185 protein-coding genes, 1 tRNA gene, 2 rRNA genes, 3 pseudogenes and 1 riboswitch (1 of these 192 only partly in view) are annotated in these 194,750 nt (G+C 72.6%); of the genes and pseudogenes, 84 read left to right on the forward strand and 107 right to left on the reverse strand.

What is annotated here, in order from left to right; all coding sequences use genetic code 11:
• Both OOK31_RS32915 and OOK31_RS32920 read right to left on the reverse strand, forming a co-directional pair.
• On the reverse strand, positions 1-624 hold the 5' portion of the coding sequence (locus tag OOK31_RS32915) for an alpha/beta fold hydrolase (protein ID WP_267091059.1). It extends 249 nt beyond the left edge of the window; only the first 624 of its 873 coding nucleotides appear in the window; its start codon is at positions 622-624; its stop codon lies off the left edge, out of view.
• Between the two features lie 329 nt (positions 625-953).
• Positions 954-1,646 carry a metal-dependent transcriptional regulator gene (locus tag OOK31_RS32920; protein WP_267091060.1) on the reverse strand — a complete coding sequence of 231 codons (693 nt, stop codon included), beginning with the start codon at positions 1,644-1,646 and terminating at the stop codon, positions 954-956.
• Between the two features lie 269 nt (positions 1,647-1,915).
• Between OOK31_RS32920 and OOK31_RS32925 the strand changes: the two genes are divergently transcribed.
• A complete protein-coding gene (locus OOK31_RS32925) occupies positions 1,916-2,671 on the forward strand; it encodes an SIS domain-containing protein (RefSeq protein WP_267091061.1) in 756 nt (251 codons plus the stop codon).
• Between the two features lie 62 nt (positions 2,672-2,733).
• Here the strand turns inward: OOK31_RS32925 and OOK31_RS32930 are convergent, their stop codons facing one another.
• The 3 genes from OOK31_RS32930 to pdxH form a co-directional block, all read right to left on the reverse strand.
• Positions 2,734-4,053 (reverse strand): PAS domain-containing protein, encoded by a 1,320-nt coding sequence (locus tag OOK31_RS32930; protein ID WP_267091062.1) that lies wholly within the window; start codon positions 4,051-4,053, stop codon positions 2,734-2,736.
• A 136-nt stretch (positions 4,054-4,189) separates the two neighbouring features.
• Entirely contained in the window at positions 4,190-4,798 is a 609-nt protein-coding gene (locus tag OOK31_RS32935; RefSeq protein WP_267091063.1) for a PH domain-containing protein, read from the reverse strand.
• 458 nt (positions 4,799-5,256) lie between these two features.
• The gene (pdxH, locus tag OOK31_RS32940; RefSeq protein WP_267091232.1) at positions 5,257-5,880 is read right to left on the reverse strand and encodes a pyridoxamine 5'-phosphate oxidase; all 624 of its coding nucleotides are present in this window, start codon (positions 5,878-5,880) and stop codon (positions 5,257-5,259) included.
• A 238-nt stretch (positions 5,881-6,118) separates the two neighbouring features.
• Here pdxH and OOK31_RS32945 point away from each other — a divergent pair, with 238 nt between their 5' ends.
• Entirely contained in the window at positions 6,119-7,225 is a 1,107-nt protein-coding gene (locus OOK31_RS32945; protein ID WP_267091064.1) for a citrate synthase 2, read from the forward strand.
• 115 nt (positions 7,226-7,340) lie between these two features.
• Here OOK31_RS32945 and OOK31_RS32950 read toward each other — a convergent pair whose 3' ends face one another.
• The 7 genes from OOK31_RS32950 to OOK31_RS32980 form a co-directional block, all read right to left on the reverse strand.
• Positions 7,341-7,946: a TetR/AcrR family transcriptional regulator gene (locus OOK31_RS32950; protein WP_267091065.1), complete on the reverse strand. Its 606-nt coding sequence runs from the start codon at positions 7,944-7,946 to the stop codon at positions 7,341-7,343.
• Positions 7,934-8,674, reverse strand: coding sequence for an enoyl-CoA hydratase family protein (locus OOK31_RS32955; protein ID WP_267091066.1), 741 nt, complete (start codon positions 8,672-8,674; stop codon positions 7,934-7,936). Before OOK31_RS32955 ends, OOK31_RS32950 begins: the two co-directional genes overlap by 13 nt.
• Before the next feature lie 313 nt (positions 8,675-8,987).
• A complete protein-coding gene (locus OOK31_RS32960; RefSeq protein ID WP_267091067.1) occupies positions 8,988-10,145 on the reverse strand; it encodes an acyl-CoA dehydrogenase family protein in 1,158 nt (385 codons plus the stop codon).
• On the reverse strand, positions 10,142-12,055 hold the full coding sequence (locus OOK31_RS32965; protein ID WP_267091068.1) for a biotin carboxylase N-terminal domain-containing protein: 1,914 nt from the start codon (positions 12,053-12,055) through the stop codon (positions 10,142-10,144). Before OOK31_RS32965 ends, OOK31_RS32960 begins: the two co-directional genes overlap by 4 nt.
• An 8-nt stretch (positions 12,056-12,063) precedes the next feature.
• On the reverse strand, positions 12,064-13,662 hold the full coding sequence (locus OOK31_RS32970; RefSeq protein ID WP_267091069.1) for an acyl-CoA carboxylase subunit beta: 1,599 nt from the start codon (positions 13,660-13,662) through the stop codon (positions 12,064-12,066).
• On the reverse strand, positions 13,659-15,479 hold the full coding sequence (locus OOK31_RS32975) for an acyclic terpene utilization AtuA family protein (RefSeq protein ID WP_267091070.1): 1,821 nt from the start codon (positions 15,477-15,479) through the stop codon (positions 13,659-13,661). The genes OOK31_RS32970 and OOK31_RS32975 overlap by 4 nt, the downstream gene beginning before the upstream one ends.
• On the reverse strand, positions 15,476-16,291 hold the full coding sequence (locus OOK31_RS32980) for a TIGR03084 family metal-binding protein (RefSeq protein ID WP_267091071.1): 816 nt from the start codon (positions 16,289-16,291) through the stop codon (positions 15,476-15,478). Before OOK31_RS32980 ends, OOK31_RS32975 begins: the two co-directional genes overlap by 4 nt.
• Before the next feature lie 334 nt (positions 16,292-16,625).
• On the opposite strand from OOK31_RS32980, the gene OOK31_RS32985 reads away from it, so the two are divergent.
• Positions 16,626-18,248, forward strand: coding sequence for a CocE/NonD family hydrolase (locus tag OOK31_RS32985; RefSeq protein ID WP_267091072.1), 1,623 nt, complete (start codon positions 16,626-16,628; stop codon positions 18,246-18,248).
• A 17-nt stretch (positions 18,249-18,265) separates the two neighbouring features.
• Here the strand turns inward: OOK31_RS32985 and OOK31_RS32990 are convergent, their stop codons facing one another.
• The gene (locus OOK31_RS32990) at positions 18,266-19,210 is read right to left on the reverse strand and encodes a DMT family transporter (protein WP_267091073.1); all 945 of its coding nucleotides are present in this window, start codon (positions 19,208-19,210) and stop codon (positions 18,266-18,268) included.
• A gap of 30 nt (positions 19,211-19,240) precedes the next feature.
• Entirely contained in the window at positions 19,241-22,051 is a 2,811-nt protein-coding gene (locus OOK31_RS32995; protein ID WP_267091233.1) for an FAD-binding and (Fe-S)-binding domain-containing protein, read from the reverse strand.
• Between the two features lie 185 nt (positions 22,052-22,236).
• On the opposite strand from OOK31_RS32995, the gene serC reads away from it, so the two are divergent.
• From serC to OOK31_RS33015, 4 genes are all read left to right on the forward strand, one after another.
• On the forward strand, positions 22,237-23,355 hold the full coding sequence (serC, locus tag OOK31_RS33000; RefSeq protein ID WP_267091074.1) for a phosphoserine transaminase: 1,119 nt from the start codon (positions 22,237-22,239) through the stop codon (positions 23,353-23,355).
• 317 nt (positions 23,356-23,672) lie between these two features.
• Positions 23,673-24,485, forward strand: a complete 813-nt coding sequence (locus OOK31_RS33005) for a hypothetical protein (protein WP_267091075.1) — start codon at positions 23,673-23,675, stop codon at positions 24,483-24,485.
• Positions 24,478-25,137, forward strand: coding sequence for a class F sortase (locus tag OOK31_RS33010; protein WP_267091076.1), 660 nt, complete (start codon positions 24,478-24,480; stop codon positions 25,135-25,137). Before OOK31_RS33005 ends, OOK31_RS33010 begins: the two co-directional genes overlap by 8 nt.
• A gap of 93 nt (positions 25,138-25,230) precedes the next feature.
• On the forward strand, positions 25,231-28,353 hold the full coding sequence (locus OOK31_RS33015; RefSeq protein ID WP_267091077.1) for a sacsin N-terminal ATP-binding-like domain-containing protein: 3,123 nt from the start codon (positions 25,231-25,233) through the stop codon (positions 28,351-28,353).
• Between the two features lie 27 nt (positions 28,354-28,380).
• On the opposite strand, the gene OOK31_RS33020 is transcribed toward OOK31_RS33015, so the two are convergent.
• Together OOK31_RS33020 and OOK31_RS33025 are read right to left on the reverse strand one after the other, a co-directional pair.
• Positions 28,381-30,837, reverse strand: a complete 2,457-nt coding sequence (locus OOK31_RS33020) for an HAD-IC family P-type ATPase (RefSeq protein ID WP_267091078.1) — start codon at positions 30,835-30,837, stop codon at positions 28,381-28,383.
• Positions 30,838-30,935: 98 nt separating this feature from the next.
• The gene (locus tag OOK31_RS33025; RefSeq protein WP_267091079.1) at positions 30,936-31,256 is read right to left on the reverse strand and encodes a DUF2530 domain-containing protein; all 321 of its coding nucleotides are present in this window, start codon (positions 31,254-31,256) and stop codon (positions 30,936-30,938) included.
• 139 nt (positions 31,257-31,395) lie between these two features.
• Between OOK31_RS33025 and OOK31_RS33030 the strand changes: the two genes are divergently transcribed.
• Positions 31,396-32,823, forward strand: coding sequence for an NCS2 family permease (locus OOK31_RS33030; protein WP_267091080.1), 1,428 nt, complete (start codon positions 31,396-31,398; stop codon positions 32,821-32,823).
• 13 nt (positions 32,824-32,836) lie between these two features.
• On the opposite strand, the gene OOK31_RS33035 is transcribed toward OOK31_RS33030, so the two are convergent.
• A complete protein-coding gene (locus OOK31_RS33035; protein ID WP_267091081.1) occupies positions 32,837-33,019 on the reverse strand; it encodes a ribbon-helix-helix protein, CopG family in 183 nt (60 codons plus the stop codon).
• A gap of 119 nt (positions 33,020-33,138) precedes the next feature.
• Between OOK31_RS33035 and OOK31_RS33040 the strand changes: the two genes are divergently transcribed.
• The 3 genes from OOK31_RS33040 to thpR all read left to right on the forward strand — a co-directional run bounded on the left by OOK31_RS33040 (position 33,139) and on the right by thpR (position 35,742).
• The gene (locus tag OOK31_RS33040) at positions 33,139-33,576 is read left to right on the forward strand and encodes a MarR family winged helix-turn-helix transcriptional regulator (protein ID WP_053681049.1); all 438 of its coding nucleotides are present in this window, start codon (positions 33,139-33,141) and stop codon (positions 33,574-33,576) included.
• Positions 33,577-33,601: 25 nt separating this feature from the next.
• The gene (locus OOK31_RS33045; protein ID WP_267091082.1) at positions 33,602-34,945 is read left to right on the forward strand and encodes an MFS transporter; all 1,344 of its coding nucleotides are present in this window, start codon (positions 33,602-33,604) and stop codon (positions 34,943-34,945) included.
• A gap of 242 nt (positions 34,946-35,187) precedes the next feature.
• The gene (thpR, locus tag OOK31_RS33050) at positions 35,188-35,742 is read left to right on the forward strand and encodes an RNA 2',3'-cyclic phosphodiesterase (RefSeq protein WP_267091083.1); all 555 of its coding nucleotides are present in this window, start codon (positions 35,188-35,190) and stop codon (positions 35,740-35,742) included.
• A 102-nt stretch (positions 35,743-35,844) separates the two neighbouring features.
• Here thpR and OOK31_RS33055 read toward each other — a convergent pair whose 3' ends face one another.
• Positions 35,845-37,107: a transposase gene (locus OOK31_RS33055; protein ID WP_267091234.1), complete on the reverse strand. Its 1,263-nt coding sequence runs from the start codon at positions 37,105-37,107 to the stop codon at positions 35,845-35,847.
• A gap of 337 nt (positions 37,108-37,444) precedes the next feature.
• Between OOK31_RS33055 and ddaH the strand changes: the two genes are divergently transcribed.
• Together ddaH and OOK31_RS33065 are read left to right on the forward strand one after the other, a co-directional pair.
• The gene (gene ddaH, locus OOK31_RS33060) at positions 37,445-38,299 is read left to right on the forward strand and encodes a dimethylargininase (protein WP_353962697.1); all 855 of its coding nucleotides are present in this window, start codon (positions 37,445-37,447) and stop codon (positions 38,297-38,299) included.
• A gap of 34 nt (positions 38,300-38,333) precedes the next feature.
• Complete coding sequence (locus OOK31_RS33065; protein ID WP_267091084.1) at positions 38,334-38,858, forward strand: YbaK/EbsC family protein; 525 nt, start codon at positions 38,334-38,336, stop codon at positions 38,856-38,858.
• 217 nt (positions 38,859-39,075) lie between these two features.
• Here the strand turns inward: OOK31_RS33065 and OOK31_RS33070 are convergent, their stop codons facing one another.
• Both OOK31_RS33070 and OOK31_RS33075 read right to left on the reverse strand, forming a co-directional pair.
• The gene (locus tag OOK31_RS33070; RefSeq protein ID WP_267091085.1) at positions 39,076-40,065 is read right to left on the reverse strand and encodes an aldo/keto reductase; all 990 of its coding nucleotides are present in this window, start codon (positions 40,063-40,065) and stop codon (positions 39,076-39,078) included.
• A 59-nt stretch (positions 40,066-40,124) separates the two neighbouring features.
• Positions 40,125-40,835, reverse strand: a complete 711-nt coding sequence (locus OOK31_RS33075) for a GDSL-type esterase/lipase family protein (RefSeq protein ID WP_267091086.1) — start codon at positions 40,833-40,835, stop codon at positions 40,125-40,127.
• A gap of 76 nt (positions 40,836-40,911) precedes the next feature.
• Here OOK31_RS33075 and OOK31_RS33080 point away from each other — a divergent pair, with 76 nt between their 5' ends.
• Together OOK31_RS33080 and OOK31_RS33085 are read left to right on the forward strand one after the other, a co-directional pair.
• The gene (locus tag OOK31_RS33080) at positions 40,912-41,928 is read left to right on the forward strand and encodes a WD40 repeat domain-containing protein (RefSeq protein ID WP_267091087.1); all 1,017 of its coding nucleotides are present in this window, start codon (positions 40,912-40,914) and stop codon (positions 41,926-41,928) included.
• A gap of 74 nt (positions 41,929-42,002) precedes the next feature.
• Positions 42,003-43,106: a helix-turn-helix domain-containing protein gene (locus tag OOK31_RS33085; RefSeq protein WP_267091088.1), complete on the forward strand. Its 1,104-nt coding sequence runs from the start codon at positions 42,003-42,005 to the stop codon at positions 43,104-43,106.
• Between the two features lie 234 nt (positions 43,107-43,340).
• Here the strand turns inward: OOK31_RS33085 and OOK31_RS33090 are convergent, their stop codons facing one another.
• The 4 genes from OOK31_RS33090 to OOK31_RS33105 form a co-directional block, all read right to left on the reverse strand.
• Entirely contained in the window at positions 43,341-44,849 is a 1,509-nt protein-coding gene (locus tag OOK31_RS33090) for a flotillin family protein (protein ID WP_267091089.1), read from the reverse strand.
• A 147-nt stretch (positions 44,850-44,996) separates the two neighbouring features.
• Positions 44,997-45,380 (reverse strand): hypothetical protein, encoded by a 384-nt coding sequence (locus OOK31_RS33095; RefSeq protein ID WP_267091090.1) that lies wholly within the window; start codon positions 45,378-45,380, stop codon positions 44,997-44,999.
• An 11-nt stretch (positions 45,381-45,391) separates the two neighbouring features.
• A complete protein-coding gene (locus OOK31_RS33100) occupies positions 45,392-45,616 on the reverse strand; it encodes a hypothetical protein (protein WP_267091091.1) in 225 nt (74 codons plus the stop codon).
• Positions 45,617-45,649: 33 nt separating this feature from the next.
• Positions 45,650-46,573 (reverse strand): DUF3027 domain-containing protein, encoded by a 924-nt coding sequence (locus OOK31_RS33105; protein WP_267091092.1) that lies wholly within the window; start codon positions 46,571-46,573, stop codon positions 45,650-45,652.
• 344 nt (positions 46,574-46,917) lie between these two features.
• Between OOK31_RS33105 and OOK31_RS33110 the strand changes: the two genes are divergently transcribed.
• The 4 genes from OOK31_RS33110 to OOK31_RS33125 all read left to right on the forward strand — a co-directional run bounded on the left by OOK31_RS33110 (position 46,918) and on the right by OOK31_RS33125 (position 50,691).
• A complete protein-coding gene (locus tag OOK31_RS33110) occupies positions 46,918-48,276 on the forward strand; it encodes an MFS transporter (protein WP_323188280.1) in 1,359 nt (452 codons plus the stop codon).
• Positions 48,277-48,607: 331 nt separating this feature from the next.
• Positions 48,608-49,099: a DUF2771 domain-containing protein gene (locus OOK31_RS33115; protein ID WP_267091094.1), complete on the forward strand. Its 492-nt coding sequence runs from the start codon at positions 48,608-48,610 to the stop codon at positions 49,097-49,099.
• Between the two features lie 10 nt (positions 49,100-49,109).
• On the forward strand, positions 49,110-49,835 hold the full coding sequence (locus OOK31_RS33120) for a futalosine hydrolase (protein WP_267091095.1): 726 nt from the start codon (positions 49,110-49,112) through the stop codon (positions 49,833-49,835).
• Complete coding sequence (locus OOK31_RS33125) at positions 49,822-50,691, forward strand: 1,4-dihydroxy-6-naphthoate synthase (protein ID WP_267091096.1); 870 nt, start codon at positions 49,822-49,824, stop codon at positions 50,689-50,691. The genes OOK31_RS33120 and OOK31_RS33125 overlap by 14 nt, the downstream gene beginning before the upstream one ends.
• Positions 50,692-50,771: 80 nt before the next feature.
• Here OOK31_RS33125 and OOK31_RS39480 read toward each other — a convergent pair whose 3' ends face one another.
• Entirely contained in the window at positions 50,772-51,155 is a 384-nt protein-coding gene (locus OOK31_RS39480) for a cold-shock protein (protein WP_030239227.1), read from the reverse strand.
• Between the two features lie 201 nt (positions 51,156-51,356).
• On the opposite strand from OOK31_RS39480, the gene OOK31_RS33135 reads away from it, so the two are divergent.
• On the forward strand, positions 51,357-51,611 hold the full coding sequence (locus OOK31_RS33135; RefSeq protein WP_267091097.1) for a hypothetical protein: 255 nt from the start codon (positions 51,357-51,359) through the stop codon (positions 51,609-51,611).
• A gap of 5 nt (positions 51,612-51,616) precedes the next feature.
• Here OOK31_RS33135 and OOK31_RS33140 read toward each other — a convergent pair whose 3' ends face one another.
• Both OOK31_RS33140 and OOK31_RS33145 read right to left on the reverse strand, forming a co-directional pair.
• Positions 51,617-52,258 carry an HAD family hydrolase gene (locus tag OOK31_RS33140; protein WP_267091098.1) on the reverse strand — a complete coding sequence of 214 codons (642 nt, stop codon included), beginning with the start codon at positions 52,256-52,258 and terminating at the stop codon, positions 51,617-51,619.
• Positions 52,259-52,644: 386 nt separating this feature from the next.
• Positions 52,645-53,529 carry a hypothetical protein gene (locus OOK31_RS33145; protein WP_267091099.1) on the reverse strand — a complete coding sequence of 295 codons (885 nt, stop codon included), beginning with the start codon at positions 53,527-53,529 and terminating at the stop codon, positions 52,645-52,647.
• An 86-nt stretch (positions 53,530-53,615) separates the two neighbouring features.
• On the opposite strand from OOK31_RS33145, the gene OOK31_RS33150 reads away from it, so the two are divergent.
• On the forward strand, positions 53,616-56,102 hold the full coding sequence (locus OOK31_RS33150) for a helicase C-terminal domain-containing protein (protein ID WP_267091100.1): 2,487 nt from the start codon (positions 53,616-53,618) through the stop codon (positions 56,100-56,102).
• Positions 56,103-56,232: 130 nt separating this feature from the next.
• On the forward strand, positions 56,233-56,823 hold the full coding sequence (locus tag OOK31_RS33155; protein WP_267091101.1) for a DUF4291 domain-containing protein: 591 nt from the start codon (positions 56,233-56,235) through the stop codon (positions 56,821-56,823).
• Between the two features lie 34 nt (positions 56,824-56,857).
• On the opposite strand, the gene OOK31_RS33160 is transcribed toward OOK31_RS33155, so the two are convergent.
• Complete coding sequence (locus OOK31_RS33160; RefSeq protein ID WP_267091102.1) at positions 56,858-57,007, reverse strand: hypothetical protein; 150 nt, start codon at positions 57,005-57,007, stop codon at positions 56,858-56,860.
• 273 nt (positions 57,008-57,280) lie between these two features.
• Positions 57,281-57,748, reverse strand: a complete 468-nt coding sequence (locus tag OOK31_RS33165; RefSeq protein ID WP_267091103.1) for an N-acetyltransferase — start codon at positions 57,746-57,748, stop codon at positions 57,281-57,283.
• A 175-nt stretch (positions 57,749-57,923) separates the two neighbouring features.
• Here OOK31_RS33165 and OOK31_RS33170 point away from each other — a divergent pair, with 175 nt between their 5' ends.
• Positions 57,924-59,567, forward strand: coding sequence for a DNA repair helicase XPB (locus OOK31_RS33170; protein WP_267091104.1), 1,644 nt, complete (start codon positions 57,924-57,926; stop codon positions 59,565-59,567).
• 67 nt (positions 59,568-59,634) lie between these two features.
• Here the strand turns inward: OOK31_RS33170 and OOK31_RS33175 are convergent, their stop codons facing one another.
• Positions 59,635-59,820, reverse strand: coding sequence for a hypothetical protein (locus tag OOK31_RS33175; RefSeq protein WP_267091105.1), 186 nt, complete (start codon positions 59,818-59,820; stop codon positions 59,635-59,637).
• A gap of 315 nt (positions 59,821-60,135) precedes the next feature.
• Between OOK31_RS33175 and OOK31_RS33180 the strand changes: the two genes are divergently transcribed.
• On the forward strand, positions 60,136-62,208 hold the full coding sequence (locus OOK31_RS33180) for an AAA family ATPase (protein ID WP_267091106.1): 2,073 nt from the start codon (positions 60,136-60,138) through the stop codon (positions 62,206-62,208).
• Positions 62,209-62,613: 405 nt separating this feature from the next.
• Here OOK31_RS33180 and OOK31_RS33185 read toward each other — a convergent pair whose 3' ends face one another.
• Complete coding sequence (locus OOK31_RS33185; protein WP_267091107.1) at positions 62,614-63,309, reverse strand: copper homeostasis protein CutC; 696 nt, start codon at positions 63,307-63,309, stop codon at positions 62,614-62,616.
• 104 nt (positions 63,310-63,413) lie between these two features.
• Here OOK31_RS33185 and OOK31_RS33190 point away from each other — a divergent pair, with 104 nt between their 5' ends.
• Positions 63,414-64,100 (forward strand): hypothetical protein, encoded by a 687-nt coding sequence (locus OOK31_RS33190; RefSeq protein ID WP_267091108.1) that lies wholly within the window; start codon positions 63,414-63,416, stop codon positions 64,098-64,100.
• Between the two features lie 81 nt (positions 64,101-64,181).
• Entirely contained in the window at positions 64,182-65,396 is a 1,215-nt protein-coding gene (locus OOK31_RS33195; RefSeq protein WP_267091109.1) for a Cmx/CmrA family chloramphenicol efflux MFS transporter, read from the forward strand.
• Between the two features lie 26 nt (positions 65,397-65,422).
• Here the strand turns inward: OOK31_RS33195 and OOK31_RS33200 are convergent, their stop codons facing one another.
• Positions 65,423-65,692: a DUF4031 domain-containing protein gene (locus tag OOK31_RS33200; RefSeq protein ID WP_267091110.1), complete on the reverse strand. Its 270-nt coding sequence runs from the start codon at positions 65,690-65,692 to the stop codon at positions 65,423-65,425.
• Between the two features lie 7 nt (positions 65,693-65,699).
• Entirely contained in the window at positions 65,700-66,083 is a 384-nt protein-coding gene (locus OOK31_RS33205; protein ID WP_267091111.1) for a hypothetical protein, read from the reverse strand.
• Positions 66,084-66,193: 110 nt separating this feature from the next.
• Here OOK31_RS33205 and OOK31_RS33210 point away from each other — a divergent pair.
• The 5 genes and pseudogenes from OOK31_RS33210 (at position 66,194) to OOK31_RS33230 (ending at position 70,153) form a co-directional block, all read left to right on the forward strand.
• Positions 66,194-66,811: pseudogene (locus OOK31_RS33210) on the forward strand (MurR/RpiR family transcriptional regulator).
• Positions 66,808-67,731 carry an N-acetylmuramic acid 6-phosphate etherase gene (murQ, locus tag OOK31_RS33215; protein WP_267091112.1) on the forward strand — a complete coding sequence of 308 codons (924 nt, stop codon included), beginning with the start codon at positions 66,808-66,810 and terminating at the stop codon, positions 67,729-67,731. The pseudogene OOK31_RS33210 and the gene murQ overlap by 4 nt, the downstream one beginning before the upstream one ends.
• Positions 67,732-67,821: 90 nt before the next feature.
• Positions 67,822-69,291, forward strand: a complete 1,470-nt coding sequence (locus OOK31_RS33220) for a PTS transporter subunit EIIC (RefSeq protein ID WP_267091113.1) — start codon at positions 67,822-67,824, stop codon at positions 69,289-69,291.
• A 179-nt stretch (positions 69,292-69,470) separates the two neighbouring features.
• On the forward strand, positions 69,471-69,743 hold the full coding sequence (locus OOK31_RS33225; protein ID WP_267091114.1) for a CopG family transcriptional regulator: 273 nt from the start codon (positions 69,471-69,473) through the stop codon (positions 69,741-69,743).
• On the forward strand, positions 69,740-70,153 hold the full coding sequence (locus OOK31_RS33230; RefSeq protein ID WP_267091115.1) for a DNA-binding protein: 414 nt from the start codon (positions 69,740-69,742) through the stop codon (positions 70,151-70,153). The genes OOK31_RS33225 and OOK31_RS33230 overlap by 4 nt, the downstream gene beginning before the upstream one ends.
• A gap of 28 nt (positions 70,154-70,181) precedes the next feature.
• Here the strand turns inward: OOK31_RS33230 and OOK31_RS33235 are convergent, their stop codons facing one another.
• Together OOK31_RS33235 and OOK31_RS33240 are read right to left on the reverse strand one after the other, a co-directional pair.
• Complete coding sequence (locus OOK31_RS33235; RefSeq protein ID WP_267091116.1) at positions 70,182-70,694, reverse strand: amidase; 513 nt, start codon at positions 70,692-70,694, stop codon at positions 70,182-70,184.
• Entirely contained in the window at positions 70,691-70,915 is a 225-nt protein-coding gene (locus OOK31_RS33240) for a hypothetical protein (RefSeq protein WP_267091117.1), read from the reverse strand. The genes OOK31_RS33235 and OOK31_RS33240 overlap by 4 nt, the downstream gene beginning before the upstream one ends.
• Before the next feature lie 115 nt (positions 70,916-71,030).
• Between OOK31_RS33240 and OOK31_RS33245 the strand changes: the two genes are divergently transcribed.
• From OOK31_RS33245 to OOK31_RS33260, 4 genes are all read left to right on the forward strand, one after another.
• A complete protein-coding gene (locus OOK31_RS33245; RefSeq protein WP_267091118.1) occupies positions 71,031-71,870 on the forward strand; it encodes a helix-turn-helix transcriptional regulator in 840 nt (279 codons plus the stop codon).
• Entirely contained in the window at positions 71,854-72,108 is a 255-nt protein-coding gene (locus OOK31_RS33250) for a DUF397 domain-containing protein (RefSeq protein ID WP_267091119.1), read from the forward strand. The genes OOK31_RS33245 and OOK31_RS33250 overlap by 17 nt, the downstream gene beginning before the upstream one ends.
• A gap of 212 nt (positions 72,109-72,320) precedes the next feature.
• Positions 72,321-73,577 carry a DUF11 domain-containing protein gene (locus OOK31_RS33255; protein WP_267091120.1) on the forward strand — a complete coding sequence of 419 codons (1,257 nt, stop codon included), beginning with the start codon at positions 72,321-72,323 and terminating at the stop codon, positions 73,575-73,577.
• 148 nt (positions 73,578-73,725) lie between these two features.
• Positions 73,726-75,321 (forward strand): serine/threonine-protein kinase, encoded by a 1,596-nt coding sequence (locus tag OOK31_RS33260; protein WP_267091121.1) that lies wholly within the window; start codon positions 73,726-73,728, stop codon positions 75,319-75,321.
• A gap of 9 nt (positions 75,322-75,330) precedes the next feature.
• Here OOK31_RS33260 and OOK31_RS33265 read toward each other — a convergent pair whose 3' ends face one another.
• The 8 genes from OOK31_RS33265 to thrC all read right to left on the reverse strand — a co-directional run bounded on the left by OOK31_RS33265 (position 75,331) and on the right by thrC (position 84,522).
• The gene (locus OOK31_RS33265) at positions 75,331-76,794 is read right to left on the reverse strand and encodes a PQQ-binding-like beta-propeller repeat protein (RefSeq protein WP_267091122.1); all 1,464 of its coding nucleotides are present in this window, start codon (positions 76,792-76,794) and stop codon (positions 75,331-75,333) included.
• 47 nt (positions 76,795-76,841) lie between these two features.
• Positions 76,842-78,299, reverse strand: coding sequence for a sodium:alanine symporter family protein (locus OOK31_RS33270; RefSeq protein ID WP_267091123.1), 1,458 nt, complete (start codon positions 78,297-78,299; stop codon positions 76,842-76,844).
• A gap of 86 nt (positions 78,300-78,385) precedes the next feature.
• Positions 78,386-79,126 carry an SDR family oxidoreductase gene (locus tag OOK31_RS33275; RefSeq protein WP_267091124.1) on the reverse strand — a complete coding sequence of 247 codons (741 nt, stop codon included), beginning with the start codon at positions 79,124-79,126 and terminating at the stop codon, positions 78,386-78,388.
• An 85-nt stretch (positions 79,127-79,211) separates the two neighbouring features.
• A complete protein-coding gene (locus OOK31_RS33280; RefSeq protein ID WP_267091125.1) occupies positions 79,212-79,820 on the reverse strand; it encodes a phosphoribosylanthranilate isomerase in 609 nt (202 codons plus the stop codon).
• Positions 79,821-80,335: 515 nt separating this feature from the next.
• The gene (gene groL, locus OOK31_RS33290) at positions 80,336-81,958 is read right to left on the reverse strand and encodes a chaperonin GroEL (RefSeq protein WP_267091126.1); all 1,623 of its coding nucleotides are present in this window, start codon (positions 81,956-81,958) and stop codon (positions 80,336-80,338) included.
• A 353-nt stretch (positions 81,959-82,311) separates the two neighbouring features.
• Positions 82,312-82,518 (reverse strand): cold-shock protein, encoded by a 207-nt coding sequence (locus tag OOK31_RS33295; protein WP_008743607.1) that lies wholly within the window; start codon positions 82,516-82,518, stop codon positions 82,312-82,314.
• Positions 82,519-82,934: 416 nt separating this feature from the next.
• Entirely contained in the window at positions 82,935-83,213 is a 279-nt protein-coding gene (locus tag OOK31_RS33300) for a MoaD/ThiS family protein (RefSeq protein ID WP_267091127.1), read from the reverse strand.
• A gap of 34 nt (positions 83,214-83,247) precedes the next feature.
• Complete coding sequence (gene thrC, locus OOK31_RS33305) at positions 83,248-84,522, reverse strand: threonine synthase (RefSeq protein ID WP_267091128.1); 1,275 nt, start codon at positions 84,520-84,522, stop codon at positions 83,248-83,250.
• Between the two features lie 17 nt (positions 84,523-84,539).
• Positions 84,540-84,697: riboswitch (SAM riboswitch) on the reverse strand.
• A gap of 186 nt (positions 84,698-84,883) precedes the next feature.
• Between thrC and OOK31_RS33310 the strand changes: the two genes are divergently transcribed.
• Together OOK31_RS33310 and OOK31_RS33315 are read left to right on the forward strand one after the other, a co-directional pair.
• Positions 84,884-85,837 (forward strand): glucosyl-3-phosphoglycerate synthase, encoded by a 954-nt coding sequence (locus OOK31_RS33310; protein ID WP_267091129.1) that lies wholly within the window; start codon positions 84,884-84,886, stop codon positions 85,835-85,837.
• An 83-nt stretch (positions 85,838-85,920) separates the two neighbouring features.
• Positions 85,921-87,312: a trehalose-6-phosphate synthase gene (locus tag OOK31_RS33315; RefSeq protein ID WP_267091130.1), complete on the forward strand. Its 1,392-nt coding sequence runs from the start codon at positions 85,921-85,923 to the stop codon at positions 87,310-87,312.
• 563 nt (positions 87,313-87,875) lie between these two features.
• On the opposite strand, the pseudogene OOK31_RS33320 reads toward OOK31_RS33315, so the two are convergent.
• The 4 genes and pseudogenes from OOK31_RS33320 to OOK31_RS33335 form a co-directional block, all read right to left on the reverse strand.
• Positions 87,876-88,160, reverse strand: a pseudogene (locus tag OOK31_RS33320) (UTRA domain-containing protein); the annotation flags it as partial.
• Positions 88,161-88,275: 115 nt separating this feature from the next.
• Positions 88,276-89,130: a trehalose-phosphatase gene (gene otsB / locus OOK31_RS33325; protein ID WP_267091131.1), complete on the reverse strand. Its 855-nt coding sequence runs from the start codon at positions 89,128-89,130 to the stop codon at positions 88,276-88,278.
• Between the two features lie 77 nt (positions 89,131-89,207).
• Entirely contained in the window at positions 89,208-89,489 is a 282-nt protein-coding gene (locus OOK31_RS33330) for a DUF3263 domain-containing protein (protein WP_267091132.1), read from the reverse strand.
• 53 nt (positions 89,490-89,542) lie between these two features.
• The gene (locus OOK31_RS33335; protein ID WP_267091133.1) at positions 89,543-90,847 is read right to left on the reverse strand and encodes an extracellular solute-binding protein; all 1,305 of its coding nucleotides are present in this window, start codon (positions 90,845-90,847) and stop codon (positions 89,543-89,545) included.
• A gap of 210 nt (positions 90,848-91,057) precedes the next feature.
• Here OOK31_RS33335 and OOK31_RS33340 point away from each other — a divergent pair, with 210 nt between their 5' ends.
• The 3 genes from OOK31_RS33340 to OOK31_RS33350 all read left to right on the forward strand — a co-directional run bounded on the left by OOK31_RS33340 (position 91,058) and on the right by OOK31_RS33350 (position 94,173).
• Entirely contained in the window at positions 91,058-91,990 is a 933-nt protein-coding gene (locus OOK31_RS33340) for an ROK family protein (RefSeq protein ID WP_267091236.1), read from the forward strand.
• Entirely contained in the window at positions 91,990-93,141 is a 1,152-nt protein-coding gene (gene nagA, locus OOK31_RS33345) for an N-acetylglucosamine-6-phosphate deacetylase (protein WP_267091134.1), read from the forward strand. Before OOK31_RS33340 ends, nagA begins: the two co-directional genes overlap by 1 nt.
• Before the next feature lie 102 nt (positions 93,142-93,243).
• Positions 93,244-94,173: a 1-phosphofructokinase family hexose kinase gene (locus OOK31_RS33350; protein WP_267091135.1), complete on the forward strand. Its 930-nt coding sequence runs from the start codon at positions 93,244-93,246 to the stop codon at positions 94,171-94,173.
• A 57-nt stretch (positions 94,174-94,230) separates the two neighbouring features.
• On the opposite strand, the gene OOK31_RS33355 is transcribed toward OOK31_RS33350, so the two are convergent.
• Both OOK31_RS33355 and cdgB read right to left on the reverse strand, forming a co-directional pair.
• Positions 94,231-95,268, reverse strand: a complete 1,038-nt coding sequence (locus tag OOK31_RS33355; protein ID WP_267091136.1) for a carbohydrate-binding protein — start codon at positions 95,266-95,268, stop codon at positions 94,231-94,233.
• A gap of 68 nt (positions 95,269-95,336) precedes the next feature.
• Positions 95,337-97,124: a diguanylate cyclase CdgB gene (gene cdgB, locus OOK31_RS33360; RefSeq protein WP_267091137.1), complete on the reverse strand. Its 1,788-nt coding sequence runs from the start codon at positions 97,122-97,124 to the stop codon at positions 95,337-95,339.
• A gap of 259 nt (positions 97,125-97,383) precedes the next feature.
• On the opposite strand from cdgB, the gene OOK31_RS33365 reads away from it, so the two are divergent.
• Positions 97,384-97,998 carry a flavin reductase family protein gene (locus tag OOK31_RS33365; protein ID WP_267091138.1) on the forward strand — a complete coding sequence of 205 codons (615 nt, stop codon included), beginning with the start codon at positions 97,384-97,386 and terminating at the stop codon, positions 97,996-97,998.
• A gap of 670 nt (positions 97,999-98,668) precedes the next feature.
• On the opposite strand, the gene arfB is transcribed toward OOK31_RS33365, so the two are convergent.
• Positions 98,669-99,094, reverse strand: a complete 426-nt coding sequence (gene arfB / locus OOK31_RS33370) for an alternative ribosome rescue aminoacyl-tRNA hydrolase ArfB (protein ID WP_267091139.1) — start codon at positions 99,092-99,094, stop codon at positions 98,669-98,671.
• 156 nt (positions 99,095-99,250) lie between these two features.
• On the opposite strand from arfB, the gene OOK31_RS33375 reads away from it, so the two are divergent.
• Both OOK31_RS33375 and OOK31_RS33380 read left to right on the forward strand, forming a co-directional pair.
• Positions 99,251-99,826, forward strand: a complete 576-nt coding sequence (locus tag OOK31_RS33375) for a TerD family protein (protein WP_267091140.1) — start codon at positions 99,251-99,253, stop codon at positions 99,824-99,826.
• A 67-nt stretch (positions 99,827-99,893) separates the two neighbouring features.
• Entirely contained in the window at positions 99,894-100,409 is a 516-nt protein-coding gene (locus OOK31_RS33380; RefSeq protein WP_267091141.1) for a GNAT family N-acetyltransferase, read from the forward strand.
• On the opposite strand, the gene OOK31_RS33385 is transcribed toward OOK31_RS33380, so the two are convergent.
• Together OOK31_RS33385 and OOK31_RS33390 are read right to left on the reverse strand one after the other, a co-directional pair.
• The gene (locus OOK31_RS33385) at positions 100,406-101,848 is read right to left on the reverse strand and encodes a M1 family metallopeptidase (RefSeq protein ID WP_267091142.1); all 1,443 of its coding nucleotides are present in this window, start codon (positions 101,846-101,848) and stop codon (positions 100,406-100,408) included. The genes OOK31_RS33380 and OOK31_RS33385 overlap by 4 nt on opposite strands.
• A 47-nt stretch (positions 101,849-101,895) precedes the next feature.
• Positions 101,896-102,435, reverse strand: a complete 540-nt coding sequence (locus OOK31_RS33390) for a heme-binding protein (RefSeq protein ID WP_267091143.1) — start codon at positions 102,433-102,435, stop codon at positions 101,896-101,898.
• A 390-nt stretch (positions 102,436-102,825) separates the two neighbouring features.
• On the opposite strand from OOK31_RS33390, the gene OOK31_RS33395 reads away from it, so the two are divergent.
• From OOK31_RS33395 to OOK31_RS33415, 5 genes are all read left to right on the forward strand, one after another.
• Positions 102,826-103,947: a sensor histidine kinase gene (locus OOK31_RS33395; protein WP_267091237.1), complete on the forward strand. Its 1,122-nt coding sequence runs from the start codon at positions 102,826-102,828 to the stop codon at positions 103,945-103,947.
• Entirely contained in the window at positions 103,944-104,567 is a 624-nt protein-coding gene (locus OOK31_RS33400) for a response regulator transcription factor (protein WP_267091144.1), read from the forward strand. Before OOK31_RS33395 ends, OOK31_RS33400 begins: the two co-directional genes overlap by 4 nt.
• 364 nt (positions 104,568-104,931) lie before the next feature.
• Positions 104,932-106,026, forward strand: coding sequence for a M4 family metallopeptidase (locus tag OOK31_RS33405; protein ID WP_323188281.1), 1,095 nt, complete (start codon positions 104,932-104,934; stop codon positions 106,024-106,026).
• A 48-nt stretch (positions 106,027-106,074) separates the two neighbouring features.
• Entirely contained in the window at positions 106,075-106,578 is a 504-nt protein-coding gene (locus OOK31_RS33410; RefSeq protein WP_267091145.1) for a hypothetical protein, read from the forward strand.
• 112 nt (positions 106,579-106,690) lie between these two features.
• Entirely contained in the window at positions 106,691-107,230 is a 540-nt protein-coding gene (locus OOK31_RS33415; protein ID WP_267091146.1) for a hypothetical protein, read from the forward strand.
• A gap of 15 nt (positions 107,231-107,245) precedes the next feature.
• Here the strand turns inward: OOK31_RS33415 and OOK31_RS33420 are convergent, their stop codons facing one another.
• On the reverse strand, positions 107,246-107,968 hold the full coding sequence (locus tag OOK31_RS33420; protein ID WP_267091147.1) for a pentapeptide repeat-containing protein: 723 nt from the start codon (positions 107,966-107,968) through the stop codon (positions 107,246-107,248).
• 203 nt (positions 107,969-108,171) lie between these two features.
• Here OOK31_RS33420 and OOK31_RS33425 point away from each other — a divergent pair, with 203 nt between their 5' ends.
• Positions 108,172-109,164 (forward strand): zinc-binding dehydrogenase, encoded by a 993-nt coding sequence (locus OOK31_RS33425; protein WP_267091238.1) that lies wholly within the window; start codon positions 108,172-108,174, stop codon positions 109,162-109,164.
• A gap of 12 nt (positions 109,165-109,176) precedes the next feature.
• On the opposite strand, the gene OOK31_RS33430 is transcribed toward OOK31_RS33425, so the two are convergent.
• The 3 genes from OOK31_RS33430 to OOK31_RS33440 form a co-directional block, all read right to left on the reverse strand.
• Positions 109,177-109,647 (reverse strand): GNAT family N-acetyltransferase, encoded by a 471-nt coding sequence (locus OOK31_RS33430; RefSeq protein ID WP_267091148.1) that lies wholly within the window; start codon positions 109,645-109,647, stop codon positions 109,177-109,179.
• Positions 109,648-109,678: 31 nt separating this feature from the next.
• A complete protein-coding gene (locus OOK31_RS33435) occupies positions 109,679-110,569 on the reverse strand; it encodes an aminoglycoside phosphotransferase family protein (protein WP_267091149.1) in 891 nt (296 codons plus the stop codon).
• Positions 110,570-110,648: 79 nt separating this feature from the next.
• Positions 110,649-111,365 (reverse strand): thioredoxin domain-containing protein, encoded by a 717-nt coding sequence (locus tag OOK31_RS33440; RefSeq protein WP_267091150.1) that lies wholly within the window; start codon positions 111,363-111,365, stop codon positions 110,649-110,651.
• Positions 111,366-111,520: 155 nt separating this feature from the next.
• On the opposite strand from OOK31_RS33440, the gene OOK31_RS33445 reads away from it, so the two are divergent.
• Positions 111,521-112,900 carry an FAD-binding oxidoreductase gene (locus tag OOK31_RS33445; protein WP_267091151.1) on the forward strand — a complete coding sequence of 460 codons (1,380 nt, stop codon included), beginning with the start codon at positions 111,521-111,523 and terminating at the stop codon, positions 112,898-112,900.
• A gap of 84 nt (positions 112,901-112,984) precedes the next feature.
• Here OOK31_RS33445 and OOK31_RS33450 read toward each other — a convergent pair.
• Positions 112,985-113,062 (reverse strand) — tRNA-Thr (locus OOK31_RS33450).
• 204 nt (positions 113,063-113,266) lie between these two features.
• On the opposite strand from OOK31_RS33450, the gene OOK31_RS33455 reads away from it, so the two are divergent.
• The 3 genes from OOK31_RS33455 to OOK31_RS33465 all read left to right on the forward strand — a co-directional run bounded on the left by OOK31_RS33455 (position 113,267) and on the right by OOK31_RS33465 (position 115,821).
• Positions 113,267-114,358, forward strand: coding sequence for an ABC transporter ATP-binding protein (locus OOK31_RS33455; RefSeq protein ID WP_267091152.1), 1,092 nt, complete (start codon positions 113,267-113,269; stop codon positions 114,356-114,358).
• A gap of 225 nt (positions 114,359-114,583) precedes the next feature.
• The gene (locus OOK31_RS33460; RefSeq protein ID WP_267091153.1) at positions 114,584-114,997 is read left to right on the forward strand and encodes a hypothetical protein; all 414 of its coding nucleotides are present in this window, start codon (positions 114,584-114,586) and stop codon (positions 114,995-114,997) included.
• A gap of 53 nt (positions 114,998-115,050) precedes the next feature.
• Entirely contained in the window at positions 115,051-115,821 is a 771-nt protein-coding gene (locus tag OOK31_RS33465) for a nucleotidyltransferase family protein (RefSeq protein ID WP_267091154.1), read from the forward strand.
• Between the two features lie 99 nt (positions 115,822-115,920).
• Here OOK31_RS33465 and OOK31_RS33470 read toward each other — a convergent pair whose 3' ends face one another.
• The 6 genes from OOK31_RS33470 to OOK31_RS33495 form a co-directional block, all read right to left on the reverse strand.
• Positions 115,921-117,465, reverse strand: a complete 1,545-nt coding sequence (locus OOK31_RS33470) for a DoxX family protein (RefSeq protein ID WP_267091155.1) — start codon at positions 117,463-117,465, stop codon at positions 115,921-115,923.
• A gap of 172 nt (positions 117,466-117,637) precedes the next feature.
• Positions 117,638-118,609 carry a 23S rRNA (guanosine(2251)-2'-O)-methyltransferase RlmB gene (gene rlmB / locus OOK31_RS33475; RefSeq protein WP_267091156.1) on the reverse strand — a complete coding sequence of 324 codons (972 nt, stop codon included), beginning with the start codon at positions 118,607-118,609 and terminating at the stop codon, positions 117,638-117,640.
• Positions 118,610-118,703: 94 nt separating this feature from the next.
• The gene (gene cysS / locus OOK31_RS33480) at positions 118,704-120,104 is read right to left on the reverse strand and encodes a cysteine--tRNA ligase (RefSeq protein WP_267091157.1); all 1,401 of its coding nucleotides are present in this window, start codon (positions 120,102-120,104) and stop codon (positions 118,704-118,706) included.
• A 94-nt stretch (positions 120,105-120,198) separates the two neighbouring features.
• Entirely contained in the window at positions 120,199-120,795 is a 597-nt protein-coding gene (gene ispF / locus OOK31_RS33485) for a 2-C-methyl-D-erythritol 2,4-cyclodiphosphate synthase (protein WP_267091158.1), read from the reverse strand.
• Positions 120,785-121,531, reverse strand: coding sequence for a 2-C-methyl-D-erythritol 4-phosphate cytidylyltransferase (gene ispD / locus OOK31_RS33490; RefSeq protein WP_267091159.1), 747 nt, complete (start codon positions 121,529-121,531; stop codon positions 120,785-120,787). Before ispD ends, ispF begins: the two co-directional genes overlap by 11 nt.
• A 337-nt stretch (positions 121,532-121,868) precedes the next feature.
• Positions 121,869-122,351, reverse strand: a complete 483-nt coding sequence (locus OOK31_RS33495; protein WP_003953493.1) for a CarD family transcriptional regulator — start codon at positions 122,349-122,351, stop codon at positions 121,869-121,871.
• Between the two features lie 599 nt (positions 122,352-122,950).
• On the opposite strand from OOK31_RS33495, the gene OOK31_RS33500 reads away from it, so the two are divergent.
• Entirely contained in the window at positions 122,951-123,628 is a 678-nt protein-coding gene (locus OOK31_RS33500; RefSeq protein WP_267091160.1) for a DUF461 domain-containing protein, read from the forward strand.
• Between the two features lie 89 nt (positions 123,629-123,717).
• Here the strand turns inward: OOK31_RS33500 and OOK31_RS33505 are convergent, their stop codons facing one another.
• Together OOK31_RS33505 and OOK31_RS33510 are read right to left on the reverse strand one after the other, a co-directional pair.
• Positions 123,718-124,398: a response regulator transcription factor gene (locus tag OOK31_RS33505; RefSeq protein WP_007265514.1), complete on the reverse strand. Its 681-nt coding sequence runs from the start codon at positions 124,396-124,398 to the stop codon at positions 123,718-123,720.
• Positions 124,395-125,639 carry a cell wall metabolism sensor histidine kinase WalK gene (locus tag OOK31_RS33510; protein ID WP_267091161.1) on the reverse strand — a complete coding sequence of 415 codons (1,245 nt, stop codon included), beginning with the start codon at positions 125,637-125,639 and terminating at the stop codon, positions 124,395-124,397. Before OOK31_RS33510 ends, OOK31_RS33505 begins: the two co-directional genes overlap by 4 nt.
• Before the next feature lie 206 nt (positions 125,640-125,845).
• Here OOK31_RS33510 and phoU point away from each other — a divergent pair, with 206 nt between their 5' ends.
• Positions 125,846-126,523 carry a phosphate signaling complex protein PhoU gene (gene phoU, locus OOK31_RS33515; RefSeq protein WP_267091162.1) on the forward strand — a complete coding sequence of 226 codons (678 nt, stop codon included), beginning with the start codon at positions 125,846-125,848 and terminating at the stop codon, positions 126,521-126,523.
• Between the two features lie 128 nt (positions 126,524-126,651).
• Positions 126,652-126,807 (forward strand): hypothetical protein, encoded by a 156-nt coding sequence (locus OOK31_RS33520; protein ID WP_266840676.1) that lies wholly within the window; start codon positions 126,652-126,654, stop codon positions 126,805-126,807.
• A 71-nt stretch (positions 126,808-126,878) separates the two neighbouring features.
• Here OOK31_RS33520 and OOK31_RS33525 read toward each other — a convergent pair whose 3' ends face one another.
• Positions 126,879-127,124 (reverse strand): hypothetical protein, encoded by a 246-nt coding sequence (locus OOK31_RS33525; protein WP_267091163.1) that lies wholly within the window; start codon positions 127,122-127,124, stop codon positions 126,879-126,881.
• A gap of 678 nt (positions 127,125-127,802) precedes the next feature.
• Positions 127,803-128,564 (reverse strand): phosphoglyceromutase, encoded by a 762-nt coding sequence (locus OOK31_RS33530; RefSeq protein ID WP_267091164.1) that lies wholly within the window; start codon positions 128,562-128,564, stop codon positions 127,803-127,805.
• Positions 128,565-128,726: 162 nt separating this feature from the next.
• Between OOK31_RS33530 and OOK31_RS33535 the strand changes: the two genes are divergently transcribed.
• The gene (locus OOK31_RS33535) at positions 128,727-130,073 is read left to right on the forward strand and encodes an MFS transporter (protein WP_267091165.1); all 1,347 of its coding nucleotides are present in this window, start codon (positions 128,727-128,729) and stop codon (positions 130,071-130,073) included.
• Positions 130,074-130,079: 6 nt separating this feature from the next.
• On the opposite strand, the gene OOK31_RS33540 is transcribed toward OOK31_RS33535, so the two are convergent.
• Both OOK31_RS33540 and mshA read right to left on the reverse strand, forming a co-directional pair.
• Positions 130,080-130,583 (reverse strand): YbjN domain-containing protein, encoded by a 504-nt coding sequence (locus OOK31_RS33540; RefSeq protein WP_267091166.1) that lies wholly within the window; start codon positions 130,581-130,583, stop codon positions 130,080-130,082.
• On the reverse strand, positions 130,576-131,874 hold the full coding sequence (gene mshA, locus OOK31_RS33545; protein WP_267091239.1) for a D-inositol-3-phosphate glycosyltransferase: 1,299 nt from the start codon (positions 131,872-131,874) through the stop codon (positions 130,576-130,578). The genes OOK31_RS33540 and mshA overlap by 8 nt, the downstream gene beginning before the upstream one ends.
• 321 nt (positions 131,875-132,195) lie before the next feature.
• Here mshA and OOK31_RS33550 point away from each other — a divergent pair, with 321 nt between their 5' ends.
• The 3 genes from OOK31_RS33550 to OOK31_RS33560 all read left to right on the forward strand — a co-directional run bounded on the left by OOK31_RS33550 (position 132,196) and on the right by OOK31_RS33560 (position 135,879).
• Positions 132,196-133,008 (forward strand): class I SAM-dependent methyltransferase, encoded by an 813-nt coding sequence (locus OOK31_RS33550; protein WP_267091167.1) that lies wholly within the window; start codon positions 132,196-132,198, stop codon positions 133,006-133,008.
• Between the two features lie 210 nt (positions 133,009-133,218).
• On the forward strand, positions 133,219-134,346 hold the full coding sequence (locus OOK31_RS33555; protein ID WP_267091168.1) for an NlpC/P60 family protein: 1,128 nt from the start codon (positions 133,219-133,221) through the stop codon (positions 134,344-134,346).
• 228 nt (positions 134,347-134,574) lie between these two features.
• A complete protein-coding gene (locus OOK31_RS33560) occupies positions 134,575-135,879 on the forward strand; it encodes a PP2C family protein-serine/threonine phosphatase (protein WP_267091169.1) in 1,305 nt (434 codons plus the stop codon).
• Between the two features lie 20 nt (positions 135,880-135,899).
• On the opposite strand, the gene OOK31_RS33565 is transcribed toward OOK31_RS33560, so the two are convergent.
• The 8 genes and pseudogenes from OOK31_RS33565 to OOK31_RS33600 all read right to left on the reverse strand — a co-directional run bounded on the left by OOK31_RS33565 (position 135,900) and on the right by OOK31_RS33600 (position 141,749).
• Entirely contained in the window at positions 135,900-136,247 is a 348-nt protein-coding gene (locus OOK31_RS33565; protein ID WP_267091170.1) for a DUF2516 family protein, read from the reverse strand.
• Positions 136,248-136,390: 143 nt separating this feature from the next.
• Positions 136,391-136,954 carry a hypothetical protein gene (locus OOK31_RS33570; protein ID WP_267091171.1) on the reverse strand — a complete coding sequence of 188 codons (564 nt, stop codon included), beginning with the start codon at positions 136,952-136,954 and terminating at the stop codon, positions 136,391-136,393.
• A 23-nt stretch (positions 136,955-136,977) separates the two neighbouring features.
• Positions 136,978-137,397, reverse strand: coding sequence for a helix-turn-helix domain-containing protein (locus OOK31_RS33575; protein WP_267091172.1), 420 nt, complete (start codon positions 137,395-137,397; stop codon positions 136,978-136,980).
• 141 nt (positions 137,398-137,538) lie between these two features.
• A pseudogene (locus OOK31_RS33580) lies at positions 137,539-137,907 on the reverse strand (VOC family protein); the annotation flags it as partial.
• 65 nt (positions 137,908-137,972) lie between these two features.
• Positions 137,973-138,872 carry a sigma-70 family RNA polymerase sigma factor gene (locus OOK31_RS33585; protein WP_267091173.1) on the reverse strand — a complete coding sequence of 300 codons (900 nt, stop codon included), beginning with the start codon at positions 138,870-138,872 and terminating at the stop codon, positions 137,973-137,975.
• Entirely contained in the window at positions 138,869-139,669 is an 801-nt protein-coding gene (locus OOK31_RS33590; protein WP_267091174.1) for a putative protein N(5)-glutamine methyltransferase, read from the reverse strand. Before OOK31_RS33590 ends, OOK31_RS33585 begins: the two co-directional genes overlap by 4 nt.
• Positions 139,670-139,787: 118 nt before the next feature.
• On the reverse strand, positions 139,788-141,035 hold the full coding sequence (locus OOK31_RS33595) for a GNAT family N-acetyltransferase (protein WP_267091175.1): 1,248 nt from the start codon (positions 141,033-141,035) through the stop codon (positions 139,788-139,790).
• Between the two features lie 81 nt (positions 141,036-141,116).
• Complete coding sequence (locus OOK31_RS33600) at positions 141,117-141,749, reverse strand: AmfC protein (RefSeq protein WP_267091176.1); 633 nt, start codon at positions 141,747-141,749, stop codon at positions 141,117-141,119.
• 132 nt (positions 141,750-141,881) lie between these two features.
• On the opposite strand from OOK31_RS33600, the gene dtd reads away from it, so the two are divergent.
• On the forward strand, positions 141,882-142,307 hold the full coding sequence (dtd, locus tag OOK31_RS33605) for a D-aminoacyl-tRNA deacylase (RefSeq protein ID WP_030232309.1): 426 nt from the start codon (positions 141,882-141,884) through the stop codon (positions 142,305-142,307).
• A gap of 12 nt (positions 142,308-142,319) precedes the next feature.
• Here dtd and OOK31_RS33610 read toward each other — a convergent pair whose 3' ends face one another.
• From OOK31_RS33610 to OOK31_RS33665, 13 genes are all read right to left on the reverse strand, one after another.
• Complete coding sequence (locus OOK31_RS33610; RefSeq protein WP_267091177.1) at positions 142,320-143,288, reverse strand: folate-binding protein YgfZ; 969 nt, start codon at positions 143,286-143,288, stop codon at positions 142,320-142,322.
• 70 nt (positions 143,289-143,358) lie between these two features.
• Positions 143,359-143,796, reverse strand: coding sequence for a Fur family transcriptional regulator (locus tag OOK31_RS33615; protein WP_267091178.1), 438 nt, complete (start codon positions 143,794-143,796; stop codon positions 143,359-143,361).
• Positions 143,797-143,885: 89 nt separating this feature from the next.
• Positions 143,886-144,458, reverse strand: coding sequence for an FABP family protein (locus OOK31_RS33620; RefSeq protein ID WP_267091179.1), 573 nt, complete (start codon positions 144,456-144,458; stop codon positions 143,886-143,888).
• A gap of 266 nt (positions 144,459-144,724) precedes the next feature.
• On the reverse strand, positions 144,725-145,558 hold the full coding sequence (locus tag OOK31_RS33625; RefSeq protein ID WP_267091180.1) for a hypothetical protein: 834 nt from the start codon (positions 145,556-145,558) through the stop codon (positions 144,725-144,727).
• Complete coding sequence (locus tag OOK31_RS33630; RefSeq protein ID WP_267091181.1) at positions 145,555-146,370, reverse strand: hypothetical protein; 816 nt, start codon at positions 146,368-146,370, stop codon at positions 145,555-145,557. Before OOK31_RS33630 ends, OOK31_RS33625 begins: the two co-directional genes overlap by 4 nt.
• Positions 146,367-147,200 (reverse strand): hypothetical protein, encoded by an 834-nt coding sequence (locus OOK31_RS33635; protein ID WP_267091182.1) that lies wholly within the window; start codon positions 147,198-147,200, stop codon positions 146,367-146,369. Before OOK31_RS33635 ends, OOK31_RS33630 begins: the two co-directional genes overlap by 4 nt.
• A gap of 145 nt (positions 147,201-147,345) precedes the next feature.
• Positions 147,346-147,609, reverse strand: a complete 264-nt coding sequence (locus OOK31_RS33640; RefSeq protein WP_266575166.1) for a DUF3099 domain-containing protein — start codon at positions 147,607-147,609, stop codon at positions 147,346-147,348.
• Between the two features lie 126 nt (positions 147,610-147,735).
• Complete coding sequence (locus tag OOK31_RS33645) at positions 147,736-148,026, reverse strand: DUF1416 domain-containing protein (protein ID WP_267091183.1); 291 nt, start codon at positions 148,024-148,026, stop codon at positions 147,736-147,738.
• A 54-nt stretch (positions 148,027-148,080) separates the two neighbouring features.
• A complete protein-coding gene (locus tag OOK31_RS33650; protein WP_267091184.1) occupies positions 148,081-148,926 on the reverse strand; it encodes a sulfurtransferase in 846 nt (281 codons plus the stop codon).
• 176 nt (positions 148,927-149,102) lie between these two features.
• Entirely contained in the window at positions 149,103-149,192 is a 90-nt protein-coding gene (locus tag OOK31_RS39585) for an Ms5788A family Cys-rich leader peptide (protein ID WP_353962230.1), read from the reverse strand.
• A gap of 156 nt (positions 149,193-149,348) precedes the next feature.
• Positions 149,349-150,059, reverse strand: a complete 711-nt coding sequence (locus tag OOK31_RS33655) for a DUF2993 domain-containing protein (RefSeq protein WP_267091185.1) — start codon at positions 150,057-150,059, stop codon at positions 149,349-149,351.
• A 65-nt stretch (positions 150,060-150,124) separates the two neighbouring features.
• Positions 150,125-151,747: a hypothetical protein gene (locus tag OOK31_RS33660; RefSeq protein ID WP_267091186.1), complete on the reverse strand. Its 1,623-nt coding sequence runs from the start codon at positions 151,745-151,747 to the stop codon at positions 150,125-150,127.
• 10 nt (positions 151,748-151,757) lie between these two features.
• Positions 151,758-152,012, reverse strand: coding sequence for a MoaD/ThiS family protein (locus OOK31_RS33665; RefSeq protein ID WP_267091187.1), 255 nt, complete (start codon positions 152,010-152,012; stop codon positions 151,758-151,760).
• Between the two features lie 463 nt (positions 152,013-152,475).
• On the opposite strand from OOK31_RS33665, the gene OOK31_RS33670 reads away from it, so the two are divergent.
• The 5 genes from OOK31_RS33670 to OOK31_RS33690 all read left to right on the forward strand — a co-directional run bounded on the left by OOK31_RS33670 (position 152,476) and on the right by OOK31_RS33690 (position 158,065).
• Positions 152,476-153,303, forward strand: a complete 828-nt coding sequence (locus OOK31_RS33670; RefSeq protein ID WP_267091188.1) for a response regulator transcription factor — start codon at positions 152,476-152,478, stop codon at positions 153,301-153,303.
• A gap of 24 nt (positions 153,304-153,327) precedes the next feature.
• The gene (locus OOK31_RS33675; RefSeq protein ID WP_267091189.1) at positions 153,328-154,350 is read left to right on the forward strand and encodes a LacI family DNA-binding transcriptional regulator; all 1,023 of its coding nucleotides are present in this window, start codon (positions 153,328-153,330) and stop codon (positions 154,348-154,350) included.
• A gap of 237 nt (positions 154,351-154,587) precedes the next feature.
• Entirely contained in the window at positions 154,588-155,826 is a 1,239-nt protein-coding gene (locus OOK31_RS33680) for a S1C family serine protease (RefSeq protein ID WP_267091190.1), read from the forward strand.
• A 50-nt stretch (positions 155,827-155,876) separates the two neighbouring features.
• Positions 155,877-156,614, forward strand: coding sequence for a response regulator transcription factor (locus OOK31_RS33685; RefSeq protein ID WP_267091191.1), 738 nt, complete (start codon positions 155,877-155,879; stop codon positions 156,612-156,614).
• Entirely contained in the window at positions 156,611-158,065 is a 1,455-nt protein-coding gene (locus OOK31_RS33690) for a cell wall metabolism sensor histidine kinase WalK (protein WP_267091192.1), read from the forward strand. Before OOK31_RS33685 ends, OOK31_RS33690 begins: the two co-directional genes overlap by 4 nt.
• Here OOK31_RS33690 and OOK31_RS33695 read toward each other — a convergent pair.
• On the reverse strand, positions 158,045-158,929 hold the full coding sequence (locus tag OOK31_RS33695) for a phosphatidylinositol-specific phospholipase C (protein ID WP_267091193.1): 885 nt from the start codon (positions 158,927-158,929) through the stop codon (positions 158,045-158,047). The two genes, OOK31_RS33690 and OOK31_RS33695, sit on opposite strands and share 21 nt — an antisense overlap.
• 67 nt (positions 158,930-158,996) lie before the next feature.
• Complete coding sequence (locus OOK31_RS33700) at positions 158,997-159,584, reverse strand: TetR/AcrR family transcriptional regulator (RefSeq protein ID WP_267091194.1); 588 nt, start codon at positions 159,582-159,584, stop codon at positions 158,997-158,999.
• 121 nt (positions 159,585-159,705) lie between these two features.
• Between OOK31_RS33700 and OOK31_RS33705 the strand changes: the two genes are divergently transcribed.
• Entirely contained in the window at positions 159,706-160,497 is a 792-nt protein-coding gene (locus OOK31_RS33705) for an alpha/beta fold hydrolase (protein WP_267091195.1), read from the forward strand.
• Positions 160,498-160,560: 63 nt separating this feature from the next.
• Here OOK31_RS33705 and OOK31_RS33710 read toward each other — a convergent pair whose 3' ends face one another.
• On the reverse strand, positions 160,561-162,375 hold the full coding sequence (locus tag OOK31_RS33710; RefSeq protein WP_267091196.1) for a bifunctional UDP-sugar hydrolase/5'-nucleotidase: 1,815 nt from the start codon (positions 162,373-162,375) through the stop codon (positions 160,561-160,563).
• 148 nt (positions 162,376-162,523) lie between these two features.
• Between OOK31_RS33710 and mshD the strand changes: the two genes are divergently transcribed.
• The 7 genes from mshD to pstB all read left to right on the forward strand — a co-directional run bounded on the left by mshD (position 162,524) and on the right by pstB (position 172,636).
• Positions 162,524-163,453: a mycothiol synthase gene (gene mshD, locus OOK31_RS33715; RefSeq protein WP_267091197.1), complete on the forward strand. Its 930-nt coding sequence runs from the start codon at positions 162,524-162,526 to the stop codon at positions 163,451-163,453.
• 825 nt (positions 163,454-164,278) lie between these two features.
• Positions 164,279-166,591 (forward strand): RNA degradosome polyphosphate kinase, encoded by a 2,313-nt coding sequence (locus OOK31_RS33720; protein WP_267091198.1) that lies wholly within the window; start codon positions 164,279-164,281, stop codon positions 166,589-166,591.
• Positions 166,572-167,522 carry a CHAD domain-containing protein gene (locus tag OOK31_RS33725; protein ID WP_267091199.1) on the forward strand — a complete coding sequence of 317 codons (951 nt, stop codon included), beginning with the start codon at positions 166,572-166,574 and terminating at the stop codon, positions 167,520-167,522. Before OOK31_RS33720 ends, OOK31_RS33725 begins: the two co-directional genes overlap by 20 nt.
• A 963-nt stretch (positions 167,523-168,485) precedes the next feature.
• Positions 168,486-169,628: a phosphate ABC transporter substrate-binding protein PstS gene (pstS, locus tag OOK31_RS33730; protein ID WP_267091200.1), complete on the forward strand. Its 1,143-nt coding sequence runs from the start codon at positions 168,486-168,488 to the stop codon at positions 169,626-169,628.
• A 132-nt stretch (positions 169,629-169,760) separates the two neighbouring features.
• Positions 169,761-170,747 (forward strand): phosphate ABC transporter permease subunit PstC, encoded by a 987-nt coding sequence (gene pstC, locus OOK31_RS33735; RefSeq protein WP_267091201.1) that lies wholly within the window; start codon positions 169,761-169,763, stop codon positions 170,745-170,747.
• Complete coding sequence (gene pstA, locus OOK31_RS33740) at positions 170,747-171,829, forward strand: phosphate ABC transporter permease PstA (protein WP_267091202.1); 1,083 nt, start codon at positions 170,747-170,749, stop codon at positions 171,827-171,829. Before pstC ends, pstA begins: the two co-directional genes overlap by 1 nt.
• Before the next feature lie 30 nt (positions 171,830-171,859).
• Positions 171,860-172,636 (forward strand): phosphate ABC transporter ATP-binding protein PstB, encoded by a 777-nt coding sequence (gene pstB, locus OOK31_RS33745; RefSeq protein ID WP_053675397.1) that lies wholly within the window; start codon positions 171,860-171,862, stop codon positions 172,634-172,636.
• Between the two features lie 142 nt (positions 172,637-172,778).
• On the opposite strand, the gene OOK31_RS33750 is transcribed toward pstB, so the two are convergent.
• Together OOK31_RS33750 and OOK31_RS33755 are read right to left on the reverse strand one after the other, a co-directional pair.
• Positions 172,779-173,780, reverse strand: a complete 1,002-nt coding sequence (locus OOK31_RS33750) for an inorganic phosphate transporter (RefSeq protein WP_267091203.1) — start codon at positions 173,778-173,780, stop codon at positions 172,779-172,781.
• Between the two features lie 5 nt (positions 173,781-173,785).
• Positions 173,786-174,406, reverse strand: a complete 621-nt coding sequence (locus OOK31_RS33755) for a DUF47 domain-containing protein (protein WP_267091204.1) — start codon at positions 174,404-174,406, stop codon at positions 173,786-173,788.
• A 195-nt stretch (positions 174,407-174,601) separates the two neighbouring features.
• Here OOK31_RS33755 and OOK31_RS33760 point away from each other — a divergent pair, with 195 nt between their 5' ends.
• Positions 174,602-174,934 carry a metal-sensitive transcriptional regulator gene (locus OOK31_RS33760; protein ID WP_267091205.1) on the forward strand — a complete coding sequence of 111 codons (333 nt, stop codon included), beginning with the start codon at positions 174,602-174,604 and terminating at the stop codon, positions 174,932-174,934.
• Between the two features lie 35 nt (positions 174,935-174,969).
• On the opposite strand, the gene OOK31_RS33765 is transcribed toward OOK31_RS33760, so the two are convergent.
• Both OOK31_RS33765 and OOK31_RS33770 read right to left on the reverse strand, forming a co-directional pair.
• Entirely contained in the window at positions 174,970-175,122 is a 153-nt protein-coding gene (locus OOK31_RS33765; RefSeq protein ID WP_267091241.1) for a hypothetical protein, read from the reverse strand.
• A 147-nt stretch (positions 175,123-175,269) separates the two neighbouring features.
• Positions 175,270-176,154 (reverse strand): hypothetical protein, encoded by an 885-nt coding sequence (locus OOK31_RS33770; protein WP_267091206.1) that lies wholly within the window; start codon positions 176,152-176,154, stop codon positions 175,270-175,272.
• 450 nt (positions 176,155-176,604) lie between these two features.
• Here OOK31_RS33770 and OOK31_RS33775 point away from each other — a divergent pair, with 450 nt between their 5' ends.
• Positions 176,605-176,841, forward strand: coding sequence for a hypothetical protein (locus OOK31_RS33775; protein WP_267091207.1), 237 nt, complete (start codon positions 176,605-176,607; stop codon positions 176,839-176,841).
• A 125-nt stretch (positions 176,842-176,966) separates the two neighbouring features.
• Here OOK31_RS33775 and OOK31_RS33780 read toward each other — a convergent pair whose 3' ends face one another.
• From OOK31_RS33780 to OOK31_RS33795, 4 genes are all read right to left on the reverse strand, one after another.
• The gene (locus OOK31_RS33780; RefSeq protein WP_267091208.1) at positions 176,967-177,662 is read right to left on the reverse strand and encodes a phosphatase PAP2 family protein; all 696 of its coding nucleotides are present in this window, start codon (positions 177,660-177,662) and stop codon (positions 176,967-176,969) included.
• A gap of 201 nt (positions 177,663-177,863) precedes the next feature.
• Positions 177,864-178,883 carry a bifunctional lytic transglycosylase/C40 family peptidase gene (locus OOK31_RS33785; protein ID WP_267091209.1) on the reverse strand — a complete coding sequence of 340 codons (1,020 nt, stop codon included), beginning with the start codon at positions 178,881-178,883 and terminating at the stop codon, positions 177,864-177,866.
• Positions 178,884-178,998: 115 nt separating this feature from the next.
• The gene (locus OOK31_RS33790; protein ID WP_267091210.1) at positions 178,999-179,793 is read right to left on the reverse strand and encodes a thioesterase family protein; all 795 of its coding nucleotides are present in this window, start codon (positions 179,791-179,793) and stop codon (positions 178,999-179,001) included.
• A 40-nt stretch (positions 179,794-179,833) separates the two neighbouring features.
• Positions 179,834-180,442, reverse strand: a complete 609-nt coding sequence (locus OOK31_RS33795) for a LysE family translocator (protein WP_267091211.1) — start codon at positions 180,440-180,442, stop codon at positions 179,834-179,836.
• A 51-nt stretch (positions 180,443-180,493) separates the two neighbouring features.
• Between OOK31_RS33795 and OOK31_RS33800 the strand changes: the two genes are divergently transcribed.
• Positions 180,494-181,339 (forward strand): pentapeptide repeat-containing protein, encoded by an 846-nt coding sequence (locus OOK31_RS33800; protein ID WP_267091212.1) that lies wholly within the window; start codon positions 180,494-180,496, stop codon positions 181,337-181,339.
• 349 nt (positions 181,340-181,688) lie between these two features.
• Here the strand turns inward: OOK31_RS33800 and OOK31_RS33805 are convergent, their stop codons facing one another.
• The 3 genes from OOK31_RS33805 to OOK31_RS33820 form a co-directional block, all read right to left on the reverse strand.
• A complete protein-coding gene (locus OOK31_RS33805) occupies positions 181,689-182,849 on the reverse strand; it encodes an alpha/beta hydrolase (RefSeq protein ID WP_323188282.1) in 1,161 nt (386 codons plus the stop codon).
• 82 nt (positions 182,850-182,931) lie between these two features.
• Positions 182,932-184,029, reverse strand: a complete 1,098-nt coding sequence (locus tag OOK31_RS33815; RefSeq protein ID WP_267091213.1) for a GNAT family N-acetyltransferase — start codon at positions 184,027-184,029, stop codon at positions 182,932-182,934.
• A 181-nt stretch (positions 184,030-184,210) separates the two neighbouring features.
• Complete coding sequence (locus tag OOK31_RS33820) at positions 184,211-184,342, reverse strand: hypothetical protein (RefSeq protein WP_267091214.1); 132 nt, start codon at positions 184,340-184,342, stop codon at positions 184,211-184,213.
• Between the two features lie 361 nt (positions 184,343-184,703).
• On the opposite strand from OOK31_RS33820, the gene OOK31_RS33825 reads away from it, so the two are divergent.
• The 6 genes from OOK31_RS33825 to OOK31_RS33850 all read left to right on the forward strand — a co-directional run bounded on the left by OOK31_RS33825 (position 184,704) and on the right by OOK31_RS33850 (position 191,787).
• Positions 184,704-185,012, forward strand: coding sequence for a hypothetical protein (locus OOK31_RS33825; RefSeq protein ID WP_008742356.1), 309 nt, complete (start codon positions 184,704-184,706; stop codon positions 185,010-185,012).
• Positions 185,013-185,114: 102 nt separating this feature from the next.
• On the forward strand, positions 185,115-185,948 hold the full coding sequence (locus OOK31_RS33830; RefSeq protein WP_267091215.1) for a hypothetical protein: 834 nt from the start codon (positions 185,115-185,117) through the stop codon (positions 185,946-185,948).
• The gene (locus OOK31_RS33835) at positions 185,938-187,266 is read left to right on the forward strand and encodes a hypothetical protein (protein ID WP_267091216.1); all 1,329 of its coding nucleotides are present in this window, start codon (positions 185,938-185,940) and stop codon (positions 187,264-187,266) included. The genes OOK31_RS33830 and OOK31_RS33835 overlap by 11 nt, the downstream gene beginning before the upstream one ends.
• Complete coding sequence (locus tag OOK31_RS33840; RefSeq protein WP_267091217.1) at positions 187,263-188,825, forward strand: SCO6880 family protein; 1,563 nt, start codon at positions 187,263-187,265, stop codon at positions 188,823-188,825. The genes OOK31_RS33835 and OOK31_RS33840 overlap by 4 nt, the downstream gene beginning before the upstream one ends.
• A 20-nt stretch (positions 188,826-188,845) precedes the next feature.
• Positions 188,846-190,258, forward strand: coding sequence for an ATP-binding protein (locus tag OOK31_RS33845; protein ID WP_267091218.1), 1,413 nt, complete (start codon positions 188,846-188,848; stop codon positions 190,256-190,258).
• A 2-nt stretch (positions 190,259-190,260) separates the two neighbouring features.
• Complete coding sequence (locus OOK31_RS33850; protein ID WP_267091219.1) at positions 190,261-191,787, forward strand: type VI secretion protein; 1,527 nt, start codon at positions 190,261-190,263, stop codon at positions 191,785-191,787.
• Here OOK31_RS33850 and OOK31_RS33855 read toward each other — a convergent pair.
• A complete protein-coding gene (locus tag OOK31_RS33855) occupies positions 191,784-192,344 on the reverse strand; it encodes a GNAT family N-acetyltransferase (RefSeq protein WP_267091220.1) in 561 nt (186 codons plus the stop codon). The two genes, OOK31_RS33850 and OOK31_RS33855, sit on opposite strands and share 4 nt — an antisense overlap.
• 41 nt (positions 192,345-192,385) lie before the next feature.
• On the opposite strand from OOK31_RS33855, the gene OOK31_RS33860 reads away from it, so the two are divergent.
• On the forward strand, positions 192,386-193,216 hold the full coding sequence (locus tag OOK31_RS33860) for a DUF3626 domain-containing protein (RefSeq protein WP_267091221.1): 831 nt from the start codon (positions 192,386-192,388) through the stop codon (positions 193,214-193,216).
• A 66-nt stretch (positions 193,217-193,282) separates the two neighbouring features.
• Here OOK31_RS33860 and rrf read toward each other — a convergent pair.
• A 5S ribosomal RNA gene (gene rrf, locus OOK31_RS33865) occupies positions 193,283-193,400 on the reverse strand.
• A 74-nt stretch (positions 193,401-193,474) separates the two neighbouring features.
• A 23S ribosomal RNA gene (locus OOK31_RS33870) occupies positions 193,475-194,750 on the reverse strand; the annotation flags it as partial.

The raw sequence follows: 194,750 nt of genomic DNA on the forward strand, positions 1-194,750 counted from the left end.
CGTCAGCATCTGGCGGCGGGAGAAGAGGGGGCGCCAGCCGTCCGGCGCCCGGTGCATGACATCGGCGAAGAAGGCACCCCGGCCGGGATCGGGGCGCTCCACCCGGGGGTCGTCCTCGCCGAACCAGCGGCGGGCGGCGTCCTGGGTGGGGAAGGGCAGCGGCCAGCGCCGGAACCATTCCTCCCACTCCTGCTGCGAGGTCTCGCCGAGGGCCGAGGCCCGCATGTCGCAGATGACGAGGGCCTGGACCAGCTCGGGGCGGCGCGCGGCGAGCTGCCATGCGGTGAGGGCGCCCATGGAGTGGCCGATGAGGGTCACGGGGGCGAGGCCGAGCTGCTCCACGGCGGCTTCCGCATCGGCGACGAAGGCCTCGCGCCCGTACGGGTGGGTGCTGCCGGGGGCGGCGGCCGGGCGGTCGCTGTGGCCGTGGCCGCGCTGGTCGAGCGCCACGACGCGGCGGTGCTCGCCGAGCCAGCGCGCGGTGCCGGCCCAGTGGAGGGCGCGGCCCATCAGGCCGTGGAGTAACAGGACGCCTGGAGCCCGCTGCTCCGCGGGCGGTTCGCGGAACTCCCAGGCGGCAAGGCGGAGGCCGTCGGCCCCCGTCACATCGATGCGCTGTACCACCGCAGATGCACCCCCTTCACTCCCGGCCAGACTATCGAACCCGCATTCGAAAACGGGTGTCTCGCCGACAACACCGCTCTTTCGAGTGACCTTGCTCAAGGATTGGCCGCCGCTGCCGATGGAGATCCTTTCAGCAGGGAGGCGGGCCGCTCGGGGAAGACGGTCCGAAGGGGATGACCTTGAGAGCTCGGGGCTCCAGGTCAGCTAGGGGAGGACCGGTCCCGGCGCCGCAAGGCGCCGGGACCTTCCACATCCCGCAGTCCGCTTGTTCCGGTTCCGCTTGTTCCGGTACCGCTCTCGCTATCGCTTTCGCTTTCGCTTTCGACGGCTCAGCGCTTGGCGACGAACACGTGCGAGGCGATGTCCGCGTCCAGCTCGGCCGCCTCGCCGCCGCTGCCCACGAGCACCCCGCCCGGGGACTCCGTCACGCTGACCACCGAACCGGGCTGCACGCCCGCCCGCCGCAGCGTGTACATCAGCTGGGCGTCCGTCTGGATCGGCTCCCCGATCCGGCGGACGACCACCGTCTTGCCCTCCGTGCCCGGGTCCAGCTCGGACAGGCTGACCATGCCGTCCTCCAGGAACGGGTCCGCCTCGGCCTTCTCCCCCAGCTCCTCCAGGCCCGGGATCGGGTTGCCGTACGGCGACTCGGTCGGGTGGCGCAGCAGCTCCAGCACGCGCCGCTCCACCGCCTCGCTCATCACGTGCTCCCAGCGGCAGGCCTCCGCGTGCACCTGCTCCCACTCCAGGCCGATGACGTCGACGAGCAGGCACTCCGCGAGGCGGTGCTTGCGCATCACGCGGGTGGCGAGCTTGCGGCCCTCGTCCGTCAGCTCCAGATGGCGGTCGCTGGCGACCGCCACCAGACCGTCGCGCTCCATGCGCGCCACGGTCTGGCTCACCGTGGGGCCGCTCTGGTCCAGCCGCTCGGCGATCCGGGCGCGCATGGGGACCACACCTTCCTCTTCCAGCTCCAGGATGGTGCGGAGATACATCTCCGTGGTGTCGATCAGTCCGGACATTCTTGCCCCTCGGATTGCGTGCGCTGGCCCTGCCCCCAATTCTGACGCATCGGGCCGACAACCGTCCCGCGCCGAGCGTCAAGGCATGTACGGGACATCTCCCCCCTGCGGGCCCGGCCGACCCCCGGTCCGGCCCCCGGGCCCACCGCCAGGGCTTTGGGCCCGGGATTGACGTTCGTATTGACACGCCCTTGGTCCAGACCGCACGGTGAGCGGCGGACAACGACGACTCACCCAACCTCACCCCACCCTGGAAGGGCCTTCGGCGTATGAGCGAGAGCAAGCTGGCCGGGCAGTTCTTCGACGCCGCCATCGGCCTGCTGGAGCGGGTGCGGGACGAGGAGGCGGCGCGGATCGGCGAGGCCGGGGCGGTCATCGCCGAGGCCGTCGCGTCCGGGAACCGGCTGTTCGCCTTCGGTGCCGGGCATTCCTCGCTGCCCGCCCAGGACGTGGTCTACCGGGCCGGCGGACTCGCGCTGATGAACTTCCTCGCCGTCCCCGGCACCACCGGCATCGACATCATGCCCGCCACCCTGGGCAGCGCCCTGGAGCGGGTCGACGGGCTCGCCGGAGCCGTCCTCGACAGCAGCCCGGCCTCCGACGGAGACGTGCTGGTGATCATCTCGCTGTCGGGCCGCAACGCGCTGCCGGTGGAGATGGCCATGAACGCCCGAGCGATCGGCCTCAAGGTGATCGGCGTGACCTCGGTGGCGTACGCGACGGAGACCAAGTCGCGGCACGTCTCGGGCACCTACCTCAAGGACCACTGCGACATCGTCCTCGACAGCAAGATCTCCGTCGGCGACGCCGAGCTGACCGCCGACGGCATCGAAGCCCCCTTCGCCCCCGCCTCCACCGTGGTCACCAGCGCGATCATGCAGGCCGTCATGGCGGCCGCGGCCGGCGAGCTCGCCGCCCGGGGCCTGGAGCCCCCGATGCTGCGCTCGGGCAACGTGGACGGCGGCCACGAGTGGAACGGCCGCGTGATGCAGGAGTACGGGGACCGGATCTTCTTCCGCCACTGACCCCGGCACCGGCCCCGGCACTGACCCCGGCACCGGCCCCCGGCGGGCGCGGTGGCCGGGGCTCAGCCCGGCCGGGTCGCCAGGTCCAGGTCGGCGGCCACGCGGGCCGCGACCTCCTCCGCGTACAAGGCGTCCGCGCGTTCGAAGGGCGGGCGCGAAGGGCCGCGTACGAAGGTCAGGGCGCCCAGGGTCCTGCCCCGGCTGCGGAGCACCGTGCACAGGGCGTGCGCGGCGCCCGGGGGCCAGCGGCGGGCGCGGGCCCAGGCCTCGGCCGCCTCGCCGCCGGGGGTGCCCGGCGCGCTGGCGCGGACCGGGCCGATCCGGTCCAGGGCCTGGAGCGCCGGGTGCGCGGCCTCGTAGCGCACCGGGATCGCACCCGGCTCCGGCAGCAGCAGCGTCAGCCCGGACGGGGACACGGCCGAGCGGACGAGCCGCCGCCCCGGGCCCGGTTCCAGTACGTCGACCAGCGCGTGTTCCGCGAAACCGGCCAGGGCGAAGTCCAGGCGGACGGCGGCCGCCTCCGCCGGGTCCTCGCACTCGGCGGCGGCCCGGCCCGCCCGGTGCAGCTGGTTGGCCCGGAAACGCAGCTGCCCGGTGTCCAGCTCGGCCTGCCGGGCCTCGGTGACGTCCTGGAACAGCCAGCCCACCCCGAGCGGCACCGGCTCCTCCGCGAGCGGCGACGCCAGCCGCAGGAACCCGCACCGCCAGCACCGGCGCCGCACCCCCTCCGGGGTCCGCACCGACACCCACAGCTCCAGCGGGGCGCGCGGCGCACCCTCGGCCAGGACGTGCTGGAGGGCCCCCTCCAGCTCCTCGACGCCCTGCTCCAGCAGGTCCCCGAGCGGCCGCCCGAGGAGGGCGCCGCGCCCGGCCCCGAAGGCACGGGCGGCATGGGTGTTGACCACCGCCGGGCGCAGGTCGACGTCGACGAGGACGACGCCCCAGGAGGCGTCGTCCATCAGGGCCTCGCTGAGGGCGATGGAGCGTTCCAGGTCGATCTGGGCGTGCACCTCGCTGAAGGCGCAGTAGACCCCGGCCGGTTTCCCGTCGGCGCCGGGCACCCCCGCGGACTGGGTCCGTACGAGGATCCGGCCGCCCTCCTTGGTCAGCAGGGCGAACTCGTGCACCTGCCGTCCGGGGGCGTCCTGCGCGGACATGAGCTGTTCGCGGATCTCGTCGGCGTCGGCGGCACGGACCGCCCAGCCGGCGAACCCGCGGCGCCCGACGGCCTCGGCGGCCGACCAGCCGAGGATCCGCTCGGCCTCGCGGTTCCAGTGGGTGATCACGCCGTCGGAGTCGAACGCGCACAGGGCGGCGTCCATCCCGTCGAGCAGCGCTGCGAGCAGATCGTCGGTGGTCTCGCCACGTCCGGAAGCACTCACCTGGCACCCCCTGCAGGTGTTCGCGTGTGCGGCACGTCAGATCATTGAACTGGAACGTGACGCAGGCCACACCCGGTTCCTGGAATCCTCCCGGAATGTCCCGCCGGCGGGCGGGGGTGCGGCCCCGGTCGCGGACTCAGTCGCTCGTGATCAGCACGACCATCACCACGAGGGCGATCACGACGAAGGTCCCGCAGCCCCAGTACATCCCGGTCAGCATCCGCCCCTCGCGCACCGCCTGCCGCTCGATGCGCTCCAGCGCCTCGGGTTCCGGCTCCCAGTCGGGGCCGCGCAGCTCCTCCCAGGCGGCCCGCAGCACGGCGATCTCGCGCGGGACGTCCACGTGGTTGTCGTCCACGTACATGAGCTGGACCCGGCGCCCCGCGTAGTCGTAGGCGTACGAGATGACGTTCGGCTGGTTCTTCGCCGCGGCCGCCCCCGGATTGGGCACGGCCCGGATGTCCTGGACGTCCGCCCAGGCCAGGCGGCGGCTCCCGGTGAAGCGGCGGACCCGGATGCCCTCGAGGTCGGCGGAGGTGGCGCAGCGTTTGGAGGCCCACACCAGCCAGCCGAAGAGGGCCAGGACCAGGGCCATGACCAGCAGTTTCACCCCGCCGGGCACATCGTCGAGGTTCAGCACGGACAGGGCGATGCCGGGCGTTCCCAGCCCGACGGCGATGTAGACGGCGGTCATCTGCTGGGCCCGGACCCGGTAGTCGCGTGGCAGCCGCTGCTGTGCGCTCATGACACCCCTCCCCCGAAGCGGGAGGCCAGTGTAGGGAGCAACTCCTGTGTGAGATAGGTGAGTTGCTCGGCTTTGTGCGAGCCCGATAAATAAGTTGAGGCCCCCGGGAGGCGGGTCTAGGCTCTGCATTACACGAGAAGGGAGGTGGTTCCCGAAATGTACGGAAACCGGACGCGTGAGGTGGCTGCGGGCTAACGGCCCGTCGTCAGCAACGCACCCAGTGCGGTGCCCGGCGGAGTCGCCAGGTGCCAAACCCAAGCAGTCACCCGACCCGCGGGCTCGCCGGTACGTCCGGCCGGCCTCTCCCACTGCAGGGGAGAGACCCGAGCCCGCGGGTCGCCTGCGTTTGCGGGCGACCCGGCGCCGTGTGGCGTGTGGCGTGTGCCGCTGAGGGACGCGGCCCGCGCCCAGGGGCACCGCCCGGGTCCAGCAGCGTCGTCCACTCCAGCGGCGCGGCCTCAGGGACAGAGCCGCTCGACGCGCCACTTGTCGCCGTCCAGGACGTACCGCAGCCGGTCGTGGAGCCGGTTCTCGTGGCCCTGCCAGAACTCCACCGCGTCGGGCACGACCCGGACGCCGCCCCACTCCGGCGGCACCGGCACCTGCTCCCCCTCCGGGTAGCGCTCCGCGAGCTCCGCGTACCGGCGGTCCAGCTCGTCGCGCGAGCCGATCACCCGGGACTGCTCGCTCGCCCACGCACCCAGCTGGGAGCCGTGCGGCCGGGCCCGGAAGTAGGCGGCCGTCTCGTCCCGGCCGATCTTCGCGGCGGTCCCGGTGACCACGACCTGGCGGGCGATCGGATGCCAGGGGAAGAGCAGCGAGACGTACGGGTTCTCGTCGATCTCCCGGCCCTTGCGCGAGCCGTAATTCGTGAAGAAGACGAAACCGCGCCCGTCGAACTGCTTCAGCAGCACCGTGCGGGAACTGGGCCGGCCGTCCGCGGAGGCGGTCGAGACGACCATGGCGTTGGGTTCGAAGACGTGCGCGTCGGCGGCCTGCCGGAACCAGCGGGCGAACTGCGCCATCGGGTCGTCGGCCAGGCTCTCCTCACGGACGATCTCGGAGCGGTACTGCTTGCGCATGACAGCGGGGTCAAGGTCCTGATCGGTCACGCCGACATCCTGCCCCAGGACTCAGGCCGGGGGTGTGCCGTATGTCACGCTTCCGAACGCCAAGCGGAACGGACAAAATCTTGGGGCCGGTCCGAGGGGCCCTGTGGGGGTGACCATCGGCCGTGCCGGGCATCAACGGGGATGACCGCGCCGGACCGCGAATCACGCCGGGAGCCGCGCGTGTTCGCACTATCTGAGGAGCCGCCTGATGTCCGATTTCGTACCCGGACTCGAAGGGGTCGTCGCGTTCGAGACGGAGATCGCCGAGCCTGACAAGGAAGGCGGATCGCTCCGCTACCGCGGGGTCGACATCGAAGACCTGGTCGGCCACGTCTCCTTCGGGAACGTCTGGGGCCTGCTGGTCGACGGTGCGTTCAACCCCGGCCTGCCGGCCGCCGAACCCTTCCCGATCCCCGTCCACTCCGGCGACATCCGCGTCGACGTGCAGTCCGCGCTCGCCATGCTCGCCCCCGTGTGGGGCCTGAAACCCCTGCTCGACATCGACGCCGAGACCGCGCGTGACGACCTCGCGCGGGCCGCCGTCATGGCCCTGTCCTACGTCGCCCAGTCCGCCCGCGGCCAGGGCCTGCCGATGGTGCCGCAGCGCGAGATCGACAAGGCCGAGTCCGTCGTCGAACGGTTCATGATCCGCTGGCGGGGCGAGCCCGACCCGAAGCACGTCAAGGCCGTCGACGCGTACTGGACCTCCGCCGCCGAGCACGGCATGAACGCCTCCACGTTCACCGCGCGGGTCATCGCCTCCACCGGCGCGGACGTCGCGGCCGCGCTGTCCGGCGCGGTCGGCGCGATGTCCGGGCCGCTGCACGGCGGGGCGCCGTCCCGGGTGCTCGGCATGATCGAGGAGATCGAGCGCACCGGCGACGCCGTGGCGTACGTGAAGAAGGCCCTCGACAAGGGCGAGCGGCTCATGGGCTTCGGCCACCGCGTGTACCGCGCCGAAGACCCGCGCGCGCGGGTGCTGCGGCGCACCGCCAAGGAGCTGGACGCCCCGCGCTACGAGGTGGCCGCCGCGCTGGAGAAGGCCGCGCTCGAGGAACTGCACGCGCGCCGGCCCGACCGGGTGCTGGCCACCAACGTGGAGTTCTGGGCCGCGATCATGCTGGACTTCGCGGAGGTCCCGGCGCACATGTTCACGTCCATGTTCAGCTGCGCCCGGACCGCCGGCTGGTCGGCGCACATCCTGGAGCAGAAGCGCACGGGCCGCCTGGTGCGGCCGTCGGCGCGCTACACCGGGCCGGGGAAGCGCGACCCGCGCGACATCGAGGGGTACGCGGACATGGCGGAGACCGCCTGATCGTTTTGAGTACCGGGCGCCGTGCTCCTTCGGGGGGTGCGGCGCCTTGTGCGTGCCGCGCCTTGTGTGGGTGCGGGCCTTGTGTGGGTGCGGGCCTTGTGTGGGTGCCGCCCGGTCAGGCGAGCGTCGCCTCGATGATGCGGGACCACTGGGCCACCACGCGGGCGCGGCGGGCCGCGTCGTCGGTGAGGACGTTGGCCAGGCCGAGGCCGCGGGCCATGTCCAGGAGGCCCTGCACGGTCTCCCGTACGCCGGGGACCGACTCGTCCGCGCCGAGCAGCTCGACGGCGATGCGGTGGGTCTCGCGGCCCACGCGGGCCTCCAGCTCGGTGACGCGGGGGCGGAGCTGCTCCTCGTTGGAGGCGGCGACCCACAGCTGGAGGGCGGCGCGGAACAGGGTGCCGGTGTACAGCTCCACCAGGGCTTCGACGACCGCGGGGCGGGCGGCCGGGCCGGCGTGGAAGAGCTCGCGCAGGGCGGTGGAGCGTTCCTCCGAGACGTACTCGACGGCGGCCGTGAAGAGGTCCTCGCGGGTCGGGAAGTGGTGCTGGGCGGCGCCGCGCGAGACCCCGGCGCGTTCGGCGACGACGGCGACGGTGGAGCCTGCCCAGCCGTGCTCTGCGAGGCAGGAGACGGCTGCCTCCAGGAGGTGGCGGCGGGTGACGCGGCTGCGGGCCTGCTTGGGGGTCGTGGGGGTGGTCGCGTTTGTCAGCGTGCCCATGTGGGGTCCCGGCGTTCGAAGCGGGCGGTGATGCCTTCGCGGGCCTCGTCGGAGGCGAAGAGGCGGGCGGAGAGTTCCGTCAGGCGGGCGCCGTCGCGGGCCAGGGCCTCGCGGACCTCGGCGGTGACCATCTTCTTGGTCTCGGCCAGGGCCTGCGGGGAGGCCTTGCGCAGGCCGGCCAGGACCGGGGCCAGGGCCGCGTCGACGTCGTCCTCGGTGTGGAGGGTCAGGAGGCCGATGCGGGCCGCCTCGGCGGCGTCGAAGGCCTCGGCGGTCAGGAAGTAGCGGGAGGCGGCGCGGGGGTCGAGGCGGGGCAGCAGGGGCATCGAGATGACGGCGGGGGCCAGGCCGAGGTGGGTCTCGGTGAAGGCGTACGAGGAGGCGGGGCCGGCGGCGGCGATGTCGCAGGCGCCGAGGAGGCCGAGGCCGCCGGCGCGGACGTGGCCGGTGACGCGGGCGACGACCGGCTTGGCGAGCTCGGTGAGCTCGCGGAGCAGGGCGAGGAAGTCGGCGGGGTCGCAGGGGGACTTCAGGTCGGCGCCCGCGCAGAAGGTGGTGCCGGTGTGGGTGAGGACGACGGCCCGGGTCGCGGGGTCCGCGGCGGCCGCCGCGAGGGCTTCGCGGAGCTCGGCGACCAGCTGGGCGGAGAGGGCGTTGCGGTTCGCCGGGGAGTCGAGGGTGAGCGTGGTGATGCCGGTCGCCTGGGCGGCGTGCACTCGTGGGGCCATGTCTCCTCCGGAGGGGGTGCGTGGTGGGTGGTGGGTGGGCCGGGGCCGGGGTCGGGGACGGGGTGGGGTGCCGTCCGGGATAGGCATGATTTATGGCGCCCGCTCCGGGGTGAGTGTGCGGGGCGGCACCGCGCGCCAACAAATCACGTTTTACATCCCGGACGACACCCCACCCCGTCCCCGACCCCTCACGTCTGTGATCCCGTCCCGGCAGCATCTTTTCCGCTGGCGCAGCCAAATCCAGCTCCGCCGGCCCAATCCAGCCTCGCCGGCGATTGAGGCGCCGGGGTTCGGGGGCTGGGGCCCGGGTGCCCTAGTAGGACTTGGGGAGGCCCAGGGTTTGGTGGGAGATGAAGTTCAGGATCATTTCGCGGCTGACCGGCGCGATGCGGGAGACGCGGGCCGCCGTGATGAGGGAGGCGAGGCCGTACTCACGGGTGAGGCCATTGCCGCCGAGGGTGTGGACCGCCTGGTCCACGGCCTTGACGCAGGCCTCGCCGGCGGCGTACTTCGCCATGTTGGCCGCCTCGCCCGCCGCCATGTCGTCCCCCGCGTCGTACAGGTGGGCGGCCTCCCGCATCATCAGGCGGGCCAGTTCCAGGTCGATGTGGGCGGCAGCCAGGGGGTGGGCGATGGCCTGGTGGCTGCCGATCGGCTCCTTCCAGACCTGGCGGGTCTTCGCGTAGTCGACGGCCCTGGCGAGGGCGTAGCGGCCCATGCCGATGGCGAAGGCGGCCGTCATGATGCGTTCGGGGTTGAGGCCGGCGAAGAGTTGGAGGAGGCCCGCGTCCTCGTCCCCGATGAGGGCTGAGGAGGGGAGTACTACGTCTTCGAGGAGCAGCTCGAATTGTTTTTCCGCTGCTTGGAGTTCCATGTCGATGGGGGTGTACGTGAAGCCGGGGGTGTCGCGGGGGACGATGAACAGGCAGGGCTTCAGGCGGCCCGTGCGGGCGTCTTCGGTGCGGCCGACGATGAGGGTGGCGTCGGCGATGTCGACGCCGGAGATGAAGACCTTGCGGCCGGTGAGGATCCAGTCGTCGCCGTCGCGGCGGGCGGTGGTGGTGATGCGGTGGGAGTTGGATCCGGCGTCGGGTTCGGTGATGCCGAAGGCCATGGTGAGGGTGCCGTCGGCGAGGCCGGGGAGCCAGGTCTGCTTCTGTTCGTCGGTGCCGAAGCGGGCGATGACCGTGCCGCAGATGGCGGGTGAGACGACCATCATGAGGAGCGGGCAGCCGGCGGCGCCGAGTTCTTCGAGGACGAGGGAGAGTTCGGTGATGCCGCCGCCTCCGCCGCCGTACTCCTCGGGGAGGTTGACGCCGAGGTAGCCGAGCTTGGCGGCGTCCGCCCACAGTTCGTCGGGGTGGCGGCCCTCGCGGGCGACGCGGGCGAGGTAGTCGCGGCCGTAGCGGCGGCCCAGGGCGGCTACCGCCGTGCGCAGGGCCTTGTGGTCTTCGGATTCGGTGGGGCTCATGGCTGTTCCTCCTGGACTACGGCGAGCAGGGCGCCGAACTCGACCTGTCGGCCGGTGGTGGCGTGGAGCGCGGTGAGCGTGCCGGAGGTGGGAGCGAGGATGCGGTGCTCCATCTTCATGGCCTCCAGCCAGAGCAGGGGCTGCCCGGCGGTGACGGGGCTGCCGGGGGCGAGGCCCTCGGCGACGCGGACGACGGTGCCGGGCATCGGGGCGAGCAGGGAACCCGGTTCGGTCCGGTCCTGGGGATCGGGGAAACGGGGGACGGGGAGGAGGGTGTGGGAGCCGAGGGGGGAGTCCACGTAGACGGTGTTCGATTTTTGTTTCACGTGGAACGTGTGGCGGATCCCCGCTACTTCGAGGGTGACGAGGGTGGGCGTGGCGGCCAGGACGCGGATTCCGGGGTGGTCCAGGGGGTGGTAGCGGGCTTCGTGTTCCTCGCCGTTCACCGTGTAGCGGCGGGTCTGCGGCTGGGAGCGGAGGTTGCGCCAGCCGCCGAGGCGGGCCGCGAGGGGGGCGTCGGGGGTGGGGGCCGCCTGGGCGAGGGCGGCGGCCAGGACGGCCGGGCCGGGGTGCGGGGTGTCGGCGGTGAGGGCGGTGAGGTGGCGGTCGTAGAAGCCGGTGTCGGGCGCGCCGGCGGTGAACTCCGGGTGGCGCAGGGAGCGTACGAGGAGGTCCCGGTTGGTCCGCAGGCCGTGGATCCGGGCACCGGACAGGGCGTGGGCGAGGATGCGGACGGCTTCCGCGCGGGTGGGGGCGTGGGCGACGACCTTGGCCAGCATCGGGTCGTAGTGGACGCCGACGGTGTCCCCGGCGGTGAAGCCGGTGTCCACGCGGACCGTGCCGGGGACGTCGAGGGTGTGCAGGGTCCCGGTCTGGGGTCGCCAGTCCTGGGCGGGGTCCTCGGCGTAGAGGCGGGCCTCGACGGCGTGGCCGGAGGGTTCCGGGGGTGTCAGGGGCAGGGCGGCGCCCTCGGCGACGCGCAGCTGGAGGGCGACCAGGTCGAGGCCGAAGACGGCTTCGGTGACGGGGTGTTCGACCTGGAGGCGGGTGTTCATCTCCAGGAAGTACGGGCGGCCGTCGGAGGTGACGAGGAACTCGACGGTGCCCGCGCCCCGGTAGGAGACCGCGCGGGCGGCGGCGACGGCGGCCGTGTGGAGGCTCTCGCGCAGGGGTTCCGGCAGGCCGGGGGCGGGGGCCTCCTCGATGACCTTCTGGTGGCGGCGCTGGAGGGAGCAGTCGCGGGTGCCCAGCGCCCAGACGGTGCCGTGGGCGTCGGCGAGGATCTGCACCTCGACGTGGCGGCCGCGCTCCACGTAGGGCTCGGCGAAGACCTCCCCGTCGCCGAAGGCGGAGCGGGCCTCGGCGGAGGCGGCGTCCAGGGCTTCCTTGAGGGCGTCGAGGTCCCGGACGACGCGCATGCCGCGTCCGCCGCCGCCCGCCGCGGCCTTCAGGAGCAGGGGCAGGTCGGCGGGGGTGGCGGTGGCCGGGTCGACGGGGTCGAGGAGGGGGACGCCGGCGGCGCGTACGAGGTCCTTGGCGCGGGTCTTGGAGGCCATGGCCTCGATCGCCCCGGGCGGCGGGCCGATCCAGGTCAGACCGGCCGCGAGGACCTGGCGGGCGAAGTCGGCGTTCTCGGAGAGGAAGCCGTAGCCGGGGTGCACGGCGTCGGCGCCCGCCGCGCGGGCGGCCTCGATCAGCAGGTCGGCGCGCAGGTAGGTGTCGGCGGGGGCGGCGCCGGGCAGGCGGACGGCCGCGTCGGCCTCGCGTACGTGCAGGGCGTCGGCGTCGGGGTCGGAGTGGACGGCGACGGTGGCCAGGCCCAGGGCGCGGGCGGTACGGAAGATCCGTACGGCGATCTCGCCCCGGTTGGCGACGAGGAGGGAGGTGATCGGGTTCGTCGGTCGGGTCATGTGCGGGCTCACATCCGGAAGACGCCGAAGCCGCCACGGGCGCCCTCGACGGGGGCGTTGTGGACGGCCGACAGGCACAGGCCGAGGACGGTACGGGTGTCGCGCGGGTCGATGACCCCGTCGTCGTACAGCCGCCCGGACAGGAACAGGGGGAGGGACTCGGACTCGATCTGGGCTTCGACGAAGGCGCGCATCCCGGCGTCCTGTTCCTCGTCGTAGGGGAGCCCCTTGGCGGCGGCGGACTGCCGGGACACGATCGAGAGGACGCCGGCGAGCTGGGCCGGGCCCATGACGGCGGACTTGGCGCTGGGCCAGGCGAAGAGGAAGCGGGGCTCGTAGGCCCGTCCGCACATGCCGTAGTGGCCGGCGCCGTAGCTCGCGCCGATCAGGACGGAGAGGTGCGGGACGCGGGAGTTGGAGACCGCGTTGATCATCATCGAGCCGTGTTTGACGATGCCGCCCTGCTCGTACTCCTTGCCGACCATGTAGCCGGTGGTGTTGTGGAGGAAGAGGAGGGGGATGTCGCGCTGGTTGGCGAGCTGGATGAACTGGGCGGCCTTCTGCGACTCGGCGCTGAACAGGACCCCTTGGGCGTTGGCGAGGATGCCGACGGGGTAGCCGTGGAGGGTGGCCCAGCCGGTGACGAGGCTGGGGCCGTAGAGGGGCTTGAACTCGTCGAAGTCGGAGCCGTCGACGATGCGGGCAATGACCTCGCGCGGGTCGAAGGGGGTCTTCAGGTCGGGCGGGACGATGCCGAGGAGTTCCTCGGGGTCGTGGAGGGGTTCCTCGGCCGGGGCCGGTTCCGGGTGGGCCCTGCGGTGGTTGAGGCGGGCCACGATCCGGCGGGCCTGGCGGATCGCGTCGTACTCGTCGAGGGCGTAGTGGTCGGCGAGTCCGGAGACGCGGGCGTGCATCTCGGCGCCGCCGAGGGACTCGTCGTCGCTCTCCTCGCCGGTCGCCATCTTGACCAGGGGCGGGCCGCCGAGGAACACCTTCGAACGGTCCTTGATCATGACGGTGTGGTCGGACATGCCGGGGACGTACGCGCCGCCGGCGGTGGAATTGCCGAAGACGACCGCGACGGTGGGGATGCCGGCGGCGGAGAGCCGGGTGAGGTCGCGGAAGATCGCACCGCCCGGGATGAAGATCTCCTTCTGGGAGGGGAGATCGGCGCCGCCGGACTCTACGAGGCTGATGACGGGCAGCCGGTTCTGCAGGGCGATCTCGTTGGCGCGCAGCGCCTTCTTCAGGGTCCAGGGGTTGCTGGCGCCACCGCGGACCGTGGGGTCGTTGGCGGTGACCAGGCATGCGACGCCCTCGACGGTACCGATGCCGGTGACCATCGAGGCGCCGACCGGGTAGTCGCTGCCCCAGGCCGCGAGCGCGGACAGCTCCAGGAACGGGGTGTCCGGGTCGAGGAGCAGCTCGACGCGCTCGCGGGCCAGGAGCTTGCCGCGGTCCCGGTGGCGGGCGGTGTACTTCTCGCCGCCGCCGGCCAGGGCCTTCGTGTGCTCGGCGTCGAGCGCGGCCAGGCGTTCGAGGGCGGCGGTACGGGCCTGCGTGTGCTCGGGGGCGAGCGGGTCGACGGTGGTGCCGAGGCGGGTCATGGGCGGGTCCCCTCCGGGGCGGACGGCAGGAGGTGCGTCGGGATGTCGAGGTGGCGGGCGCGGAGCCATTCGCCGAGGGCCTTGGCCTGGGGGTCGAAGCGGTGGCCGGAGGCGACGCCGTCGCCGAGGAGGCCGGGGATCTCGAAGTTCAGCGCGCGGAGGTTGGGGAGGGGGTGGCGGATGACGGGCAGGGCCCGGGTTTCGGGGAGCAGTTCCTGGAGGGCCTCCACCGTGAGGGTGCGGTGGAGCCAGTCCCAGGCGGCGTCGGAGTCCACCCAGACGCCGATGTTGGCGTCGCCGCCCTTGTCGCCGCTGCGGGCCCCGGCCACTGCCCCGAGGGGGGCCCGGGTGGTGCCCCCGGGCTCCGCCCGGCCCCGGTCCTCAAGCGCCGGACGGGCTGGAACACCGGGCCTCCGCCCCGGACCCGGGATCTCGAGCCCCAGCGGGGCTGAAACCCTGGGGCTCCGCCCCAGACCCCGCTCCTCAAACGCCGGAGGGGCTGGATTTGGGCTGCTGCCGGGGGCCGGGCTGCTCTGTGCAGCGGGGATGGGGAGGGGGGTGCCGTCCGGGAGGACCGCCACGTGGGGGACCTCGGAGGCCGGGACGGCGGACGAGGTGAAGACGCCGTACGGCTGCGCCGCCCCCGGTGGGGCGGTGACGTGGAAGCCCGGGTAGCTGGCGAGGGCCAGTTCGACCGCCGCCGAGGTGAGCCCGCGTCCGACCCGGTCCGGGGACGGGTCGCGGACCACCAGGCGGAGCAGCGCGCTGGCCGTCTCCTCGGTCGCGGCGTCCGCGTGGTCCGTGCGGGCCAGGGTCCAGGTGGCGTCGGCCACACCGTCCAGGGCGTCGGACAGCTGCGCCCGCACCAGGGCGGCCTTCTCCTCGATGTCGAGGCCGGTCAGGACGAAGACGACCTCGTTGCGCCAGCCGCCGATCCGGGTGACGCCCACCTTGAGGGTCGCCGGGGGCGCTTCGCCACGTACGCCCGAGACGCGGACCCGGTCGGGTCCGTCGCCGGTCAGCCGGACCGTGTCGAGGCGGGCCGTGACGTCCGGGCCGAGGTAGCGGGCGCCCTGGGTCTCGTACAGGAGTTGCGCGGTGACGGTGCCGGCCGAGACGGTGCCGCCCGTGCCCGGGTGTTTGGTGATCACCGCCGTGCCGTCCTCGTGGATCTCGGCGAGGGGGAAGCCGGGGCGGCGGACGTCGTGGGCGGTGAAGAAGGAGTAGTTGCCGCCGGTGGCCTGGGTGCCGCATTCGAGGACGTGGCCGGCGACCACCGCTCCCGCCAGCCGGTCCCAGTCGTCGGGGGCCCAGTCGAACCACCAGGCGGCCGGGCCGCTGACCAGCGCCGCGTCCGTGACCCGGCCGGTGACGACCACGTCGGCGCCGGCCCGCAGGCAGGCGGTGATGCCGGCGCCGCCGAGGTAGGCGTTGGCGGTGAGCGCACCGTCCGCGTACGGCATCAGGTCGTCGCCCTCGACGTGCGCGACGGACACCGGGACGCCCACCTTCGCGGCCAGTTCCCGTACGGCGCCGGCGAGTCCGGCCGGGTTGAGGCCGCCGGCGTTCGCGACGATGCGGACGCCCCGTTCGTGGGCGAGGCCGAGGCCTTCCTCCAGCTGCCGCAGGAAGGTCTTGGCGTAGCCGAGGTCCGGGTTCTTCAGGCGGTCGCGGCCGAGGATCAGCATGGTCAGTTCGGCGAGGTAGTCGCCGGTCAGTACGTCCAGCGGGCCGCCGGTCAGCATCTCGCGCAGGGCGGCGGAGCGGTCCCCGTAGAAGCCGGAGGCGTTGCCGACGCGCAGCGGGCGGCGGCTCACCGGGCGCCGCCCCGGGGTGCGCGGCCGGGGCCGGCGGGGCCCGCGAAGGCCTGGGCGATGTCGAGCCACCGGTCGGCGTCGGGGCCGGTGGCGGTGAGCGCGAGGTCGGCGCGGTGGGCGCGCTGGGTCACGAGGAGGCAGAAGTCGAGGGCGGGACCCGCCACCCGCTGGGGGGCGTCGGCGGGCCCGTACGTCCACACCCCGGACCCGTCCGGCGCGGCGAGTTCCACGCGGAACTCGCCCTCGGGAGCCACCAGTCCCCGTACGGCGTACGCGTAGTCGCGGGCCCGTACGCCGATCCGCGCGACGTGCCGCAGCCGGGCGGTCGGGGTGCGGCGGACGCCGAGCGCGTCGGCGACGTCCTGGCCGTGCGCCCAGGTCTCCATCAGCCGGGCGCTCGCCATGGAGGCGGCTTTCATCGGGGGCCCGTACCAGGGGAAGCGGGTGTCGGGCGAGGCGGCGCCGAGCACCCGCGCGAGGTCCGTCCGCCCGGCCCGCCAGCGCCGCAGCAGTTCGGCGGGCTCCAGCCGGGCGCCTTCCTCGGCGCCGTCGTCCACGAAGGAGTCGGGCGACTTGAGGGCCACCTCGACCTCCCGTGCGAAGCCTTCGGCGTCGGTGAGGGCGAGCAGTGCGGCCCGGTCGGTCCAGTGCAGGTGGGCGATCTGGTGGGCGACGCTCCAGCCGCTCGCGGGGGTGGGGCTCGACCACCGGTCGTCCGGCAACCCGCCCACCAGGGTGTCGAGTTCCTGACCTTCCCCCTCCAGGTCGGCGAGGACGGCGGTGGCGGCGGTGACGGCGGACGGATCGGGCACGGCGTGCTCCCCTCTCGGCGTGAGGGGAAGCCTGGCAGCCCGCCAGAAAACAATCAAGCACGCTTGCATGATTTTTGCAGCCTTCGCCGCTTTCCCGCCACGCCCGCCAACTCGACCGCACAGCACACCCGTTAGCTTCCGTGGCGGGTTCACCGAGGCCCGCCCGCGCCCGGGCGCCGCCGCCCCCGGGGGGCGATTTCGGACGTACGCCGGAAAGACACCGAACAGCACCGATGTCGCGCCTGATACTGAACGCTCCGCTCGCCGCTCCACGTCCGCAGCGACACGTCCACACCGACACGTCCACACCACTCGACGACGAGGACGAACCGACGTGAACTCCGCATCCCCCGAGGCCTTCTCCCTGCACCCCGAACTCGACTCCGGCTCCCTCACCGCCTTCGCCGCCGCCCTGGAGACCGGCGACACCACCGGCCTGCCGCCCGCCCGCGCCGCCGAGGTGGAGGCCGTACGGGCCGTCGCCGTGTTCAGCCGGGGCAAGGTGGCCGGGGCCGAGGGGGACCTCCTCGACGCGGCGCTCTGGCGGCACACCGGCACCGCGCCCCGCCCGGCGGTGGTCATGCCCTCGCCCTGGTCGCACCTGGGCTGGATCGCGTACGCCGTGCAGGCCACGCTGTTCGCCGCCGAGGGCTACGACGTCATCGCCTACACCGCCCGGGGCTTCGCCGGCTCCGGGGGCCAGGCCGACCTGGGCGGCCCCCTCGACGTCGCCGACGGCGGCCGCGCCCTGGACCACCTCCTCGAACGCACCGCGGGCCCCGTCACGCGCATCGGCTTCCTCGGGGCCTCCTACGGCGCCGCCCTCGCCCAGCTCGTCGCCGCGCACGACACCCGGGTCGACGCGGTGGCCGCCCTCAGCGGCTGGGGCGACCTGGGCGGCGTCCTCTACGAGAACTCCACCCGCCGGGTCGCCGCCGCCCAGGCCCTGCTCGCCGCGGCCGGCCGGGCCCGCCTCGCCCCCGGTACGGAACGCGCCCTGGACAACGTCCTGACCGGCCGGGACACCGAGGCCACCCAGCGCTGGGCGCAGCAGCGCTCACCCCTCACCCACGTCAAGGAGCTCAACCGCCGCCAGGTGCCGGTCTTCCTCGCCCATGCCTGGCACGAGACCCTCTTCCCGCCCAACCAGGCCCTCGCGCTCTTCGACGAACTCACCGGCCCCAAGCGGGCCGACCTCTCCCTCGGCGACCACCTGGGCTCCGAGCTGACGGGCCTCCTCGGACTCCCGAACCGGCTGTGGACGGACGCCCACCGCTGGTTCGGCCTCCACCTGCGCGGCCTCGACGACGGCATCGGCGCCGAGGGCGAGGTGCTCGCCGAGACCATGTGGACGCGGGCCCTCACCCCCGCGCCCACCTGGCGCTCCCTCACCCACCGCGTCCGGCGCCTGCACCTCACCGGCACCGCCTCCCTGGCCGCGGAACCCGACCCGGGCTGGGCGGCGACCGTGCTGTGCGGGGTCGACACCGCGGCCACCGTCGCCGACGCGCTCGTCCGGTCCGGGTCCGCCGAGCTCGCGGGCCGCCCCCGGACCTACCCGGCCGACGCCGTCGACCCCGACGCGGCCGCCGCCTGGACCTCCCCGCCGCTGCCCGGGACGACCCGGCTGCGCGGCGTCCCCCGGCTGCGCGTCACCTACCGCGCCCCGAACCCCGGCTCCAGCTTCGTGGCGTACCTGCTGGACCTGGCCCCCGACGGCACGGCCCGCCTGATCACCCACGCCCCGTACACCGACCTCGGCCCGGCCCCCGACGCCCTGGTCACCGCCGGGCTGGACCTCCAGGCCACCGCCTACGACATCCCCCCGGGGCACCGCGCCCGCCTGGTCCTGACGGCCCGCGACCCCTTCTACGCCGACAGCAACCACCCCCGCGCCGCCCTCTCCTTCACCTCCCCGGACCCGACCCCCTCCTACCTGGAGCTGCCGCTGGGCTGACGGGCGATGGCGGCGCGCTACGCGTGAGCCTTGCGGCCCGTCTGGGAGCGGACCGCGCCCATGCTCGCCGCGATCACCAGGGCGATGGCGAGGGCGTCGAGCGGCGACAACGCCTGGTTCAGGACCAGGAAGCCGGCTGTCGCCGCGATCGCCGGTTCCAGGCTCATCAGGATCGCGAAGGTCGGGGCGGGCAGCCGGCGCAGGGCGAGGAGTTCCAGGGTGTACGGCAGCACCGAGGACAGCACCGCCACGCCCAGGCCGAGGGCGAGGGTGCTCGGGCGCAGCAGGTCGGAACCCGCCTCGATCACGCCCAGCGGCAGCGAGATGACCGCCGCCACGGCCATCGCCAGGGCCAGGCCGTCCGCCTGCGGGAAACGGCGTCCGGTGCGGGCGCTGAAGACGATGTACGTCGCCCACATGGCGCCCGCGCCGACGGCGTAGGCCGCGCCCAGCGGGTCGAGGCCGCCGAAGCCGCCTCCGCCGTGGGTGGACAGCAGGACCACGCCGGCCAGGGCGAGGCCGGCCCACAGCATGTTCACCAGGCGGCGCGAGACGATCACGGACAGGGCCAGCGGGCCGAGGACCTCCAGGGTCACCGCGGGACCGAGCGGGATGCGGTCGATGGCCTGGTAGAAGAGGCCGTTCATGCCCGCCATGGCCACGCCGAACGCGAGGACCGTGCCCCAGTCGGCGCGGGCGTAGCCGCGCACCGTGGGCCGGCACAGGACCAGCAGTACGAGCGCGGCCGCCGCGAGGCGCAGGCTGACCACGCCGGCCGCCCCCACCCTGGGCATGATCATGACCGCGAGGGCGGCCCCGAACTGCACCGAGACGCCGGCCGAGACCACCAGGGCCACCGGGCCGAACCGGGCGCCCTGCGTGGGGGCGGCGGGGGTCGTGGCGGTGGCGGGCACGGCAGGGGTGGCAGGGGTGGCCGTCGGGGACGGGGAGGGTGCGGGCATCTCTCCAGACTAAGGGGTCGGTAAGGGCCGTCATGGCGTGTTTTGCCTTACATCGGGTGCTCCGGGCGGCCGTACGAGCGCCTCCGCGAGGAGTTCCGCGAGGTGGCGGGCCCGGCGCCCCGACAGCTGGGCGATCTGGGTACGGCAGGAGAAACCGTCCGCGAGGACCGCGGCGTCCGGGGCCGCCGCACGCAGGGCCGGCAGCAGCTGTTCCTCGGCGCAGGCCGCCGAGACGGCCTCGTGGCCCGGCTCGAAGCCGAAGTTCCCCGCGAGGCCGCAGCAGCCGCCGCTGAGCTCCCCGGTCAGCCCGGCGCGCTCGCGCAGGCGGCGGTCGGCGGCGTCGCCGAGCACGGCGTGCTGGTGGCAGTGGGTCTGGCCGACCGCGGGGCGGTCCAGGCGGGGCGGGGTCCAGTGCGGGGCGTACTCCTCCAGGGTCTCCGCGAAGGTGCGGACCGCTGCCGCGAGGTGGTGGGCGCGGGGGTCGTCGGGCAGGAGCGCGGGGAGGTCGGCGCGCAGGGCCGCCGCGCAGCTGGGCTCGAGGACCACGACCGGTCCCGGGGGCCGGCCCACCGCGTCCAGGGTGCGGCGCAGGACCCTGCGGGCCGTGTCGAGGCGGCCGGTGGAGACGTAGGTGAGGGCGCAGCAGACCCGGCCGGCGGGGACGGTGACCGTGAGGCCGGCGGCCTCCAGCACCGTGACGGCGGCGTGGGCGGCCTCGGGAGCCAGGTACTCCGTGAAGGTGTCGGGCCACAACGTGACGGTCGCCTGCGGCGGCGGGGCCGGGGCCTGCGGCGGGGGTGGGGCCGGGGCGGGCGGCGGGGTCGGGCCCTGCGGGCGGCTTCCCCCACCCCGCCCCTTCCCGAAACCGGGGGCTCCGCCCCCGGACCCCCGCGCCTCAAACGCCGGCGAGGCTGGGACGGAGCGGGGGTGGGTGGGCGCCGGCGGGGCTGACGGGGAGCGGGTGAAAGGGGTCCGGGCCAGTGGGGGCAAGGGGCGGGAGCGGGTCAGGCCAGGGGCGGGGAGGTGGTGGGTGAGGGTGTTCGTCAGGCGGGTGGCTCTGAGGGTGGTGATGAGGCGGAGCCAGGTCGGGAGGCTGCCCAGGGTGTAGTGGGACAGGGGGCGCAGTCGGCCCGACCAGTGGTGGTGCAGGAACTCCGACTTGTAGGCGGCCATGTCCACGCCCACCGGGCAGTCGCTGCGGCAGCCCTTGCAGCCCAGGCACAGGTCGAGCGCCTCGGCGACCTCCCGCGAGCGCCACCCGTCGCGGACGATCTCCCCGGCCAGCATCTCGTGGAGCAGCCGGGCCCGGCCGCGCGTGGAGTGCTGTTCCTCCCCCGTGGCCCGGTAGGAGGGGCACATGACGTCCGCACCGGGGGTGGTCGAGCGGCATTTCGCCACGCCCACGCAGCGCGCGACCTCGCCCGCGAAGGGGGTCTCGGGCAGAACGGTGAAGCGGAGGTTCTCGTCGAGGCGCGCCGGGCGGACCAGGATGCCCGGGTTCATGCCGCCCGCCGGGTCCCACACGTCCTTGTACGCGCCGAAGAGGGCGATGACCTCGGGCCCGTACATCCTGGGGAGGAGTTCGGCCCGGGCCTGTCCGTCGCCGTGCTCCCCCGACAGGGAGCCCCCGTGGGCGACGACCAGGTCGGCGAGGTCGCCGGAGAACTCCCGGAAGCGGGCCACGCCCGGCGCGGACACCAGGTCGAAGTCGATGCGGACGTGTACGCAGCCCTCCCCGAAGTGCCCGTACGGGGTCCCGCGCAGCCCGTACTGCGCCAGCAGGGCGCGGAATTCCCGCAGGTACGCGCCCAGTCGCGCGGGCGGTACCGCGCAGTCCTCCCAGCCCGGCCAGGCCATGCCCCCGTCGGGGGTGCGGGTGGCGGTGCCGGCGGCGTCCTCGCGGATCCGCCACAGCGCCCGCTGTCCCGCCGGGTCGGTGACGAGGTCCGCGTCGAGGGCGTCGGCGCCGCGCAGCAGGGCCCGGCCCGCCGCCTCGTCGGGCATCTCCACGAACAGCCAGGCCCCGCCGCGCGGCAGTCCGGCGGCCCCGCGCACCAGGTCGGCGGCCATGCCCTCGACGGTGAGGGGCCGGTACGGGAGCAGCCCGGCGGCGGCGTCGGCGGCCGCGCTCTCGTCGGCGTACCCGAGGACGGCCAGGACGGGCGCGCGCGGGAGCTCCACGAGTCGTACCACCGCCTCCGTGACCACCCCGAGGGTGCCCTCGCTGCCGCAGAAGGCCCGCGCGGCCTCGACGCCCCGTTCGGGGAGCAGGGCGTGGAGGCCGCCGTAGCCGGAGATGCGGCGGGAGAACTCCCCGGGGGCCAGTCCGATCCGCAGCACGGCCAGGTTCCCGGCGACGAGTTCGCGCAGTCCGGCGGGGGCGCCCGCCCAGCCCGTGCCGAGCCGGTGGCGGGCGCCGCCGTACGCCGTCACCGCCAGCTCCGTCACGTTGTCGGCGGTGGTGCCCCAGGCCACCGAGTGGGCGCCGCACGCGTTGTTGCCGATCATCCCGCCGAGGGTGCAGCGGGAGTGCGTGGACGGGTCGGGCCCGAAGGTCAGGCCGTACGGGCGCACCGCGGCCCGCAGCCGGTCGAGGACCAGGCCGGGCTGGACGACGGCGGTGCGGGCGGCCGGGTCGACGGACAGTACGGCGTCCATGTGCCGGGTGAGGTCGAGGACCACGCCGATGCCCGTGGCCTGCCCGGCGATGGAGGTGCCGCCGCCGCGCGGGACGACGGGCACCCCGGCGTCCGCGCACACGCGCAGGGCCGCCGCCACGTCGTCGGCGTCGCGCGGGGTGACGACGCCGACGGGGACGCGGCGGTAGTTGGAGGCGTCCATGGTCACCAGGGCCCGCGCGGCGGCCCCGAAGTCCACCTCCCCGCGCAGTTCGGCCCGCAATGTCCGTTCGAGTTCCCCGGGTGACGTCACGCCGCCCAGCCTGCCACCGGCCGCCCGGCGCGGCGTGCGTCTCATCGGGTGGACGCGCGTCCAAGTCCCGTCCCACGACCCGATACGCTCCGCTCGTGGCCGAGATCCAGATTCCCGCTGACATCAAGCCCGCCGACGGACGCTTCGGCGCGGGCCCCTCCAAGGTGCGGACCGAGGCGCTGGACGCCCTCGCCGCCACCGGTACCTCCCTGCTCGGAACCTCCCACCGCCAGGCCCCGGTCAAGAACCTGGTCGGCTCGGTGCGCGAGGGGATCCGGGACCTGTTCTCCCTCCCCGAGGGTTACGAGGTGATCCTGGGCAACGGCGGCTCCACCGCCTTCTGGGACATCGCGACCGCCGGTCTCATCGAGCGCAAGTCGCAGCACCTCACCTTCGGCGAGTTCTCCTCGAAGTTCGCCAAGGCCGCGAAGCTCGCGCCGTGGCTGGACGAGCCGACGGTGATCTCCTCCGAGCCGGGCACCCACCCCGAGCCGGTCGCCGAGGCGGGCGTGGACGTGTACGCGTACACGCACAACGAGACCTCGACGGGTGTCGCGGCGCCCGTCAAGCGCGTCGCGGGTGCGGACGCCGGGTCCCTCGTCCTGGTGGACGCGACCTCCGGCGCCGGCGGTCTGCCGGTGGACATCACCGAGAGCGACGTCTACTACTTCGCCCCGCAGAAGTCCTTCGCGTCCGAGGGCGGCCTGTGGCTGGCGGCGTTCTCCCCGGCCGCCCTGGAGCGTGCCGCGCGCGTGCACGCGTCCGGCCGGCACATCCCGGAGTTCTTCTCGCTGCCGACGGCGATCGACAACTCGCTGAAGAACCAGACGTACAACACCCCGTCGCTGTCCACGCTGTTCCTGCTGGACCAGCAGCTGCGGTGGATGAACTCCCAGGGCGGCCTGGAGTTCACCACGGGCCGTACGGCGGCCAGCGCGGCCCACCTGTACGGCTGGGCGGAGGCGTCGAAGCACGCCAACCCGTTCGTGCAGGACGCCGACAAGCGCTCGGCCGTCATCGGCACGATCGACTTCTCGGACGACATCGACGCGGCGGCGATCGCGAAGGTGCTGCGCGCCAACGGCATCGTGGACACCGAGCCGTACCGCAAGCTGGGCCGCAACCAGCTGCGCGTGGCGATGTTCCCGGCGATCGACCCGGCGGACGTGCAGGCGCTGACCGCGTGCATCGACTACGTGATCGAGCAGCTCTGACCCGACCGGTCCCGGTGTGACGGGTCCTGAACCGACCGGAGCCCCCGGCGCCTTCCCGGCGCCGGGGGCTCCGGCGTTTCCGGCCGTTTCCGGCCCGCCACCGTCTCGGGACGGCCGCCGGGACTTTGGTCCCAAAAATAAGGGCAAAGAGCCCGCAAACGGGCACCCTCGGCTCCTCCCCCGGCCTGCTGTTTTGCCTCCCGGGACCTTCGGCAGGGCCCCGCGCGGGCCCGGATCCGCCCCGCAACCGACCGCCCCGAATGTCCCTCATGTCTGGTGTGCCGGGAAAAACCCCGGCCCGTTCAGGAGGAGACCCCATGCGCAAGGCACTCACCCTTCCGGCGATCGCCCTCGCCTCGTCACTGGCCCTCGGCGGCACCACCACCGCTTTCGCCGCCGGTACGCCGACGCCCTCCCCGTCGGCGAGCGCGACGACCCCCAGCCGCGGCGTCAGCCTCACGCTGCCGTCCTCGCCGGTGAAGCCCGGGGACGCCGTCAGCGTCAGCGTGTCCGCCCCCGCCGGATCGAAGTTCACCGTGTCCTCCGCCGCCCTGGCCGGCGTGAAGCTCACCGAGGGCGAGGCCGGCTGGACCGGTACCGGCACGGTCGCCTCCGTCAAGGACGGCAGCTACGGCGTCTCCCTCGTCGGCACCGGCCCCGACGGCGCGAAGATCCAGGCCACCGCCCGGCTGAACGTCGAGGCGGGCGCCCCGAAACCCACCCCCGCGCCCTCGACCGTCCAGCTCTCCACGGACTTCGGCCGCCCCGGCGACAAGGTGGTCGTCACCGTGAAGACCTCCGAGAGGAACGCCCACGTCTCCTCCCTCGCCTTCTCCGGCGGCCGGGTCGACCTCAAGGGCGACGGCAAGGGCACCTTCACCGGCACCGCGACCGTCGCGAACGACGTCAAGAGCGGCTACTACGGGGTCGAGGCCTTCGCGGGCGGCAAGAAGTTCGACACCGTGAAGTTCTCCACCGAGGGCAAGCCCGGCCCGGCCCCGAAGCCGCACGTGGACCCGAACCTGAAGCCGCTGAAGCCGCTGAAGCCGAGCGAGCGCAAGAAGCCCCTGGGCTCCGTCAACACCGGCCAGGCGCCCGCCGGGTACGTCGCCGAGCCCGGCCGTGCCTGATCCCCGTCCCCGTCCCGCCGAAACCGCCCGCCGGGGCGGCCGCGTACGCCGCGCCGCCGCCCTGGCGGGGGCCCCGGCCCTCGCCGTGGCGCTGGCCCTGGCCCTGACCTCCGGCTGCTCGGCGGGCGGCGCCTCCGCCGGGACCGGCGCCCCCTCGGGCGCGGCGACGCCGGTCCCGGCCGCCTCCCTCCCGCCGTCCGTCCCGGACCGGATCGAGATCCCCGGGATCGGAGTCGACGCCCCCCTCGACGCCGTCGGCCTCGACTCCCACGGCGTCATGCGGGAGCCCGACTTCGCGAAACCGAAGGACGCCGCCTGGTACCAGGAGGGCCCCACGCCCGGCGAGGCCGGCGCCGCCGCGATCGTCGGCCACATGGACACCCCGCAGGTCCCCGAGGCCGTGTTCTTCCGCCTGAAGACCCTCAGAGAGGGCCAGGAGGTCGACGTCCACCGCACCGACGGCACCACCGCCGTCTTCACCGTCGACGGGGTCGACACCTTCAAGAAGGACGCCTTCCCCACCAACAAGGTCTACGGCGACACCCACGGCAAGGCCGAACTCCGGCTGATCACCTGCGGCGGCGCCCTCACCCCCGACCGCCACTGGGACGCCGACGTGGTCGTGTTCGCGCACCTCACGGGCAAGGCGTAGGCCCGCACGCGATACCTTCATCAGGCCCGGGCAGGGGTCCGTACGGATCCGGGCCCGGCATCCCTGAAAGCGGCACAGCATGGAGGCAGCGGCGTGAACGTGCGAGTGACGGCGGCCCAGGACGGCGTGGACCCCTTCGGCACGGCCCGGCTCCGGCGCGGGGTGCTCGACTCCTGGGGGTCGGGACCGGCCCGCTTCCGGGAGGACGCCAACGCCGAGGAGGACCTGGCGCTCGGCGGCTACCGCGACCGGCTCGTCGTCGAACTGGCCCAGAACGCCGCCGACGCCGCCGCCCGTGCCAAGGTTCCCGGCCGGCTGCGCCTGACCCTGCACCCCGGCGAGCACGGCCACGCCGTCCTCGCCGTCGCCAACACCGGTGCCCCGCTGGACGCGACGGGCGTCGAATCGCTGAGCACCCTGCGCGCCTCCGCCAAGCGGGAGAACGAACAGGACTCCGTCGGCCGCTTCGGCGTCGGCTTCGCCGCCGTCCTCGCCGTCTCCGACGAACCGGCCGTCCTCGGCCGCCACGGCGGCGTCCGCTGGTCCCTCGCCGAGTCCCGCGAGATGGCCCGGGGCGCCGCCGTCGGCAGCCCCGGGCTCGGCGACGAACTGCGCCGCCGCGACGGCCACGTCCCGCTGCTGCGCCTGCCGTTGCCCGCCGAGGGCAGCGCCCCCGAGGGCTACGACACCGTCGTGGTCCTCCCGCTGCGCGACGCCGCCGCCGAGGACCTCGCCGAACGGCTCCTCGCCGGCATCGACGACGCCCTGCTGCTGACCCTGCCCGGGCTGCGCGAGGTCGTCGTGGAGACCCCGGCCGCCGGACACCGCGTGCTCTACCGGCGCATGGACGGCCCGTACACCGTCATCGAGGACTCCGCGTCCGGCACCCACCGCTGGCGCACCGTCCGCCACACCGGCCCCATCGAGAAGGCCCTGCTGGCCGACCGGCCCGTCGAGGAACGGCTGCGGCCCGCCTGGACCGTCACCTGGGCCGTCCCCGTCGACCCCGACGGCGCCCCCGAACGCCCCCGCACCGCCCCCGTCGTGCACGCCCCCACCCCCACCGACGAACCGCTGGGCATCCCCGCCCTGCTCATCGCCTCCCTGCCGCTGGACACCTCCCGCCGCCACCCCGCGCCCGGCCCCCTCACCGACTTCCTGGTCGAGCGCGCCGCCGACGCCTACGCCGAACTCCTCGGCGCCTGGGACCCGGTGAGCACCGCCCTGGTGGACCTGGTGCCCGGCCCGCTCGGCAAGGGGGAGCTCGACGGGGCCCTGCGCGGCGCCGTCCTCCAGCGCCTGCCCCGCACCGCCTTCCTCGCGCCCGCCGCCCCGCCGCAGACCCCGGACGAGCGGGCCGCGCTGCGCCCCTTCGAGGCGGAGGTCGTGGAGGGTGCGGGCGCCGACACCGTACGGGTCCTGGCGGAGGTGCTGCCCACCCTGCTGCCCGCCGGGCTGGAGCGCCGCCCCGAGCTGCGCACCCTGGGCGTCGGCCGGCTGCCGCTCGGCGAGGCCATCGAGCGGATCGCCGGCATCGAGCGCACCCCCGAGTGGTGGCACCGCCTCTACGACACCCTCGCCGGCGTGGACCCGGACCGGCTGTCGGGGCTGCCCGTGCCGCTGGCCGACGGCCGCACCACCATCGGCCCCCGCCACGTCCTGCTGCCCTACGCCGACACCCCGGCGAGCCTGGCCCGCCTCGGCCTGAAGGTGGCCCACCCGGACGCCGCGCACCCGCTGCTGGAGAAGCTGGGCGCCCTCCCCGCCACCGCCCGCGCCGTCCTGACGACCCCGCAGATCCGCGCGGCCGTCGCCGCCTCCCTGGACGCGGGCGAGATCTGGGACGAGGACGCCGACGCCCTGGACCCCGACGAGCTGGCCGAGGTGGTCCTCACCCTGGTCCGCGACTCCGGCCTGGCGGCCGGTGACGAGCCGTGGCTCGGCGCGCTGGCCCTGCCCGACGAGGACGGCGAACCGACCCCGGCCGGTGAACTCCTCCTCGCCGGGAGCCCGTTGGCCTCGGTGGTCCGCGAGGACGAGATCCCGTACCTGGACGCCGGCCTCGCCGAACGCTGGGACGCCGACGTGCTGGCCGCCTGCGGGGTGCTGACCGCCTTCCAGCTGGTCCGCGCCACCGACGTGGTCCTCGACCCGGACGAACTGGAGCCCCGCGACGGGGACTTCGCCGAACCGGACGACGCGGGCCTGCTGGACGCCGTCGACGTGTGGTGCGAGGACCTCCTCGACCAGCTCCCCGACACCCCCGTACCGCCGGTGGCCACCGAGCTGGTCGCCGTACGCGACCTCGACCTCGTCGACGACGACCGCTGGCCGCAGGCCCTGGCCATGCTCGCCCAGCCCCCGCTGCGCGACGCCCTGACCCAGCCGGTACGGATCCTGCTCCCGGACGGCACCACCCGCTCCGTGCGCCCGTACACCGCCTGGTGGCTGCGCGACCACCCGGTGCTCGACGGCCGCCGCCCCGCCGGCCTGCGCGCGGCGGGCGGCGACCCGCTGCTGGAGGGCCTGTACACCCCGGCGGACGCGACGGGCTTCGAGGACGAGCAGGTGCTGCGGGCGCTGGGCGTACGCACCTCGGTCGCCGCGCTCCTGGACGAGCCCGGCGGCGCGGCCGAGCTGCTGGCCCGCCTCGCCGACCCGGACCGGGAGGTGGACGGCCGCCAGCTGCACGGCCTCTACACCGCCCTGGCCGATCTGGACCCCGAGCAGGTGACCCTGCCCGACGAGCTGCGGGCGGTGGTGGACGGCGAGGCCGTCGTGGTGGACGCGGCCGACGCGGTCATCGCGGACGCCCCGGACCTGCTGCCCCTCACCGGTGGCCTGCCCCTGCTGCCGGTGGCCCCGTCCCGGGCGGCCGACCTGGCCGAGCTCCTCCAGGTGCGCCGTATGTCGGACACGGTCCCGGCGGAGGTGAGCACCCCGGGCGAGGAGCACGAGGTCCCGGAGCCGGTCCGCGTCCTGCTGGGCCCGGCCACCCCGCTGACGTACGTGGAGCACGAGGAGCTGATCGCGGGCGGCACCGAACTGGACTGGCGCCGCACCCCGGACGGGGTCCTGCACGCCTCCACCCTGGAAGGCGTGGCGGCGGCCCTGGCCTGGGCGGCCGGCCAGTGGCCCCGCCGCTTCGAGGTCGCGGCCCTCCTGGAGGACCCGTCCCGCACGGCGGAACTGGCCCGCGACAGGTGGTTCGACTGATCCCGGCCCAGAGGGCCTAGGCCAGGCCTAGGCCGGGAACTTCCGGTCGACCCACCGGAAGGTGAACTCGATCAGGGTGGCGGCGCCCGCCGCGACGGCGACGGCGATCCACGGCATGGTGACGCCCTCCAGCTTCAGCTGGAAGAAGTCCTGGAGCCAGGGGACGACGAGGACGATCAGGAAGGCGCCGCCCATGGCGCCGACCAGGCCGACCCGCCACCAGGTGTAGGGGCGGGCGATGATCGCGAGGACCCACATCGAGGTGAGGAACAGGGTCAGCGTGGCGGCGCTGGTCTCGGCCTTCAGGGCGTCCGGACCGCTGTAGTGGGCGCGGGCGATCAGGTACGTGACGAAGGTGGCGACCGCCGCGATCACCCCGCCGGGGATGGCGTAGCGCATGACCCGCTTCACGAAGTGCGGCCTGGCGCGTTCCTTGTTCGGGGCCAGGGCCAGGAAGAAGGCCGGGATGCCGATGGTGAGGGTGGACAGCAGGGTCAGGTGGCGCGGCAGGAACGGGTACTCGACCTGGGAGCAGACCACCAGGACGGCGAGGAGCACCGAGTAGACCGTCTTGGTGAGGAAGAGCGTCGCGACCCGGGTGATGTTGCCGATGACGCGGCGGCCCTCGGCGACCACCGAGGGCAGGGTGGCGAAGCTGTTGTTGAGGAGGACGATCTGCGCGACGGCGCGGGTGGCCTCGGAGCCGGAGCCCATGGCGACGCCGATGTCGGCGTCCTTGAGGGCGAGGACGTCGTTGACGCCGTCGCCGGTCATGGCGACGGTGTGGCCCTTGGACTGGAGGGCGGCGACCATGTCCCGCTTCTGCTGCGGGGTGACCCGGCCGAAGACGGCGTTCTCGTCGAGGACGGCGGCCATCTCGGCCTGCTCGGTGGGGAGCCTGCGGGCGTCGACGGTGTTGTGGGCGCCGGGGAGCCCGAGCTTGCCGGCGACCGCGCCGACGGAGACGGCGTTGTCGCCGGAGATGACCTTGGCCTTGACGTCCTGGTCCTCGAAGTAGCGCAGGGTGTCGGCGGCGTCGGGGCGCAGCCGCTGTTCGAGGACGACGAGGGCGAGGGGCCTGGCCCCGCTGGCCACGGCGGCGTCGTCGAGCTCGCGGGCGGAGCGGGCCAGCAGGAGGACCCGTAGGCCCTGCTCGTTGAGGCCGTTGATCTCGTCCAGGGCCGGGTCCCCGGCGGGCAGGAGGACGTCGGGGGCGCCGAGGAGCCAGGTGTTGTTCTCGCCGTCGCCCTCGCTGAAGCTGGCGCCGCTGTACTTGCGGGCGGAGGAGAAGGGCAGGGACTCGGTGCAGCGCCACTCGGCGCTGTCGGGGTAGGCGTCGATGATGGCCTGGAGGCTGGCGTTGGGGCGGGGGTCGGATTCGCCGAGGGCGCCGAGCACCTTCTTGACGTAGGCGGGGTCGGCGCCGCCCAGGGGGCGGAGCTCGGTGACGTCCATGCCGCCCTCGGTGAGGGTGCCGGTCTTGTCGAGGCAGACGACGTCGACGCGGGCGAGGCCCTCGATGGCGGGGAGTTCCTGGACGAGGCACTGCTTGCGGCCGAGCCGGATGACGCCGATGGCGAAGGCGACGGAGGTGAGGAGGACGAGGCCTTCGGGGATCATCGGGACGATGCCGCCGACGGTGCGGGCGATGGCGTCCTTGAGGTTGTTGTCCTTGACGACGAGCTGGCTGATGATCAGGCCGATCGAGGTCGGGATCATCATCCAGGTGACGTACTTGAGGATGGTGGAGATGCCGGAGCGCAGCTCGGAGTGGACGAGGGTGAAGCGGGAGGCCTCTTCGGCCAGCTGGGCGGCGTAGGCCTCGCGGCCGACCTTGGTGGCGGTGAAGGCGCCGCCGCCGGCGACGACGAAGGACCCGGACATGACCTGGTCGCCGGGCTTCTTCAGGACGGGGTCGGCCTCGCCGGTGAGCAGGGACTCGTCGATCTCCAGGCCGTCGGCCTCGCCGACGACTCCGTCGACGACGACCTTGTCGCCGGGGCCGAGCTCGATGACGTCGTCGAGGACGATCTCGGAGGTGGAGATCTCGGCGGTGGAGCCGTCGCGGCGGACGCTGGGTTTGGCCTCGCCGATGACGGCGAGGCCGTCGAGGGTCTTCTTGGCGCGCAGTTCCTGGATGATGCCGATGCCGGTGTTCGCGATGATCACGAAGCCGAAGAGGCTGTCCTGGATGGGGGCGACGATCAGCATGATCACCCACAGGACGCCGATGATGGCGTTGAAGCGGGTGAAGACGTTGGCCCGGACGATCTCGGTGGTGGAGCGCGAGGAGCGGACGGGGACGTCGTTGACGTCGCCCCGGGCGACGCGTTCGGCGACCTCGGCGGTGAGCAGGCCGCCCGGTTTGAAGCGGGGGGCGGGCGGCTTCACCGGGTGTACGGGGTCCAGCTCGGCTCCCGCGTCGATGGCGGCGCCGCCGGTCCGGTCAGGCCCGTCGTGATCGATCCTCGCCCGCTGCGTCATGCTTTCGACGGTAAAGGGCGTTCTGGCGCTTCACCCGCCGAGAAGTCGGAAGATCCGACTTCAGGATGAGCGGAATCGTCCCTCGGTAGGGGCTGGGGCTACGCCTCCCCGCCCGCCGGGGGCGTCTCTCCCGCCGGACCGCCGTGCTCGGCACGTTCGGCGCGTTCGGCCTCCTGCACCGCGTGGCGCTTGAGGGCCGCGTCGCGGCCGCGGACGTACCAGATGCCGATCAGGCCGAGGCCGCCGCCGGCCGCGCAGGTCCACAGCCACCACAGCAGGTCGCGGTCCGCGAACCAGCCGTAGAACGGCAGCTGGACGAGGAACAGGGCGAACCAGAGGATCGTGCCGCCGGTGATGGTGGCGACTACCGGGCCCTCCAGGGGCTCGGGCGCCTCGTGCTTCGCAGTCCACTTCGCCATGGGAGCCAGTCTAGGTGGCCGGATTTGGGGTCTACGCGCGGAGATGGACTGGCCCTCGTTCATGTGTTCATACTGAAACGGTTTGCCTACGGCCGGATTTCTTCGTACGAACCACTAAATCGACCAGTTTGAGGACCGCATGAGCACCTCGGCACCCGCCGCGGCCCCCACCACCAGCCTGGACCGCTTCTTCAAGATCTCGGAGCGCGGTTCGACCGTGGCCCGCGAGGTCCGGGGCGGCTTCGCGACCTTCTTCGCGATGGCCTACATCATCGTACTGAACCCGATCATCCTCGGCAGCGCCAAGGACATGTACGGGCACCAGCTCGACGGCGGCCAGCTCGTCACGGCCACCGTCCTGACGGCCGCCTTCACCACCCTCCTCATGGGTGTCATCGGCAACGTCCCCATCGCCCTGGCGGCCGGTCTCGGCGTCAACACCGTCGTCGCCCTCCAGCTCGCCCCGCGCATGAGCTGGCCCGACGCCATGGGCATGGTGGTGCTCGCCGGCTTCGTCGTGATGCTGCTGGTCGCCACCGGCCTGCGCGAGCGGGTCATGAACGCCGTCCCGACGAGCCTGCGCAAGGGCATCGCGATCGGCATCGGCCTGTTCATCATGCTGATCGGCCTGGTCGACTCGGGCTTCGTCTCCCGCATCCCGGACGCCGCGCACACCACCGTCCCGCTCCAGCTCGGCAGCAACGGCCACCTGCACGGCTGGCCCGTGCTGATCTTCGTGGTCGGCGTCCTGCTCACGCTCGCGCTGCTGATCCGCAAGACCCCGGGCGCGATCCTGATCTCCATCGTGGCCATGACCGTCGTCGCGGTCGCCGTCCAGCTGATCACCGACCTCCCCGACCTGGCGTGGGGCCTGACCGTGCCGCAGTGGCCGGGCAACCCGGTCGCGGCGCCCGACTTCGGGCTCGTCGGCCAGGTCAGCCTCTTCGGCGGCTTCGAGAAGGTCGGGATGCTGACCGGCGTCCTCTTCGTCTTCACCGTGCTGCTGTCCTGCTTCTTCGACGCGATGGGCACCATCCTCGGCGTCGGCGACGAGGCGAAGCTGATCGACCAGGACGGCAACTTCCCCGGCATCAACAAGGTCCTGCTCATCGACGGCCTGGCCGTCGCCTCCGGCGGCGCCACCTCGTCCTCGGCCACCACCTGCTTCGTGGAGTCCACGGCGGGCGTCGGCGAGGGCGCCCGCACCGGCCTGGCCAACGTGGTGACCGGTGCGCTCTTCGGGGTGGCGCTCTTCCTCACCCCGCTCGCCACCATGGTCCCGTCCCAGGCCGCCACCCCCGCGCTCGTCGCGGTCGGCTTCCTGATCCTGGCCGGCTCGGTCAAGGACATCGACTGGAGCGACTTCACCATCGCCGTCCCGGCCTTCCTGGCCATGGTGATGATGCCCTTCACCTACTCGATCACCAACGGCATCGGCTTCGGCTTCATCAGCTTCTGCGTGCTGCGCCTGGCGACCGGCCGGGGCCGTGAGGTCCCGGCCGCCATGTACGCCGTCTCCGCGGTGTTCGTCTTCTACTACGCGATGCCGGCCCTCGGCCTCACGTAGTCCCGTTCTACGGCTAGGTCAGGCCGTAGAACTTCTCCGTCTCGTCGACCGCGGTCTTGAACCGCTCGTCGAAGTCATCGCGAATGAGCGTCCGGACGACATAGTCCTGGACGCTCATTCCGCGTTTGGCGGCATGGTGCCGGAGCCGGTCGAGCAGCTCCCCGTCTATGCGCATGCTCAGCACATGTGTCCCCATGCCGAAAAGGGTCGGGGGTCAGGGTGCGGACGCGTGTCACTTTCCGCCGCCGGCTCACCCGTACGAGTGACGACCACCCGTGGTGTTCCTTAGGAAAAGTAATGAGTTACTCTAAAGACATGCCTGACCTTTCCCATGGCGACGACGCTGCCGCCGTGAACGACCTCCGCTCCGCCGTCATGCGGCTGGGCCGGCGCCTGAAGCACCAGCGCGTCGACGAATCGCTGAGCCCGACCGAGATGTCGGTCCTCGGCACCCTCGCCCGCTGCGGCCAGGCCACCCCCGGTGAGCTGGCCCGCCGCGAGCACGTCCAGCCGCCGTCGATGACACGCATCGTCGCCCTGCTGGAGGCCAAGGGCCTGGTCAGGCTGGAGCCGCACCCCGACGACCGCCGCCAGAAGGTGGTCAGCCAGACCGAGGAGGCCGAAGCGATGCTCGAAGAGAGCCGTCGCAAGCGCAACGCCTTCCTGGCCGGGCTCGCGGCCGAGCTCACCGAGGACGAATGGGCCAAGCTCCGCGAGGCCGCACCCGTCCTGGAGAAGCTCGCGCACCTGTAGGAACGACGCCAGGAGGCGAACGCTTTTGAGTACGGGAACCGGAGCAGACTCCGCACCCGGCCATCCATCCACCCCCTCTGTCGCGGTACCCGCGGGCAAGAACCTCGGAATGTTCAGCTCGCTGCGGATCCGCAACTACCGGCTCTTCGCGACCGGTCAGGTCGTCTCGAACACCGGCACCTGGATGCAGCGCATCGCACAGGACTGGCTGGTCCTCTCCCTGACCGGCTCCGCGTCCGCCGTCGGCATCACCATCGCCCTGCAGTTCCTGCCGATGCTGCTGTTCGGCCTCTACGGAGGCGTACTCGCCGACCGGCTGCCCAAGCGGCCGCTGCTGATCGCCACCCAGGCCGCGATGGGCCTCACCGGCATCGCCCTCGCCGTCCTCACCCTGGCCGGACACGTCCAGGTGTGGCACGTCTACCTCGCCGCGTTCCTGCTCGGCCTGGTCACCGTCGTGGACAACCCGGCCCGGCAGACGTTCGTCTCCGAGATGGTCGGCCCCGCGCAGGTCGCGAACGCGGTCAGCCTGAACTCCGCGAACTTCCAGTCCGCGCGACTGGTCGGCCCGGCCATCGCCGGCGTGCTGATCACCGCCGTGGGCTCCGGCTGGGCCTTCCTGCTGAACGGCCTGTCCTTCGCGGCGCCGATCGCGGGACTGCTGCTGATGCGTACGCGGGAACTGCACCCCGTCACGCCCCAGCCGCGCGCCAAGGGCCAGCTGCGCGAAGGCCTCGCCTACGTCGCCGGCCGGCCCGAGCTGGTCTGGCCGATCGTCCTGGTCGGCTTCATCGGCACCTTCGGGTTCAACTTCCCGATCTGGCTGTCGGCCTTCGTCAGCGACGTCTTCCACGGCGACGCCGGCACGTACGGGCTGTTCAACACGCTGATCGCGGCGGGCTCCCTGGCGGGCGCCCTGCTCGCGGCCCGACGCGGCCAGGCCCGCCTGCGGCTGCTGGTCGCGGCGGCGGTCCTCTTCTCCGTCATCCTCCTGATGACGGCGTTCGCCCCCACCTTCTGGCTGTTCGCGGCGCTCATGGTGCCGATCGGGGTGTTCGGACTCACGGTGAACGTCGTGGCGAACTCCAGCGTCCAGATGGCCACCGACCCCGAGATGCGGGGCCGGGTCATGGCCCTGTTCATGATGGTGTTCACCGGCGGCACCCCGCTGGGCGCTCCGCTGGTCGGCTGGATCACGGACACCTACGGGGCCCGGATCGGCATGGCCGCGGGCGGCGCGATCTCCCTGGCGGCAGCCCTGGGCGTGGCCCTGGTCCTCTCCCGCGTGGGCAACCTCCGCCTCCGCGTGAACCGCCACGGCGTCACCTTCGTCCCCTCCCGCCCCCGCGAACTCGCCACGGCCGCGTAACCCCTGCCGGTGGCCCCGCCCGGACCCCAGCCCCCGTACCCGGGGCCCTGGGGCGCAGCCCCGAGCGGGTCCGGGCGCAGCCCGGGGAACGGGGGAAGGGCGGGTAGGGGACCAGCCCCGCAGGAGCCCACCGGCTCCGCCCCGCATCTGGCGCCCCCTCGGGGGCCCGGGGCGGGGAGCGGCCGGTTCGGGGCCGGTTTCGTACCCGTGCCCCCGGGCGGGGGCGGGGATATGGTCGGGGGATGAGGCTGTTCGCCGCTGTGCTGCCCGCCCCGGAGGCGGCCCTGGAGCTGCGCGACGCCCTCGCCGCCGCGCCGGACGCGGCAGGCCTGCGGTGGACCGCGGAGCCCGGCTGGCACTTCACCCTCGCCTTCATGGCGGAGGTCCGCGACGAGCTGCTCCCCGAACTCCACGAGCGCCTGCGCCGGGCCGCCGCCCGCACGGCGCCCTTCCCGCTCCGCCTCCACGGCGTCGGCCACTTCGGCTCCCGCGCCCTGTGGGCCGGGGCCGCCGGCGACCTCGACACCCTGCGCATGCTCGCCGAGCGCGCCGATGCCGCCGCCCGCCGCGCCGGGGTCCCGATGGACCAGCACCACCGCTACACCCCCCACCTCACCCTCGCCCGGAGCAACGGCGCGGCCGACCTGAGGCCCGTCCTCGACGCCCTCTCCGGCTTCGAGGGCACCCCCTGGCGCGTCGACACCCTCAGCCTCGTCCGCAGCAACCTCCCCACCAGCGGCATCCCCGGCGAACGCCCCCGCTACGAGGTCACCGCCACCTGGCCCCTCACCGGCTGACGGGGCAGCCTTGGCAGCGGCCAGGGAATCCAGATTCGGGATGGATCCCGGTGAAACAGAAGCATTGAAGTGCTCTCCGGCGCGACCGCAGGAGATTCCCGCCTACCTTGCGGTGGCGGGCTTGACGCGGCGTGCGCGCCTGTCGACTGCCCTCCCGGCAGCCGGGACGAGCGCGAGGCCCATCCGGTACAGGTGCAGGATGTTCCGGCCTGCGTTGTGGTCGGCGTTTCCGGTCCATCCGCAGTCGGGGTTCTTGCACATGAACACGGCCTGGGACTCCCGGCTGCCTGGTGTGGTGAAGCCGCAGGCCGAGCAGCGCCGGGAGGTGCCGGGGGCGGGAACCTTGACAAGGGTGCCACCACGGCGTGCGGCCTTGTACGCCAGCAGCTCGACCGTGCGACCCCAAGCCTCCTGGGTGATGGAGCGGTTCAGGCCGGCCTTCTGCACGACGTTCCTCCCCGGCTGCTCCGCTGTCCCCTTGGCAGACTTGACCATGTTCGTGACGGTGAGCGCTTCCACCACGATCACGCTGTACTTCGCTGCGATCTCGGTGGTGGCCTGGTGCTGCCAGTCCAGGTGCCTGCGCTTGGCTGTCGCACGAAGCCCCTGGATCCGGTCATAGGTACGCCGCAGGCGGCGCGAGGCGCGCTCGCCTCGCATGCGGAAACTCTTACGGTGCGCGGCCCGCCGCTCCAGACGCAACAGCTCTGCCTGTTCCTTCTGGGTCAGCCATTCGCCGTGGTCGTAGCTCGTCCCGTCCGAGAGGGCTAGGGGCACCTTGACTCCCATGTCGATGCCGACTTCAGGTCCGATGTGCGGCACGGGCTGCGGCTCAAGAGTCTGGATCCGGAACACTATGTGCCAGCCGAGCGCCCCCTTCACCAGCCGGGCCCCGGTGATGCGGTTGTCGGCGTCGGCACGTTTTCCCACGGGAAGATCTTTGGTCCACCGGAAACGGACACGGCCCACCTTCGGGATGTTCACCATGCCCCAGCGGCGGTGCACGCGGGTGATGTTCAGGTCCCGCCCCTGCGGAATGTCCACGGACATCACCGCCCGGAATCGCGCCTTGAACTTCGGCTCCCCCGCCCGGCCCTCCCAGCAGTTCTTCCATGCCTGGAAGTACGTCTTCAACACCGCCTGCGCAGCCTGCGCCGGCAGCACACCCAGCCAGTCGATCTCCTTGCGCGCCTGACGGATCGCCTCGTCGGCGGCCGCCAGGGACCTCCGGTCCTTGGGGAGCATCGCCCACCAGTCGTGGAGCAGGTTCCACACCGTGCGGGCCGCGTGCGCCTGGGCATCCACCAGCCGAACCTGCGCGGAAGAGAGCTCCAGTCGGGCACGGTGCCCGAACTGGTGCTTCATCGACATGCGTTCCCCGCTCACACGACCACTATGGCCGTTTCACCTCTACAGCCCCACCCGAACCCAATTAGTCATATATCCGCATACCTTGATGAAGCCGACACTGCCCCATCCGAACATTCACCGGAACGAAAGAGAACCCCACCACTTCCAGCCTCCGGCCCCCTCCCCGCAGGTCGTAGACAGGCGCCGGTAGAAGCAGTAGAGGCGACCCCGGCATGCTCCCGTCGAGTACCCGCTCGCCTCCGCCCGCTGACGCAACCGCACGCACCGCCGGTCGCCCGCCCCACCACGCGTGTGACCCGGAGTCCCTCCAGACACCCTTGAAGGAGTTCCCGTGCCGCTCACCGAGCCCGCGACCACCCTCCCGGCCCCGGCCCCCTCGCGCGTCGCCACCCGACGCCGGCTGCTGATGTGCCGTCCGCGGCACTACGACGTCACGTACTCGATCAACCCGTGGATGCACCCGGAGAACCGCACCGACACCGCCCTCGCCGTCCGCCAGTGGGAGCGGCTGCGCGACCTGTACCTCGGGCTCGGCCACCTCGTGGAGGAGATCGAGCCAGTCGACGGGCTGCCCGACATGGTGTTCGCCGCCAACGGCGCGACCGTCGTCGACGGCAAGGTGTACGGGGCCCGCTTCCGGCACGCGCAGCGCACCGCGGAGGGCCCGGCGTACCTGGACTGGTTCCGGGCCCGGGGCTACCGCGAGCTGCTGTGGCCCGAGTACGTCAACGAGGGCGAGGGCGACTTCCTCACCGTCGGCCGCCGGCTGCTGGCCGGCACCGGCTTCCGTACCGACCCGCGCTCGCACGCCGAGGCCCAGGAGTTCTTCGGCCTGCCGGTGACGAGCCTGACCCTCGTCGACCCGGAGTACTACCACCTGGACACGGCGCTCGCCGTGCTCTCCGACGGCGAGGTCATGTACTACCCGGCCGCATTCTCCGAGGGCAGCCGGTCGGTGCTCCGCACCCTGTTCCCCCACGCGATCCTCGCGACCGCCGAGGACGCCGCGGTCTTCGGGCTGAACGCCTTCTCCGACGGCCGCCACGTGCTGCTGCCGGACGCGGCGACCGGCCTGAAGGCCCAGCTCAGCGCGCGCGGCTTCGAACCCGTCGGAGTCGATCTCTCCGAGCTCCTGAAAGCGGGCGGCAGCGTGAAGTGCTGCACCCTGGAGCTGCGCGACCGCTGAGTCACCGCCGACGAAGTTTCCAGAAAGGACCGTTGTGACCTCTGCGACCGCGATCGCGGACAGCTACGCCCGTCTGATCGACCTCCTGGCGGGCGGAGGAGCCGACTACCGGCTGCTGCGCCACGCCCCGGAGGGGCGGACCGAACTCGCCACCCTCATCCGCGGCCACCGTCTCGAACAGGCGGCCAAGTGCATGGTCATCAGAGTCGCGCTGGGGCGCAAGAAGCGCCGCTACGTGATCGCGGTGGTGCCCGGCCACCGCCGCGTCGACCTGGACGCCGTCCGGGACGAGTACGGCGGCACGAAGGCCTCCTTCGCGGTGCGGGAGGTCGCCGAGGAACTGACGGGCTGCGCCAGCGGTTCGATCATGCCGGTCAGCTTCGACCCCTCGGTGGAGGTGGTGGTCGACCCGGACCTGCTGGAGCACGACGAGATCTGGTTCAACGCCGGCCGGCTCGACGAGTCGGTGGCGCTGAGCACGGCCAGCTACGTGGCGCTGGTCCGGCCGCGGGCGGCCCGGATCAGTGAGGTGGGCGCGCTGCTGGCCGTAGGGGGCTGACCGGAGGGCGGGCGGAGGACGGCCTCCGCCCGCCCGGCCCGCCCGGCCCCACCATGACGCACGTCTCCCGGCCCCTGGCACGGGGCCCGGGGGCGACCGCGTTAGTCTCGACGGGTGGACCCGAAGACCAGAAACCGTGTCATGGCCGGTGTGCTCGTGCTGATGTTCGTCGTCGTCGCCGTGGCGGCCGCCGTCGGGCAGTAGCGCCCCCGCCCGCCTACCAGGCGAACGCCTCCGGCGACGCCCCCGGCCCCGGGAAGATCTCGTCCAGGGACGTCAGGAGTTCCGCCGACAGCTCCAGCTCCACCGCCCGCAGCGCGGACGCGAGCTGCTCCGGCGTACGCGGGCCGACGATCGGGCCGGTGACGCCGGGCCGGGTCAGCAGCCAGGCCAGGGCCACGTCGCCGGGCTCCAGGCCGTGCTTGTCGAGGAGGTCCTCGTACCGCTGCACCTGCGCCCGTACGTCGCTGTTGGCCAGCGCGTCCGCCGAGCGGCCCGAGGCGCTGCGCCCCGGGGTGCCCGCCTTGCGGATCGCGCCGCCGAGCAGGCCGCCGTGCAGCGGGGACCACGGGATGACGCCGAGCCCGTACGCCTCGGCGGCCGGGATGACCTCCATCTCGGCGCGCCGCTCCGCGAGGTTGTAGAGGCACTGCTCGCTGACCAGGCCGAGCCGCCCGATGCGCGCCGCCGTCTCGTTGGCCTGGGCGATCTTCCAGCCGGGGAAGTTGGAGGAACCCGCGTAGAGGATCTTGCCCTGCTGGATCAGGACCTCGACGGCCTGCCAGATCTCCTCGAAGGGGGTCAGCCGGTCGACGTGGTGGAACTGGTACACGTCGATGTGGTCGGTGCGCAGGCGCCGCAGGCTGGCGTCGACGGCCCGGCGGATGTTCAGCGCCGAGAGCCGGTCGAAGTTGGGCCAGGTGTCGCCCTCGCGGGACATGGAGCCGTAGACCTTCGTCGCGAGGACCGTCTTCTCGCGGCGGCCGCCGCCCTGGGCGAACCAGGTGCCGATGATCTCCTCGGTGCGGCCCTTGTTCTCGCCCCAGCCATAGACGTTGGCGGTGTCGAAGAAATTGACGCCGGCGTCGAGGGCCGCGTCCATGAGGGCGTGGCTCTCGGCCTCGCCGGTCTGGGGGCCGAAGTTCATGGTGCCGAGTACAAGTCGGCTGACCTTCAGGCCGGTGCGTCCGAGCTGTGTGTACTTCATGGGGCACTAGCCAACTGCTTGGAGTGCGCTCGAGGCAAGCCCCTCCCGTGAAGGGCGTGTTACGTGCCGGACGCGGGCCGGTACGGGCCGCCGATGCCCCACGCCTGGTGCAGGACGGCCGCGAACTCGCCGGCCAGGCGGTGCTCCCCGGAGGCGTTGGGGTGGGTGCCGTCGTAGGTGTCGCGGTGGATGTCGTAGTCCTGCGGGCGGGCGGCCAGCAGGATGGGCGAGGTGTCCGTCGTCAGGTCGGCGACGGCCTTCGCGAGGAGTTCGTTGAAGCGGTCGACCTCGGCGGCGAAGGGGGCGTCCTCCTCGGCGCGGACGTTCGGGATGACGGGCAGGAAGACCATCCGGACGCCGGGGCGGGCCGCGCGCGCGGCGGCGACGAAGCGGCGGGCGTTGGCGGCGGTCTCGTCGGCCTTCGTGTAGAAGCCGAGGTCGATCAGGCCGAGGGAGACGAGCAGGACGTCGGCCTCGGCGGCCGCGGCGGCGGGGCCGATGAGGGGGGCCATGTGCTGCCAGCCCTCGCCCCAGCCGGCGAGGTGCCGGCGGGCGTGCCCGGGGAAGGCCGGGTCGGCGTAGTCGTGGCTGGTGGGGGCGTCCGTGAGGGTGTCGTAGAGCGCGGTGCGCGGCCCGACGATCCGGTGGGCGCCGGCCGGTTCCGCAGCCGGTTCCGGGGTGGTGGTGAGGTGCTGCCACATCCGGTAGCGCCAGGTGAAGTCTCCGGCGCGTCCGATGGTCATGGAGTCGCCGACGAACATGAAACGCATCCGGTCATCATCGCGGATCACCCGACGGGAACCCCTGTGATGCCGGACACGCCGTACGTGCTGGCAGGCTGGGGGGATGCGCCTGCTGCCCGTGTGGACCGTTCCCGCCGCCCTCGTACTCGCCGCCCTGCTGCCGGGCGCCGCCGCGGCGGCCGAGACCCCCGGCGCCGCCGGCTTCACGATCGGCGACCCGCGGATCAAGGAGTCGAGCGGGCTCGCCGCCAGCCGGACCCATCCGGGCGTGTACTGGACGCACAACGACAGCGACGACGGCCCGTACGTGTACGCGGTGGACTCCGCGACGGGCAGGACGGTCGCCCGGATCACGCTGACCGGGATCGGGACCCCGCGCGACGTGGAGGCGATCTCGCTGGGCCCGGACGGGCAGCTGTACGTCGGCGACATCGGGGACAACCGGGGCGGCACCTGGGACCACGTGTGGATCTACCGCTTCCCGGAGCCGAAGGAGCTGGCCGACGCCACCGTCAAGGCCGAGCAGTTCACCGTGACCTACGACGGCGGGCCGCGCGACGCCGAGTCGCTGATGGTGCATCCGGTGACGGGCCGGGTGTACATCGCCAGCAAGAACCAGCAGGGCGGCGGCCTGTACGAGGGCCCGGAGCGGCTCTCGGCGGACGGGAAGAACGTCTTCCGGCGGATCGAGGACGTGCCGTGGGTGACGGACGGCGCCTTCTCCCCCGACGGCACCCGGCTGACGTTGCGCGGCTACCTGACGGCGCGCACCTGGCCGTGGAAGGACGGCCGCCCGGAGGGTGAGGGCGAGCGGGTGGACGCGCCGTGGCAGGGGCAGGCGGAGTCGGTGACGTACGCGCCCGACGGGCGGACGCTGATGTTCGGCGCGGAGGGCGCCTCCAGCCGGGTCGTGGCCGTGCCGGTGGCGACGGCCGGGGACGCCCCGAAGGGCTCCGCCCCGGCCCCCGCGCGCTCCGGCGGCGGCCCGGCGCCGTCGGCCGGGGCCCCGGCGGGCGGGGACGGCGGCGGGGCCTATGGCAAGGGCGTCCTGGTGCTCGCGGGCGCCACCGTGCTGGCCCTCGGGGCGAAGCGGCTGGTGCGGCGCCGGCAGAAGGGCTGAACCCGGAACCGGGGGGAGAGATTCCGCGTCCCTGGCCTCGGAACTGGTCGTGGTCGTGTGGGGAGTTGCAGAAGATGAGCGTGCGGATCTCCTCGGCCGCCGTGGCTCCGCGGGACAGGTTCGAATGGTTCACGGACGTCATCGCCCGCTCGCTCGCGCCGACCGCGATCCGCTGCGAGGACCCCGCCGCCTTCCGTGCCGAAGCCACCCTGCTGGACCTGGGCGCCGTCCAGGTGTCCACCTTCACGTACGGCCCGCTGAGCTCGCGCCGCACCCCGGCCCTGATCCGGCGGGGCGACCCGGAGCAGTACCAGCTGGCCCTGGTGACCGGCAGCCCCATGTGGATCTCGCAGCGGCGCGGTGACTCGGGGCCGGTCAGCGGCGACCTGGTGCTCTGGGACACCTCGCACCCGTACGAGGCCGGCGCCCCGGGCGAGGACGGCGACGTGGTCCGGGCGGTGGTCATGCAACTTCCCCGGTCCGCGCTGCCGTTCCGGGCCGACCGGGTGGACCGGCTGCTCGCGCAGCGGATCCCCGCCGGGCGGGGCATGGGCGCGGTACTGGCCCAGTTCCTCGGCTCGGTCGGCGCCCACGCCGACGGCTGCGGGGAGCGGGAGCTGGCCCGGCTGGGCTCGGTCGCGCTGGGGCTGGCGACGGCCTGCCTCGCGGAGCGGCTCGACGCGTACGACGACCTGCCCGCCGAGGCCCGTGAGGAGGTCCTGCTGCGGCAGATCGACGCCTTCATCGAGCACAACCTCGGCGACCCGGAGCTCACCCCGAAGGCGGTGGCGGCCCGGCACCACATCTCGCTGCGCCGGCTCCAGCAGCTGTTCCAGGGGCGCCGGGAGGGGGTCGCCGCCGCGATCCGGCGGCGCCGGCTGGAGCACTGCCGGGCCGACCTGCTGCGGCCGGAGCTGCTGGGCCGGCCCGTGCACGTGATCGCCGCCCGCTGGGGGTTCACCAGCGCGGCCGTCTTCAGCCGCGCCTTCCGGCAGGCGTACGGCCTGAGCCCCTCGGAACTCCGGCACACGGCCGCGCCGTCCGCCGCCGCCGGGCGCGACGGTGTGGTCGGTCTGCACGCGACCCGGCGGGCGGGTACGGGCGGCTGGGACGGCCCGGACCGGCGCATCGGAGCACGCGACCGGCGGACCTCCGGCCCGGACCGCCGACTGCCGTAGCAACCCCGCCGAGCGACTCCCGCGAAGCCCCGGGCGGCCTCCCCGGCGCCCCGGGCGGCGGCCGCGCAAACCTCGTTGCGCGCAAGGTCAACGAAGGCTGCGCGCACCGCACATACCGGGGCTCCACACCGTTCTATGATCGGTTTCCGGCCACCCCCGCAGCGGGGTGGCTCGGCCAGGACGTCCCACGGCCCGGCCGGGGTGCGCCCCGGCCGGCCCGTGCGACGACGCCGATCAGGCCTGGTCGTCGATCGGGATCTGCGTCTGCCGCGGGTCCCTGCCGTTCACGGGGGTGACGGCAGGGGCCTGCGGGGCCTGCTGAGCCATCGACGCCAGCATCTGGCGGGCCATCCCCAGGCCCGCGCCGCCCATCGTGAGGGCCTTCGCGAACATCTCCGACATCCCCTCGGCCCCGTTCAGCAGCACCATGTGCTCGACGTTCCCGAAGGCTCCCGCGCCCGCCTCGACGATCGCCGGCCAGTTCTCGGCGAGCTGCTGGGCGACCACCGCCTCCTGGTTCTCCGCCAGCGCGGCGGCCCGCGCCTTGATCGCCTCGGCCTCGGCGAGACCCTTGGCCTTCGCCGCTTCCGCCGCCGCCAGGCCGTTCGCCCGCGCCGACTCGGCCTGCGCGAGCCCCTTGGCCTGGGTGGCGGCCGCCTCCGCCTCACCGCTCGCCCGGGTCGCCGTCGCGGCGGCGAGCCCGCGCGCCTCGGTGGCCTGGGCCTCGGCCGCCGCGGCCGTCTTCACCCGGGTGGCCTCGGCGGCCGCCGCGAGTTCCGTCTCCTTCGCCTTGGCCTGCGCCGCCGAGATACGGGCGTCGCGTTCGGCCTCGGCGAGGGTCCTCGTCTGGTACGCCGCCGCGTCCGCGGGCTTGCGCACGTCGACCTGGAGCTGCTGCTCCCGCCGCTGCGCCTCCAGTTCCGCGACGCGGGTCTCCTGCACGACGACCTCCTGGCGGGCGGCGGCCTCCGACAGCGGGCCCGCCTGCCGGGCGGTCGCGGCGGCCTTGTCCCGTTCGGCCTGGTAGCCGGCCTGGAGGATCTCGCTGTCGCGGGTGGCCTCCGACATGCGGGCGAACGCGGCCTGTTCGGCCTCGGTGGCCAGCCGGTTCGCCTCGGCCTGCGCGATGCGCGCGTCCCGCTGCACGGCGGCCGCGTGCGGCATCGCCAGGTTCTTGATGTACCCCGTCGGGTCCTCGATCTCGTGGATCTGGAGGGAGTCCACGATCAGCCCGAGCTTCTCCATCTCGGTACCGCAGGCCATCCGGGTCTGCCCCGTCAGCTTCTCCCGGTCGCGGATCATGTCCTCGACCGTCAGACCGCCCACGATGGACCTCAGATGGCCGGCGAAGACGATGTGCACCCGCTCCGGCATCATCTTCTGCTGGTCCAGGAAACGGCGGGCCGCATTGGCGATGGAGACGAGGTCGTCACCGACCTTGAAGATCACCACGCCCTTGACCCGCAGCGGAATGCCCTGATGGGTGACGCAGTCCACCGACAGCTGCGTCTCGTTGAGGTCCAGCGACAGCTTCCGTACCGCCTGCACCCCCGGCAGGACCAGCGTCCCGCGCCCGGTGACGATCCGGAACCCCATGCCCTCGCCGAGGCCCTCGGTCTTGTGCGTGGAACCGGAGATGACGAGCGCCTCGTTCGGTTCGGCCACCCGCCACATGAGCTTGAACAGGCCGATCAAGGCAATGACTGCGGCGAGAACGACTCCCGCCACGACGCCGACAGACATCGGCAACGCCCCCTTATCGCGGTGCCGTTCGACACCGACCGAGGGTGAGTCTGCGCCCGCGCCGCCACCGGGAGAAGTGGCGGGAACGTTCTTGTCGCCATCTTGATACGCACAGGTCGCGGCGGCATCGGCCGCCGGTGGGCGCGGTCAGGCGCGCAGCGCCGCCACGGCCTCCAGGACGGTCCAGCCGTCCAGTTCCACACCCCGGCGGTCCTCCGGCCGCCAGCCCCGGGCCAGCGCCTCGTCGAGCAGGGCCCGGACGGTGCCCGGCTCGTGCAGGTTCAGGTCTCCGCCGCCGACGGTGCCCACCCCGGCGGACGAGGCCACGTACGGCCCCGGCAGGACGCGGCCCGGGCCTTCCGCGAAGACCACCGTCAGCCTGCCGCCGCCCGGGACCAGGCGCAGCCCGACGGTCTGGCGGCAGTCCGCGGCCCGGCCGTCGGGGAGCCGGCGGTGGACGTGGCGGACCTTCCACAGGAAGGTCCGGTCGCCGACGACCAGCCGGCGGGCCTTCTTCGCCTTGCGCGGCATGCCCCGGGCTCCTATGCGTCGTAGGCGGCCATGACGTACACGGTGCGCGGCGGCAGGTACTCGACGACCGTCACCACCGTGCCGACGGCGAGGCGGCCCTCGCCGGGCGCCGGATGGGCCAGGAAGTGTTCGGCGCCGCCCCGGATGCGGACGATGACCTCACCGACCAGCCCCGGCCCGACGGTTCCCGTGACCCGGCCGGTCAACCCCACCATGTCCATGCCCGTGTCCCCCATGGGGCGAGCGTAGCCCGGGGGCTCCGGCCTGGGTCAGGAGTGGCCCAGATCGGCGGCCGGGAGGTCCGTCACCGGGACCGAGCCGGTGTCGGGGGCCGGGCGCAGCGGGAACTCGTCCATGGCCGTCGAGTCGAGGACCGGCGGCGCGGGCCGCGGGGTCTTCGGCATGACGGCGGCCTCCGAATGGCCGCCGCAGCCGTACGAGAGGGAGACGAGCCGGCCGTCGGCCGGTCCGAACTCGTTCGCGCAGACACCGAAGGCCTGGCCCAGGGAGCCGCCGATGGCGACGAGGAACCCGCAGGACACGCAGGAAGCCGGGGCGGCCTGCGCCATCGGGGTCTTCGCGCCGAAGGAGTCGTCCCAGCGGTCGGCCGCGCCGTGCAGGCCGTACCGGGACAGGACCCGGGCGCGCCGCATGCCCAGCTCCTCGGCGACGGAGGTGATGGATCCGCGCGCGGGGACGACCACCCGGTCGGTGACGTCGGCGTCCTCCGCCTCGACCAGTTCGGCCATCTCGGTGGAGACGACCGAGTTCGGCGGCGGGGCGTCCTCGTCGGACCAGCCCTGCTCCAGGCGCAGGTCGTCGGCGTCGGTGGGCAGCAGGTCGCCCGGTCCCATGTCGCCGGGGCGCAGCCGTTCGCTCCACGGCACCCACTCGGGTGCCAGCAGGGCGTCGTCGCCGGGGAGCAGCACCGTTTCGTCGAGGGTGACGTTCTTCGCGCGGGAGGCGCGGGTGACGGTCACCGCCCAGCGCCAGCCCCGGTAGCCCGGTTCCTTGCACTCGAAGAAGTGGGTGACGACCCGGTCACCCTCCGACACGGCGGAGACGTGCTCGCCGACCACACCGGGGTACGCGGCCTCCTCGGCCGCCGTACGGGCGAGCTCCACCGCCTCGGCGCACAGCCGGTCGGGGGCGGGGGTACGCGGGGTACGGCTTCGCGTCGTCGCAGCACTCACAGGTCTCGTTCTCTCCTACGCCGTCTCACGAGTGCGCCGTCCGTACTGTCGTCCACAACGACCCGTCGGTCCCGTCCGTACGTAGCGCGGGCGGAGCGGACCAGAGGGCCGCGTCGACGTCCGCGCCCGATCGGACTCCGGGCGCACCTACCTGCGATCCATTCTGCGGGATCGCGAAGAGGCGCGCGGCCAAGAGCAACCGCCGGTGGCGCGCTACGCACGCTACCTCCTCTTACGGCTTCGGCCCACATGCGAGGTCCGATTCGCGGACAACGGACGACCCCGGCGCGGCCCCGGACGTGCCGGGAGGGGTCCGGGAGGGCCGGGTGGGGCACTATGGCCACGTGGCACCCGTACGGTCGTCCGCCGACGGCTCGGGACCGGCCAGGCGGGCCGGCCGGGCTGTCGGGCGCGCCCTGCACCTGCCGTTCACCGGTACGGCACGCGGGATCCGCCGGGCCACGCACGCCCACGGGGCGGGCGAGTCGGGCCTCGGCCGGCTGATCGAACTGCACGCCATCAACGGCGCCGGCGATGTGATGATCACGGTGGCGCTGGCCTCGACGGTGTTCTTCTCCGTCCCCACGGACGAGGCACGCGGACGGGTGGCCCTGTACCTGGCCATCACCATGGCCCCCTTCACCCTGCTGGCCCCCGTGATCGGTCCGCTCCTGGACCGGCTGCCGCACGGGCGGCGGGCCGCGATGGCCTGCGCGATGCTCGCGCGGGCGCTGCTGGCGCTGATGATGTCGGGCGCGGTGGCCACGGGCGGGCTGGAGCTGTACCCGGCGGCGCTGGGCGTGCTGGTCGCGTCGAAGGCGTACGGCGTCGTGCGCAGCGCGGTCGTGCCGCGGCTGCTCCCGCCGAAGTTCTCACTCGTCAAGGCGAACTCCCGGGTGACGCTCGCCGGACTCCTCGCCACGGGCGCCGCCGCGCCCGTCGCGGCCGGGCTGCACACGATCGGGCCGCCGTGGCCGCTGTACGGGGCCTGCGCGATCTTCGTGTGGGGGACGTTCGCGGCGTTCCAGCTGCCGCACAAGGTCGACGAGGCCAAGGGCGAACGGCGGGCCCGGCTGTCCACCCACGAGGCGCACTCGAAACGGCCCGGACTGCGGACGGTGAGCCGCTCGGTGCTGTGCGGGCTCCTCGCCAACGCGGCGATGCGCGGACTGTCCGGGTTCCTGATCTTCTTCCTGGCGTTCCTGCTGCGCGAGCACCCGCTCCCCGGGCAGAGCGCGGCCGTGTCCCTGGGCATCGTCGGGGTCTCGGCGGGCGTCGGCAACGCGTGCGGGACGGCGGTCGGCGCGTGGCTGCGGGCGCGGGCCCCGGAGGCCATCGTCGCGGCCGTCCTGTGCACGACGCTCGCGGTGGCGGTGGTCGCGGCGGTGTTCTTCAGCGGGGCGATGATGGCCGTCCTCGGCGCGACGGCGGGCTTCTGCCAGGCCCTGGCGAAACTGTCCCTCGACGCGATGATCCAGCGGGACGTGCCGGAGGCCGTCCGCACGTCGGCGTTCGCCCGATCGGAGACCCTGCTGCAGGTGGCGTGGGTGCTGGGCGGGGCGATCGGCATCGCGCTGCCGCTGAACGGGGTACTGGGGATGGCCGTCGCCGCGGCCATCGTCGCCCTCGGCACCCTCATGGCCCTCCGCGGCGTCCTTGCGCCCCCGCGCCGCCACCCGTCGTCCCGCCCCCGCGTGGCCTGAGCCGGCGTTTCCGCTGCGCGGGGCGGAGTCCCCGACCCGCCCTTCCACCGTTCCCTGGGGCTCCGCCCCGGACCTCGCGCCTCAAACGCCGGCGGGGCCGGAGATGCCCTCCGGGCACCCCAGCCAGCACCCGAACGGCTACGGCGGCCAGAATCCAGCCCCGCCGGCGTTTGAGGCGCGGGGGTCCGGGGGCTGGCCCCCGGCAGCGGACCTGCGGACGAACGGCCGCGCCGGCCGCATCCGGGACCGAACCGCCCGGCAAGGGCAACGGCGGCGCACCCGAGGACCCCCGTGCGGCGCACCCGGCGGGTGGCCCGATAGCCTTCGGCTCATGACCGCACCGCTTTTCCCGGGTAGGGCCCGCCGCAGCGTCGCGGCCCTCGGAGCCGTGTCCGCCGGGCTCCTCCTCCTGTCCGCCTGCGACAAGCCGACGCCCCTCGCGACGGTGACCGTCGGCAGCTCCTCGGTGTCCTCGGAGGCCGACTGCCGCCCCGAGGGCGGCAAGGACCTCGCCATGGACCGCCTCCAGGAGTGCCTGACGGGCCTCAAGGACGCCAAGACCATCGACTACGCCCGCGGCGACACCCTGCGCCTCGGTGTCGAGCCGGAGATCGTCGAGGACGGCAAGAAGTGGCAGGCCGTGCTCGACGGCCAGCCGATCACCGAGCCCTCCGCCAACACGTACCGCAGCTTCCAGGGCGCCGACGTCTTCGCGACCGGCGGCCAGGGCGAGGCCCCCGCCTCGAAGATGCTCGGTTTCGTGCAGGTCGGCGAGGACGGCAAGCCGCTCGCCGTCTGGTCCTTCAAGCTCAAGCTCAAGTAAGCAGCGCACCGTGCGCGCGCTCGTCGTGACCGCGGTGGCCGTGGAGGCCGACTCCGTGGCCGCCGGTCTCACCCCTCATCCGGACCCGGTCGCGTCCGAGCCGCGCACACTCCGCGGCGGGTACCTCATCACCCGCCGCGACCTGCCCGGCCTCGCCGCCGACGTGCTCGTCGGCGGTGTCGGCCCGGCCGCCGCCGCGGCCGCGACGGCCACCGCGCTCGCGCTGGCCGACTACTCCCTCGTCATCTCCGCCGGCATCGGCGGCGGGTTCGCGCCCGCCGCCCCGCTCGGCTCGCTCGTGGTGGCCGACGCGCTCGTCGCCGCCGACCTGGGCGCACAGACCCCGGAGGGTTTCCTCCCGGTCCAGGAGCTCGGCTTCGGCCGCGGCGTGCACCTGCCGCCCGCCGAGCTGGCCGCCCGCGCCGCCGAGGCGACCGGCGCACTGCTCGCTCCCGTCCTCACCGTCTCCACCGTCACCGGCAGCGCCGCCCGCGCCGCCGAGCTCGCCGCCCGGCATCCGCTCGCCGGGGCCGAGGCGATGGAGGGCTTCGGGGTGGCGGAGGCGGCCGCCGCGTACGGGCTGCCCGTACTGGAGATCCGCGCCGTGTCCAACGCCGTCGGTCCCCGTGACCGGGCCGCCTGGCGGATCGGGGACGCGCTCGGCGCCCTGACCGCCGGATTCCGCGCCCTGGGACCCGTACTCGTCAACTGGGGAGAACGACATGAGCACCGGTGAACGGCTCCGCATCGCCTACTCGCCCTGCCCGAACGACACGTTCGTGTTCGACGCCTGGGCGCACGGCCGCGTCCCCGGCGCGCCCGCCCTCGACGTGACCTTCGCCGACATCGACATCACCAACGGCATGGCCGAGCGCGGCGAGCTGGACGTGCTGAAGGTGTCCTACGCCGTCCTCCCCTGGGTCCTGGAGGAGTACGCGCTGCTGCCCTGCGGCGGGGCCCTGGGGCGCGGCTGCGGCCCGCTTGTGCTTGTAAAAGATCGCGGCCTGACGCGGGAGCCGGGCCTGGACCTGACCGGCCGGACGGTGGCGGTGCCGAGCGAACGCTCCACCGCCTACCTGCTGTTCCGGCTGTGGGCGGCGGACGTGCTGCCGCAGGGCGTCGGCAAGGTGGTGGTGCTGCCGTTCCACGAGATCATGCCGGCGGTACGGGACGGGCGGGTGGACGCCGGACTGGTCATCCACGAAGCCCGGTTCACCTATCAGGACTACGGGCTGCACTGCCTGGCCGACATGGGCGAGCACTGGGAGTCCACGACCGGCCTGCCGATCCCGCTCGGCGCGATCATCGCGAAGCGCTCGCTGGGCGAGGACACGCTGCGCGCGCTGGCCGAGTCGGCCCGTACGTCGGTCCGGATGGCCTGGGAGGACCCGGAGGCGTCCCGGCCGTACGTACGCGCCCACGCGCAGGAGCTGGACCCGGCGGTCGCCGACCAGCACATCGGGCTGTACGTCAACGAGTTCACCGCGGACCTCGGCGACGACGGCTACGCGGCCGTCCGCGGGCTGCTGACCAGGGCCGCGGCCGAGGGACTGGTTCCGGCCATCGGACCGGACGCGCTGCGCTTCCCCTGACCTTCCCCCGGCCCCGTCGGCCCCACGCGCCGGTGCCCCGCGGCTCGTTCGAGCGGCGGGGCACCGGGGCGGACCGTGCGTCAGACGTCGAGCTGGTCGGCGACCGCGCGCAGCAGGCCGGCGATCTTCGTGCCGTGCACCTTGTCGGGGTAGCGGCCGCGCTCCAGCATCGGGGTGATGTTCTCCAGCAGGGTCGTCAGGTCCTGCACGATCGAGGCGAGCTCGTCGGGCTTGCGGCGCTGGGCGGCCGCGACCGAGGGCGCCGGATCCAGCACCGTCACCGAAAGTGCCTGGTCACCGCGCTGTCCCGCGACGACACCGAACTCGACGCGCTGGCCGGGCTTGAGAGCGTCGACCCCGTCCGGGAGTACCGACGAGTGGACGAAGACGTCTCCGCCGTCGTCGCGGGAGAGAAAGCCGAAGCCCTTCTCGCTGTTGAACCACTTGACCTTGCCGGTAGGCACGTCCGTCCTCTGTCCTTGTACTCGTCGGGTCCGGTGGGCCGGGATGAACGGCTCCGGATAGCAGTGCAGCGGGTCCTCCGACCCGCTTCCTCCAGGCTAATGGTCCAGAAACGGGTGACAAGACGTTCCCCGGTCCTTCCCGGGGTACCTCCGTCGGTCACTCCCGCTTCACCGCATCGGCCATGGAACTACCCTGGTGGGGTGACTGTTACTCCTCACCCCGACGAAGCGCGGCCCGGCGACGGACTCGTCAAGGCCGGCGGCATCGTGTTCATCGCCGGCGCCGTGGCGACCCTCGCGACGATGGCCCCGCTGTTCCTGGGCACCGACCCGTTCCCGTCGTACGCGTGGGCCGTGTGCATGCTGATGGGCGTCGGATTCGCCATCTCGGCCGCGGGCGTGCTGCGGTCGGCCTCCGCGCAGCGGAAGGCGGCCCGGGCCTCGCAGGCCACCTGAGCCTGCTACACCGGGCGCGCGGCCACGTACTCCTCGAGCCAGGCCGGCAGCGCGGTGAGGTCCTGCAGGACCACGTCCGCGCCCGCCGCGCGCAGCTCGGGCTCCGGGCACGGGCCGGTCGGCACGACCACCGACAGCGCGCCGGCCGTCCGCGCCCCGCGGACGTCTCCGACGTGGTCGCCGACGTACACCTGGGCCTCGTACTCGCGCAGGGCGCCGGCCTTGGCCTCCGCCCACAGCCAGCCGATGACGGCGTCGGGCTCGATGCCGAGGTGCGCGAGGTGCAGGCGGGCGTTCGGCTCGTGCTTGGCGGTGACGACGATGGCCCGCCCGCCGAGCGCCTGGACGGCCGCGACGGCCTCACGGGCGCCGGGCATCGCCGGGGTCGGCTCGATGGCGTACGTGGGATAGATCTCCCGGTAGCGGTCCGCCATCGCCGGGATCTCCTCGGCGGGGAACCAGTGCGCGAGCTCCTCGTCCAGCGGGGGGCCGAGCCGGGTGACGGCCTCGTCGGCGTCGATGAACGTACCCGTCTCTGCGGAAAGGGCCTGGTAGGCGGCCTTGATTCCGGGGCGGGAGTCGATGAGCGTCATGTCGAGGTCGAACCCGACGGTCAACAGCGGGGCGGCGGCGGTATCGGAACTCATACCCCCATTCTGCCGACCCCTGCCGGGCCCCTGCGCAGCCCTCCCGCCGCCCGGGCTCCCGCTGCGCGGCGCCGCTCCCCGCCCCGCCCTTCCTCCGTTCCCGCCTCAAGCGCCGGCGCGGCTGGCGACCGCTGGGCTGTGCCCGCACCCCAGGAGGGCCCTCCATGCACGCCGAGCGCGCCTCAAAACACGACGCTCCGCGCCCGCGCCTCAAACGCCGGCGAGGCTGAAACTGCCCTCCGGGCAATCCAGCCCCCATCTGCCCACCTACGTCGGCCACATCCAGCCTCGCCGGCGTTTGAGGCGCGGGGTCTGGGGCGGAGCCCCAGGGGCTTTCAGCCCCGCCGGCGATTGAGGCGCCGGGTCGGGGGCCGGGCCGCCGGGGGCTAGCGGCGGCGGGCCCGGAGGGTGAGGTAGGCCGCGAGGGCTACCGCGGAGGTGCGGGCCAGGGTGGGCCACAGGGTGTGGAAGGTTTCGCCCAGCGCAGCGTCCGGCACGGACTCGCGCCGCGTCCACAGCCACACCATCGCCGCGGTGAACACCGCGCCCGGCACCCCGAAGAGCACCCACTTGCGTTCCCGCGGCCCGAGCACCCGGGAGGCGTACCCCAGCAGCCAGCCGGCACCCAGCACCATCCAGGATCCGGCGACGGCCCCCGCCACGAGGACGGCCGCGGCAAGCAGGAGCAGGAGGTTCGGGCGCGGCCGCGGCGCCGCATCGGGGGCGGCCGCGGCCGCCCCCGCCTTCTTCTCCCGGCGCGCCCGCAGGAACCGCAGGATCCGGCTCCCGGCAGGGGCCGACGGCGCCGGATCCGCCTCCGGTTCCGGTTCCGCCGGTTCCTTGAAGAGGTCCGGGATCTCGATGCCGCCGGCGAAGCCCTCGACCTGCGGCCCCTTCCCCGATCCGCCGGGCCCGACCCGCCACCAGTCGGGCTCGGCCCCGCCGGAGGGGCCGAGTTCGTCGAGCCCGGCCAGGTGCGGCGGCACGTTCTCAGGGGTGCGCCGCTGCATCGGCACGGCCGCGACGGGCGCAGCCACCGGCGTGGCGGGGCCCCGCGTCTCGAGGACCTCCTCCGGGGTGCCGATCCGTTCCAGGATCTTGGCGACGGCCGCCGGGGTGTCCGGTTCGTACTTGGCGCGCCGACGGTCGATCTCGTCCCGCAACGCCGATACCAGCCGCATCCGGTCACCCGACGGCAGCTGCCGTCGCTGCGCCAAGTCCCCGACCCGGCTCAGATATTCGTAGACCAGCTGGTCGCTCTCGATCCCCACGCCCCGGCTCCTCACGTACCGCCTGCCCCGAAGGTAGCGCGTGCACCCGTGGAGCGGCCGCCGACGCAGCGGATACCGTTGACCGGATGGGGACCGGCCGACTGACCGGCCGACGTGACCAGGAGGCGACCACCGTGCCCGAGGCAAGCACCGGCAGCGCTACCGCTGCGGCGAACGCCCCGCGTTCCCTCGCCGAGGCGCTGCGCGCCCGCGACGACGTCGCACTGGCCGCCCTGCTGCACGCGCGCCCGGACCTGCTGAACCCGGTGCCCGGCGACGTCACGCAGCTCGCGACCCGTGCCGGAACCCGGGCTTCGGTGGTGCGCGCCCTGGACCGGCTGGACCGTTTCGCCCTGCAGACGGCCGAGGCCCTCGCGGTGGCCCCGGACCCGTGCCCGTACGCGGTGCTGGAGTCGCTGCTCATCGGGGCCGGCGGGGAGGACGAGGACGCCCGCGCCGCCTTCCCCCGGGCGCTGGGCACCCTGCGCGACCAGGCCCTGGTGTGGGGCGACGACGAACGGCTGCGCCTGGTCCGTACCGCCCGGGAGCTGCTGGCCCCCTCCGCGCAGCGGCCGTCCCCGACGGGGCTCGGGCCTACCGTGGCGGAGGCGACCGCCGGGATGTCGCCGACCCGGGTCCAGGAGATCGTGGCGGCGGCGGGGCTGCCCGCGACGCACGACCCGGTGTCGGCGGTGGCGGCCCTGACGGGGCTGTTCACCGACGAGGTGCGGATGTCGGCGCTGCTGGACGAGGCCCCGGCCGAGGCCCACGGGGTGCTGGGCCGGCTGGTGTGGGGGCCGCCGTACGGGGAGGTGACCCCGAATCCGGCGCCGCCGGTGCGCTGGCTGCGCGACCGCGGGCTGCTGCTGCCGGCTTCGACGCGGACGGTCGTCCTGCCCCGCGAGGTGGCCCTGCACCTGCGTGGCGGGCTCGCGCACCGGCACACGGCCCCGCTGGCGCCGCCGGTCGGCGCGCACCGCGAGCACCGTCCACAGCTTGTGGACGCGAACGCCGCCGGGCAGGCGCTGGCCGCGCTGGCCACCGTCGAGGAACTGGTCAAGTCCTGGGAGCACACCGGTCCGGCCGTACTGCGGGCGGGCGGTCTCGCGGTGCGCGACCTGAAGCGGGTGGCGGCCGGCCTCGACGCCACCGAGCAGCAGGCGGCGTTCTGGATCGAGCTGGCCTACGCGGCCGGCCTGCTGGCCAGCGACGGCGAGGCCGACGAACGCTACGCCCCCACGCCCGCCTTCGACGACTGGTGCGAACTCCCGCCCCCCGAGCGGTGGTCGGTGCTGGCGGCGGCCTGGCTGCCCGCGACCCGTACGGCCGGGCTCGTCGGCGAGCAGGACGCCAAGGGCCGCACCCTGTCGGCGCTCGGCACCGATCTGGACCGCTCGGCCGCGCCCGAGGTGCGCCGCCGGGTCCTGGACCTGCTGGCCGAACTGCCCGAGGGCGCCTCCGCGGAGGCGGAAGCCGTCCTGGAGCGGCTCGCGTGGGAGCGCCCGGCGCGCGCCGCGGGCGATCTGCGGGCCCGCCTCGCGCACTGGACGCTGGCCGAGGCGGAGGTCCTCGGCGTCACCGGCCGGGGCGCGCTCAGTGCCTTCGGCCGGGCCCTGCTGGAGCACCGCGACCCGGCGCCGCTGCTGGCCCCGCTGCTGCCGGAGCCGGTGGACCACGTCCTGCTCCAGGCCGACCTGACGGCGGTGGCGCCCGGCCCGCTGCGCCGGCCGCTCGGCGACGTCCTGGCGGTGCTCGCGGACGTGGAGTCCAAGGGCGGGGCAACGGTGTACCGCTTCACCCCGGGCTCCGTACGGCGCGCCCTGGACTCCGGGCACACCGCCTCCGACCTGCACGCCTTCCTCGCCGAGCACAGCCGTACGCCGGTTCCGCAGCCGCTCGCGTACCTGATCGACGACGTGGCCCGGCGGCACGGGCACCTGCGGGTCGGGGCGGCCTCCTCGTACGTGCGCTGCGACGACGACGCGATGCTGGGCGAGATCCTCGCCGACAAGCGCTCCGCCGGGCTGGGGCTGCGCCGCCTCGCACCGACGGTCCTCGCGGCGCAGGCCGAACCGGGGGCGCTGCTGGACGGGTTGCGGGCGATGGGCTACGCCCCGGCCGCGGAGTCCCGTACCGGCGACGTGCTGGTGGCGCGGGCCGACGCGCACCGCACCCCGGCGCGTTCGGCGCCGGTGCCGGTCCCGGACGGGCCGCCGGTGCCGGACGCGACGCTGCTGGGTGCGGCGGTACGGGCGATCCGTGCGGGCGACCTGGCGGCGACGGCGGTCCGCAAGGAGCCCGCGTCGGGGGGCTCCGGTGTCCCGGCGCCGGGCGAACTGCCGCGCACCAGCGCGGCGGACACCCTGGCCACGGTGCAGGCGGCCGCGCTGACGGGCTCGGCGGTGTGGATCGGGTACGTGAACGCCGACGGGGCGGCGAGCCAGCGGGTCATCGCCCCGGTGCGGGTGGAGGGCGGCTTCGTCACCGGGTACGACCACACGGCGGACGAGGTGCGCACGTACGCCCTGCACCGGATCACGGGGGTCGCGGAGCTGGCGGAGGACCAGGTCTGAGGGGGCGGGCGGACCGACCCGGCCTCGCCGGCGTTGGGGCGCGGGGCCGGGGCAGAGCCCCGGCAACGGCGCCGCACCGGCCCCGGAAAACGGCTCGCGGACCGGCCCCGCCGCCCCGCACCCTTGGCACATGCAAGACGTAGCCAACCGCCGGATCCGCGCCGCGCACACGGACACCACCCTCACCGTCTACCAGGCCTACGCCCCCCGCCTCGGGGAGCCGGCGGCGCGCGACGGCCGCTTCCCGCCCGACTGGAAGCGGGAGCGGATGACCTGGATCAAGCCGTCGTTCCTGTGGATGATGTACCGCTGCGGCTGGGCCACGAAGGCCGACCAGGAGACCGTCCTGGCCGTCGAGGTCACCCGCGCGGGCTTCGACCGGGCCCTGGCCGGGGCCTGCCTGTCGCACTACGTGCCCGGCGTGCACGCCGACCGGGCGGCCTGGCAGGAGTCGGTGCGCACGACCTCGGCCCGGGTCCAGTGGGACCCCGAGCGGGACCTGCACCTGAACCCGCTGCCGTACCGCTCGCTCCAGCTGGGCCTGTCGGGCCCCCTGTCGCGGGCCTACGCCGACGAGTGGACGGTCTCCATCCGCGACGTGACCCCGCTGGCCCGGGAGATCCACGCCCTGGTCCGGGCCGGGGAGGGCGACGCCGCCCGCGCCCTCCTCCCGGCCGAGACCCCGTACCCGACGGGCCCGCTGCCGCACCTGGGGGCGTAGCCGCCCGGGGTCAGGCGCCGGTTCAGGTACCGGTTCAGGCGCCGCAGAACGAGGACACGGTCCGCAGGTGGCCGCCGCGGTTCTCGTCGTCGGTGCCCAGGAGGGCGTCGGTGGGGTACGGCGTCCGGTAGGCCCGGCGCGTCACGGCGCCGAAGAGGGGCTGGCCCCACGCGGCGAAGATCACGGGGGGCCGCGTAGAGCGTGGCGGGGCGGTCCGGGCCGGCGCCCCGGTCCGCCCACAGCGCGGCGAGCCGCCCGTTCTGGGCAGCACGCCCCTGCCGTGAGCCGGTACTGGGGGAGTTTCACGGGGCGCTCGCCTTCTGTCCGACAGACGCGAGGTCACGCGCCGGGCGCCACGTCATTGATCATGGTGGCGGCGGCCCAGGGGCGATTGCTCCGTCCGGCGGAGCGCGAAGCCGCACCCGCCGGGCGCACGCCCGCGCTCACACCCCCCGGCTCACCTGGGCGCGTAGTCGATCCGTCCGGCGTCGAAGGGCCACACCTCGGCGAACCAGCGCGTGACGGCCGCGTGCACCTCGGTGTCGAGGTGCGCCCGGTCCTGCCGGACCCAGGAGCTGACGTGGACCCGCCCGGCGTCCTCCTTGGACGGGTAGACGTAGAGGCAGCCGATGACCTCGCCCTCCCCCTCCACCACGCTGTACGTGAACCCGCGCCGCTCGGCGAAGTCCCGTGCGTGCCCTTCCAGGTCGGCGAGGTTCGCCTCGGCGGACATCCCCTCCAGCGGCGGCCACGACCGCCCCACGAAGCCGGGCGTGGCCCGGACGTGCGCGATGCTCCCGCTCCAGGCCGCCAGGTCGGCTTCGTTGTGCCGGCCCTCCAGGGGCTCCAGCCTGAAACCGTCCCCCGCCAGGGCCGTGGGCACCTCGAAGTCGTCCGGTACGAAATCCCGCTGATCTTCAGTCATGCCTGGACGGTAGCGGCCGCGCGCCCGGACCTCAGCAGCTTTTCCACCGACCCCCCGGCACACGCTCCGGACGCCCCGGGACGCCGAGCCCACCCCACCGGCCCGCCCATAGGGCAGACTGGAGGTTTGGCCGTCCGTGCCCGGGCGGCCGTCTCACCGCCGGAAAGGGACCTGCGTGAACGGGCCTCTCATCGTCCAGAGCGACAAAACCCTCCTCCTCGAAGTCGACCACGAGCTCGCCGGGGCCGCCCGCCGCGCCATCGCCCCCTTCGCGGAGCTGGAGCGGGCTCCCGAGCACATCCACACCTACCGGATCACCCCGCTCGGCCTGTGGAACGCCCGGGCCGCCGGGCACGACGCCGAGCAGGTCGTCGACGCCCTCGTCGAGTTCTCCCGGTACCCCGTCCCGCACGCCCTGCTCGTCGACGTCGCCGAGACCATGGCCCGCTACGGCCGCCTCACCCTCTCCAAGCACCCCGTCCACGGACTGGTGCTGACCAGCACCGACCGGCCGGTGCTGGAGGAGATCCTGCGCTCCAAGAAGGTCGCGCCCCTCGTCGGCGCCCGGCTCGACGCCGACACCGTCGCCGTGCACCCCTCCGAGCGCGGGCAGATCAAGCAGACCCTGCTGAAGCTGGGCTGGCCGGCCGAGGACCTCGCCGGGTACGTCGACGGCGAGGCCCACCCGATCGACCTGGTCGAGGACGGCTGGGCGCTGCGCCCCTACCAGCAGCAGGCCGTCGAGGGCTTCTGGCACGGCGGCTCCGGCGTCGTCGTCCTGCCCTGCGGCGCGGGCAAGACCCTGGTCGGCGCGGGAGCCATGGCGAAGGCCCGGGCGACGACGCTGATCCTGGTCACCAACACCGTCTCGGCCCGCCAGTGGAAGCACGAGCTGATCAAGCGGACCTCGCTGACGGAGGAGGAGATCGGCGAGTACTCCGGCACCCGCAAGGAGATCCGGCCCGTCACGATCGCCACCTACCAGGTCCTGACGACCAAGCGGAAGGGCATCTACCCGCACCTGGAGCTGTTCGACTCCCGGGACTGGGGTCTGATCCTCTACGACGAGGTGCACCTGCTGCCCGCGCCGGTCTTCAAGTTCACCGCCGACCTCCAGGCCCGCCGGCGCCTCGGCCTGACCGCGACCCTGGTCCGCGAGGACGGCCGCGAGTCCGACGTCTTCTCCCTCATCGGGCCGAAGCGGTTCGACGCACCGTGGAAGGAGATCGAGGCGCAGGGCTACATCGCGCCCGCCGACTGCGTCGAGGTCCGCGTCAACCTCACCGAGTCGGAGCGGCTCGCCTACGCGACCGCCGAGACCGAGGAGAAGTACCGCTTCTGCGCAACGACCGCGACGAAGCGGAAGGTCACGGAGGCGCTGGTGCGCAAGCACCAGGGCGAGCAGACCCTCGTCATCGGCCAGTACATCGACCAGCTCGACGAGCTCGGCGAACACCTGGACGCGCCCGTCATCAAGGGCGAGACCTCCAACGCGCAGCGCGAGAAGCTCTTCAACGCCTTCCGCGAGGGCGAGATCAGCGTGCTGGTCGTCTCGAAGGTCGCGAACTTCTCCATCGACCTCCCGGAGGCGACGGTCGCCATCCAGGTGTCCGGCACCTTCGGCTCCCGCCAGGAGGAGGCCCAGCGCCTGGGCCGTGTCCTGCGCCCGAAGGCGGACGGCCACGAGGCCCGCTTCTACTCGGTGGTGGCGCGCGACACCATCGACCAGGACTTCGCCGCCCACCGCCAGCGCTTCCTGGCCGAGCAGGGCTACGCGTACCGGATCATGGACGCCGACGAACTCCTGACGAGCGACTGACGCGGACGTCCTCCCCGGGGACCGCCCTCGGGGAGGCGGCCGCGGCCGGACCCGCCGGCCGGCCGCCTCAGCGGCGTATGACGCCCGCGTCCTCGGCGTACTCACCCAGGACGACGACGCTCACGGCGGTCGCCGCGAACACCTTCGCGGCGCGCACGACGTCGCCGAAACGGTGGCGGGAACGGGTGTCGGAGGTGGCGGTGGCGCCGCGAGGGCGGCCGCCCTGGATCGGGGTGAAGGTTGCGGTGCTCATGCATCCATGGTGCGCCCACACCCCCCTCCCCCACATCGGCCTGCGGACGGAACCCCAAGGGCCCCCGCGTCCTCCTCACGTCCCATGCCACCCCCTAAGGGCCTGCCGCAGGTCTGACACTCCCGGGTACGACACCCGTACGGAGGTCCCACCCCCACGGACTCGGAAACCGACTAATCCGTTCGCGCGGCCGCCTCCCGCTGACTACAATCTCCGCTCTTGCCGCCTCCCGCCGCCGTACCGGGGAGAGCCGCCCACCGGCCGGAAACCGGCGGGCATCCGACCCGCACCGAGCAGCAGCCTGGAGGCAGTCCCATGCCCGCGCACGCCCCCGACACCGCGACCGACACGGCCACCGACCCGCTCGGCCGCGAACGGGCCCACCTGAGCGCCTCCCGCTCCGCCCTGCGCGCCATGCGCGAGGACGTCGAAGCCCTCGACATCCGCGACGTCACCGCGAACTGGGTCAACGCCATCGTCCTCCAGGCGCAGATCGACGACCGCATCAAGGCCCTCGCCGACCTCTCCCACACCCCGCTCTTCTTCGGCCGCCTCGACTACCTGCACGCCCCCGGCGCCGAGCTGGCCGAGGGCGCGGAGGGCGAGCAGTTCTACATCGGCCGCCGCCACGTCCACGACGCCGACGGCGACCCCATGGTCATCGACTGGCGCGCCCCGGTCTCCCAGCCGTTCTACCGCGCCTCCAAGAAGGACCCGCAGGACGTCGCACTGCGCCGCCGCTTCGGCTACACGGCCGGCGAGCTGACCGCGTACGAGGACGAACACCTCTCCGACCCCGCAGAGACGACGGCCGTCAGCAAGCTGCTCCAGCAGGAGATCGAACGCCCCCGCGTCGGCCCCATGCGGGACATCGTCGCGACGATCCAGCCCGAACAGGACGAGATCGTCCGCTCCGGCCTGTCCGGCTCGGTCTGCGTCCAGGGCGGCCCCGGCACCGGGAAGACCGCCGTCGGCCTGCACCGCGTCGCGTACCTCCTCTACGCCCACCGGGAGCGCCTCGCCCGCACCGGCACCCTGGTCATCGGGCCGAACCGTTCCTTCCTGCACTACATCGAGCAGGTCCTGCCCGCCCTGGGCGAGCTCGAGGTCAAGCAGGCCACCGTCGACGACCTCGTCGCCCGCGACGGCCTCGAGGTACGCGGCGCCGACCCCGCCGCGACCGCCGTCGTCAAGGGCGACGCCCGCATGGCCGAGGTCCTGCGGCGCGCGCTCGTCTCCCACGTCAGCGAACCGGCCGAACCCCTCATGGTGGTCCGCGGCTCCCGCCGCTGGCGCGTACCGACGCACGAACTCTCCGAGATCGTCACCGAGCTCCGGACCCGGGACATCCGCTACGGCGCGGCCCGCGAGGCCCTCCCCCGGCGCATCGCGCACACCGTGCTCGTCCGCATGGAACACGCGGGCGAGGCCCCCGACGACCGCGTCCAGGACGCCGTCGCCCGCAACGCGGCCGTGAAGGCGGCCGTGAAGCAGATCTGGCCGCAGGTCGAACCCGCCAAGCTGGTGCTGCGCCTGCTCTCCGACGCCGCCTTCCTGGCGGAGCACGCGGACGGGATCCTGTCCGCGGACGAACAGAAGCTCCTCCTCTGGGAAAAGCCCTTCCGCACGGTCAAGGCGGCGAAGTGGTCCCCGGCCGACCTGGTCCTCATCGACGAGGCCACCGACCTGGTCGAGCGCACCCACTCGCTGGGCCACGTCGTCCTCGACGAGGCCCAGGACCTGTCCCCCATGCAGTACCGGGCCGTCGGCCGCCGCTGCACCACCGGCTCCGCGACCGTCCTCGGCGACCTCGCGCAGGGCACCACCCCGTGGGCCACCCGCAGCTGGAACGAGGCCCTCACCCACCTCGGCAAGCCGGACGCGGCCGTGGAGGAACTCACGGCGGGCTTCCGCGTGCCGCGCGAGGTCATCGCGTACGCGTCGCGGCTGCTGCCGGAGATCTCCCCCGGGCTGGCCGCGGTCTCCTCGGTCCGCGAAACCCCGGGCTCCCTCACGATCACCCACACGCAGGACCTGACCCCCGCCGTGATCTCGGCCTGCGAGGCCGCCCTCACCCACGAGGGCTCGGTCGGCCTGATCGCGGCCGACGCCCGCGTCCCCGAACTGGCGGAGGCGCTACTCGCGGCCGGGCTGCCGTACCTGGCGCCCGGCGAGGAAACCACGGCGGAGTCCCGCCTCACGCTGGTGCCGGCGTCGCTGGCGAAGGGCCTGGAGTACGACTACGTCGTCCTCTCCGAGCCCGCCGCCATCGTCTCGGGCGAACCGGACGAACGCACCGGCCTCCGCCGCCTGTACGTCTGCCTCACCCGAGCCGTCTCAGGCCTGACGGCCCTCCACACGGCCCCGCTACCGCCGTCCCTCACCTGACCGATCGGGCCCCGGCCCGCCCCCACCCGGCACCGGACCTCCCGCTGCACGGACCCACGGCCCTGCCCGGCCGGTACCGGACGTGTCCCGCTGCGCGGGGCTGGTCCCCTACCCACCCTTCCACCGTTCCCGCCTCAAACGCCGACGCGGCTCAAACCCCTGGGGCTCCGCCCCAGACCCCACGCCTCAAACGCCGGCGGGGCTGGATTTTGCCGGCGTAGCCGGGAAAGAGGGCGGGAGACGTGAGGGGTCGGGGACGGGGTGGGGTGTCGTCCGGGATGTAAAACGTGATTTGTTGGCGCGCGGTGCCGCCGCACCAACGGAGCTTCGGATCGGGCGCCATAAATCATGCCTATCCCGGACGGCACCCCACCCCGTCCCCGACCCCGGCCAGGGGCACCGCGGCTACCCCAGCGCCTCGCGCCACTCCGCCACCGCCGGGGTCGAGACCGGGCGGGACCACCCGGAGGGACGGGCCGCGCCGCCGATGTGGAAGGCGTCGATGCCCGCCGACCGCAGCAGCGGAAGGTGCGCGAGGGTCAGGCCGCCGCCGACCAGGATCCGCGCCCCGTACCCCGGCTCACCGCCCCGCGCCGCCTCCGCGACGAGCACCGACAGGCCCTCGTCGACCCCGCCCGCCGACCCCGCCGTCAGGTACGTGTCCAGGCCCGGCAGATCCGCGAGCGCCTTCCGCAGCCCGTCCCGGTCCGCCGCGCGGTCGATCGCCCGGTGGAACGTCCACCGGCAGCCGTCCAGCTCCGCCACCACCGCCTCGACGGCCGCCAGGTCCGGACTGCCGTCCGGGTTCAGGAACCCGAGCACGAACTCCTCCGCACCCTCCGCCCGCAGCTCCCGCGCCGACTCCACCAACCGGGCCACCGCACCGGCGGGCCCGGCCGCGAACCCGTCCGTCCTGCGGAGCATCACGCGCAGCGGGATGTCGACCGCCGCCCTGATCGCCGCGAAGGCCTCGCGCGACGGCGTGAGCCCGTCGGCGGCCATGTCGGTGACCAGCTCGAGGCGGTCCGCCCCACCGGCCTGGGCCGCGACCGCGTCCTCCACGTCGAGGGCGATCACCTCCAGGAGCGCACGGTTGCTCATCGGTTGCCGTCCTTCGTCCGAAAAATAGGTCTAGTCCAATATCCAGAGTACGGGCCTCGACCCACCCTCGACCAGCACAATCACGCCACCCCCACAATGTGCGCATGAACACGGACCCCGCACGCACCGACACCCCCCACCCCGGGACCGGTCTCCGCGCCCGCTGGCAGGCCACCACCGCCGCCGCCGGGGCCGACCCGGCCACCGACCCCGCCCCCTACGCCGACCGCCTCCTCGCCGCCTGGGCGGAGCCCCAGCGCCGCTACCACACCACCGCCCACCTCACCGCGGTCCTCACCCACCTCGACGCCCTCGCCCCGTACGCCGCCGACCCCGCCGCCACCGAGCTGGCGGCCTGGTTCCACGACGCCGTCTACCGCCCCGACCGCTCCGAGAACGAGGAACGCAGCGCCGCCCTCGCCGAGCGCGCCCTCCCCGAGCTCGGCATCACCCCCGCCCGCACCGCCGAGGTCGCCCGCCTGGTCCGGCTCACCGTCACCCACGACCCCGCCCCCGGCGACACGAACGGCGAGGCCCTCTGCGACGCCGACCTCGCCGTCCTGGCCGGCTCCACCGAGGCCTACGCCGCCTACACCGCCGCCGTCCGCGCCGAGTACGCCTTCGTCCCGGACGAGGCCTTCCGCACCGGCCGCGCCGCCGTCCTGCGCCAGCTCCTGGCCCTGCCCCGCCTCTTCCGCACCCCGTACGGCGCCACGCACTGGGAGTCCCGGGCCCGCCACAACCTCGAAACCGAACTCACCGCACTCACCACACCCACCACCGCAACCTGACATACGGCCCCCCACCCGGGAATACGCCCCTCTTCGCGCCGGTTTGTGAAAGTCATGCCCGCAGACTCCGCACGCTCCCGCATGCCCGTAGCCGTCTACGTCCTCGGCCTGTCCGTCTTCGCACTCGGCACCAGCGAGTTCATGCTCTCCGGGCTGCTCCCACCCATCGCCGAGGACATGGGCGTCAGCATCCCGCAGGCGGGCCTGCTCATATCCGCCTTCGCGATCGGCATGGTCGTCGGAGCCCCCCTGCTGGCCGTCGCCACCCTGCGCCTGCCGCGCCGCACCACCCTCGTGGCCCTGATCAGCCTCTTCGGCCTCGGTCAGGTCGCCGGCGCGCTCGCCCCCACGTACGGGCTGCTCTTCGCCTCCCGCGTGGTCTCCGCCCTCGCGTGCGCCGGCTTCTGGGCCGTCGGCGCGGCCGTGGCCATCGCGATGGTCGAGCGGCACCAGCGCGCCCGCGCCATGGCCGTGATGATCGGCGGGCTGTCCATCGCCAACGTCCTCGGCGTCCCGGCCGGCGCCTTCCTCGGCGAGCAGTTCGGCTGGCGGGCCGCGTTCTGGTCGGTCGGCGCGGCCTCGGCCGTCGCCCTCGTCGGCATCCTCGCCCTGATCCCGAAGATCCCGCTGCCCGCCGAGAAGCCCCGTCTCGGCCGTGAGCTGCGCATCTACCGCGACCGTCAGGTGTGGCTGTCGATCGGTGTCACGGCCCTCGCCGCGGGCGGCGTCTTCTGCGCCTTCAGCTACCTGTCCCCGCTGCTCACGGACGTCGCCGGGCTGGACTCGAAGTGGGTGCCGTGGATCCTCGGCCTCTTCGGCGTCGGCGCGCTGATCGGCACGACCGTCGGCGGGCGGATCGCCGACGCGAACCTCTTCGGGGTGATGATCTGGGGCATCACCGCTTCCACCGTCTTCCTGACCGCACTGGCCCTGCTGGCGTCCACCGCCGCCGCGGCGATCGCCCTGTCCTTCCTCCTCGGCGTCTCGGCGTTCTTCACCGCCCCGGCCCTCAACGCCCGCATGTTCAACGTGGCGGGCGCCGCCCCCACCCTCGCCGGGGCCACCACCACCGCCGCGTTCAACCTGGGCAACACCGGCGGCCCCTGGCTCGGCGGCACCGTCATCGACGCCGGCCTGGGCTTCTCCGCCACCGCCTGGGCGGGGGCCGCCATGACGGTCACCGCGATCGGCCTCACCCTGATCGCCCTGCGCCTGGACCGCCGTACGCCGCCCCCCGCGACCCGCGTGGTCACGTCCTCGACGGCGTCCCCCACCCAGACGGCCCCCGTCCACTAGGCCAGGCAAGATCCGGAAGGGACGCCCTAGCCCACCGGCCGCCCCTTCGGCCGCCGCAGCCCCGCGTCCGTCAGCCGCCGGACCAGTTCCTTGCTGCCGATCTCCACGGCCCCCGCCCCGACGGCGTCCGCGTACCGGTGCGCGGGCACGTCGTAGTGGTCCCGTTCGAAGGCGCGCGGCGGGCAGCCGATGCCCGCCGCGAAGGCGTGCAGCTCCTCGAACGAGACGTCGCTGACCAGGTGCGACCACATGCGGCCGTGTCCCGGCCAGACCGGCGGGTCGATGTACACCGTCACCGGCGGCTCACCGGCCCGCGCCCGGGTGGAAGACGGGGCCGAGGCCGCCCACCGCCGCCACCCGCACGCCGGCCTCCGAGCAGACCCACTGCGGGTCGGGTCCGAGCTCCGGTTCCACGTCCAGCGCGTGCGGTTCCCCGTGCCCGCACACCGGGCACAGCGGCCAGCGGCCGTACTTCGACAGCAGGGCGTCCTTCACGTCCTGCGCGACGAGTCCGGCGAGGTAGTCGACGCCCTCCGGCCACTGCTCCACCCACCACCGGCGGTGCGTGACCGAGTCCTCGACGAGGGAGACGACATCGGCATCGGCGACCTCACCCGCGGCGAGGTCGGCCAGTACGAGTGCACGGGCGACGTGCAGCGCCTGTTCCAGGGGGGTCGTGTGCTCCATGCGCTCATTGTGGCCCCGCTCCGCCCGGACGTCGAAGGTCCCTTTCCAGGACGGCGGAAGGCCCGCCGCGCCGGGACCCCCGGCGTCTTGCACCCTCCCCACCCCTGAAAATAGATTTCAGATGTGAGCGAGCCCACAAAAAAACTTCCACCACCCCCGCCGCCCCCACCGCGCCCAGCGCCCTCCGCGCCCGCGTCCGGGCCCTCGGCGACTCGATGAGCCCCTCCGTACAGGCCGTCCCCGAGGCCGTCGCCGCCGACCCCGCCGGCTGCGCCAAGCTCACCGTCTCCGCCCTCGCGGAGCACACCGGCACCAGCGAGGCCACCGTCGTCCGCGCCGCCCGCCTCCTCGGCTACCCCGGCTACCGCGACCTGCGCCTGGCCCCAGGCCGTCTCTTTCGGATCTTGCCTGGCCCGCGCCGCCCGGCACCGTGGACATAGCCGTCGACGACCCCCTGGCCGACGTCGTCGCGAAACTGGCCCACGAGGAGGCGCAGACCCTCGCCGACACCGCCGCCGGACTCGACCTCGCCCAGCTGTCCGGCGCCGTCGAGGAAGAGCCGGCTGCGCCCGGCCGCCATGTCGAGCCGCACCAGCCAGCTCCTCGTCGTCGACTGTCTGTTCGTCGGTGTCGCGCAGCGGACCTACGAGCGGGCCGCGCCCGCCCTCGCCGCCTCCTACGAGGCCCTCGCACCCCGCCACCACACGCCCAGGAGCCCCCGCCCATGACCGCGTACGCCGCCCTCCGCGCCCAGCTCGACACCCTCACCACGGAGGCCTTCCGGCCCGAGCTGGCGGACATCGACCGGCTGCCCACCCTGGAGATCGTCCGCGTCATGAACGCCGAGGACGCCACCGTCGCGACGGCCGTCGCCGGGCAGCTGGAGGCCATCGCCGCCGCCGTCGACGCGATCGCCGCCCGCATGGGGCGCGGCGGCCGCCTCATCTACGCGGGCGCGGGCACCGCCGGCCGGCTCGGGGTGCTCGACGCGAGCGAGTGCCCGCCCACCTTCAACACCGACCCGGCGCTGGTCGTCGGCCTGATCGCGGGCGGCCCCTCCGCGATGGTCAAGGCCGTCGAGGGCGCCGAGGACTCCCCGGAGCTGGCCGCCGCCGACCTGACCGCGCTGGGCCTGGGCCCCGACGACACCGTCGTCGGCATCTCCGCCTCAGGCCGCACCCCGTACGCGATCGGCGCCGTCGAGTTCGCCCGTACGCGCGGCGCGCTCACCGTCGGCCTGTCCTGCAACGCCGGCTCCGCGCTCGCGGCGGCCGCCGAGCACGGCATCGAGGTGGTCGTCGGCCCCGAACTCCTCACCGGCTCCACCCGGCTGAAGGCAGGCACCGCGCAGAAGCTCGTCCTGAACCTCATCTCGACGGTGACGATGATCCGCCTGGGCAAGACGTACGGGAACCTCATGGTCGACGTACGCGCCTCCAACGAGAAGCTGCGCGCCCGCTCCCGCCGCATCGTCGCCCTGGCCACCGGCGCCGATGACGCGGAGATCGAGGCCGCGCTCACCGCGACCGGCGGCGAGGTCAAGGACGCGATCCTCGTGATCCTCGGCGGGGTCGACGGCCCCACCGCCGCCGCCCTGCTCACCGCCGCGAACGGCCACCTCCGCGCGGCCCTCGCCGAAGCCCGCTGACCGCACCGCACGGCACCGCACCGCACCGCACCGCACCCCGTCCCCCGGATCCGACAACGACGCCCGCTCCCCCAACGCAAGGCGATCCACATGTCCACTGACAAGAACCGCGCCACAGCCGCCGCGATCCTTCCTCTGGTCGGCGGCCCGGACAACATCACCTCCGTCGCCCACTGCATGACCCGCCTGCGCATCGGTCTGCGCGACCGCTCGCTCGTCCAGGACGAGGCCCTCAAGGCCCTCCCGGCGGTCCTGGGCGTGGTGGACGACGAGACGTATCAGATCGTGCTGGGTCCGGGCGCCGTCGCCCGCGTCACCCCCGAGTTCGAGGCGCTGGTGGCCAAGGCCCGCACCGCCGCCCCCAAGCCCGTCACGGCCGCTGAACTGGCCGCGCAGGGCGCCGCGCTGAAGGAGGCCCAGAAGCAGCGCAACGCCACCCCGGTGAAGCTGTTCCTGCGCCGCGTCGCGAACATCTTCGTCCCGCTGATCCCCGCCCTCATCGGCTGCGGCATCATCGCGGGCCTGAACGGCCTGCTCACCAACCTGGGCTGGGCCCCGGGCATCGTCCCCGCCCTCGCCGCCATCGCCTCCGGCTTCATGTCGCTGATCGCGGTCTTCGTCGGCTACAACACCGCGAAGGAGTTCGGCGGGACCCCGGTCCTCGGCGGCGCGGTCGCCGCGATCATCGTCTTCCCGGGCGTCGCCAAGATCGACGCCTTCGGTGAGCACCTCTCCCCCGGCCAGGGCGGCGTCCTCGGCGCGCTCGCGGCGGCGCTGCTCGCCGTGCAGGTGGAGAAGGGGTGCCGGCGCTGGGTCCCCGAGGCCCTGGACGTCCTGGTCACGCCCACCCTCACCGTGCTCGTCTCCGGCCTGGTCACCCTCTTCGGCCTGATGTTCCTCGCCGGTGAGGTCTCCACCGCCATCGGCACCTTCGCGAACTGGCTCCTCGCCACCGGCGGCGCCTTCGCGGGCCTGGTCCTCGGCGGGCTCTTCCTCCCCCTGGTGATGCTGGGCCTGCACCAGGCCCTGATCCCCCTCCACACCACCCTCATCGAGCAGTCCGGCTACACGGTCCTGCTGCCGATCCTCGCCATGGCGGGCGCGGGCCAGGTCGGCGCGGCCATCGCCGTCTACTGCCGCCTCCCGCGCAACGGCTCGCTCCGCACCACCATCAAGTCCGCGCTCCCGGCCGGCTTCCTGGGCGTGGGCGAGCCCCTGATCTACGGAGTGTCCCTGCCGCTGGGGCGTCCGTTCGTCACCGCCTGCGTGGGCGGGGCGGCGGGCGGGGCCTTCGTGGGCCTCTTCAACCAGCTGGGCGTGGGCTTCGGCTCCACCGCCATCGGCCCCTCGGGCTGGGCCCTGTTCCCGCTGCTGGACGGCAAGGCGGGCATGGGCGCGACCGTCGCCGTGTACGCGGGCGGCCTCGCCGTCGGCTACCTGGCGGGCTTCACCGCGACCTGGTTCTTCGGCTTCACCCGGCAGATGCTCACCGACCTGAACACCGACCCCGAACCGGCGCCCCCGACCCCCGAAGCGTCGAAGGAACCGGCCCTGACCTGACGCACGGGGCGAGCGGGGAGCACCCGGCTCCCCGCCTCCCGTCCCGGGCCGTCACACCATCGAGCTAACGCGCCACGAATCCGCCGCGCGCTGGCGCATATGCCAGGAGCGTATGCATCACGTACTCTTTCGCCCCTTTCTCCGCGTACGCCGGTGGCATCGGAAGTAGCATGAGTGGCATGAGCGAGCCCACCCAGAAGTACTCCATCTCGATGCCCCGTGACGTCGCAGAGGCCGCTCGCGCCCGCAGCGGCCCCTCGGGCCTGTCCGCCTACGTCACCGCCGCCGTGGCCCGCCAGATCGAGCGGGACAACCTGAACGAGCTCATCGCCGTGGCCGAGGCGGAGCACGGCCCCATCACCGAGGAGGAGATCCAGGCCACCCGGGAGATCCTCCAGCGCGCCCGCGAGGACCAGACGGGCGAGCCCAAAGAGCACAGGAGCGCCGCATGACCCCACAGCCGGCAACGCCCGGCGGCACCCTCGTGCTCGACTGCGAGGGGCTTGCCAAGGCCGTCCAGCGAGACCGCACGGTCACGCGGTGGCTCACCCTCGCCCGCGCCGACGACATGCGCGTGATCACCAGCTCAGCCACACTCGTCGAGGTCGTGCATCCCGAGATCAACATGCCGGCCCTCAAGTGGGCACTCTCCCGCGTCGTGGTCCAGCCGGTCACCGAGGAGATCGCACACCAGGCCACCGGCCTGCTCCGTGACGCCGGTCTGCACGGACACAAGTACGCCATCGACGCCATGCTCGCCGCCACCGCGCTCGCGGCGCCGGGCCCCGTCACCGTCCTCACGTCCGACCCCTCCGACGTGATCGCGCTCTGCGGCAAGCGCCTCACCGCCGTGAAGGTCTGACAACCGGACGCCGCCGGGGCCCGACGCATCACACCCCGGCGGCGGTCCGCAAGAACCGGGCCAGATCGGCCGCCCCGTAGCCCAGCTTCGGCCCCCGCTCGGCCGCCATCAGCAGCAGCTGCCCCACGATCTCCGCGCCCCACCCGTCGCTGCCGTCCTCGGCCCACTCCCACAGCCGGTCGACCCCGAGCCCGGTCATCAGCAGCCCGTGCGCGCCGCGGATCTCCGCGCACAGCTCCGCGACCGCGTCCAGCAGCCGCCCGCCCGGCCGCTCGCACCGCAGCCCGAGACAACCCCCGAGATCCTCCACCGCGCACCCGCGCGGCGGGCTCGCCCGGAGCCCCGCGTAACGCGGGTCGTCGAACCCCGGATACCCCTCCACCGGACAGTGCACGAGCGTGAACCGCTGCCACCCGGCCGGCGGGGGCTCCTTCGGACCCTCGGGCCCCCACACCCCGCGCGGCGCCAGGGCCGTCTCCAGCCCGCGCAGCTTCCACCCCAGCTCGAAGGCGAACCCCGCCGCGTCGACCCCCTCGTTCACGCGCCCGACCCCGCCCGCTCGTGCAGTACGGCGGCCAGCCGCAGGGCGGTGTCCAGGTTGCAGCGGCCCAGATCGACGAGGGGCAGCCCGTACGACCCGGCGGCCGACACCACGTCCACGCCGAGCGAGGGGAACACCACCCCCACCCCCGCCAGGCACTCCTTCAACTCCCGCACGGCTTCTTCGGCCGCCTGCACCCGCTCCTTCGGGGAGAGCACCATGCCATGTCACCTTTCCACTCTGAGTATTCAGCTTCTCCACACAGAGTGGCGGCGACCTGGCTAGCCTTTCAAGCAGGCAGATACAGCAACACGTGCCGTTGCAACAGGAGTTGCCATGCCCGCACCCAAGGACCTCGATCCCTCCTCCTCCCCCCGCGCCCTCCTCGGCGCGGAACTCCGCGTAGCCCGCGAACGCGCGGGCCTCAGCCAGGCCGAGCTCGGCGAACCGCTGTTCGTGAGCGGCTCGTACATCGGCCAGATGGAAGCCGGAACCCGCCGCATCACCCTCGAACTCGCCCAGCCGATAGACGAACTGCTGGGCACCAACGGCTTCTTCGTCCGCAACTGCGCGGCCGCCGCCAAGTCCAAGTACCCCGACCACTTCGCGGAGGCCGCCGAGGCCGAGGCCGAAGCCACGGCCATCCGCGAGTACGCACCCCTGCTCATCCCGGGACTGCTCCAGACGGAGGCGTATGCCCGCGAGGTGTTCCACGCCTATCAACCGACCGCACCGCAGCAGGTCATCGACGAGCTCACCGAAGCCCGTCTGGCCCGCGCCTCGCTCCTCTCCGATCCCACAACACCGCTGTTGTGGTGCGTACTGGACGAGGCCGTGCTCCGGCGGGAGGTCGGCAGCAAGGCGGTGATGGCGGAGTCCCTGCGCCACATCGCGGCCCTGATCCGGGCGCGGCGGATCATCGTCCAGGTGGTCCCGTTCAGCGCGGGAGCCCATGCCGCCCTGGCGGGCACCCTCAAACTGATGGCCTTCGAGGACGCTCCGCCGCTCGCCTACGTCACCGGCCTCGGAACAGGACGGCTGTTGGACGATCCGGCCGAGGTCGCCCACCACACCCTGACCTACGATCTCCTCACGGCCAGCGCGCTGTCACCCACCAACTCCCTGGCCCTGATTGAGTCCGTGGCGGAGGATTACGAACATGATCAGCACAACTGAGTACGACCTGTCTGCGGTGATCTGGCACAAGTCCAGCTACAGCGGTGGCGACGGCGGCGACTGCCTGGAGGCGGCCACCTGGCGCAAGTCCACCTACAGCGCAGGCGACGGCGGCGACTGCCTCGAAGTCGCCGACGGCCACCCGGGGATCGTCCCCGTCCGGGACTCCAAGGTCCCCGACGGCCCGCACGTGGTGTTCCACGCACACGCCTGGGCCACCTTCGTCGCAGCGCTCTGAGGGGTGAGGGGCCGCCCACCGGTCCGATGATCGGAAAGAAATGACCCAGGGCCTCGCCCTGGGTCATTGGGGCGAACTCGCGCCCTCATCCCGAGCCGTGCTCCCCGACCCGGCATCCCTTGTGCTCCTCTGTGTGAGTCACATCCGGCACACACTGAGGGCTCCCACATCATGGGGCCCTGTCCGCCATGAGCTGTGGAAGGTGCATGTTCGTGATTCGAGGAACACACGGGTCGAACCATGGGAAGCGGCGTCAGCGCGCGCTGTCCGCGCTGGGCGCGGTCGGTATCGTCGCAGGGCTCGCCGCCGGCCTGCCGGCGGCGCCGGCCGGGGCCGTCCCGGTCCGCGCCGCGGCCGTCACCCAGCCGCACCCCGACGGGAATCCCGTCGCGTGCGACGGGAAGGTCTACGTCTCGTTCGGTGACCCGGACCAGCTGTACACGGCCGACAGAGGCCCCGGGACGGTCCAGTTCTCGGCGCTGGGCAACCCCACGTCGTTCCTCTACAACGCCATCGGCGTGAACCCGCACGACCGGTTCCTCTACGGGACCACGTTCGGCGACATCGGCAACCACCTGGTGCGCTTCGACGGCGACGGGGAGTCCACCGACCTCGGTCCCATCGACGGTCTGCCGCCCGCCCTCTACATCTCGGGGACGTTCGACGACAAGGGCAACTACTACGTCCTCGCCGACAACACGGGGGAGATCTACCAGATCGACGTCGCGTCCCGCTCGGTCACCAACGTCGTCAACGTCCCCGCGCTCGCCGACCCCGAACTCGACGTCTTCGACATCGCGTTCCGCGACGGGTTCCTGTGGGGCTCGACCGACGACGGCGCCGTCACCCGGATCGACATCGCCAACGAGATCGTGGCCTTCTTCCCCGGCGTCCTCCCCGGCGGCGAGGACTTCGGCGGCGTCTTCACGTACGGCAACGGCGACCTCGGGTTCTTCCGCAACTCCGGGCAGCTGATCCGCGTCCACGTGAAGAACGCGGCCGGCTCCAACCCCGTGTTCACCGTGCTGTCGACGCAGACCACGACCCCGGCGACGAACCTCGACGCCACCTCCTGCTTCCTCGACTCGTCCGCCGACCTCGCGGTGCGCAAGGACGGCCCCAAGAAGGTCGAGGCGGGCAGTGAGATCACCTACCGCATCACCGTGAAGAACGTGGGCAAGCACGACTCCTCCGGCTGGTCACTGATCGACGACCTCCCGGCGAGGCTCCTGTCGCCCACCACCCCCACCGACGGGTGCGAGATCACCGACGGCCTCCTCTCCTGCACCGGCGGCCCGCTGGCGAAGGGCGAGAGCGAGGAGATCGAGGTGACCGGCACTGCGGGCAACGTCACGAGCCCCACCACCGTGAAGAACACGGCCACGGTGTTCGGCGACGACGCCGACCCGCACAAGGACAACAACACGGACACCGCCTCCACCCACGTCAAGCCCGGGGACGACGACTAGGCCGTGGCCTAGCCCGTCGCGGCGCTCGGGGCCCGGACCGTCGTACGGTCCGGGCCTACGTCGTTGGACGGCCGGTTCCCCGCCGCCGAACCCCGCTTAGGGTGAAGTGGATCAGCCCACCGGCTGGTCGGGGGATCGGGGGAGACCGATGAGCAGCACGACCGAGGTGTACCAGCCCCTGCGGGCGGACGATCCGCAGACCGTGGCCGGCTACCGCCTCGTGGCCCGACTCGGCGCGGGCGGCATGGGCCGGGTGTACCTGTCCCACACCCAGGGCGGCCGCCCCGTCGCCATCAAGGTGGTGCGGCCGGAGCTGGCCGAAGACCCGGCGTTCCGGCGGCGGTTCCGCCGGGAGGTGGAGGCGGCCCGCCGGGTCCGGGGTGCCTGGACCGCCGAGCTGATCGACGCCGAGGCCGACGGAATGCCGCCCTGGCTGGCCACCCTCTACGTACCGGGGCCCTCCCTGTCCGAGGCCGTGGCCCGGCGCGGCCCCCTGCCGGTACCCGCGGTGCTGTGGCTGATGGCCGGGGTCGCCGAAGCCCTCCAGGCCATCCACGGCGCGGGCATCGTGCACCGGGACCTGAAGCCGTCCAACGTCCTGCTGGCCTCCGACGGGCCCCGCGTCATCGACTTCGGCATCTCCCTGGCTTCCGACACCAGCATCGGCACCGCCACCGGCGGCGCCATGGGCACCCCGCAGTACATGTCCCCCGAGCAGGCCTCGGCCGGTGAGGTCACGGCGGCCAGCGACGTGTTCGCGCTGGGCCAGACGGCCGCGTTCGCCGCGCTGGGCGAGCCGCTGTACGGAACCGGGCCGTCCATGAGCGTGCTGTTCCGGATCGTGCACTCCGCACCCGACCTGTCCCGGCTGCCCGAGCCGCTGCGCCCGCTGCTCGCCCGGTGCCTGGCCGCCGACCCGGAGGAACGGGCCACCCCGGCGGAGATCGTCGCGGCGTGCAGGCGGCTGCTGGGCAAGGACGCCGACGCGGGTGGCGGCCCGGCCGTCTGGCGGGAGGTGACGGGCCCGGAGCTGACGGTCCCGGCCCCGGCCCCGCAGCCCACCTCGGTCCACACCCGGCCGATGGGCTGGCAGGCTCCGCCGCCCGCTCCGGAGGAACCGCCCGCGCGGAAGCGGCGCACCGCGCTGGTCGCGGGGGTGACGGCGGGCGCGCTCCTGGTGTCCGGCGTGACCTGGGCGGTGGTGGAGACGACGGACTGGATCAACTCCCAGGAGCTGTCCACGCCCAAGGCCTCCGCCTCCGCGCCCGCGAGCTCCGGCAAGAAACCGGGCCCCTCCGCATCCGCGCCGGGCACCCCCAAGACATCGCCCAAGACATCGCCCAAGCCGTCCGCACCCCCCACCGCCGTCCCCTACCCCTTGGTGCGCCTGGACGAGAAGACCTCGATCGGCCTCAGGGATCCCGTCAACCGCGACGACCGCACCGGGGACATCCGCCTGGACTGCGACAAGCGCAGCTGCGAACTGGCCAGCGACGCGAGCACGTTCGGCCTCCTGTTCCCAGAACTCGGCAACGGCGGCCTCGACATGTGCCGCATCCGCACGGACTCCGACACGGCGCAGCACACGCTCCCGCTCGCCGCGACGGCCGCCGGCAGCCGGATCTGCGTCAAACACCCGTCGGGGGACATCGCGCTGCTCGTCATCCAGGTCAAGTCGGTCGTCCGGCTACAGGGCCTGCCGGACTGGATCACCGCGGAGATGACGGTCTGGCGCGCGTCCTGACGTACCGGCTCACCACCCCCACACCGGGTCGATGTCGAAGGTCGGGAAGCGGCTGTTGTCGTGCGCGTCGAGGTTGACGAAGGCGTAGGAGCCGGGCGGTCCCGCGAAGAACTCGAAGTGGCGGCTCAGCGGCAGGTCGCGCAGGACCGTCGGCTCCTGCCGCGGCCGGCCGTCCGACAGGTCCAGCCGGGACAGGTACGTCCACCGGGGGCCGGCGTTCACCACGGCGACCTCGCCCGGCCGCGTCACTGCGAGGCCGAGGACGTTGTTCTCCCCGAGGCCGGTGTGCCACAGGCGCCGGCCGTCGGTGAGGGAGTACGCCGACACCCCCAGCCGCTTCCCGTCCCGCACCGGGGTGACCATGACCTCCCCGGTCACCACCGGGTGGGGCGGCCCGGGCAGCAGGTCCTCCCGCTCCCCCGACACCGGTACGGAGCCCCGCGCCCGGCCCTCGGCGTCGAAGAGCAGCACCGCGTGCGTCCCGCGTTCGGCCGTCTCCCGGACCCGTACCGCGAGGGGCCGGGCGGACAGCACCCGTACCTCGCGCAGCGGCGTCGCCGTCGGCAGGACGGTCTGCCAGGCCCGGGCTCCCGTCCGGGCGTCGACGGCGGTGACCCGGGCGGTGCCCGCGCACTCCTCGACGTACAGCACCTGCTCCCCGGCCCCGTCGACGGCCTGCACCGAGCACCCGGGCGGCAGCTCGACCCGCCACCGCTCGGAGCCCTCACGCAGGTCGAGGCCGACCACGAAGCCCTGCTCCGTGACGACGGCGGTGGAACCCACGACCGCCGTCGTCCCGGCCCTCCCCGGCGACGTCTGGTCCCGGCTCCACAGCCGGCCGCCCCCGCCCACGTCCACGGCCTCGACGCGCGAGCCGCATCCCCGCCCGTCCTGCGCGTACGAGACGAGGCCCGTCCCCTCGGAGGTGGTGCGGCTCAGCGCGCAGACGGCGGCGCGGTCGGGTGCGGGCAGCCGCCAGCCCTTGCGGCCCTCCCCGTCGAAGGCGACCAGCATGTCCGTGCGCGCCCGGACCAGCATCCCGGCCGTCCCGGTCCCCCACACGCCGACCGGTTTCACGGACGACGGCCGGTCCGGCACCTGCCAGCCCGAGAGGTCCATCTGCGGGCCTCGCATCCACTCGAACGCCTGCCAGCCGGGCCCCAGCGCGAACAGCCCCACGCACACGGCGAGGAACCAGGTGAGACAGCCACGAGCAGCCCGCACCCGACGGACGCCCAGGCACAGCAGGTACGTGACGAAACCCGCGAGCGGCGTGAACAGCAGCAGCCAGCCCGTACCGCGCGGGCAGTCGTCACCGTCGCACCCGCCGCCCGGCCCATCGACGAAGACCAGCTTGCAGAACAGCACGAAGTACAGCAGGGCCACCGCGGCGGCCCCGACGGCGGCGGCAAGAGCCGAGGCCCCGACGACCCAGTCCCGCGAACGCCGGGCCAGTGATGGTGCGTTGTCCATGATCCCCCCGGCGGCAGCGTAACCGCCGGGCCTGCGGATCAGTACAGCTACCTCCGCGCCTCGGCCGCCGCCGCAGGGACCGTCGTCCGGATCGGGTCCCAGCACTGGACTCCGCGCAGGTCCGGCATGCGGTCGCGGGTGAAGGCGGGGTCCAGGCCGGCGCGGCGCTGCGCCAGGTAGTCGTCGAGGAGGCGGAAGGCGATCGCCGACAGCGGGAGGATGGCCAGGAGGTTCACCAGGGCCATGAAGCCCATGAAGACGTCGGCGAGGTTCCACACCACCGACACCGAGCCGAGCGAGCCGCCCACCACCGCCAGCAGCACCAGCACCCGGTACGAGGGCAGGACCCACCGCTTGCGGGTGATGAACTGGATGTTCGTCTCGCCGTAGTAGTAGTTCCCGATCATCGAGCTGAACGCCAGCATGAAGACGACCACCGTCAGCACGTGCCCGGCCCACGCGCCGAGCGAGCCGCTCAGTGCGGTCTGCGTGAGGTCCGCGCCCTGGCGGCCGGCCAGTTCGGGGTTGGTGACGAGCACGATGAACGCCGTCATCGTGCAGACGAGCATCGTGTCGAAGAAGACGCCGAGGGACTGGACGAGGCCCTGCTTGACCGGGTGGGAGACCTCGGCGGCGGCGCCCGCGTTCGGGGCGGAGCCGAGGCCCGCCTCGTTGGAGAACATGCCGCGCCGGATGCCCTGCTGGATCGCCGCGCCGATCCCGCCGGCCGCCAGCTCGCGCAGCCCGAACGCGCCGCCCACGATGTCGGCGATGACGCGCGGGAACTCGGTGATGTTGAGCAGCACCACCGTCACGCCCAGCAGCAGGTAGACGACGGCCATCACCGGCACCAGGACCGTCGTCACCGACGAGATCCGCCGCACCCCGCCGAACACGGCGAAGCCGAGCAGCGCGGCGAGCAGCGCACCGGCCGCCGGGCCGAACCAGCCGGTGTCCGCCTCGGGCAGCGAGCCGGCCGCGACCGCCGTGATGGTGTTGGCCTGCACGGCGTTGAAGACGAAGCCGAAGGTGACGGTGATGGTCACCGCGAAGAGCACCCCGAGCCAGCGTTTACCGAGGGCGCGCTGCATGTAGTAGGCGGGGCCGCCCCGGTACGTGCCCTCGGCGCTGCGCACCTTGTACAGCTGGGCGAGCGCCGACTCGACGAAGGCGGAGGCCGCGCCGACGACCGCCATCACCCACATCCAGAACACGGCGCCCGCACCGCCCAGGGTGATGGCGGTGGCGACGCCGGCGATGTTGCCGGTGCCGACGCGGGCGGCGGCGGAGATGGTGAAGGCGCCGAAGGAGGAGACGGCCTTGCGGCCGTCGGCGCGCGGCGGGGTCTTCTCCTTCACCACGCGCAGCATCTCGGGCAGCAGGCGCAGCTGCACACCCCGCGACCGGACCGTGAAGTACAGGCCGGCGCCGACCACCAGCGGGATCAGCAGGTAGGTCCAGAGGTGATCGTTCACGGTGACGATCAGGGTGTCCAGGGTCTCCATGATTCGAAGTGTCCCCGGGGCGGAAGGCCCGCCGACAGGGACCTAGGTCCGCTCCCGGCGGGCCCGAAGACCCCTGTCGGTCCAGGTCAGAGCCCCGCGCCGCCGGTGGCGTCGACGACCCGGCCGGTGACCCAGCGGCCGGCGTCGGAGGCGAGGAAGCCGACGATGTCGGCGATGTCCTCGGGCTGTCCGACGCGGCCGAGGGCGGCGAGGGAGGCGGCGTGCGCCTCGGCCTCGGGGTTGCCGCGCAGCCAGCCGGCGTTGACGTCGGTGTCGACGATGCCGGGGGCGACGGAGTTGACGGTGATGCCGCGCGGGCCGAGGGCCTTGGCGAGGTTGAGGGTGAGGTTGTCGAGGGCGCCCTTGGTGGAGCCGTAGGCGATGATCTCGGGCATCGCGAGGCGGGCGGCGCCGCTGGAGACGTTGATGACCCGGCCGCCGTCGCGCAGCCGCTCCAGGCCCTCCTGGACGAGGAAGAACGGCGCCCGGACGTTCACGGCGAAGACCCGGTCGAAGTCCTCCTCGGTGACCTGGCCGAGCGGGACGGGCAGCCCGATCCCGGCGTTGTTGACGAGGACGTCGACCCCGCCCAGCCCGAGCGCGTCGTACGCCGCCCAGAGCGCGGCGGCGTCCCCGTGCCGGCCGAGCTCCGCGCGGACCGCGTGGGCCCGGCCGCCGCGCGCGGTGATCCCCTCGACGGTCTCGCGGGCGGCGGCCTCGTCACTGGCGTAGGTCAGCACGACGGTCACCCCGTCGGCGGCGAGCCGCTCGGCGACGGCCCGCCCGATGCCCCGGCTACCGCCCGTGACCAGCGCGTTCTTCCCCATACCGCTTCCCCCTAATTCCATATCGCTCACTACAAAATTAACCTAACACAAGATCGCCAACCGCCACCACCAGAACCTTCTGGGCCTACCCCCGGGCCGCCGCCACGAAGGCGCGGATCAGCTCCGGGTCCTTCACCCCGCGCTCCCGCTCCACCCCGCTGGACACGTCCACACCCCACGCGCCCGTCGCCGCCACGGCCTGCGCCACATTGCCCGGGGTGAGCCCGCCGGCCAGCAGCCAGTGCCCCTCGGGCGCCGTGAACTCCTCGGAGCCCCAGTTCCACGGCTTGCCCGAGCCCGGGTCGGGGGCGTCGATCAGCAGCAGGTCCTCCCCGTACGCGCCGCACCGCTCCACGTGCTCGGCGGTGGCCCGCAGCAGCGTACGGCCGGGGGCGCGCAGGGCCTCGTAGTACTCGACCCCCTCGTCCCCGTGGAGCTGTACGCCGCGCACCCCGCTCTCCTCTGCCAGCCGCCGCACCTCCTCGACGGACTGCCCCCGGAACACCCCCACGGTCAGCACCCCGCCCGGCACCCGCGCCCCGAGCTCCCACGCCTCCCGGGCCCCGATCGTCCGCGGACTCCCGGGCGCGAACACGAACCCCACCGCATCGGCCCCGGCCTCCACGGCCACGTCGACGTCGTGCGCCGTCTTCAGCCCGCAGATCTTGACGAACACCGCGCTGCTCTCACTCATGCCCCGAGTCTCCCAAACCCGCCTCCACTCCACCGATACGTCCCACCACCCGGGCAGGCCCCCCCGCGCGTCAACCACCAGAACGGCTTCACTCGTCGAGGCACAGCCGGCCGCGCCACGCGGATCACCTACTGGTTCGCTCCAGGGCGGCGCATCGTGCTGCTCACCGTTTTCCGCAAGACGCGCATGCACGAGCCAGACCAAGTGAGCCGGGCGGTGGCCGCCCGTACCGTGTGCGAGGGAACGCACGGCCCGGCCCACACGGCGTACGGCCGCGGCGAGGAAGGGGACGTCTCATGAACCACACCCGCTGGAAGCCGGCCCGGGAGAAGAAGGCCGCCGAAGGGTCGACGCCTCGCTGAACATCGCCCTCGGCGAGGACCACGAAGAGGTCGTGTTCGTCGGGCGGTCCGCCGCCTGAGCCGGGCGGTCCGCAAACGCCCGAGGGCGGCACCCCTTCGTGAGAAGGGGTGCCGCCCTCGGTACGTGAGAACAGCCGATCAGCCAGGGGCCGATCAGAAGTCCATGTCACCGCCCGGCATGCCGCCGCCCGCGGGGGCACCGGCCTTCTCGGGCTTGTCGGCGATGACGGCCTCGGTGGTGAGGAAGAGGGCCGCGATCGACGCCGCGTTCTGCAGCGCGGAGCGGGTGACCTTCGCCGGGTCGATGATGCCCTCGGCGATCATGTCGACGTACTCGCCGGTCGCGGCGTTCAGGCCGTGACCGATCGGCAGGTTGCGCACCTTCTCGACGACGACGCCACCCTCGAGACCACCGTTGACGGCGATCTGCTTGAGCGGGGCCTCCAGCGCGAGCTTGACGGCGTTGGCGCCGGTCGCCTCGTCGCCGGTGAGCTCGAGCTTCTCGAAGACCGAGGAGGCCTGGAGCAGGGCCACGCCACCACCGGCGACGATGCCCTCCTCGACGGCCGCCTTCGCGTTGCGAACGGCGTCCTCGATGCGGTGCTTGCGCTCCTTGAGCTCGACCTCGGTCGCGGCGCCGGCCTTGATGACGGCCACGCCGCCGGCCAGCTTCGCGAGGCGCTCCTGGAGCTTCTCGCGGTCGTAGTCCGAGTCGGAGTTCTCGATCTCGGCGCGGATCTGGTTCACGCGGCCCTGGACCTGGTCGCTGTCACCGGAGCCGTCGACGATGGTCGTCTCGTCCTTGGTGATGACGACCTTGCGGGCGCGGCCCAGCAGGTCGAGACCGGCGTTCTCCAGCTTGAGGCCGACCTCCTCGGAGATGACGGTGCCGCCCGTGAGGATGGCGATGTCACCGAGCATGGCCTTGCGGCGGTCGCCGAAGCCCGGGGCCTTGACGGCGACGGACTTGAAGGTGCCGCGGATCTTGTTGACGACCAGGGTCGACAGGGCCTCGCCCTCGACGTCCTCGGCGATGATCAGCAGCGGCCTGCCGGACTGCATGACCTTCTCCAGGAGCGGCAGCAGGTCCTTGACCGAGCCGATCTTGGAGTTGACGATCAGGATGTACGGGTCGTCGAGCGACGCCTCCATACGCTCCATGTCGGTGGCGAAGTACGCCGAGATGTAGCCCTTGTCGAAGCGCATGCCCTCGGTGAGCTCGAGCTCCAGGCCGAAGGTCTGCGACTCCTCGACCGTGATGACGCCTTCCTTGCCGACCTTGTCCATCGCCTCGGCGATGAGCTCGCCGATCTGGGTGTCAGCGGCGGAGATCGAGGCGGTGGAGGCGATCTGCTCCTTGGTCTCGACGTCCTTGGCCTGCGCCAGCAGGGCCGCGGAGACGGCCTCGACGGCCTTCTCGATACCGCGCTTGAGGGCCATCGGGTTGGCGCCGGCGGCCACGTTGCGCAGACCCTCGCGCACGAGCGCCTGGGCCAGAACGGTGGCGGTGGTCGTACCGTCGCCCGCGACGTCGTCCGTCTTCTTGGCGACTTCCTTGACCAGCTCGGCGCCGATCTTCTCGTACGGGTCCTCGAGCTCGATCTCCTTGGCGATGGAGACGCCGTCGTTGGTGATCGTGGGGGCGCCCCACTTCTTCTCAAGGACGACGTTGCGACCCTTGGGGCCAAGGGTGACCTTGACGGCGTCGGCGAGCTGGTTCATCCCACGCTCGAGACCGCGCCGGGCCTCCTCGTTGAACGCAATGATCTTGGCCATCTGAAGTGGTCCTCCCGGACAGGGGTGGATTGCTCCGGACCGCGCCCGCGCCCGCGACGGACGGCCTGCGGATCCGTCGGTTCCTTCCCGGCGGATCCTGCGGGCCTCACCGACCCGGTCCTCGTCTTAGTAGCACTCTCACCCGGAGAGTGCTAACGCCAATGATTAGCACTCGACCCCCACGAGTGCAAGCGGCTTGGGTCAACACCCCGGTCGGCAGGCCGGTCATCAGGCCGGTCATCAGACCGGTCATCAGACCGGTCATCAGACCGGGACACGCCGAAGGGCCCACACCCCGTGTCCAGGATGTGGGCCCCTCGTACGTACGCCTTGGTGGTCGAACGCGCTTGGACTCAGCCGGCCGCGAGCTTGACCATGTCCGCCTGCGGACCCTTCTGGCCCTGCGAGATCTCGAACTCGACCCGCTGACCCTCTTCGAGGGTGCGGTACCCGTCCATCTGGATGGCGCTGTAGTGGACGAACACATCCGCGCCACCGTCGACCGCGATGAAGCCGTAGCCCTTCTCCGCGTTGAACCACTTGACGGTGCCCTGAGCCATGCCTAACTCCCCTATTACTGGCCCTTGCGCAGGACCGCACTTCGCGGACCCGGGTCAGAACTTGCGCCGGAACGCCTCGACCGCGGCTGAATGTATCCGCACCGGTGCTGTCTGCAACAGGTCAATCCGGCGAGAATTCTGGACACGCGGAAACATAGAAATAGAGTGAAAATTTGGCATACGTCAGGGCAACTCGGGCCCCACAATCCTCGCCAAAGCCCCAAAAGGCGCGCGCATGTTGACTCAATGTCAACCCTCCCCGGGCCCGCTCATATGCGGCGGGCAAGAACAGCGGAGGGGACTTCCCCAACTCTACCGCGCCCAATCAAGCAGAATTGCCCCCTCCGCTTATTAGCGGAGGGGGCAATTCAATTTCGGTCACGTGACCGGAGGGGACCCGTGGGGTCCCCGGGGCGTCAGCAGCCGCCGGCGACGGCGGGGATGATCGAGACTCCGGCGCCGTCCGGGGTCACCGTCTGCAGGCCACCCTCGAAGCGCACGTCGTCGTCGTTGACGTAGACGTTCACGAAGCGGCGCAGCTTGCCCTGGTCGTCCAGGACGCGGGCGGCGATGCCCGGGTGGTTCTGCTCCAGGGAGTCGATGACCTCGGCGAGGGTGGCGCCCTCGGCCGGGACCTCGGCGACGCCGCCGGTGTAGGTGCGCAGGATGGTGGGGATGCGGACGTTGACGCTCATGGCGCTACCGCCTTTCCGGGTGTCGTGGGGAAGGTCAGGCCAGGCCGGCGGCGCGGAACGCGTCCAGGCTCGGTCGGATGGTGGCGGTCTGCCCGCTGTCCGCGGCCACCGCCTCCAGGGTCTTGAGGCCGTCACCGGTGTTCAGGATCACGGTGGTCAGCGCCGGGTCGAGCTGACCGTTCTCGACGAGCTTCTTCGTCACGCCGACGGTCACGCCGCCCGCGGTCTCGGCGAAGATGCCCTCGGTCTGCGCGAGGATCTTGATGGCCTCGACGACCTGCTCGTCGTTGACGTCCTCGACGTAGCCGCCGGTGCGGCGCGCGATGTCCAGGACGTACGGGCCGTCCGCCGGGTTGCCGATCGCGAGGGACTTGGCGATGGTGTTCGGCTTCTGCGGGCGGACCACCTCGTGGCCGGCCTTGAAGGCGGTCGAGACCGGGGAGCAGCCCTCGGCCTGGGCGCCGAAGATCTTGTAGGGCTTGTCCTCGACGAGGCCGAGCTTGATCAGTTCCTGCAGGCCCTTGTCGATCTTCGTCAGCTGGGAGCCGGACGCGATCGGGATGACGATCTGGTCGGGCAGCTGCCAGCCGAGCTGCTCGCAGATCTCGTACGCCAGGGTCTTCGAGCCCTCGCCGTAGTACGGGCGCAGGTTGACGTTGACGAAGCCCCAGCCCTCGCCCAGCGGGTCGCCGATGAGCTCGGAGCAGAAGCGGTTCACGTCGTCGTAGTTGCCCTCGATGCCGACGAGGTCGCCACCGTAGACACCGGCCATGACGACCTTGCCCTGCTCCAGGTCGTGCGGGATGAACACGCAGGAGCGGAAACCGGCGCGGGCGGCCGCGGCGCCGACGGCGCCGGCCAGGTTGCCGGTGGAGGAGCAGGAGAGGGTGGTGAAGCCGAAGGCGCGGGCGGCCTCGACGGCGATGGCCACGACACGGTCCTTGAAGGAGTGCGTCGGGTTGCCGGAGTCGTCCTTGACGTACAGCTTGCCGGTGAAGCCGAGCTCCTTGGCCAGGTTGGCCGCGTCCACGAGCTTGGTGAAGCCGGGGTTCAGGCTGGGCTTGGAGGCCACGTCGGCGGGGACGGGCAGCAGCGGCGCGTAGCGCCAGATGTTGTTGGGGCCGGCCTCGATCGCGGCGCGGAGGGCTTCCGGGTCACCGAGCGGCAGGTCGTAGGCGACTTCCAGCGGTCCGAAACACTCGGAACAGGCGAAAATGGGACCCAGCTCGAAGCGGGTACCGCACTCGCGGCAGGAAAGACCGTTGGCAGGTCCGAGGTCGACAGAGGTGGCGACAGTCTGTGCAGCCATGATGGCGAGGCCCTTTCTCCTCATCTTCCCCATGGCGCACTTCGCCATGAGACGGAATTGGCACCTTCCCTAGCCGGGGGACCTCGCTGACGACGCTGATGCGCGATCGCGAGAACCGACTGGAGGGTTGCCGGGGCTTCAACGGGCCGTGTCCCTCTGCCCCTCTGGATGAGCGGTATGGCACCGGCACACGCGCTCTCTGGCGCGCCGGTGCGTTTGTACGCGGGGACCCCCGGCATGCGGTGGTCCTTCGCGTTGTTCAAGACTGTAACCGAAGGGCCGGGTGGTTGAGACAGCCGTCCGAACCGCGAGATGGATCACATTTCGCCCGAAACCGCCGATGGACCAGGGAGTGCTGAGAGTGCTGGATGAGGTGGAGCGCTGGCTGGCCGACCGCTCCTGGGCCGCCGCCGACCGACCGCTCGACCAGCTCCTCGACCGCAAGAGGGCGGCCGGGACGACGGTCAGCGTGGTGCTGCCCGCACTCGACGAGGAGGCCACGGTCGGGCAGATCGTGGAGGTGATCCGGCGCGACCTGATGGACGGCCCGGCCACCCCTCTGGTGGACGAGCTGGTGGTCGTCGACTCCGGTTCCACCGACCGGACGGCGGAGGTCGCGGCGAAGGCCGGCGCGCGCGTCGTGCACCGGGACGCGATCCTGCCGCGGATCCCGGCGCTGCCCGGCAAGGGCGAGGTGCTGTGGCGCTCGCTGCTGGCCACCACCGGGGACGTCGTCTGCTTCGTCGACGCCGACCTGCGGGACTTCTCCGCCACCTTCGTGTCCGGGATCGTCGGCCCGCTGCTGACCGATCCGCAGGTGCAGTTCGTCAAGGCCATGTACGACCGCCCGCTGGGGGACGCCCCCGGTCAGGGCGGGAGGGTGACGGAGCTGGTCGCCCGGCCGCTGCTCAACCTCCACTGGCCGCAGCTGGCCGGGTTCGTCCAGCCGCTGGGGGGCGAGTACGCCGTACGCCGCTCCCTGCTGGAACGTTTGCCCTTCCCCGTCGGCTACGGCGTCGAGCTGGGCCTCCTCGTGGACGCGCTGCACACCGTCGGACTCGACGCGCTGGCGCAGGTCGACGTCGGGGTCCGGCTGCACCGCCACCAGGACGGGCTCGCACTCGGCCGGATGGCCGCCGCGATCTACCGCACCGCGCAGCTGCGGCTCTCGCGCGCCCACCTCGTACGGCCGGAACTGACGCAGTTCGAGCGCGGCCCGGAGGGCTTCGTACCGCGCACCTACCCGGTGGACACGGAGGAGCGGCCGCCGATGGCGGAGATCGCCGAGTACGCGGCGGGGCGGCGCGTGGCCTGAGCGGGGCGCTCGTGCGGGGCGCTCGTGCGGGGCGCGAGACGCACACGAGTTTGAGCGGGGGCCGCCCGGGCTAGGTTCGCGGCATGGCTTCTCAGGCTCCCCAGGCTTCTCGGGTACTCGTCGCGGCGAACCGCGGCCCGCTCTCCTACTCCCTCGCCGAAGACGGCACCCTCACCGCCCGGCGCGGCGGCGGCGGCCTCGTCTCCGGCCTGTCCGCGGCGCTCGCCCGGCAGCCGGAGGCCCTGTGGATCTGCGCGGCCCTCTCCGACGCCGACCGGGAGGCCGTCCGGCGGGGCGTCGCCGAGCCGGGGGTCCGGATGCTGGACATCGATCCCGCGGTGTACGACGACGCGTACAACGGCATCGCCAACTCGGTGCTCTGGTTCACCCACCACCACCTCTACGACGTCCCCCGCGAGCCCGTCTTCGACGCGGAGTTCCGGCGGCGCTGGGACTCGTACACCGCCTACAACCAGGCCTTCGCCGAAGCCCTGGCCCAGGAGGCCGCCGAAGGGGCGTCGGTCCTCGTCCAGGACTACCACCTCGCGCTGGTCCCCGGCGCCCTGCGCGCACTGCGCCCCGACCTGCGGATCGCGCACTTCACGCACACGCCGTGGGCGTCGCCCGAGTACCTGGGGATGCTGCCGGACGACGTCCGGGGGCAGCTGGTGTGGGGGATGCTGGGGGCGGACGTGGTGGGGTTCCACACCGGGGCGTGGGCGGACGCCTTCCGTGCGGGAGCCGGACCGGCCCTCTCCCCTACCTCCCGCACCGAAGTGGCGGTCTTCCCGCTGGGCGTCGACGGCGACGACCTGCGGGCGCTCGCGCACCGGCCGGAGGTCGACGCCAAGCTGGCGGAGCTGCGGGCGGAGGTCGGCGACCGCAAGGCGATCGTCCGCGTGGACCGCACCGAACTGTCGAAGAACATCCTGCGCGGCCTGCTCGCCTACCGGGAGCTCCTGACCACCCGCCCCGAGTGGCGGGGCCGGGTGGTCCACCTGGCGTCGGCGTACCCGTCGCGGCAGGACCTCGAGGTGTACCGCAGGTACACGGAGTCGGTCCGCACCCTCGCGGACGACATCAACACCGAATTCGGCACCCCCGACTGGCAGCCGGTCCTGGTCTCCGTCAAGGACGACTTCACCCGCTCCCTGGCGGCATACAGGCTGGCGGACGTGGCCCTGGTCAACCCGGTGCGGGACGGGATGAACCTCGTCGCGAAGGAGATCCCGGTCGTGTCGGAGCAGGGCTGCGCCCTGGTCCTGTCCACCGGGGCGGGAGCCTACGGGGAACTCCGCGAGGACGCCCTGACGGTCAACCCGTACGACGTCACGGCGACGGCCCAGGCCCTCCACGAAGCCCTGTCCATGCCGTCCCCGGAACGCGCGGAACGCACAAAGCGCCTGGCAGCCGCCGCGACAGCCCTCCCCCCGTCGGCGTGGTTCGAAGCCCAACTGGCTGCCCTGACGGCCTGACCCCGACAACCCCGAGGGGCGGGCCCGCTATCTCCCCCTCGACCCCCGGGGGCGCGCCGGTGGCTGCCCACCCGCCTCCCGGGCGGGGTCGGGGGCCCGGCGTCCGTCCCTGGGCGGAGGGGCACAGTCGGCCGGAGCCCACGACGGCAGCGTCCCGGCGGGGCGGTCTCAGGGAGGGGTTGGGGGTTTCCCGTCAGTCTCATCGTCCTTCCGTGTCGGGCCGGCCTGTCAAGGGCGCTCCTTCGTCGCGTCGCTTCGCGATGGCCTTCGGCCACCCTTGACAGACCGTCCCGCCCCGGAAAAACGAAGACTGCCGGGAAACCCCCAAACGAACGGGACGGGGCGGAGAGACAGGAGGAGCGGCCCTGTCAGCGATGCGGCGGGCTGCCTTCGGCCGCCATCCGACCATCCGAGCAGCTCACAGTCCCTTCCGGGACCAAGGCGCGGCCCTACCCGCACGAAATGACGACGAGAAGGCCACCAGCCCCCTCCAGACGCGTCAGATCGCTACGCGCTTCTCTCGTCTCAGCGGCTGACCGCGAGACTCATCGGACGACGGCCGTCTAGGCGTCGAAGTCGTACTCCAGTACGCAGGAAGCGGCGTCCAGGGTCATCGCGTTGACCTCGACGGCACGTCCGTCCTCGGCGAATGCGGTGCGGACGATCTGGATGACAGGTGTGCCCAGGGAGAGCGACAGCCGCTCGGCCTCGACTGCCGAGGGCATCCGGGAGCGGATCTCCTCCCGGAAGTGGACCGGTTTGTGGCCCAGCTCGGCGAGGCGTGCGTAGGTTCCGCCGGGCCCGGAGTCGCGCTGAGTGATCGCGGAGTCGGCGACGACGTCCGACGGCGGGCCGACTGTGCTCCCCCGCCCAGGGACGGACGCCGGGCCTCCCGCCCCGCCCCGGGAGGCGGGTGGGCAGCCACCGCCCCGCCCGGCGGGCTCGAGGCGAGGCGACGTACCCCTACCCCCGCAACGCCCCCGCCAGCTGTGACAGGAACGCCGTCACCGCGCCCGGGCCCGGGAGGACCAGGTCCGCGCGGGAGGCGAGTTCCGGGACTTCCGCCGAGCCGCTGCACACCAGGAGGCCCGGGAGGCCGTCCGCGCGGCGTTTCTCGACGGCCGAGAAGGCTGCGAGGTCACCCAGGTCGTCGCCCGCGTACAGCACGGCCCCGGCGTCCCGTTCCTCGAGGAACTCCGTCAGGGCGACGCCCTTGTCCATGCCCGGGGGGCGCAGTTCCAGGACCGCGCGGCCCGGCTCGACCATCAGGCCGTGCCGCGCGGCGAGCTCCGCGAGGGGTTCGCGCAGCGCCGCGAACGCCGCCGCCGGGTCGTCGGCCCGGCGGGTGTGGACGGCCAGTGCCCGGCCCTTCTCCTCGATCCAGGTGCCGCGCCACGCGCCGATCGCGTCGAGGAAGCCCGGCAGCTCGGCCCGTACGGCCGCCACCCCGGGGTGTTCGGCGGGGGCGTGGACGATGCCGCTGACGGCGTCCCAGCGCTCGGCCCCGTAGTGGCCGAGGACCACCAGGTGCTCCAGTCCGGCGACCCCGGCGAAGCCCCCGTAGCGGACGGCGACCCCGGCGGGCCGGCCGGTGACGACGGCCACCGCCGCGACCTGCGGCGCGAGCGCGGCGAGCGCCGGGACGGCGTCGGGGTGCGCGCGGGCCTGGTCGGGGTCGGGGACGATGTCGGCGAGGGTGCCGTCGAAGTCGAGGGCGACGACGGCCCGGCCGGGTGTGCGCAGGAGGGCTTCGAGCCCTTCGCGTCCGGCCGCGGTGACGGGGACGGGTATCGGCTGGTCGTGCGGATCGCTCGCCATACGCACGACCCTACCGGCGCCGCAGTGCCCCGCCCAGTCCCCCGCGGGGGCCCGGTGACCGCACGGCCACCGTCCGGCTACCGTCTGGCGCGCTGTGCCTCGCGTATCCGGCGGAGCCGGTTGACGGTGCCCGGCGCGTGTTCCAGCGCCCGTGGATCGTCCATCAAGGCGTTGAGCAGCTGGTAGTACCGGACGGGGGTCAGCCCGAGCCCTTCGCGTATCGCGCGCTCCTTGGCGCCGGGGCCCGGCCAGCTGCGCCCCTCGTAGGCGAGTACGGCCGTCTCGACGTCCGTCAGACGGCGGGACGGGGGGCCCGCGCCGTCGTCCGTCCGTGCCTCCACCTGCCCGTCGTCCGTCATACGGCCAGATTAACGCCGCCCTCCGACAGCGCCGCGGGAGCAAAGGCGCCGCCTCAGTGGTCCTCGTCCGCCTTGCGCGCCGTGGTCGCGATGTCCTCCAGGACCTTCGCGGGCTGTCCGCCGGGCTGGACGACCTGCCCGATGTTCTTCTTGATGTCCTCGCTGACGCCCGCCCAGGACTTCTTGCCGACGGGGTAGAGCTTGGAGTTCGGCAGGGCCGTCAGGAAGGTCCTCAGCTGCGTCGCGGAGCCTCCGGTGGCGGACTCCATGGCCCGGTAGCCGCTGGTGGTGACGGGCAGCAGGTCGTACTTGCTGGTGAAGGCGGTCACGTTCTTCGCCGAGTACAGGTGGTCCAGGAACTTCCCGGACTCCTTCTTGTGGCCGTTCTTGAAGGCCATCACCCAGTCGGCGACGCCCATCGCGGAGTGGTCGGTGCCGTCGGCGGTGGGCATCGGCACCATGCCGAACTTCACGCCCTTGCCGGCGGCCTGCTTGAGCAGCGTGGGGTGGCCGTTGAGCATGCCGACCTCGCCGCGCGTGAAGGCGTCGAAGGCGGCCTGGCGGTCGAGCTTGCCCGGTTCGACGGGGCCGGTCAGGCCCTGGCCGACCATCTTGTCGCGCAGGAACTCGAAGGCCTTGACGTTCTCCGGGGAGTCGATCGAGTACGCCTCCTCGTTGTCGGTGTAGCCACCGCCGCCCGAGAGCATCCACATCATCGACTCGGCCTGGGCCTCCTCGCGGCCCAGCGGCACCGCGAAGGGGGTGTTCACGCCCGCGCCCTTGAGCTTCTTGGCGGCCGCTTCCAGGTCCGCCCAGCTCTTGGGCTGCCAGGGGGTGGCGCCGTCCTTGGGGATGATCCCGGCGTCGCCGAGGAGCTTGGTGTTGTAGAAGAGCAGCCGGGTGCTGGCCACGAAGGGCATGCCGTACTGGACGCGCTTGACCTTGCCGGCGTCGGCGAGCGGGCCGAGGAAGTCGGCTTCGGTCTTCACGGAGAGCAGCTCGTCGGCGGTGTAGAGCTTGCCCGCTTCCGCGTAGTCGGCGTAGGCGCCGATCTGCGCGATGTCGGGGGCTTTTCCGGCCTTGACCATGTCGGCGACCTTGGCGTCGACCTCGGACCAGGAGTAGACGCTGACCTCGACGTGGATGCCGGGGTTGTCCTTCTCGAAGCCGGCGGCGAGGTCCTTCCAGTACGTCGCGGAGGAGTTCTGCGGATTGTCGCCGTAGTCGGCCGCCACGACCCGGAGGGTCACCTCGTTGTCCCCCGTGAGACCGGACACGGCTCCGCAGCCGGTCAGTGTCACGGCGGTCAGGCACAGCACGGCCCCGGATGCGGCCAGGCTCAGGTAACGGCCCTTCACAGTTCTCGATCCACCCCTGGTTGTACGTACGATTCGACGTAAGGTCTACACCACTTTGGCGGCTCCTCCACATCCGGAACGGCCCTTCTCACAGACCGTGTCCGGACCGTGTCCGGAGGGGGCCTCGAATTTGTATGGCTACTCAACATTCCCCCTCATTGGACTAGACCTTTGGCCGTCGAGCACGCGAGACTGTCTCCTGTGAAACCCGTGAAACACGTCATCGCCCTCGATGTGGGCGGCACCGGGATGAAGGCCGCCCTCATCGCTGCGGACGGCACCCTGCTGCACGAAGCGCGCCGCGCCACCGGCCGCGAGCGGGGCGCCGAAGCCGTCGTCGAGACGATCCTGGACTTCGCCTCCGAACTGCTGGACCTCGGCCGCGAACGCTTCGGTACGTCCGCCTCGGCCGCGGGCGTCGCCGTCCCCGGCATCGTCGACGCCGAACAGGGGATCGCCGTGTACGCGTCGAACCTCGGCTGGCGCGACGTACCGATGCGCGACCTGCTCAGCAGACGCCTCGGCGGCATCCCGGTGGCCCTCGGCCACGACGTGCGCACGGGCGGCCTCGCCGAAGGGCGCATCGGCGCCGGACAGGGCGCCGAACGCTTCCTGTTCGTCCCCCTCGGCACCGGCATCGCCGGAGCCATCGGCATCGCCGGCCGCATCGAGGCCGGCGCCCACGGCTACGCGGGCGAGATCGGCCACATCGTGGTCCGCCCGGGCGGCCCCGCCTGCGGCTGCGGACAGCGCGGCTGCCTGGAGACCCTGGCCTCCGCCTCCGCCGTCTCCCGCGCCTGGGCGGCCGCCTCCGGCGACCCCGGGGCGGACGCCGCGGACTGCGCCAAGGCCGTCGAGTCGGGCGACGTACGGGCCGAGGAGGTGTGGCTGGCCGCCATCGGCGCACTCGCCGACGGGCTGGTCACCGCGATCACCCTGCTGGACCCGCGCACGCTGATCATCGGTGGCGGGCTCGCCGAGGCGGGGGAAACCTTGTTCACACCACTACGGGCCGCCGTCGAGGAACGCGTGACGTTCCAGCGACTGCCCGAGATCGTTCCGGCGGCCCTCGGGGACACCGCCGGATGCCTGGGCGCAGGGCTGCTCGCCTGGGACCTACTCGCCACGGAGGTACCTGCCTGATGTCCGGAAGCGCACACAGCACCGTTCTCTCCGGCGCCAGGGTGGTGCTGCCCACCGGCACCGTGGCGAACGGCCGGGTCATCGTCGAGGGCGCCCGCATCGCGGGCAGCGCCCACGAGGGCTCCCAGGCCGTCGACCTGTCCGGGCACTGGATCGTCCCCGGCTTCGTCGACATGCACAACCACGGCGGCGGCGGCGCCTCCTTCACCTCCGGCACCGCCGAGGAAGTCCTCAAGGGCGTCCGCACCCACCGCGAGCACGGCACCACCACCCTCGTCGCCTCCACCGTCACCGGAGACCTCGACGAGCTCGCCCGCCGCGCCGCCCTCCTCGCCGAGCTCACCCAGCAGGGCGAGATCGCCGGCGTCCACTTCGAGGGGCCGTTCATCAACCCCTGCCGCAAGGGCGCGCACAAGGAGGACCTGCTGCGCGACCCCGACCCGGCCGAGGTCCGCAAGCTGATCGACGCCGCGCACGGCGCCGCCCGCATGGTCACCCTCGCCACCGAACTCCCCGGCGGACTGGACTCCGTACGGCTGCTCGCCGAGCACGGGGTCATCGCCGCGATCGGCCACACCGACTCCACCTACGACCAGACCCGCCAGGCCATCGACGCCGGCGCGACCGTCGCCACCCACCTCTACAACGCCATGCCCGGCCTGGAGCACCGCGCCCCCGGCCCGATCGCCGCGCTGCTGGAGGACGAGCGGGTCACCGTCGAGCTCATCAACGACGGCACCCACCTGCACCCGGCCATGCTGGAGCTGGCCTTCCACCACGCGGGCGCCCACCGCGTCGCGCTGATCACCGACGCGATGGACGCGGCCGGCTTCGGCGACGGGACCTACCACCTCGGCCCGCTGGAGGTCGAGGTCAAGGACGGTGTCGCCCGGCTCGTGGAGGGCGGCTCCATCGCCGGCTCCACCCTCACCCTCGACACCGCCTTCAAGCGGTCGGTCACCGTCGACAAACTGCCCGTCGAGTCCGTGGTCCAGGCGATCTCCGCCAACCCGGCGAAGCTCATCGGCCTCTACGACCAGGTCGGCTCCCTGGAGCCCGGCAAGTACGCCGACCTCGTCGTCCTCGACGACCGGTTCGACGTCAAGGGCGTCATGCGGCGCGGCGAATGGATCGTCAGCCCGCACGCCTGAGCGGCCTTTCGGCTGTACGGAGGGAGGCGGACGGCCCGCGGGACTGGGCCGGCCGCCACTCTTTTGGCATGATCCCGGCATTCACCGAGACCGGGGCTGGCCATGATCCTCACCGTGACGCTCAACACCGCACTCGACGTCACCCACCGGGTGCCGCGGCTGCGCCCGCACACCTCCCACCGGGTCACCGGTGTCACCGAACGCCCGGGCGGCAAGGGCCTGAACGTGGCCCGGGTGCTCGCCGCGCTCGGCCACGAGGTGACGGCGACGGGCTTCGCGGGCGGACCGGCCGGCGCGCTCGTCCGCGAACTCCTCGCCGCCGGGACCGGTGTCGTCGACGCCCTCGTCCCCTGCGCGGGCACCACCCGCCGCACCCTGGCCGTCGTCGACGAAGCCACCGGCGACACCACCCAGTTCAACGAACCCGGCCCGCAGATCAGCGCCGCCGAATGGGCCGCCTTCCTCCAGCGGTACACCGAACTGGCCGCCGGAGCCCGGGCCGTCGCCCTCTGCGGGAGCCTGCCGCCCGGCGTGCCGGTCGGGGCGTACGCGGTCCTCGTACGGGCGGCACGGGCCGTCGGCGCCGCCCCCGTGCTCCTCGACACCAGCGGCGAGGCCCTGCGCCGCGGGATCGCCGCCCGGCCGGAGATCATCAAGCCGAACGCCGCCGAACTCGCGGAGCTCACCGGCTCCCGCGAACCCCTGCCCGCCACCCGCGACGCCCGCCGCCGCGGCGCACACGCCGTGGTCACCTCCCTGGGCCCCGCCGGGCTCCTCGCGGCCACCCCCGAGGGCACCTGGCAGGCCGCCCCGCCCCGCGCCCTGCACGGCAACCCCACCGGCGCGGGCGACTCCGCGGTCGCGGGCCTGCTGTCCGCCCTGGCGGAAGGCCTCGACTGGCCGGCCCGCCTCACCCGCGCGGTGGCCCTCTCCGCGGCCACCGTCCACGCCCCGACCGCGGGAGACTTCGACCCCCGCACCTACGAGGAGGTACGGGGGGCGGTGAAGGTCACGGCGGGCCTGCCGGACTGAGGGCCGGCCAGGACGCCCGGGCGCCGGTCCGGCCCGGGCGTCAGCTCAGCCAGGGCGTCAGTTCGGCTCGAGCCAGAGCTGGTCGATGATGATGTCGCACTGGTTGCCCGTCTCGCACGAGATCTTGACCGTGTTCGTGCCCTTCTTCAGCTCCACGACCGAGTGGGTGTACGTCCACTTGTCCCACTCGCCGGGCTTGGCGAAGGAGAAGTTCTTCATGTTTATCGGCCGTTCCTGACGGTCGCCGTTGACGGTCAGCGTGGTGCTGGCGTCCTTGCCCGGCACCGCGTAGGTGACCTTCACCTTGTAGCTGGCGGCCTTGGACACGTCCAGGGTCCAGGTCAGCGCCGCGCCGGTCTGGTTGAAGTTGCCGACGTACTGGCCGCCCGCGCTCTTCGCACCGGGCACCGTGGTCGTCAGCGCCGCGCCGCCCGACAGGGACATGCCCGCGCCGGAAGCGTCCGCCTTCGGCAGCGGGGCCTCCGACGGCTTCGGAGAGCCGCTCGGCTGCGGACCCGGGGAGTTGTTCTGCTGCGCCTGGGACTGCGCGGGCGTGGGGTTCGCCTGGTTCTTCTCGTCGTCCTTGCCCTTGCCGCCCCAGATCAGCGCCGCGCTGATACCGATCGCGACCGCACCGACGACCGCGATCGCCGCGATGAGCAGGCCCTTGCGGCTGGAACCGCCACCGCCGCCGTGACCGCCGCGGCCGCCGCCCGGGAGCGGGACCGGCTGGGTGTACTGCTGCTGCGGGGGCACGCCGTAGCCGCCGGCCTGGAGTGCCTCCGGCGCCTGGTACTGGGCCTGGGCCTGGGCGGCCTGGTACTGCGGGGGCTGCTGCTGCGGCGGGACCGCGCCGCGCTGGCCGCCGTAGGTCCGCTCACCGACCGTGCGCACCTGGTTGTACGAGGTGCGGGGGACGCCGGGCTGCGCGCCCTGCTGGCCTGCGCCCGAGGGACCGGGGTAGCCGTATCCACCGCCCTGACCGGGCGGGGTGGCTCCGGCGGCCTGGCCGTCCGCGTAGAGGTAGCCGAACGGGTCGTCGTCCTCGGGCTGGTTCGCCCCACCGTGCGGGCCGTTGTTCGCGGGCGTCGTCATCGCAGGTCACTCCTTTCGACCCACGGGAGCCTACCCCGAACACGTGCGCCCACGGGCGGCCGATCTCCTCATCCCGCCCGGCGGTGCGCCTTGGAACGGGACCTTTTCTCGATGTACATCCGCTGGTCGGCGGAGCGCAGCACCTCGTCCGCCGACATGCCGCAGCTGGCCCAGCCGATGCCGAAACTCGCTCCCACACGGACCGCGCGGCCGTCCACCCGGATCGGCGGGATGATCGCGTTGCGCAGCCGTACGGCCAGGTCGGCGGCGTCGACGGCGCCCAGGCCGTCGGCGAGGACGACGAATTCGTCACCACCCAGCCGGGCGACGGTGTCACCGTCCCTGACGCCCGTCGTCAGCCGCCGGGCCACCTCGATCAGGACCGCGTCGCCCGTGTGGTGCCCGAACCGGTCGTTGATCGACTTGAAGCCGTCGAGATCGCAGAAGAGGACCGCGAGGCCCTTCGTCCCGTCGTCGACGTCCGTGGAGGGGGCGACGGTGTGCACGTGGTGGTCGTACGGGCCGTCCGCCCGGCCGGGCAGGGCGCCGGGGAACTCGAAGGGGTCCGCGCCGGGGACGAGGAACCCGGCGTCGGAACCGTCGTGGGCCTCCGGGCCCGGGCCCGGGCCCGGGTACGCCCCGTGGTCCGGGTACCCGCCGCTCTGGCCCGCGTACGCCCCCTGGCCCGCGTACCCGCCGTGCTCGCCCGGGCCGCCCGCCGCCGGCCGGCCCTCGAAGGCCGCGTCCAGGGCCTCGACGGCGGTGGCCCGCACCGACTGCGGTCTGCGGCACAGCCGGGCGCCGAGCCGGGAGCGCAGCTCGGCGCTGTTGGGCAGACCGGTGAGGGAGTCGTGGCTGGCGCGGTGCGCGAGCTGGAGCTCGTGCCGTTTGCGCTCCTCGATGTCCTCGACGTGGGTGAGGAGGAAGCGGGGCCCGTCGGCGGCGTCGGCCACCACGGAATTGCGCAGCGAGACCCATACGTACGTGCCGTCGCGCCGCCCCAGGCGCAGCTCGGCGCGGCCGCCCTCCGCGGAGGTGCGCAGCAGGGTCCCGATGTCCTCGGGGTGGACGAGGTCGGAGAAGGAGTAGCGGCGCAGGACGGAGGCGGGCCGGCCGAGCAGGCGACAGAGCGCGTCGTTGGTGCGCAGCAGCCGGCCGTGCTGGTCGCCGCCCATCTCGGCGATGGCCATGCCGCTGGGGGCGTACTCGAAGGCCTGGCGGAACGACTCTTCACTGGCCCGCAGCGCCTGCTGCTCGCGTTCCAGCCGGACCAGGGCCCGCTGCATGTTCGCGCGCAGGCGTGCGTTGCTGATCGCAATCGCCGCCTGGAAGGCGTACATCTGGAGCGCTTCGCGCCCCCACGCGCCGGGGCGGCGGCCGTTGCGCGGTCTGTCCACCGAGATGACACCCAGAAGTTCCCCGCCGGTCGCGTGCATCGGGGCGTAGAGGCGGTCCTCCGGATGCCATTCGTCCTCGAACCGCGGATCGGGGCCCTCCGTGTGCCACTGGGGCACGTCGTCCTCCAGCAGGACCCAGCCCTCGGTGTGCGGGATGAAGCGCAGCCCGTCCCAGTCCTCGCCCATCGCCAGGCGGCGCTCCCAGGAGGGGCGGGAGCCGACACGGCCGGTGATCAGGGCTTCGGCCGCGGGGTCGCCGGCGAAGGCGGCGACGACGAGATCACCGTCGGGACGTACGAGGTTGACACAGGCGAGTTCGTAGCCGAGGCCCCTGACGATGCCGTCCACGACGGTCTGCAGGGTGTCGGCCAGGCTCCGGGCGGTATTGAGCTCGGCCACCACCTGGTGCAGCTGCCGCAGGGTCGCAAGACGGACGTACGGCTCCGACTCGGTCTCCATTGCTCGCTCTCCCCGAGACCTCGACAGCAACTCCAGGTTTGTCATCGGCGTTTCGTTGCGGTGTCCCGTCCACTGAATCACAGTGAGCTGTGCGGCAGGTACACAGGGTCAACAAATCTTGCCCTCTGTGACTCAAGTCACATGAGATGAATAACGGGGCGCTGTGCGGGCGGTGTTGAGTGGGAGCGCTCCCTCTCGTTCCCGGGAGCAAACGATACGCGGGAGTCCTAGGACGGGGGGCGGGGACGCGGCTCGGACCATGGCCCGATGTGCGGCGCGTGGGGGCCGGGCTAGCGTTCCGGACGTGCCGAAGCCCACTCTTGTACCCGCGCCCGCCTGCCCCACCCCTCATCCTGAGGGGGTGAGCAACGACGAGTTCCGGGACGCCATGTCCCGGCTGGCGGCGGGCGTGTGCCTGATCACCGCGAACGAACCCCCCTTGAGCGCCGGCGGGGGGCGCGGCGAGGACGTGGGCATGACCGCCACGGCCTTCATGTCGGTGTCGCTGGAGCCGCCGCTGGTGCTGGTCAGCGTGCGGGAGGGGTCACGGATGGACGACCTGCTGGCGGAGCAGCCGCTGTGGGCGGTGTCGGTGCTCGCGGACAGCCAGGTGCAGGTCGCGAGCCGGTTCGCCATGAAGAACCGGATCAGCGACCGGCTGCTGTTCGAGGACGTGCCGTACGTGCGGGGCGCGGTGTCGGGGGCGCCGCTGCTGACGGGGGCGCTGGCCACGTTGGAGTGCCGTACGCAGTCCCGCGTGGAGGCGGGGGACCACACCCTGGTCATCGGCCACGTCCTGACCGCCACCCAACCCTCCCCGGACACCCCCCCACTCACCTACTTCCGCGGCCGCTACCGCCACCTCACCCCGTAGGGGGCCGGGGCTAACCTCTGCCCGAGCCGGGCGGGGGTGGGGGGCGGGCGGGGTCGGGGACGGGGTGGGGTGCCGTCCGGGATAGGCATGATTTATGGCGCCCGATCCGAAGCTCCGTTGGTGCGACGGCACCGCGCGCCAACAAATCACGTTTTACATCCCGGACGACACCCCACCCCGTCCCCGCCCCCTCACGTCTCCGATCCGGTCCAGCCCCAAGCCAGATCCCTGATCCCGCCCAGCCCCCATTCCCAGCTACGCCGGCCCCGATCCAGCCCCTCCGGCGTTTGAGGAGCGGGGGTCCGGGGGCTGGCCCCCGGCAACGCACCCGCACGCGAACGGCTACGCCCAATCCAGCCCCGCCGCCACATCCAGCCTCGCCGGCGTTTGAGGCGCAGGGTCTGGGGCGGAGCTCCAGGGGTTGGCAGCCGCGCCGGCCACCTTCAGCCCCGCCGGCGTTTGAGGCGCGGGGTCTGGGGCGGAGCCCCAGGGGGTTTGAGCCGCGCCGGCGTTTGAGGCGGGAACGGTGGAAGGGTGGGTAGGGGACCAGCCCCGCGCAGCGGGACACGTCCGGTACCGCCCGGCCAGGGCAAGGGCGGCGGGGTGTCGGGTACCGCCCGGCCAGGGCAGGGGCGGCGGGGTGTCGGGTACCGCCCGGCCAGGGCAAGGGTTACCAGTCGCGGGTGGTGCGGCCGCGCTTCGTTTCGCCTCGGGCCTTCTTCTCGCGGAGGCGGCGCTCGTTGATGCCGCGCGGGATCTTCGTGGCGCGGCGCGCCTTCGGCGGTGGGGCGGTGGCCTCCGCCAGCAGCGCGGCCAGCCGGACCAGCGCCATCTCCCGGTTGCGGTGCTGCGAGCGGTGCTCGGAGGCCCGTACGGTGACGACCCCGTCGACCAGCCGGGACGCGAGCCGTTCCAGTGCCCGTTCCTTCCACACGTCCGGCAGCGCCTTGGTCGCCGCCACGTCGAAGAGCAGTTCCACCCGTGAGTCCGAGGTGTTCACGTGCTGCCCGCCCGGCCCGGAGGAACGCGAGAAGCGCCAGCCGAGCTCCCCCTCGGGGAGCACGACCGAACCGCGGATGACGTAAGGACCAGGCATGCCCCCATGATCGGGCCCCGCCCGCCCCCGCGTCACCCTGATTTACAGGGCCGATCGGCGGAGCGGAACCTACTGACCCCCTCCCCGCGTTATGAGGGACAGCGGTAGCTTGGCCCCACATCGAGGTCATGTGACGAGGAAGGGACACCAGTCAAAATGGCAGTAAGCCTGTCCAAGGGCGGAAACATCTCGCTCTCGAAGGAGGCCCCCGGCCTCGCGGCCGTCACCGTCGGTCTGGGCTGGGACACCCGCACCACCACCGGTGTCGACTTCGACCTCGACGCCTCGGCCATCGCGGTCAACGCCATGGGCAAGGTCGTCTCCGAGGGCCACTTCGTCTTCTTCAACAACAAGTCCACCCCGGACCAGACCATCGTCCACACCGGTGACAACCGCACGGGTGAGGGCGCCGGCGACGACGAGGCCATCAACGTCAACCTCGCCGGTCTCCCGGCCGACGTCGACAAGATCGTCTTCCCGGTCTCGATCTACGACGCCGAGTCCCGCAGCCAGAACTTCGGTCAGGTCCGCAACGCCTACATCCGCGTCGTGAACCAGGCCGGCGGCGCCGAGATCGCCCGCTACGACCTCTCCGAGGACGCCGCGACCGAGACCGCCATGGTCTTCGGCGAGCTGTACCGCAACGGCGCGGAGTGGAAGTTCCGCGCGGTCGGCCAGGGCTACGCCTCCGGTCTCACCGGCATCGCCCAGGACTTCGGCGTCAACGTCTGAGGTCCGACTCCGTTGGTGGAGCCCCCTCGCCGCCGTCCTGGCGGGGGGCTTCGCTACCGTTCGACGGGTGATCCTCCACCCGCTCGTCCCCGTGGACGGCGCCCTGCCCGGCCCGGTCCTGACCGAGATCGCCACGCTGTACGCGACGAACCACGCGTTCTTCGAGATCAGCGGCGACTTCCCCGACCCGGCCCGCATCACCGTCGAACAGGTCGCGGCCGCCCTCGCCGGCGAGCTCTCCCATGACGGCGCCCAGGTGCTGCTGGCCCGCTCCGCCGGCCGTCTCGTCGGCCTGGCCGTCACCCTCGACCAGCACCCCGACCCGGCCTCCGACGACCCGGACCCGTGGATCGGTCTGCTGCTCATCGACTCCACCGCGCACCGCGAGGGCTACGGCCGTACCGTGGCCGGCCTCGTCGAGGACCGCTTCCGCGCCGCCGGCCGGGCGGGCGTACGGCTCGCCGTACTGGACGCCAACGCCAACGGCCTCGCCTTCTGGCAGGCCCAGGGCTACACCGTCCTGCGGCAGTCGAAGGACCGCGAACTGGGCCGCCCCTGCTCGGTCCTGCGCAAGTCCCTCTAGGAAGCCTGGGGGGTCTGGGAGGTCTGGGGGGCCTTGGGGCGCGTCTCGCCGTACAGCCACACGTCCCACACCTTCTTCAGGTCGTGGCCGGTGCGCTTCTGCGCGTACGCGGTGAAGTCGGCGGTGCTCGCGTTGCCGTGGCGGTGGTCGGCGGTCCAGCCGCGCAGCAGGTCGAAGAACTTCTCGTCCCCCACCTCCTGCCGGATCCGCTGGAGGACCATCGCGCCCCGGTAGTACACGGGGTCGTCGGAGATGTGCTCGGCGCCGGGCGGGTTGCCGGGCGGGAACGCCGCCCAGTCGCTGTCGGCCTGCTTGTCGACGGAGGTGTCACCGGCCAGGAAGGCGTCGAAGCGGCGCTGCGCGCTCACCCCGCCGTGGTCCTCCGCCCACAGCCATTCGGCGTAGGTGGCGAAGCCCTCGTTGAGCCACATGTCCTTCCAGGACTTCGGCGAGACCGAGTCGCCGAACCACTGGTGGGCGAGCTCGTGCAGGACCAGCTCCTCGTCGGGCGCGCCGGAGTAGACGGGTTTGGTCTGCGTCTCCAGGGCGTAGCCGAGCGTGTCGGACGGCATGACGATCGAGCCGACCGAGCCGAAGGGGTACGGGCCGAACCTGCGGCTGCCCCACTCCACGATCTCCGGCAGCTTCGCGAGCGCCGCCTCGCTGCCCGCCGCCTCGGCGGGCGCGACCGCGTTGTACACGGCGACACCGGAGGGGGTGCGGCCGGTGGTCACCTTGAACTTCCCGACGGCGGCGGTGACCAGGTAGCTGGCCATCGGCTCGGCGCTGTGCCAGGCGAAGGCGGTCTGCCCGCCCTCCACCTCGGTACGGGAGGCCAGCTCGCCGTTGGACACGGCCTCGTAGCCGCGCGGGACGGTGAGGGTGATGTCGTAGGTGGCCTTGTCGCTGGGGTGGTGGTTGCCGGGGAACCAGCCCATCGACCCGACCGGTTCGCCGACGGCGACGGCCCCGTCGGCGGTGGTGATCCAGCCCTCCTCGGAGCCGTCCGGATCGACGACGGGCTTCGGCCGGCCGGAGTAGTCGACGACCGTACGGAAGACCTCGCCCTTCTTCAGGTCCTTGTCCGGGCGCACCGTGAGCTCGTTGCCGGTCCGGTTGAAGCGGGCGCCGACGCCCTGCACCTCGACGCCCTCGACCCGCAGGCCGCTGAGGTCGAGGTTGAAGGAGCTGAGGCCCTGCTCGGCGCGGGCGGTGAGCACGGCGGTGCCGTGCAGTTCGCCGTCGGCCGGATCGTAGGCGAGGTCCAGGGCGTAGTGCTCGACCTGGTAGCCGCCGTTGCCCGCGCGGGGGAAGTACGGGTCCTTCAGCCCCGACGCGCCCGGCCGTCCCTGCACCGTGGCGCCCGTACAGCCCGAGGTGAGGGCGATCAGGGCGGCGACTGCGGGGACGGCGAGGCGGGTGAGCACGCGGTGTTCCACGCACCCGATCCTAAGCGGGCACTGCTGACTCGCTGCTCGCTGCTCGGTTACTTGTCGAGGGACTCGACGCCGGCCTTGGCGAACTTCTCGTCCAGGTCACCGCTGGGGGCACCGGCCACGCCGATACCGGCGACCGGGGCGCCCTTGGCCTGGACGGGGGTGCCGCCCGCGAGGAAGAGGGTGCCGGGGATGTCCTTCAGGTTCGGGGCCTGGGCGAGGCGGCCCGCGAGCACCGAGGTCGGGGCGTTCCAGGAGACGGCCGTGAACGCCTTGCGCTGGGCCGACTCGTAGGACTGCGGGCCGGCGCCGTCGCCGCGCAGGGTGACGATGGTGTTGCCGTTGCGGTCCACCACCGCGACCGTCACCTTCTGGTTCTCCGCCTCGGCGGCCTTCAGCGCGGCCTGGGCGGCGTGGGTGGCGGCCTCGATGGTGAGGTGGGTGGAGGTGGTGAAGTTCTTGTCGTTGTCCTTCTTCGCGGCCGCCTGGACGGGCGCGGGGGTGGCGCTCGCGCTGACGGCACCGAAGGTACCGGCGCCGAGGGCGACGGCGAGGGCGGTACCGGTGAGGACGCGGGTGCGGGTGTTCATGTCTGCTCCTGGCTGGTCATCGGCTCGACTGTCTGCCCTCCAAGACTCCCCCGACCCCCCGCCCCACCCCGTCCCCGTACCGGCTCCCAACGGCCACCGCACCGGTTGACCCGGGGGTCATCCGATCGGCCGATGCGGGTGGGCCGGCCGCCCGGTTCTGATGAGGGGTGGCCGGGGCCGACGGGGCCATGCCCGCCGACCCACATCCAGCCGCGCGGACGGGGCCGGGCCAACCAGCCACACCGGCCGAATCCAGCCCCGCCGGCGATTGAGGCGCGGGCTCCGCCCCCGCCCCCGCCGGCGCGGGAAAATGGACCCGCACCCCACCCACAGGAGCCCCGCGTGAGCCAACAGACGGCGGTAGACGACACCCGCACCCTGGCCACCGTCATGCACGCCGCCTTCTTCCTGCTCCTCGGCGCCTCGATGGCCCGCTTCCTCCTGCGCCACCCCGGCGACCCCCGCACCCCCTGGGTGGTCTCCCTCGGCGTGGCGCTCGCGCTCCTCTACGTCCTCGGCCCGGCCCTCGGCGCCACCCCCACCCTCCGCCGGAGGCTCTGGCTGGGGCTGGTGGTGAGCACCTGGGTGGTCCTCGTCGTGCTCGCGCCGAGCTTCGCGTGGTGCGCGGTACCGCTGTTCTTCACCGCCCTGCGCACCCTGCCGCCCCGCGCGGCGATCGTCCTCGTCGCGCTGCTCACGGTGTTCGTCGTCGCGGCCCAGCTCAAGCTGTCGACCGCCTTCGACCCGAACCTCCTCCTCGCCCCGCCGGCCGTCGCCGCCCTCGCGACGGCCGTCTTCGTCCACATGGAGCGGCAGGCGGCGGCCCAGCGCGCACTGATCGACGACCTGATCCGCACCCGCCGGGAACTGGCCGCCACCGAACGCCGCGAAGGCACCCTCGCCGAACGCCAGCGGCTGTCCATGGAGATCCACGACACCCTGGCCCAGCACCTGTCGAGCCAGCAGATGCTGCTCCAGGCCGCCGACCGCACCTGGGACAGCGACCCGGCCACCGCCCGCGCCCACGTACGTACCGCCACCGGCATCGCCGCGCGCGGCCTCGCGGAGGCCCGCCGCCTGGTCCACGACCTGGCCCCGCCGGAACTGGAGAACGGCGCCGGCCTCGCCGAGGCGCTGCGGGCGCTGGACGCGGGCCCCGACATCGAGGTCCGCTTCCACCTGGAGGGCACCCCGGCGGCGCTCCCGGACCGCGCCGAGTCGGCCCTGCTGCGCATCGCGCAGGGGGCCCTGGCCAACATCCGCGAGCACTCGGGGGCCCGTACGGCCGCGCTCACGCTGAGCTTCCTCGGTGACCAGGTCGTCCTGGACATCGCGGACGACGGCGACGGCTTCACCGAGTTCGCCGACGCCCCCGCCACTCCCGACCGGGGCCACGGCCTCCCGGCGATCCGCGCCCGCGTGCGCCAGCTCGGCGGAACCCTGACGATCGAATCCACCCCGGGCGAGGGCACCGTACTCTCCGCCTCGATCCCCCTGGAGCCCACCGGATGACGACGATCCTCCTCTGCGACGACCACGTGGTGGTCCGCGCCGGCCTGCTCGCGCTCCTCGGCAGCGAGCCGGACATCGAGGTGCTGGGCGAGGCGGGCAGCGGCGAGGAGGCGGTCGCGCTGGCCGCGAAGCTGCGTCCGGACGTGGTCCTGATGGACCTCCAGCTGGGCGAGGGCATCGACGGCGTGGAGGCCACCCGCCGCATCACCGCCCTCCCCCGGCCCCCGCACGTCCTGGTCCTCACCACGTACGACACGGACGCGGACATCACCCGCGCGATCGGCGCGGGCGCCACGGGCTACCTCCTCAAGGCGGAACGCCCGGAGGAACTCTTCGCCGCCATCCACTCGGCGGCGGCCGGCCGCACCACCCTGTCCGCGCCGGTCGCCAGCCGCGTGATGGCCCACATGCGCGGCAGCCGCCCCACCCTCACGGACCGCGAGCTGGACATCCTGGGCCAGCTGGCCCGCGGCCTGGGCAACCGCGACATCGCCCGCGCCCTGTTCATCAGCGAAGCCACGGTCAAGACCCACCTGGGCCGGATCTACGACAAACTCGGCGTCGACACCCGCGCGGGCGCGGTAGCGGTGGCCAAGGAACAACGCCTCCTGCCTTCCTGACGCGCCGCACCGCACCGCTCGCGCGGTGCGGCCCCGGCGGGCTGTGGGGCGGGGCTCCGGGCCCGTGGCCGGTGTCGGCCGCTGTCTGCGGGTGGTGGCCGCTGCGCGGAGCGGTCCCCTACCCGCCCTTCCTCCGTTCCCCGGACTCCGCCCGGACCCGAACCGCTACGTCGGCCGAAATCCAGCCCCGCCAGGGGCCAGCTCCGCGCAGCGGGACCGCACCCACCACCCGCCAGCCACCCGGATCCGGACAGTCCACCCCGCTCTTCGGACAACCCGGCCCGGGAGCCGGTCATAGCCCTGCCGCTCCCACCCCACCCGATGGCACGCTCACTCGCGCCCCCGCCACCGCGAAGGAGCCCGAGTGACCCACCGCACCCGCCTGGCCGCCGTCACCCTCGGCATAGCCACCCTGATCGCCACAGCCACCGCTACCCCGGCAACGGCAACGGCCACGGCCACCGCCCCCACACCAGCCTCCGGCACCGGAACCGGCACCGGCCACAGCCAGTACTCCGGCACCGTCCCCCTCGGCACCACCCCCACCCCCACCACCTTCCAGCTCCGCGACCCCGCCCGCGGCAACATGCGTACGCTCGACGCCCTCAACCAGACCACCACCCCCGGTGTCCTGTTCACCGACGCCGACAACGTCTGGGGCGACGGCACCCCCGCCCACCGTCAGACCGCCGCCGTGGACGTCCATTACGCCACCGCCGTGACCTGGGACTTCTACCAGGCGGCCTTCGGCCGCAGCGGCGTACGCGGTGACGGCGTCGGCACCACCTCCCGCGTGCACTACGGCACCGGCTTCGGCAACGCCTTCTGGAGCGACAGCTGCGCCTGCGTGTCGTACGGCGACGGCGCCACCCCCGGCCGCCCGCCGACCTCCCTCGACGTCGTCGGCCACGAGCTCGCCCACGGCCTGACGTCCTCCACCGCCGGTCTCCTCTACTCCGGTGAGCCCGGCGGCCTGAACGAGGGCACCTCCGACATCCTCGCCGCCGCCGGCGAGTTCTTCGCCGACAACAAGACGGACGTCGGCGACTACCTCATCGGCGAGCGCGTCTTCGACGGCCCGCCCCGCCGCATGGACCGCCCCAGCGCCGACGGCGTCTCCCCCGACCACTGGTCGCCGAACGTCGGCAGCCTGCCCCCGCACGCCGCCTCCGGGCCGGCCCGCCACTTCTACTACCTCCTCGCCGAGGGCAGCGGCCCCAAGGTGATCAACGGCGTCGCCTACGACTCCCCCACCTACGACGGCTCCAAGCTCCTCGGCATCGGCCGCGACGAGGCCACCCGGATCTGGTACCGGGCCCTGACCACCTCCATGCGGTCCACCACCAACTACGCGGGCGCCCGCACCGCCACCCTGAAGGCCGCGAGCGACCTCTACGGCCCCTCCAGCCCGCAGGTCGCCCGCGTCGCGGCCGCCTGGAAGGCCGTCAACGTCGGCTGAGTCCGGCCCCCGCGCCGGGAGGGGTGTGCCCGTGACACCATCAGGGACGTGCTCGACATCGGCTACTCCCTCTCCCGGCGCTTCCCGGACCCCCCGCAGACCGACTACCGCTCGGCGGACGTCCGGACCCTGCGCCACGACCTGTTCTGCGGGGACGTCTACCTCGCCGACACCGACAAGGACACGGAAGTGTCCACAGCCTGGGGATGGGTGCCCGTACTCGACTTCGCCTGGGCGCTGTGCGACATCGTCGAGCAGCTCGACCAGGACCCCCGGGGCAGCCGTTCCTCCAACCGCCAGTACGCCGAACTCGACTTCACCGAGTCCGCCGACCGCATGCTGTTCGAGCGCCGCTTCGGCTGGGTCGACATCGAGGCCGACTGGATGGACCCGGAGGAGCCCCCGCTGACCTTCAGCCACCGCCTGCTGCGCCGCGAGGCCCGCGACTTCCTCCACGACGTGATCGCCGACCTCGTCGACATGCACGACGGGCTCGCCGACAACCCGGTCATCTGGACGCTCCAGTCCCGCTTCCCCCGCGTCCCGGCCTGACGGCCTGCCGTCTTACGGCGTCCTGACGTCTGACGCCCCCTCCCCCGAGCGGGGGAGCCGGTTCGCCCCCGGGCCCGATCACAGCGGCGCGCCGAGCGGAAAAGCTGGACCCATGAACACATCCACGGCCCCCGCCTTCCCGCCCGCGACGACCGAGCGCCCCGTCCCCCGCTGGGCCCTGACCGTCGCCCGGCTCCTCCCCCTCCTCGCGCTGCCCGTCTGCCTGTGGCGGCTGCCCATCGGGTTCGGCTTCCAGATGGGCATGGACGTCCCGCCGGCGCCCCAGCCCCTCTGGGTCACCGTCCCCTACGTCCTGACCCTCAGCCTGCTCTCCGAGGCCTTCGCCCTCCTGTGCGCCGGCCTGGTGCGCCCCTGGGGCGAGGTCGTGTCCCGGCGCGTCCCCGTCCTGCGCGGCCGCCGCATCCCCCCGTACGCCGTCACCGTCCCGGCCGCTCTCGCCGGCCTCGCCCTCACCCTCCTCACCGTCGACTGGGTGCTGAGCACCTTCGGCATCGCCGGCTTCCACACCGTCGGCTGGACGAGCCCCGGATGGCAGCTCCTGGCGGCGACCGTCAGCGGCCTCTTCGCCCTGTGGGGCCCCCTGATCCTCGCCCTCACCTACGCCTACCACCGCCGCCGCACCACCCGCTGAAACCCCCTACGCCCCCTACGCCACCACCCGCACCCCCAGCTGCGCCGCCAGCGCCGGAGCCAGCTCGAACAGCTGCGCCGGGCTGATCACCGCCCCCGCCAGGGCCTCCACCCCGCGCGCGATCCCCAGCTCGGCGGCCGCCCGCAGGTCCACGTCCGCCAGCCGGGCCCCCGTGAAGTCAGCCTCCCGCAGCACGCAGTCCCGGAACTCCACCCGCTCCAGCACCGCGCCCGCGAAGTCCGGCTCCACCAGCACGCAGCCCTCGAAGACCACGTCCCGCAGCCGCGCCGTCCGCAGGTTCAGGTAGTCGATCTTGCCGCCCCGTACGAGGACCCGCTCCAGCACCGCCCCGTGCAGCTGCGCCCCGCCGAGGCGGGCCTCCAGCAGCTCCACGTCCCGCAGCGACGCCCCCGCCAGGTCCGTACCCACACCCCGGACCCCTTCCAGCACCGAGTCCAGGATCCGCGCCTTCGCCAGGTGCGCCCCGTCCAGGGCGCACCGCCGCAGCGCGCAGTCCATGAACCGCGCCCCGACCCCCTCCTGCCCCGCCAGGTCCAGGTCCGCGAACTCCACGGCGTCGTAGTCGCCGTCCGGCTCCAGGACGCCGTCCTCCCACACCGCGAGCTCCGGCAGCCGCAGCTCAGGCCGCCGCGCCGCTTTCACCGCCGTACCGCGCCCCCGACCCTGTCCCCGTCCGTGTCCCTGGTCCCGACCCTCGCCCTGCCCGTTCCGTGCCATTCCTCCATCGTGGCCCACCCCACCGACAATCCGGATCCGCCCCGGCATCCGGCACCCGACAGCCGATGTCCGGGACCCGCCCCCGACCCCCTTGACCTCAACCATGCTTGAGCCCGCAGCCTGAGCCCATGACCACCGCCGCCATGATCGCCGCCGCCACCGACGCAACCCGCACCCACGACACGGGAGCCCCCGACACCCGGATGCACGCCGTCCGCCTCCACGCCTTCGGCCCCGCCGAGAACCTCACCTACGAACAGGCCCCCACCCCCGTGCCCGCCCCCGGCCAGGTCCGCGTCCGCGTCGCCGCCGCCGGGGTGCACCTCCTCGACACCGCACTGCGCGAGGGCGCCCGGGGCCCCGCCCCCGCCCTCCCCGAGCTGCCCACCGTCCCCGGCCGCGAGGTCGCCGGCACCGTCGACGCCCTCGGCCCCGGCACCGACCCCGCCTGGCTCGGCCGCCGCGTCGTCGCCCACCTCGGCTTCGCCCCCGGCGGCTACGCCGAGTACGCCGTCACCGACGCCGCCCGGCTGCACCCCGTACCCGACGGCCTCGACCCCGCAGAAGCCGTCGCCATGATCGGGACGGGCCGCACCACCCTGGGGATCCTCCAGTTCGCCGACCTCGGCCCCGGCTCCGTCGCCCTGGTCCCCGCCGCCGCCGGCGGCATCGGCACCCTGCTCGTCCAGTACGCCAAGAACGCCGGAGCCACCGTCATCGCCCTCGCCGGCGGCCCCGCCAAGACCGCCCGCGCCACCGCCAACGGCGCCGACCTGGCCCTCGACTACACCGCCCCCGGCTGGGCCGACACCGTACGCCGCCACCACCCCGACGGAGCCACCGTCCTCTTCGACTCCGTCGGCGGCACCACCGCACGCACCGCCCTCGGCCTCCTCGCCCCCGGCGCCCAGCACCTCGTCTTCGGCTGGTCCGAAGCCCCCCTGGACCTCACCGACACCGAACGCGCCGCGCTCACCGCCCGGGACATCACCACCCACGAGGTCCTCGGCCCCGCCATGCTCCAGGCCGTCGGCGCCCCCGACCCCCTGCGCGTACTGGAGACCCGCGCCCTCGCCGAAGCCGCCGCCGGCCGGCTCCGCCCGGCCCTGACCCGCTTCCCCCTCGCCGAAGCCGCCGCCGCCCACCGCGCCCTGGAAACCCGCGCCACCACCGGCAAGGTCGTCCTCGAACCCTAGTGCTGTGGCCGCTCAGCCGCCCAGCCGCGCCAACGCCCCGTCCGTCAGCCGGTACACCGACCACTCGTCCTGCGGCCGCGCACCCAGGGCCTCGTAGAAGGCGATCGTCGGGGCGTTCCACCTCAGCACCGACCACTCCAGCCGCCCGTACCCCCGCCGCACACAGATCCGCGCCAACTCCGCCAGCAGCGCCCGCCCGTAGCCACCACCGCGCGCGCCCGGCCGGACGTACAGGTCCTCCAGGTAGATGCCGTGCACCCCGCGCCAGGTCGAGAAGTTCAGGAACCACACCGAGAAGCCGACGACCTCCCCGTCGTCCGTCTCCGCTATGTGCGCGAAGGCCGCCGGGCGCTCCCCGAACAGCGCCTCCCGCAACTGCTCGGGCGTCGCCCGCGCCTCGTGCGGCACCTTCTCGTACTCCGCGAGTTCACGCACCATGGCGTGGATGACAGGGACATCAACCGGCTCGGCATCACGAATCATGCGCCCACCCTAAGGACAGCGGCCCCGGACCTCACCGCCCCAGCAGCAGCTCCGCCACCACCACCTCCCGCTCCGGCAGCTCCTCCTCCCCGTCCTCCACCTCCCACAGACAGTTCTGCAGCACCCGCCCCAACGTCCACGCCCGCGCCCGCTCCCGGTCCACCCCGGCCGCCTCCGTCAGCAGGTCGAACCGCCACCCCACCTCGTCCGCACGGAACCCGTTCACGATCGACGGCAGCAGCTCGAAGCCCGGATCCCCCGACAGCGGCTTCGGATCGATCACCAGCCACGGCTCCCGCGCCCCGGCCAGCACGTTGTCGAAGTGCAGGTCCCAGTGCAGCAGCCGGTCCCCCGGCTCGCCCGCCACCTCCGCGAGCGCCGCCGCGCAGTCCCGCAGCAGCCGCCGCTCCCCCGCGTCCGCCAGCCGCCCCGCCGCCCGCGGCGCCTCCGCCAGCATCGCCGCCGCCATCTCCCCCAGCCCGCGCAGCCCTTCGGGCGCCGCCACCGACGTCAGCCGGGCCAGCAGCTCCCCCACCACCCGCACCGCCGCCCGCGAGTCCCGCTCCGCGAGCCCCGACAGGTGCCGCCCCTCGTCGAGCCGCTCCAGCAGCAGCGTCCCCGTCACCGCGTCGTGCTCCAACAGCCGTACGCAGCCCCGCCCGTCCCACGCGCGCAGCGCGACCGGCTCCCCCACGCTCTCCTCGTCCGGGACGAGCAGCTTCAGCGCGGCCGGCGTCCCGTCCGCCCGCTCCACCGGCACCACCAGCGCCGTCATCCCGTGCATCCCCGGCCCGGTCTCGCGCAGCCCCCACCGCCCCAGGAACTCCGCCACCCGCCCCGGCAGCCCCTCGATGAACTCCCGCCCGGCCGCCCCGCCCCACCGCACCTGCGCCTCGACCAGTTCGGCCGGAATCTCCACCATGCAACCGACCCTACGGCGAGGCCGTCCCTTGCGGATCCCGCCCGACCCGCGCCGCCCGGCGACATCCGCAAGGGACGGCCTACACCCCCACCCCGACCGCCTTCAAAGTCCCCGCGAACGCGGCCGCGTCGAACATCGACCCGTCCTTCGTCCCCACCGGCTTCCCGTCCACCAGCACCGCCGGCGTCCCCCGCATCCCCGTCGCCTCGAAGCCCTGCTCCGCCTCGCCGACCCACTCCTCGTACGTCCCGTCCGCCACCGCCCGGTCGAAGTCCGCACCGCGCAGCCCCGGCACCCGGTCCGCGATCCGCAGCAGCAGTTCGTCGGTGAAGGCGCCCTTCGGCCGGCTCGCGAAGACCGCCGCCTGGTACTCGGCGAACTTCCCCGCGTCCACCGACGCCCGCAGCGCGTTCACCGCCCGTACGGAGCCGCTCGCCCCGCCCCGGTCCAGGAACGACGCCAGCAGGTACTCGACCCTGACCTTGCCCTCCCCCGCCAGCTCGAGCAGCGCCTGCCCGCCGGCCGCCTCGAACTTCGCGCAGTACCCGCAGTGCGGGTCCACGAGCACCTGCACGGTGCGCGGCGCCCCCGCGTTCCCCACCACCACCTTCGCCCCGTCGACGACGGCGGGCAGCTTCGCCAGCCGCTCCGCGATCGGACTGGTCCGCACCACGTCGGCCCCGGCGGCCTTCTCCTCACCGCCCCCGCAGCCCGTCGCCGCCGCACCCAGCAGCGCCGCGGCCACCACCGCCGCGACGACACGCCCCGCGCGCGCCCGCCTCCGTATGCCCACCATCACCCGACACCTCTCCACAAAAAGCCACAAACCCCCCGCGCCACCCTACGAAGCCCCCACCACCCCCACATCGGCCAAAAGGCCTGGAAACGAGCCCCGAAACACGACACCCCGCCCCTGGACTCCCCTCCCGCACCCCGTGTACCAACTCCCCCATGACGATCAACGGCGGTATCTCCTTCTGGTACGCGACCGACACCGCAGCCCCCCAGCCACCCCGAGCCCCCCTCACCGGCGACGCCACGGCCGACGTCGTCATCGTCGGCGGCGGCTACACCGGCCTGTGGACGGCCTACTACCTCAAGCGCGCCGCCCCCGACCTCCGCGTCACCGTCCTGGAGCAGAAGTTCTGCGGCTACGGCGCCTCCGGCCGCAACGGCGGCTGGCTCTACAACGGCATCGCCGGCCGCGACCGCTACGCCGCCCTCCACGGCCACCAGGCCGCCCTGCGCCTCCAGCACGCCATGAACGACACCGTCACCGAGGTCATCGACGTCGCCGCCGCCGAACGCATCGACGCCGACATCCACCACGGCGGAGTCCTCGAAGTCGCCCGCACCCCCGCCCAGCTCACCCGCCTCAAGGCCTTCCACGCCGCCGAGCTCTCCTTCGGCGAGACCGGCCGCGAGCTGTACGACGCCACCGACACCCGCGCCCGCATCGACATCGCCGACGCGGTCGGCTCCAGCTGGACCCCGCACGGCGCCCGCGTCCACCCCCTCAAGCTGCTGCGCGGCCTGGCCGCCGCCTGCGAACGCCTCGGCGTCGTCGTCCACGAGTCGACCCCCGTCACCGAAATCGCCCCGCGCCGGGCCGTCACCCCGTACGGCACCGTCCGCGCCCCGTACGTCCTGCGCTGCACCGAGGGCTTCACCGCCGCCCTCAAGGGCCAGAAGCGCACCTGGCTCCCGATGAACTCCTCGATGATCGTGACGGCCCCCCTCCCCGCATCGGCCTGGGAGTCCCTGAACTGGTCGGACTCCCAGCTCCTCGGGGACATGGCCCACGCCTACATGTACGCCCAGCGCACCGCCGACGACCGCATCGCGATCGGCGGCCGCGGCGTCCCGTACCGCTTCGGCTCCCGCACCGACAACGACGGCCGCACCCAGCCCGCCACCATCGCGTCCCTCACGGCCCTCCTGACCTCCTTCTTCCCCGCCCTCACGGGCACGGAGATCACCCACGCCTGGTCGGGCGTCCTCGGCGTCCCCCGCGACTGGTGCGCCACCGTCACCCTGGACGCCACCACGGGCCTGGGCTGGGCCGGCGGCTACGTCGGCTCGGGCGTCGCCACCGCCAACCTCGCGGCCCGCACCCTGCGCGACCTGGTCCTGGGCGAACCCTCGGAGCTGACCACCCTCCCCTGGGTCCACCACCGCGTCCGCCGCTGGGAGCCGGAACCCTTCCGCTGGCTCGGCGTCCACGCCCTCTACGCCGCCTACCGCGAGGCGGACCGCCACGAATCGACGACCCACACCCCGCAGACAACCCCCCTGGCCCGCCTGGCCAACCGCATCTCGGGCCGCTCCTGACCACACGAAAAAGGCCCCGGGCAACCGCCCGGGGCCTTCCGCTTCTGTACGAATCCCCTCGGCCAACAAGCCTCTGACCTGGGATGGGGCCCCCTGTCGGATTCGAACCGACGACCTACGCATTACAAGTGCGTTGCTCTGGCCGGACTGAGCTAAGGAGGCACGACCCACCCACCGCACCACGGCGCGTGGAACCGCCATCACTCTACACAGCAGCCGATTCCCGGGGCCATCACGTTAACCGCGGCCGCCGGGTGCTGACAGGAGCGCTCCGGCGAGGTAGCGTCGGGCGGAGTCCGGTTACTGGACTAGACCTTCCACTCGGATCGTCCGGCACGTTCCTGCCGGTAGAAGGGATTCATCACCATGGCTTCTGTCACCTTCGACAAGGCGACCCGCCTCTACCCGGGCGGCGACAAGCCCGCCGTCGACCAGCTGGAGCTGGAGATCGAGGACGGCGAGTTCCTCGTCCTCGTCGGCCCCTCCGGCTGCGGCAAGTCCACCTCCCTGCGCATGCTCGCGGGCCTGGAGGACGTCAACGGCGGTGCCATCCGCATCGGCGACCGCGACGTCACGCACCTGCCGCCCAAGGACCGGGACATCGCGATGGTGTTCCAGAACTACGCGCTGTACCCGCACATGACGGTCGCCGACAACATGGGCTTCGCGCTCAAGATCGCCGGTGAGGACAAGGCCACCATCCGCCGCAAGGTGGAGGAGGCGGCCAAGATGCTCGACCTGACGACCTACCTCGACCGCAAGCCGAAGGCGCTCTCCGGCGGCCAGCGCCAGCGCGTCGCGATGGGCCGCGCGATCGTGCGCAAGCCGCAGGTCTTCCTCATGGACGAGCCGCTGTCGAACCTCGACGCCAAGCTCCGCGTCTCCACCCGTACCCAGATCGCCGCCCTCCAGCGCGACCTCGGGATCACCACGGTCTACGTCACCCACGACCAGGTCGAGGCCATGACCATGGGCGACCGCGTCGCGGTCCTCAAGGACGGTCTGCTCCAGCAGGTGGACACCCCGCGCAACATGTACGACCGTCCGGCGAACCTCTTCGTCGCCGGGTTCATCGGCTCCCCCGCGATGAACCTCGTCGAGGTCCCGATCACCGACGGCGGCGTGAAGTTCGGCGACAGCGTGGTCCCGGTGCCCCGCGAGGCGCTGTCGGCCGCGGCCGACGCCGGCGAGCGGACCGTGACGGTCGGCGTGCGCCCGGAGCACTTCGACATCGGTGACACCGGCGGCCTGACCATCACCGTGAACGTCGTCGAGGAACTGGGCGCGGACGGCTACGTCTACGGCAGTGCGGCGGTCGGCGCCGAGAAGGCGAAGGACATCGTGGTGCGCGTGGGCGGCCGCCAGGTTCCCGAGAAGGGCTCGACCCTGCACGTGGTGCCGCGCGCCGACGAGATCCACGTGTTCTCGACGGCGACGGGCCTGCGCCTCTCCAACTGACCGGTCGCACAGCGACAGAAGGGGCGTCCCGCCCAAGGGGCGCCCCTTCTGCGGCAGTTGCGGCGGGCACGGCGCCGGCCGTGTCCCAACCCCCGCGCGAAACCCCGCCAGACCGGGCCATTCGGCCGCACCCGTCAACCCTTAATTCGAAAAGCCACGTCGAACCATCCCCCGACCGGGTGACTAAATGTCGCCAAATCTTCACCGAGCGCTACTCTCGCCCTCGTGACCCACACTGCCCGCCGTATCGGCCGTTCCCTCGCCCTGGTCCTGCCCGTCGTCCTGGTCCTGTCCGGGACCCTCGCGGTCACCATGGTCCCCTGGGCGGACAACACGCCCTCCCAGATCCTCACCGCCTCCGCCGAGGACGTCTCCGTCCCCGCGAAGCCGCGTGCCACGCAGGACCTGCTGCGCGACAAGCTGCTGAGCGAGCTCCAGCAGGGCGAGGCGCCGGGCGCTGTCCTCACCCACCTCCAGCAGGAGGTGGACCGGCGGCCTTCGCTCGCCGAGCACTGCGTGGGCATCGCGCGCGCCCTGGGCCGGGCCGCCGTCGACGCCTACGGTCCCACGAAGGCCCAGTCCTTCTCCCGCCCCGTGTGCGACACCTCGTACGCGTCCGGCGTGGCCTCGATGGGCTGAAGCCCGTCGCGCCTGCCCCCGCCGGGGCAGGGGCCGTCCCTACGCTGACGGACATGACCGAAGTCCCCCCCGTTCCACCCCAGTCCACCGATCACGCGGCCGCGTTCCCGGCCTCACCCACCCAGGCGGTCGTCCTGGCGGGCGGCCAGGGTTCGCGGCTGCGTCCGTACACGGACGACCGGCCCAAGCCGATGGTCGAGGTCCCGGGGACGGGGCTGCCGATCATCGGGCACCAACTGGCCTGGCTGGCCGCCGAAGGGGTCACCGACGCCGTCGTCTCCTGCGGGCACCTCGCCGAGGTGCTCCAGGAGTGGCTGGCGCGGACGCCGTTGCCGTTGCGCGTGACCACGGTCGTCGAGGACGAGCCGCTGGGCCGCGGTGGCGGCCTCAAGTACGCGGCCCGGCACCTGCCGCACGGGGACCGGCCCTGGTACGCGACGAACGGGGACGTGTGGACCCGTTTCCCGCTGCGCGAGATGGCGGCCTTCCACGAGGAGCGGGGGGCGACGGCGACGCTGGCGCTGGCCCGGCCGCGGATCCCGTGGGGGGTGGTGGAGGTCAACGAGTTCGGTCAGGTCATGGACTTCATCGAGGCCCCGCAGTCGCCGTACCCGGTCAATGCCGGGGTGTACGTCTTCGCTCCCGAATTCGCCTCGCTGCTCCCCGACTTGGGGGACCACGAGCGCACCACGTTCCCGCACCTGGCCCGTGAGCGCCGGCTGGCGGGCTATCCGCTGCCCCAGGGGGCCTACTGGCGGGCGATCGACACCGCGAAGGACCTCACCGAGGCGGCGCGGGAGTTGGCCGCGCAGAACGCCGCCTGAGGCCTCGCGGACACCGCCCGTACGTCTCCCCGTGCCCCGGTACGCCGAAGGGCCCGGCGCGCTCCTCGCGCGCCGGGCCCCGCGTCACGTACGGGCGGTTCAGCCCAGGAGGCCGCCGACCAGGCCGGGCTTCTTGGTCGGGGTGTCGCCGCCGGCCGTACGGCCCGACGGGGACGAAGGCGCCTGCTGCGCACCGGACTGCTTCGGCGCGGTGCTGCGCGTGCTCTGGCCGCTGCCGCTGCCCTTGGTGGCGGTGGGCGCCCCGGAGCCGGTCCCGGCGCTCTCCTTGGCGGTGGTGCCGCTCCCGGTGCGGGCGGTCTTCGTCGGGGAGGCGGAGGGCTGCGCCGAGGGCGCGCTCTGCTTCGAGGGCTGCTGCTTGGCCGGGGCGGCGGGCTGCTCGCCGGAGGGGGTCTTCGGGAGCGGGCTGCCGGGCAGGTAGTTGCTCGGGGCCTCTCCGGGCCCGGGGACGGTGACGACGGTGCTGGAGCGGACGGCCCCGCCGAGGAGGGAGCCGATGAGGAGGGTGAGTCCGCACACGACGGTGGCCATGACGGCCCCGCGCCGCAGGACGCGGCGGCGCAGCCGCCAGATCTCGGTGCGGGGGCCGAGCGTGCGCCAGGCCTCGCCGGCGAGGCGTCCGTCGAGGGAGTAGACGGGGGCGCCCGCGATGATCAGCGGGCTCCAGGCGGCCAGGTAGATGATGTCGGGGGCGTCGTAGGCGGGGACGGTCTTCCAGCTCACCGTCATGAGGAGCGCGGCGGACAGCAGGGCCCCGATGCAGGCGGCGAACCGCTGCCACAGGCCGAAGACCGTCAGGACGCCGACGATGACCTGGAGGAAGGCGACGCTGAGGCCGGCTCCCACAGGGTGCGCGAGCGCGAAGTCGCGCAGCGGTTCGGCCAGGGCCCAGGGGTGCAGGGTCTGGAGCCAGGTGACCATGGAGCCGCGTTCGCCGCCGTCGAAGTAGACGGGGTCGCACAGCTTGCCCATGCCGGCGTAGATGCAGATGAAGCCGAGGAAGACGCGCAGCGGGAGCAGGACGACGCCGAGGTTCATCCGGCGGCCGGGGTAGTAGGAGGCCTGGCCGCGGGATTCGGGGGCGCCGCGCCGGGAGTCGGCGGCGGGCCCGTCGCCGTCCCCGTACTCGTAGGGGTCGTGGGCGCCGTACTGCTCGCGCGGCAGGTCCCGTACGGGGGCCAGCGGGCGGGTCTCGTCCGGGGCGCCGTAGTTGCGCTGGCCGATGACGGTGGGGGTGGCGAGGGTGTCGTCGGCGAGGTCGTGGGCCAGGTCGACCCGGGGGATGGTCTGGGTGGCGCCGCCGTCGTACTCGTCGTGGCCGCGCCCGGCCTCGCGTACGGCCTGGAGGAGGCCGCCGGTGCCCGCGGCGTCACCGGGGGCGGATTTGCCGCTCCAGACGACGGGGGCTCTGCGGCGGGTGGCTCCGGCCGCGGCGACCACGGCGGCGCCGAGGACGGGCGCACGCCCGGGGGCGTTCGCGGGCTTGGAACGCGCGCTCGGGCTCGGTGCGAGCCGCACGCGGAAGCTGGCGTGGTTGACGATGACCTGTGCGGGGTCGCACGGCACCTTGACCATGCTCAGCGCGGGCTGGTCGTCGAACCCTGACGTTCTGGTGTCCACACTCATCTAACCGAGTGATGAGTGTTTAGGACACTGCCTTGACAGCAGGGATCTGTCCGAGACCCGTCAAGATCAAGTCGCCCCGCCCGGAAAGGGCGGGGCGACACGCTCACGGGTCACTTCCCGTGGGCCAGGTGGATCAAGCGACCGGCCTGGTGGGGCCGGTCGGACCGGCAGGTCAGGCGCGGCCGGCGTCGGCGCGGCGGCGGGCGGCCTCGTAGAGGACGACGCCCGCGGCGACACCGGCGTTGAGGGACTCGGCGCCGCCCGGCATCGGGATGCGCACGAGGTAGTCGCAGTTCTCGCCGACGAGACGGCCGAGGCCCTTGCCCTCGGAGCCGACGACGATGACGACCGGGCCGGCCAGCTCGGCGAGGTCGTTGACCGTGTGCGTGCCCTCGGCGGCGAGGCCGACGATGGTGATGCCGGCCTTCTTGTAGTCCTGGAGGGCGCGGGTCAGGTTGGTGACGCGGGAGACCGGGGTGCGGGCGGCGGTGCCGGCCGAGGTCTTCCAGGCGCCGGCGGTCATGCCGGCGGCGCGGCGCTCGGGGATGACCACGCCGTGGCCGCCGAAGGCGGAGACGGAGCGGACGATCGCGCCGAGGTTGCGCGGGTCGGTGACCCCGTCGAGGGCGACGATGAGGGGGTCCTCGCCGTTGTCGTACGCGGCGGCGGTGAGGTCCTCCGGGTGCGCGTACTCGTAGGGCGGGACCTGGAGGACCATGCCCTGGTGGTTGAGCCCGTTGGTCATCCGGTCGAGCTCGGGGCGCGGGGCTTCCATCAGGTTGATGTTGCCGCGCTCGGCGGCGAGCTGGAGGGCCTCGCGGACGCGCTCGTCGTTGTCGATGAACTGCTGGACGTAGAGGGTGGTGGCGGGGACGCCGTCGCGCAGCGCCTCGAAGACCGGGTTGCGGCCGACGACCATCTCGCTGGTGCCCTTGGGGCCGCCGCGGCGGGGGGCGGGGCGGCGCTTGGCGGCCTGGCGGGCCATGGCGCCCGCGATGCGGTTCGCCTTGTGCTTCTTGCGGTCCTCGGCCTTGGGCGTGGGGCCCTTGCCCTCCAGGCCCTTGCGCCGCTGGCCACCGCTGCCGACCGTGGCGCCCTTCTTGTTGGACGTGCGGCGGTTCCTGCGCTGGCTGTTCCCGGCCATGACCTCTACCTGTTTCGTTGATCCTGCGATATGTACGTATGAAGAGTGTGCCGCCCGGAGAGCCGGGCGGCACCACTGGAGGGGCTGGCCGGGCTCAGCGCGGGCCGAGCGTCCAGCGCGGACCGGTCGGGCTGTCCTCGATGACCAGGCCCGACTGCTGGAGCTGGTCGCGGATGGCGTCGGCGGTCGCCCAGTCCTTGCGGGAGCGGGCGGACTCGCGCTGCTCCAGGACCAGGCGGACGAGCGTGTCGACGGCCCCGTGCAGCTCGGCGCCGCGGTCGGCCTCGCCGGCCCAGTGCGGGTCGAGCGGGTCCAGGCCCAGGACCTCCAGCATGGCCCGTACCTCCGACAGGCGCGCGATCGCCGCGTCCTTGTCGTCGGCGGCCAGCGCGCTGTTGCCCTGCCGGACGGTGGTGTGGACGATGGCGAGCGCCTGCGGGACGCCCAGGTCGTCGTCCATCGCCTCCGCGAAGGCCGGCGGCACCTCGGCGGCGGCCTCGACCGGCCCGCCCGCCTTCTCGATGACGCGCTGGTAGAAGCCCTCGATGCGGGCGAAGGCGGACTCCGCCTCGCGCAGGGCGTCCTCGCTGTACTCGATCATCGACCGGTAGTGCGGGGTGCCGAGGTAGTAGCGCAGCACGATCGGACGCCACTGCTTGACCATCTCGGAGACGAGCACCGAATTGCCCAGCGACTTCGACATCTTCTCGCCGGACATGGTGACCCAGGCGTTGTGCACCCAGTACGCGGCGAACGCGTCGCCGAAGGCCTTGGCCTGGGCGATCTCGTTCTCGTGGTGCGGGAAGATCAGGTCCAGGCCGCCGCCGTGGATGTCGAAGGCCTCGCCGAGGTACTTGTGCGCCATGGCGGAGCATTCGAGGTGCCAGCCGGGACGGCCGCGGCCCCAGGGGGTCTCCCAGTCGGGCTCGCCGGGCTTGGAGGCCTTCCACATGGCGAAGTCGCGGGGGTCGCGCTTGCCGGAGATGCCTTCCTCGGTGGGCTGCTGGAGGTTGTCGAGCTCCTGGTTGGAGAGCTGGAGGTAGCCGGGGTACGAGCGCACGTCGAAGTAGACGCTGCCGTCGGCCTCGTAGGCGTGGCCGCGCTCGATGAGGCCGCGCATCATCTCGATCATCTCGGGGACGTGACCGGTGGCGCGGGGCTCGTAGGTGGGCGGGAGGCAGCCGAGGGCGGTGTAGCCGTCGTTGAAGGCCCGCTCGTTCTCGTAGCCGATGGACCACCAGGGGCGGTTCTGCTCGCCGCCCTTGCGGATGATCTTGTCGTCGATGTCCGTGACGTTGCGGATGAAGGTGACGTCGTAGCCCCGGTAGGTGAACCAGCGGCGCATCATGTCGAAGTTGAGGCCGGACCGGATGTGCCCGATGTGCGGGGCGGCCTGCACCGTGGCGCCACACAGGTAGATCGAGACGCAGCCCGGGACGAGCGGGGTGAAGTCACGGATCTGCCGGGCGCTGGTGTCGTACAGGCGAATAGTCACGGCATCCAGGGTAGTGGTCCTGTAGCAGTGCCCCGCGACCCTTTGGGGACCCGGGGCACCTTTGTTGCCGAAGATGTACGGCGGCTACGAGGGATCAGGCCGGGTTCGTCCGGTAGACGAGGGCGGTGGCGATGGCCGCGAGGCCCTCGGCGCGGCCGGTGAGGCCCAGGCCGTCGGTGGTGGTGCCGGAGACGGAGACGGGGGCGCCCGCCGCCGCCGCGAGCGCCTTCTGCGCTTCCTCGCGCCGTTTGCCGATCTTCGGGCGTACGCCGATCACCTGGATCGCGATGTTGCCGATCTCGAAGCCCTCGGCGCGGACGATGCGGGCGGCCTCCGCCAGCAGGGTGACCCCGGCGGCGCCGGACCACTCGGGGCGGGAGGTGCCGAAGTGCGCGCCGAGGTCGCCGACGCCGGCGGCGGAGAAGAGGGCGTCGCAGGCGGCGTGGGCGGCGACGTCACCGTCGGAGTGGCCGGCGAGGCCGTCCTCCCCCTCCCACAGCAGCCCGGCGCACCACAGCTCGCGGCCGGTCTCGAAGGCGTGCACGTCGGTGCCGATCCCGACGAGCGGGATGACGGGACCCGCGGCAGCGGCCAGCCCGGCGTCACCCGCGGCGGAGCGGGCGACGGCTCCGGCCGCGGAACCGGTGCCGGCCCCGGCGGACCCCTCGAAACCTGCGGAGCTAGTACGCATCGGTGGCCCTCCTGCGGGCGAGTACGGCCTCGGCGAGGACCAGGTCGAGCGGGCGGGTGACCTTGAAGGCCTCCTCGTGGCCGGGGACCACCATGACGGTGACCCCGGTCCTCTCCACCATCCCGGCGTCGTCGGTGGCCCCCTCGCCGGCGACGGCGATGGCCTCGTGCGCGCTGAGCAGGGTGGCGAGGTCGAAGCCCTGCGGGGTCTGCACGGCGCGCAGCCGGGCCCGCTCGGGCGTGGCGACGACCGGCTCGGGCTCGCCGGGCCGGCCGGGCTCGACCTCCTTGACGGTGTCGGCCAGCGGCAGGGCGGGGACCACGGCGGGCGCGCCGTCGCGGACGGCCTCCACGACGGAGTCCACGGTGTCGACGGGCACCAGGGGGCGGGCCGCGTCGTGGATCAGTACGGAGGTGATGTCCGCCGGGAGGGCGTCCAGGCCGGCCCGTACGGACTCCTGGCGGGTGTCCCCGCCGGGCACGACCACGATCTCGGTGCGGTCGGGCAGCGCGTGCTCGTCCAGCAGGTGGCGCACCTCGGCCGCGCCGTCGGACGGGGCGACCACCACGACGAGGGACACGGCGCGGGAACGGGCCATGGCCCGGACGGCGTGGATCAGCATCGGCGTCCCGCCGATGCTGCGCAGGGCCTTGGGCGCGCCGGGGCCGAGGCGTACCCCGCGGCCGGCGGCCGGGATCACCGCGGCGGTGCGGTGGGGGCGCGATTCGTCAGACATCACTAGTTAGCTCCGAGCCAGGTTTGTGACTTCGGCCGACATGGGTATGGCCTGAAGGGTGCCGGGTGCGACGCCCCTCGCCCCTTCCGTGACGACTGGACGAGCAGGCTGCCCGGACCCGGCACGCCAGAAGAAGAACAACGCGTACGGCGCTGCGTACGATCGCGGAACCGAGCACGAGCAGGCGGCTCAGCAGCGGGAACAGGCGTAGCGGCGGGTGTGGGGCCGCAGGGAACACGGCGGGAAGCAGACATGCCGCAGCGCCCGGCAACAGCCCTCTCGTGGAGGAGAGGGCTTGTCATCGGGCACCGCGGCACACTGTGAACGGGTCGACGCGTCAGGACGCGAGAACCTCGTCGAGGAGGGCCTCAGCCTTGTCCTCGTTGGTGTTTTCGGCGAGCGCGAGCTCGCTCACCAGGATCTGGCGCGCCTTCGCGAGCATGCGCTTCTCGCCCGCGGAAAGCCCGCGCTCACGCTCACGACGCCACAGGTCACGCACCACTTCGGCGACCTTGATGACATCGCCAGAAGCGAGCTTCTCCAGATTTGCCTTGTAGCGCCGGGACCAGTTCGTCGGCTCTTCTGCGTACGGTGCGCGGAGCACCTCGAAGACCCGGTCCAGCCCGTCCTGGCCGACTACGTCGCGAACACCGACGAACTCTGCATTGTCCGCAGGTACACGAACCGTCAGGTCACCCTGGGCAACCTTGAGCACCAAGTAGGTCTTGTCCACGCCTTTGATCTGGCGAGTCTCAATGGCCTCGATCAGCGCGGCCCCGTGATGGGGATAGACCACGGTGTCGCCAACCTTGAACGTCATGTGACAGGTACCCCTTCCGTGGCTATCCAGGGTAACACGAGAACGGACTGTTATGAATGGCGTTTTCGCAGGTCAGGGCACATCTCGGGGCTTGACAACAGCGACACGAACGTGCTGCGAAGGGCTTCCGGAGGGGGGTATTCGCAGGTCGGAGGCGCTGTGCGGACCGGGCGAAACGACCACGTTACACCTGACGGAGGAGCCCATGAGCGTGACGTACGTCCCGTTTTGCCGCTTTCTTGGGGCGGAAACCGAAGTACTCCGTTCGACTGGCGGGCACTCGTACGGAGCGGTTCCGGCCCAATCCCGAATTGATCACGACACCGATCACCACAGCGATCACGAACTCGATCGCGAAGTCGATCACGGGTGGCGTTCGGCGGAATCCGGTAATTGATCACGGGGCGGGCCGGCGCTCGATATGGAATGCGAGATCGCGGGACCGGCACAGCACGGTGCGTGCGCTGCGGAGGGTCGGGTGCGGGGGCGGGGCGGCGGCTCGGTAACCTAAGCGCGCTGACACACCCTTAGGGCGGCTTTACCTCGGCCGTCCCGAGAGACCACCCGCCCGTCCGTACGTCCTAGGAGTTGCCGCAGCCGTGAGCCGCAGCCTTCGACGCGGCGCCCTCGCCGCTACCGCCGTCGTGTTCTCGATCGCCTCGCTCGCCGCGTGCGGCGCGGGCAACGACGCGCAGACTCTCGAGATCAAGCCGGACAACGCCGCCGTCACCAAGGGCGACATCAAGGTCCAGAACGTACTGGTGATCACCCAGGGCGAGAAGGGCAAGAAGGGCGGGGCCGTCGTCTCGGCGACCGTCTTCAACACCGGCACCAAGCCTCAGACGCTGGACGGGATCACCCTCAAGGGTGGCAAGTCCAAGGTCGTCCTGAAGGCCGCCGAGGGCTCCGGCAAGATCATCGTCCTGCCGGGCGGCTCCGTGGTCCTGGGCGGCAAGGGCAACGCCTCCGCCGTCGTCGAGGGCGGCAGCGAGGCCGTCAAGGACGGCGACGTCCAGAAGGCCGTCTTCCAGCTGAGCAGCACCGGCGACGTGGCGCTGGACGCCTTCGTGGTCCCGGCCACCGGCATGTACGCGGGCTTCGGCCCGACCGCGGCCCCCGCCGCCCCGGCCCCGGCCGCCGCCCCGTCGGGCTCCGCCTCCGGCTCGCCGTCCGGCTCTCCCTCGGGCAGCCCGTCCGGCAGCCCCTCGGGCGCGGCCGCCTCGGGCACCCCGTCCGGCAGCCCCTCGGGCTCCGCCTCGCACGCCGCCGGCCACTGACGCGGGTAGCGGCGTAACAGAGCACGAGGAAGGGCCCCCAGCCACTGCGGCTGGGGGCCCTTCCTCTTGCTCACGCGTAAGCGCGCGGTTTACGGCTCGAACTTGTAGCCCAGGCCGCGGACCGTCACCAGGTAGCGCGGCGCGCCCGGGTCCGGCTCGATCTTGGCGCGGAGGCGCTTGACGTGGACGTCGAGGGTCTTGGTGTCGCCGACGTAGTCCGCGCCCCAGACCCGGTCGATCAGCTGCATGCGGGTCAGCACGCGGCCCGCGTTGCGCAGCAGCATCTCCAGCAGGTCGAACTCCTTCAGCGGGAGGTCCACCTTGGCGCCGGCGACCGTCACCACGTGCCGGTCGACGTCCATCCGTACGGGGCCGGCCTCCAGGGCCGCCGGGGTGACCTCTTCCGGCTCGCCGCGGCGGCGCAGGACCGCGCGGATGCGGGCGACCAGCTCGCGGGAGGAGAAGGGCTTGGTGACGTAGTCATCCGCTCCTATCTCCAGACCGACGACCTTGTCGATCTCGCTGTCCTTGGCGGTCACCATGATCACGGGGACGTTGGAACGGCCGCGCAGCTGCCGGCAGACCTCGGTGCCCGGCAGGCCGGGCAGCATCAGGTCCAGGAGGACGAGGTCGGCGCCGTTGCGCTCGAACTCGTCGAGCCCGTCGGGCCCCGTCGCGGCGATCGCGACCTCGAAGCCTTCCTTGCGGAGCATGTAGGACAGGGCGTCGCTGAAGGATTCCTCATCCTCGACGACGAGCACTCGGGTCACGGAAGGACCTCCGGGGCAGGGATGACTGGTTCTGTTTCGAGCAGGGGTCGGGCGGTTGCGGGGTCCGGCGCCGGGGCCGGGGCCGGTGCGGCCGCCTCGGGCAGGCGCAGGGTGAAGGTGGAGCCCTGGCCCTCGGAGCTCCATACCGACACCTCCCCGCCGTGCGAGGCTGCCACGTGCTTCACGATCGCAAGGCCCAGTCCGGTTCCGCCCGTGGCACGGGAGCGGGCCGGATCCACACGGTAGAAGCGCTCGAAGATGCGCTCGCGGTCCTTCTCCGGGATGCCGATGCCCTGGTCGGTCACCGCCACCTCGATCAAGTCTCCACCGGGGGCGGTCACCCGGCGCGCGGCGATGCCGACGCGGGTGCGGGCCGGACTGTAGTTGACGGCGTTCTCGACGAGGTTGCCGAGGGCCGCCGCCAGCTGGCCGCGGTTGCCCCAGACCCGCAGGTCGGCGGTGCCGCCGGCGGCCATGGTGATCTGCTTGGAGGTGGCCGTGTGGCGGCAGCGGTCGATGGCTTCGGCCACCAGCGTGTCCACCCGTACGGGCTCGGCGTCCTCCAGCGGGTCGTCGTTCTGTACCCGGGAGAGGTCGATGAGTTCCTGTACGAGGTTGATCAGGCGGGTGGACTCGATCTGCATGCGGCCCGCGAAGCGGCTGACCGCTTCGGGGTCGTCGCTGGCGTCCATGACCGCCTCGGAGAGCAGGGAGATCGCTCCGACGGGGGTCTTCAGCTCGTGCGACACGTTCGCGACGAAGTCGCGGCGCACCGCCTCGATGCGGCGGGCCTCGGTGAGGTCCTCGACGAGCAGGAGCACCAGCCGGGAGCCGAGCGGGGCGACGCGGGCGGAGACCGCGAGGGCCTCGCCGCGGCCGGTGCCGCGCCGGGGCAGGTCCAGCTCGATCTGGCGTATCTCTCCGTCGCGGCGGGTGTCGCGCGCCATGTGGAGCATCGGCTCCACGGCGAGCTTGCCGCCGCGGACCAGGCCGAGGGCGTACGCCGCCGAGCTGGCCTTGACGACCGCGTCGCCCTCGTCGAGGACCACGGCGGAGGAGCGGAGTACGGAGAGGACGGTGTCCACTCCTGGTGGGAGCACCGCGTTGATGTCGGGGCGCATGGAGCTCCGGGTGGGGCGGGCTTGGTCGCGCTCGCTCCAGCGGAACGCCAGCATCGCGATCACACCGGTGCAAAGACCGGCGATCGCTGCAGCTGCGGCGACCGCCGCGTTCACGTCCATGGATCCAGGTTAAGCAGGTGGGACGACACTTCCACAGCCGTTCGGGTGGCAGCTCGAACACTCGTCGCCCAGAGTTCACCCTGTCGACGGGGTTGATTCATTTGTGGTGCCGGAGTCGGACGCGTTGGCGTCCGAACGTGTAAACGTGGGGCAAGAGGCCACGCAGCAGGCGAGCAGGCAGTAAGAGCGGTAAGAGAGGGACACCCATGCGCGACGCGTACCACGAGGAACTGGACTCGATCGGAGAAAGCCTGGTCGAGATGGCCCGGCTCGTAGGTTCCGCGATCGGGCGGGCCACCACCTCCATGCTGGACGCCGACCTGAAGCTCGCCGAGAGCGTCATCGCGGCGGACCAGAAGGTCGACGACCTCCAGCACGACCTGGAGGCCCGTGCCATCGCGCTGCTGGCCCGCCAGCAGCCGGTCGCGACCGACCTGCGCATCGTGGTGACCTCACTGCGGATGAGCGCCGACCTGGAGCGCTCCGGCGACCTGGCGCAGCACGTCGCGAAGCTCGCGCGGCTGCGTTTCCCGGACACCGCCGTCCCGCGCGACCTGCACGCCACCATCCTGGAGATGGGGCAGCTGGCGCAGCGGCTGATGGCGAAGGCCGCCGAGGTCATCATCACGAAGGACGTCGACCTGGCGCTCCAACTGGAGCAGGACGACGACGAGATGGACCAGCTGCACCGCACGCTGTTCCAGCACCTGATGGACGACCGCTGGAAGCACGGCATCGAGACGGCCGTCGACGTGACCCTGCTGGGCCGCTACTACGAGCGGTTCGCGGACCACGCGGTGTCGGTCGCGAAGCGCGTGGTGTACCTGGTGACGGGTGAGCACGCGGACGAGCTGCAGCAGCCGACGCAGGTCGACGGCATCTGAGGGCCTCCCGGCGGCCGTCAGCGGGGCGAGCCCCAATGCGCCGTTGACGCGCCGGTGCGGCTGGGCATGAATGAGGGCGAGGGCGGTCCGCCGTGCGACGCCCCGTACGCCGCCTACGAGGAGGATCCATGCCCGATTCCCCCGTCCCGATCACACCGGAGCAGGACCAGCAGCCGTCGTCCCGTCCGGAGCCCCTGCGCCTGCCACTGCTCGCGGCCTGCGGCTGCGGCTCGGGCTGCGGCTGCGGCTGCCAGTCGGGCGCACCGTGCCAGTGCGGCGGCTGACCCGCGCCGCAACCCGAAGGGCCCCGTCCGCCACGGACGGGGCCCTTCGTCGTGCCGCTCTGCCGGGACGGCTACCGCCTGGACCTGGACCGCCGGCGGTCCTTCCGTATCCCGGACGCGGTGGCGGTCGCGCCGGACAGCGCCGTGATCAGCGCGGCGAGGGCGAGCATCAACTCGAACCTGCCTCCTCCGCCCTCCTTGGCCACGCTCGTGATCCTCTCGGTCGTCTTCTCGGTCACCGTCACCGTCGGGCCCACCGTCACCGTCGCCGTCTCGGTCACGGCGGCGCCGGGTGACCCCTCGGCCAGGGTCGGCAACCCGGGTCCGTCCGTCGGGAGAACGGGAAGCGCACCAGGCCTGGTGGGCGTTCCGGTAAGACCCGGCTCGGGCTCCTCGGAGGCCGGTGGCCGACTGTCCGAAGGAGATGCCGACGCCGAGGGGGCGGGAGGAGGGGGAGGCAGTGCGGTGGCGCTGGCGCTGGCGGTGGCGGTGGCGCTGGCGGTGGACACCACCTGCTCTCCGGACGGGCCTCTCCCGGACACGGTGGCGAAGGTGAGCGCGGCCAGTGCGCAGAAACCCAGAACCATGAGTACGACGCCGGTCCAGACGAGCTTCGACCGTCTCGTCGGGCGGGCGACACCCTTGCTGCTGTCGGGGGTCACCCCTCCACCATGCGCCGCCCCGCCGGGACCCGCACGGCTTGCGGTCCGTCGCGGCTCCGCGGGTGTTGCCGGTTTCCCTGGGGCAGGGTGCCGCCGTGCCGGCGGGTGAGGCGGTACTGGTCAGCAGAGGGGCAGGGAGAACCACGCTCCCTGAGCATGTGCGGCGGCGGTGGTCTCCCATTAATGCCGACCGTCGACGCTCCCGTTATCCCAGTACGGCCGAACGGCGGAGCGACTCAGCACCCCTCTCCAGAGCATCAAGGCCGCGAGCGAAGACAAACGAATGCCCCCGATCTGCGCCGTGTGCGCAGGTCAGGGGCATGATCGCTTTTCTTACTTCTTCTTGCCCTGGTTCTTGACGGCTTCGATGGCGGCCGCTGCGGCCGTCGGGTCGAGGTAGGTGCCGCCCGGGTTGAGGGGCTTGAAGTCGGCGTCCAGCTCGTAGGCGAGGGGGATGCCGGTCGGGATGTTCAGGCCCGCGATGTCGGCGTCGGAGATGCCGTCCAGGTGCTTGACCAGGGCGCGCAGGGAGTTGCCGTGCGCGGCGACCAGGACGGTGCGGCCCGAGAGGAGGTCCGGGACGATCGCGTCGTACCAGTACGGGAGCATGCGGACGACGACGTCCTTGAGGCACTCCGTGCGCGGGCGCAGCTCCGGCGGGATGGTCGCGTAGCGCGGGTCCTCGGACTGCGAGAACTCCGTGCCGTCCTCGAGGGCCGGCGGCGGGGTGTCGTAGGAGCGGCGCCACAGCATGAACTGCTCCTCGCCGAACTCGGCGAGGGTCTGGGCCTTGTCCTTGCCCTGGAGGGCGCCGTAGTGGCGCTCGTTCAGGCGCCAGGAACGGTGGACGGGGATCCAGTGGCGGTCGGCGGCCTCCAGCGCGAGCTGGGAGGTGCGGATCGCACGCTTCTGGAGGGACGTGTGGACCACGTCGGGGAGGAGGTCGGCGTCCTTCAGGAGTTCGCCACCGCGGACTGCCTCCTTCTCGCCCTTCTCGTTGAGATTGACGTCCACCCAGCCGGTGAACAGGTTCTTCGCGTTCCACTCGCTCTCGCCGTGGCGGAGGAGGATCAGCTTGTACGGTGCGTCGGCCATGCGTACGAGCCTAATGGACGCGTCGGGGCACCCGCGCGCGGTCCTGGGACGGTCCCGGGGGGCTCGGATTGACGGTCCGCGTCAATTGGCTGGCGGGCCGGGACGTCCACTCGTAACGTGCGGGGGGTTGAAGAGACGCTTACACCGCCGGGGGGATTCCTTATGTCCGTTGAGAGTCTGAGACGGGCCGCGCGGGAGAGCGTGTCGGGTCTTCCGCGTGCCTTCTGGTGGCTGTGGGCGAGCACGCTCGTCAACCGGCTCGGGGCCTTCGTCGCCACGTTCATGACCTTGTACCTGACCCTCGACCGGGGCTACTCGGCCTCCTTCGCGGGGCTGGTGGTCGCCCTGCACGGGCTCGGCGGTGTGGTGTCCTCGCTGGTGGCGGGCGTGATGACGGACCGGCTGGGGCGGCGCCCGACGCTGCTCGCGGCGAACGTGTCCACCTCCCTGTCGGTGGCGCTGCTCGGGTTCATGGAGCACCCGGCGGCGATCGCGGCCGTGGCGCTGCTGGTCGGTATGGCCTCGAACGCCTCACGCCCGGCGGTCTCGGCGATGATGGCGGACATCGTCCGCCCGGAGGACCGCGTACGGGCCTTCGCGCTCAACTACTGGGCCATCAACCTGGGCTTCGCGATCAGCGCGACGGTGGCGGGGCTGGTGGCGGAGTACAGCTACCTGGCCGGCTTCCTGGGCGAGGCGGCGCTCACGCTGGTCTGCGCGGTGCTGGTGTTCGTGAAGCTGCCGGAGTCGCGGCCGGCGAAGGACGACACGGCGGCGGGTGCGGCGGCCGGGGCGGAGATCGGGCTGGGGACCGTGCTGCGGGACGGGCGCTTCATGGGCGTCGTCGGGCTGTCGTTCCTGATCTCGCTGGTCTTCACGCAGGGTTCGGTGGGGCTGCCGGTGGCGATGGGCGCGGCCGGTTTCTCGCCCGCGGACTACGGGCTGGCCGTCGCGGCGAACGGTGTGCTGATCGTCGTACTGCAGATCCCGGTGACGCGGTTCATCGAGCACCGGGACCCGCGCAAGCTGCTGGTGGTCTCGGCGCTGCTGGCGGGGTACGGGTTCGCGATGACGGCCTTCGCGGGGCCGCTGTGGGCGTACGCGGCGACCGTGTGCGTGTGGACGCTGGCGGAGATCGTGAACTCGCCGATCCAGATGGGGCTGGTGGTGCGGCTGTCGCCGGTGCACGGGCGCGGGCGCTACCAGGGCATGTACACGATGTCCTGGGCGGTGGCCTCGCTGGTGGCTCCGCTGATGGCGGGGCTGATCATCGACCGGCTGGGCGCGGACTGGCTCTGGGGGGCCACGGGGGTCCTGGGCACGGTGGCGGCGGCCGGGTACTGGGTGCTGATGCGGGGGCTGCCCGCGCAGGAGTCCGTGAAGGAGTCCGCGCAGGAGTCCGCGCAGGAGTCCGTGAAGAAGGGCGTGAAGGAGTCCGTCCGGGCGCCCGATGTGGATGCCGGTGCCGCCGCGCGGCCCGTGGCGGCGGCGGGGGCCGACGCGGCGTAGGGCCCGTCAGGCCGGGCGGGTGAGGTGTTTGAAGGCGTCCAGGTTGTGGGTCGGTTCGCCGCGCGAGACGCGCCATTCGTACTCGCGCCGGATCGCGCTCGCGAAGCCCAGCTCCAGCAGGGTGTTGAAGGCACCGTCCGCCGCCTCCAGGACGGTGCCGAGCAGGCGGTCCAGGTCCTCCGGGGTGATCACCGAGAGGGGGAGGCGGGCCGTCAGGTAGACGTCGCCGAGCTGGTCGACGGCGTACGCCAGCCCGTACAGCTTGAGGTTGCGCTCCAGCAGCCAGCGGTGGACGCCGGCCTCGTTCTCGTCCGGGTGGCGGATGACGAAGGCGTTGACCGACAGGGAGTGCTTGCCGACCTTGAGCGAGCAGGTGGTGCTCAGCTTGCGGGTGCCGGGCAGCTGGACGACGTAGGAGCCCGGCGCGGGGCTCTCCCAGCTCAGCTCCGCGCCGTTCAGGGCGCTCTCGACGATCTCGGCGGTACCGGCGGTCCCGGCGGTGTCAGCCATGGTGGGAGCGTACGCGACGGCGGTGATCATGCATGGCCGCGGTGTACACGTCGGCCGTGCCGCTCGCGGCGGTGTCCCAGCCGAAGAACTGCGCGTGCCGGGCGGCCTGCGCGCCGAGCCGGGCCGTCAGCTGGGGGTCGTCGACGAAGCGGCGCAGCTCACGGGCGTAGTCGACCGGGTCGTGCCCGGGTACGAGGATCCCCGTCACGCCGTCGTTGACGGCGACGGGCAGTCCGCCCACCTCGGCGGCCAGCACCGGCGTACCGGTGGCCTGGGCTTCGAGGGCGACGAGCCCGAAGGACTCGCTGTAGGACGGCATGACCAGCACGGACGCCGCCCGGAACCAGTCGGCGAGCCCGTCCTGGCGGACCGGCGGGTGGAAGTGCACGAGGTCGGCGATGCCGAGCTTCGCGGCGAGCTTCTGCAGCCCCTCCGGCTTGGCGAGGCCGCTGCCGCTGGGGCCGCCGACGACGGGGACGAAGAGGCGCGAGCGCAGCGAGGGGTCGCGGTCGACGAGCTCGGCGACGGCGCGCAGCAGGATGTCGGGGGCCTTGAGGGGCTGGATGCGGCCCGCGAAGAGCGGGATGACGGCGTCCTGCGGCAGGCCGAGGCGGGCGCGGGCGGCGGCGCGGCCGTCGCCGACGGTGAAGCGGTCGAGGTTCACGCCGGGGTGGACGACGGCGACCTTGCCGGGGTCGGCCTCGTAGTGCCGTACGAGTTCGTCGGCCTCCTCGGCGGTGTTCGCGATGAGGCGGTCGGCGGCGGCCACGATCTGGGTCTCGCCGATGACGCGGGCGGCGGGCTCGGGGGTGTCGCCCTCGGCGAGGGCGGCGTTCTTCACCTTGGCCATGGTGTGCATGGCGTGGACCAGGGGCACGCCCCAGCGTTCGGCGGCGAGCCAGCCGACGTGGCCGGAGAGCCAGTAATGGGAGTGGACGAGGTCGTAGTAGCCGGGGCGGTGTCCGGCCCAGGCCTGCATGACTCCGTGGGTGAAGGCGCACAGCTGCGCCGGGAGCTCCTCCTTGGCGAGGCCCTCGTAGGGGCCCGCGTCCACGTGCCGTACGAGGACGCCGGGCGCGAGCTCGACGGCGGGCGGCAGTCCGCCGGTGGTCGCGCGGGTGAAGATCTCGACCTCGATGTTGATCGCGGCGAGGCGTTTGGCGAGTTCGACGATGTAGACGTTCATCCCGCCGGCGTCGCCGGTGCCGGGCTGGTGCAGCGGTGAGGTGTGCACGCTGAGCATGGCCACGCGGCGAGGCTTGCGGTGGTGGCCGACGGCGGGCAGGCGCAGCCGGGGCGGGTCGTGGCGGGTGCCGCGGGCGGCGGCGATGCGGCCGCTGATGCTGCCGCCGAGACGGGACACGTACTGGCTCAAGGGAGCAGTTCCTCTCGCTCGGACGACGGGCTCGGACGACGGTCGGTCGAGGCTCGGACGACGGGCACGGACGGGACGGACGCTCATGCCGTGGGGCGGCATGACTGCGGGAGCGCGGTCGGCGCTCTGCAAGGAGTGCAACCCGGACGGCCGTGCCGCGCATTCCGGGGCACTGGAATTTCCTTCTCGGTTTGCAGGATTTTTATCTGGCGCGGGCGCTCCGCTTACGCTCCCCCCATGGTCTCCCGCAGCACTCCGCCGCCCCCGAAGCGCCCTGTCGGCACCGTGACGCGCGGGACCACGAACCCGAACCGGCTGCGCCGCATGGACCGCTGGATCGCCGCCACGCACGGGGCCGCGCTGCGCCGGGCCGACGCGCCGGTGGCGGTGGACCTGGGGTACGGGGCCGCGCCCTGGACGGCGGTGGAGCTGCTGGGGCGGCTGCGGCGGGAGGCGCCCGCCGTACGGGTGGTCGGCATCGAGATCGAGCCGGCGCGGGTGGCGGGGGCCAAGCCGTACGAGCGGGAGGGGCTGTCCTTCCGGCACGGGGGCTTCGAGGTGCCGCTGGACGGCGGGGAGCGCCCGGCGCTGATCCGCGCGGCGAACGTACTGCGCCAGTACGACGAGGAGCAGGTGGCCCGGGTGTGGGAGCTGCTGTGCGGGCGGCTGGCGCCGGGCGGGCTGCTCGTCGAGGGGACGTGCGACGAGATCGGGCGGCGGCACGTGTGGGTGGCGCTGGGTCCCGAGGGGCCGCGGACGGTGACGTTCGCGACCCGGCTGGGTTCGCTGGAGCGGCCCTCGGACCTGGCGGAGCGGCTGCCGAAGGCGCTGATCCACCGGAACGTGCCGGGTGAGCCGGTGCACGCGTTCCTGCGGGACTTCGACCGGGCGTGGGCGGCGGCGGCCCCGTACGCCTCCTACGGGGCGCGGCAGCGGTGGATCCGGACGGCGCGGGCGCTGTCGGGGAACTGGCCGCTCGCGGACGGGCCGGGGCGGTGGCGGCAGGGGGAACTGACGGTGCGGTGGGAGGCGTTGCGCCCGGCGGAGTGAATGTCGCCGTGTGGGGAACCGGGGGTTGGGGCGGCCCGTTGAGTCGTCAGGGATGGGCGGGGAGTGAGCGGTCATGATCGGAGCGGCATCCGGAGGGTGTTGGAATTCACCGAGTCGTGGCACCATCCCGGAGACAGTGCAAAGTTACTGATGAATAGTCAGATCTGATGTCAAGTGATGTCGGCTCTGACCGGGGCGCCTGGGGGAGCCATGGGGACCGCGAAGCGTGTGTCGCGAGCATCGTCTCGTCGGCAGGGAGTGTCCGCGCTGACACTGCTGTGCGCGATGGCGATACTGACGGCCCCCGGGCTCGCGGTGGGCAGTGCGTACGCCGCTCCGGGCGCGCCCTCGGCTCCGACGGCCCCCGTCGACCCGGCACCGCCGGCCGCCGCCGCACCCGGGGCGAAGTCGCTGGAGCAGGTCCACAAGGAGATAGAGGACCTCTACCGGCAGGCCGGCTCCGCGACGGACGCGTACAACCTCGCGGAGAGCGAGACCAAGGCGCAGAGCGAGCGGATCGTCGAGATCGCCAAGCTGGTGGTGGCGGGCCAGGACCGCATCGCGGGCCTGAAGGACCGCGCGGGCGCCGCCGCCCGCGCCCAGTACCGCTCGGGCGGACTGCCGCCGGGCGCGGCGCTGGCCCTGAGCGACAGCCCGAGCGCCTTCCTCGACGGGGCGGGCCGGCTGCGGCAGGGCGAGAAGGCCACCACGGACCTGCTGTCCGAACTGAACCGGACCCAGACGGACTTGGAGCGGTACGCCAAGGACGCGGGCGCCATCTGGCAGAAGATGGAGGAGAACCGGGTCAAGAAGGAAGCCGCCAAGAAGGAGATCGAGGACAAGATCAAGGCGGCGGAGGCCCTGGAGAACAGGCTGGCGGCCGAGGAGAAGGCGCGGCTGCTCCAGCTGGAGCAGGAAGCCCAGTACAGGGCGCAGACGGCCTGGCTGTCGACGGGCGCGATGAAGGACGTCAAGGGCTCGGCGACGGACGCGGGGAAGCGGGCCGTGCAGTTCGCCACCGCGCAGATGGGGAAGCCGTACGTCTGGGGCGCCGTGGGGCCGGACTCCTTCGACTGCTCCGGGCTGACGTCCAAGGCGTGGCTCGCGGCGGGGCGGGGCATCCCGCGGACCTCGCAGGAGCAGCTGCGGCTGCTGCCGAAGGTCGCGGTGAAGGACATGCGGCCGGGCGATCTGATCATCTACTTCGACGACGCGAGCCATGTCGGGATGTACGTCGGTGACGGCGCGATGGTCCACGCCCCGCGGCCGGGGCGCAACGTGACGATGGCGGGCGTGGGCTCGATGCCGATCAAGGCCGTGGTCCGCCCCGACGCGTAAGCCCTGGCCGGGCGGGTTGGGGGGGCGGGTCGCTGCCCGGTCTCCCCGGGCCGGCCCGGGCCCGGCTCGTGGAGGTGCGGGTATCTCGGTGGGCGGGACGGGTCGTGGAGGTCTCGTGACGTTGGTCATCCCTTCGGCCCGGTTTTCCCCCGCGATAACGGCATATGACGGCGGCCCTCCCCCGGCAGCCATTCCGCTCGCCCGTACCGGCCCGCTAGGGTCGGGCGCATGAGCGCACCCTCGGGGGGAGGGAAGGAACCGGAGACCATGCCCGTACCCGTACCGAGGCAGAGGGACATCCCCGCCCCGGAGGGCGGTCCGGCGGTTCCCCCCGTCACCCTCGCGCCGCCCGGCCCCGCGTCACTGACCCTCCTGGTGATCGGCGAGGACCCCGCGGGCGGCCTCACCGTCCCCGAGATCCTCGACGCCGACGGCCACCACCGCATCCGGCTGCGCAGTGCCCGCAACCTCACCGAGGCCGCCCGCCTGCTCACGCCGGACGTGCACTGCGTGCTGCTCGACCTGTCCCTGCCCGGCGCCGCGGGCGACGACTCCGGCGACGGCCTGGCCACCCTGCGCGAGGTCCTTCGTATCGCGCCCCGCCACGCCGTCCTCGTCCTCACCGCCGAGGCCGATGCGGACCGCGCCGCCGAGGCCGTCCGCGTGGGCGCGCAGGACTTCCTCTTCCGCGACGAGCTCGACGGCCGGCTGCTGAGCCGCGCCATCCGCTACGCGGTGGAGAGAAAGCGGGCGGACATCGCCCAGTACAAGCTTGCAGAATCGAAACTGCGCGCCCAGGAGAACGCCCGTCTCGAACGCGGCCTGCTCCCCACCCCGCTCCTGGAGGGCTCCGACCTGCGGTTCGCCGCCCGCTACCGCCCCGGCCGCAGCCGGGCCCTGCTCGGCGGGGACTTCTACGACACCGTCCGCACCCCCGACGGCACCGTCCACGCCATGATCGGCGACGTCTGCGGCCACGGCCCCGACGAAGCGGCCCTCGGCGTCGAGCTGCGCATCGCCTGGCGGGCCCTGACCCTGGCCGGGCTGTGCGGGGACGACCTGCTCTCCACCCTCCAGGAGGTCCTGGAGGTCGAGCGCCCCTGCGAGGAGATCTTCGCGACCCTGTGCACGGTGGACATCGCCCCGGACGGCCGCCGTGCGGGCCTATGCCTGGCGGGCCACCCGGCCCCGCTCATATCCCGGCCGGGCCGCCCCGCGCGGCTCCTCCCGTACGAGAACAGCGGTCCGGCGCTCGGGCTGCTGCCCCGGGCCCGCTGGCCCCGCCGCCAGGTCGAACTGGGCGGCACCTGGAGCCTGATGATGTACACCGACGGCCTCATCGAGGGCCGCATCGGCGAGGGCCGTGAGCGCCTCGGGCAGGACGGCATGGTCGAGATGATCAACCGCCACCTGAACGACGGCCTGAGCGGCGAGAGCCTGCTGGAGGCCTCCGTCACCGAGGCCCGCCGCCTCAACGGCGGCGAGCTCACCGACGACGTCGCCGTCGTCCTGCTCTCCCGCGCGGCGGGCTGACGGCAGAGCGCCTGGACGGCCTAGCGGCCGCCGTTGTAGGGGCCGTACGGTCCGTCGCTGCTGCTACCGCCCTTGCGGCGGCCGCCGCGCCCGCCCGAGACCTGCTTGAGGGCGGGCCGGACGTCGACCATGAACACGATGCTGGCGACCAGGCCCGCGAGCGTCAGGAACCAGAACGTCGCGAGGAACACGTCGACGACGACCGTCATCCCGAGGACGACCAGCCAGAAGGTCTTGGTCTGCTTGTCGGCCGCCCGGTAGGCGTCCTCACGCGGTACGGCGGCGAGGACGAAGGCCACCACGGCCAGCAGCAGCATCGCGTAGCCGAACAGCGGGAGCACACCGTCTTTGAAACCTTGCATGAGCATCGACTCGACCGCCTTCTCGCATCTGCCGCACCTGCCGCACCTGCCGCACCTGCCGCACCTGCCTCCACGCTACCGCCGGAGCCACGGTGCGAAACGGGAACGGGCCGGACACCACGCGGGTGCCCGGCCCGCTCACGAACCGATCAGCTCTCTTCGCCGGGCACGGCGGCGGCCTTCTTGGCCGTGCTCTTGCGCGCGGTGGTCCGCTTCGCGGCCGGCTTCTCCTCGGCGGAAGCCCCGTCGGCGGACGCCTCGGACGGCGCCCGCTCGGCCTCCGGCTCCACGGCCCCGGCGATGTCGACGATCTCCTCGGCGACCTCGCCGCGCCAGCCCCGTACGGCCTGCTCGCCGCGCTCGGCGACCTTGTCGTAGGTCTCCTTGGCCCGTACGGCGTACTCGGCGGCCACGCCGACGCCGCGCAGCGCCAGGTCCTGGGCGGTCTCGCCCAGCTTCTTCGGGTCGATCGCCCCGAAGACCTCGGCGACCTTGGCGGTGACCGCCTCCTGCGCCTCCTTGGCCTTCTCCTGCACGACCTTCGGGTCGGTGTTCTTCACGGCCTCGATGCGCGCGGGGGCCTCGGCACGCAGCTGCTCGATGAGCCCGGGCACCTTCTTGGCCTGCTCGACGGCGAGGTCGGCGGTGCCGGCGGCGAAGTAGAGCGGGGTGGGGTCGGTGAGGGTCTTCTTCAGGTCATCGGCGATGGCCATGTGCTGGTCCTCCCGGATCACAGTCAACTACTCGTAGGGGGCATCGCGGTGTCGTCGGACCCGGTGTCGTCGGACCCGGCGCCTGCGGCCGCTTCCTCCAGCGCGTTCTCCTTGCGGAACGAGTCGTAGATCTGGAGCAGCACCTGCTTCTGCCGCTCGTTGATCGACGGGTCCGAGAGGATGACGGCCCGCGTCTCCACCTCGTCCCGGTCCCGCTCGTCGAGGATGCCGGCCTGCACGTACAGCGTCTCCGCGGAGATCCGCAGCGCCTTGGCCAGCTGCTGGAGGATGTCCGCGCTCGGCTTGCGCAGCCCGCGCTCGATCTGGCTCAGGTACGGATTCGACACCCCCGCGGCGTCGGCCAGCTGCCGAAGCGAGAGCTGGGCCTGCCGCCGCTGCTCGCGGAGGTATTCGCCGAGGTTTCCGACGTTGAGCGATGCCATGCCCCGATCCTGCCGCACCGTGCTAACTATTGCAAGCGCCTGCTTGCAAAAGCTCCCACCCCGTCTCCGGCGGTGCATGGGCTGACGCCACGCGGTCCTCGCCGCTGCCCCGGAACCAGCCGGAGTCGTTGCCCAAGGTCAGCGAGGCGTGAGGAGGCAGAACTCGTTGCCTTCCGGGTCGGCCATGACCGTCCAGGGGACGTCGCCCTGCCCCACGTCGGCGAGCGTCGCGCCGAGATCCTTCAAGCGCGCGACCAACTCCTCTTGATGGGCGGTCGAGGTGGTGGCCAGATCGAGGTGCACGCGGTTCTTGACCGTTTTGGGTTCCGGGCGGGCGATGATGTCGATGCAAACGGCCACGGGGTCGGGGTAGGCGAAGCCCACGGGTTCGAGGTTGGTCACGCCGGGTCCCTCGCTGTCGACACCCCAACCGAGTGCCTCCGCCCAGAACCGGCCGAGCGCGAGGTCGTCATGAGCCTTCATGTTGATCTGCACAAGCCGTGTTGCCATGCCGCAGATCCTAGAAGCCCGCTGGCCGCCGCCGTTCTCGCGGCGGCGGCCGGGGTGGGGAGGGGTCAGGCCTCCAGTGGGGGCAGGTGCAGGGACTTCAGGCGGGTCGGGTCGCTCAGGACGTCGATCGCGACGATCTTGCCGGAGACCACGGTGAAGGCCATGACCGAGACCGCCTTCGCCTGCGGGACCACCACGACACCCGCGGCGCCGTTGATCAGGGCCGGGCGTACGAAGGCGACCAGCGGGCGGAACGTGGCCGCCTGGCTCGCCACCGTGCGGGCGCCGTGCAGCACCATCGTGAGGCGGCCGCCCACGCCGCCGTCGGAGCGGAGCACCACGTCCGGGTCGAGTACGGCCACCAGCGCCTCGAACTCCCCGTCACGGGCGGCGGCGAAGAAGGCGTCCACGGCCTCCCGTTGCCGCGCGAGGTCCGCGTCGGGCGCCGGGGCCTGCCCCTGCACCCGACGCCGGGCGCGGCTCGCCAGCTGCCTGGTCGCGGCCGGGGTCTTCTCCACCAGCGGGGCGATCTCGTCGAACGGCACGGCGAACATGTCGTGCAGGACGAACGCCAGCCGCTCCGCCGGGGACAGCGACTCCATCACCACCATCAGCGCCAGCCCCACCGAGTCGGAGAGCAGCACCTCCTGCTCGGGGTCGATCCCCCGCGCCGGACTGATCAGCGGATCCGGCATGCGGGTCTCCAGCCGCTCCACCGGGTCCTCGCGGCGCTGTTCGCGCGAGCGCAGCATGTTCAGGCACACCCGGGCCACGACGGTGGTCAGCCACCCGCCCAGGTTCTCTATCCCGCCCGCGTCGGTGCGGCTGAGCCGCAACCAGGTCTCCTGGACGGCGTCTTCGGCCTCGGCGAGCGATCCGAGCATCCGGTAGGAGACCGCCCTCAGCCGGTCCCGGTGCTCCTCGAACTCCCCGGGCTCCCCGGGCTCCCCGAACTCCCCGCTCACGCGTCGGATTCCTTCCCCGCCGGCAGGGGAGCGCGCCCGACGACCACCGTCGCGTACAGCTCCTCGGAGCTGACCGCCCGCACCTCCAGCCCGCCCGCCGCCAGGGCGGACGCGGTCACCGGGGACTGCCGGGCGCTGGTCTCGATCAGCAGGTGTCCGCCGGGCGCCAGCCAGGCCGCCGCCCCGTCCGCGATGCGGCGGTGGACGTCGAGGCCGTCCGCGCCCCCGTCCAGGGAGACCAGCGGCTCGTGGTCGCGGGCCTCGGACGGCATGAACCCGATCTCCTCGGTCGGCACGTACGGGGCGTTGACCACCAGCACGTCCACCCGCCCCCGCAGTTCCGCCGGGAGCGCCGCGTACAGGTCGCCCTCCCACACCGTGCCGCCGTACGGGGCGACGTTGCGGCGGGCGTACGCCAGCGCGCCCGGGTCGATGTCGGCGGCGTGCAGTTCCACCCCGCCCGGGACCTGGGCGGCGACGGCCGCGCCGAGCGCGCCGACCCCGCAGCACAGGTCCAGGACCACCGCGCCGGGCCGGGCCAGCGCCACCGCCTCCTCGACGAGGAACTCGGTGCGCCGGCGCGGTACGAAGGCTCCCGCGCCCACCTCCATGCGCAGCCCGCAGAACCCCGCCCAGCCGACGACGTGCTCCAGCGGCTCGCCGTCCACGCGGCGGGCGACCAGCCCCGCCAGGTGTCCGTCGTCGGTGGCGGCCTCGACCAGCAGGTCGGCCTCTTCCTCCGCGAAGACGCAGCCGGCCGCGCGAAGCCGTTCGACGATCGTTGTCACGTAGCTCATTTCCTCTTGTTCCTGACCACAGCGGCGTCGTGGACACCGCTCGCGACGATACGGCGGGCACACGGCACAAACGTCACGGCAGGGGGCCGTTGCGTCAGGTCGCCGTGCGTGCCCCGCCTCAGAAGGTGTCCGGGCACCAGGGGCTCCTGGCCGTGCGGAACACGGCGTCCGCGAGCGCGACCGCCCCGGGCTCCAGCTCCGTCACCCGGCCGAGCGCGGCCAGCCGGACCGCCGACGCCTCGCCGAGGTACAGGGAGCCGAGCGCGGACACGTCGAGCCGCAGGCCGGCCGGGCCGTCCGTACGGGTGCAGGTGCCGCTGCCCGCGTCCAGCCGGTAGCGGCCGCCCGCCGGGCCCCCCGGGTCCTCGACCTCCAGCACCAGCGTCCCGGGCACGGCGTACGTCCGCGCGCCCAGCGCCCGTACGACGTCCAGCACCCGCACCCACAGGAAGTCGGCGGCGGTGATCAGCCGGGCCGCCCGCGGGTCGGGCAGCAGGTGCGGCAGCAGGTCGTCGGCGGGGCGGCGGCCGGTGCGGACCTTCAGCACCCAGTCGATGGAGCACAGGAAGTGCCACAGGGCCCGCTCCGCGCCCGGGGTGACCGCGATCAGGTCCTTGACCTGCACGGTGTTCAGCGGGACCTTCGCGTCCGTCCAGTGGTCGTCGGCGACGTAGACGGCCAGCCCCTCCACCTCGCCCGCCGCGTCGCGGTACACGGCGTGCATCGGCAGCCGGTACGGGCGGTGCGACATCTCCTCCAGCCCGGTCGCCAGGTTCCACCAGCGCGCGTTCCGGTCGACCACACCGTGCGCCGACGCCCGCAGCCGCTCGTGCAGGGCGGGTCCTACGCGGCGCAGCTCCTCGGCGTCGACCAGGTCGATCCGGCCCTCGCCCGGGGCGGGGACCGGGCGGTGCCGGTCCAGGCCGGTGCGCGGGACGTCGATCTCCCACTCGTGGTGCGAGGCGGCGGGCCCGTAGCCGTAGCGTCCGTAGATCGGGTACTCGGCGGCGATGAGCGTGGACAGGACGTCGCCGCGCGCGCGGGCGGCGACGAGCTCGGCGGCCATCATCCGGGTCAGCAGGCCCTGGCGGCGGTGGGTGGGCAGCACGGCGACGTTGGAGACCGCGCTGCACGGGACGGTGGCCCCGCCGGGCACGGTCAGCTCCTGGGTGAAGGAGCGGAAGGTCGCCACGCACCGGCCGGTCCCGGTGTCGAAGCCGCCCTGCATGCGGGCGAGGTCGCTGTACTCGGCCCGCTGGGCCACATCGGACGCGGTGGGCGTGCCGGGGGTGAGGAAGCCCGTGTTGAAGGTGCTCAACCAGGAGGGGAGGTCGGATTCGGCGATCGGCCGGACGTCAGCACTCATGACGGGCCACGCTAATCGCCCGCCCTCACGGGGGCTCCCGATTTTCCGGCGGCCCGGCCGCACCCCCGCCGGGGGCGCCGGCTACGCCAGCAGGTCGTCCACCTGCGCCTCGCCCTCCCGGTAGCGGCGGGTGATCTCCGCGCTGGAGTCGTCGGCCATCCGCTGGAGCTGCTGGCGGCGGCGCGAGACCTGCTGCTCGTAGCGGACGAGGCGGCCCAGCCCGTCGTGCAGTTCGGCGTCCGTGCGGGCGTCGAGGTCCGACAGCTCCACGTCGGACAGCATCTCCGCCGCGAGCAGCCGGAACTCCTCGTTGTGCGGGGTGCCGAGGGTGACGTGCCGGGCGGAGGCGCTGCGGCTGGAGGGGGCGTCGGCCAGGATCTCCGAGAGCCGGTCCACCACCGGCGCCTCGGGGTCCGTACGGCGGGCCAGTTCGGCGCGCAGGATGTCGATGCGGCCCTGCAGGAGTCTGCGTACGTAGCTCAGGTCGGCCTCGTCGCGCTGCGCGTCGCGGCGCAGCGCGCGCAGTTCGGGCAGGCCGAGCGCGGTGGCGGCGATGGCGGTGCCGGCCGGGCCGGACGACTCGCCGGTGCGCTGCGCGGGGGGCCGCGCCGAGGTGCCCGCGGCGGGCGGAGAAACAGGAGCACCAACAGGAGCAGAAGCGGGAGAAGAAGCAGGTGCTGCGGGTGCGGTTGCGGAGGTACCAGAAGTGTTCATGCGTTCGTGTCCGTCCCCTCGACCGGTGCTGGGGGCACCGCCTGCGTGCATGGTGCCACTCTCCGTGGTGCAGGTGCAGTCCCACTCCACCCGATCGGCCCCGGACGGGTGCACGCCTGGTACACAGGTGGTATGCGAGCAGTGGTGCAGAGGGTGGACGGCGCGAGCGTCGTGGTGGCCGGCGAGACGGTGGGCGAGATCGTCGGCGAGGGGTTGTGCGTACTGGTGGGGGTGACCCACGACGACACCCCGGAGAAGGCGGCGCTGCTGGCGCGCAAGCTGTGGTCGGTGCGGATCCTGGAGGCGGAGAAGTCGTGCAGTGACATCGGCGCCCCGCTGCTGGTGATCTCGCAGTTCACGCTCTACGGGGACGCCCGCAAGGGCCGCCGCCCCACCTGGAACGCGGCCGCGCCCGGCCCGGTCGCCGAGCCGCTCGTCGACGAGGTCGTGGCGCAGCTGCGGGCGCTGGGCGCGACGGTGGAGACGGGCCGCTTCGGCGCGGACATGCGGGTCTCGCTGACCAACCACGGCCCGTTCACCATCGTCATCGACATCTAGTGCTGTGGCCGGTCAGGGTGCTACGACGACCTCCTGCGCGGCGGCCGTCTTCCCGGCCAGCAGCGGGGCGTCGACGGGCACGTTGCGCTTGACGAGCGCGAGGGCGATCGGCCCGAGCTCGTGGTGGCGGACGGCGGTGGTGACGAAGCCCAGCTGGCGGCCCTCCTCCCCGTCCGCGGCGAGGCGTACGGGCGTGCCGTGCGCCGGGAGCAGTACCTCGGAGCCGTCCAGGTGCAGGAAGACGAGGCGGCGCGGCGGCTTCCCCAGGTTGTGGACGCGGGCGACGGTCTCCTGGCCGCGGTAGCAGCCCTTCTGGAGGTGCACGGCGGTGCCGATCCAGCCCAGCTCGTGCGGGATGGTGCGGTGGTCGGTCTCGGCGCCGACGCGCGGCCGGTGGGCCTCGACGCGCAGGGCCTCGTAGGCGAGGAGGCCCGCGGCGGGGCCGTGGGAGGCGGCGAAGGCCTCCAGGCCGGCGCGCGGGAGGAACACGTCGCGGCCGTAGGGGGTCTCGCGGACGGCGAGTTCCTTCGCGACCTCGGCGATGGAGCCGGCGGGCAGGTGGACGACGGCGAACTCGTCGGTGCGGTCGGCGACTTCGACCCGGTAGAAGAACTTCATCGCCTCCAGGTAGGCGATCAGCTCCTGCTGGGTGCCGGGCTCGACGTGCGCCCACACCGTCTCGCCGTCGTCGACGAGGTAGAGGGCGTGCTCGATGTGCCCGTTCGCGGAGAGGATCAGCGCCTCGGTGGCCTGCCCGGGCGGGAGGTCGGTGACGTGCTGGGTGAGCAGCAGGTGCAGCCAGCTCAGCCGGTCGGATCCGGTGACGGTGACGACGCCGCGGTGCGAGAGGTCGACGAAACCTCGGCCGTCGGCGAGGGCGCGCTGTTCGCCGTAGAGCTCTCCGTAGTGGGCGGCGACGCCCTCGTCACGGCCTTCGGCCTGTACGGCGCCGGGGAGATGGAGCAAGGGGCTGCTGGTCATGCCACCAAGCCTACGACCCCGCCCGCACGACGCCCGGCCCGCGCCTGGACGGCCACTGGGGCGGTGGGGGCTACGCCTCGCCGGCGCGGTGCTTCGCGGCGCACTTCGCGCACAGGCCGAAGATCGCGAAGTGCTTCATGTCGGTCTCGAAGCCGAAGGTGTCGCGCAGCTTCGTCGTGAACTCGGCGGCGATGTCCACGTCCGCCTCGATGACCTCGGTGCAGTCCCGGCAGACCAGGTGGATGTGGTGGTGCCGGTCGGCGAGGTGGTAGGTGGGGGCCCCGTGCCCGAGGTGGGCGTGGGAGACCAGTCCCAGCTCCTCCAGCAGCTCCAGGGTCCGGTAGACGGTGGAGATGTTGACGCCGGAGGCGGTCTTGCGCACCTCGACGAGGATCTCGTCGGGGCTGGCGTGCTCCAGCGCGTCGACGGCCTCCAGCACGAGCTGGCGCTGCGGTGTCAGCCGGTATCCGCGCTGCCGCAGGTCACTCTTCCAGTCGGTGCTCACCACCCCGCCAGTGTAAGCGCGGGAAGGGGACCGCGGGCGAGCCCGCGGTCCCCTTCCTTAGTACGACTGTGCGACGGTGCGAACCGGCCGGCTCAGCGGAAGAAGGCGATGCCGTCTTCCGGGAGCTCGGGGAGGTTGCGCGCCATGTCGGCGATCTCCTCCGGGGTGACGACCTTCTTGAGCTGGGCCGACTTGTACGGGCGCAGTTCGACGTCGGGGGTGGCCTTCTCCCCGACCCACATCAGGTCGCCGTTCACGTAGCCGTAGAGGCGCTTGCCGCCACTGTGCGGGCGAGCGGTGGCCGTACGCGCCACCGCGTCGGTGACCAGGTCGATCTGGGGCTTCTTGTCGGCGAGCTCGCCGTACCAGATCTCGACGACGCCCTGGTCACGGACCATGACGATCTCGACCTTGCGGTCCTTGTCGATGCGCCAGTAGCCCGCCTCGGACTCCAGCGGGCGCACCTGGTTGCCCTCGGCGTCGAGCACCCAGGTGTGCGAGTGGTACTCCAGGAAGTCCCGGCCGTCGTGGGTGAAGACGACTTCCTGGCCGAAGTTGCACTTCTCTTCACCGGGGTAGTCGAAGACGCCGGCGCCTTCCCAGGTGCCGAGGAGGAAGGCGAGGGGGACGAGGCCCGGGTTCAGGTCGGACGGGATCTGGATCATGGTTGGCAGCTCAGGCGATCTGTGGGAGGGGTTCCGGGGCGGGCGGCAGGGCGGAAGCTCAGCGCTGACCCTGGTAGAGCTTCTTGACGGCCAGGCCGGTGAAAGCCATGACGCCGACGCAGACCAGGATCAGCAGGGAGGTGAAGACTGCCTCAAGCACGGGGTGCTCCTCGGAGGATTCGGTGCGGTGTACGGGCCGGTCCCCAAGCCTACTGGCCCGGGGACGGACGCACCGTGTGAGGTAGGCCGTACCGCCCACCGGGCGGTCAGCCGAGCAGCTGGTGCTGGAGGATCACGGCCTGGTGCAGGGGGACGGCGGGCGTCGCGCCCTTGCGGCTCTGCAGGATCACGGCCTGGACGTCACCCGACTGGATGCAGCCGGCCCGGATCTGCTCGTCGCCGAACGGGACGGACTCCTCCAGGACCTTCACGTCGTCGCCGGACGGGGCGTCCTGGGCGAGGTGGGCCTTGCCCCAGACGTCGTCCGACTCGATGCGGTTGACGCCGTTCAGGTTCATGTCGGCGCCGCAGCCGGTGAAGGTGTCGGCCAAGCCGGAGGCGTGGAAGCGCAGCAGGTAGATCCGGGTCCGGACCCCGTCGGGGGTGGTCCAGCCCCGGCCCACGATCTGGCGCAGTCCGTTGTCGGTGAACCCCTGCTTCATCTTCTCGCGCGCGGTGCCCTCGTACTCCTCCAGGAAGGTGTCCACGGTCACGACCGAGTCCTTCTCCAGCTTCAGCGCGGGGTCCGGGGCGGATCCGAGCGGGGCGGGCAGGAGCAGCTGGGTCAGGCCGGCGTAGTGGATGCCGTCGATGTTGTCCTCGGCGAAGGGCAGGGGTGCGCCCGGCGGCAGGGTGGGCAGGGCCAGGGCCGGATAGGTCCAGCGGCCGTCGGCCCTGGTCGACAGGCCGGGGACGTCGGTGCGCTCGGGCTGGAGCAGCCCGTACGCGGTCCCCGTGCCGGCGGCGGCGAAGACGAGGACGGCGGCCGTCCAGCGCAGGGCGGCGCGCAGCGCGCGGCGGTCCTTGGGGGGCGCGGGCGCGGCCGGCTCGGGGACGGCGGCCGCCTCCGGGGTGGCCTCGGCGGTGGTCTGCTCGGTCACACGGACTCCCCGGGGGACTTCAGGCGGGTCAGCTGGTCCTTGAAGAACCCGGCGGCTTCGGATTTCGGAAAGTGCTTCTTGGGCCCGTAGGCACGGAAACTGACCATGACGTCGCCCTCGACGCTCACGCAGGAGAGGGAGTCGATCTCCCCGTCCCGCTGCGGCTCGCCCACCGGGATCAGCGCGCACCTGGCGTCCGGGAAGCCGTTCACCTTGGGGGCGTCGCGGGCGTCGCCGAGCGCGGCCATGAGCTTCTTGGTCACGTCGGAGAAGGTCTGCACGGCGCGCGGGTCGGCCTGCATGACCTGGATCTCCAGGACCAGCGGGTCGTGGTCGCGATCGGCCCGCTGCCAGGTGCGTCCGGCCAGGCCCTTGAGCTTGAGGTCGGCCAGCATGTCGTCGCGCTTCTTGCGCTCCGAGCTGGACAGGCCCTCGCGGGCCCGTTTGAACCCTTCGACGGCCTGCTCGCCGCTGATGAAGAAGTCGTTGCCGTTGGCGTCCATGTCGGGGCCGGGTCCGAAGCCGGGGGCGGGACGCGGCAGGAGCTTGCCCGAGAGGTTGTTGAGGGGCACGTTCGCGGGCTCGTCGGGATCCGGCGCCTGCTGCCCGGCGGGCGCCCAGTAGGCGGTGGGCGCGCTGCGGTCGGCGCCGTCGAGCGCGGCGTAGGCCGCGACGGCGCCCCCGGAGAGCAGGACGACGGCCACCGCGGCGGCGGCGAGGGCCAGCGGCTTCCCGCGGCGGCGCGCGGGGGCGGGGGCGTCGGTCGCGTCGGCCTCCGCCGTCACGTCGGCCGCGTCGGTCGCGTCGGTCACAGTCGCTCCAGCTGTCGCTTGGCCAGGTCGATGACGTCGCCCTCGGCGATGGGACGGGCGCGCCTGTCGCCGTAGAAGACCAGCACGACGGTGTCGCCCCGGCGGGCGACCGCCCTGGCCTCGCGGATCGGGAGGTATCCCGCCAGCTCGCTGGGCTTCGAGTACACCCAGACCCGGCCGGCCTGCGGGTTCACCCCGGGAATGGGCACGCCTTCGTTGCCCGCGTACTTCTCCTCGGGCAGGTAGGAGGCCTGCCCGCCCTGGAAGTCGTCCGCTCCGGAGAAGTCCTTGAACTGCACCAGCTGGACCTCGACCTCGATGTCGCCCTGCTCCCAGTGCTTCGTCGCGGCGCGACGGAAATGGGTGTCCACCAGGTTGCGGAACATCTTGGCCGGCTCCTCGTACCCCGCCGCGAAGGAGTCGAGGGGGTCGAAGCCCTTGTCCTTGACCTTCGCGCCCGCGGGCGGTTCGACGAGCAGCTCGTTGAGGTCGCCGTCCGTCGCGTGCCAGCGGTTGGCGTTGACCGACTTGTGCGTCGTGCCGTCGTCCGGTGCGAGCGCCTTGGGCGCCGGCAGCTTCTGCTGCGCCAGCGGCGGCAGGGGCGTCGGCGCGCGGTGGTACTGGACCGCGTAGCCGGTGGCGGTGCCGGCGAGGGTGCCGAGGACCAGGGCGGACGCGATCAGGAGGGCCGTGCGGCCCCGGCGGCGCGGGCGCGGCGGAACGGCGACGTCCGGAGTTTCCGCATTTACTGGCGGAAATTCGGGAGTGTCCGATTCCGCTCCATTCTCCGGCGCTTTCCGCAGCTCGGGAATGGTCTGTTCGTGTTCCAAAGGGGTCCCCCCACAGGACGTGAGGCGCTGGGTTCATTTACCCGCGCACACCGAAGACACCTTCGGCCAGTGGGGAGTTGTACGCATCTTTATTACGGTCTTATATCCGGGCTCGGCTCGGCCCTCAGCCCTCAGCCCTCGGCCCTCAGTCCTCGTGGCGCCGTTTTCCGTCGAGTTCGTCCCACCACTCGTCCGATTTCGGGTCGCCCGAGGGGTCGTCCCACCAGCGGTCGTCGGGGCCGCGCCGGTTCGCGACCATCGCGGCGACCGGCGGGATGACCATCGCGACCACGCACAGGGCCACGGCCGCCTCGACCGAGAAGAGGCGCACGAAGGACCAGGCGGAGACGAAGAGGAACAGGCATCCGCCCATGAGCAGGAAGTAGGCGCGTCGGCGCCGGGCGTACATACCTCCAGCGTAGAGCGGGCCCCCGCCGAAGCAAGGGCCCGGACGGCGCGAAGGGCCGCACCCCGGTCCAGTGGCGTCCAACCCCCGGGGGTGCGGCCCTTCGGCCGGTCATGCGATGTGCGGTGCTCAGACCGCGATGGCCACGTCCGTCACGCCGCCGGCCTCGACGACGACCACGGCGCGGTCGGCCTGGCCGCCGGGCACGAGCGCCCGCAGCGTCCAGGAGCCCTCGGCCGCGTAGAAGCGGAACTGGCCGGTCGCCGAGGTCGGGACCTCGGCGGTGAACTCGCCGGTCGAGTCCAGCAGCCGCACGTACCCGCTGATGGGCTCGCCGTCCTTGGTCACCTGACCCTGGATGGCGGTCTCACCGGGCTTGAGCGTGGCGAGGTCGGGCCCGCCGATCTGTGCTCCACACATGTTCTCTGTCCTGTCCTAGAGAGGTTCAGCTACGAGGGCGTCGCGTGCCCGGTACTACTTGTTGGGGCCGAGCTCGATCGGCACGCCGACCAGCGAGCCGTACTCGGTCCACGAGCCGTCGTAGTTCTTGACGTTCTCCTGGCCCAGGAGCTCGTGCAGCACGAACCAGGTGAGCGCGGAGCGCTCACCGATGCGGCAGTACGCGATGGTGTCCTTCGCCAGGTCGACCTGCTCGGCCTGATAGAGGGCGGTGAGCTCCTCGTCGGACTTGAAGGTGCCGTCGTCGTTGGCGTTCTTCGACCACGGGATGTTGCGGGCGCTCGGGATGTGGCCCGGACGCTGCGACTGCTCCTGCGGGAGGTGCGCCGGGGCGAGCAGCTTGCCGCTGAACTCGTCGGGCGAACGCACGTCGACCAGGTTCTTCGTGCCGATCGCGGCGACCGCGTCGTCACGGAAGGCGCGGATCGAGGTGTCCTGGGCCTTGGCCTTGTACTGGGTGGCCGGGCGGTTCGGGACGTCCTTGCCGTCGACCAGGTCGCGGGAGTCGAGCTCCCACTTCTTGCGGCCGCCGTCGAGGAGGCGGACGTCCTGGTGGCCGTAGAGCTTGAAGTACCAGTAGGCGTAGGACGCGAACCAGTTGTTGTTGCCGCCGTAGAGGACGACGGTGTCGTCGTTGGAGATGCCCTTGGCGGAGAGGAGCTTCTCGAAGCCCTCCTGGTCCACGAAGTCGCGGCGGACCGGGTCCTGGAGGTCGCTCTTCCAGTCGATCCGGACGGCGTTGGTGATGTGGTTCTTGTCGTACGCGGACGTGTCCTCGTCCACCTCGACGATGACGACATTGGCGTCGTTCAGGTGGGCCTCGACCCAGTCGGCGTCTACGAGGACGTCGCTGCGGCTCATGGTGTTCTCCTCCGGGGCAGTGTGCGGCGGGGCGGTGCTGGTGGTGCGGGGAGCGTGTTTCCGGGTGCGCTCGCGGACCCTGTTGCGGGGAGGCTTCAGGAGGGCGGGAGGCAGAGGTGGTCACACGGGAAAGCGGAAAGCCGTCGTCCGGCTATGGAGCGGGATGCGCTCACACGTCACATGGATCGACAGAGCATGGCGGCGACGCGACACAGGTCTACTGCCCGCCGCTTCGTGAGGTCCGCCTGCTGATGCTTCATAGGCATGGATCGTAGGGACGAATCGGCCGCCCTGTCACCGGTGTGTCATATGTCGAGACAGGATCGTCCGGATCGTGGGATACGAAAGCCCCGGACGGCCGCCTCGCGGCCTTCCGGGGCTGTGCGTACGGTCCGTTCATCTGCGGATCGGACCATGCCGTCTCACGATCCGGCCAGGGACACGTCCGTACCGCTCAGCGTGAGGTGCACGCCGGCCTCGTCCGAGGTCAGCGCGGACAGCTGGAGACCGGCCGGCAGGCCTCCGTCGAGGCGGCGGTCGAAGTCGGTCCGCTTGCGCACCGCGCTCTCGATGCCCGGCACGCCCTCGCCGGGCACGGAGTCCGCGCGCACCCGGACGATCTTGCCGCCGCCCTTGCCCTCGACGAGGGTGACCGTCGACACCACGCTCTTGGTGAAGCTCTTGCCGAGGAACTCCACCGTCGCGGTGACCTTCACCTTGTTCGGCGCCCCGCCGTAGGTGACGGTCTCGCCGTTCTGGGTGGTCTTGCTGAGGTCCTCGTAGCTCATGAGCGCGGTGCCCTCGGCGCGCTTGGCGGTGCCGCCCGTGTAGTCCCCGTTCAGCTTCACCTCGCGGAAGCTGGCGTCGAGCTCCGTCAGCCGCGTCTTGCGGCCCTCGGCGGTGGCCTCGACGCCCTTCAGCTTCAGGTCCACCTGCTCCAGCTCGTGGCTGAGGGCCTGGGTCAGGAAGGGGAATCCGTGGATCTCCACCTCGGCACTGCCCGCGAGCCCCTGGCGGGACTGGACGCGGTCCGCCAGCCGGTTCTCGGCATAGCTGACCGCCCAGCGGTCCGCGCCCACGAACAAGGCCCCCAGGACCACTCCGACGATCACGACGACGCGCAGGAAACGCACGTGCCCCTCCCCCTACTAGTTGGTACGTGCGTTCTAGTGGACCATGGTCCGCCGTCGGGACACCGTCAGCCCACCACCCGCCCGATCAGGTAGACGGCGGGAGCGGCGGCGGCCAGCGGCAGGGCGACACCGGCCGTCATGTGGACGAACTTGGACGGATAGTCGTACGCGGCCACCCGCAGCCCGATCAGCGCGCACACCCCGGCGGCCAGCCCGATCAGGGCCCCGCCCGTGCCCACCCCGGCCAGCCCGCCCACCGCGATGCCCGCACCGGCCGCGGCGGCCAGCGAGACGCCCACGGAGGCCGCGGTCGGCAGCGGCAGGGCCCGCGCGAAGACGGCCACCGCGACGGCGGCGGCGCCCACGGAGACGGCCTTCATGTCGGCGGCCAGGTAGCCCGCGCACAGGATGGCCAGCGCCGCCGAGGCGACGGAGGCCATCAGCCCGTACATGCGCTCGTCGGGGTCCGCGTGGCTGCGCAGCTGGAGGACCAGCGTGAGCAGCACCCAGGCCCCGAGGGTGCCGATGATCGCTCCGGGGCCGTACACCCGGTCCACCGCGAGCACGGCGCCGTCGGCGACGACGGCCCCGGCGAAGGCCAAGGCGATGCCCTGGCGGGCGGGCCACATGCCGTTGAGGCGGAACCAGCCGGCCGCGGTGAGGCCCTGGAGGGCGATCAGCGGGACGAGCAGGGCGTACTGGCCCAGGAGCGCGGCCACCGCCATCAGCAGCCCGAGGGCGGCGGTCAGTATGGCCGACTGCGGGCCCGGGTCGATGATCGGCGACCGGCCCTCGGCGCGGGCCTGCGCGGGGTCCACCGCGCGCAGGGTGTTGCCGCCGAGGGTGGGCGGCGAGTACTCGGCGGCGGGGCCGCCCGCGGCCTCCGGGGCCGGGGCCTGGGACTGAGCCTGGGCGGCCGGCTCCGGCGCGGCGGACGGGCCCGGGTACGGCGGGAGGTACGCCGTCTGCTCGGCGGCGTCCGGGGCGGCCGACTGGGGCGGCAGGTACGCCGTCTGCTCGGCGGCGCTCTCCCGCACGGGCGGCAGGTACGCCGTCTGCGCGGCCGCGGCGTCCTCGGGCTGCGGCCACGGTGAGGCCTGCTGCGGCTGCGGGGCCTGCGGAGCCTCCTCGCGGAACCAGCCGTCCGGGGCCACGGGCTGCTGGGGCTGCTGCTGGACCGGCTGGACCGGCGGCAGGTACGCCGTCTGCTCGGCGGCGGCCTCGCGTACGGGCGGCAGGTACGCCGTCTCGGCGACGGACTCGGCCTGCGGCCACGGCGCACCGGCCTGGGGCCACCCGGGCTGCTGGACGGGCTGCTGCGGGGCCTCGTCACGGAACCAGCCGTCCGGGGCCACCGACTGCTGCGGGGGCTGCTGGTGCTGCGGGGCGGCCGGCACCGGCGGCAGGTACGCCGTCTCGGCGACGGACTCGGCCTGCGGCCACGGCGCGTACTGCTGGGGCTCCTGCGGGGCCGCCTGCGGCTGCTGCGGGGCCTCGTCGCGGAACCAGCCCTCCGGCGCCGGGGACTGCCCGGGCACCGCGCCCAGCGGCGGCTGCACCGGCTGGTAGCTGGTGTCCCAGGTGTCGGACGACCAGGTCTGCGTCCCGTACGGGTCCTGCGGAGGCTGGTGCTGCTGGTGTTGCTGTTGCTGCTGGTGTTGCTGCTGCTGTTCCTCGGGAGTGCTCATCGGTTCCCGCTCACCCGCCCGCGAACGGCGGGAGCACCTCTACGGTGCCCCCCTCGGTCAGCAGTACGGCGTCATGGGCGCGCTTGCCCACGGGCTCGTCGTTCACCAGGAAGGAGCAGCGCTGCAGGACCCGGGTCAGCTCCCCCGGATGGCGTTCCCGCACGGCGTCGAGCGCCTCGGCCAGTGTGTGCGCCGAGTACGGCTCCTCCGCAGTCTTGGCAGCGGCCTTGGCCGCCGCCCAGTAGCGGATGGTTCCGGTTGCCACTCTGCAGCTCCTATCGTCGGCTCTCTACCGGCCTCCATGATGACCCCTCCGCCGCTCCACTCCGGTGTGCCTCCGCGCGCCCCGTGTGCGCCCGACCGGACCGGCCGCCCCGGACGGCGGGCCCCCGATCCGGTGAAACCGGGGCATACGCAGGGGGAAGGCGTGGCGCGAACCACAGAATGCGGTAGTGAGAGTCCTCGGCCCCGAAAGGGCGGGTGGGCTATTCTGGCGGCGTAGAGGATCCGGGCAACGTAGCCCCCGGGTCCTTTTGTGCTTTCAGCACGTTGAACGGACCGAGAACAGTGGCACCCGTCCGGCCCCAGGGCGCGGGGGCGGACAGGCGCCAGGCAAGCCGTACGAAGCAGTACCACGCACGTCCTCGACGGGACCGAGGAGGAACCGACGTGATGGACCAGCGAACCGCACAGGTGCACGACCGCCAGACCCGGGCAGGTGGTCGGGCATGAGCTCTCTCCTGCTGCTGACCAATGCCCTGCAGCCGTCGACCGAGGTGCTGCCCGCACTCGGCCTGCTGCTGCACAACGTCCGGGTGGCACCCGCCGAGGGCCCGGCCCTCGTGGACACCCCCGGCGCCGACGTGATCCTCGTCGACGGCCGCCGCGACCTCCCGCAGGTGCGGTCGCTGTGCCAGCTCCTGCGCTCCACCGGACCGGGCTGTCCGCTGATCCTCGTCGTCACCGAGGGCGGCCTCGCGGCCGTCACCGCCGACTGGGGCATCGACGACGTCCTCCTCGACACGGCCGGCCCGGCCGAGGTCGAGGCACGGCTGCGGCTGGCCACCGGCCGCCAGCAGCTGGGCTCCGACGACTCCCCCATGGAGATCCGCAACGGCGACCTGTCGGTCGACGAGGCGACGTACAGCGCGAAGCTGAAGGGGCGGGTCCTGGACCTGACCTTCAAGGAGTTCGAACTGCTGAAGTACCTCGCCCAGCACCCGGGCCGGGTCTTCACCCGCGCCCAGCTCCTCCAGGAGGTGTGGGGCTACGACTACTTCGGCGGCACCCGGACGGTCGACGTCCACGTACGGCGGCTGCGCGCCAAGCTCGGCCCCGAGCACGAGTCGCTGATCGGCACGGTCCGTAACGTCGGCTACCGCTTCGTCACCCCGGAGAAGGTGGAGCGGGCGGCCGCCGAGGCAGCCGACCGGGCCGCCGCCGCACAGGCCGCGGCGCAGGCCGCCGCCCACCCCGCCGACCGGACGGGCGGGGTCCCCCGGACGGCCGAAGCCCCTGTGAGCATCCACTCGGCCAAACACCCTGCCCAGAGGTAGGTCACCCCGCGTAGACTTCCGCGCGTGGCCAAGGTGACGCGGGATGACGTTGCACGACTTGCGGGTACGTCTACCGCCGTCGTGAGCTACGTCATCAACAACGGACCCCGGCCGGTCGCCCCGGCCACGCGCGAGCGTGTCCTCGCCGCGATCAAGGACCTGGGCTACCGCCCGGACCGGGTCGCCCAGGCGATGGCCTCGCGGCGCACCGACCTCATAGGCATGATCGTCCCGGACGCCCGTCAGCCGTTCTTCGCGGAGATGGCGCACGCGGTCGAACAGGCCGCCGCCGAGCGCGGGAAGATGGTGCTCGTCGGGAACTCCGACTACCGCGACGAGCGCGAGGTCCACTACCTGCGGGCCTTCCTCGGAATGCGGGTGTCCGGACTGATCCTCGTCAGCCAGGGCATGAGCGAACGCGCCGCCTCCGAGATCGAGGCCTGGGACGCCCGGATCGTGCTGCTGCACGAGCGGCCCGAGGCCATCGACGACGTCGCCGTCATCACCGACGACATCGGCGGCGCCCAGCTCGCCACCCGCCACCTGCTGGAACACGGACACGCGTACGTGGCCTGCATCGGCGGCGTCGAGAACACCCCGTCGGTCGGCGACCCCGTCGCCGACCACGTCGAAGGCTGGCGGCGGGCGATGCTCGAAGCCGGGCGCTCGGTGGAGGGCCGGCTCATCGAGGCCCCGTACAACCGCTACGACGCGTACACCGTCGCCCTCGAGGTCCTGGCCCGGCCCGACCGGCCGACGGCGATCTTCTGCGCGACGGACGACCAGGCCATCGGGGTGCTGCGCGCCGCGCGGGAGCTGCGCATCGACGTGCCCGGGGAGCTGGCGGTGGCCGGCTTCGACGACGTCAAGGAAGCCGCGCTGACCGACCCGCCGCTGACCACCATCGCCTCCGACCGGCCGGCGATGGCGCGCGCCGCCGTCGACCTCGTCCTGGACGACGCACTGCGCGTGGCGGGCTCGCGCCGCGAGCGGCTGAAGCAGTTCCCGTCGGCGCTGGTCATCCGCCGCTCCTGCGGCTGCCGCTAGCAGCCGGGCTGCAGTCGAACGGCTACGTCGGCCAAAATCCAGCCCCGCCGGCGTTTGAGGCGCGGGGGTCCGGGGGCTGGCCCCCGGGAACGGCGCCGCACGCGAATGGGCACGCCGCCGCACCCAGCCCCGCCGGCGATTGAGGCGTGGGGAGCTTATTTCCGGCATACGTGGTTCTGTCGGGCTTCTCAGCCTGGACTCAGGAAGCTCTCATGATGCGGGGACAGAGTCGTAGCCATGACCGAGAGCTTCCGCCGCGAAGGCGAGTACCCGCAGGAGAACCGCCCGGCCGACCAGCGCCCGCCCTTCGGCGAGGACTGGCAGCGGGGACGTGACCGGCTGGCCCACGACGCCGGCGCCGGGGCCGGCGCGGAGGCGCGGCCACAGGCGCAGGCGGGCGGCGGGGCGTATCCGCCGCCTCCCGCGTACCCGCCGGCCGCCGCCCCCGGGTGGCACGAGGCGCACCGGCCGCCGGTGATCCAGGGCGAGACGGTCCCCACCTGGGCCGGCGCCCCGGGAGCGCCCGGCCCCGCCCACGCCGCGCCCGCGCCCCGCGCCAAGCGGCCCGTCGCGCTGCTCGCCGCCGTCGCGCTCGCGGCGGCCGTGGTCGGGGGCGGGACGGCCGCCGCCGTGCAGCAGTTCCTCGGGCAGGGCGGCTCCGGCTCCGCAGGAGTCAGCGGCACCAACGTGTCGCAGTCCAGCGTCGGCACCGTCTCCGGTGTCGCCGAGCAGGTCAGCCCGTCCGTCGTGCGCATCGACACCCGTACCGGCTCCGGCCAGGGCACCGGCTCCGGCGTCGTCATCACCGCCGACGGCGAGATCGTCACCAACAACCACGTGGTCAGCGGTGCGAGCGAGATCCAGGTGACGATGAGCGACGGCAAGAAGTACGCCGCCAAGACCGTCGGCACGGACCCGGACAAGGACCTCGCGCTCATCAAGCTGCAGGGCGCGAGCGGCCTCAAGCCCGCCACCCTCGGCGATTCGGGCCGGCTCAAGGTCGGCGACCAGGTCGTCGCCATCGGCTCCCCCGACCGTCTCACCGGCACGGTGACCAGCGGCATCGTCTCGGCGCTCGACCGCGACGTGAACGTCCCGAAGTCCGAGGAGCAGCAGTCCCCGCAGCGCGGTCAGGGCGGCTGGCCGTTCAGTTACGGCGGCCAGCAGTTCAACGGGAACACCGGCTCGGACACCACCTCGTACAAGGCCATCCAGACGGACGCCTCCCTCAACCCGGGCAACTCCGGCGGCGCCCTGGTGAACATGAACGGCGAGATCGTCGGGATGCCCTCCGCGATCTACTCCCCCTCCAGCGACAGTTCCAGCGCGGGCAGCGTCGGCCTCGGTTTCGCGATCCCGGTGAACACGATCAAGGCGGACCTCGACTCCCTCCGCAAGGGCGGACCGGGTGGTGGCGGCAACAGCGGCAACAGCAACGGCGGCTCCGCCGCGAACGGGTTCGGGACCTCGTTCTGAGACCCTGGTACGTGGCCCGCGCACCGACCACCACCCCCTGGGGGACGTAGATGAATCCCGCCGAAGGCGACCAGCAGCGCATCCTCGTCGTCGACGACGAGCCGGCCGTCCGCGAGGCCCTGCGCCGCAGCCTGGCCTTCGAGGGGTACGGCACCCGGACGGCGGTCGACGGCCTGGACGCCCTGGACCAGGCGGCGGCGTACGCCCCCGACCTGATCGTCCTGGACATCCAGATGCCCCGGATGGACGGTCTGACGGCGGCCCGCCGGCTGCGCGCGGCGGGCTCCACGACCCCGATCCTGATGCTGACCGCCCGCGACACCGTCGGGGACCGCGTCACCGGCCTCGACGCGGGCGCCGACGACTACCTGGTCAAGCCCTTCGAGCTGGACGAGCTCTTCGCCCGCGTCCGCGCCCTGCTGCGCCGCAGCTCCTACGCCGCCCCGGCCGCCGGGGCGGTGGACACCGGCGGGGACGCCCTGACCTTCGCCGGCCTGCGCATGGACCTCACCACCCGTGAGGTGACCCGGGGCGGGCGTCCGGTGGAGCTGACGCGTACCGAGTTCACCCTGCTGGAGATGTTCCTCGCGCACCCGCGCCAGGTCCTGACCCGCGAGCAGATCCTCAAGACGGTCTGGGGTTTCGACTTCGAGCCCAGCTCCAACTCCCTGGACGTGTACGTGATGTACCTGCGCCGCAAGACCGAGGCGGGCGGTGAACCCCGCCTGGTGCACACCGTGCGCGGGGTGGGCTACGTCCTGCGCCAGGGCGAGAGCGGTCCCGAGTGAGCCCGGCGGCCCGGTTCCGCGGGCTGCCGCTGCGGTCCCGGCTGGTGCTGCTGGTGGCCGTCGCGGTGGCGCTCGCGGTGGCCGCGGTGGCGGCGGTGTCCTGGGTGATGGTCCGTACGCAGCTGCGCGACCAGCTGGACCAGTCCCTGCGGGCGACCAACCCCAACGAACAGGTGCTCCGCACCCTGCGCGACGCCGGCTGCGTGAACCGCCCGGCGCAGACGCAGCCGGACATCGCCGGGAACCTGAACGCGACCGTTCAGATCGTCACTGCGGACGGCACCCACTGCTGGGTGAGCGGGCGCACGGACCTGCCGGCCGAGCCGGCCGACAAGGACGTCGCGGCGGGCCTGCGCGAATGGACCCTGCACGACACCACCACCGACACCGGCGTCGACATGCGCGTCTACACCAAGGGCGCCCGCATCTCCGGCGGCCCGGTCTTCGCGATCTCCGTCGCCAAACCCCTCGCCGACATCGACAAGCCCCTGTCCACCCTGGCCTGGGTGCTGGTCCTGGTCGCGGGCATCGGCGTGGTCGGGGCGGGCGCCGCCGGCCTGTGGGTGGCCCGTACGGGGCTGCGTCCGGTCGACGAACTGACCGCCACCGTCGAGCACATCGCCCGCACCGAGGACCTCACCGTCCGCATCCCCGAGGAGGGCGACGACGAGATCGCCCGCCTGTCGCGCTCCTTCAACTCCATGACGGCGGCCCTGGCCTCCTCCCAGGAGCGGCAGGCCCAGCTGATCGCGGACGCCGGGCACGAGCTGCGGACGCCGCTGACCTCGCTGCGCACCAACATCGAGCTGCTCGCGCGCAGCGAGGACACCGGCCGGGCCATCCCGCCCGAGGACCGCCGGGAGCTGCTGGCCTCGGTCAAGGCCCAGATGACGGAACTGGCCGCGCTGATCGGGGACCTCCAGGAGCTGTCCCGCCCGGACGCGGCCCCGTACGGCCCGCTCCAGGTCGTCGCCCTGCACGAGATCGCCGGGGCGGCACTGTCGCGGGCCCGGCTGCGCGGTCCCGAGCTGGTCTTCACCTCCGCGCTGGAGCCCTGGTTCGTGCGGGGCGAGGCGGCGGCGCTGGAGCGGGCGGTGGTCAACGTCCTCGACAACGCCGTGAAGTTCAGCCCGCCGGGCGGCGCGGTCGAGGTGTCGCTGCACGCGGGCGAGCTGACCGTGCGCGACCACGGGCCGGGCATCCCGGCCGAGGACCTCCCGTACGTCTTCGAACGGTTCTGGCGCTCCCCGTCGGCGCGGGCCCTGCCCGGCAGCGGTCTGGGCCTGTCGATCGTGGCCCGTACGGTGCACCGCGCGGGCGGCACGGCCGCGCTGCGCGCCGCCTCCGACGGCGGGCCGGGCGCGGAGGCGGTCCTGCGCATCCCGGGCGCCCCGACGCCACCGCCGGCCGCGCCGGGGGCCGTGCCGGGGTCAGTTGTGCCGGATCAGTGAGGCGACCAGGCCGGAGCGGGTGTTCGGGAAGTCCATCGGGATGATGCCGAGGCCGGTGCGGCCGGCGAGTTCGCCGCCGTCGACGAAGGCGTGGACCTGCGGGTTCAGCCGGTCGGAGTTCCAGCGCGGGGGCATGTAGGCGGAGGTGCTGGTGTAGTTCACGAAGAGCTTGCCGGGCTGCTGGACGGCCCGGCGGAACTGGTCCTCGATCTTGCCGCGTTTGGCGAAGGGCTCGGCGTTCCAGTCGTCCTGGACGTCGAAGAGCGAGCCGTCGGCGTAGCGCACGCCCGGCAGGCCGCCGTTGTCGGCGAGCAGGACCACCTTGCCGCGGGCCTGGCCGAGGGTGGGCAGCGCGGTGTCGATGCGGAAGAGCGGGCGCCAGCCCCGGTTGTCGAGGTAGTCGTCGAAGACGGCGCGGAAGGTGGCGTCGCTGTCCGTCGAGTACTCCTGCTTGAGCCGCATGAGGACGGTCTCGGAGGGGTGCGCGGCGAGGAAGTTCCAGCAGGCGACGAGGACGTCGCCGAACATCAGGTTCTGGAAGAAGGAGCCGTGGTGGATCGCGAACGATCCGCCGCTGACCCGGCAGCGGACGTCCAGGAAGCGGATTCCGGAGTCGAGCTGCTCGGCGATCGAGGTGTTCTGGCAGGCGACGTAGAGGCCGCCCTGGCGGGCGCCGGAGTCGTGGGTGCCGGGGATGGTCATCCGCTGGAGCGCGGTGGTGTCGGCGAGGCCGGCCATCCAGTCCTGTGTACCGAGGGTCGCCGTCGCCGAGGCCGGGGCCGCCGAGGCCGGGGCCGCCGCTGCCAGCCCCGCGGCCGCCGCCGTCGCCGCTCCGATCAGGAATGCCCGCCGGTCCAGTGCCATGTCCCGCCCCGCCCTTCGCCGCCCACCCGTTGACAGGCCGGATCATGGCACGCGGGGCCCGCCTTTACTACCCGTCGGTAGAGACCGGCTTCTCCAGCAACTCCGCCATCCTGCGCAGCCCTTGGGCAAGGGCGCGGCCGTCCGGCGCGTGCTCCGGGTCGGTCAGGGCCTGCACCATCACCCCGCTCAGCAGCGCGAGGTGCACCGATCCGAGGCCCCGTACGTCCTCCTCCGCGACCTCCTCCAGCGGTACGCCGGCCAGCTGGGCGGCCACCATGCGGCGGTTGCGGCGCTGGCCCTCGGCGAGGATCCCGAGGAGCTCGGGCGAGGACTGCGCGTGGACGAAGGCCTCGACGGAGGCCAGCCAGAGCCAGCGCATCTCGCCGAAGTCGCGGATCTTGCGGTCCCAGGTGTCGGCGTACCGCTCGACCGTGGTGTCGCCCTGTCCGGCGAGCCGGCCCGAGCCGGCCGCCCACTCGTCCATGGCGGCGAAGAGCGCCTGGTTGAGCAGGGCCTCGCGGGAGCCGTAGTGGTAGCCGATCGCGGCCATGCTCACCTGCGCCGCGGAGGCGATGTCGCGCACGGTGGTGCGCAGGTAGCCCTTCTCCTCCAGGCAGCGGCGCGCTCCGGCCAGCAGGTCCTCGCGATTTCCCATGCCGGGATCGTATCCGCGCCCCGTTTTGGGCACTCGCCCAAGACGTACGTATTGCGCGCTTGCCCAAATCCTGGCAGGCTGAAGACGTCCCACCGACCAGCACACAGGGGAGAGCAACGCCATGCGCGACGCCATGCGCCACGAGCTGAAGATCGACGACCGTACGCTGTCCTACCTGGACTTCGGGGGCCCCGGCCGGCCGCTGCTCGCCCTGCACGGCGGGATGTCCGAGGCAGCCGCCTTCACCGGCCTGGCCGCCGTCCTCGGCGACGACTGGCGGGTCATCGCCCCCGACCAGCGCGGCCACGGGGACTCCGACCGGGCGCCCGACTACCGCCGCGCCGGCTACGTCGCCGACGCCGTCGCCCTCCTCGACCACCTCGGCCTCGACGCGCCCGTGGCCCTCCTCGGCTACTCCCTCGGCGGACTCAACGCCTACCACCTGGCCGCCGCCCACCCGGGCCGGATCTCCGCGCTCATCAACGTGGACACCACCGTCGAGACCCACCCGGCCAGGTCGGCCTGGTGGGACTTCCTGCGCGACCTGCCCTACACCGCGCCCACCCGGGAGGAGCTCGTCGCGGCCGCCGGCGAAGCCGCCGAACTCGTCGCCCCGGGCCTGCGCCCCCTGTCCGACGGCTCCGGCTGGCGGGTGGCGTTCCACCCGCAGGACCAGCTCGACTCCATCGAGGCGTGCCGCGGCGACCACTGGGACACCTGGCTGAAGAGCACCTGCCCCGCCCTGCTCGTCCACGGCACCCGCAGCCTGGCGCTCCCCCAGGAGACGGCCGAGGCGATGACCGCCCGGCGCCCGGGCACCGCGTACGCGCCCCTCGACGGCGACCACTTCGTGCCGTTCACCAACCCGGAGGGCTTCCACGCCGCGGTGCGGGACTTCCTCGCCGGCCTGTAGGACCGAACGCCGGAGGGGCGGCGGGCCACCGGCCCACCGCCCCTCCGCACCCAGCTGCTCGTACTACTTCACGACGGTGATCCGGTTCGCCGCCGGCGGGGCGATCGGGTTCGCCGCGGAGGACTTCGCCAGCAGGGCGTTGAAGGCCTCCAGGTCGGAGATGCCGACCAGCTTGTTCTTGTGCTCCTTCAGGACGGTGAAACCGTCACCGCCGCCCGCGAGGAACTCGTTCATCGCGACCCGGTAGGTCTTGGCGGGGTCGATGGCCGCGCCGTTCAGCTTCACCGAGTCCACGACGATCCGGTCCGCGCCCGCCTTCGTCATGTCCAGGGTGTAGGTGAAGCCCTTCGAGACCTGGAGGATCTTCGGGTTCGGGCCGTTGACCGTGCCGCTGACCTGCTGCTGGAGCGCCGTGATCAGCTGCGCGCCGGTCAGGTCCACGATGTTCATCAGGTTGTTGAACGGCTGCACCGTGTACGACTCGCCGTACGTCACCACACCGTCGCCCTCGGCGCCCGCCGCCTTGTACGCCAGGTCGGCACGGATGCCGCCCGGGTTCATGATGGCCAGCTGCGCGCCGCCCCGGTCGGCCGGAGCCGTCGCGTCCAGCTGCGCGTCGGCGATCAGGTCACCGAGCGGCTTCTCCGGCGCCTCGGAGCCACGGCCCGCGATGTCACCGGAGATGTAGCCCATCGGACGGTTCGCGACCGGGTCCGCCAGCTTCTTCCAGCGGCCGATGAGCTCGCTCATGTCGGCGGCCTTGGCCAGGTCACGGCTGACGACCTTGTTGACCGGCTTCGGCGAGCTGACCGGCGTACGGACGATGTCCTTCGTCGCCCGGTCGTACTTCAGCGTGGTGTCCGTGAACAGCCGGCCGTACGAGGCGGCCGAGGTGACCGTACGCGGGTTGCCCGCCGGGTCGGGGATGTTGCAGGAGTACGCCTGGTGGGTGTGGCCCGTCACCAGCGCGTCGACCTTCGGGTTCACGTTCTTCGCGATGTCGACGATCGCACCGGATATCCCGGCGCCCGCGCCCGGCACGTCGCAGTCGTAGTTGTACGCGCCGCTCGCGGGCAGCCCGCCCTCGTGGATCAGCGCGACGATCGACTTCACGCCCTGCCGGTTGAGCTCCTCGGCGTACTTGTTGATCGTCTCGACCTCGTCGCCAAACTTGAGGCCCTTGACCCCGTCGGCGGTCACGACGTCCGGAGTGCCCTCCAGGGTGACGCCGATGAAGCCGATCTTCACCCCGTCCTTCTTCCAGATGAAGGTCGGCGACATCATCGGACGCTTGGTCTTCTCGTCCGTCACATTGGCCGCGAGGTACTTGAACTCGGATCCGGTGAACGTCTTGCCGTACTCGAAGCAGCCCTCGACCGGGTGGCAGCCTCCGTACGCCATGCGGCGCAGCTCGGTCTTGCCCTCGTCGAACTCGTGGTTGCCGACGCTGCTGACATCCAGCTTCAGCTTGTTGAGCGCCTCGACGGTCGGCTCGTCGTGGAAGAGACCGGACAGCATCGGGCTGCCGCCGATCATGTCGCCGGCCGCGGCCGTGACGGAGTACTCGTGACCCTTGCGGGCCTCGCGCAGGGCGGTCGCGAGGTACTCGACACCGCCTGCCGGTATTGCCTTGGTGGTGCCGTCTGCCTGGCGTTCGCTCACCGTGCCGGAGGAGCCCTGCGGGGGCTCCAGCGTGCCGTGGAAGTCGTTGAACGACAGCATCTGTACGTCGACGGTCCGGCCCTTGGCCGCACCGCCACCACTCGCGGCCCCAGCCGGCAGAGCGGCGGCGACCATCGCCCCGGCCCCCGCCGTGAGGGCGAGAGCGGTGAAGGTCAACCGGCGGGCCGTGCGGAGCCGTTGTGGCGTCGCTGACATTTATTCCCCTTTGTGGACAGCGAGACAACTTGGGAGGTCCGCCGAAGCCTATGGTCAACGCGCGTAGCACGACAGGGGGTAGCGGGTTGCGAGCTGGTTACGCGCCGACGTCGGACACCGGCGAGCGGCGGCGCCGTAGGCTCGGACCATGACTGACGCAGCAGCGGCCGTGGAGCCGGGACGGCAGATTGACACCCTCGACGAACTGACGGAGGGACAGGCCGACGCCGTACTCGCACTCATCGAGGAAGCGGCCCGCACCGACGGCACCACCGCCGTCTCCGAACAGGGCCGGCTCCAGCTGCGCGGCGGACCGCGCGAGGGCATCCGGCACTTCCTCCTCACCGCCGACGGCCGGCTCGCCGCCTACGGGCAACTGGAGGACACCGACCCGGTCGAGGCCCCCGCCGCCGAACTCCTCGTCCACCCCGCGCTGCGCGGACGCGGCCACGGCCGGGCGCTGGGCTCCGCCCTGCTCGCCGCCTCCGGCAAGCGGATCCGGGTCTGGGCGCACGGCGGCAAGTCGGCCGCGCGGCACCTCGCGCAGGTCCTCGGCCTCACCCTCTTCCGCGAACTCCGGCAGCTGCGCCGCCCCCTCGGCCCGGACGCCGCCCCGCTCCCCGAACCCGTCCTCCCCCCGGGCGTGACCGTCCGCACCTTCGTCCCCGGCCAGGACGACGCCGCCTGGCTCGCCGCCAACGCCGCCGCCTTCGCCCACCACCCCGAACAGGGCGCGCTCACGCAGCGGGACCTGAACGACCGGATCGCGCAGCCGTGGTTCGACGCGAAGGGGTTCTTCCTCGCGGAGCGGGACGGCGAACTGGCCGGCTTCCACTGGACGAAGGTCCACGCCGCCGAGCAGCTCGGCGAGGTGTACGTGGTCGGCGTCCGCCCCGGCGCCCAGGGCGGCGGCCTCGGCAAGGCCCTCACCGCGATCGGCCTGCGCCACCTGGCGGCGCAGGGCCTGCCGACGGCGATGCTCTACGTCGACGCCGACAACCCGGCGGCCCTCGCGGTCTACGAGGGCCTCGGCTTCACCACCCACGAGGTGGACCTGATGTACCGCACGGAAAGCTGAGCCGCACCCTTCTTGACGCGTGCCTCGCGCCGCTCAGCGCTGGCGCGCTTCCCGGGCTTCGGCCCGCTGCGCCGGCCTCCGGCCGTCGGTGGCGGGGCGGGGCCGGTCCGGGTGGCCGGGCCCGTCTGTCGTCTGCGGACCGTTGCCGCTGCGCGGGGCGGGGTTCCCCTACCCGCCCTTCCACCGTTCCCGCCTCAAACGCCGGCGAGGCTGGATGGGGCTGCGCCCGCACCCGCGGGTGCACCTTTCGCGCCGGGCGCACCTCAAAACACGGCGCTCCGCGCCCGCGCCTCAAACGCCGGCGGGGCTGGGAGTGCCCTCCGGGCACCCCAGCCACCACCTGCCCCGCCCCAGGCCTTGGCAGCCGGGCTGCAGTCGAACGGCTACGCCGGCCAAAATCCAGCCCCGCCGGCGATTGAGGCGCAGGGGCCCGAGGGCTGGCCCCCGGCAACGGACCCGCACCCAACCGGCTACGCCAGCCCAATCCAGCCTCGCCGGCGTTTGAGGCGCGGGGGTCCGGGGGCTGGCCCCCGGCAACGGCGCCGCACCCGAACGGACACGCCGCCACACCCAGCCCCGCCGGCGATTGAGGCGCAGGGGCCCGGGGGCCGGCCCCCGGCAACCCACCCGCACCCGAACCGCAGGCCCAGCCGCACACGGCCCCCGCCCAGGACCGGCGTACCCCCGGCCGGACCCTGGAAGCCATACGCCATTAACCGGGCATTCAGACACGCTTGCCAGTCTCCGGACATGCAGCCCCGACTCCGACTGACGGCCGACACTTCCGACGCGCCTGTCCTGCCGCGTGCGCGGAAGAATGGAGTCATGAGCCACCAGCCCAGCGCAGGGCCCGCCGGCCCCACCGAGGTCCCCGCCCAGCACCCCTCGCACCTGGACCGCACGGGCCAACCGGCCCAGACGCCCCAGCAGGCCCAGGCCGCCCAGGCAGCCCAGACGGCCAGGACAAAGGCGCGTCTCGGCTCCATAGCCGCCCACCGCCCCCACGTGGACCTCGATCCCGACCTCGACGCCGATCTGGACGCCTACGAGGACAAGGACGAGACCGGCGAGCTCCCCGCGAACCGCTTCCTCGACCGCGAGCGCAGCTGGCTGGCCTTCAACGAGCGCGTCCTCGAACTGGCCGAGGACCCCGCCACCCCGCTCCTGGAGCGCGCGAACTTCCTCGCGATCTTCGCGAGCAACCTCGACGAGTTCTTCATGGTCCGCGTCGCCGGCCTCAAGCGCCGCATCGCGACCGGTGTCGCCACCCGTTCGGCCTCAGGCCTGCAGCCCCGTGAGGTCCTGGATCTGATCTGGACCCGCTCGCGCGAGCTCATGGCCCGGCACGCCGCCTGCTACCAGCAGGACATCGCCCCCCAGCTCGCCGAGGAGGGCATCCACCTCATCCGGTGGCCCGACCTCACCGAAAAGGAGCAGGCGCGCCTCTTCACCCTGTTCCGCAACCAGATCTTCCCGGTGCTCACCCCGCTGGCCGTGGACCCCGCGCACCCGTTCCCGTACATCTCCGGCCTCTCCCTGAACCTGGCCGTCGTCGTACGCAACCCGGCCAGCGGTCACCGCCACTTCGCCCGCGTCAAGGTCCCGCCGCTCCTGTCGCGCTTCCTGGAGGCCTCCCCGCAGCGCTACGTCCCGCTGGAGGACGTCATCGCCGCGCACCTGGAGGAGCTGTTCCCCGGCATGGAGGTGCTCGCGCACCACATGTTCCGGGTGACCCGCAACGAGGACCTCGAGGTGGAGGAGGACGACGCCGAGAACCTCCTCCAGGCCCTGGAGAAGGAGCTCATGCGGCGCCGCTTCGGCCCGCCCGTGCGCCTGGAGGTCGAGGAGTCCATCGACCCCGGCGTACTGGACCTCCTGGTCCAGGAGCTGAACGTGAGCGCAGCCGAGGTGTACCCGCTGCCCGGCCCCCTCGACCTGACGGCCCTCTTCGGGATCTCCTCCCTGGACCGGCCCGAGCTGAAGTACAGCAAGTTCGTCGCCGGCACCCACCGTGACCTCGCCGAGGTGGAGTCCGCGTCGGCGCCCGACATCTTCGCCGCCCTGCGCGAGCGCGACGTCCTGCTGCACCACCCGTACGACTCCTTCTCCACCTCCGTCCAGGCCTTCCTGGAACAGGCCGCCGCCGACCCGGACGTCCTCGCGATCAAGCAGACCCTCTACCGGACGTCCGGCGACTCCCCGATCGTCGACGCGCTGATCGACGCCGCCGAGTCCGGCAAGCAGGTCCTCGTCCTCGTCGAGATCAAGGCCCGCTTCGACGAGCAGGCCAACATCAAGTGGGCGCGCAAGCTGGAGGAGTCCGGCTGCCACGTCGTCTACGGCCTGGTCGGCCTCAAGACCCACTGCAAGCTCTCCCTCGTCGTCCGCCAGGAGGGCGACACGCTGCGCCGCTACAGCCACGTCGGCACGGGCAACTACCACCCCAAGACCGCCCGGCTGTACGAGGACCTCGGCCTGCTCACCGCCGACCCGCAGGTCGGCGCGGACCTCTCCGACCTCTTCAACCGGCTGTCCGGCTACTCGCGCCGCGAGACCTACCGCCGGCTGCTGACCGCCCCGAAGTCCCTGCGCGACGGACTCATCTCGCGCATCGACAAGGAGGCCGACCACCACCGGGCGGGCCGCCCGGCGTACGTCCGCCTCAAGATGAACTCGATCGTCGACGAGGCCCTGATCGACTCCCTCTACCGGGCCGCGCAGGCCGGCGTCCCGGTCGACATCTGGGTGCGCGGCATCTGCGCCGTACGCCCCGGCGTCACCGGGCTGTCGGAGAACATCCGGGTCCGCTCGATCCTCGGCCGCTTCCTGGAACACTCCCGGGTCTTCGCCTTCGGCAACGGCGGCGAACCCGAGGTGTGGATCGGCAGCGCCGACATGATGCACCGCAACCTCGACCGTCGCATCGAGGCACTGGTCCGGGTCGCCGACCCGGCCCACCGCGCGGCACTGGACCGGATGCTGGAGACCGGCATGTCCGACGACACGTCGTCCTGGCACCTGGGCCCGGACGGCGAATGGACCCGGCACAGCACCGACGCCGAGGGACAGCCGCTGCGGCACGTACAGGAGATGCTCATAGACGCCCGGAGGCGCCGGCGTGGCTCAGCCAAACCATGACCCGACCGCAGGTGACGTGCTCGGCGTCTACCTGAGATCCCAGGCCACCGCCTTCCTGCGCGCCCTGCGCCTGCACGGCGAGAGCACGGCCGGCGGATCCGACGCGGCGGAGAGCAGCGAAGCGGCGCGCGGCCTGCGGGGGGCCGCGCGCCGCATCGCCGGCTCCCTGAGCACGTTCCGGGTGGTGACCGAATCGGGGTGGGCGGACTCGCTGCGCACGGAGCTCGTCTGGCTCTCCGCCACCCTCGCCGACGAACACGCGTACGCCTCGCGGCTGGCGCTGCTCATGGAGGCCCTGCAACGCCTCTCCGGCTCCCCGGAGGTCCCCTCCCCGCGCGGCGGTGCGGGCTCCGCCGGCGCCCTCACCGTGGGCTCGGCGCGGGCGGGCGCCCTGCTGGAGCGCCAGCTCACGCTGGCACGCACCCGGGCCCACTCCGCGACCCTCCAGGCGCTCGGTTCGTCGCGCTTCCACGCGGTGGCCGACGCCGTGGCCGTCCTGGCCTCCGAGGTGCCGCTGGACCCGGTCGCGGCGCGGGGCCACGTCCCGGACGTGCTCGTCCCGCTCGCGGCGGTCACCCAGACCCGCCTGGACACCGCCGTGGCGGCCCTGCCCGACCCGCAGGACAGCACCCCGTACGCGGCGCACGAGGACGCCGCCTGGCACGAGGTACGCCGCCTGCTGCGGGTGCACCGGTACGCGCGGGAGGCCCTCGGCGAGGACGTGGCCCGGCTGGCGGTCGCGGGCGAGGCCCTGGACCGGCACCGCGACGCCTCCGAAGCCGCCACCGCGTCGGCGACGGCGGCCCGCACCCCCCGCATCGCCCCGGCGACGGCCTACGCCCTCGGCATCCTCCACGCCGACCAACGCCACGCGGTGGAAGCCGCCCGCCACACCTTCCACCACCTCTGGCACCCCCTGGCCATTTCTTGACGCGCCGCGCCCATTTCCCGACGCGCCGCTCGCGCGGCTCGGCCGCGAGCGGCCTCCCCGGCTTCGTCCCGCTGCGCCGGCCTCCGGCTGGCGGTGGCCGGGCGGGGCCGGTCCGGGTGGCCGGGCCCGTCTGTCGCCTGCGGACCGTTGCCGCTGCGCGGGGCGGGGTCCCCTACCCGCCCTTCCACCGTTCCCGCCTCAAACGCCGGCGAGGCTGGAGGGGTGCGGACCCGGCGCCCGGGCGCGCCTCACCACACGGCGCTCCGCGCCCGCGCCTCAAACGCCGGCGGGGCTGGGAGTGCCCTCCGGGCACCCCAGCCACCACCGGCCCCGCCCCAGGCCTTGGCCCTGGCCCTGGCCCTGGCAGCAGGGCTGCAGGGCTGCAGTCGAACGGCTACGCCGGCCAAAATCCAGCCCCGCCGGCGTTTGAGGCGCGGGGGTCCGGGGGCTGGCCCCCGGCAACGCACCCGCACCCGAACAACCAGGCCCGCCCAATCCAGCCCCGCCGGCGATTGAGGCGCGGGGGTCCGGGGCGGAGCCCCAGGGTCTTCCAGCCCCGCCGGCGTTTGAGGCGCGGGGTCCGGGGCAGGGCCCCAGGCGCCGGCGGCCCCGCCCGAGCGGCGCACCGGCCCCGCCCCGGGGGCGATGGAACCGTCGAGTTCCAGCCACCCCCCACCCCCACCCCACCGACGGCCAGGAGAAGGTCACGGAGGGGTAACGGGCGAATAACGCCCGATTACGTCCAGGTACAAACCCACCCATCCGCACCGGCCCGTCCGCCACGGTTCACCGTCCGTTCACCGACCACCGTCGACCGCTTCACCTGTTCTGCCTAATTTCGGTACTGCACGGAGCGAGCCGCGACGGAAATCACGGGGCCCGCACCACGCGACCCGTAGTCCTCTTCGCACGCCGCCCCGACACAGAAAGCGGCCGGCGGCTCCTCGGAAGGAACACCCGAAAGTGAAGCTTCAGCGCAAGAACCGGCTTCGTGCCTCCGCCCTCGGCGCGCTCGTCGTGTCCGGCGCCCTGGTCCTCACGGCGTGCGGCTCGGACGACAACACGAAGACCGGCGCCGATGGCACCACGCCGAAGGCCTCCGCCCCGGCCCCGGGCGACATCAAGTGCGACGGCGCCAAGGGCAAGCTGCTCGGCTCCGGCTCCTCCGCGCAGAAGAACGCCGTCGACCTGTGGGTCAAGAACTACATGGCCGCCTGCTCCGGCGTCGAGGTCAACTACAAGTCCGTCTCCTCCGGTGAGGGCATCGTCGCCTTCAACCAGGGCACGGTCAGCTTCGCCGGCACGGACTCCGCGCTGAAGCCCGAGCAGGTCGAGGACTCGAAGAAGATCTGCACCGGCGGCCAGGGTGTCGACCTGCCGATGGTCGGCGGCCCGATCGCCATCGGCTTCAACGTCTCCGGCGTGGACAAGCTGGTGCTGGACGCCCCCACGATCGCCAACATCTTCAACGACAAGATCAAGAAGTGGGACGACGAGGCGATCAAGAAGCTGAACCCCGGCGTCACGCTTCCCTCCACCGCGATCCAGGCGTTCCACCGCTCCGAGGACTCGGGCACCACCGAGAACCTCTCCAAGTACCTCAAGGCGACCGCTCCCGACGCCTGGAACTACGAGGCCGCCAAGAAGTGGCCGGCCCCGGGCGGCCAGAGCGCTTCCGGTTCCTCCGGTGTCGCCTCGCAGGTCAAGGCCGTTGACGGTGCGATCGGCTACTTCGAGCTCTCCTACGCCTCGTCGCAGAGCATCAAGACGGTGGACGTGAACACGGGCGCCTCCGCCCCGGTCAAGGCCACCGGCGAGAACGCCTCCAAGGCCATCGCCGCCGCCAAGATCTCCGGCACCGGCTCCGACCTGGCCCTGAAGCTCGACTACACCACCAAGGCCGAGGGTGCCTACCCGATCGTCCTGGTGACGTACGAGGCCGTCTGCGACAAGGGCAACAAGGCCGAGGCGCTGCCGACCCTGAAGTCCTTCCTGAACTACGCCGCGTCCGACGCCGGCCAGAAGATCCTCACCGAGAACGGCTACGCCCCGATCCCGGCCGAGATCAACGCCAAGGTCCGCGAAGTCATCGCGTCGCTCAGCTGAATCTGAAGCCCCGGGACCACCGGTCCGCTCCCCCGTCCGGGGGCGGACCGGCCCGGGGACCCTCCCCTTCACCCAGGGGATCCGGTGCACCGCCGCCCGGGGGGCCTGCCCCCCATCCAGACCGGAAAGAACATGGCTTCCACACCCACCCAGATAGACACGGCTCCGCCTGTCACCAGGAGCGAGAGGTCCACCGGCCGCGCCGGTGACAAGATCTTCGCCGCCCTCTCCAAGGGCTCCGGCATCCTGCTCCTGGTGATCATGGCGTCGATCGCCGCCTTCCTCACCTACCGCGCCTCTCTCGCGCTGGCCGACAACGAGGGCAACTTCTTCACCACGTTCGACTGGAACGCCTCGGCCAAGCCCCCCGTCTTCGGCATCGCCGTCCTGCTCTTCGGCACCGTCGTCAGCTCGATCATCGCGATGGCCATCGCGGTTCCGGTCGCTGTCGGCATCGCCCTGTTCATCTCGCACTACGCGCCGCGCAAGCTGGCCGCGCCGCTCGCGTACGTCGTCGACCTGCTGGCCGCCGTGCCGTCGATCATCTACGGCATCTGGGGCGCCCTCGTCCTCGTCCCGTACCTCGGCGGCCTGAACCTGTGGCTCGACGAGTACATGGGCTGGACCTACGTCTTCGACAAGACCCAGGTCGGCGTCGCGCGTTCGCTCTTCACCGTCGGCATCCTGCTCGCGATCATGATCCTGCCGATCGTGACCAGCGTCAGCCGCGAGGTCTTCCTGCAGGTCCCGCGCATGAACGAGGAGGCCGCCCTGGCCCTCGGCGCGACCCGCTGGGAGGTCATCCGCATGTCGGTCCTGCCCTTCGGCCGCTCCGGTGTCATCTCCGCCTCGATGCTGGGCCTCGGCCGCGCGCTGGGCGAGACGATGGCCGTCGCGACCGTCCTCTCCCCGAGCTTCCTGATCTCCGGCCACATCCTGGACCCGGGCGGCGGCACGTTCGCGCAGAACATCGCCGCGAAGTTCGACGAGGCCAACGAGTTCGGCCGCGACGCCCTGATCGCCTCCGGCCTCGTGCTCTTCCTGCTCACCCTGCTGGTCAACGGCGCAGCCCGGCTGATCATCGCCCGTCGCAAGGACTTCTCGGGGGCGAACGCCTGATGAGCCACGCACTCCAGGACCAGCGCCCCTCCCGGGCGCCCAAGTCCGCCGCCCCCACCAGCCTGACGCAGGGCAGCCTGCCCCGCTGGGCCCCGGTCGCCATCACGGCCGCGTCGATCGTGCTCGGCTGCGGTATCGGCGCCCTCCTCGGCCTGCACAGCAAGATCCAGTGGGGTCTGCTCGCCGGCCTGCTCTTCGTGGTCATCACGTACACCGCCAGCTCGGTGATCGAGAACCGCCGCCAGGCCAAGGACCGGGTCGCGACCTCCGTCGTCTGGGTCTGCTTCGTCCTCGCCGTCGTCCCGCTGCTCTCGCTGCTGTGGACCACGATCGGCCGCGGCATGGAGGCCCTGGACGGGGACTTCCTCAGCCACTCGATGAACGGCGTGACCAGCTTCGAGCCCGGCGGCGGCGTCTACCACGCGCTGCTCGGCACGATCGAGCAGGTCGCCCTGGCCACCGCGATCGCGGCCCCCGTCGGCCTGCTGACCGCCGTCTACCTGGTCGAGTACGGCCGGGGTTCGCTCGCCAAGGCCGTGACCTTCTTCGTCGACGTCATGACCGGCATCCCCTCCATCGTCGCGGGTCTGTTCATCCTGACGACCTGGAACCTGATGCTCGGCTTCGGCCCTTCCGGTTTCGGCGGCTCGATGGCCCTGTCGATCCTGATGATGCCGGTCGTGGTCCGCTCCACCGAGGAGATGCTCAAGCTCGTCCCGAACGAGCTGCGCGAGGCCGCGCTGGCCCTCGGTGTGCCGAAGTGGCGCGTGATCCTCAAGGTGGTCCTGCCCACGGCGATCGGCGGCATCGCGACCGGTGTCATGCTGGCCGTGGCCCGTATCGCCGGTGAGACCGCGCCGATCATGCTGCTGGTCTTCGGTACGCAGCTGATCAACCCCAACCCCTTCGAAGGCCCTCAGTCCTCGCTCCCCCTGTACATCTGGGAGCAGTACAAGGTCGGCAGTGAAGCCTCCTACGACCGGGCATGGGCCGCAGCGCTCGTCCTGATCGCCTTCGTCATGATCCTCAATCTGGTGGCCCGCGGCATCGCCCGCTGGAAGGCCCCGAAGACCGGTCGCTGACGCGACTGCATGAAAGCGAAGTGACCCCTCATGGCCAAGCGAATCGACGTCAGCGGTCTGTCCGCCTTCTACGGCACCCACAAGGCCATCGATGACATCTCGATGACGGTGGAGCCCCGCTCGGTGACGGCCTTCATCGGCCCCTCCGGCTGCGGCAAGTCGACCTTCCTGCGCACCCTGAACCGCATGCACGAGGTCACCCCCGGTGGCCGCGTCGAGGGCAAGGTGCTGCTGGACGACGAGAACCTGTACGGCCCCGGCGTGGACCCGGTCGCGGTCCGCCGCACGGTCGGCATGGTCTTCCAGCGTCCGAACCCCTTCCCCACCATGTCGATCTTCGACAACGTGGCGGCGGGCCTGCGTCTGAACGGCAGCTTCAAGAAGTCCGAGCTCACGGACATCGTGGAGAAGTCCCTCCAGGGCGCCAACCTCTGGAACGAGGTCAAGGACCGCCTGAACAAGCCCGGCTCGGGCCTCTCCGGCGGCCAGCAGCAGCGTCTGTGCATCGCCCGCGCCATCGCGGTCGAGCCCCAGGTCCTGCTGATGGACGAGCCCTGCTCCGCCCTCGACCCGATCTCCACCCTCGCCATCGAGGACCTGATCGGCGAGCTGAAGGAGCGCTTCACGATCGTCATCGTGACGCACAACATGCAGCAGGCCGCCCGCGTCTCCGACCGCACCGCCTTCTTCAACCTGGCCGCCGTCGGTCAGCCGGGCAAGCTGGTCGAGATCGACGACACGGACCGGATCTTCTCCAACCCGTCCGTCCAGGCCACCGAGGACTACATCTCCGGCCGCTTCGGCTGAACCGCGAGATGTGATCAGACGTCCTGCGGTGCTGCATGGCGGTGCCACCGCAAGGCGAAAGAAAGAAAAAGGGCCGGCTCCCCCTGGGTGGGGGGAGCCGGCCCGCTTTCGTGTGCCGTCCGCGTCCGTGTGCCGACCGCTACTAGCCGACGAAGGCGAGGTTCACGATCCAGAAGCTGAGCGCGGCCACGAGGGCGGCCGCCGGCATGGTGATGAACCAGCCGAGGATGATGTTCTTGGCGACGCCCCAGCGGACCGCGTTGACCCGCTTGGTCGCACCCACGCCCATGATCGCCGAGGTGATCACGTGGGTGGTGGAGATCGGCGCGTGGAAGAGGAAGGCCGAGCCGAACATGATCGAGGCACCGGTGGTCTCCGCCGCGAAGCCCTGCGGCGGGTCCAGCTCGATGATCTTGCGGCCGAGCGTACGCATGATGCGCCAGCCGCCCGCGTAGGTGCCCAGCGACAGCATCACGGCGCAGGCGATCTTGACCCAGACCGGGATCGCGTCGCCCGTGGCCTGCACGTCGGCGATGACCAGGGCCATCATCACGATGCCCATCGTCTTCTGCGCGTCCTGGAGGCCGTGGCCCAGGGCCATGCCGGCCGCCGAGACCGTCTGCGCGATGCGGAAGCCGCGCTTGGCCTTGTGCGGGTTGGCCCGGCGGAACATCCACAGGATGGCGACCATGACCAGGTAGCCGACGACGAGGCCGACCACCGGCGAGACGAACATCGGGATGACGACCTTGTCGACCACGCCCGACCAGAGCACCTCGGTGCCGCCGGCCAGCGCCGCGCCCACCATGCCGCCGAAGAGGGCGTGCGAGGAGGACGAGGGGAGCCCGAAGTACCAGGTGATCAGGTTCCATACGATCGCGCCGACGAGCGCCGCGAAGAGGATCCACATGCCCCGGTTGCCGTGGGGCGTCTCGATCAGGCCCTCGCTGACCGTCTTGGCCACGCCACTGCCCAGGAAGGCACCGGCGAGGTTCATCACCGCGGCCATCGCGAGCGCGGCGCGCGGGGTCAGGGCCCGCGTCGAGACGGAGGTGGCGATGGCGTTCGCCGAGTCGTGGAAGCCGTTCGTATATGTGAAGCCGAGTGCGACACCGATGGTGACGATCAGCGCAAAGGTGTCCACGTGGTTCAGGACTCCTTGACCGCGATGGTCTCCACCGTGTTCGCGACGTGCTCGAACGCGTCGGCGGCCTCTTCCAGCACATCGACGATCTGCTTGAGCTTCAGCACCTCGATGGCGTCGTACTTGCCGTTGAAGAGCTGCGCGAGCAGCTTGCGGTGGATCTGGTCCGCCTGGTTCTCCAGCCGGTTGACCTCGATCCAGTACTCGGTCAGGTTCTCCATCGTCCGCAGGTGCGGCATGGCCTCGGCGGTCAGCTCGGCCGCCCGCGCCAGGACCTCGATCTGCTGCTCGACGCCCTTGGGGAGCTCCTCCACGTTGTAGAGGACGACCAGGTCGACCGCCTCCTCCATGAAGTCCATGATGTCGTCGAGGCACGAGGCGAGGTTGTAGATGTCCTCGCGGTCGAACGGCGTGATGAAGGAGGAGTTCAGCTGGTGGAAGATCGCGTGGGTGGCGTCGTCCCCCGCGTGCTCGGCCGCCCGCATCCGCTCCGCGATCTCGGCCCGGGCGGAGGGGTCCGCTCCGAGCAGTTCCATCAGGAGCTTGGAGCCCGTGACGATGTTGTCCGCGGATGCGGCGAACATGTCGTAGAAGCTCGTCTCCCTGGGGGTCAGACGAAATCGCACGTGAGGTCCTCGGGGTGCATTGGATTCGGTCAGGCTGATGCTAGGCGCATCCCCCGGCCACGGCTAACCGGCAGTTCCCCAGTGTCCTCCATCAGGCACAGTGGGTGGCACGGGCCCCTGTCGCTGCGGCCAGGGCCAAGTACCCTATACCCATGAGGGGTATCCAACCCCTCGCTCCGGACCACGGGAGGACGCATGACGACCATCGAGGCGGAGGGCTCCGGAGCCGACGCCGGCGCGGCCCCTGTCCACGGCTACCACCACCAGAAGGCCGAGCACCTCAAGCGGCTGCGCCGCATCGAGGGGCAGATCCGGGGGCTCCAGCGGCTCGTCGACGAGGACGTCTACTGCATCGACATACTCACGCAGGTCTCGGCGAGCACGAAGGCCCTGCAGTCCTTCGCCCTCCAGCTCCTGGAGGAGCACCTGCGCCACTGCGTGGCGGACGCGGCGGTCAAGGGCGGCACCGAGATCGACGCCAAGGTGGAAGAGGCCACGAAGGCCATCGCCCGCCTGCTGCGCACCTGAGGCGCCTCGGCCGGGCCGTACCCGCCGGCTGAGGGCTACAACCCGATGCCCATCAGGACCTCGTCGATCCGGTCCTGGCTGAGCCGCTCCTCCACGGCCGCCGACGCCGCGATGATCAGCTCGCCGCACAGCTCGATCTCGGCGAGCGCCACGTGGTCCTGCACCGTCGTACCGCCTGCGGGAGTCACGCGTGTCACCTCTCTCTGCCGCCGTCGCCCGTCGGCACGCGGCTCCCCAGCGTAGGGATCGCACGCCGTGCCGCGCATGACACGGATGGACCATTTCCGGATAGCGGCGGCATGGCCCGGACGTACCGCCCCCACCCGCCCGGCCGGCTATTCGGCGATCTTGCCCGCGTAAATGTCCCCGCTTGCGGGCAATACGACGGTCACCGGCGTCCCGAACCCGTACAGCAGCGTCGTCGAGGAGACATCGATCACGCCATTCTTGACGTACGTGAACCGGTGCCTGACCTTGCGCAGCCGCCCCTCCTCGTCCAGGTAGGCGTCGAACGGCACGCTGTCCTTGCTGAACCCTTTCGCCGCCGCCTCCAGCGCCCCCTTCACCCCCGGCGAGGCACTCCGCGCGGCCCGCCCGATGTCCGTGGTCCCCCGGTAGTGCCGCACCTTGGTACCCGCCACCTCGGTCTCGCCCACGTACGTCACCTCCTGCGCCCCGCGCAGCAGCTCGGCCGCGGCGAGCGGGTCGGTGGCGCCGCCGGTGACGAGGTTCCCGTCGGGCAGGGCCGCCGTGTCGAGCCGGACCCACTTGTCGTCGGGGACGCCGGCGCCCCGGTTCTTCATGTAGAGCGCGCCGGGGACGAGCAGCTCGGTGATGGGCCGGTGCTCGGGCTTGCCCGTCACATCGGCCGGGAGCATCACCAGCAGCTGGCCCATCCTCTTCTTGAAGTCGACCCCGCCCTCACCGCGGATGGTGACCCGGGTGCCGCCGGTGGCCATCTCCATCGCCGTACGGGCCTGCGCGCTCCCGGTGGCGCTGAGCACGTCGGCCGCGCCGCGGACCGCCGCGCCCGGGTCGGCGGGCGGCCGGTCGTCGCCGGCGCCCTTCGCGCTCCGGGCGCCGCCGCTCCCTGCTCCCGTTCCGCTCGCCGCGCCGCAGCCGCCGAGGGCGGCCACGGTCACCGCCACGGCGACCGCGAGCGCCGCCTCGGCCGCACGCCCCGTACGCCCTCGCCGCCGCCTGTGCTGGTGCACCACCATCGCCTGCCAACCCCCAACGCGTAACCGCTGTTTGCCCGAGGCCCCCACCCGCTCCGGTTAACGAGGTCCGGGGTTTCCCGTCACGGGCCGCCCGGTTCGAAGGGCCGTACCGGACCGGGGCCGGCCCGGGTACCGTGGAGGCGTGGATCCGCACAGCAAGGCGACCCCGGCCCCTCCGTTTACCGCCGTGCCCAGCCCGCGCCACCCCGCGGAGCCCGCACCGCCACCGGGTGTTCACAGCACGAGCACCGCAGAGCGCGGTTCGTTCTGCCTGGCCGTGTGCAGCTGCGGCTGGACCGGGCCGGCCCGCCGCTCCCGCGACCTGGCCCGCAGGGACGCCACCCGCCACGAGGCGGGGTAGGCCGCCCGCCCCGGTCGCTGCGGTCACTGCGGTCGCCCGTTCGGACGGCCCGGCTGGCCGGGCCGCACGGGAGCGGTTGCCCTTGACTCATGCCAGGAACCGCACCCCGCCTCGCCGCCCTCCTGTGGGCCCTGCTGATCGCGCTCACCCCGGCCGCGGCGGCCTGGGCCCGCCCCGTGGGCTCCGCGGACGGCCCGGCCGACGTGGCGCTGGCCGTCGGGGTCACCACCGCGGCCGCCGTGGCCACCGGGCTGTGGCTGCGCTCCCGCTACCGGCGCGAGGAGGACGGGGAACACGGCCGGGGCGGCGACGGCGGACAGCGGTGACCCCGCGCCACCGGCCGGCGGCGGTCCGGCTGTGCTTCGGCGCGGCGGGGCTGTGCCTGCTGGCGGCGGTGCTGCTCTCGGTGTGGAACTCGTACGCGGGCTGAGCGGCGTACGGCCCCTCCCGCTCAGGCCGCCAGGTCGCTCTCGGCCGGCCGCTGCGCCAGCTCGACCGGCCGGGCCAGCACCCGCTCCCGGGCCCGTACGAGCCACCCCGCGTGCGGGGAGCGCGCCACCGCCCGCACCAGCGGGCCGAGCAGGGCCATGGCGAGCGGCGCGAGGAGCAGGACGACGGCGGTGCCGAGCGCGAAGCCGCCGACGACGTCGGTCGGGTAGTGCACGCCCAGGTACACGCGGCACAGGCCTTCGGCGAGCGCGAGCCCGATCCCGAGGAGTCCGAGCCTGCGGTGGGCGAGGAACGCCCCGACGCCGAGGGCCATCGTGAAGGTGGCGTGGTCGCTGACGAAGGAGAAGCCGGAGGCCTGCCCGGAGGCGCCGGTGAGGACGTCGAGGCCGTCGTGCTGGAGGAACGGCCGCGGCCGCGCCACGAACTCACGGAGCGGCATGTTCACGAGGAGCGCGGTCGCGGCGGCGAGCGGCGCCCAGACGAGCGCGGCGAAGGATTCGGCGGCCGTCGTCTCGTCCTGCCGGCGGGCGCCGCGCCAGCACCACAGCAGGAGCAGGACCAGGGCGAGCGGGATCCCGTACGCGCCGAGGAGGGCCACGCCGCGGTCGAACCAGTCCGGGGCCCGGCCGGCGAGGCCGTTGAGCTCGTACAGCAGGCTGACATCCACATTCGGCCCACCGGTTGTGAGTCCAGCCATGCGACGCGGCCCCTTGCCCTTGCCTAGGTCCCCTGCGGACGCACTGCGCTGTGCGCCCCTTCAACCCCCGCCGATCAACCCCCGTGTTCATGGAACGCCCGTTCTGGCAAGTACGTTCCACTCTCCACCGAATGATCACTCCAACGTTATCGAAGAGTGACTCATCGTCGCAGCTCAAGGCCTACGCCTCACGGAGAGTTGCTACGGCGCCGGCGGCGCCGCCGACCGCTCCGGAAGAGCCTCCGCACCGGCCTTCGTCACCCGGGTGGCGCCGAAGTAGTCGGGCGTGTCGATCTTGTCGAAGCGGATGACCGCGCCGGTGTACGGGGCGTTGATCATGTAGCCGCCGCCCACGTAGAGCCCGACGTGCCGGATCTCCCGGGAGTTCGTCAGATCGTCGGAGAAGAAGACCAGATCACCGGGAAGCAGCTCCGCCCGCGAGGGGTGCGACCCGGCGTTGTACTGGTCGTTGGCCACGCGCGGCAGCTCGATCCCCACGGTCTCGTACGCGGCCTTCGTCAGCCCGGAACAGTCGAACCGCCCGTTCTGGTCGGCCGTCCCGTTGCCACCCCACAGGTAGGGGGTACCGAGCTGCTTCTGCGCGAAGTAGATGGCCCCGGCGGCCTGCTGCGAAGGCGCCACCCGCCCGACGGGCCGCGCGAAGCTCTGGGCGAGGGTCGTGATGGCCTTCACGTAGCCCTGGGTCTCGTTGTACGGGGGCACCCCCTGGTACTGGAGGACAGCCCCCGGGCCCGCGTTGTAGGCCGCCAGCATGTTCTTGACGGGATCTCCCGGGACCTTGCCCACATAGCGTGCGAGCGCGCAGTCGTACGAAGCGGCCGAGGGGATCGCGTCGTTGGGGTCCCAGATGTCCCGGTCGCCGTCGCCGTCGCCGTCGATCCCGTGGGTGGCCCAGGTGCCCGGGATGAACTGGGCGATGCCCCGCGCATCGGCCGGGCTGGTGACGTTCGGGTCCCAGCCGCTCTCCGAGTAGAGCTGGGCGGCGAGCACGGCCGGGGTGAGGGTCGGGCAGAGGTTGCCCCACTTCTGCACGAGGGACTGGTACTTACCGGGCACGGCGCCCTTGGCGAGCCCCTCCAGGCGGCCTCCGGCACCACCCGCCAGCCCCGCGGCGGCCGAGTAGGTGCCGACCACGAGCAGGAGGAGGAAGCACAGGCACGCCCCGAAACCGATCCCGCCGATCACCCAGAATCTGCGCATCCGTCAACCCTCCCCCATGATCAGCACTTTGTCAGAGCGCTCGATACCTGTGTCGAATCATCCCTTCTGTCGGCCCATCCGGTCAGCTCTTCCGATTGTTCCCTCCGGGACGGCGTCAACGGGGGGCGACGAACAGGCTCTGCCCGACCCGGCCGATCGGGCCCTTCTCGTCGTGCAGACGGGCGTCGACGAGCCCGATCCCGGCCGCGTCCACGCTCGTACGGGACTCCACGCACACCCATTCGCCCGCGGGGTGGCGGTGCAGATGGACCGTCAGGTCGCCGTTGACGAAGACGAACCGGCCGAAGTCCATGACCGCGCTGATCCCGTTCGCCGAATCGGCCGCCACCAGCACCCGGTCCAGCGGCCGGACCTTCTCCCCCGCCACCAGCGGCACCCGCATCCGCATCCAGCAGGTCCCCGGCCCCGGCTCGGTGAAGGCCCCCTCGGTGAACCGGGCCTCCACCGACGAGTGGTAGCCCCGCTCCCACGGCACCGGGAAGAACGGCGCCGGCGCCGCCTCCCCCGGCGGAGCCACCAGCACCGGCGGCGCCACGGCAGGGACCGGATCCGCCGCGACCCTGATCCGCAGCGCCCGCGCCAGCATCACCGGCCCGGACCCGCCCCCGGCGGTGAGCGCCGCCTCGACGACCTCGGTGTTGCGGCCGGAGCGGAGCACGCTCGTGGTGATCTCCAGGGGCCCGATCGGCACCGGACGCAGGATCTCGTACGTGATCCGGGCGAGCCGCATGTCCGCACGCCCGCCCGGCCGCTCCTCCACCGCCCGCCCCAGCAGCGCGGCGGGCGGCCCGGCGTGCTGCGCTCCCGGGTCCCACGGCCCGCGCGTGGCCTCGGTGGCCAGGAAGCGGCCCGCGCCGAGCCGCTCGTAGAACCCGTCCTCAGCGTCCATGCCGCGGAACGCTACCGACAGGTAACGGCGGGCACCACCCTCAGCGGGCGAACCCGAGCCCGACCCCCAGCCCCACCAGCACCGAGCCGATGGCCCGGTTCAGGGCCTTCTGCGCCTTCAGCATCCGGTCGCGCAGCCGCGAGTTGGAGAAGAACAGCGCCACCGCCCCGAACCACATCAGGTGCGCCGCCGACATGAACAACCCGTACCCGGCCTGCTGCCACACCGAGGTGTCCGGCCCCACCACCTGCGTGAACGTCGACACCACGAACAGGGTCGTCTTGGGGTTCAGCACATTGGTCAGGAAGCCGGAGCGCAACGCCCCCAGCGGATTGAGCTCCGGCTTCGACTCCAGGTCCACCGTGAGATCGGCCCGCGCCCGGAAGGTGCGGATGCCGATCCACACGAGGTAGGCGGCGCCGGCCAGCTTGATCGCCGTGAACAGCGCCGTCGACGAGGCGATCAGCAGACCGACCCCGAGCATCGTGTACGAGACGTGCACCAGCACCCCGGCGGCGACCCCGGCGGCGGCGAACAGCCCGGTGGGCCGCCCGTAGAGATAACTGTTCCTGACGACCATGGCGAAGTCCGCGCCCGGGCTGATGACGGCGAGGAGGGTGATGACTGCGACTGCGATCACTTCTGTCATGCACAGGATGCTGACTCGCTCCCACCCCTCCCGTCCAGGGAGAATGTCCCCGTGTCCAAGCTCCCCCTCCCCCCCGACCTCCCGCCCCTCCCGCTCCTCCAGGCGGACTGCGGCAACTGCTTCGCGCTCTGCTGCGTAGCCCTGCCCTTCGCGAAGTCGGCCGACTTCGCCGTGAACAAGTCGGCCGGCACGCCCTGCAAGAACCTCCAGCAGGACTTCCGCTGCGGCATCCACACCCGGCTGCGCGACACGGGCTTCCAGGGCTGCACCGTCTTCGACTGCTTCGGCGCGGGACAGCAGGTCTCCCAGGTCACCTTCGGCGGCCGCGACTGGCGCGCGCACCCCGAGACCCGCGCGGAGATGTTCGAGGTCTTCCCGGTGATGCGGCAGCTGCACGAGCTGCTCCGCTACGTCGCCGAGGCGCTCACCCTCCCGGCGGCCGCCCCCGTCCACCCGGGACTGCGCGAGGCCCTCACCCGCACCCGGCAGCTGGTCGACGCCGACGCGCACACCCTCACCGCCCTCGACGTGCCCGCCCTGCGCCAGGAGATCAACACCCTGCTCCTGAAGACCAGCGAACTGGTACGCGCCAAGACCCCGGGCCGCAAGAAGAACCACCGCGGCGCCGACCTGATCGGCGCCCGCCTCTCAGGCGCCGACCTGCGCGGGGCCAACCTGCGCGGCGCCTACCTGATCGCCGCCGACCTCAGTGGCGCGGACCTGCGCGGCGCCGACCTGATCGGCGCGGACCTCCGCGACGCGAACCTCGCCGGAGCCGACCTCCGCGACACCCTCTTCCTCACCCAGCCCCAACTCAACGCCGCCCAAGGCACCCCCACCACCCACATCCCCCCAACCCTCACCCACCCCACCCACGGGCACCCCCCGGCGCCATAACCGCGGGCCGCACCCGAACGCCAACGCCGGCCACCCCCAGCCCCGCCGGCGCTTGAGGCGCGAGGTCCGAGCCGGACCCCAGCCCCATCCAGCCCCGCCGGCGCTTGAGGCGCGGGGTCCGGGGCGGAGCCCCGAACTTTCAGCCCCGCCGGCGTTTGAGGCGCGGGGTCCGGGGCGGAGCCCCGATCTTTCAGCCCCGTCGGCGCTTGAGGCGCGGGGTCTGGGGCGGAGCCCCAGGAAACGGAGAAGGGGCGGGGCGGGGACCAGCTCCGCGCAGCGGCACCCCCGCCCCCACCCACCCGCACCCGGCACGGGACCCGAACCCCGCCCGGCCAGGGCAAGGGCAAGGTCACAGCCACCCCAAGAACTCCCCCACCACCCCCCGGTACCCCTCCGGGTCCCCGACCCGCACCCCGTGCCCCGCAGGCAGCTCCACCAACCGCACCCCACCCCTCCGCACCGCCATCTCCCGCGCATGCTCCGCGGACAGCACCCCGCTCCGGTCCCCCCTCACCAGCAGCGTCGGCTGCCGCACCGCCAGCCAGTCCCCCCAGTGGTCCCCGTTCAGCCCCCGCTGCGACTCCACCATGTCCCCCGCGACGAACGCCGTCCCCCACCCGTCCGGGTACTCCCTCAGCGACCCCGCCACCACCTCCGCGGCGCGCCCCACCCCGGCCAGGAACCCCTCCGGGGTCCCCGCCCGCACCGGCCACCGCGCCACGAAGGACAGGTCGCCCTCCACGACGGCCCCCACGTCCTCGACGACGACCGCCCGCACCAGCTCGGGCCGCCGCGCGGCGAGCTGGTAGGCGGTGACCCCGCCCAGCCCGTGCCCCAGTACGACCGCCGGCCCCAGCCCCAGGTGCTCCAGTACGGCGGCGGCGTCCGCCACGTACCCGGCCCGCCCGTACTCCGGCGCCCGGTCCGACTCCCCGTGCCCCCGCTGGTCGAGCGCGATCACCCGCCACCCGGGGCCCACCTCCCGGGCCAGCCGCTCGAAGGACCGCCCGTCCTGGAACAGTCCGTGCAGTGCGAGCAGCGGCGCCCCCGGCCCCCCGAAGTCCGTGTACGCCAGCCGCCGCCCCCGCTCGCCCCCGACCTCCACGACCCCGGGCAGCGGCCCCAGCTTGTCCGCGACCCGCTGCCGCAGCAGCTGGTACTCCTCCCAGCGCCGCGGCAGCCGCCCGCCCGGCCGCTTGCCCAGCAGCCGCCCCGGCGTAACCGTCTGCCCGCGCCGGAACTGCTCCCGGGTCAGGTCGATGCGGATCCCGCCGGGCAGCACGTTCCAGCAGTGGTAGCCCTGCTGCTCGCCGTCGAGCCAGACCTCGCCGACCATCAGCTCCCCGCCGACCAGGTCCTGGACGACCAGCGCGGTGATGTCGCAGTGCCCCCACGCCGGGTTGTCGGCGGTCCAGGGCGCCCGCTCCACGTCGTCGGGCGAGCAGGTCTCGGCCGACCAGCCCGCCCTGATCGCCGCTTCCAGGTCTGCGAGGGTCCACGGAATCGTCATCCTCCAAGCCTCCCGCACCCCACTGACAACGCCGCCCCTCCCCACGGCGCCCCGCCCTGCGGCGCCCCGCCCCGCCGTCCCCCTAGTACCGGTCGAGCACGTGCGCGTGCGGCAGCTCCAGCCCCGGCGTCCCACCCCCCGGGAACCACCGCTCCAGCAGCCCCTCGTACCGCTCCGGCACCTCCAGCCGCCCCGACACCACCGCGTCCGCCACCGACCAGTGCCCCAGCAGCATCCGTACGAGCGTCCCGTCGTCCGCCACCAGCTCCCCCCGGGCCAGCTCCCCGACCGCCGAGGCCCCGTACAGGTACCCGCCCGCCCGCCGCGCGAGTTCCGGCTCCAGCTCCGCCACGAGCGCCTCCCGCCGCAGGATCCGCGCCATCATCCCGCCGCCCACCGGGAACCGCTGCCGGTACGCGCACCCCCACCCCCGCACGATCCGCCCGACGAGACTGTCGGCGGGCTCCCGTACCGTGAAGGAGGACGCCCGCAGCTCCCAGCACCGCGCCGCCAGCTCCGCCAGCAGCCGGCGCGCGCCCGCCGCCTCCCGGGCCCCCATCTCGTGCACCACCAGCGTCCGCACGCTGTCCCCGAAGGACCGGCCGCGCAGCAGCGCGTACCCGGCCACCACCCCGGCCGCGTCCTCCAGCACCAGCAGCTCCGAGCCCGGCTTCCACATCCCCTGCGGCACCCGCCGGTCCCAGTCGGCCTCCCGCACCCGGCTCCACGGCCGCCGCGCGTGCGCCGCGTTGAAGATCCGCACCACCTCCGGCAGGTCCCCCGGCGTCCCGGCCCGCACCAGCCCGCCCCCCGCGTCCACCCCGGCCCGCTCGACGGCCCGTACGGGCACCACCAGCTCCCCGTCGCCCAGCGCGGTCACGAACCCCCGCTGCTCGTAAGCCCCCTCGATGGCCTCCGACACGAAGCCGACCGCCACCCGCCCCCGCATCCCCTCGACGGCCGCGCCGAGCAGCCTGCGCATGTACCCCTCGCGCCGGCAGTCGAGCCGGGTCTCCACCCCGCCGATCCCCTCGGCCTCGACGGCCACCGCCCCGAACCGCTGCCGGAAGGACACCACCTCCAGCGCGCACACCGGCTCGGGATCGCCCTCCCGGCGCATCCGGCAATGCCGCACACCACCGACGACCTGTTCCTCGTACGCGAGGCTCCGCTGATTCATGCGCGCCAGTGTGGGCGCCCGTCGGCGGCGCCCGCCAGGGAGGAGAACGGCAGGGCCCGGCGCACCCGGGACGCCCGTACGCCCCTCACGCATCCGTACGCCCCCCGTTCACTCACACCGACGGCGCCGCGCCCGGCTCGTGCTTCCGGTCGCGGCGCCGCCGGGTCCTGCGGACGGCCCGTCAGACGGGCTTGCCGACCGCCGTCCAGCCCACCGTGCAGACCAGCGCGAGCGCTCGCCGGCGCGGCCCGGGCGTCCACGTAAGCGCGAACACCATCGGCACCGCGAGACCACCGCGGACAGCGGAACCCATCCGTCTCTCCTTCGTCGTCGTACCGGCAGCGTGAACCACACCCGGCCGCCACGATCAAACGACTGACGGAATGTCGGACTCACCTCAGCCGATCGGCCCAACCCCGCGCGCCCCCACTGCGCCGAACGGCCGCCCCTCACACGGCCCCACGCACGCCGGGCCGACAATCATTGCCCGGGGTCACCCACCGTGATACACAGAGTGACCAGGTCAGGGCACGCGGGAGGGGCGCGCGCCGCGATATCGGGTAAAGAGAGCCGCCAAGTCGACGACGACGGCGGTTTCATCAGCGAAGATAGTGCGTGACCCCTGCCGTCGGGCACGGGCTACCGGAACTACCCATACAGGGGCGGTGAGTTACATGATCCTGGCAGCCGAAAAGGGCGACATCACCACCATCATCGGCGGAATCGCCCCGAACTGGGGGCCGTTCGGCAGTCTCGGCAACGAAGCGAAGGTCATGATCGAAGTGGTCATGGCCGTAGCGATCCTCCTCTGCCTCGGCATCGCCATCTGGGGCGCCGCCAAGCAGCGCATCGGCGCGACCGCCCTGCGCGACACCTTCAGCGCGGAACAGGGCAAGGGCCTGATCGTGGCCGGCCTCACGGGCGTCTTCATCATCGGCTCCCTCGGCACGCTCTTCACGATCGTCTACGGAATGGCCGTCTAGCCGGACCACCGCGACCGGCCGCACCCTGATGACGAATCACCACACCGCGCCTGAGCGGGAACGAGCGCTACCGTCGAACGACGCGGAGGGGGCGGACACACGATGAGCAACGACGACCAGTACGGCGGCGGCGCCGGCTACGGCGAGGTCGGCGGCACCGGCCAGACCCGTACCCGCCTCCCGGAGTCCCCCTCCGACCCGTACGGCACCCCGCGCCGCACCCCCCGCGCCTCCCGCGGCCTGATCACCGTGGTCGGCGTGGTGGTGCTCCTCGTCGCCGCCATCGCGTTCGCGAACCAGTCGGGCGACACCCCGCAGGACACCGCCTCGGACAAACCCCCGACGACCTCCACCACCGCCGCCACGGGCACCACCCCGGTCACCACGAAAACGGCCGGCATCCCCAAGGGCTTCACCCACGACGAACAGGGCGCCCAATCGGCGGCAGCCAACTTCGCGGTGGCCCTGGGCTCCGACGCCATGTTCAAGAAGGACACCCGCCACACCCTGGTCGACGGCATCTACACACCGGACGCCGCGGCAGCCCTGAAGGGCCCCCAGGACAGCGCGTACTCCCCGGCGTTCCTCGCCAGACTCGGCCTCGACGCCAACGGCACTCCCCCACAGGGCAGCACCTTCGTGACCCGAACCGTCCCCATCGGCACCCGGGTCGAGAACTTCACCCCGGCCACGGCGAAGATCGCCGTCTGGTACACGGGCCTGATCGGCATGTCCGGCGAAAAGTCCACGGACCCGGTCCGCACCCTCTGGAAGACGTGGACCTTCGAACTGAACTGGGCCGGCGAGGACTGGAAGATCGTCTCCGACAGCCAGCGGGACGGGCCCGCTCCCGTCCCCGGCGATGTCCCGGTGTCGACGTCCGACGACATGAGCAAGGCCATCAAGGAGTTCGGGGGATTCACCTATGCGCGCTGACCTCCGGATCCCCGCGCGGCTGAGCGTGGTCGCCTCCGCCCAGCTTGCCCTCGCCACCCTGGTGACGCGCGCCTACGCCGCCCCCACGCCGACTCCGACCCCGACCCCGTCGGCGGTCCCGTCGCCCTCCCCGTCCGGCAACAAGGAGTGCGAACTCCTCGTCGGCTCGGCCAAGGACTACTGCGAAAAGGGCAACGGTGCCGGCAGCACCCCCCGGACCGGTATCTCACCGACCGACCCGACCAACGAGGTCAACCCCCTCGCCTCCCTCGCCCGCGGCTGCGCCGACGCCGCCGCCTGGATCGTAGGCAAACTCAGCGAAGCCGTAAAAGGCACGGCCAACGTCGACTTCACCAACCCCGCCTTCCTCAAGCAGTACGCCGTCGTCTTCGCCGCCTCCACCATCCTCACCCTCGTCCTGTGGCTCCTCGCCGTGACCAAGCGGGCCATCCGCGGCGTCCCCCTCACCACCGCCCTCTCCGAAGCCATCGGCTTCCTCTGGCTCACGGTCCTCGCCTCCGCCTTCACCCCCCTGATCCTCTACACCGTCGTCTCCGCGACCGACGGCGTCACCGAGGTCATCGCCTCGGCCACCGGCGGCCAGACCGACGTGTTCTTCGGTTCCTTCTCCGAGGCCCTCAAAAAGGGCGAGGACATCGGCGGCGGCCCGATCATGCTGATCGTCGTCGCCCTCGTCACCGTCCTCGCCGCCGGCGTGCTCTGGCTGGAGCTCGTCATCCGCGCCGCCCTGCTCTACGTCGGCGCCCTCCTCGGCACCGTCGTCTACGCCGGACTCGTCGACCGCAACATGTGGGGCCACGTCCGCCGCTGGGCCGGCATCATGATCGCCGTCATCCTCGTGAAGCCGGTCATCGTCGTCGTCCTCGGCCTCGCCGGAGCCCTCGCGGGCGACAAGGGCCCGAACGCCTTCTCCGCCGTCGTCTCCGGCCTCGCCATCATCCTCCTGGCGATCTTCGCCTCCGCGATGATCTACCGCTTCGTCCCCGGCTTCGGCGACGAGATCGCCTCCGCCCGCAGCAACCGCTCCAAGGCCACCGACGGCGCCCAGGCAGCCGCCGTCATCAGCTCCCCGGCCTCCCTCGTCTCCCAGGGCATCAAGACCCACAGCAGCCGTGGCGGCGGATCCCACCGCGCCTCCGGCGGCTCCACCGGCGGCGACGCCAACCAGATCTCCGGAGGCATGGCCGCGCACAGCAGCCGCTCCGGCAGCGGGTCCGGCGGCGGAACTGTCCCCTCCGCCGCACCCCCGCCCCGCACTGGCTCGAGTACGAGGAACACAGGAGGTGACGGGCGTTGACGACCCAGTCCCACCAGCTCCACCCGGTCGCGCCCCGCCGCACGTATCTCATCGGCCGGGCCCGGCCGAACGCGATCGTCGGCAAGAACCGCGAAACCGGCGAGATCGCCCTGATCATCGCCGGCGCGTTCCTCGGCATGATGAGCGGACTACTGGTCCCCGACCTCACCCTGCGCATCGTCACGCTCGTCGGCTTCCCCTTCCTCGCCCTCGCAGCCGTGTACGTCCCCTACAAGGGCCGCACCTTCTACCGCTGGTTCGAGATCAGCCGCAGCTACAAGCGCACCCTGCGCCGCGGTACGACCTACCGCTCCTCCGCGATCGAGGCCGGCACCCGCGCCGCCGACGGCCGCGAGGTCGAGGTCGGCCCGCCCCCCGGCATCGGCCGCATCAACTGGCTGGCCGCACCCTTCGGCCCCGACGAGATCGCGGTCCTCCTCCACGCCGACCGCAGAACCGTCACCGCCGCCATCGAGATCGAGGGCCCGGGCGTCGGCCTGCGCGACAGCGAGGACCAGGAAGCCCTGGTCGACCGCTTCGGCACCCTCCTCAAGCACGTCGCCAACGGCGACGGCTTCGTCACCCGCCTCCAGATGCTCGCCCGCACCCTCCCCGCGGACCCCGACGCCCACGCCAAGGACGTCGCCCAGCGCGGCGACACCCACGCCCCCGCCTGGCTCCGCGACTCCTACGAGCAGCTCCAGTCGATGGTCTCCACCTCCTCCGAGCAGCACCGCGCGTACCTCGTCGCCTGCATGCACTTCACCCGCGACCTGGCCGCGGAAGCCGTCACCATCGCCCGCGCGAGCACCCCCCACAAGGGCCGCAAGCTCGACCGCGACGCCGGCCTCGCCATCGTCATGGCCCGCGAACTCACCGACATCTGCGCCCGCCTCGCCGAGGCCGACATCCGCGTCCGCCAGCCCCTCGGCCAAGGCCGCCTGGCCTCCCTCGTGCACTCCATGTACGACCCGGACCACCCCATCGACCACATCCAGGCCATGACCAAGCGCAACGCCTGGCCGGCCGAACTGGACGCCGTCGAACCGACCTACCTCCAGGCCAAGACCCGCGAGTCCTCCACCCGCGCCCCCTGGTGCCACGCCACCGCCTGGGTCAAGGAATGGCCGATGACCCCGGTCGGCGTGAACTTCCTCGCCCCCCTCCTCGTCCACACCCCCGACGTCATCCGCACGGTCGCCGTCACCATGGACCTGGAACCCACCGAGATCGCCATCGAGCGGATGCTCACCGAGAAGACCAACGACGAGGCCGACGCCAGCCGCGCCGCCAAGATGAACCGCACCGTCGACCCCCGCGACATCGCCGCGCACGGCCGGCTCGACCAGAGGGGTGAAGATCTCGCCAGCGGCGCTGCCGGGGTCAACCTCGTCGGGTACATCACGGTGTCCTCGCGTTCCCCCGAAGCCCTCGCCCGCGACAAGCGCACCATCCGCGCCTCCGCCGGCAAGTCCTACCTGAAACTCGAATGGTGCGACCGCGAGCACCACCGCGCCTTCGTCAACACCTTGCCGTTCGCCACCGGCATCCGACGCTAGCTGGAGGGAACGGCCGCCCCATGCGAGATCCCATGTCCGCTCTGACGGACGCCTTCACCAGCTTCCTCTTCGGCAAGGTCGAGACCACCCGCCTGCCCGTACGCACCTCCACCGGGCAGGCGCAGGCCGTCTACCTGCCCACCGCCGCCCCCGGACTCGGCGACTCCGGCGTGATCATCGGCCGCGAGGTGTACAGCGGCAAGGGCTACATCTACGACCCCTTCCAGCTCTACGGCCAGCAACTCCCGGCCCCCCACTGGCTGGTCCTCGGCGAGTCCGGCAACGGCAAGTCCGCCCTGGAGAAGACGTACGTCCTGCGCCAGCTCCGCTTCCGCGACCGCCAGGTCGTCGTCCTCGACGCCCAGGGCGAGGACGGCGTCGGCGAGTGGAACCTCATCGCCCAGCAGCTGGGAATAACCCCCATCCGCCTGGACCCCATCGCGGCCAACGACGACGGGATCCGCCTCAACCCCCTCGACCCGGCGATCACCACGACCGGACAGCTCGCGCTGCTCCGCACCATCATCGAAGTCGCCATGGGCCACGGCCTAGACGAACGCTCCGGCTTCGCCCTCAAGGTCGCCCACGCCTACGTCGTCGACACCATCCGCGAACGCCAGCCCGTCCTCACCGACATCGTCGAGCAACTGCGCCACCCCAAGGCCGAATCCGCCGAGGCGATGAACGTCGACATAGACGACGTACGGGCCTGGGGCCTTGACGTGGCACTGGTCCTCGACCGCCTCGTCGACGGCGACCTGCGCGGCATGTTCGACGGCCCCACCACCGTCGGCATCGACCTCGACGCCCCGCTGATCGTCTTCGACCTGTCCCACATCGACCGCAACTCCATCGCCATGCCCATCCTCATGGCGATCGTCGGCGTGTGGCTGGAACACACCTGGATCCGCCCGGACCGGAAAAAACGGATCTTCCTGGTCGAAGAGGCCTGGCACATCATCAACAGCCCCTTCGTGGCCCAGCTGTTCCAGCGCCTCCTGAAGTTCGGCCGCCGCCTCGGCCTGTCCTTCGTCGCCGTCGTCCACCACCTCTCCGACGTCGTCGACGGCGCGGCCGCCCGCGAAGCCGCGGCCATCCTCAAAATGGCCTCGACCAGAACCATCTACGCCCAGAAGGCGGACGAGGCCCGCGCCACCGGCCGCGTCCTCGGCCTGCCACGCTGGGCCGTCGAGATCATCCCCACCCTCACCCCGGGCATCGCCGTCTGGGACGTCAACGGCAACGTCCAGGTGGTCAAACACCTGATCACCGAAGCCGAACGCCCCCTCGTCTTCACGGACCGCGCGATGACGGAGTCCACCCAGCAGCTCCCCGACGACCTGCTGGCCGCCGAACTCGAAGCGGAGGAAAGGGCCCTGTCCATGGAACGCCACCGCAACAACGGCACCGGCTCGGCCACCACGGTGGCCTGACCATGCCCAACGCCAGACATACGGAACCCACGGCGCGAGCCGGCGGCATCCCCGACGGACTCCTGGTCGGCGGCCTGGCCTTCCTCCTCGGCCTCGCCGTCCTGGTCTGGTCGGCCACCGGCCTGGCCGCCCTCTTCACCAAGGGCGCCTGGCCGTCCACGGTCACCTTCACCCGCACCCCGGAAGCGGTCCGCGCCCTGATAGCGCAACCGCACGACCTCGCGGCGGCCTGGCCCGACACCGACCCGGCCGCCCTGTCGGGATGGGGCCTGTTCTGGGGCCTGTTCATCAGCCAGCTCCTCATACTGCTGGTCCTGACGATCTTCACCCTCGGCGTCATCGCCCGCACCAAGGCCCGCCGCGCCCTGGCCAGAACGCAGCCCGCCCCCGCCGAGCCCCGGCCCCACGAGCCCCCGCACGCGGAGCCGACCCGCACGGCCCCCGTCCCGGCCCCTTCGCCGTCCCCGGAGCCCGCACCGGCGGCCACCACCCCGGTACACGCCACCTCGGTACCCGCCCCGGCAACGCCGGCCCACCGCCCCCCGGTGGACGAGGCCTACCGCTACGGCTTCGGCTACGCCCCGGCCGCCCCCACCCCGGCGGCAGCCACCACCCCGCCCCCCGGCCTCGCCTACGGCAGCCCGGCCGAACGCCACCACCTCGCCGCCCAGGCCATCGCGGCGGCCGAGGGCGCCGTCCTCGTCGTCACCTCCTCCCCCGCGCTCTGGTCGGACACCAAGGACGCCCGCGCCAAACTCGGCCCGGTCCTCCTCTACGACCCCTCGCACCTGTGCGACACCCCGGCCCGGATGCACTGGAACCCCGCCGACGGCTGCGCCGACCGCGACACCGCCGCCGCCCGCGCGCTCGCCCTGCTGGCCCCCGTACGCCCCCAGGCCCGCCTGGACAGCGCACTCGCGGACACCGCGGAAACCCTCCTGCGCAGCTGGCTCCAGGCCGCCGCCCTCGACGGCCTCCCCTTCAAACAGCTCACCCGCTGGGCCCAGGGCAACGGCTCCCAGGACCCCGTCCGCGTCCTGCGCACCCACCCCCGGGCGGCCCCCGGCGCGGCCGGCGAACTCGAGAGCGCCCTCACCGCGCACCCCGAACGCCGCGAACAGGCCCAGCACCTGACGGCCCGTGCCCTGTCCTGCCTGACCTCGATCCACATCCGCGAGGCCTGCAACCCGAACCGAACGGACGCGCTCACCCTGGCATCGTTCGCCGGCGAAGGGGGCACCCTCTACGTAGTGGGTGAGCCCCTGGAGGACCCCCGCACCCGCCCGGGCGCGATGCCGCTGCTCACCGCACTCGCCTCGCACGTGGTCGAGCACGGCCGCCGCATGGCCGCACGGTCATCCCACGGTCGGCTCGACCCACCACTGACCCTGGTGCTGGACGACGTCGCGGCCGTGGCCCCCGTCCCCCAGCTCCCGGACCTCCTCCAGGACGGCACGCTCCCCCTGCTCGCCCTCTGCCGCAGCCGCGAACAGGCCCGCTCCCGCTGGCCGCAGGCCACCTTCTCCTAGGCCGTGCCGCCCGGCCGCCCGAGCACGTACTCGTGCTCCGAGGCCCCCGACTCCAGCTTCAGCACCGTCCCGCTCGCCACGAACCCGAACCGCCGGTAGAAGGCGGCCGCACGCGCGTTGTCCTCGTGCACGAAGAGCCGTACGCGTTCCAGCGCCGGCCCCTCCAGTGCCCACACCCACTCCACCGCGGCCGCGAACAGCGCCTCGGCCAGCCCGGTCCCCCGCCGGCCCTCCCGGACGAACACCCCGACCAGGTGCCCCTGCCCCTGCTCGACGGGGTTCCCGAAGAAGTCGCTCGTCCCGCCTTCCTCGACGAGCACGGTCACCGACCCGTCCCACTCCCCGTCGGGCCCCTCGGCGACGAACTGCCGCGCCCTTCGCCCGGAGGCCGCCCCCGCGGCCCGCTCCTGCCAGAACCCGTCACTCCGCGCCTCGGCCTGGTCGAGGGTCTCCAGGAACGCCACGGGCGCCGCCGGATCCCTCAGGGCGTCGATCCGCAGCCCCTTGACCCGCTCCCACTCCACGGCCCGCACCGCCCGCACCACGTACTGATCCATGACCCAGCCCCCTCCGACAACACTTGAGGCACCATGCAACCATGCAACCCCAGCTCAGGGCTGTCGCCCACGTCACGGCCCGTTCCTCCGGTCCGCCCCTGGACCCGGCGCTCACAGTCACGCTCAACTTCCACCCGGACCGCGTGACGGACGGCCGCCCGATCCTCACCGCCCTCGCGGAGGACGGCGTGTACCGCTCCCAGTTCGTCACCGGAACCAGCAACGGCGGTCTCACGGCCCACCCCGGCGGAGCGCGCTGGCAGTGGGAGAGCCGGATCTTCGGCGGCGCCTACGACGACTCCCCCGCCGCGGCCCGCCCCGTCTACGGCGCCCTCAACCACCGCCAGAACCCGGCCGGCGCGGCCCCCCGCTTCGGCTCGGCGCACTTCCGCCTCGCCCCGACGGCCCTCCCCCGGACCACGTTCTGCTACCCGGACAGCTACCTGGAACCCGAGTCCTTCGGGGTCGCCGCCCGCATGCCCCTGATCGCCCTGGCCGAGGCCGACGACCAGGACGCCCTGGACGACTACATCGAGGCCCAGGTCCACAGCCCGGTCGAACTGGACCGCGACATCGAGGCCCTCGTCCTGGACCCCAGTTACCGCGGCACCGACATCGAAGCGGCCGCGGCGAAACTCCCCTGCCCGACGGAATGGCACCCGGGCTTCCACCTCACGACCACCGAACTCCGCCGCCACCCCGGCTACCGCGGCCAGGAATTCGTCGACCTGGGCACGGCCATCGCCGAAGCCGGCATCCTCACCCCGCACATCCTCGGCAAGGCCGCCCGCACGGGCCGCTACGACGAACAGGCCCTCAAACGCGTCTGGCACTACCTGGCCCGCTTCGGCACCCAACAAAAAGCCCCGTAAAAAAGACCCGTAAACGCAGAAAAGCCCCGCACCAGTTTCCTGGTGCGGGGCTTTCCCACAATGATTGTTCGGCGGCGTCCTACTCTCCCACAGGGTCCCCCCTGCAGTACCATCGGCGCTGAAAGGCTTAGCTTCCGGGTTCGGAATGTAAACCGGGCGTTTCCCTAACGCTATGACCACCGAAACACTATGAAGTTAACCAACCGGGCATGGACACGGTTCGTTACTTCAGAACTAACACAGTGGACGCGAGCAACTGAGGACAAGCCCTCGGCCTATTAGTACCAGTCAGCTCCACCCGTTACCGGGCTTCCACATCTGGCCTATCAACCCAGTCGTCTACTGGGAGCCTTACCCTCTCAAGGAGGTGGGAATACTCATCTTGAAGCAGGCTTCCCGCTTAGATGCTTTCAGCGGTTATCCCTCCCGAACGTAGCCAACCAGCCATGCCCTTGGCAGGACAACTGGCACACCAGAGGTTCGTCCGTCCCGGTCCTCTCGTACTAGGGACAGCCCTTCTCAATATTCCTACGCGCACAGCGGATAGGGACCGAACTGTCTCACGACGTTCTAAACCCAGCTCGCGTACCGCTTTAATGGGCGAACAGCCCAACCCTTGGGACCGACTCCAGCCCCAGGATGCGACGAGCCGACATCGAGGTGCCAAACCATCCCGTCGATATGGACTCTTGGGGAAGATCAGCCTGTTATCCCCGGGGTACCTTTTATCCGTTGAGCGACGGCGCTTCCACAAGCCACCGCCGGATCACTAGTCCCGACTTTCGTCCCTGCTCGACCCGTCGGTCTCACAGTCAAGCTCCCTTGTGCACTTACACTCAACACCTGATTGCCAACCAGGCTGAGGGAACCTTTGGGCGCCTCCGTTACCCTTTGGGAGGCAACCGCCCCAGTTAAACTACCCATCAGACACTGTCCCTGATCCGGATCACGGACCGAGGTTAGACATCCAGCACGACCAGAGTGGTATTTCAACGGCGACTCCACAACCACTGGCGTGGCTGCTTCAAAGTCTCCCACCTATCCTACACAAGCCGAACCGAACACCAATATCAAACTGTAGTAAAGGTCCCGGGGTCTTTCCGTCCTGCTGCGCGAAACGAGCATCTTTACTCGTAGTGCAATTTCACCGGGCCTATGGTTGAGACAGTCGAGAAGTCGTTACGCCATTCGTGCAGGTCGGAACTTACCCGACAAGGAATTTCGCTACCTTAGGATGGTTATAGTTACCACCGCCGTTTACTGGCGCTTAAGTTCTCAGCTTCGCAACCCCGAAAGGTCACTAACCGGTCCCCTTAACGTTCCAGCACCGGGCAGGCGTCAGTCCGTATACATCGCCTTACGGCTTCGCACGGACCTGTGTTTTTAGTAAACAGTCGCTTCTCGCTGGTCTCTGCGGCCACCCCCAGCTCACGGAGCAAGTCCGATCACCAGTGATGGCCCCCCTTCTCCCGAAGTTACGGGGGCATTTTGCCGAGTTCCTTAACCATAGTTCACCCGAACGCCTCGGTATTCT

This window comes from Streptomyces sp. NBC_00249, assembly GCF_026342355.1.
Taxonomy (GTDB): domain Bacteria; phylum Actinomycetota; class Actinomycetes; order Streptomycetales; family Streptomycetaceae; genus Streptomyces.

Coding starts and splice junctions, on each gene's coding strand:
- OOK31_RS33020 (WP_267091078.1), bottom strand. CDS start 30,837: ATGACGCAGCGGGCGAGGATCGATCACGACGGGCCTGACCGGACCGGC.
- OOK31_RS32935 (WP_267091063.1), bottom strand. CDS start 4,798: ATGAGCGCACAGCAGCGGCTGCCACGCGACTACCGGGTCCGGGCCCAG.
- OOK31_RS39585 (WP_353962230.1), bottom strand. CDS start 149,192: ATGCCTATGAAGCATCAGCAGGCGGACCTCACGAAGCGGCGGGCAGTA.
- OOK31_RS33315 (WP_267091130.1), top strand. CDS start 85,921: ATGGCTTCTCAGGCTCCCCAGGCTTCTCGGGTACTCGTCGCGGCGAAC.
- OOK31_RS33420 (WP_267091147.1), bottom strand. CDS start 107,968: ATGGCACGGAACGGGCAGGGCGAGGGTCGGGACCAGGGACACGGACGG.
- OOK31_RS33220 (WP_267091113.1), top strand. CDS start 67,822: ATGTCCACTGACAAGAACCGCGCCACAGCCGCCGCGATCCTTCCTCTG.
- OOK31_RS33260 (WP_267091121.1), top strand. CDS start 73,726: ATGAGCAGCACGACCGAGGTGTACCAGCCCCTGCGGGCGGACGATCCG.
- OOK31_RS33090 (WP_267091089.1), bottom strand. CDS start 44,849: ATGTCTGTCGGCGTCGTGGCGGGAGTCGTTCTCGCCGCAGTCATTGCC.
- cdgB (WP_267091137.1), bottom strand. CDS start 97,124: ATGGAGACCGAGTCGGAGCCGTACGTCCGTCTTGCGACCCTGCGGCAG.
- OOK31_RS32955 (WP_267091066.1), bottom strand. CDS start 8,674: ATGGCCCCACGAGTGCACGCCGCCCAGGCGACCGGCATCACCACGCTC.
- OOK31_RS33595 (WP_267091175.1), bottom strand. CDS start 141,035: ATGAGTGCTGACGTCCGGCCGATCGCCGAATCCGACCTCCCCTCCTGG.
- OOK31_RS33535 (WP_267091165.1), top strand. CDS start 128,727: ATGTCCGTTGAGAGTCTGAGACGGGCCGCGCGGGAGAGCGTGTCGGGT.
- nagA (WP_267091134.1), top strand. CDS start 91,990: ATGTCCGGAAGCGCACACAGCACCGTTCTCTCCGGCGCCAGGGTGGTG.
- OOK31_RS33465 (WP_267091154.1), top strand. CDS start 115,051: ATGACCGAAGTCCCCCCCGTTCCACCCCAGTCCACCGATCACGCGGCC.
- OOK31_RS33205 (WP_267091111.1), bottom strand. CDS start 66,083: ATGGAGCACACGACCCCCCTGGAACAGGCGCTGCACGTCGCCCGTGCA.
- rlmB (WP_267091156.1), bottom strand. CDS start 118,609: ATGGCCGGGAACAGCCAGCGCAGGAACCGCCGCACGTCCAACAAGAAG.
- OOK31_RS33155 (WP_267091101.1), top strand. CDS start 56,233: ATGCAAGACGTAGCCAACCGCCGGATCCGCGCCGCGCACACGGACACC.
- mshD (WP_267091197.1), top strand. CDS start 162,524: ATGACTGACGCAGCAGCGGCCGTGGAGCCGGGACGGCAGATTGACACC.
- OOK31_RS33790 (WP_267091210.1), bottom strand. CDS start 179,793: ATGGACGCTGAGGACGGGTTCTACGAGCGGCTCGGCGCGGGCCGCTTC.
- OOK31_RS33025 (WP_267091079.1), bottom strand. CDS start 31,256: ATGGCGAAGTGGACTGCGAAGCACGAGGCGCCCGAGCCCCTGGAGGGC.
- OOK31_RS33085 (WP_267091088.1), top strand. CDS start 42,003: ATGAGCGTGCGGATCTCCTCGGCCGCCGTGGCTCCGCGGGACAGGTTC.
- OOK31_RS33350 (WP_267091135.1), top strand. CDS start 93,244: ATGATCCTCACCGTGACGCTCAACACCGCACTCGACGTCACCCACCGG.
- OOK31_RS33825 (WP_008742356.1), top strand. CDS start 184,704: ATGATCCTGGCAGCCGAAAAGGGCGACATCACCACCATCATCGGCGGA.
- OOK31_RS32960 (WP_267091067.1), bottom strand. CDS start 10,145: ATGAGCCCCACCGAATCCGAAGACCACAAGGCCCTGCGCACGGCGGTA.
- OOK31_RS33850 (WP_267091219.1), top strand. CDS start 190,261: ATGCCCAACGCCAGACATACGGAACCCACGGCGCGAGCCGGCGGCATC.
- OOK31_RS33070 (WP_267091085.1), bottom strand. CDS start 40,065: ATGAAGTACACACAGCTCGGACGCACCGGCCTGAAGGTCAGCCGACTT.
- OOK31_RS33125 (WP_267091096.1), top strand. CDS start 49,822: ATGAGCACCGGTGAACGGCTCCGCATCGCCTACTCGCCCTGCCCGAAC.
- OOK31_RS33645 (WP_267091183.1), bottom strand. CDS start 148,026: ATGTGTGGAGCACAGATCGGCGGGCCCGACCTCGCCACGCTCAAGCCC.
- thrC (WP_267091128.1), bottom strand. CDS start 84,522: ATGGCTGCACAGACTGTCGCCACCTCTGTCGACCTCGGACCTGCCAAC.
- OOK31_RS33710 (WP_267091196.1), bottom strand. CDS start 162,375: ATGTCAGCGACGCCACAACGGCTCCGCACGGCCCGCCGGTTGACCTTC.
- OOK31_RS33830 (WP_267091215.1), top strand. CDS start 185,115: ATGAGCAACGACGACCAGTACGGCGGCGGCGCCGGCTACGGCGAGGTC.
- OOK31_RS32965 (WP_267091068.1), bottom strand. CDS start 12,055: ATGACCCGACCGACGAACCCGATCACCTCCCTCCTCGTCGCCAACCGG.
- OOK31_RS33495 (WP_003953493.1), bottom strand. CDS start 122,351: ATGACGTTCAAGGTTGGCGACACCGTGGTCTATCCCCATCACGGGGCC.
- OOK31_RS33275 (WP_267091124.1), bottom strand. CDS start 79,126: ATGGGGAAGAACGCGCTGGTCACGGGCGGTAGCCGGGGCATCGGGCGG.
- OOK31_RS33760 (WP_267091205.1), top strand. CDS start 174,602: ATGACGACCATCGAGGCGGAGGGCTCCGGAGCCGACGCCGGCGCGGCC.
- OOK31_RS33390 (WP_267091143.1), bottom strand. CDS start 102,435: ATGAACACCCGCACCCGCGTCCTCACCGGTACCGCCCTCGCCGTCGCC.
- OOK31_RS33165 (WP_267091103.1), bottom strand. CDS start 57,748: ATGACTGAAGATCAGCGGGATTTCGTACCGGACGACTTCGAGGTGCCC.
- OOK31_RS33550 (WP_267091167.1), top strand. CDS start 132,196: ATGGTCTCCCGCAGCACTCCGCCGCCCCCGAAGCGCCCTGTCGGCACC.
- OOK31_RS32990 (WP_267091073.1), bottom strand. CDS start 19,210: ATGCCCGCACCCTCCCCGTCCCCGACGGCCACCCCTGCCACCCCTGCC.
- OOK31_RS33620 (WP_267091179.1), bottom strand. CDS start 144,458: ATGATCCAGATCCCGTCCGACCTGAACCCGGGCCTCGTCCCCCTCGCC.
- OOK31_RS33610 (WP_267091177.1), bottom strand. CDS start 143,288: ATGACCAGCAGCCCCTTGCTCCATCTCCCCGGCGCCGTACAGGCCGAA.
- ispD (WP_267091159.1), bottom strand. CDS start 121,531: ATGTCTGACGAATCGCGCCCCCACCGCACCGCCGCGGTGATCCCGGCC.
- OOK31_RS33280 (WP_267091125.1), bottom strand. CDS start 79,820: ATGAGTGAGAGCAGCGCGGTGTTCGTCAAGATCTGCGGGCTGAAGACG.
- OOK31_RS33440 (WP_267091150.1), bottom strand. CDS start 111,365: ATGGTGGGCATACGGAGGCGGGCGCGCGCGGGGCGTGTCGTCGCGGCG.
- OOK31_RS33700 (WP_267091194.1), bottom strand. CDS start 159,584: ATGGGAAATCGCGAGGACCTGCTGGCCGGAGCGCGCCGCTGCCTGGAG.
- arfB (WP_267091139.1), bottom strand. CDS start 99,094: ATGCCTGGTCCTTACGTCATCCGCGGTTCGGTCGTGCTCCCCGAGGGG.
- OOK31_RS32995 (WP_267091233.1), bottom strand. CDS start 22,051: ATGGACGCCTCCAACTACCGCCGCGTCCCCGTCGGCGTCGTCACCCCG.
- OOK31_RS33845 (WP_267091218.1), top strand. CDS start 188,846: ATGCGAGATCCCATGTCCGCTCTGACGGACGCCTTCACCAGCTTCCTC.
- murQ (WP_267091112.1), top strand. CDS start 66,808: ATGACCGCGTACGCCGCCCTCCGCGCCCAGCTCGACACCCTCACCACG.
- OOK31_RS33650 (WP_267091184.1), bottom strand. CDS start 148,926: ATGAGCCGCAGCGACGTCCTCGTAGACGCCGACTGGGTCGAGGCCCAC.
- OOK31_RS33820 (WP_267091214.1), bottom strand. CDS start 184,342: ATGGGTTCCGCTGTCCGCGGTGGTCTCGCGGTGCCGATGGTGTTCGCG.
- OOK31_RS33185 (WP_267091107.1), bottom strand. CDS start 63,309: ATGAGCAACCGTGCGCTCCTGGAGGTGATCGCCCTCGACGTGGAGGAC.
- OOK31_RS33560 (WP_267091169.1), top strand. CDS start 134,575: ATGAGCGCACCCTCGGGGGGAGGGAAGGAACCGGAGACCATGCCCGTA.
- OOK31_RS33100 (WP_267091091.1), bottom strand. CDS start 45,616: ATGGGGGACACGGGCATGGACATGGTGGGGTTGACCGGCCGGGTCACG.
- OOK31_RS33435 (WP_267091149.1), bottom strand. CDS start 110,569: ATGGTGGAGATTCCGGCCGAACTGGTCGAGGCGCAGGTGCGGTGGGGC.
- OOK31_RS33590 (WP_267091174.1), bottom strand. CDS start 139,669: ATGAGCTACGTGACAACGATCGTCGAACGGCTTCGCGCGGCCGGCTGC.
- OOK31_RS33445 (WP_267091151.1), top strand. CDS start 111,521: ATGACGATCAACGGCGGTATCTCCTTCTGGTACGCGACCGACACCGCA.
- OOK31_RS33680 (WP_267091190.1), top strand. CDS start 154,588: ATGACCGAGAGCTTCCGCCGCGAAGGCGAGTACCCGCAGGAGAACCGC.
- OOK31_RS33565 (WP_267091170.1), bottom strand. CDS start 136,247: ATGCTCATGCAAGGTTTCAAAGACGGTGTGCTCCCGCTGTTCGGCTAC.
- OOK31_RS33140 (WP_267091098.1), bottom strand. CDS start 52,258: ATGAGTTCCGATACCGCCGCCGCCCCGCTGTTGACCGTCGGGTTCGAC.
- OOK31_RS33575 (WP_267091172.1), bottom strand. CDS start 137,397: ATGGCATCGCTCAACGTCGGAAACCTCGGCGAATACCTCCGCGAGCAG.
- OOK31_RS33470 (WP_267091155.1), bottom strand. CDS start 117,465: ATGAGTGTGGACACCAGAACGTCAGGGTTCGACGACCAGCCCGCGCTG.
- OOK31_RS32920 (WP_267091060.1), bottom strand. CDS start 1,646: ATGTCCGGACTGATCGACACCACGGAGATGTATCTCCGCACCATCCTG.
- OOK31_RS33115 (WP_267091094.1), top strand. CDS start 48,608: ATGACCGCACCGCTTTTCCCGGGTAGGGCCCGCCGCAGCGTCGCGGCC.
- OOK31_RS33035 (WP_267091081.1), bottom strand. CDS start 33,019: ATGGGGACACATGTGCTGAGCATGCGCATAGACGGGGAGCTGCTCGAC.
- OOK31_RS33455 (WP_267091152.1), top strand. CDS start 113,267: ATGGCTTCTGTCACCTTCGACAAGGCGACCCGCCTCTACCCGGGCGGC.
- OOK31_RS33005 (WP_267091075.1), top strand. CDS start 23,673: ATGCGCAAGGCACTCACCCTTCCGGCGATCGCCCTCGCCTCGTCACTG.
- OOK31_RS33300 (WP_267091127.1), bottom strand. CDS start 83,213: ATGAGCGTCAACGTCCGCATCCCCACCATCCTGCGCACCTACACCGGC.
- OOK31_RS33355 (WP_267091136.1), bottom strand. CDS start 95,268: ATGACGACGCCCGCGAACAACGGCCCGCACGGTGGGGCGAACCAGCCC.
- ispF (WP_267091158.1), bottom strand. CDS start 120,795: ATGCGTACTAGCTCCGCAGGTTTCGAGGGGTCCGCCGGGGCCGGCACC.
- OOK31_RS33175 (WP_267091105.1), bottom strand. CDS start 59,820: ATGAGCACCGCAACCTTCACCCCGATCCAGGGCGGCCGCCCTCGCGGC.
- pstC (WP_267091201.1), top strand. CDS start 169,761: ATGGCTTCCACACCCACCCAGATAGACACGGCTCCGCCTGTCACCAGG.
- OOK31_RS33150 (WP_267091100.1), top strand. CDS start 53,616: ATGGGGACCGGCCGACTGACCGGCCGACGTGACCAGGAGGCGACCACC.
- OOK31_RS33520 (WP_266840676.1), top strand. CDS start 126,652: ATGCCCGATTCCCCCGTCCCGATCACACCGGAGCAGGACCAGCAGCCG.
- OOK31_RS33415 (WP_267091146.1), top strand. CDS start 106,691: ATGAACACATCCACGGCCCCCGCCTTCCCGCCCGCGACGACCGAGCGC.
- OOK31_RS33555 (WP_267091168.1), top strand. CDS start 133,219: ATGGGGACCGCGAAGCGTGTGTCGCGAGCATCGTCTCGTCGGCAGGGA.
- OOK31_RS33225 (WP_267091114.1), top strand. CDS start 69,471: ATGAGCGAGCCCACCCAGAAGTACTCCATCTCGATGCCCCGTGACGTC.
- OOK31_RS33055 (WP_267091234.1), bottom strand. CDS start 37,107: ATGAAGCACCAGTTCGGGCACCGTGCCCGACTGGAGCTCTCTTCCGCG.
- OOK31_RS33795 (WP_267091211.1), bottom strand. CDS start 180,442: ATGACAGAAGTGATCGCAGTCGCAGTCATCACCCTCCTCGCCGTCATC.
- pstB (WP_053675397.1), top strand. CDS start 171,860: ATGGCCAAGCGAATCGACGTCAGCGGTCTGTCCGCCTTCTACGGCACC.
- OOK31_RS32925 (WP_267091061.1), top strand. CDS start 1,916: ATGAGCGAGAGCAAGCTGGCCGGGCAGTTCTTCGACGCCGCCATCGGC.
- pdxH (WP_267091232.1), bottom strand. CDS start 5,880: ATGCGCAAGCAGTACCGCTCCGAGATCGTCCGTGAGGAGAGCCTGGCC.
- OOK31_RS33075 (WP_267091086.1), bottom strand. CDS start 40,835: ATGCGTTTCATGTTCGTCGGCGACTCCATGACCATCGGACGCGCCGGA.
- OOK31_RS33270 (WP_267091123.1), bottom strand. CDS start 78,299: ATGGAGACCCTGGACACCCTGATCGTCACCGTGAACGATCACCTCTGG.
- OOK31_RS33040 (WP_053681049.1), top strand. CDS start 33,139: ATGCCTGACCTTTCCCATGGCGACGACGCTGCCGCCGTGAACGACCTC.
- OOK31_RS33330 (WP_267091132.1), bottom strand. CDS start 89,489: ATGACGGACGACGGGCAGGTGGAGGCACGGACGGACGACGGCGCGGGC.
- OOK31_RS33775 (WP_267091207.1), top strand. CDS start 176,605: ATGCCAGGAACCGCACCCCGCCTCGCCGCCCTCCTGTGGGCCCTGCTG.
- OOK31_RS33785 (WP_267091209.1), bottom strand. CDS start 178,883: ATGCGCAGATTCTGGGTGATCGGCGGGATCGGTTTCGGGGCGTGCCTG.
- dtd (WP_030232309.1), top strand. CDS start 141,882: ATGCGAGCAGTGGTGCAGAGGGTGGACGGCGCGAGCGTCGTGGTGGCC.
- OOK31_RS33835 (WP_267091216.1), top strand. CDS start 185,938: ATGCGCGCTGACCTCCGGATCCCCGCGCGGCTGAGCGTGGTCGCCTCC.
- OOK31_RS32950 (WP_267091065.1), bottom strand. CDS start 7,946: ATGGGCACGCTGACAAACGCGACCACCCCCACGACCCCCAAGCAGGCC.
- OOK31_RS33860 (WP_267091221.1), top strand. CDS start 192,386: ATGCAACCCCAGCTCAGGGCTGTCGCCCACGTCACGGCCCGTTCCTCC.
- OOK31_RS33780 (WP_267091208.1), bottom strand. CDS start 177,662: ATGGCTGGACTCACAACCGGTGGGCCGAATGTGGATGTCAGCCTGCTG.
- OOK31_RS33685 (WP_267091191.1), top strand. CDS start 155,877: ATGAATCCCGCCGAAGGCGACCAGCAGCGCATCCTCGTCGTCGACGAC.
- OOK31_RS33400 (WP_267091144.1), top strand. CDS start 103,944: ATGACGACGATCCTCCTCTGCGACGACCACGTGGTGGTCCGCGCCGGC.
- phoU (WP_267091162.1), top strand. CDS start 125,846: ATGCGCGACGCGTACCACGAGGAACTGGACTCGATCGGAGAAAGCCTG.
- OOK31_RS32970 (WP_267091069.1), bottom strand. CDS start 13,662: ATGACCCGCCTCGGCACCACCGTCGACCCGCTCGCCCCCGAGCACACG.
- OOK31_RS33395 (WP_267091237.1), top strand. CDS start 102,826: ATGCACGCCGCCTTCTTCCTGCTCCTCGGCGCCTCGATGGCCCGCTTC.
- OOK31_RS33250 (WP_267091119.1), top strand. CDS start 71,854: ATGATCAGCACAACTGAGTACGACCTGTCTGCGGTGATCTGGCACAAG.
- OOK31_RS33030 (WP_267091080.1), top strand. CDS start 31,396: ATGAGCACCTCGGCACCCGCCGCGGCCCCCACCACCAGCCTGGACCGC.
- OOK31_RS33430 (WP_267091148.1), bottom strand. CDS start 109,647: ATGATTCGTGATGCCGAGCCGGTTGATGTCCCTGTCATCCACGCCATG.
- OOK31_RS33195 (WP_267091109.1), top strand. CDS start 64,182: ATGCCCGTAGCCGTCTACGTCCTCGGCCTGTCCGTCTTCGCACTCGGC.
- OOK31_RS33815 (WP_267091213.1), bottom strand. CDS start 184,029: ATGAATCAGCGGAGCCTCGCGTACGAGGAACAGGTCGTCGGTGGTGTG.
- OOK31_RS33530 (WP_267091164.1), bottom strand. CDS start 128,564: ATGGCCGACGCACCGTACAAGCTGATCCTCCTCCGCCACGGCGAGAGC.
- OOK31_RS33510 (WP_267091161.1), bottom strand. CDS start 125,639: ATGGACGTGAACGCGGCGGTCGCCGCAGCTGCAGCGATCGCCGGTCTT.
- OOK31_RS33670 (WP_267091188.1), top strand. CDS start 152,476: ATGAGCTCTCTCCTGCTGCTGACCAATGCCCTGCAGCCGTCGACCGAG.
- OOK31_RS33540 (WP_267091166.1), bottom strand. CDS start 130,583: ATGGCTGACACCGCCGGGACCGCCGGTACCGCCGAGATCGTCGAGAGC.
- OOK31_RS33660 (WP_267091186.1), bottom strand. CDS start 151,747: ATGAGCACTCCCGAGGAACAGCAGCAGCAACACCAGCAGCAACAGCAA.
- OOK31_RS33180 (WP_267091106.1), top strand. CDS start 60,136: ATGCCCGCGCACGCCCCCGACACCGCGACCGACACGGCCACCGACCCG.
- otsB (WP_267091131.1), bottom strand. CDS start 89,130: ATGGCGAGCGATCCGCACGACCAGCCGATACCCGTCCCCGTCACCGCG.
- OOK31_RS33695 (WP_267091193.1), bottom strand. CDS start 158,929: ATGGCACTGGACCGGCGGGCATTCCTGATCGGAGCGGCGACGGCGGCG.
- OOK31_RS33230 (WP_267091115.1), top strand. CDS start 69,740: ATGACCCCACAGCCGGCAACGCCCGGCGGCACCCTCGTGCTCGACTGC.
- OOK31_RS33600 (WP_267091176.1), bottom strand. CDS start 141,749: ATGAACACTTCTGGTACCTCCGCAACCGCACCCGCAGCACCTGCTTCT.
- OOK31_RS33425 (WP_267091238.1), top strand. CDS start 108,172: ATGCACGCCGTCCGCCTCCACGCCTTCGGCCCCGCCGAGAACCTCACC.
- OOK31_RS33240 (WP_267091117.1), bottom strand. CDS start 70,915: ATGGTGCTCTCCCCGAAGGAGCGGGTGCAGGCGGCCGAAGAAGCCGTG.
- OOK31_RS33375 (WP_267091140.1), top strand. CDS start 99,251: ATGGCAGTAAGCCTGTCCAAGGGCGGAAACATCTCGCTCTCGAAGGAG.
- OOK31_RS33365 (WP_267091138.1), top strand. CDS start 97,384: ATGGCCCGATGTGCGGCGCGTGGGGGCCGGGCTAGCGTTCCGGACGTG.
- OOK31_RS33295 (WP_008743607.1), bottom strand. CDS start 82,518: ATGGCTCAGGGCACCGTCAAGTGGTTCAACGCGGAGAAGGGCTACGGC.
- OOK31_RS33770 (WP_267091206.1), bottom strand. CDS start 176,154: ATGGTGGTGCACCAGCACAGGCGGCGGCGAGGGCGTACGGGGCGTGCG.
- OOK31_RS33705 (WP_267091195.1), top strand. CDS start 159,706: ATGCGCGACGCCATGCGCCACGAGCTGAAGATCGACGACCGTACGCTG.
- OOK31_RS33245 (WP_267091118.1), top strand. CDS start 71,031: ATGCCCGCACCCAAGGACCTCGATCCCTCCTCCTCCCCCCGCGCCCTC.
- thpR (WP_267091083.1), top strand. CDS start 35,188: ATGAGGCTGTTCGCCGCTGTGCTGCCCGCCCCGGAGGCGGCCCTGGAG.
- OOK31_RS33570 (WP_267091171.1), bottom strand. CDS start 136,954: ATGGCCATCGCCGATGACCTGAAGAAGACCCTCACCGACCCCACCCCG.
- OOK31_RS33265 (WP_267091122.1), bottom strand. CDS start 76,794: ATGGACAACGCACCATCACTGGCCCGGCGTTCGCGGGACTGGGTCGTC.
- pstA (WP_267091202.1), top strand. CDS start 170,747: ATGAGCCACGCACTCCAGGACCAGCGCCCCTCCCGGGCGCCCAAGTCC.
- OOK31_RS33080 (WP_267091087.1), top strand. CDS start 40,912: ATGCGCCTGCTGCCCGTGTGGACCGTTCCCGCCGCCCTCGTACTCGCC.
- OOK31_RS33640 (WP_266575166.1), bottom strand. CDS start 147,609: ATGTACGCCCGGCGCCGACGCGCCTACTTCCTGCTCATGGGCGGATGC.
- OOK31_RS32945 (WP_267091064.1), top strand. CDS start 6,119: ATGTCCGATTTCGTACCCGGACTCGAAGGGGTCGTCGCGTTCGAGACG.
- OOK31_RS33855 (WP_267091220.1), bottom strand. CDS start 192,344: ATGGATCAGTACGTGGTGCGGGCGGTGCGGGCCGTGGAGTGGGAGCGG.
- OOK31_RS33805 (WP_323188282.1), bottom strand. CDS start 182,849: ATGACGATTCCGTGGACCCTCGCAGACCTGGAAGCGGCGATCAGGGCG.
- groL (WP_267091126.1), bottom strand. CDS start 81,958: ATGGCCAAGATCATTGCGTTCAACGAGGAGGCCCGGCGCGGTCTCGAG.
- OOK31_RS33095 (WP_267091090.1), bottom strand. CDS start 45,380: ATGCCGCGCAAGGCGAAGAAGGCCCGCCGGCTGGTCGTCGGCGACCGG.
- OOK31_RS33190 (WP_267091108.1), top strand. CDS start 63,414: ATGAACACGGACCCCGCACGCACCGACACCCCCCACCCCGGGACCGGT.
- OOK31_RS33720 (WP_267091198.1), top strand. CDS start 164,279: ATGAGCCACCAGCCCAGCGCAGGGCCCGCCGGCCCCACCGAGGTCCCC.